The sequence below is a fragment of the Streptomyces sp. NPDC102360 genome (assembly GCF_044766085.1).
Classification (GTDB): domain Bacteria; phylum Actinomycetota; class Actinomycetes; order Streptomycetales; family Streptomycetaceae; genus Streptomyces.
Genome location: NZ_JBIWLG010000007.1, coordinates 1 through 230,686 on the forward strand (window position 1 = coordinate 1; position 230,686 = coordinate 230,686).

General features: G+C 71.0%; 182 protein-coding genes and 1 pseudogene (1 of these 183 cut by a window edge). 115 read left to right on the forward strand and 68 right to left on the reverse strand.

What is annotated here, in order from left to right; genetic code table 11:
• Window positions 1-185: 185 nt before the first annotated feature.
• Both ACIRHA_RS25640 and ACIRHA_RS25645 read right to left on the reverse strand, forming a co-directional pair.
• Window positions 186-716 carry an alkyl hydroperoxide reductase gene (locus tag ACIRHA_RS25640; protein ID WP_403850173.1) on the reverse strand — a complete coding sequence of 177 codons (531 nt, stop codon included), beginning with the start codon at window positions 714-716 and terminating at the stop codon, window positions 186-188.
• 16 nt (window positions 717-732) lie between these two features.
• Complete coding sequence (locus ACIRHA_RS25645) at window positions 733-1,287, reverse strand: peroxiredoxin (RefSeq protein WP_403850175.1); 555 nt, start codon at window positions 1,285-1,287, stop codon at window positions 733-735.
• A 132-nt stretch (window positions 1,288-1,419) separates the two neighbouring features.
• Here ACIRHA_RS25645 and ACIRHA_RS25650 point away from each other — a divergent pair, with 132 nt between their 5' ends.
• Complete coding sequence (locus ACIRHA_RS25650; protein WP_403850177.1) at window positions 1,420-2,385, forward strand: LysR substrate-binding domain-containing protein; 966 nt, start codon at window positions 1,420-1,422, stop codon at window positions 2,383-2,385.
• Between the two features lie 27 nt (window positions 2,386-2,412).
• Here the strand turns inward: ACIRHA_RS25650 and ACIRHA_RS25655 are convergent, their stop codons facing one another.
• The 5 genes from ACIRHA_RS25655 to ACIRHA_RS25675 all read right to left on the reverse strand — a co-directional run bounded on the left by ACIRHA_RS25655 (window position 2,413) and on the right by ACIRHA_RS25675 (window position 7,323).
• Window positions 2,413-4,809, reverse strand: a complete 2,397-nt coding sequence (locus ACIRHA_RS25655) for an FtsX-like permease family protein (protein ID WP_403850179.1) — start codon at window positions 4,807-4,809, stop codon at window positions 2,413-2,415.
• Window positions 4,806-5,504: an ABC transporter ATP-binding protein gene (locus ACIRHA_RS25660; protein WP_403850181.1), complete on the reverse strand. Its 699-nt coding sequence runs from the start codon at window positions 5,502-5,504 to the stop codon at window positions 4,806-4,808. The genes ACIRHA_RS25655 and ACIRHA_RS25660 overlap by 4 nt, the downstream gene beginning before the upstream one ends.
• Window positions 5,501-6,028, reverse strand: a complete 528-nt coding sequence (locus tag ACIRHA_RS25665; protein WP_403850183.1) for a PadR family transcriptional regulator — start codon at window positions 6,026-6,028, stop codon at window positions 5,501-5,503. Before ACIRHA_RS25665 ends, ACIRHA_RS25660 begins: the two co-directional genes overlap by 4 nt.
• A gap of 126 nt (window positions 6,029-6,154) precedes the next feature.
• On the reverse strand, window positions 6,155-6,424 hold the full coding sequence (locus tag ACIRHA_RS25670) for a hypothetical protein (RefSeq protein WP_403851123.1): 270 nt from the start codon (window positions 6,422-6,424) through the stop codon (window positions 6,155-6,157).
• The gene (locus ACIRHA_RS25675) at window positions 6,370-7,323 is read right to left on the reverse strand and encodes an SPFH domain-containing protein (RefSeq protein ID WP_403850185.1); all 954 of its coding nucleotides are present in this window, start codon (window positions 7,321-7,323) and stop codon (window positions 6,370-6,372) included. Before ACIRHA_RS25675 ends, ACIRHA_RS25670 begins: the two co-directional genes overlap by 55 nt.
• A 248-nt stretch (window positions 7,324-7,571) precedes the next feature.
• Between ACIRHA_RS25675 and ACIRHA_RS25680 the strand changes: the two genes are divergently transcribed.
• Window positions 7,572-9,815: a transglycosylase domain-containing protein gene (locus ACIRHA_RS25680; RefSeq protein WP_403850188.1), complete on the forward strand. Its 2,244-nt coding sequence runs from the start codon at window positions 7,572-7,574 to the stop codon at window positions 9,813-9,815.
• 31 nt (window positions 9,816-9,846) lie between these two features.
• Here ACIRHA_RS25680 and ACIRHA_RS25685 read toward each other — a convergent pair whose 3' ends face one another.
• Entirely contained in the window at window positions 9,847-11,118 is a 1,272-nt protein-coding gene (locus ACIRHA_RS25685; RefSeq protein ID WP_403850190.1) for an amidohydrolase, read from the reverse strand.
• Window positions 11,115-12,392, reverse strand: coding sequence for an MFS transporter (locus ACIRHA_RS25690; RefSeq protein ID WP_403850193.1), 1,278 nt, complete (start codon window positions 12,390-12,392; stop codon window positions 11,115-11,117). The genes ACIRHA_RS25685 and ACIRHA_RS25690 overlap by 4 nt, the downstream gene beginning before the upstream one ends.
• 89 nt (window positions 12,393-12,481) lie before the next feature.
• Here ACIRHA_RS25690 and ACIRHA_RS25695 point away from each other — a divergent pair, with 89 nt between their 5' ends.
• Window positions 12,482-13,543 (forward strand): Lrp/AsnC family transcriptional regulator, encoded by a 1,062-nt coding sequence (locus tag ACIRHA_RS25695; RefSeq protein WP_403850196.1) that lies wholly within the window; start codon window positions 12,482-12,484, stop codon window positions 13,541-13,543.
• Window positions 13,544-13,686: 143 nt separating this feature from the next.
• Here ACIRHA_RS25695 and ACIRHA_RS25700 read toward each other — a convergent pair whose 3' ends face one another.
• The 4 genes from ACIRHA_RS25700 to ACIRHA_RS25715 all read right to left on the reverse strand — a co-directional run bounded on the left by ACIRHA_RS25700 (window position 13,687) and on the right by ACIRHA_RS25715 (window position 19,999).
• Window positions 13,687-15,702: a SpoIIE family protein phosphatase gene (locus tag ACIRHA_RS25700; RefSeq protein ID WP_403850199.1), complete on the reverse strand. Its 2,016-nt coding sequence runs from the start codon at window positions 15,700-15,702 to the stop codon at window positions 13,687-13,689.
• 401 nt (window positions 15,703-16,103) lie between these two features.
• The gene (locus ACIRHA_RS25705; RefSeq protein ID WP_403850201.1) at window positions 16,104-16,781 is read right to left on the reverse strand and encodes a DUF402 domain-containing protein; all 678 of its coding nucleotides are present in this window, start codon (window positions 16,779-16,781) and stop codon (window positions 16,104-16,106) included.
• 83 nt (window positions 16,782-16,864) lie between these two features.
• A complete protein-coding gene (locus ACIRHA_RS25710) occupies window positions 16,865-18,262 on the reverse strand; it encodes a class II fumarate hydratase (RefSeq protein ID WP_403850204.1) in 1,398 nt (465 codons plus the stop codon).
• Window positions 18,263-18,331: 69 nt separating this feature from the next.
• Complete coding sequence (locus ACIRHA_RS25715) at window positions 18,332-19,999, reverse strand: fumarate hydratase (protein ID WP_403850206.1); 1,668 nt, start codon at window positions 19,997-19,999, stop codon at window positions 18,332-18,334.
• Between the two features lie 297 nt (window positions 20,000-20,296).
• Between ACIRHA_RS25715 and ACIRHA_RS25720 the strand changes: the two genes are divergently transcribed.
• Window positions 20,297-20,983 carry a DUF1707 domain-containing protein gene (locus tag ACIRHA_RS25720; protein ID WP_403850208.1) on the forward strand — a complete coding sequence of 229 codons (687 nt, stop codon included), beginning with the start codon at window positions 20,297-20,299 and terminating at the stop codon, window positions 20,981-20,983.
• A 159-nt stretch (window positions 20,984-21,142) separates the two neighbouring features.
• A complete protein-coding gene (locus ACIRHA_RS25725) occupies window positions 21,143-21,505 on the forward strand; it encodes a WhiB family transcriptional regulator (protein WP_403850210.1) in 363 nt (120 codons plus the stop codon).
• A 135-nt stretch (window positions 21,506-21,640) separates the two neighbouring features.
• Here the strand turns inward: ACIRHA_RS25725 and glpX are convergent, their stop codons facing one another.
• The gene (gene glpX / locus ACIRHA_RS25730) at window positions 21,641-22,675 is read right to left on the reverse strand and encodes a class II fructose-bisphosphatase (protein ID WP_403850213.1); all 1,035 of its coding nucleotides are present in this window, start codon (window positions 22,673-22,675) and stop codon (window positions 21,641-21,643) included.
• Window positions 22,676-22,889: 214 nt separating this feature from the next.
• Here glpX and ACIRHA_RS25735 point away from each other — a divergent pair, with 214 nt between their 5' ends.
• The gene (locus ACIRHA_RS25735; protein ID WP_403850216.1) at window positions 22,890-23,423 is read left to right on the forward strand and encodes a DUF4245 domain-containing protein; all 534 of its coding nucleotides are present in this window, start codon (window positions 22,890-22,892) and stop codon (window positions 23,421-23,423) included.
• Between the two features lie 80 nt (window positions 23,424-23,503).
• Here ACIRHA_RS25735 and ACIRHA_RS25740 read toward each other — a convergent pair whose 3' ends face one another.
• The 4 genes from ACIRHA_RS25740 to ACIRHA_RS25755 form a co-directional block, all read right to left on the reverse strand.
• On the reverse strand, window positions 23,504-24,094 hold the full coding sequence (locus ACIRHA_RS25740; protein ID WP_403850218.1) for a malonic semialdehyde reductase: 591 nt from the start codon (window positions 24,092-24,094) through the stop codon (window positions 23,504-23,506).
• A 140-nt stretch (window positions 24,095-24,234) separates the two neighbouring features.
• Window positions 24,235-24,483, reverse strand: a complete 249-nt coding sequence (locus tag ACIRHA_RS25745) for an exodeoxyribonuclease VII small subunit (RefSeq protein ID WP_403850220.1) — start codon at window positions 24,481-24,483, stop codon at window positions 24,235-24,237.
• 14 nt (window positions 24,484-24,497) lie between these two features.
• Entirely contained in the window at window positions 24,498-25,715 is a 1,218-nt protein-coding gene (gene xseA / locus ACIRHA_RS25750) for an exodeoxyribonuclease VII large subunit (RefSeq protein ID WP_403850222.1), read from the reverse strand.
• A gap of 55 nt (window positions 25,716-25,770) precedes the next feature.
• The gene (locus tag ACIRHA_RS25755) at window positions 25,771-27,147 is read right to left on the reverse strand and encodes an APC family permease (protein WP_403850225.1); all 1,377 of its coding nucleotides are present in this window, start codon (window positions 27,145-27,147) and stop codon (window positions 25,771-25,773) included.
• Window positions 27,148-27,232: 85 nt separating this feature from the next.
• Between ACIRHA_RS25755 and ACIRHA_RS25760 the strand changes: the two genes are divergently transcribed.
• Both ACIRHA_RS25760 and ppgK read left to right on the forward strand, forming a co-directional pair.
• Entirely contained in the window at window positions 27,233-28,306 is a 1,074-nt protein-coding gene (locus ACIRHA_RS25760; RefSeq protein WP_403850226.1) for a 4-hydroxy-3-methylbut-2-enyl diphosphate reductase, read from the forward strand.
• 29 nt (window positions 28,307-28,335) lie between these two features.
• Complete coding sequence (gene ppgK / locus ACIRHA_RS25765) at window positions 28,336-29,085, forward strand: polyphosphate--glucose phosphotransferase (RefSeq protein ID WP_403850229.1); 750 nt, start codon at window positions 28,336-28,338, stop codon at window positions 29,083-29,085.
• 59 nt (window positions 29,086-29,144) lie between these two features.
• On the opposite strand, the gene ACIRHA_RS25770 is transcribed toward ppgK, so the two are convergent.
• Window positions 29,145-29,774, reverse strand: a complete 630-nt coding sequence (locus ACIRHA_RS25770) for a DUF6542 domain-containing protein (RefSeq protein WP_403850232.1) — start codon at window positions 29,772-29,774, stop codon at window positions 29,145-29,147.
• Window positions 29,775-29,933: 159 nt separating this feature from the next.
• Here ACIRHA_RS25770 and ychF point away from each other — a divergent pair, with 159 nt between their 5' ends.
• The 4 genes and pseudogenes from ychF (at window position 29,934) to ACIRHA_RS25790 (ending at window position 33,589) form a co-directional block, all read left to right on the forward strand.
• Window positions 29,934-31,022 carry a redox-regulated ATPase YchF gene (gene ychF / locus ACIRHA_RS25775; protein ID WP_403850235.1) on the forward strand — a complete coding sequence of 363 codons (1,089 nt, stop codon included), beginning with the start codon at window positions 29,934-29,936 and terminating at the stop codon, window positions 31,020-31,022.
• Window positions 31,023-31,166: 144 nt separating this feature from the next.
• Window positions 31,167-31,361: pseudogene (locus tag ACIRHA_RS25780) on the forward strand (site-specific integrase); the annotation flags it as partial.
• 607 nt (window positions 31,362-31,968) lie between these two features.
• Window positions 31,969-32,649: a type IV toxin-antitoxin system AbiEi family antitoxin domain-containing protein gene (locus ACIRHA_RS25785; RefSeq protein WP_403850238.1), complete on the forward strand. Its 681-nt coding sequence runs from the start codon at window positions 31,969-31,971 to the stop codon at window positions 32,647-32,649.
• Between the two features lie 172 nt (window positions 32,650-32,821).
• Entirely contained in the window at window positions 32,822-33,589 is a 768-nt protein-coding gene (locus ACIRHA_RS25790) for a nucleotidyl transferase AbiEii/AbiGii toxin family protein (RefSeq protein ID WP_403850241.1), read from the forward strand.
• A 498-nt stretch (window positions 33,590-34,087) separates the two neighbouring features.
• On the opposite strand, the gene ACIRHA_RS25795 is transcribed toward ACIRHA_RS25790, so the two are convergent.
• Complete coding sequence (locus tag ACIRHA_RS25795; RefSeq protein WP_403850243.1) at window positions 34,088-35,566, reverse strand: ATP-binding protein; 1,479 nt, start codon at window positions 35,564-35,566, stop codon at window positions 34,088-34,090.
• Window positions 35,567-35,797: 231 nt separating this feature from the next.
• On the reverse strand, window positions 35,798-36,031 hold the full coding sequence (locus ACIRHA_RS25800; protein ID WP_403850246.1) for an acyl-CoA carboxylase subunit epsilon: 234 nt from the start codon (window positions 36,029-36,031) through the stop codon (window positions 35,798-35,800).
• Between the two features lie 314 nt (window positions 36,032-36,345).
• On the opposite strand from ACIRHA_RS25800, the gene ACIRHA_RS25805 reads away from it, so the two are divergent.
• From ACIRHA_RS25805 to ACIRHA_RS25970, 34 genes are all read left to right on the forward strand, one after another.
• On the forward strand, window positions 36,346-36,579 hold the full coding sequence (locus ACIRHA_RS25805; RefSeq protein ID WP_403850249.1) for a hypothetical protein: 234 nt from the start codon (window positions 36,346-36,348) through the stop codon (window positions 36,577-36,579).
• A gap of 154 nt (window positions 36,580-36,733) precedes the next feature.
• A complete protein-coding gene (locus ACIRHA_RS25810; RefSeq protein ID WP_403850252.1) occupies window positions 36,734-37,747 on the forward strand; it encodes a DUF6879 family protein in 1,014 nt (337 codons plus the stop codon).
• A gap of 89 nt (window positions 37,748-37,836) precedes the next feature.
• Window positions 37,837-38,106: an acyl carrier protein gene (locus ACIRHA_RS25815; protein WP_403850255.1), complete on the forward strand. Its 270-nt coding sequence runs from the start codon at window positions 37,837-37,839 to the stop codon at window positions 38,104-38,106.
• Window positions 38,107-38,140: 34 nt separating this feature from the next.
• Window positions 38,141-39,415: a beta-ketoacyl-[acyl-carrier-protein] synthase family protein gene (locus ACIRHA_RS25820; RefSeq protein WP_403850258.1), complete on the forward strand. Its 1,275-nt coding sequence runs from the start codon at window positions 38,141-38,143 to the stop codon at window positions 39,413-39,415.
• Window positions 39,412-40,623: a beta-ketoacyl synthase N-terminal-like domain-containing protein gene (locus tag ACIRHA_RS25825; protein WP_403850261.1), complete on the forward strand. Its 1,212-nt coding sequence runs from the start codon at window positions 39,412-39,414 to the stop codon at window positions 40,621-40,623. Before ACIRHA_RS25820 ends, ACIRHA_RS25825 begins: the two co-directional genes overlap by 4 nt.
• The gene (locus tag ACIRHA_RS25830; protein WP_403850264.1) at window positions 40,620-41,705 is read left to right on the forward strand and encodes a beta-ketoacyl synthase N-terminal-like domain-containing protein; all 1,086 of its coding nucleotides are present in this window, start codon (window positions 40,620-40,622) and stop codon (window positions 41,703-41,705) included. Before ACIRHA_RS25825 ends, ACIRHA_RS25830 begins: the two co-directional genes overlap by 4 nt.
• The gene (locus ACIRHA_RS25835) at window positions 41,702-42,559 is read left to right on the forward strand and encodes an alpha/beta fold hydrolase (protein ID WP_403850266.1); all 858 of its coding nucleotides are present in this window, start codon (window positions 41,702-41,704) and stop codon (window positions 42,557-42,559) included. The genes ACIRHA_RS25830 and ACIRHA_RS25835 overlap by 4 nt, the downstream gene beginning before the upstream one ends.
• Window positions 42,556-43,542: an acyl-CoA thioesterase gene (locus ACIRHA_RS25840; RefSeq protein ID WP_403850268.1), complete on the forward strand. Its 987-nt coding sequence runs from the start codon at window positions 42,556-42,558 to the stop codon at window positions 43,540-43,542. The genes ACIRHA_RS25835 and ACIRHA_RS25840 overlap by 4 nt, the downstream gene beginning before the upstream one ends.
• Window positions 43,539-44,702 (forward strand): beta-ketoacyl-[acyl-carrier-protein] synthase family protein, encoded by a 1,164-nt coding sequence (locus tag ACIRHA_RS25845; protein WP_403850271.1) that lies wholly within the window; start codon window positions 43,539-43,541, stop codon window positions 44,700-44,702. Before ACIRHA_RS25840 ends, ACIRHA_RS25845 begins: the two co-directional genes overlap by 4 nt.
• Window positions 44,699-45,850, forward strand: coding sequence for a beta-ketoacyl synthase N-terminal-like domain-containing protein (locus ACIRHA_RS25850; protein ID WP_403850274.1), 1,152 nt, complete (start codon window positions 44,699-44,701; stop codon window positions 45,848-45,850). The genes ACIRHA_RS25845 and ACIRHA_RS25850 overlap by 4 nt, the downstream gene beginning before the upstream one ends.
• Window positions 45,844-46,659 (forward strand): SDR family oxidoreductase, encoded by an 816-nt coding sequence (locus ACIRHA_RS25855; RefSeq protein ID WP_403850277.1) that lies wholly within the window; start codon window positions 45,844-45,846, stop codon window positions 46,657-46,659. The genes ACIRHA_RS25850 and ACIRHA_RS25855 overlap by 7 nt, the downstream gene beginning before the upstream one ends.
• 69 nt (window positions 46,660-46,728) lie before the next feature.
• Window positions 46,729-47,850, forward strand: a complete 1,122-nt coding sequence (locus ACIRHA_RS25860) for a beta-ketoacyl synthase N-terminal-like domain-containing protein (RefSeq protein ID WP_403850280.1) — start codon at window positions 46,729-46,731, stop codon at window positions 47,848-47,850.
• Complete coding sequence (locus ACIRHA_RS25865) at window positions 47,847-48,230, forward strand: acyl carrier protein (protein ID WP_403850283.1); 384 nt, start codon at window positions 47,847-47,849, stop codon at window positions 48,228-48,230. The genes ACIRHA_RS25860 and ACIRHA_RS25865 overlap by 4 nt, the downstream gene beginning before the upstream one ends.
• Window positions 48,227-48,619: a 3-hydroxyacyl-ACP dehydratase FabZ family protein gene (locus ACIRHA_RS25870; RefSeq protein WP_403850286.1), complete on the forward strand. Its 393-nt coding sequence runs from the start codon at window positions 48,227-48,229 to the stop codon at window positions 48,617-48,619. Before ACIRHA_RS25865 ends, ACIRHA_RS25870 begins: the two co-directional genes overlap by 4 nt.
• Window positions 48,616-49,122 (forward strand): 3-hydroxyacyl-ACP dehydratase FabZ family protein, encoded by a 507-nt coding sequence (locus tag ACIRHA_RS25875; protein ID WP_403850289.1) that lies wholly within the window; start codon window positions 48,616-48,618, stop codon window positions 49,120-49,122. Before ACIRHA_RS25870 ends, ACIRHA_RS25875 begins: the two co-directional genes overlap by 4 nt.
• A gap of 11 nt (window positions 49,123-49,133) precedes the next feature.
• Window positions 49,134-49,904: a 3-oxoacyl-[acyl-carrier-protein] reductase gene (gene fabG / locus ACIRHA_RS25880; protein ID WP_403850292.1), complete on the forward strand. Its 771-nt coding sequence runs from the start codon at window positions 49,134-49,136 to the stop codon at window positions 49,902-49,904.
• Complete coding sequence (locus tag ACIRHA_RS25885; protein ID WP_403850295.1) at window positions 49,901-50,638, forward strand: 2-hydroxychromene-2-carboxylate isomerase; 738 nt, start codon at window positions 49,901-49,903, stop codon at window positions 50,636-50,638. The genes fabG and ACIRHA_RS25885 overlap by 4 nt, the downstream gene beginning before the upstream one ends.
• A 183-nt stretch (window positions 50,639-50,821) precedes the next feature.
• Entirely contained in the window at window positions 50,822-54,373 is a 3,552-nt protein-coding gene (locus ACIRHA_RS25890; protein ID WP_403850298.1) for an AMP-binding protein, read from the forward strand.
• Window positions 54,370-56,235: an acyl-CoA dehydrogenase family protein gene (locus ACIRHA_RS25895; protein ID WP_403850301.1), complete on the forward strand. Its 1,866-nt coding sequence runs from the start codon at window positions 54,370-54,372 to the stop codon at window positions 56,233-56,235. The genes ACIRHA_RS25890 and ACIRHA_RS25895 overlap by 4 nt, the downstream gene beginning before the upstream one ends.
• Window positions 56,232-56,540: an acyl carrier protein gene (locus ACIRHA_RS25900; RefSeq protein WP_403850304.1), complete on the forward strand. Its 309-nt coding sequence runs from the start codon at window positions 56,232-56,234 to the stop codon at window positions 56,538-56,540. Before ACIRHA_RS25895 ends, ACIRHA_RS25900 begins: the two co-directional genes overlap by 4 nt.
• A gap of 45 nt (window positions 56,541-56,585) precedes the next feature.
• Window positions 56,586-58,922 carry an MMPL family transporter gene (locus tag ACIRHA_RS25905; RefSeq protein ID WP_403850307.1) on the forward strand — a complete coding sequence of 779 codons (2,337 nt, stop codon included), beginning with the start codon at window positions 56,586-56,588 and terminating at the stop codon, window positions 58,920-58,922.
• Between the two features lie 142 nt (window positions 58,923-59,064).
• Window positions 59,065-60,072: a 2,3-diaminopropionate biosynthesis protein SbnA gene (gene sbnA / locus ACIRHA_RS25910; protein WP_403850310.1), complete on the forward strand. Its 1,008-nt coding sequence runs from the start codon at window positions 59,065-59,067 to the stop codon at window positions 60,070-60,072.
• 7 nt (window positions 60,073-60,079) lie between these two features.
• Window positions 60,080-61,429 carry a condensation domain-containing protein gene (locus ACIRHA_RS25915; protein WP_403850312.1) on the forward strand — a complete coding sequence of 450 codons (1,350 nt, stop codon included), beginning with the start codon at window positions 60,080-60,082 and terminating at the stop codon, window positions 61,427-61,429.
• Window positions 61,430-61,618: 189 nt separating this feature from the next.
• Window positions 61,619-62,617 carry a 2,3-diaminopropionate biosynthesis protein SbnB gene (gene sbnB, locus ACIRHA_RS25920; protein WP_403850315.1) on the forward strand — a complete coding sequence of 333 codons (999 nt, stop codon included), beginning with the start codon at window positions 61,619-61,621 and terminating at the stop codon, window positions 62,615-62,617.
• Between the two features lie 72 nt (window positions 62,618-62,689).
• Window positions 62,690-62,908, forward strand: coding sequence for an MbtH family protein (locus tag ACIRHA_RS25925; protein WP_403850318.1), 219 nt, complete (start codon window positions 62,690-62,692; stop codon window positions 62,906-62,908).
• A 36-nt stretch (window positions 62,909-62,944) separates the two neighbouring features.
• Entirely contained in the window at window positions 62,945-67,954 is a 5,010-nt protein-coding gene (locus ACIRHA_RS25930; RefSeq protein ID WP_403850321.1) for an amino acid adenylation domain-containing protein, read from the forward strand.
• Window positions 67,951-88,029: an amino acid adenylation domain-containing protein gene (locus ACIRHA_RS25935; RefSeq protein ID WP_403850324.1), complete on the forward strand. Its 20,079-nt coding sequence runs from the start codon at window positions 67,951-67,953 to the stop codon at window positions 88,027-88,029. The genes ACIRHA_RS25930 and ACIRHA_RS25935 overlap by 4 nt, the downstream gene beginning before the upstream one ends.
• A 33-nt stretch (window positions 88,030-88,062) precedes the next feature.
• Window positions 88,063-89,007, forward strand: coding sequence for an ornithine carbamoyltransferase (locus tag ACIRHA_RS25940; RefSeq protein WP_403850326.1), 945 nt, complete (start codon window positions 88,063-88,065; stop codon window positions 89,005-89,007).
• A 2-nt stretch (window positions 89,008-89,009) separates the two neighbouring features.
• Window positions 89,010-90,326, forward strand: a complete 1,317-nt coding sequence (locus tag ACIRHA_RS25945; protein WP_403851126.1) for an MFS transporter — start codon at window positions 89,010-89,012, stop codon at window positions 90,324-90,326.
• Window positions 90,327-90,337: 11 nt separating this feature from the next.
• On the forward strand, window positions 90,338-91,087 hold the full coding sequence (locus ACIRHA_RS25950) for a class II aldolase/adducin family protein (RefSeq protein ID WP_403851129.1): 750 nt from the start codon (window positions 90,338-90,340) through the stop codon (window positions 91,085-91,087).
• Between the two features lie 11 nt (window positions 91,088-91,098).
• Window positions 91,099-91,896: a thioesterase II family protein gene (locus tag ACIRHA_RS25955; protein WP_403850329.1), complete on the forward strand. Its 798-nt coding sequence runs from the start codon at window positions 91,099-91,101 to the stop codon at window positions 91,894-91,896.
• Between the two features lie 40 nt (window positions 91,897-91,936).
• Window positions 91,937-92,875, forward strand: a complete 939-nt coding sequence (locus tag ACIRHA_RS25960; protein ID WP_403850332.1) for a TauD/TfdA family dioxygenase — start codon at window positions 91,937-91,939, stop codon at window positions 92,873-92,875.
• A gap of 20 nt (window positions 92,876-92,895) precedes the next feature.
• Window positions 92,896-93,681, forward strand: a complete 786-nt coding sequence (locus ACIRHA_RS25965) for a 4'-phosphopantetheinyl transferase family protein (protein ID WP_403850335.1) — start codon at window positions 92,896-92,898, stop codon at window positions 93,679-93,681.
• On the forward strand, window positions 93,678-94,631 hold the full coding sequence (locus ACIRHA_RS25970; protein WP_403850338.1) for a TauD/TfdA family dioxygenase: 954 nt from the start codon (window positions 93,678-93,680) through the stop codon (window positions 94,629-94,631). Before ACIRHA_RS25965 ends, ACIRHA_RS25970 begins: the two co-directional genes overlap by 4 nt.
• A gap of 113 nt (window positions 94,632-94,744) precedes the next feature.
• Here ACIRHA_RS25970 and ACIRHA_RS25975 read toward each other — a convergent pair whose 3' ends face one another.
• Window positions 94,745-95,500: a DUF4097 family beta strand repeat-containing protein gene (locus ACIRHA_RS25975; protein ID WP_403850340.1), complete on the reverse strand. Its 756-nt coding sequence runs from the start codon at window positions 95,498-95,500 to the stop codon at window positions 94,745-94,747.
• A gap of 52 nt (window positions 95,501-95,552) precedes the next feature.
• Window positions 95,553-95,792 carry a hypothetical protein gene (locus ACIRHA_RS25980; RefSeq protein WP_403850343.1) on the reverse strand — a complete coding sequence of 80 codons (240 nt, stop codon included), beginning with the start codon at window positions 95,790-95,792 and terminating at the stop codon, window positions 95,553-95,555.
• Window positions 95,793-95,979: 187 nt separating this feature from the next.
• Here ACIRHA_RS25980 and ACIRHA_RS25985 point away from each other — a divergent pair, with 187 nt between their 5' ends.
• On the forward strand, window positions 95,980-96,609 hold the full coding sequence (locus tag ACIRHA_RS25985; RefSeq protein WP_403850345.1) for a sensor domain-containing protein: 630 nt from the start codon (window positions 95,980-95,982) through the stop codon (window positions 96,607-96,609).
• A gap of 32 nt (window positions 96,610-96,641) precedes the next feature.
• Here the strand turns inward: ACIRHA_RS25985 and ACIRHA_RS25990 are convergent, their stop codons facing one another.
• Window positions 96,642-98,441 (reverse strand): BTAD domain-containing putative transcriptional regulator, encoded by a 1,800-nt coding sequence (locus ACIRHA_RS25990; protein ID WP_403850348.1) that lies wholly within the window; start codon window positions 98,439-98,441, stop codon window positions 96,642-96,644.
• 161 nt (window positions 98,442-98,602) lie between these two features.
• Entirely contained in the window at window positions 98,603-100,468 is a 1,866-nt protein-coding gene (locus ACIRHA_RS25995; protein WP_403850351.1) for a BTAD domain-containing putative transcriptional regulator, read from the reverse strand.
• A gap of 232 nt (window positions 100,469-100,700) precedes the next feature.
• Between ACIRHA_RS25995 and ACIRHA_RS26000 the strand changes: the two genes are divergently transcribed.
• From ACIRHA_RS26000 to ACIRHA_RS26010, 3 genes are all read left to right on the forward strand, one after another.
• Complete coding sequence (locus ACIRHA_RS26000; protein WP_403850354.1) at window positions 100,701-102,005, forward strand: sensor histidine kinase; 1,305 nt, start codon at window positions 100,701-100,703, stop codon at window positions 102,003-102,005.
• Window positions 101,978-102,637, forward strand: coding sequence for a response regulator (locus ACIRHA_RS26005; RefSeq protein ID WP_403850357.1), 660 nt, complete (start codon window positions 101,978-101,980; stop codon window positions 102,635-102,637). Before ACIRHA_RS26000 ends, ACIRHA_RS26005 begins: the two co-directional genes overlap by 28 nt.
• Window positions 102,638-102,803: 166 nt before the next feature.
• A complete protein-coding gene (locus ACIRHA_RS26010; RefSeq protein ID WP_403850360.1) occupies window positions 102,804-103,256 on the forward strand; it encodes a phospholipase in 453 nt (150 codons plus the stop codon).
• 8 nt (window positions 103,257-103,264) lie between these two features.
• On the opposite strand, the gene ACIRHA_RS26015 is transcribed toward ACIRHA_RS26010, so the two are convergent.
• The 5 genes from ACIRHA_RS26015 to ACIRHA_RS26035 form a co-directional block, all read right to left on the reverse strand.
• Window positions 103,265-104,758, reverse strand: coding sequence for an APC family permease (locus tag ACIRHA_RS26015; protein ID WP_403850363.1), 1,494 nt, complete (start codon window positions 104,756-104,758; stop codon window positions 103,265-103,267).
• Window positions 104,759-104,870: 112 nt separating this feature from the next.
• A complete protein-coding gene (locus tag ACIRHA_RS26020) occupies window positions 104,871-106,220 on the reverse strand; it encodes an aspartate aminotransferase family protein (RefSeq protein WP_403850366.1) in 1,350 nt (449 codons plus the stop codon).
• Window positions 106,221-106,248: 28 nt separating this feature from the next.
• Entirely contained in the window at window positions 106,249-107,577 is a 1,329-nt protein-coding gene (locus ACIRHA_RS26025; protein WP_403850369.1) for an ArgE/DapE family deacylase, read from the reverse strand.
• Window positions 107,574-109,049 (reverse strand): aldehyde dehydrogenase family protein, encoded by a 1,476-nt coding sequence (locus ACIRHA_RS26030; protein ID WP_403850372.1) that lies wholly within the window; start codon window positions 109,047-109,049, stop codon window positions 107,574-107,576. Before ACIRHA_RS26030 ends, ACIRHA_RS26025 begins: the two co-directional genes overlap by 4 nt.
• The gene (locus ACIRHA_RS26035; RefSeq protein WP_403850375.1) at window positions 109,046-110,470 is read right to left on the reverse strand and encodes a purine-cytosine permease family protein; all 1,425 of its coding nucleotides are present in this window, start codon (window positions 110,468-110,470) and stop codon (window positions 109,046-109,048) included. Before ACIRHA_RS26035 ends, ACIRHA_RS26030 begins: the two co-directional genes overlap by 4 nt.
• A 113-nt stretch (window positions 110,471-110,583) precedes the next feature.
• On the opposite strand from ACIRHA_RS26035, the gene ACIRHA_RS26040 reads away from it, so the two are divergent.
• Window positions 110,584-111,195, forward strand: coding sequence for a TetR/AcrR family transcriptional regulator (locus tag ACIRHA_RS26040; RefSeq protein ID WP_403850378.1), 612 nt, complete (start codon window positions 110,584-110,586; stop codon window positions 111,193-111,195).
• 35 nt (window positions 111,196-111,230) lie between these two features.
• Here the strand turns inward: ACIRHA_RS26040 and ACIRHA_RS26045 are convergent, their stop codons facing one another.
• From ACIRHA_RS26045 to ACIRHA_RS26070, 6 genes are read right to left on the reverse strand one after another with little or no spacing between them, the layout of a single operon-like run.
• Complete coding sequence (locus ACIRHA_RS26045) at window positions 111,231-112,148, reverse strand: LysR substrate-binding domain-containing protein (protein WP_403850381.1); 918 nt, start codon at window positions 112,146-112,148, stop codon at window positions 111,231-111,233.
• Window positions 112,149-112,158: 10 nt separating this feature from the next.
• A complete protein-coding gene (locus ACIRHA_RS26050) occupies window positions 112,159-113,502 on the reverse strand; it encodes an MFS transporter (RefSeq protein ID WP_403850384.1) in 1,344 nt (447 codons plus the stop codon).
• On the reverse strand, window positions 113,499-114,644 hold the full coding sequence (locus ACIRHA_RS26055; RefSeq protein WP_403850386.1) for a M20 family metallopeptidase: 1,146 nt from the start codon (window positions 114,642-114,644) through the stop codon (window positions 113,499-113,501). Before ACIRHA_RS26055 ends, ACIRHA_RS26050 begins: the two co-directional genes overlap by 4 nt.
• The gene (locus ACIRHA_RS26060; protein WP_403850389.1) at window positions 114,641-115,318 is read right to left on the reverse strand and encodes a DUF1028 domain-containing protein; all 678 of its coding nucleotides are present in this window, start codon (window positions 115,316-115,318) and stop codon (window positions 114,641-114,643) included. Before ACIRHA_RS26060 ends, ACIRHA_RS26055 begins: the two co-directional genes overlap by 4 nt.
• Window positions 115,315-115,770, reverse strand: a complete 456-nt coding sequence (locus ACIRHA_RS26065; protein WP_326020090.1) for a RidA family protein — start codon at window positions 115,768-115,770, stop codon at window positions 115,315-115,317. The genes ACIRHA_RS26060 and ACIRHA_RS26065 overlap by 4 nt, the downstream gene beginning before the upstream one ends.
• 13 nt (window positions 115,771-115,783) lie before the next feature.
• Window positions 115,784-117,034 (reverse strand): flavin-containing monooxygenase, encoded by a 1,251-nt coding sequence (locus ACIRHA_RS26070; RefSeq protein WP_403850392.1) that lies wholly within the window; start codon window positions 117,032-117,034, stop codon window positions 115,784-115,786.
• Between the two features lie 131 nt (window positions 117,035-117,165).
• Between ACIRHA_RS26070 and ACIRHA_RS26075 the strand changes: the two genes are divergently transcribed.
• From ACIRHA_RS26075 to ACIRHA_RS26090, 4 genes are all read left to right on the forward strand, one after another.
• Complete coding sequence (locus ACIRHA_RS26075) at window positions 117,166-118,134, forward strand: AsnC family transcriptional regulator (RefSeq protein ID WP_403850395.1); 969 nt, start codon at window positions 117,166-117,168, stop codon at window positions 118,132-118,134.
• A 106-nt stretch (window positions 118,135-118,240) separates the two neighbouring features.
• The gene (locus ACIRHA_RS26080) at window positions 118,241-119,677 is read left to right on the forward strand and encodes an amidase (RefSeq protein WP_403850398.1); all 1,437 of its coding nucleotides are present in this window, start codon (window positions 118,241-118,243) and stop codon (window positions 119,675-119,677) included.
• Window positions 119,678-119,745: 68 nt separating this feature from the next.
• Window positions 119,746-119,976 carry a hypothetical protein gene (locus tag ACIRHA_RS26085; protein ID WP_403850401.1) on the forward strand — a complete coding sequence of 77 codons (231 nt, stop codon included), beginning with the start codon at window positions 119,746-119,748 and terminating at the stop codon, window positions 119,974-119,976.
• Window positions 119,973-121,433 (forward strand): sodium:solute symporter, encoded by a 1,461-nt coding sequence (locus ACIRHA_RS26090; RefSeq protein ID WP_403850404.1) that lies wholly within the window; start codon window positions 119,973-119,975, stop codon window positions 121,431-121,433. Before ACIRHA_RS26085 ends, ACIRHA_RS26090 begins: the two co-directional genes overlap by 4 nt.
• Here ACIRHA_RS26090 and ACIRHA_RS26095 read toward each other — a convergent pair.
• Window positions 121,370-124,000 (reverse strand): glycosyl hydrolase family 65 protein, encoded by a 2,631-nt coding sequence (locus ACIRHA_RS26095; RefSeq protein ID WP_403850407.1) that lies wholly within the window; start codon window positions 123,998-124,000, stop codon window positions 121,370-121,372. The genes ACIRHA_RS26090 and ACIRHA_RS26095 overlap by 64 nt on opposite strands.
• Before the next feature lie 411 nt (window positions 124,001-124,411).
• On the opposite strand from ACIRHA_RS26095, the gene ACIRHA_RS26100 reads away from it, so the two are divergent.
• From ACIRHA_RS26100 to argG, 8 genes are all read left to right on the forward strand, one after another.
• Window positions 124,412-125,521, forward strand: a complete 1,110-nt coding sequence (locus ACIRHA_RS26100) for a threonine synthase (RefSeq protein WP_403850410.1) — start codon at window positions 124,412-124,414, stop codon at window positions 125,519-125,521.
• Window positions 125,522-125,772: 251 nt separating this feature from the next.
• Window positions 125,773-126,525, forward strand: a complete 753-nt coding sequence (locus tag ACIRHA_RS26105; RefSeq protein ID WP_403850413.1) for a GntR family transcriptional regulator — start codon at window positions 125,773-125,775, stop codon at window positions 126,523-126,525.
• A 217-nt stretch (window positions 126,526-126,742) separates the two neighbouring features.
• On the forward strand, window positions 126,743-128,449 hold the full coding sequence (locus ACIRHA_RS26110) for a purine-cytosine permease family protein (RefSeq protein WP_403850416.1): 1,707 nt from the start codon (window positions 126,743-126,745) through the stop codon (window positions 128,447-128,449).
• 255 nt (window positions 128,450-128,704) lie between these two features.
• Entirely contained in the window at window positions 128,705-128,899 is a 195-nt protein-coding gene (locus ACIRHA_RS26115) for an SPOR domain-containing protein (RefSeq protein ID WP_403850419.1), read from the forward strand.
• A 21-nt stretch (window positions 128,900-128,920) separates the two neighbouring features.
• Window positions 128,921-129,328 (forward strand): (deoxy)nucleoside triphosphate pyrophosphohydrolase, encoded by a 408-nt coding sequence (locus tag ACIRHA_RS26120; RefSeq protein ID WP_403850422.1) that lies wholly within the window; start codon window positions 128,921-128,923, stop codon window positions 129,326-129,328.
• Window positions 129,329-129,472: 144 nt separating this feature from the next.
• A complete protein-coding gene (locus tag ACIRHA_RS26125) occupies window positions 129,473-129,898 on the forward strand; it encodes an ATP-binding protein (protein WP_403850425.1) in 426 nt (141 codons plus the stop codon).
• A 187-nt stretch (window positions 129,899-130,085) separates the two neighbouring features.
• Window positions 130,086-132,872 carry a SpoIIE family protein phosphatase gene (locus ACIRHA_RS26130; RefSeq protein ID WP_403850428.1) on the forward strand — a complete coding sequence of 929 codons (2,787 nt, stop codon included), beginning with the start codon at window positions 130,086-130,088 and terminating at the stop codon, window positions 132,870-132,872.
• Window positions 132,873-132,976: 104 nt separating this feature from the next.
• Complete coding sequence (argG, locus tag ACIRHA_RS26135; protein WP_403850431.1) at window positions 132,977-134,422, forward strand: argininosuccinate synthase; 1,446 nt, start codon at window positions 132,977-132,979, stop codon at window positions 134,420-134,422.
• A gap of 99 nt (window positions 134,423-134,521) precedes the next feature.
• Here the strand turns inward: argG and ACIRHA_RS26140 are convergent, their stop codons facing one another.
• The 5 genes from ACIRHA_RS26140 to ACIRHA_RS26160 form a co-directional block, all read right to left on the reverse strand.
• The gene (locus ACIRHA_RS26140) at window positions 134,522-135,208 is read right to left on the reverse strand and encodes an aminoglycoside phosphotransferase family protein (protein WP_403850434.1); all 687 of its coding nucleotides are present in this window, start codon (window positions 135,206-135,208) and stop codon (window positions 134,522-134,524) included.
• Window positions 135,169-135,942, reverse strand: a complete 774-nt coding sequence (locus ACIRHA_RS26145; protein ID WP_403850437.1) for a succinate dehydrogenase/fumarate reductase iron-sulfur subunit — start codon at window positions 135,940-135,942, stop codon at window positions 135,169-135,171. The genes ACIRHA_RS26140 and ACIRHA_RS26145 overlap by 40 nt, the downstream gene beginning before the upstream one ends.
• Window positions 135,939-137,894: a fumarate reductase/succinate dehydrogenase flavoprotein subunit gene (locus ACIRHA_RS26150; RefSeq protein WP_403850440.1), complete on the reverse strand. Its 1,956-nt coding sequence runs from the start codon at window positions 137,892-137,894 to the stop codon at window positions 135,939-135,941. The genes ACIRHA_RS26145 and ACIRHA_RS26150 overlap by 4 nt, the downstream gene beginning before the upstream one ends.
• A gap of 15 nt (window positions 137,895-137,909) precedes the next feature.
• Window positions 137,910-138,752 (reverse strand): hypothetical protein, encoded by an 843-nt coding sequence (locus ACIRHA_RS26155; protein ID WP_403850443.1) that lies wholly within the window; start codon window positions 138,750-138,752, stop codon window positions 137,910-137,912.
• Window positions 138,753-138,819: 67 nt separating this feature from the next.
• Complete coding sequence (locus tag ACIRHA_RS26160; protein WP_403850446.1) at window positions 138,820-139,116, reverse strand: hypothetical protein; 297 nt, start codon at window positions 139,114-139,116, stop codon at window positions 138,820-138,822.
• Between the two features lie 283 nt (window positions 139,117-139,399).
• On the opposite strand from ACIRHA_RS26160, the gene ACIRHA_RS26165 reads away from it, so the two are divergent.
• From ACIRHA_RS26165 to ACIRHA_RS26195, 7 genes are all read left to right on the forward strand, one after another.
• Entirely contained in the window at window positions 139,400-141,727 is a 2,328-nt protein-coding gene (locus ACIRHA_RS26165; RefSeq protein WP_403850447.1) for an ABC transporter substrate-binding protein, read from the forward strand.
• Window positions 141,728-141,902: 175 nt separating this feature from the next.
• Window positions 141,903-143,810 carry a translational GTPase TypA gene (gene typA, locus ACIRHA_RS26170; protein ID WP_403850450.1) on the forward strand — a complete coding sequence of 636 codons (1,908 nt, stop codon included), beginning with the start codon at window positions 141,903-141,905 and terminating at the stop codon, window positions 143,808-143,810.
• Window positions 143,811-144,441: 631 nt separating this feature from the next.
• On the forward strand, window positions 144,442-145,473 hold the full coding sequence (locus ACIRHA_RS26175; protein ID WP_403850453.1) for an ABC transporter permease: 1,032 nt from the start codon (window positions 144,442-144,444) through the stop codon (window positions 145,471-145,473).
• Between the two features lie 106 nt (window positions 145,474-145,579).
• Window positions 145,580-147,376 carry an ABC transporter substrate-binding protein gene (locus tag ACIRHA_RS26180; RefSeq protein ID WP_403850456.1) on the forward strand — a complete coding sequence of 599 codons (1,797 nt, stop codon included), beginning with the start codon at window positions 145,580-145,582 and terminating at the stop codon, window positions 147,374-147,376.
• Between the two features lie 112 nt (window positions 147,377-147,488).
• Entirely contained in the window at window positions 147,489-148,466 is a 978-nt protein-coding gene (locus ACIRHA_RS26185) for an ABC transporter permease (protein ID WP_403850459.1), read from the forward strand.
• Window positions 148,467-148,476: 10 nt separating this feature from the next.
• Window positions 148,477-149,538, forward strand: a complete 1,062-nt coding sequence (locus tag ACIRHA_RS26190) for an ABC transporter ATP-binding protein (RefSeq protein WP_403850462.1) — start codon at window positions 148,477-148,479, stop codon at window positions 149,536-149,538.
• 27 nt (window positions 149,539-149,565) lie between these two features.
• Window positions 149,566-150,693, forward strand: coding sequence for an ABC transporter ATP-binding protein (locus tag ACIRHA_RS26195; RefSeq protein ID WP_403850465.1), 1,128 nt, complete (start codon window positions 149,566-149,568; stop codon window positions 150,691-150,693).
• Between the two features lie 85 nt (window positions 150,694-150,778).
• On the opposite strand, the gene ACIRHA_RS26200 is transcribed toward ACIRHA_RS26195, so the two are convergent.
• Window positions 150,779-151,366: a Uma2 family endonuclease gene (locus ACIRHA_RS26200; protein WP_403850468.1), complete on the reverse strand. Its 588-nt coding sequence runs from the start codon at window positions 151,364-151,366 to the stop codon at window positions 150,779-150,781.
• Window positions 151,367-151,530: 164 nt separating this feature from the next.
• Here ACIRHA_RS26200 and ACIRHA_RS26205 point away from each other — a divergent pair, with 164 nt between their 5' ends.
• Genes ACIRHA_RS26205 through ACIRHA_RS26225 form a run of 5 tightly spaced genes read left to right on the forward strand, consistent with a single transcriptional unit; the run spans window position 151,531 to window position 157,157 of the window.
• Window positions 151,531-153,147: an ABC transporter substrate-binding protein gene (locus tag ACIRHA_RS26205; protein WP_403850471.1), complete on the forward strand. Its 1,617-nt coding sequence runs from the start codon at window positions 151,531-151,533 to the stop codon at window positions 153,145-153,147.
• 36 nt (window positions 153,148-153,183) lie between these two features.
• Window positions 153,184-154,107, forward strand: a complete 924-nt coding sequence (locus ACIRHA_RS26210) for an ABC transporter permease (RefSeq protein WP_403850474.1) — start codon at window positions 153,184-153,186, stop codon at window positions 154,105-154,107.
• Window positions 154,100-155,023, forward strand: a complete 924-nt coding sequence (locus ACIRHA_RS26215) for an ABC transporter permease (RefSeq protein WP_403850477.1) — start codon at window positions 154,100-154,102, stop codon at window positions 155,021-155,023. The genes ACIRHA_RS26210 and ACIRHA_RS26215 overlap by 8 nt, the downstream gene beginning before the upstream one ends.
• A 6-nt stretch (window positions 155,024-155,029) precedes the next feature.
• Window positions 155,030-156,025, forward strand: coding sequence for an ABC transporter ATP-binding protein (locus ACIRHA_RS26220; RefSeq protein ID WP_403850480.1), 996 nt, complete (start codon window positions 155,030-155,032; stop codon window positions 156,023-156,025).
• Window positions 156,009-157,157 (forward strand): ABC transporter ATP-binding protein, encoded by a 1,149-nt coding sequence (locus ACIRHA_RS26225; protein WP_403850483.1) that lies wholly within the window; start codon window positions 156,009-156,011, stop codon window positions 157,155-157,157. Before ACIRHA_RS26220 ends, ACIRHA_RS26225 begins: the two co-directional genes overlap by 17 nt.
• 143 nt (window positions 157,158-157,300) lie before the next feature.
• Here the strand turns inward: ACIRHA_RS26225 and ACIRHA_RS26230 are convergent, their stop codons facing one another.
• Window positions 157,301-159,412: a prolyl oligopeptidase family serine peptidase gene (locus tag ACIRHA_RS26230; RefSeq protein WP_403850486.1), complete on the reverse strand. Its 2,112-nt coding sequence runs from the start codon at window positions 159,410-159,412 to the stop codon at window positions 157,301-157,303.
• A gap of 314 nt (window positions 159,413-159,726) precedes the next feature.
• Here ACIRHA_RS26230 and ACIRHA_RS26235 point away from each other — a divergent pair, with 314 nt between their 5' ends.
• The 8 genes from ACIRHA_RS26235 (at window position 159,727) to ACIRHA_RS26270 (ending at window position 167,419) form a co-directional block, all read left to right on the forward strand.
• Window positions 159,727-159,921, forward strand: coding sequence for a hypothetical protein (locus ACIRHA_RS26235; RefSeq protein ID WP_351333402.1), 195 nt, complete (start codon window positions 159,727-159,729; stop codon window positions 159,919-159,921).
• A gap of 64 nt (window positions 159,922-159,985) precedes the next feature.
• Complete coding sequence (gene mshB, locus ACIRHA_RS26240; protein WP_403850489.1) at window positions 159,986-160,888, forward strand: N-acetyl-1-D-myo-inositol-2-amino-2-deoxy-alpha-D-glucopyranoside deacetylase; 903 nt, start codon at window positions 159,986-159,988, stop codon at window positions 160,886-160,888.
• Window positions 160,885-161,385 carry a DUF6113 family protein gene (locus ACIRHA_RS26245; protein WP_403850492.1) on the forward strand — a complete coding sequence of 167 codons (501 nt, stop codon included), beginning with the start codon at window positions 160,885-160,887 and terminating at the stop codon, window positions 161,383-161,385. Before mshB ends, ACIRHA_RS26245 begins: the two co-directional genes overlap by 4 nt.
• Window positions 161,386-161,538: 153 nt before the next feature.
• On the forward strand, window positions 161,539-163,833 hold the full coding sequence (locus ACIRHA_RS26250) for a hypothetical protein (protein WP_403850495.1): 2,295 nt from the start codon (window positions 161,539-161,541) through the stop codon (window positions 163,831-163,833).
• Window positions 163,834-163,939: 106 nt separating this feature from the next.
• Complete coding sequence (locus ACIRHA_RS26255; protein ID WP_403850497.1) at window positions 163,940-164,848, forward strand: ABC transporter ATP-binding protein; 909 nt, start codon at window positions 163,940-163,942, stop codon at window positions 164,846-164,848.
• 14 nt (window positions 164,849-164,862) lie between these two features.
• Window positions 164,863-165,603: an ABC transporter permease gene (locus ACIRHA_RS26260; RefSeq protein WP_403851131.1), complete on the forward strand. Its 741-nt coding sequence runs from the start codon at window positions 164,863-164,865 to the stop codon at window positions 165,601-165,603.
• Window positions 165,604-165,740: 137 nt separating this feature from the next.
• A complete protein-coding gene (locus tag ACIRHA_RS26265; protein ID WP_403851133.1) occupies window positions 165,741-166,811 on the forward strand; it encodes a sensor histidine kinase in 1,071 nt (356 codons plus the stop codon).
• Window positions 166,808-167,419, forward strand: coding sequence for a response regulator (locus tag ACIRHA_RS26270; RefSeq protein ID WP_403850500.1), 612 nt, complete (start codon window positions 166,808-166,810; stop codon window positions 167,417-167,419). The genes ACIRHA_RS26265 and ACIRHA_RS26270 overlap by 4 nt, the downstream gene beginning before the upstream one ends.
• Before the next feature lie 19 nt (window positions 167,420-167,438).
• On the opposite strand, the gene ACIRHA_RS26275 is transcribed toward ACIRHA_RS26270, so the two are convergent.
• On the reverse strand, window positions 167,439-168,281 hold the full coding sequence (locus ACIRHA_RS26275) for a tetratricopeptide repeat protein (RefSeq protein ID WP_403850503.1): 843 nt from the start codon (window positions 168,279-168,281) through the stop codon (window positions 167,439-167,441).
• A gap of 38 nt (window positions 168,282-168,319) precedes the next feature.
• On the reverse strand, window positions 168,320-169,324 hold the full coding sequence (locus tag ACIRHA_RS26280) for a GNAT family N-acetyltransferase (protein ID WP_403850506.1): 1,005 nt from the start codon (window positions 169,322-169,324) through the stop codon (window positions 168,320-168,322).
• Window positions 169,325-169,464: 140 nt separating this feature from the next.
• On the opposite strand from ACIRHA_RS26280, the gene fdxA reads away from it, so the two are divergent.
• A complete protein-coding gene (gene fdxA / locus ACIRHA_RS26285) occupies window positions 169,465-169,785 on the forward strand; it encodes a ferredoxin (RefSeq protein WP_266713752.1) in 321 nt (106 codons plus the stop codon).
• A 136-nt stretch (window positions 169,786-169,921) separates the two neighbouring features.
• On the forward strand, window positions 169,922-171,025 hold the full coding sequence (locus ACIRHA_RS26290; protein WP_403850509.1) for a bifunctional succinyldiaminopimelate transaminase/glutamate-prephenate aminotransferase: 1,104 nt from the start codon (window positions 169,922-169,924) through the stop codon (window positions 171,023-171,025).
• Window positions 171,026-171,795: 770 nt separating this feature from the next.
• Here the strand turns inward: ACIRHA_RS26290 and ACIRHA_RS26295 are convergent.
• The gene (locus ACIRHA_RS26295; RefSeq protein ID WP_403850512.1) at window positions 171,796-172,224 is read right to left on the reverse strand and encodes an ATP-binding protein; all 429 of its coding nucleotides are present in this window, start codon (window positions 172,222-172,224) and stop codon (window positions 171,796-171,798) included.
• A gap of 298 nt (window positions 172,225-172,522) precedes the next feature.
• A complete protein-coding gene (locus ACIRHA_RS26300; protein WP_403850514.1) occupies window positions 172,523-173,470 on the reverse strand; it encodes a heavy metal transporter in 948 nt (315 codons plus the stop codon).
• A gap of 62 nt (window positions 173,471-173,532) precedes the next feature.
• On the opposite strand from ACIRHA_RS26300, the gene dapE reads away from it, so the two are divergent.
• Together dapE and ACIRHA_RS26310 are read left to right on the forward strand one after the other, a co-directional pair.
• Window positions 173,533-174,615, forward strand: coding sequence for a succinyl-diaminopimelate desuccinylase (gene dapE, locus ACIRHA_RS26305; RefSeq protein WP_403850516.1), 1,083 nt, complete (start codon window positions 173,533-173,535; stop codon window positions 174,613-174,615).
• Window positions 174,616-174,841: 226 nt separating this feature from the next.
• The gene (locus ACIRHA_RS26310; protein WP_351333434.1) at window positions 174,842-175,591 is read left to right on the forward strand and encodes a TIGR00730 family Rossman fold protein; all 750 of its coding nucleotides are present in this window, start codon (window positions 174,842-174,844) and stop codon (window positions 175,589-175,591) included.
• Window positions 175,592-175,609: 18 nt separating this feature from the next.
• Here the strand turns inward: ACIRHA_RS26310 and folP are convergent, their stop codons facing one another.
• Entirely contained in the window at window positions 175,610-176,470 is an 861-nt protein-coding gene (gene folP / locus ACIRHA_RS26315) for a dihydropteroate synthase (protein WP_403850520.1), read from the reverse strand.
• Window positions 176,471-176,599: 129 nt separating this feature from the next.
• On the opposite strand from folP, the gene ACIRHA_RS26320 reads away from it, so the two are divergent.
• Together ACIRHA_RS26320 and ACIRHA_RS26325 are read left to right on the forward strand one after the other, a co-directional pair.
• Window positions 176,600-177,001, forward strand: coding sequence for a DivIVA domain-containing protein (locus ACIRHA_RS26320; RefSeq protein ID WP_403850523.1), 402 nt, complete (start codon window positions 176,600-176,602; stop codon window positions 176,999-177,001).
• Window positions 176,998-177,597 (forward strand): DNA-3-methyladenine glycosylase I, encoded by a 600-nt coding sequence (locus ACIRHA_RS26325; RefSeq protein ID WP_403850526.1) that lies wholly within the window; start codon window positions 176,998-177,000, stop codon window positions 177,595-177,597. Before ACIRHA_RS26320 ends, ACIRHA_RS26325 begins: the two co-directional genes overlap by 4 nt.
• A gap of 17 nt (window positions 177,598-177,614) precedes the next feature.
• Here ACIRHA_RS26325 and ACIRHA_RS26330 read toward each other — a convergent pair whose 3' ends face one another.
• Window positions 177,615-178,418: an enoyl-CoA hydratase/isomerase family protein gene (locus ACIRHA_RS26330; RefSeq protein ID WP_403850529.1), complete on the reverse strand. Its 804-nt coding sequence runs from the start codon at window positions 178,416-178,418 to the stop codon at window positions 177,615-177,617.
• Between the two features lie 320 nt (window positions 178,419-178,738).
• Between ACIRHA_RS26330 and ACIRHA_RS26335 the strand changes: the two genes are divergently transcribed.
• Window positions 178,739-178,906 carry a DUF3117 domain-containing protein gene (locus tag ACIRHA_RS26335; RefSeq protein WP_266713770.1) on the forward strand — a complete coding sequence of 56 codons (168 nt, stop codon included), beginning with the start codon at window positions 178,739-178,741 and terminating at the stop codon, window positions 178,904-178,906.
• Between the two features lie 178 nt (window positions 178,907-179,084).
• Here the strand turns inward: ACIRHA_RS26335 and ACIRHA_RS26340 are convergent, their stop codons facing one another.
• A complete protein-coding gene (locus ACIRHA_RS26340; protein WP_403851137.1) occupies window positions 179,085-179,783 on the reverse strand; it encodes an O-methyltransferase in 699 nt (232 codons plus the stop codon).
• Window positions 179,784-180,011: 228 nt separating this feature from the next.
• On the opposite strand from ACIRHA_RS26340, the gene sigE reads away from it, so the two are divergent.
• From sigE to ACIRHA_RS26365, 5 genes are all read left to right on the forward strand, one after another.
• Window positions 180,012-180,716: an RNA polymerase sigma factor SigE gene (gene sigE, locus ACIRHA_RS26345; RefSeq protein ID WP_403851139.1), complete on the forward strand. Its 705-nt coding sequence runs from the start codon at window positions 180,012-180,014 to the stop codon at window positions 180,714-180,716.
• Window positions 180,713-181,711 (forward strand): anti-sigma factor family protein, encoded by a 999-nt coding sequence (locus ACIRHA_RS26350; RefSeq protein ID WP_403850532.1) that lies wholly within the window; start codon window positions 180,713-180,715, stop codon window positions 181,709-181,711. Before sigE ends, ACIRHA_RS26350 begins: the two co-directional genes overlap by 4 nt.
• A 357-nt stretch (window positions 181,712-182,068) precedes the next feature.
• Entirely contained in the window at window positions 182,069-183,160 is a 1,092-nt protein-coding gene (locus ACIRHA_RS26355; RefSeq protein ID WP_403850535.1) for a S1C family serine protease, read from the forward strand.
• A gap of 167 nt (window positions 183,161-183,327) precedes the next feature.
• Window positions 183,328-183,807, forward strand: a complete 480-nt coding sequence (locus tag ACIRHA_RS26360) for a sec-independent translocase (RefSeq protein WP_403850538.1) — start codon at window positions 183,328-183,330, stop codon at window positions 183,805-183,807.
• Window positions 183,808-183,971: 164 nt separating this feature from the next.
• On the forward strand, window positions 183,972-184,643 hold the full coding sequence (locus ACIRHA_RS26365) for a hypothetical protein (protein WP_403850541.1): 672 nt from the start codon (window positions 183,972-183,974) through the stop codon (window positions 184,641-184,643).
• A 63-nt stretch (window positions 184,644-184,706) separates the two neighbouring features.
• Here the strand turns inward: ACIRHA_RS26365 and ACIRHA_RS26370 are convergent, their stop codons facing one another.
• Genes ACIRHA_RS26370 through ACIRHA_RS26380 form a run of 3 tightly spaced genes read right to left on the reverse strand, consistent with a single transcriptional unit; the run spans window position 184,707 to window position 187,727 of the window.
• The gene (locus ACIRHA_RS26370) at window positions 184,707-185,840 is read right to left on the reverse strand and encodes an Mrp/NBP35 family ATP-binding protein (protein ID WP_403850545.1); all 1,134 of its coding nucleotides are present in this window, start codon (window positions 185,838-185,840) and stop codon (window positions 184,707-184,709) included.
• A 44-nt stretch (window positions 185,841-185,884) separates the two neighbouring features.
• A complete protein-coding gene (locus ACIRHA_RS26375; RefSeq protein WP_403850548.1) occupies window positions 185,885-186,454 on the reverse strand; it encodes a DUF1003 domain-containing protein in 570 nt (189 codons plus the stop codon).
• A complete protein-coding gene (locus tag ACIRHA_RS26380; RefSeq protein WP_403850551.1) occupies window positions 186,444-187,727 on the reverse strand; it encodes a magnesium transporter MgtE N-terminal domain-containing protein in 1,284 nt (427 codons plus the stop codon). The genes ACIRHA_RS26375 and ACIRHA_RS26380 overlap by 11 nt, the downstream gene beginning before the upstream one ends.
• A gap of 236 nt (window positions 187,728-187,963) precedes the next feature.
• Between ACIRHA_RS26380 and ACIRHA_RS26385 the strand changes: the two genes are divergently transcribed.
• Window positions 187,964-188,674, forward strand: coding sequence for a hypothetical protein (locus ACIRHA_RS26385; protein WP_403851142.1), 711 nt, complete (start codon window positions 187,964-187,966; stop codon window positions 188,672-188,674).
• A gap of 175 nt (window positions 188,675-188,849) precedes the next feature.
• Here the strand turns inward: ACIRHA_RS26385 and ACIRHA_RS26390 are convergent, their stop codons facing one another.
• Together ACIRHA_RS26390 and ACIRHA_RS26395 are read right to left on the reverse strand one after the other, a co-directional pair.
• Window positions 188,850-189,356 carry a hypothetical protein gene (locus ACIRHA_RS26390; RefSeq protein ID WP_403850554.1) on the reverse strand — a complete coding sequence of 169 codons (507 nt, stop codon included), beginning with the start codon at window positions 189,354-189,356 and terminating at the stop codon, window positions 188,850-188,852.
• A 38-nt stretch (window positions 189,357-189,394) separates the two neighbouring features.
• Window positions 189,395-190,525: a magnesium and cobalt transport protein CorA gene (locus tag ACIRHA_RS26395; protein ID WP_403850556.1), complete on the reverse strand. Its 1,131-nt coding sequence runs from the start codon at window positions 190,523-190,525 to the stop codon at window positions 189,395-189,397.
• Window positions 190,526-191,024: 499 nt separating this feature from the next.
• On the opposite strand from ACIRHA_RS26395, the gene ACIRHA_RS26400 reads away from it, so the two are divergent.
• Window positions 191,025-191,615: a suppressor of fused domain protein gene (locus tag ACIRHA_RS26400; RefSeq protein ID WP_403850558.1), complete on the forward strand. Its 591-nt coding sequence runs from the start codon at window positions 191,025-191,027 to the stop codon at window positions 191,613-191,615.
• 75 nt (window positions 191,616-191,690) lie between these two features.
• Here ACIRHA_RS26400 and ACIRHA_RS26405 read toward each other — a convergent pair whose 3' ends face one another.
• The gene (locus ACIRHA_RS26405; RefSeq protein WP_403850559.1) at window positions 191,691-192,956 is read right to left on the reverse strand and encodes an MFS transporter; all 1,266 of its coding nucleotides are present in this window, start codon (window positions 192,954-192,956) and stop codon (window positions 191,691-191,693) included.
• 197 nt (window positions 192,957-193,153) lie between these two features.
• Here ACIRHA_RS26405 and ACIRHA_RS26410 point away from each other — a divergent pair, with 197 nt between their 5' ends.
• The 3 genes from ACIRHA_RS26410 (at window position 193,154) to ACIRHA_RS26420 (ending at window position 195,467) form a co-directional block, all read left to right on the forward strand.
• A complete protein-coding gene (locus tag ACIRHA_RS26410; protein ID WP_403850562.1) occupies window positions 193,154-193,792 on the forward strand; it encodes a DUF6758 family protein in 639 nt (212 codons plus the stop codon).
• Between the two features lie 147 nt (window positions 193,793-193,939).
• Window positions 193,940-194,803 (forward strand): PHP domain-containing protein, encoded by an 864-nt coding sequence (locus tag ACIRHA_RS26415; RefSeq protein WP_403850564.1) that lies wholly within the window; start codon window positions 193,940-193,942, stop codon window positions 194,801-194,803.
• A gap of 58 nt (window positions 194,804-194,861) precedes the next feature.
• Window positions 194,862-195,467, forward strand: a complete 606-nt coding sequence (locus tag ACIRHA_RS26420; RefSeq protein ID WP_403850567.1) for a MarC family protein — start codon at window positions 194,862-194,864, stop codon at window positions 195,465-195,467.
• Between the two features lie 77 nt (window positions 195,468-195,544).
• On the opposite strand, the gene ACIRHA_RS26425 is transcribed toward ACIRHA_RS26420, so the two are convergent.
• The 3 genes from ACIRHA_RS26425 to ACIRHA_RS26435 form a co-directional block, all read right to left on the reverse strand.
• A complete protein-coding gene (locus ACIRHA_RS26425) occupies window positions 195,545-195,697 on the reverse strand; it encodes a hypothetical protein (RefSeq protein WP_306317966.1) in 153 nt (50 codons plus the stop codon).
• Between the two features lie 268 nt (window positions 195,698-195,965).
• The gene (locus ACIRHA_RS26430; protein ID WP_403850570.1) at window positions 195,966-196,841 is read right to left on the reverse strand and encodes an alpha/beta fold hydrolase; all 876 of its coding nucleotides are present in this window, start codon (window positions 196,839-196,841) and stop codon (window positions 195,966-195,968) included.
• 81 nt (window positions 196,842-196,922) lie between these two features.
• Window positions 196,923-199,322, reverse strand: a complete 2,400-nt coding sequence (locus ACIRHA_RS26435) for a DEAD/DEAH box helicase (protein WP_403850573.1) — start codon at window positions 199,320-199,322, stop codon at window positions 196,923-196,925.
• A 513-nt stretch (window positions 199,323-199,835) separates the two neighbouring features.
• Here ACIRHA_RS26435 and ACIRHA_RS26440 point away from each other — a divergent pair.
• Window positions 199,836-200,591, forward strand: coding sequence for a ferritin-like fold-containing protein (locus tag ACIRHA_RS26440; RefSeq protein WP_403850575.1), 756 nt, complete (start codon window positions 199,836-199,838; stop codon window positions 200,589-200,591).
• A gap of 79 nt (window positions 200,592-200,670) precedes the next feature.
• Here the strand turns inward: ACIRHA_RS26440 and ACIRHA_RS26445 are convergent, their stop codons facing one another.
• From ACIRHA_RS26445 to ACIRHA_RS26460, 4 genes are all read right to left on the reverse strand, one after another.
• A complete protein-coding gene (locus ACIRHA_RS26445) occupies window positions 200,671-200,946 on the reverse strand; it encodes a hypothetical protein (protein WP_403850578.1) in 276 nt (91 codons plus the stop codon).
• Window positions 200,947-201,131: 185 nt separating this feature from the next.
• Window positions 201,132-201,359: a DUF3107 domain-containing protein gene (locus tag ACIRHA_RS26450; protein ID WP_326013968.1), complete on the reverse strand. Its 228-nt coding sequence runs from the start codon at window positions 201,357-201,359 to the stop codon at window positions 201,132-201,134.
• Between the two features lie 211 nt (window positions 201,360-201,570).
• On the reverse strand, window positions 201,571-202,212 hold the full coding sequence (locus tag ACIRHA_RS26455) for a TetR/AcrR family transcriptional regulator (protein ID WP_403850581.1): 642 nt from the start codon (window positions 202,210-202,212) through the stop codon (window positions 201,571-201,573).
• A gap of 177 nt (window positions 202,213-202,389) precedes the next feature.
• Window positions 202,390-202,611 (reverse strand): hypothetical protein, encoded by a 222-nt coding sequence (locus ACIRHA_RS26460; protein ID WP_403850584.1) that lies wholly within the window; start codon window positions 202,609-202,611, stop codon window positions 202,390-202,392.
• Between the two features lie 209 nt (window positions 202,612-202,820).
• Here ACIRHA_RS26460 and ACIRHA_RS26465 point away from each other — a divergent pair, with 209 nt between their 5' ends.
• The 7 genes from ACIRHA_RS26465 (at window position 202,821) to moeZ (ending at window position 212,720) form a co-directional block, all read left to right on the forward strand.
• Window positions 202,821-203,870: an alpha/beta fold hydrolase gene (locus tag ACIRHA_RS26465; protein ID WP_403850587.1), complete on the forward strand. Its 1,050-nt coding sequence runs from the start codon at window positions 202,821-202,823 to the stop codon at window positions 203,868-203,870.
• 641 nt (window positions 203,871-204,511) lie between these two features.
• Window positions 204,512-205,456 carry a DUF3152 domain-containing protein gene (locus tag ACIRHA_RS26470; RefSeq protein ID WP_403850590.1) on the forward strand — a complete coding sequence of 315 codons (945 nt, stop codon included), beginning with the start codon at window positions 204,512-204,514 and terminating at the stop codon, window positions 205,454-205,456.
• A 200-nt stretch (window positions 205,457-205,656) separates the two neighbouring features.
• Entirely contained in the window at window positions 205,657-207,702 is a 2,046-nt protein-coding gene (locus ACIRHA_RS26475) for a DUF3492 domain-containing protein (RefSeq protein WP_403850592.1), read from the forward strand.
• A 710-nt stretch (window positions 207,703-208,412) separates the two neighbouring features.
• On the forward strand, window positions 208,413-209,462 hold the full coding sequence (locus ACIRHA_RS26480) for a hypothetical protein (RefSeq protein ID WP_403850595.1): 1,050 nt from the start codon (window positions 208,413-208,415) through the stop codon (window positions 209,460-209,462).
• Window positions 209,463-209,772: 310 nt separating this feature from the next.
• The gene (locus tag ACIRHA_RS26485; RefSeq protein ID WP_403850598.1) at window positions 209,773-210,741 is read left to right on the forward strand and encodes an NAD-dependent epimerase/dehydratase family protein; all 969 of its coding nucleotides are present in this window, start codon (window positions 209,773-209,775) and stop codon (window positions 210,739-210,741) included.
• Complete coding sequence (locus tag ACIRHA_RS26490; RefSeq protein ID WP_403850600.1) at window positions 210,729-211,478, forward strand: spherulation-specific family 4 protein; 750 nt, start codon at window positions 210,729-210,731, stop codon at window positions 211,476-211,478. Before ACIRHA_RS26485 ends, ACIRHA_RS26490 begins: the two co-directional genes overlap by 13 nt.
• 63 nt (window positions 211,479-211,541) lie before the next feature.
• Window positions 211,542-212,720, forward strand: a complete 1,179-nt coding sequence (moeZ, locus tag ACIRHA_RS26495; RefSeq protein ID WP_351333514.1) for an adenylyltransferase/sulfurtransferase MoeZ — start codon at window positions 211,542-211,544, stop codon at window positions 212,718-212,720.
• An 88-nt stretch (window positions 212,721-212,808) separates the two neighbouring features.
• Here the strand turns inward: moeZ and ACIRHA_RS26500 are convergent, their stop codons facing one another.
• The 3 genes from ACIRHA_RS26500 to ACIRHA_RS26510 all read right to left on the reverse strand — a co-directional run bounded on the left by ACIRHA_RS26500 (window position 212,809) and on the right by ACIRHA_RS26510 (window position 218,925).
• The gene (locus ACIRHA_RS26500) at window positions 212,809-214,428 is read right to left on the reverse strand and encodes an alpha/beta hydrolase (RefSeq protein WP_403850603.1); all 1,620 of its coding nucleotides are present in this window, start codon (window positions 214,426-214,428) and stop codon (window positions 212,809-212,811) included.
• A 96-nt stretch (window positions 214,429-214,524) separates the two neighbouring features.
• Window positions 214,525-216,069: an alpha/beta hydrolase gene (locus tag ACIRHA_RS26505; RefSeq protein ID WP_403850605.1), complete on the reverse strand. Its 1,545-nt coding sequence runs from the start codon at window positions 216,067-216,069 to the stop codon at window positions 214,525-214,527.
• A gap of 87 nt (window positions 216,070-216,156) precedes the next feature.
• The gene (locus tag ACIRHA_RS26510) at window positions 216,157-218,925 is read right to left on the reverse strand and encodes a lysylphosphatidylglycerol synthase domain-containing protein (protein ID WP_403850608.1); all 2,769 of its coding nucleotides are present in this window, start codon (window positions 218,923-218,925) and stop codon (window positions 216,157-216,159) included.
• 164 nt (window positions 218,926-219,089) lie between these two features.
• Between ACIRHA_RS26510 and ACIRHA_RS26515 the strand changes: the two genes are divergently transcribed.
• The 6 genes from ACIRHA_RS26515 (at window position 219,090) to ACIRHA_RS26540 (ending at window position 229,379) form a co-directional block, all read left to right on the forward strand.
• Complete coding sequence (locus ACIRHA_RS26515) at window positions 219,090-219,455, forward strand: MGMT family protein (RefSeq protein WP_403850611.1); 366 nt, start codon at window positions 219,090-219,092, stop codon at window positions 219,453-219,455.
• Window positions 219,456-219,733: 278 nt separating this feature from the next.
• Window positions 219,734-223,102, forward strand: a complete 3,369-nt coding sequence (locus tag ACIRHA_RS26520) for an ATP-dependent helicase (RefSeq protein WP_403850614.1) — start codon at window positions 219,734-219,736, stop codon at window positions 223,100-223,102.
• A gap of 63 nt (window positions 223,103-223,165) precedes the next feature.
• On the forward strand, window positions 223,166-226,678 hold the full coding sequence (locus ACIRHA_RS26525; protein ID WP_403850617.1) for an ATP-dependent DNA helicase: 3,513 nt from the start codon (window positions 223,166-223,168) through the stop codon (window positions 226,676-226,678).
• 10 nt (window positions 226,679-226,688) lie between these two features.
• Window positions 226,689-228,101 (forward strand): dipeptidase, encoded by a 1,413-nt coding sequence (locus ACIRHA_RS26530; protein WP_403850620.1) that lies wholly within the window; start codon window positions 226,689-226,691, stop codon window positions 228,099-228,101.
• A gap of 73 nt (window positions 228,102-228,174) precedes the next feature.
• Complete coding sequence (gene nudC / locus ACIRHA_RS26535; protein ID WP_403850624.1) at window positions 228,175-229,134, forward strand: NAD(+) diphosphatase; 960 nt, start codon at window positions 228,175-228,177, stop codon at window positions 229,132-229,134.
• 68 nt (window positions 229,135-229,202) lie between these two features.
• A complete protein-coding gene (locus ACIRHA_RS26540; protein WP_403850627.1) occupies window positions 229,203-229,379 on the forward strand; it encodes a hypothetical protein in 177 nt (58 codons plus the stop codon).
• Between the two features lie 84 nt (window positions 229,380-229,463).
• Here ACIRHA_RS26540 and ACIRHA_RS26545 read toward each other — a convergent pair whose 3' ends face one another.
• Window positions 229,464-229,718 carry a glutaredoxin domain-containing protein gene (locus tag ACIRHA_RS26545; protein WP_403850630.1) on the reverse strand — a complete coding sequence of 85 codons (255 nt, stop codon included), beginning with the start codon at window positions 229,716-229,718 and terminating at the stop codon, window positions 229,464-229,466.
• 162 nt (window positions 229,719-229,880) lie between these two features.
• On the opposite strand from ACIRHA_RS26545, the gene ACIRHA_RS26550 reads away from it, so the two are divergent.
• Window positions 229,881-230,686: the start of an ATP-dependent DNA helicase UvrD2 gene (locus ACIRHA_RS26550; RefSeq protein WP_403850632.1), read on the forward strand. It continues 1,438 nt past the right edge of the window; the window shows 806 of its 2,244 coding nt (coding positions 1-806); its start codon is at window positions 229,881-229,883; its stop codon lies off the right edge, out of view.

Below are 230,686 nucleotides of genomic sequence, written 5' to 3' on the forward strand. Positions count from 1 at the left end.
GGGCCCGCCCGGCGGGGCCCTCCAAAAACCACGCCCCGCTGTCCAACGCTGCCCCGGGGGGGGGGGGGGGGGCCCCCGGGGGTTCGGCCCGGGAGCCGCCTGCTCAATCGCCGCAGGGGCTTGAAAGGCCTGCTCAAACGCCGCAGGGGCTTGAAAGGCTCAATCGCCGCAGGGGCTTGAACTGGCTAGGCCAGTGCGGCTTCCGCGTCGAGGGTGACCCCGACCGCCTGGATCACGGAGGCGATCTTGAAGGCCTCCTGAACGACCTCGCGGTCGACACCGGCCTTGCGGAGCACCTGCTCATGCGAGTCGAGGCACATGCCGCACCCGTTGATCGCCGAGACCGCGAAGGACCACAGCTCGAAGTCGACCTTGTCGACCCCCGGGTTGCCGATGACATTCATCCGAAGACCGGCACGCATCGTCCCGTACTCGTTGTCCGAGAGCAGGTGACGCGTGCGGTAGAAGACGTTGTTCATCGCCATGACGGCGGCAGCCGACTTCGCGGCGGTGTACGCCTCGGGCGACAGGTTCGCCTTCGCCTCGGGCTCCAGCTCGCGCAGCACCCGCGGGGAACGGGAGGCGATGGCGGTCGCCAGGACCGTGCCCCACAGCTGCTGGGCCGGAAGGTCCGAGTTGCCGATGACCGAGCCCAGGTTGAGCTTCAGGTCCTTGGCGTAGTCCGGAACGGCGGACTTCAGTTCGTCGAGAGCCATGTCAGAACCTTTCCGTTCACTCGCCCGAGAGCAGCGCGACCGGGTCCAGGGTCTCGTCGCCCTGGCTCCAGTTGCACGGGCACAGCTCGTCCGTCTGGAGGGCGTCGAGGACCCGGAGGACCTCCTTGGGGTTACGGCCGACGGAGCCGGCGGTCACCATCGTGAACTGGATCTCGTTGTTCTGGTCGACGATGAAGACGGCGCGCTGCGCGAAGCCGTCCTCGCCCTCGATGCCGAGGTCACGCATGAGCTCGTGCTTCGAGTCGGCCATCATCGGGAAGGGCAGGTCCGTCAGGTCCGGGTGGTCCTTGCGCCAGGCGTGGTGCACGAACTCGGAGTCACCGGAGAAGCCGAGGATCTGGGCGTCACGGTCGGCGAACTCCTCGTTCAGCTTGCCGAACGCGGCGATCTCGGTGGGGCACACGAAGGTGAAGTCCTTGGGCCACGCGAAGACGATCTTCCACTTGCCCTCGTAGGTCTTGTGGTTGATCTGCTCGAACTCAGAGCCCTTCTCCAGCGAGACACAGGCGGTCAGGTCGAACTCGGGGAACTTGTCACCGACAGTGAGCACACGAACTCCTTGCAGTAGGAGACATCCCTTTTGGGGCTGTTTCCATGGGTTGGACTGCTCAAGATCGTGGCACAGGGTGCATTGATTACGGAAATAGCTAGACTCGGTCATGTTGATCGGAGGTGGCTATCAGTGGCCGTACAGAACGGAAAGCCCGTGGGCGCGCGGCGTCGGCAGCCCAGCCTGGCGCAACTGCGGGCGTTCGCCGCGGTCGCGGAGCATCTGCACTTCCGGGACGCGGCGGCGGCGATCGGGATGAGTCAGCCCGCGCTGTCGGGCGCGGTCTCGGCGCTTGAGGAGGCGCTGGGCGTGACCCTTGTCGAGCGTACGACGAGAAAGGTGCTGCTCTCGCCGGCCGGGGAGCGGATCGCGGTGCGGGCCAAGGCGGTGCTCGACGGGGTCGGCGCGCTCGTCGAGGAGGCCGAGGCGGTGCGGGCGCCGTTCACGGGAGTGCTGCGGCTCGGGGTGATCCCCACGGTGGCGCCGTATCTGCTGCCGACGGTGCTGCGGCTCGTCCACGACACGTATCCCGATCTGGATCTTCAGGTGCACGAGGAGCAGACGTCCTCGCTCATCGAGGGCCTGGGTGCGGGGCGGCTCGATCTGCTGCTGCTCGCCGTGCCGCTCGGGGTGCCGGGGGTGGCCGAACTCCCCTTGTTCGACGAGGACTTCGTGCTCGTCACGCCGCTCGACCACTGGCTCGGCGGCCGGGAGGGGATCCCGCGCGAAGCGCTGCGGGAGCTGAACCTGCTGCTCCTCGACGAGGGGCACTGCCTGCGCGACCAGGCCCTCGACATCTGCCGGGAGGCGGGCCGCGACGACGCCCCCGTCGCCACGACCGCCGCGGGGCTCGCCACGCTGGTCCAGCTCGTCGCGGGCGGTCTCGGGGTGACGCTGTTGCCGCGCACCGCCGTGTCCGTCGAGACCAGCCGGAGCAGTCAGCTGCTCACCGGGTACTTCGCGGAGCCCGCCCCCGCACGCCGCGTGGCCTTCGCCATGCGTACGGGGGCGGCGCGCTCCGCCGAGTACGTGGAGCTGGCCTCGGCCCTGCGAACGGCCTTGCAGGGCCTGCCGGTTCGCATCCTCGGCGACGGTTGAGCCGGCGGCCGGGCCGCCGGCCGGCCGTCACTCCGTCCGCAGGCCCTCCGCCCGCATCATGCGGTACAGCGGAGGCAGGGACAGCAGGGTCACCGCCGCGACGAGGGCGGCGCCCACGCCGGTCAGCGGGAGGAACAGCAGCCAGTCGGTCACCGGTTTGTCCACAAGGCGCAGCATCAGCCAGCCGAGGGTCAGTCCGCCCGTCACGGCGATGGCCATGCCCAGGACGACCGGGATCGCGGTCTGCCACAGCACGGACCAGGCGAGCGTCGAGCGCTTCGTGCCGTAGGCGACGAGGACCGACAACAGCCGCTTGCGTTCACGGAGTTGCTCGATCTGCGAGACCAGCATCGACGCCGCGATGATCACCATGGTGAGGGCGGCAGCCGTGAACAGGGCCGTGCGGATGCTCGCGTACTCCTTGTCGCGGGACACGAACGCGTTCGTCCACACCTGCATGCCCGGGTCGATCGCGAACGCGGTGTTGCGCACATGGTCCGCGGCGTCCGGAACGTTCTCGTCGATCTGGATCTGCGCGCTGGTCGACGCGGTGTGCAGGGTCGACGCATCGAGGGCGCCCGGAGTGGCGAGGATGCCGCCGTAGTACTCGCCCGCCGGGTCCTTGCGGGAGTCGACGGTGCGCACGTCCTCGGGCAGCGACCAGTGCACCGGCTTCAGACCGGGGCGGCCGGAGTCCTCGGGGTCGTCCACGAGGAGCCGCCCGCCGGGCACGGCGACCTTCTCCAACTGCTCGTCGTTGTACGAGTCGTGGGAGCGGGTCACCCGGAAGACGTCGCCGTCCGAGCACGACGGCAGGCGGGCGAGTTCGCGGAGCGAGGGGCAGGAGCCGACGGACAGCGAGGTGGACGGGGGGTAGCCGTCCTCCGCCGGCTTCGCGCCCACGAGTTCGGCGGAGGTGATGACCGTGCCGATGACCTTCTTGACGCCCTCGGTGGTCCGGAACTCCTTGACCATTTGGTCGGCCATCGCGCCGCTCGGGAAGTTGGTGTTCGCGCCGATCTGGGCGCGGTGGGGGTCCTGGCCGGTCGAGGTGCTGAAGCTGTCGTTGATGCCGACGGTGTACATCTGCAGGGCGATGCCGCCGGCCACCGCGATGGTGATGCCGGAGATCGCACGGGTGGCGCCGCTGCTGTTCAACTGGAGCCTGCGGGTCGCCAGTTGCCAGGGGACGGGGCCGCCCCGCAGCCGCCGTACGACGGCCTCCACCAGCCAGGGGAGGACGAGCACCAGGCCGGTGAGGGAGAGCAGGACACCGCCCGCGATCAGCGCCATGCCGCGGCTGGACGCGCCCGCGGCGGAGCCGGCCAGGAGCAGGATCAGGATGCCGACGACGAGGAACAGCAGTCGCCACCACAGCCTGCGGCCGCGCACCCGGCCGCCCCGCACGACCCCGAGCGGCTCGATGGCCACGGAGCGCAGGGCGAACACCGTGACGGCGATCGCGGACAGCGGCACCGCCAGCAGGATCAGCGCGGCGAGCGCCGGCACCGGGGCGAAGTCCTCGGGGAACGCGGCCAGTCGCCACAGCTCGACGTGGGCGAGCACCTGCCGGCCGGCGAAGAAGAACAGCACGCCGGCCACGAGCCCGAGGAGCGTGCCGAGCAGTGCCTCACCGGCCGCCACCCACCGCGTCATCCGGGCGTCCGCGCCGACCAGGCGCAGCGCGGCGAGCCTGCGGTCGCGCCGCTCGCCGCCGAACCGCACGGCGGTCGCGACGAAGATGGCGACGGGCGCGAGCAGCACCACACAGGCCAGGACGATCATGAGTACGAGGGCCGGGTCGAGCGGATCGCTCTCGCCCTGCTGCCCGAAGTGGTCGACGCGGATGGCGCCGCGGTCCGTGCTCAGGCTGTCGCTGCCCGCGTACATGTACAGGTCGAAGGGGTCGCTCAGGCCCGCCTCGTGGATGGTGCCGACGTCGCGGAAGTGGTAGCGCTGCTTGAGCAGTTCGCCCTTCGGGGAGGCGAGGAGGTCGCGCAGCGCGGGCGAGACCAGCATCTCGCCGGGGCCGGGCAGCTTGTCGACGCCGGGCGGCAGGACGGGGTGCCCGCCCTCGGGCCGCACCATGTAGCCGCCGATGCTCTCGTCCCGGTACTCCGAGGAGCCGTCGAGCGTGAGCAGCGTGCGGTCCGACCGCGGGACGTCCTGTTCGAGCGTGCTGACCATGCGGGCGTCGTAGCGGTCGCCCCGCGCACTCGTGAAGTTCGGCACGGCCGCGGCGCCCAGCAGCACGGCGACGCCGAGGCCGACGCCCAGTGCGGTGAGCAGCGTACGGATCCAGCCCTCGCGGCCGCCGGAGAAGCCGAAGCGGACGCCGAGCGCGAGGTCGCGCAGGCGGCCCTGGAGACCGGGGTCGGTGGGGGCGGGCGGGGCCTGGGCGGGCCGGTCGTCGAGGAGTGTCATCGGGCGAACTCCATGTCCCGGGCCTTGCCGTCCCGTACGACGATCTCGCGGTCCGAGTAGGCGGCGACCCGTGTCTCGTGGGTGACCAGGACGACGGCGGCGCCGGTGCTGCGGGCGGCGTCCGTGAGCAGCTCCATGACGCGCTCGCCGTTGAGCGAGTCGAGGGCGCCGGTCGGCTCGTCGGCGAACAGCACGCGCGGCCCCGTGACCAGGGAACGGGCGACGGCGACGCGCTGGCCCTGGCCGCCGGAGACCTCGCCGGGGCGCTTGCCCGCGAGGTCGTCGACCTCCAGACGTCGCAGCCATTCGACGGCCCGGCGCTCGGCGTTCTTGCGCTTCACGCCGTTCAGGCGCAGCGGGAGCGCGACGTTCTCGACGCACGTCAACTCCGGGACCAGCTGGCCGAACTGGAACACGAAGCCGAACTCGCCGCGGCGCAACGCGCTGCGCTCCGCGTCGGACATGGCGGTCAGCTCGCGGCCGTTGTACGTGATGGTGCCGGAGTCCGGCGTGACGATGCCGGCGAGGCAGTGCAGCAGTGTGGACTTGCCCGAGCCGGAGGGGCCCATGACGGCGACGACCTCGCCCGGGTGGACGGAGAAGGAGGCGCCGTCGAGTGCCGGGGTCGGCCCGTACGTCTTGTGCAGGTCGGTGGCGGCCAGCAGGGAACCGGCGGGAGCGGTGGGGGAACTCATGAAGGGCGTACCTCCGCGGCGAGCTTGTCGAGGCGCGCGGCGGTCAGTTCCAGCCAGCGCAGGTCGGCTTCCAGGTGGAACAGGGCGTGGTCGCAGATGAGTTGATCGGCGAGATCGCCCTTGCGCTTGCGGTCCGTGAGGATGCGCATCAGGCGCAGGTGCTCGGCGCGCTGCGCGTCGAGGAGTTCGGTCGCGTCGCGCCGGGTCAGCAGGGCGAGGACGACCTTGGTGTAAAGGGTCGACTGGAGGTACGGCTCCGGCTTCTCCGGCGTCGCGAGCCACTGCCGTACGTCGGTGACGCCGGCGTCGGTGATCGCGTACCGCTTGCGCTCGGGGCCGTCGCCGGACTCGATCCCGTCGACCTCCACGAGGCCGTTCTTCAGGAGGCGGGACATCGTCGAGTAGACCTGCCCGTAGTGCAGCGGCTTGTCGTGCCCGAAGGTCTCGTCGAAGGTGCGCTTGAGGTCGTAACCGTGGCGGGGCCCGGATTCGAGCAGCCCGAGGAGAGTGTGGCCGATGGACATGCGCAGCACTATACACACCGCGTATACACGGTGTGTATAGCTGACCATGAGAACGCCGCAGGGGCTTGATTCATCAAGCCCCTGCGGCGATTGAGCAGCGGGGTCCGGGGCGGAGCCCCGTGTCGTTCAGTCGGTTCCGGTTTCGCTGGACGGGGGCCGGCCCCGCCTCGGGATCGGGCCCGCCGACCCCGGCAGGCGACCCGCCTCCTGGAGCGCCTTGCGCAGCAGGAACTCGATCTGCGCGTTCGCGGAGCGCAGGTCCTCACCCGCCCACCGCGCCAGCGCATCGTGCACCGCCGGATCGAGCCGCAACAGAACCTGCTTGCGAGGACGAGGGGGCGTCACTGGTAGAGCGTTCCGGTGTTGACGACGGGCTGCGCCGCGCGGTCCCCGCAGAGGACGACCAGCAGGTTGGAGACCATGGCCGCCTTCCGCTCCTCGTCGAGCGCCACGAAGTCCTGCTCGGTGATGCGGGCGACGGCGTCCTCCACCATGCCGACGGCCCCGTCGACGATCAGGCGGCGGGCCGCGACCACGGCGCCGGCCTGCTGGCGCTGGAGCATCGCCGACGCGATCTCGGGGGCGTACGCGAGGTGCGTGAAGCGGGACTCGATGATCTGGACGCCCGCGGCCTCGACCCGCGCGTGCAGTTCGACGGCGAGCTTCTCGGTGATCTCCTCGGCGTTGCCGCGCAGCGAGAGGCCGCCCTCGTCGTGCGCGTCGTAGGGGTACTCGATGGCGATGTGCCTGACGGCCGCCTCGGTCTGCGTCGAGACGAACTCCAGGAAGTCGTCGACCTCGAACGTCGCCTGGGCCGTGTCCTCGACCTTCCAGACGACGACCGCGGCGAGCTCGATCGGGTTGCCGTACGCGTCGTTGACCTTGAGGACCGCCGTCTCGTGGTTGCGCACGCGGGTCGAGACCTTCGTGCGCGAGGTCAGCGGGTTGACCCACCGCAGGCCGTCCGTGCGGATCGTGCCCCGGTAGCGGCCGAAGAGCTGGACGACGCGGGCCTCGCCCGGCGCCACCATGTTCAGGCCCGCCATGGCGAAGACCGAGCCGATCGCGACCACGACGCCGACCGCGATGAGCGCCCCCTTGGTGCCCGCCGAGTCGGTGGAGGCGGCGATCGCGATCAGGCCCGCGCCGACGATCAGGCCGATGAGGCCGAGCAGCAGGGCGAGTCCGCCGCCGATGCTGTGGGCAGTGAACTCACGTACGTGTGCCTTGGGCATCTGTACGTCGGAAGTCTCCGGAGCGTCGGGAGTGTTGGGTGTGGCGTCCGTCTCGGGCATGAGTGTCCCCGTTTCTCTGAGCTGGTCGTTCGTGGTCGCAATGCCGCGAACGTGGTCTAGCAAAGTGATATCACTTTATCGTGCCCGGCAACCATCCGCACGTCTCGCTCGTCGATTCCCATGGGGCAGGTGCTGATTGTCACGTCCGATATGGCCGAATCAACGAAGATTCGGCATAAGTGACGGGTTAGGTTCTTGAGCCGATTCAGCACGATCGTGAGAACTGGAAGAAGCGGAGCGACAGGGTCATGGGCCGAGCGGATGCGAGGAAGGCGCGCAAGCGCGCGGCGCGGCCGTCGGGCATACGCCGCTTCTTCACCTGGAAGAAGCTCCTGGGTACGTTCTTTGGGCTCGTGCTGCTGTGCATGGGCGCGTTCGTCGTGCTGTATCTGGTGATCGACGTACCCGAGGGCAACCCCGACGCCCAGGTGCAGAGCAACGTCTACAAGTACAGCGACGGCGCCACGATGGCCCGCACCGGCAAGGTCAACCGTGAGGTCGTCGACCTGGCCGAGGTGCCCGAGGAGGTCCAGCACGCCTTCGTCGCCGCCGAGAACAAGTCGTTCTACACGGACAAGGGCGTCGACCTGAAGGGCACCGCCCGCGGCATGCTCAACACCGTCATGGGCAAGGGCAAGCAGGGCGGCTCGACGATCACCCAGCAGTACGTCAAGAACTACTACCTGACGCAGGACCAGACCGTCTCCCGCAAGCTCAAGGAGCTGGTCATCTCGCTGAAGGTGGACCAGAAGCAGTCCAAGGACGACATCCTCGCCGGGTACATCAACACCAGCTACTACGGGCGCGGAGCCTGGGGCATCCAGGCGGCGGCCGAGGCCTACTACGGCAAGGACGCCTCGAAGCTGACCGTGGAGCAGGGCGCGTACCTGTCCGCGCTGCTCCAGGCCCCTAACCAGTACGACTGGGCGATCGCCTCCGACACCGGCAAGCGGCTGGCCAAGGCGCGCTGGAACTACGTGCTCGACAACATGGTCGACAAGCACTGGCTGGACGCGGGCAAGCGGCAGGGCATGACCTTCGACAAGCCGAACCCGCCGAAGGCGGCCTCCGGACTCAAGGGTCAGGAGGGCTACCTCTACAACGCCGCCCGCGACGAGGTCATCAAGGAACTGAACCTCACCGAGGCGCAGTTCGACGCCGGTGGCTACACGATCACGCTCAACATCGACCGCAAGAAGCAGAAGCAGCTCGAGAAGTCGGTGAACCAGCAGCTCAACGACAAGCTCGACCGCAAGGACAAGAAGGCCGACGCGCGCGTGCAGGCCGGTGCCGTATCCGTCGACCCGAAGACCGGCAAGGTCCTCGCGCTGTACGGCGGTGACGGGCTCAGCGAGCACTACGTCAACAACGCGACGCGCACCGACTACCAGCCCGCCTCCACCTTCAAGCCGCTGATCCTCGCGGCCGCCCTGGAGAACAAGGCGACGACGCAGTCCGGCCAGAGCATCACCGCGGACACGATCTACGACGGCACCAGCAAGCGCCAGGTCGTCCAGGACGGCAAGAAGGTCGGCTTCGCCCCGCCGAACGAGGACAAGAAGAGCTACGGACCGGTCACCGTCCAGACCGCCATGAACAAGTCCATCAACTCCGTCTTCGCGCAGCTCGGCGTCGATGTCGGCATGGACCAGGTGATGGCCACGGCGAAGAAGCTCGGCATGGACTCGGGCGACCTCAAGCCGTACCCCGCGCAGACCCTCGGCACCATGGGCGCCAGCCCGATGGAGATGGCCGGCGTCTACGCGACGCTCGACAACCACGGCAAGAAGGTCACCCCGGAGATCGTGAAGGCGGTCTCCAAGCAGGGCGAAGATGTCCCGCTGGAGGACCCCGTCGGCGAGCAGGTGATCAGCCGCGGCGCCGCCGACTCGGTGACCTCGATCCTGACCGGTGTGGTCGACGACGGTACGGCGAAGACCTCCGTGCGCGACAACCCGTCCCGCGACGGCCAGCAGGTCGCGGGCAAGACCGGTACCTCCGACGACAACAAGTCGGCCTGGTTCACCGGGTACACGCCGGACCTGGTCACGTCGGTGGGCCTGTTCGGCGAGGGTGCGCTGAAGTCGTCCGAGGCGGGCGCGCACGTGTCCATGGAAGGCGCCGGCGGCCTGCCCCGCGTCGACGGCGGCAGCTTCCCCGCCCAGATCTGGGCGCAGTACACCTTCAACTCGGCCGGTGCGAACGGGAAGTTCGACCTGGACACCGACATGGGCAAGGCCGTCCAGCCGACGACGACCGCTCCGGCGCCCCCGACCGAGGAGCCCTCGACGGATCCGACGCCGAGCGAGACGAAGTCGACCAAGCCCACACCGACCGAGTCCACGCCGAGCGATACGCCGACCAGCGAGACGCCGCCGACGACGGAGCCGACGGAGACGCTCCCGATCCCGACCGAGACCTCGGACCCGACCTGGTCGGAGGACCCGGTCGAACCGGAGAACGGTCGCGGCGGCGGGAACGGCAGAAACTGACGCGCCGCCCCGACGCGCTGACCGGCACGCGCTACTCGCAGGCGCCGAGCCAGGTGCGGGCCGCTCCCAGCAGGGCCCGCACCCCCAGTTCGATCGTGGGGTCCTGAAGCGGCGCGTACTGCGGGGAATGGTTCACCGGGATCTCGGCGGGCAGTCCGCGCGAGGCGAGCGTCGCGGCGTCGTAGCCCTCGAAGGCGGCCGGATCGGCGCCGCCGAAGTGCCAGAACACCGAGGGCACGCCGAGCTCCGTGCCGAACAGGCCGAAGTCCTCGCTGCCGTTGATCGGTTGCGGCAGTACCAGCACGCCGTGCTCGCCGAGCGCACCGCGCAGCCCGTCGATCGTCGTGGCGGTGGCGTCGTCGGTGTTCTCCGTGACGGGGAACGAGCCGAGCGAGGTGAACTCCGGCTCCTTGGGCGAGCCCGAGGCCTCCGCCTCCGCCCGGACGATCCTGCGCACGGCCCCGAGCACCTTCTCGCGTACGACGGGGTCGACCGAGCGGATGTTGAGCTTCAGCTCCGCCTCGTCCGCGATGATGTTCTCCTTCGTGCCGACATGGATCGAGCCCACCGTCACGACGGCCGTCTGCGAGGCCCCGACCTCGCGCGAGACCACGGTTTGCAGACGCATCACGACGGCGGCGGCGAGGACCGCCGGGTCCACGGTCGACTCGGGCGTCGAGCCGTGCCCGCCGCGCCCGAAGAGGCGTACGCGGTAGCTGTCGGAGGCCGCCATCACCGCTCCGGGCCGGGTCACCGCGACTCCCGTCGGGAACGGTCCGACGTGCTGCCCGAGACATACGTCCGGCTTCGGGAAGCGCTCCGCGAACCCGTCGTCCAGCATGTCCCTTGCCCCGCGGCCGATCTCCTCCGCGGGCTGGAACACGGCGACGACGGTGCCGCGCCACGTGTCCCGCTCCGCCGTGAGGAGCGCCGTCACGCCGAGCAGACATGTGACGTGCATGTCGTGGCCGCAGGCGTGCATGACCGGTACGTCGTTGCCGTCGCGGTCGGTGCCGCGGGCCACGGACGCGTAGGGCAGGTCCGTCGCCTCCAGGACGGGCAGTGCGTCCATGTCGGCGCGGAGCAGCACGGTCGGGCCCTCGCCGTTCCGGAGGACGCCGACGACGCCCGTGCCGCCGATGCCCTCCGTCACGTCCCAGCCGCCCTGTTCGCGCAGCCGGGCCGCGACGATCCCGGCGGTGCGGGTCTCCTGGAGGGAGAGTTCGGGGTGGGCGTGCAGGTCCCGGTAGAGCTCGCGCAGGGACGGCAGCAGGCTGTCGAGAGTGGCTGGCGTGGCGGTCATCGGGACTCGCTTTCTACCGGTGCTCCGGTTACGGGAGTGGGGTCGGCGTCGGGCAGCCGCAGCGCCCGGCGGAAGGTGGGCGTGGTCTGCGGGGTGACGCAGGCGAGGACCGCGGCGAGCACCGCGCCGACGACGAGGAAGCCGAACGCGGCGCCGAACCCGGCCGAGTCCGCGAGCAGCCCCATCGCGGTCGGCGCGACGACGCCGCCGGCCTGCCCGCCGAACGTGATCAACCCGGCGGCCGCGCCGGTCAGTTCGGGCGGCAGGCTGCGCAGCGGAACCGCGAAGATCGGCATGTAGCCGAGCGAGGCGGACGCGATCGCCACCGTCATCCAGCCGATGAACAAGGCCGTGCCGGAAGCCGTTGCCATGAGGATCAGGGCGACCGAGGAGACCGCCATGGCGGGGACCACGATCTTGCGCTGATTGCCTTCGAAGCGGTCCGCGAGCCGGCCGCCGACGATCACGGCGACGGTCGCCGCGCCCGCGGGCAGGATCGACAGGGCGCCCGCCGAGGTGAGCGCGAGCCCGCGCTCCTGGTTGAGGTAGGAGGGCACCCAGGTGTTGAGGCCCCACACGATGATGTCGTAGCCGAAGAACATCCCGGCGAACGCCCACATGGTTCCCGAGCGGATCACGGTGCGGGCGCCGCCGGCCGATGTCCTGGTGACGGAGTCCCGCTCCCGCTCCGGCAGCCACAGACGGACGGCCGCGTACACGAAGACGCCGACGGCGGCGACGGTGAAGAAGGCCGAGCGCCAGCCGAAGTGGGCGATGAGCGGCGCGGCGATCAGCGGGGCGATCACGGCAGCCACGGCGTTCGACGACTGCACGATGCCGTTGGCGCTCATCCGCTGGCCCGGCGTCGTCCGCTCGCTCACCGCCTTCATCGAGGAGCCCGGGAAGATCCCCTCGGCGATGCCGAACAGGAAGCGCACCACAAGGAGGATCGCGAAGGACCCCGCGAGCCCGGTGAGCGCCGTGAACGCGGACCAGATGAGCAGCGCCCAGCAGGTGACGCGCTTGGCGCCGAACCGGTCGGCGAGCATCCCGCCCGGGATCTGGCAGACGGCGTACGCCACGAAGAACACGGAGACGGCCAGGCCCTGCTGGGCGCGGCTGAGGTCGAATTCGTGGCCGATCGAGGGCAGCGCCAGATTGATGACGAGGCGGTCGATGTAGTCGATCAGCCAGGCGGCGAAGAGCAGCGTGACCGTGATCTTGGCGCCCTTGTCGAGACGTTCACGGGCGGGGCCTTGCGAGGGTGGGACCACAGGCACTCCTTCTAGAGTGGGCGTGCTGGTGTGGGGGACGGCTCGGAAGTGGGGACAGAATCCGGCCGCCGTGCGAGAAGGGGCCTCAATTGCTGGAAAACGGCAGCGTGCACGCGCCTGTGCCGGAATCCGCCGCCTTCGAGGAGGCCTCCGCGGCGGCCTTCGAGGAGGCCGACCTCGCCCTGATCGACGCCCTCCAGACCGACCCGCGCGCCCCGTGGAGCCGGGTCGGCCCGGCCGTAGGCATCGACGCGACGACCGCCGCCCGCCGCTGGGCACGCCTCGAAAAGGCGGGCCTCGCGTGGGTGACGGCGTACGCGGGACCGACGACGGCCACGGTCGCCTACGTGGAAGTGACGTGCACACCGGGCGAGTTGGAGGAGCTGACCGCCGGACTCGTCCGGCTGCCGTGGGTGTTCAGCGCGGAGCACGTGGTCGGCGACTACGACCTGCTGCTCTCCGTCGCGGCGCCCGACCTGCCCGCCCTCGGGCGCCGGGTCAGCGACGACCTGGGCCGGCTGCCGGGCGTGCGCGGCACCCGGACCCGGCTGAGCATGCGCCTCTACCAGGAGGGCAGCGGCTGGAAGGTGCGCGCCCTCGACCGGGCGGGGCGTGCGCGGCTCAATACGGCCGGGCCCGGGCCTGGCGCGCCGTCCCGCCCGTTCCGGCCCCGCGACGAGGTCGACCTGGCGCTCCTGCGCGAACTGGGCGCGAACGGCCGTGCCGGGTACGCCGAGTTGGCGGCGGCCGTCGGCGTCGGCGAGTCGACCGTGCGGCGCAGGCTCGCGCGCGAACTGCGCGACCGGGAGGTCCTGCTGCGCTGCGATCTGGCCCAGCAGCTGGCGGGCTGGCCGGCCCTCGCCACGTACCGGGCGACCGTCCCGCACGGCGAACTGGACCGCACGGGCTCGGCTCTCGCCCGCCTCCCGCAGATGCGCCTGTGCACCTCGGTCACGGGCTCCTGCAACCTGCTCTTCCAGGTCTGGCTCCGCGACCTCGACGGCATGGCCACCCTGGAGGCCGCCCTCGACGAGCGGTTCCCCGCCCTGCGCGTCGAGGACCGCACGGTGACACTGCGCACGGTGAAGCGGATGGGGCGGGTGCTCGACGACCGGGGGCGGGCCACGGGGTACGTGCCGGTGGGGTTCTAGGGACCTTCTGACGGATCTTGCACCCTAGCCGTCGCTGTGCGGTGTCAGCTCTCCGTGGGGTGCGCCGCGCGCCACGCCGCGATCGACGCGTCCCAGCCGTCCACGGACAGCGCCGTGAGCGACACCGGGAAATGGCCACATGTTTACGGCACCGGAAGCTCGAACCAGACGACCTTGCCGGTGGACAGGCGCGTCGCACCCCACCGCCGGGCGAGACGGTTCACCAGGTAGAGCCCGCGGCCGCCCTCGTCCGTCGCCCGCGCCTGCCGAAGCCGCGGCAACTGCGGTACGTCGTCGCCCACTTCGCAGCGGAGCACGTCGGTCCGCAGCAGGCGCAGGGTCACCGGACGCGTGGCGTAGCGCACCGCGTTCGTCACGACCTCGCTCACCAGGAGTTCGACCGAGTCCGTGAGCTCCTCCAGGCCCCAGCGGTCCAGGGCGCTGCGGGCCAGCCTGCGGGCCCGGCCCGGTGCCGCGTCCTCCGGTTCCAGGGTCCAGTACGCGACGTCGCTGGGCGCGATCCCGTCGAACCGGGCGGCGAGCAGCGCGATGTCGTCGTCCCGGTCGCCCGGGCCGAGCATGTCGAGGACCTCGTCGCACAGCGCCTCGAGGGGCGGCGGATGGTCGGGACCGGTCAGCTGCGCGGTGGCGGCGAGCCGCTCGCGCAGCTGCTCTATCCCGGTCCACACGTCCCGCAGCCGCGATTCGACGAGCCCGTCCGTGTAGAGCAGCAGCGTCGCGCCCGCCGGGGCGTCCAGCTCGACCGCCTCGAAGTCGACCCCGCCGACGCCGATCGGCGCGCCCGGCGGTACGCGCAGCACCTCGGAGCGCCCGCCGAGGTGCAGCAGGACGGGCGGCGGATGCCCTGCGTTGGCGATGGTGATGCGGTGCGCGACCGGGTCGTACACGGCGTACATGCATGTCGCCATGCGGTCGCTGCCGAGCCGCTGGGCCTGCTCGTCGAGGTGGTGCAGGACCTCCTGCGGGGGCAGGTCGAGTCCGGCGAGCGTCTGTGCGGTCGTTCGGAGTTGGCCCATGATGGCGGCGGACGTCATCGAGTGGCCCATGACGTCGCCCACGACCAGCGCGACGCGGCTGCCGGGCAGCGGGATCGCGTCGTACCAGTCGCCGCCGACCCGCGCCGTCTCCGCCGCCGGGAGGTAGCGCGACGCGAGCCGCACCCCGGTCGGGCGCGGCAGCGTCTCCGGCAGCATCGTGCGCTGCAACTCGTCCGCGATGTACGCCTCGCGCCCGTACAGCACCGCCTTGTCGATGCCGAGCGCACTGTGCGTCGCCAACTGCCCGGCCACGAGCAGGTCGTCGGCGTCGAACGCCATCCGGTCGGGGCGGCGCAGGAACACCGCGGCCCCGATCACCCGGCGCCGGCCGCGCAGCGGGGCCAGGATCGCCCGCCGGCCGCTCGGCAACACCCGGTCAGAGCCGAGGAGTTCGGGCAGCGCGGCGAGCGCCGCGGGCGAGTCGGCGAACACCGGGCGCACGCCGCGCAGCACCTCGGCGAGCGCGCCGCCCTGGCGCACCTCGCACAAGTCGGCGCAGCCCGCCGTCAGTTCCAGCTGTGGGGTGACCGGGACCGTGAGTCCCGCGCCGTCGGTGTCCGTGTCGCCCGCGGTGTCGGTGGCGTCCGGGATCCGGTCGGTGCGGCGCAGGCGCAGCACCATGGGTCCTGTCGGCCGCTCGTCGCCCACCGGCAGCGGCTCGCGCAGATACACGAGGATCGCGTCGGAGAACGTGGGCACGGTCGCCCGGCACAGGCCCATCACGATCTCGTCGAGGTCCAGGCCGCGGGCGATCCGCCGGGTCGCGGCGCCGACGAAGCGCAGCCGGTCGCCGTCGCGCCGCATCGGCGCGGGCTGTCCCGTGGGGCGCGGCTGTCCGGTGCGGCGGTCCTCGCCCTCGGGCGGGCCGGGGCGCACCGGCTCGGGGGAGGGCGCCACGGGCTGCGCGTGCTCGGCGTCCGCGGCGCTGCCGGCGGCGCGCCGCGGCTGTTCCGGCAGGCCGCCGGAGCCCGGGGCGGAGGCCGCCTCGCCGGAGCCCGGCGTGGAGGTCTCAGGGGTGTGCCGAAGGGCCCCGCGGGGGTCGGCGGGGCGGGCCGCCGTGCCGTGGTGGCGGCCTTCGTGGGAGGTGGGGTACTCCGTCACGCGTGTCGATTCCGTCCGTCCGGGGCTGCGCGCCGCGTCACTGGCCAGTGCGCCGGCAGTTGGGGAACAGCTGGGGCCAGGGCCTGTCGGGTGACCTGCGGCGTGTCCCGTAGGGGACCGGATACCCGGAACCCGTGCTCCGGGAACGGAATCCGTACGGGCGAGAACGCCGGGGACCTGCGGACAGCACCGCTCGCGGTTCCGGCGGCCGCCTGGTCCCGGCCCGCCCACTGCGTCGTCTCGCCCACGTTCACGGTCCAGCCGCCCCTCGATGACCTCGTTGACATCGTGTCAGACCAGTTGTGCGTGCCAAGAGTTGTCCGTAGAACCCGCACATTCGGCCGGGTGGTCTCTTGCGGAGGACGATCCTACGGTTCCCCCATGGGGGCGCATCAAGGGTCTCATGAGGACACGTGCGCGGGCGTACGGTCCCAGTCGGCCGGCAGGGCGGGAACCAGCCACGCCGGGTCCGGGCGCCAGTGCTGCCAGCCGTCCGAGAACGGCCGCCGCCAGTTCTCGATCGTCTCGACCGCCCGGCGCCCCGCGGACCGCACCTCGGCGGCCTGTGCGGGGCTCATCAGGCCCACGGTCTGTGCCTGCGCGAACTCGTCCTCGTCGTGCCAGCGCCAGCTGCCGTCCGGGTACACCGACAGGTCGAGGAAGTGGTCCTCCGAGTCGATGCCCGCGGCCCAACGGGCGCGCGGCGCCTCCAGGTTCACGTACCAGTTGCGGAACCTCCAGCCCGGCTCCCAGAACAGCCACACCGACCAGGGCTCGCCGGGCCGCGCCAGCTTCAGCACGCCCGTGCCGGACCAGCGGTCGCGCCGCAGGGCGCGCGGCTTGGTGTAGCGGGTGGCGAGCGGCTCGCGGTGCACCGGGGTGCCGTCGGCGAGCACCGGTTTCACGCACTCGGTCCCGGGCGCCATCCACACGGCGAGCAGCTCGTCGGTGTCCTGGACGACCGTGACCGGCCGGCAGATGTGGAAGCCGTCGCCCCCGTTGGCGCGGTAGCGCCACAGGATCGGCTCACCGGGCGCCCAGCGCCCTCCACTCTCGGTCATCCGGTACTCGTCTGTCATGGACAGATATTAGGTGCCAACGGCATACGACGCTGCGGTGCGTGTCACGAATACGCCAACGGGCCACGCGCGGTGACGCGCGGTCACGGCCGCGTCATCCTAAGGACGTCGAGCGCCTCGTCGAGCTGTTCCACGGTGAGGTCGCCCCGCTCCACGTAGCCGCCGTCGAGCACGACCTCCCGGATCGTCCGCCGCTCGGCGAGGGACTTCTTGGCGACCTTGGCCGCCTCCTCGTAGCCGATGTACTTGTTGAGCGGCGTGACGACGGACGGGGAGGACTCGGCGTACTCGCGGGCGCGCTCGCGGTTGGCGGTGATGCCGTCGACGGTGCGGTCGGCAAGCAGCCGGGAGACGTTGGCGAGCAGCCGGATGGACTCCAGCACGTTCTTGGCGATGACCGGGAGCATCACGTTCAGCTCGAAGTTGCCCGCGGCGCCGGCCGCGGCGACCGTCGCGTCGTTGCCGGTGACCTGGGCCGCGACCATCAGCGTCGCCTCGGGAATGACCGGATTCACCTTGCCGGGCATGATCGACGAACCGGGTTGCAGATCGGGGAGGTTGATCTCCGCGAGTCCCGTACGGGGCCCGGATGCGGCCCACCGCAGATCGTTGGCGATCTTCGTCAGGCCGACGGCGATCGTGCGCAGCTGGCCGCTCGTCTCCACGATCCCGTCGCGCGCGCCCTGCGCCTCGAAGTGGTCGCGGGCCTCGGTCAGCGGCAGCCCCGTCGCGCGCGCGACCTCCGCGATGACGGCGGCCGAGAAGCCGGGCGGGGTGTTGATTCCCGTGCCGACCGCGGTGCCGCCCAAGGGGAGTTCGGCGAGCCGGGGGAGCGAGGCGGTCAGCCGCTCCACGCCGTAGCGGACCTGCGCCGCGTAGCCGCCGAACTCCTGGCCGAGCGTCACCGGCGTGGCGTCCATCAGGTGCGTACGCCCCGACTTCACGACGTCGGAGAACTCGGCGGACTTCCGCTCCAGGGACGCGGCCAGGTGCTCGAGCGCCGGGATCAGGTCATGGGTGACGGCGGCCGTCGCCGCGATGTGGATGGAGGACGGGAAGACGTCATTGGACGACTGCGAGGCGTTCACATGGTCGTTCGGGTGCACGTCCCGGCCCAGGCGCTCGGTGGCGAGCGTGGCCAGCACCTCGTTGGTGTTCATGTTCGACGACGTACCGGAACCGGTCTGGAACACGTCGACCGGGAACTCGTCGTCCCAGCGGCCCTCGGCGACCTCGGCGGCGGCTGCCGCGACGGCCTCGGCGATGTCCTTGTCGACGACCCCCAGCTCCGCGTTCACCGTGGCCGCCGCGCCCTTGATCCGGGCCAGTGCCTCGATGTGGGCGCGCTCGATGCGCTGCCCGGAGATCGGGAAGTTCTCCACGGCGCGCTGGGTCTGGGCCCGCCACTTCGCGGCGGCGGGGACACGGACCTCGCCCATGGAGTCGTGCTCGATGCGGTATTCGCCGGCGTTGTCGCTCATACCTGGTACAGCGAACACGACGGTGGGGTTGTTCCTGATCCCAGGAACAACCCCACCAACGAGTGGCGACTACGCGAGGCCGGGACCGCGCACCGGGATGCTCGTGAACGTCGGCTCGGGCGCCGGGTTCTGGAAGAAGTCGTTGCCCTTGTCGTCGACGACGATGAACGCCGGGAAGTCCTCGACCTCGATCTTCCAGACGGCCTCCATGCCGAGCTCCTCGTACTCGACGACCTCGACCTTCTTGATGCAGTCCTGCGCGAGCCGCGCGGCCGGGCCGCCGATCGAGCCGAGGTAGAAGCCGCCGTGCGCGTCGCACGCGTCGGTGACCTGCTTGGAGCGGTTGCCCTTGGCGAGCATGACCTTGGAGCCGCCCGCGGCCTGGAACTGCTCCACGTAGGAGTCCATGCGGCCGGCCGTGGTCGGGCCGAAGGAACCGGACGCGTAGCCCTCGGGGGTCTTCGCCGGACCCGCGTAGTACACGGGGTGGTCCTTCAGGTACTGCGGCATCTCCTCGCCGGCGTCGAGGCGCTCCTTGATCTTGGCGTGCGCGATGTCGCGCGCGACGACGAGCGGTCCTGTCAGGGAGAGGCGGGTCTTCACCGGGTGCTTGCCGAGCTCGGCGAGGATCGCGTCCATCGGCTGGTTGAGGTCGATCTTGACGACGTCGCCCTCTTCCAGGTGCTCGTCCGTGGTCTCCGGCAGGAAGCGCGCCGGGTCCGTCTCCAGCTGCTCAAGGAAGACGCCCTCGGCGGTGATCTTCGCGACGGCCTGGCGGTCGGCGGAGCAGGACACGGCGATGGCGACCGGGCAGGAGGCGCCGTGCCGCGGCAGACGGACCACGCGCACGTCGTGGCAGAAGTACTTGCCGCCGAACTGCGCGCCGATGCCGATCTTCTGCGTCAGCTCGAAGACCTTGTCCTCGAGCTCCTTGTCGCGGAAGCCGTGCCCGAGCTCGGAGCCCTCGGCCGGGATCTCGTCCAGGTAGTGCGCGGAGGCGTACTTGGCGGTCTTCAGGGCGTACTCGGCGGAGGTGCCGCCGACGACGATCGCGAGGTGGTACGGCGGGCAGGCGGCCGTGCCCAGGGAGCGGATCTTCTCCTCCAGGAACTTCATCATGGAGGACTCGTTCAGTACGGCCTTCGTCTCCTGGTACAGGAACGACTTGTTGGCGGAGCCGCCGCCCTTGGCCATGAAGAGGAACTTGTAGGCGCCGCCGTCCGTCGCGTAGAGCTCGATCTGCGCGGGGAGGTTGGAGCCGGTGTTCTTCTCGTCCCACATGTTCAGCGGGGCCATCTGCGAGTAGCGCAGGTTCAGGTTCTGGTAGGCGTCGTAGATGCCCTTGCTGAGGGACTTCTCGTCCTCACCTTCGGTGAGGACGTTCTGCCCGCGCTTGCCCATGACGATGGCGGTGCCGGTGTCCTGGCACATGGGGAGCACGCCCGCGGCCGCGATGTTGGCGTTCTTCAGCAGGTCGAGCGCGACGAACTTGTCGTTGCCGGACGCCTCGGGGTCGTCGACGATGCGGCGCAGCTGCGCGAGGTGGGTCGGGCGGAGGTAGTGCTGGATGTCGTGGATGGCCTCTTCGGCGAGCTTGCGCAGCGCGTCCGGCTCGACCTTCAGGAACGTACGGCCGTCAGGCCCCTCGGCGGTGGAGACACCCTCCGAGGTCACCAACCGGTAGTTGGTGGTGTCCTCACCCTGGGGGAGCAGATCGGTGTACGCGAACTCAGGCATCTCGCCCAAACCCTTTCTCTTTTGGCTCGGTTCGCCTCCGGGGCGGCAAAGCCTGTGTCGAGGGCGCGATCGTGCTCGACCCTCCTTCGTCGGGCCTCCGCGCGTTCGCGCCCTCGACACAGGCGCGCCCCTTCGGCTCACTCGCCGGAGGTCGGCCGTCTTTGGCAGCGCCAACCAGCGTAGAACCTGGTCGGGCGGCCGAGCCTGTGAGGTAAGGCTCAGTTGGCTCCGGGAGCCCGCGGCAGGGTCCCGCGGCAGGGGGTGTCGCGATCTATCGCGTTTCGGTAGTCTGCTGTCGTGGACCTTCAAAAGCGCCCTTCGCAGCCCGCGCCCAGCGCTCCCGTGGCGGAGCCGACCGACCTGCGCGCGTCCGACGCCGACCGCGACCGGATCGCGGACATCCTGCGTGAGGCACTCGCGGAGGGCCGGCTCGACGCGGAGGAGCACGCCGAGCGGATCGACGGGGTCTACCGCGCCAAGACGGTCGGCGAACTGGAGCCGCTGGTCCGCGACCTGCCGGGCACGCACACGCCGCCCCGCCCGGCGCCCGCTCCGGGCCCCGCCCCGAGCCGCCCGGCGCCCGGTACGGTCCCGGCGGTGCCCGACGAGAATCTGGTGGCGGTCCTCAGCTCCACGACACGCAAGGGCCGTTGGCGGGTGGGCCGCCGCACGCACGCGTACGCGATCTTCGGCAACGTGGAGATCGACCTCAGCGAGGCGATCTTCGAGTACCCGCAGGTGTACATCAAGGCGGTCTCCGTGTTCGGCAACGTGGAGATCCGCGTCCCCGAGAACATCTCGCTGCGCGGCAGCGGCGCGGGCGTCCTCGGGAACTTCGAGGTGGACACGCTGGACGCGCACGAGCCCGAGGCGCCCGTCGTGTACGTCGACGGTTACGCGGTCCTCGGGAACATCGAGGCGAAGCCGAAGCGCGGCAAGCTCATCCAGAACCTGGAGAAGCACGTGCGCAAGTACCTCGGCTGACGGCCGCGCCCCGACGGCCCTCGGTCGGTGAACTCCCTTATGCGCCCGGGAACTTCCGCGCATCGGAACCCAGTGCATAGGAACCGACACAGCGGGTAGAGCTTGCTGCATCGTCGCCCGCTCGCGAAAGCCGTCGTCAGCCGTCGTCAGGAGTAGACCGTGCTGCACCCGCCGCATCAGTCCCTGCAGGTCACCGCCGTACCGCAGCAGCGCGAGCCAGTCAGGGGCAGGGATCAGGACGCTCCATGGCACACGGAGGCGGTGTGCAGGCGCGACGAGGCGGGGCTCTTCTTCGCCCCTTCCAAGGAACCGACCGCCGCGCGTCTCGCCCGCGAGGAGGCGGCCAAGCGCGTCTGCGCCCGCTGCCCCGTCATGGTCGAATGCCGCGAACACGCCCTCCTCCAGCCGGAGCCGTACGGCGTCTGGGGCGGCCTCACCGCAGCGGAACGCCGCGTCGTCCTGGCCAGGAGGCGGCGCCGCGAGGTCGAACTCAAGAAGGCGCCGCGCGCGATGGCAGTTTGAGAGGCCGCTGCTCAATCGCCGCAGGGGCTTGAGAAATCAAGCCCCTGCGGCGATTGAGCAGATCCAGCCCCGCCGGCGTTTGAGGCGCGGGGTCCGGGGCGGAGCCCCGAGGCGTCAACCACGGACCCCCGCGACCTACTTGGCCCGGTCGAAGTCGATCGCGCTATAGGCCCGCAGCTTGCTCAACCGATGCGTAGAGTCGATCTGCCGAATCGTCCCGGACTTCGACCGCATCACGAGCGACGACGTATGCGCCCGCTCCGAGTCGTACCGCACCCCCCGCAGCAACTCCCCATCGGTGATCCCGGTGGCCACGAAGAAGATGTTCTCGCCGGAGACAAGGTCGTCCGTGGACAGCACCCGGTCCAGGTCGTGCCCCGCGTCGATCGCCCGCTGCCGCTCCTCGTCGTCCTTCGGCCACAACTTGCCCTGGATCACACCGCCCAGGCACTTGATCGCGCAGGCCGAGATGATGCCCTCGGGCGTACCGCCGATGCCCAGCAGCAGGTCGACGCCGCTGCCCTCACGCACGGCGAGGATCGAACCGGCGACGTCGCCGTCCGAGATCAGCTTGATGCGGGCGCCGGTCTCCCGGACCTCCTTGATGATCCCCTCGTGCCGCGGCCGGTCGAGGATGACCACGGTGATGTCCTCGGGCGCGCGCTTCTTCGCCTTGGCGACGCGGCGGATGTTCACCGACACCGGGGCGTTGATGTCCACGTAGTCGGCGGCTTCCGGGCCGGTGACCAGCTTGTCCATGTAGAACACGGCGGACGGGTCGAACATCGTGCCGCGGTCGGCGGCGGCGAGTACGGCGATCGCGTTCGGCATGCCCTTCGCGCAGAGCGAGGTGCCGTCGATCGGGTCGACGGCGATGTCGACCTCGGCGCCCGTACCGTCACCGATGTGCTCCCCGTTGAAGAGCATCGGGGCCTCGTCCTTCTCGCCCTCGCCGATGACGACCACGCCGTTCATCGAGACGGTGGAGACGAGCGTGCGCATGGCGCGTACGGCCGCGCCGTCCGCGCCGTTCTTGTCGCCGCGGCCCACCCAGCGGCCCGCGGCCATGGCGGCGGCTTCGGTGACCCGGACGAGTTCCAGGGCGAGGTTGCGGTCGGGGGCCTCGGAGGGGACCTCGAGTTCGGACGGAAGCTGGCGATGCTCGGTCATCGAGACGCACCTTTCTGTTCCGGGATTCACCGGGTTGTTCGGCTTCACCGGGATACGACGACGGCCGGATGAGGGGTTGGTATGGGGAGAACTCTATCGTCGGTCCGACAATCTGAGCAGACCGCCCCACGGATGAGCGGACCGGTCGATGCCGGACCGCGTGAATCCGGACCTCCCGGCAGAGATCATCGGGCGACCTGCGACGATGGGGCGCGTGGCAGCAAGAAACGGTAAGAAAACGGTCGGCAGCCTGGTCCTCTCGCTCGGCGCCTGCGTCCTCGCGGCCGGCGTGATCTACCTCTTCGTTCCGCACGACGATTCCGGGGCGTCGCAGGTCAAGCGCGTCGACTACAAGGTCGAGCTGTCGACGGCCCGCCGTGCGGCGCCGTACCCGGTGGCCGCGCCGACGGGCCTTTCGCACGACTGGAAGCCGACGTCCGTGCGCTACCAGGGCACCTCGAACGACGCGTGGCACCTCGGGTACCTCGACCCGGAGGGGCAGTACGTCGCCGTCGAGCAGGCGACCGGGCGGTCGAAGGGGTTCATCAACAAGGTGAGCCAGGGCGCCTCCGCGACGGGTCGCACGCAGGAGATCGGCGGCGAGACCTGGGAGCGCTACAAGGGCGAGAAGTACGACGCCCTGGTGCTGAAGCAGAAGGGTTCCACCACGATGGTGACCGGCACGGCGGACTTCGACCAGCTGACGAAGATGGCCGAGGCGCTGGAGATGAAGCGCGAGAAGGTGTGACGACTCCGTCCACCCCGTAACGAGGAAGGGCCCCGGCATCCGCCGGGGCCCTTCCTCGTTACGTTCTGCGTCCAAGGAACTCAGACGGTCGTGATGACCTGCTCCTGCTCCAGGCGCGGGGAGCGCGGGAACCAGGCGTCCTCGCCCGGCTTGCCGATGTTGATGACCATCAGCGGGGTGTGGTCGTCGTCCAGGAACTCCTTCTGGACACCGGCGAAGTCGAGGCCGGTCATCGGGCCTGCGGACAGGCCCGCGGCGCGGACGCCGATGATGAAGTAGGCGGCCTGCAGCGTCGCGTTCAGCGTGCCGGCCTGCTCGCGGACCGGACGCTCCGAGAAGAACATGTCCGCGATCCCCGGGGCGTGCGGGAAGAGCTGCGGCAGCTCCTCGTGGAACTCGTGGTCCGCGGAGAGGATCGCGACCAGCGGGGCGGCGAGGGTCTTCGGCTGGTTGCCCTCGGCCATGTGCTTGACGAGACGCTCGCGGGCCTCGGGGGAGCGGACCAGGGTGATGCGCAGCGGCGACTGGTTGAAGGCGGTCGGGCCGTACTTGACCAGGTCGTAGATCGCCGCGACCTGCTCGTCGGTCACGGGCTCCGACGAGAACGTGTTCGCGGTACGGGCCTCGCGGAACAGCAGGTCCTGCGCGGCGGGGTCAAGAACGAGAGACATGGATCAACCTTCTCGGTGCGACGGTCACGGCTGCGGCGATCCGTTCTGTCCGGATCGGCCCGCATGGAAGACGGTACGCCGATGAGGTTCAACCTTCAACCAAATGCTTCGTGACGCTGTTCACAAGGTGACGCCACCGGTCACTCCTCGCCCTCCGCCTCCTCGTCGTCCCCGGCCTCCTCCGCGAGCGCCGCGTCCAGGCGGGCGCGCGCGCCGTCCAGCCAGCGGCGGCACACCTTCGCCAGCTCCTCGCCGCGCTCCCACAGCGCGAGGGACTCCTCAAGGGACGTGCCGCCGGCTTCCAACCGCCGTACGACATCGATCAGTTCGTCCCGCGCCTGCTCGTAGCCGAGCGCCTCGTCGGCCGGCTGTGCCGTCTTGGTAGCCATGCTGCTGTCCGTCCTCACGCTTCGTCTTCTGTTACTCGTACGGTGAATTCGCCCTCGGAGACGCGGGCCCGCAGCTCCTCGCCCCCCGCCACCTCGTCCGGGCCGCGCACCACGTGCCCGTCCGGCTTCTGCAACACCGCGTAGCCCCGCTTCAGGGTGGCCGCGGGGGAGAGCGCCACCACGCGCGCGTGCGTGTGCGTCAGCTCCGACTCGGCGCGGTCGAGGAGGTGGCCGAGGGTGCGGCGGGAGCGCTCGGTCAGCGCCGCGATCTGCTCCTCGCGCTCGTCGACCATGCGGTGCGGGTCCTCCATCGAGGGGCGGGCGAGGGCCGCCGCGAGCCCTCGCTCCTCCCGCTCCAGGAGAGCTTCCACGCTGCGCCTGGCCCGGTCCCGCAGCCAGCGCACCCGCTCGTACTCCTCGCCGACGTCCGGCACGACCTTCTTCGCCGCGTCCGTCGGCGTCGAGGCGCGCAGGTCGGCCACGTAGTCGAGCAGCGGGTTGTCCGGCTCGTGGCCGATCGCCGAGACGACGGGCGTACGGCAGGAGGACACCGCCCGCACCAGCTGTTCGTCGGAGAACGGGAGCAGGTCCTCCACGCTGCCGCCGCCGCGCGCCACGATGATCACGTCGACGTCGTCGATCCCGTCCAGTTCCTTGACGGCCTGGACGACCTGCGGCACCGCGTGCACCCCCTGCACCGGTACGTTGCGCACCTCGAAGCGGACGGCGGGCCAGCGGCGCTGCGCGTTCTCCAGCACGTCGCGCTCCGCGGCCGAGGCGCGGCCGCAGACCAGGCCGATGAGCTGCGGCAGGAACGGCAGCGGCTTCTTGCGGTCGTCCGCGAAGAGGCCCTCGGTGGCAAGCGCCTTCTTCAACTGCTCCAGGCGCGCGAGCAGTTCACCGACGCCGACCGGGCGGATCTCGGCTGCCCGCAGCGAGAGCTGGCCGCGCGGCGCGTACCACTCCGGCTTCGCGTGCACGACGACGCGAGAGCCCTCGCGCACGACGTCCGCCACCGCGTCGAACACCTGCCGGTAGCAGGTCACCGCCACCGAGATCTCGTGCGACGGGTCGCGCAGCGTCAGGAACACGACGCCCGCGCCCGGCCTGCGGGACAGCTGCGTGATCTGCCCCTCGACCCACACGGCGCCGAGCCGGTCGATCCATCCCCCGATGAGCCGCGACACCTGGCCGACGGGCAGCGGGGCGTCCGCGGACGTGTTGACAGCCATGCCGTGAGCGTAGTCGCAGGCACCGACAACGCAGGTGGTCCCGGGTGCGGACGCCCTACGCGGCCGGGGACCCGGCAGGCTCGGCCCGGCCCCGCTGCACCGCCAGCACCACGAGCCCGATCGCCAGCCAGATCGCGCCCACCACCTGCGCCGTACCGGACGCCTCCACGATCACCGCGACGGTGATCACCGCGCCGACGATCGGGATCAAGAGGTGGCGCCACCAGCTCACCGCGCCGCCACGGCGGCGTACCGCGAAATACCCCACCACGCTCGCGTGCAGCAGCGTGAAGGCCGTCAGGGCGCCGATGTCGACGACCGAGACCAGGTGGTCCATGCCGTCGTCCCTGCTGGCCGCCCACACCGCCGCGACGAGCGTGATCACCGCGGCGAGCAGCAGCGCCACCCGCGGCACCCCGGCGTACGTCCGTGAGAGCGCCTTCGGCAGCCGCCTGTCGCGGGCCATCGCGAAGAGCAGCCGCCCCGCCGCCGCCTGCCCGGCGAGCGCCGCGAACGCCGCGCCGATCGCCTTGCTGACCGCCACCAGGTCGTGCAGCCACGAGCCGACGGACGCGTCCACGGCGTCGTAGAAGGCACTGCCCTGCTTGCCCGGATCGGCGGCGAGCTGCGCCGACGTGGTGGGTTCGAGCAGGGCGACCAGGTAGGTCTGCGCGACGAACAGCACACCCGTGAAGACGAGGCAGAACAGCACCGCCCGCGCGACCTTCGCCGAGCCCCCGGTGACCTCCTCCGCGAACGACGCGATGGCGTCGAAGCCGAGATACGAGAGGACCGCCACGGACACCGCGCCGATCACCGCCGACAGCGCGAACGCGCCCTGCGTGCCGTCGCCGGTCAGCGGCGACAGCCAGTCGCGCTGCGGCCCGTCCGTGGCGAGGATCACGACCGCGGAGACGACGAAGACCAGCAGCACCACGATCTCAAGAGCCAGGACCGCGAACCCGACCCGCGCCGCGGCCCGCACGCCCCACAGGTTGAGCAGCGTCGTGATCACGACCGCGAGCGCCGTCCATACCCACTGGGAGACCGAGGGCACGAGCGAGTTCATCGCGATGCCGGCGAAGAGATACGCGACCGCGGGGATCAGTACGTAGTCGAGCATCGCCATCCAGCCCGCGATGAACCCGGGGCCCTTTCCGAGCCCCGCGCGCGCGTAGGCGAAGACCGAGCCCGCCTGCGGGGCCACCTGCACCATCTGTGCGTAGCTGAATGCGGTGAACGCCATCGCGATCGTCGCGACGATGTAGACGAGGGCGACCGCGCCGTGCGATTTCGCGTCCAGCGTGCCGAAGACGCCGACGGGCGCCATGGGGGCGATGAAGAGGAGCCCGTAGACCACGAGGTCCCGGAAGCCGAGACTGCGACGCAGGGCGGTTTCCTCATGCGTTGTGTGGGGGGTGTCGGCCGACATCGTGCCTCCGTAGATCGCGCGCAGACTCCCAGTCTCTCCACGGGGACGATCTTTGGCCCCTTGGGGTCGCCCTTACGATGGGGACATGACTGCAACTCCCGGCCCGCCGCCCGCCACCACCGCAAGCGGAGACGCTCCGCGTCGCAGTGACAACCGCCGCGTCCTGCTTGCCGCCCCCCGGGGTTACTGCGCCGGTGTGGACCGTGCCGTGATCGCCGTCGAGAAGGCCCTCGAGCAGTACGGGGCCCCCATCTATGTCCGCCACGAGATCGTGCACAACAAGTACGTCGTGCAGACCCTGGAGCGGAAGGGCGCCATCTTCGTCGAGCAGACGGAGGAGGTGCCCGAGGGCTCCATCGTGATGTTCTCGGCGCACGGGGTCGCACCGACCGTCCATGAAGAGGCCGAGCGCGGCAAGCTCGCCACCATCGACGCCACCTGCCCCCTGGTGACCAAGGTCCACAAGGAGGCCGTCCGCTACGCCAACGACGACTTCGACATCCTCCTGATCGGGCACGAGGGCCACGAAGAGGTCATCGGCACGTCCGGCGAGGCCCCCGACCACATCACGCTCGTCGACGGCCCCGAGGACGTCGCCAAGGTCGAGGTCCGCGACCCGGAGAAGGTCGTCTGGCTCTCCCAGACCACGCTCTCCGTCGACGAGACGATGGAGACCGTCGACGCACTCAAGGGCAAGTTCCCGCAGCTCATCTCGCCGCCCAGCGACGACATCTGCTACGCGACCCAGAACCGCCAGCTCGCCGTCAAGCAGATGGGCGCCGAGTCCGACCTCGTCATCGTCGTCGGCTCGCGCAACTCCTCGAACTCCGTGCGCCTCGTCGAGGTCGCCAAGCTGGCCGGCGCCCGCGAGGCGTACCTCGTGGACTACGCCTCCGAGATCGACGAGTCCTGGCTCGACGGCGTCACGACCATCGGCGTCACCTCCGGCGCCTCGGTCCCGGACGTGCTCGTCGAGGAGGTCCTGGAGTACCTGTCGAAGCGCGAGTTCGCGGACGTGGAGATCGTGAAGGCGGCCGAGGAGTCGATCACGTTCTCGCTGCCCAAGGAGCTCCGCCGCGATCTGCGCGCCGAGGCCCAGTCGCTCGTCGGTGAAGCCGGGGAGTCCGGGGAGTCCGGGGAGTCCGCTTCCAAGGAGTGACTGTCGGTCTCCCGTCGTAACGTGGAGTCATGCAGATCTTCGGTGTGGACATCGGCGGATCCGGGATCAAGGGCGCCCCGGTCGACCTGGAGCGGGGCGATCTCGCCCAGGAGCGGCACAAGGTGCTGACCCCGCACCCGGCCACGCCCGAGGGTGTGGCCGACGGCGTCAAGCAGGTCATCGAGCACTTCGCCGACGTGCGGCCCGACCGGGTCGGCATCACGTTCCCCGGCGTCGTCACGGGCGGCGCCACGGTCCGTACGGCGGCCAATGTCGACAAGAGCTGGATCGACGTGGACGCGCGGGCCCTGCTGAGCAAGAAGCTCGGCGGGCTCCCGGTCACGGTGCTCAACGACGCGGACGCCGCGGGCGTCGCCGAGATGCACTTCGGCGCGGGCCGCGGCCGCAAGGGCACCGTGCTGCTGCTCACCTTCGGTACGGGCATCGGCAGCGCCCTGTTCTCCGAAGGCGTCCTCGTGCCGAACACCGAACTGGGCCACCTGGAGCTGAACGGGCACGACGCGGAGAAGCACGCCTCCACGAAGGCACGCGAGGACCACGACCTCAGCTGGGAGCAGTGGGCGCACCGCGTGCAGAAGTACCTGGCGCACGTGGAGATGCTCTGCTCGCCCGAGCTGTTCATCATCGGCGGCGGGATCAGCCGCAAGGCGCACAAGTTCCTGCCGCTGATCAAGGGCATCAAGGCCGAGATCGTCCCGGCCGAGCTGCAGAACAACGCGGGGATCGTGGGCGCGGCGATGGCGGCATCGCGCGCGTAGCGCCTCGTGTGTCGGGGTGCCTCGTGTGTGGGGAGCCGGCTCTACGCGGTGCGACGCCTCTACGCGGTGCGACGCCGCGGTCCCGGCGCCTGGGAGGACGAGGGCGAGGCCTTGCCGCCGGACGGCTTCCGGCCGCCGGCCCGGCGCACCGCGGCCCGCCGCGCCATGAGCCGCACCTTCCGTACGGTCACGAGCACACCGGTGATGAGCGTCCCGCCGTACAGCCAGATCGCGTTCATGGCGAGCGTCGTCGCGAGCCCCATGACCTGCGGCCCGAAGCCGCCCGTGCCCTCGGAGATCGGCACGATGCCGACGGCGAACGCGATCGGCACCACGACCGGCGCCGTCACCAGGTCCGCGCCCCGCACCCACACCGCCGTGAGCCCGCTGACGAGCAGGAACAGCACTCCGTAGACGGCTGGGGAGCCGGCGAACAACAGCCGGTCGAGGAAGCCGAAGACCAGCATCGCGGCGATGCAGAACAGTCCGCTGCCCCGCCCCGTGAGCCGTGGGTTCGGGAAGCGGAGGGGGCGGCGCCCGGGAGTCGGCGGACCCCCACGGGCGGCGCGGTACACGGTGGCGGACTCACCGGACGGCGCGGCGCCGTCCTGGCCGCCCTGCGCCTGCGGCGGCAGCGGGGCCGTGCGGCGGGGCCTGGCCTGCGGGGGACGCGTCCTGGGTTGCTCCACAAGCCCAACATAGATGCGCTTATGTGCCCAATAGGCCAAGGGACACGCACTTTGGCCGAGCTTGACCGCGCTTGGCGGAAGTCGGCCGGGCCGGGCGAGGCCGTAGACTGGTGGATCGCCCTGCCCCACACCACCACATCACGTACGGGAAGTCGCAACGTGTCGCTCACGATCGGAATCGTCGGTCTGCCGAATGTCGGCAAGTCGACCCTGTTCAACGCCCTGACCAAGAACGACGTGCTCGCGGCCAACTACCCGTTCGCCACGATCGAGCCGAACGTCGGCGTGGTCGGTGTCCCGGACCCCCGCCTGACCAAGCTGGCCGAGATCTTCTCCTCCCAGAAGGTTCTCCCGGCCACGGTCGACTTCGTCGACATCGCGGGCATCGTGCGCGGCGCCTCCGAGGGTGAGGGCCTGGGCAACAAGTTCCTGGCGAACATCCGCGAGTCCGACGCGATCTGCCAGGTCATCCGCGCGTTCCAGGACGAGAACGTCGTGCACGTCGACGGCAAGGTCGCGCCCAAGAGCGACATCGAGACGATCAACACCGAGCTGATCCTCGCCGACCTCCAGACCATCGAGAAGGTCCTCCCGCGCCTCCAGAAGGAGTCGCGCATCAAGAAGGACATCGGCCCGAAGGTCAAGGCGGTCGAGGCGGCCAAGGAGATCCTGGAGAAGGGCGAGACGCTGTCCTCCGCGGGCATCGTCCAGGGCTCCGACGCCGAGGAGCTCCTCCACGACCTGCACCTCCTCACGACGAAGCCCTTCCTCTACGTCTTCAACGTCGACGAGGACGAGCTCACGGACGAGGCCTTCAAGGACGAGCAGCGCGCGCTCGTCGCCCCCGCCGAGGCGATCTTCCTCAACGCCAAGCTGGAGGCGGACCTCGCCGAGCTCGACGAGGAGGAGGCCCTCGAACTCCTCCAGTCCGTCGGCCAGGAGGAGCCGGGCCTCGCGACCCTCGCCCGCGTCGGCTTCGACACCCTGGGCCTGCAGACCTACCTGACGGCAGGCCCCAAGGAGTCCCGCGCCTGGACGATCAAGAAGGGCGCCACGGCCCCCGAGGCGGCCGGTGTCATCCACACCGACTTCCAGAAGGGCTTCATCAAGGCCGAGGTCATCTCCTTCGCCGACCTGGTCGAGACGGGCTCGGTCGCCGAGGCCCGCGCGAAGGGCAAGGCCCGCATGGAGGGCAAGGACTACGTGATGCAGGACGGGGACGTGGTGGAGTTCCGCTTCAACGTTTAGTCCGCGTCGTGGCGTGGATGCGCTGAATTAGCAAACGTGGAGTTCAGGTGGGGTCGGTCCGGTTTCGGGGCGACCCCGTTTGCGTGTCCGTGGCTGTATTTTGGCTGGACGGCCTGACGGTTCGTCAACTGTCGTTGCACTCCGCACGGTCTGCGGCACTTCCTCGCCCCTACTGCCCTCGCCCACGGCATCCCGATCCACGAGGCATCCCGCCGGCTCGGCCACCGCTCCATCAAGACCACCGTCGATGTCTACGGACACCTCGTACCCGCGTCCTGGGGCCGCTGCAGAGATGTGATGCAGGGCGCCCTGTGGCCCACGGTCAGAGCTTCGGCATAGTTGTGTGACGCCCGGTTCCTGACGATCTGTCGGCCCCTCGGGACCTGGCAACGTGGTAGGCACGGTCTTCCAAGATTATGGAGCTCTCGGCGCCCCGCGATCCGAGTGGAGGACCGCGCCTGCGCGCCGGGATGCGCCATCGCCTGGGCGTAGTGCTTACGCCGACCGCATGCGCCGTGCTGACCGGAGCGACCTCGCTACTGGCGGTCGACGAGCGGATCACCGATGCCTCACCGCAGGTACTGGAACGACTCGGTGCCGAGCCCGCCAGGCGGCGCGGCACTTCTGCTCCCAGTGCCGGCGCCGATCGAATTCGTCCGCGGCGTACGTGGCGGTCAGCAGCTCGAAGACGGTCAGTGTGACGCCGCCGGTGTTGACCTTCTCGAAGACCTGGCACACGGCCTGGCGCGGGGTTGCTTGCCCTGCCCAAAACCATCAAGAGTCAGCATTGGAGACCTACTTGGCGGCACTCGCCCTTCAGGGGTGACGCTGAGACAGGTCCGTGACGGGGCACGCTGGATACGGGGCGGCTGCCGGGGTGTCCACGTTCAGGTGAAGCACGGGCCACGATGTGGCACGACTGTTGCATATGTGCAACATTCGTGCCATGCGAAGTGCAGCGTTCGGGAAGCTGTCCGAGCTCTCCCGTTATCAATGGGGCCTGGTGACCTCTCGCCAGGCCGTGGCCGAAGGCGTGGCTCGGTGGGAGCTGCACCGGCTGGTGGCGGACGGGGCACTGGAGTCTGTGGCGTTCGGGGTGTACCAGGTGGCCGGTGCCCCGCCGGCCCGGTATCTCGGGCTGCGGGTGGCCTGGCTGCAGCTGGCTCCCGGGGTGGCGGCCGAGGACCGCGGGACTGCGGACGGGGTGGTTTCGCACCGCAGCGCCGCGGTGCTGTACGGGGTGGGCGACTTTGAGCCGGAGCCGTACGAGTTCACGGTGCCCGCGCGCAGGCGTACCCGGCGTACGGACGTGGCGTTGCGCGTGGCGGCCCTGGCCGAGGGCGAGGTGGAGTGGCGGGACGAGCTGCCGGTGGTGAGACCGGCCCGGCTGGTTGCCGATCTGCTCGCCGCCCGGCACGACGGGCAGCACATTGGCCAGGTGATTGTCGATCTGCTCGGGCGCCGGCTGGTGAGCAGGGCCCGGCTCGCACGGGCGGCGGACGCCCACGCCGCGGCCTACGGTCTGCCGGACGCCGACGGGGCCGCCCTCCTCGACCACCTGTGCGGACAGGTCGCCCCGACCGCCGGACGGCTGCCGGGCCGGGGGCAGAGGGGTGGATCGGTATGACCGAGCGTGAGGGTCCGTTCCCGTACGCCACTCCCCGCGCTTTCGAGTCGGCTCTCACCGCGCGCCTGAAGGCGCTGGCCGCCGAAAGCGCCTTCACGCAGGGGCAGTTGCGCCGCCAGTTCGCCTATGACCGGCTGCTCGCGCGCTGCTTCTCGCCCGGTGAGGAGCACCGGTGGACCTCAAGGGCGGAACCTCGATGCTCGCCCGGCTGCGTCAGGCCCGGCACTCCGCAGATGTGGACCTGGTCGCCGAGGCGGACGGTGTCCACGCCGCGCTCGCGGCCCTCCGGCATGCGACCGCGCGAGACCTCGGTGACTTCTTTACCTTCGAGCTTGCCGAGCCGCGGAGCCTGGTCCAAAGCGTGGAAGGCGTGCGCGTTCCGGCCCAGGCGCGGCTGGGGCGGCGTCTGTTCGAGGCCTTCCACATCGACCTGGTCACCGGTGTGCGGATCACCGGAGTACCGGAGACCGCACCGCCGATCGTAAACCTGGACATCCCGGGCCTGGCAAGGCCCGGCTATCGGATCTATCCGCTGGCCGATAGCGTCGCCGACAAGGTCTGCGCCATTGTTGAGCGGCATCAAGGCCGCCCCAGTACCCGCTTCCGAGACCTCTGCGATCTGGTGCTGATCGCTTGCAGCCAGCCCGTGGACGCTGCGCGTCTGCGGCAGGCGCTCGTCTCCGAGCACCGGCGTCGGGCGTTGGACCATGCTCCCGTCTTCGACGTGCCCGACCATGTGCTCTGGGCGCAGGGCTACGCCAAGGTGGCTGCCGAGGTGACCGGCTTGGAGTCCTTCCGGCGGCTTCCCGAAGCCATGGAGCTGACGAAGAGGTTCCTCGATCCGATTCTCGCCGCTGACCAGGGCGGTTGCTGTTGGATCCCGCAGGCAGGGAGCTGGGAGGTCGTCGCGCCATCGGCGACGTTCCGGTTCAACGTGTGACAGGGCTCGCCCTCTGATCAGCTGCGGCTAAGCAGCAGGTCAGGGGCCTTTGTGTGGCGGCGGCCGGGTTTGCTGGACGGATTGACGGTTCGGCAGTTGTTGTCGTGGGGTCGCCGTCCGGGAGACGGCTCGGCCGCGGCCGCGATGAGTGGGGTTGCCATCGAGCCATCGTGATGGGGGCACCGGATCGTGGTGGCCGGACAAGTGCCGTTGCCGGTGCCGAACTGTCTGATGAGACTGCGGGCATGGTGTACAGGTGCCGGAGGGGCGACCGATGACCGAACCCTCTGCAAGGACCGCGTCAAAGGGCCGGGCGTGCGTTGTCATCACCATCGAGGGCGACCAAGAAGCTTGTTGAGGGCGCGGTGGAGGACTGGCGCGAGTTGCCCAGCCAGGTTCCTGTACTCGGGCTGGGAGCGTGAACTGCGCAGCGCCGTCAGGGCTTGCGGTCGCTTGTCGGCTTCGGCCTCACGCAGAGCCTGAGCGCTGCCGCGATGGTCAGTCGCCCTGGTAGAGCCGGGCCGCGTCGACGAGTTGGACGGTCGGGTCGGTGGCTGTGAGGTGGTGGAGGTCGGCCGTGAACCCGGTGCCGCTGTAGAGGTGGAGGCGGGTTGCGGGGGTGGCCGCGCCGCGGGCGATCAGCAACGTGCGGATGTGGTGGAGGCGTTGGAGGTGGGCCTTGCCCATGCGGTCGTTCCACTTGGCTTCGCCGATCGACAGCAGGGTGGCGCGGCCGTGGTCGTCCTCGCCGTGGACAGCGACATCGATCTTGTGACTGGTGCGGGCCGTGGGGTCGTTGACGGTGCCGGAAGCCACGGACGTGGGGTGGCCGCCGTGGGTTTCGGGGGCGGCGTGCCAGCGGGCCCATTCGCGGCAGATCTGCTCGAAGTGCGGGCCGAGGATCTTGCTGCGGAAGGTGGGCTGAAGGTGCTTCCAGACGGTCTCTGCGCGGCCGGGGCGTTCCAGGTCGCCCCAGGCCGGGCGCATGACCGCGTGGTAAAAGGCGATGAGCGGCTCAGAGATGCGGTAGGCCGAGCGGTTGCGGCGGAAGGCGTCGGGTTCGTGGGTGATCATGCCGACGCCCTGGAGGACGCTGAGCGGGTGGGCGAGGTCGGTGGCCTTGCGGCCGAGGCGGTCGGCGATACCGCCGCGGGCGTGGTTGCCGTCGGCGATGGCGGCGAGGACCGAGTGGTAGAGGGCGGTGTCGTGGAGGTCGGGCTCCTCGGCGAGCAGGTACCGGCCCTCACGGAACAGGGGGCGGGCCGGGTTGAGTACGGCGCGGATCACCCAGGCGTCGAAGTCGTGCGGCCCTGCCGGGGTGTCGCCCTGGGTGAACTCGCGGCGGTAGGCGGGAGTGCCGCCGACGATCGCGTGGGTGAGCAGCGCGGTGTGCGGGTCGGGGGCGTCCCAGAAGTCGGCGGCCTGGCGGAAGTCGAGGGTGGGGACGACGAGTTCGAGGCCCGCCCGGCCGCGCAGGGGCGCGTTGCCGGAGAGTAGTCGCCCCATGAAGGACAGCGCCGAACCGCACAGCAGGAGGCGTACGGGGGTGTTGGTGTGCTGGGCCGCCGGGTCCAGGGCGCGCTGGATGAGGGACGGCAGGGAGGGGGACGCCTTGGCGAGGAACGGGAACTCGTCGATCACGACGACGGTCGGGCGCCCGGTGTCGGCAAGCCGCATCAGTTCGGTGAGGGCCTCGTCCCAGTGGGCGAACCGGAACGGGGTGGGTTGCCCGCGGTGCGCGGCGAGCGCGGCGCCGAACTGCCGGAGGGCGTCGGCCTCGGTGGTCTCCGTCGCGGTGAACATGAACCCGCCGGTGGCCCTGGTGATCGCGTCGAGCAGGAAGGTCTTCCCCTGCCGGCGTCGGCCGGACACGACTCCGAGTGTGGCCTGAGGCCCGGGCAGCGTGGCGTAGCGGACGAGCTCGGACCACTCGAAGTCCCGGGCGAACATGCGGGAGGGTTTGGGAAAGGTGGCCATGACCGTCGCCTCATTCGTATAGGTGCATCTACTATAACTCGACCTATAGATGTAAGGGCGGGTCTTCAGAGCGCCGGCCGGGGCCCGTCGTGAGCCTGCGGCGGGCTGTGTTCCGGGCGCTGGATCCCCGCTGGATGCGGCGGAATGCGATGGGGGTTTCCGCAGGTGGCCGCGCTGCCGTCGATGTTCCGCTGCAACGTGTAGGGCAACCTGCAGAGCCCGGCGCCGGGTTCAAAAGGCCGTCCAGTCGCCCGGGGCTCGGAAGGCCTCCGGGCCCTGCCAGCGGGCGGTGCTCCTGGGGCGTGCGACCGGGGCGGGGGGTGCTGCGGGGCGGGGGCGGCCGAGCAACACCGCGGTGAGCGCCGCCAGTTCCTCGGGGGTCAGGGTTCCGCGCACCACGCGTATCACGGGCTCGAAGGCCGGGTCGCGGCCGGCGTCGGGGGCCGACTTGGCATCATGCTGCACCGCGTGCGGTTCCGCGGTTGTGGGGCGCGGTGAAGGGCGGGGCGGAGGTGCGGTCTCGAGCCGCACGGCGGGTGGTTCCGAGAGCACGGTCATGCGGGAAAGAAGTAGCTCAGCGGCCTCTACTGCTTCTACACGGCCCGTTCACCACCGATCCGGGGGTGTCAATTCCGCTGTCAGTACCTTGCCAGCGCAGGTCCCTGCATTCGATTTCGCTGGTGAGCGGTGGTGTGCCCAGGCAAGAATTTCTTCATCGGACGGCGCGGAGCCGGCCGGGAGTTCAGAAGAGAATTCAATCGCCTAGGGGGAACCGTTCCATGAGCAAGAACCTGCTGCGTACCGCCGTCGTCACCCTGACCTTCGCCGCCGCCTTCGCCGGCGCCGCGGCCACGACGGCCGCGACCGCGGCGCCGGCGGGGGCCGGTGTGGCAGTCGAGGGCAGTGCGGCAATCCAGGGAACGGTTCCGCTGGGCTCCAACGATCCGATCTGGTGCGTGGTTCAGGACGTCGCGGTCACGGCCGATGCTCCGCAGGACCCGATCTGGAGCTGATTTTCGCTGGTCAGTGGTTGGAAAAAGGTCCGCCCTGAGGGGCGGGCCTTTTCTGGCTGCTCCTCGGTTTGATCACTTGCTCGTTGCCAGTTCGCCCCGAACTCCACATAATGTCCTCAAGCTTGAGGGCTGCCAGGGGGCGAGGGAGCACGACATGTTTGAACCGCTGGGACTTGGTGCCCCTGCGGCCGAGGTCTATCGAGCCATGTTGAGCAAGCCCGACGGCGGTGTGGGCGACCTGGCGGAGTTCCTGGGCTGGCCGCTCGAAAGAATCCGCTCGGCACTTGACGAGTGCGCACGGCTCTCTCTCATCAAGCCTTCATGGGGTGAACCCGGCAGACTTCGCGCTGTCAGTCCAGAAATCGGACTCCAGGCGCTTCTTGTCCGGCGTGAAGATGAATTCCTGGAGAAACAGCAGCAGATAGCGGTGACCCGGGTCGAGGTGGCCCGCTTCATCGATGAATACGTGACCTCTCAGGAAGCGCGGCGCCGGTCGGTCGTGGACCGGCTGGACGGAATCGACGAAATTCGGTCCCGTATCGATGAACTCACCCAGAGCTGCACGTCCGAGCTGCTGACCTTCGCCTCCGGCGGACCCCAGTCCGAGGACGGCCGCAAGGCAAGCCGCCCGCTCTGCGAAGAGCTGGCCGCGCGCGGAGTCGTGATGCGCAGCATCTATCAGGACAGCGTCCACAACGACCCGGGGTCGGTGGAGCATCTGCGCTGGCTGCACCAGCACGGCGATCAGGTGCGTACCACCGCGTCGCTGCCCACCCGGATGCTCATCTTCGACCGGACGCACGCGGTCCTGCCGATCGACCCGGACGACACGGCCGTCGGCGCCGTGGTGCTGTGCGGCCAGGGAGTCATCGCCACCCTGCGCGAGTTCTTCGGCCTGGTGTGGGAGAACGCCATTCCGTTCAGCGGAGCCCGGCCGGCCCCCAGGGAGTCCGAATCCGAGGAGCTGTCCGGGCAGGAGCTGGCCGTTCTGCGACTCCTCGGGGAGGGCCTCACCGACGAGGTCGTCGCCCGCAAGCTGGGTGTTTCGGTGCGTACGGGGCGCCGGGTGACGGCCGAGCTCATGGCGCGGCTCGGCGCGCGCAGCCGGTTCCAGGCGGGCATGCGGGCCGCGCAGCTCGGCTGGCTGCCCGGATCAGAAGCCGTATAGGCCGCGTATAGCAGCCGAATCCAGTCTCGACCCAACGAACGGATGGCGGGGCCAAAGGGTCCCGGATACCGATCCCTCTTGGAGTCGAGATGACCAACGTGGACCTGACGACCGCCCTTGACGCTGCCCGCAAGCAGGAGATCAAGGAAGTCGTCTGCGACATTCTCGAGATCGACGAGGACGAGGTCACCGAGACCAGCCTCTTCAAGGAGGAGCACGACGCGGACTCGCTCCGCGCCATCGAGATCCTCGCCGCTCTCGAGCGCACCCAGAAGGTGACCATCGACCAGGCCGAGCTGAGCCGGATGGTCAACCTCGAAGGCGTCTACGTCGTCGTCGCCGAAGCAGCCCAGAACTGATCTGCCGTTCCGACCGTCAGACGGGTGAGCTTCGATGAACACAGACGTGCGAGGTCAGAGTGGATCCCCGGGGCCGCGCCCGGGGGATGCCGGGCGCCGGGTCGTCATCACCGGGCTCGGCGTGGTCACCAGCATCGGGATCGGTGTCGAGGCCTTCGCCGGCGGACTTCGCGAAGGACGCAGTGGCGTCAAGCCGATCACCGCATTCGACACCACCGGGTTCGCCCACGCCAACGGTTGCGAGGTCGCCGACTTCGAACCGGAGCGCTGGATCCACCGGCAGGACCCCGAAGAGCTCGGCCGGGCCGGCCAGTTCTCCGTGGCCGCTGCCCTGATGGCGGTCGCGGACGCGGGCATCACCGCGGAGGATGTGCGGGCCCGCCGCGCCCTGGTGTCCGTGGGCACCACGGACGGCGAGTCACGCGATCTCGACCATCTGGTCGAGACGGGCCTGGCGGGTGGCCCCGAAGCGTATGAGCCGGTCGTCGCCCGGCGCGTCCCCGCCGGCCGGCTCTCGGCCGGAATCGTCCGGGAGCTCGGCCTTGAGGACGTGGAGGCCGTGACGATCCCGACCGCGTGCGCGGCGGGCAACTACGCCGTCGGGTACGGGTACGACGCCCTGCGCAGCGGTGACGTCGACATCGCCCTGTGTGGTGGCGCCGACGCGCTGTGCCGCAAGACCTTCACCGGTTTCTACCGTCTCGGGACCATCGCCCCCGAGGTGTGCCGGCCCTTCGACAAGGACCGTGAGGGCATCCTCACCGGCGAGGGGGCGGGAATTCTCCTGATGGAGAGTCTCGACTCCGCACTCGCCCGCGGTGCCCGCATCTATGCCGAGGTACTGGGCTACGGACTCGCCTGCGATGCGCTGCACCCGGTGGCACCGGACCGCGACAGCATCGCCCGAACCATGCGGATCGCCCATCGCAACGCCGGAGTCACCCCGGACCAGGTCGACTTCGTCTCGGCGCACGGCACCGGGACCAAGGCCAACGACATCACCGAGGCCGGTGCGATCCGCCAGGTGTTCGGCGCCGATGCGATGCCGCGCACCGTCTCCATCAAGTCGATGATCGGCCACAGCATGGGTGCCGCCAGCGCGGTCTCCGCCGCGGCCTGCGCTCTCGCGATCACCGAGGGCTTCATCCCGCCCACCGTCAACCATCGGGAGACCGACCCCGAGTGCGGCGTCGACTGCGTACCCAATGCGGCGGTCGAGGCCGAGTTGGACATCGTGCAGAACAACGCACTCGCCTTCGGGGGCAACAACGCCGTACTGATCCTCGGCAAATACCGGAGTGCGGCATGAGCTGGATCGTGACCGGCATGGGTGCCGTCGCCAGCATCGGCGGCAGTGCGGACGAGATCTTCGCCTCGCTCACCGAGGGGCGCAGCGGCCTCGCGAAGCTGCGCGGTTACGACCGCTCCAGGTTCCGGGCGAGTGTCGCGTACGAGATCGACGACCGGCCGGCGCCGGGGGTCGATGAACCGCTGCGCGCCACCCGCTGGCTGGAGCAGGCCGTCGCGGCGGCGGTCGCGGACGCCGGGATCGGCGAGGACCTGTCCGGGGTTCCGGTACTGGTGGGCACCACCCTGCGGGAGCTGCGGTCGGTGGAGCTGTCCTGGCGGGACGGGATCCCCTTCGACGCCCGTGATCTGCACTTCGGGACGATGCTGCGGCGCCGTTTCGGCGCCGCGGACACCCATACCGTGGCCAACGCCTGCTCGGCCTCCCTCTACACGCTGGCCCTCGGCGCCGACCTGCTCGAACTGGGGGTCGCCGACACCGTGGTCGTCGCGGGTGTCGACACCATCACGGAGAGCACCTACGGACTGCTCGACCGCTGCTATCCCGAAGCCCCCGACCGGGTCAGGCCCTTCGACCGGGCCCGCCGCGGAATGCTCCAGGGGGAGGGCGCGGTGGCCGTCGTACTGCGGCGGGAGAGCGACGGCCCGGAAGCGGGAGGCCGTATCCACGCCAGAGTGCGCGGGGTCGCCGTCAACTGCGATGCCCATCACCCCTCGGCGCCGGAGGCGAAGAACATCACCGCGGCGATCCAGGAGGCACACGAGCGGGCCGGGGTACGTCCCGCCGACATCGATGTGGTGATGCTGCACGGCACCGGCACACCCCTGAACGACGAGGCCGAATCCGCGGCGCTGAGTTCGGTGTTCGCGGGCCTCGACCAGTCTCCGTACATGACCGCGATCAAGTCGATGACCGGTCACACCGCGGGCGCCTCCGGGCTGCACAGCCTGGTCGCGGCCGTCGACGTGATGCGTACGGGGATCGTTCCGCCGACCGTCAACCTGGACGATCCGGTGGCCGCGGTGGCCGGATTCAGGCTGGTGCGGGGGGCTGCCGAGCGGCCCCGACAGCCACTGCGGCTCGCGCAGATCGACTCCTTCGGGTTCGGCGGACTCAACGCGGTCGCGATCGTCGAGAAGGCCGGGACGGCCGGGGAGTTCGCGGAGTCGGCGGCACCGGACGGCGACGAAGAGGGAGCGGGCCAGTGAGTACCGCACGCACGGTACGTACCGTGATCACCGGACTCGGCACGGCCGTCCGCGGTCTCCAGGGACCCGAAGGCCTGCTCGGCCCGCTGCCCGAGGGACACGGCGCGGCGGCCGACCCCGTCTCCCGGCTCACCGGACGGGGGCTGCGCTACAAGGACCGGGCCACCAAGCTCGCCATGGCGGCGGCCCAGGATGCCCTCCGGGCGGCCGGGCTGGTCGACGCCGCGGGGGATCCGACCGTGCCGGGCCGGAGCACCGGTGTGGTGGCCAGTACCAACTACGGCAACGCGGACACTGTCTGCGACACGGTCCAGACCATCGCCGAATCCACCTATCTGGGTACCAGCCCGATGCTGCTGCCCGCCACGTCCAGCAATGTCGTCGCCTCTTGGGTCGCCATCACGCACGGTCTGCGCGGCGCCAATCTGACGCTGTGCAACGGGCCGACCTCCGGGCTCGACGCCGTCAACTGGGCCCGGCTGCTCATCGCTTCGGGCCGGATCCAGCGGGCCCTCGTCGTCGGCGTCGAACCCGACAACGCCGCCGTACGGCACATCACGGAGGCGGAGTCCAGGGCGCCCTTCGACGGAGCGGCGGCGCTCGTCGTCGAGTCCGCCGGGTCCGCCGTGGCCCGTGGCGTGCGCCCGTTCGCCGAGATCGGGCCGTACGCCCGCCGGGCCGGCCACGCCGCCGCGGTGGCCGCGGTGCACAAGGACCGGCCCGGGAAGCCCGGTCTGTGGTGCGTACCGGAACACCCGGACGGCATCGCAGCTCCGGCCCCGTCGCTCGGCGTCGTACCCACAGATGCGGCCGTGCACGACTTGTCCGCGCTGTACGGTCCCGCGTCCGGCGCGCTCGGCGTGCTGCAGTGCGTGGCCGCCACCGTGTGGCTGGCCGGGCGTGCGGAAGCAGCCGGTACGGAATCGGCCGGGGCGCCGGCAGCCGGCGTGGAAGCGGCTCGCGAGGACATGGCGCTGCTCACCGCGGGCACCGGCGACGCGGGTGGCGACGACGCGAGCGCCGCCATGATCCTCACCGCCCCCGCGGTGCGGGAGGCGGCTTCCGCGGGCAGCGTCCGATGAGCGCGGCGGCACGGCCCGGGACCACCGTCCGGCTGCGGCGCGGCGCCCGCGGCACGGGTGAACCGGTGCGGGTGCTCGCGCTGCACGGACTGGCCGGCAGCGGCTCGGTCTGGCAGGACTACGAGCAACTGGCCCTGGAAGACGTCGAGTTCTGGGAGGCGCGGCTGCCCTGGGGCGCCGAGGGCCACCCCGGGTGGAGCCACCGGGACGACCCCGCCCAGTGGGTGGCGAGCGCCCTGGACTCGGTGCCGGGCGGCGTGGACGTACTGATCGCCCACTCCTTCGCCGCGGGCCTCGCCCTGGAGACGCTGGCCGGGCGGCGGAGCCGGCGGAGCGCGCCGCGCGCCGTGGTGGTCGTCTCGCCCTTCCACCGGACCAGCACCGAGGACTTCGGCTGGAACGACGCCGCGTACTACCTGAACGGGTTCCACCGCATCCTCGAGGAGGGGCTGCGCGTCGGTTCCCGGGGGCGCCTGTCCGAAGGCACACGCCAGGACATGGCGCTGCGGGTGCGCGACCGGGTCGGCCCCTACGGCTGGCAGCAGTTCTTCGGCGCCTACCTGCGCAGCCCCTTCCTGAATGTCGGAGCGATCCGGCTGCCCGTGCTCGTCATGGCCGGCGAGGACGACTTCTCCGCGCCGCCCGACGACGCCCGTGCGCTGGCCGGGGCGCTGCCCGACGCGCACCTCGAACTCCTCGCCGACTGCGGCCATTTCGCCATGGCCGAGCAGCCGCGGCGGTTCGCGGACGCCGTGCACGAACTGCTTCGCGAGTGCTTTCCGTCCGTCTCCCGTCCGCCCCATCCGCCCAGCCCTTCCAGCCTTCTCCCTCCCTACGTACCGGAGTTGACGTGACCACCCATGTGACCGGGACCGCCGCCGACATCGAAGGCGCGGTCCGCGCCCTGCAGGAGCCGTCCACCCTGGAGATCCGACCCCGCTACGAGGGTTCCAACATCTGTACCTGGATCGGCTTCAAGCACGTCAACTACCTTGTCGAGGAGGCCGTCCTCCAGCACATCAGGCAGGCGGGGCTCGCTCCCGGCGCGGTCTACGAGGTGTACGGCCTGTGCACCGACATCGTCGACATCGACACCCGCATCCTGCACGCCTTCCACATCGACGACACCGCGCTCGCCGAGGTGCGGCCGCACCGCAAGGCCAAGGACAGCGAGCTGGTCTTCGCCGTCACGCTCCAGGTCCGGCGGGAGACCCTGCTGAAGGCCGTCACCTCGACCGTGAAGGTGCAGCTGCGCCTCGACCCGCGCGGCGGCGGCGCCGAGCCGGTGCCGGCCGCGCTCGCCCCGTACGCCGTGGACAGGCTCGCGGCCGTGCCGGGCCCGCGGCCCGAGCCCGTCGAGGTCGATCTCGCCGCCGACGACCTGGTCAAGGAGCTGACGGCGGGGCGCAACGCCTACGCCTGGAAGTTCCGCATCCCCTACTGGTACTGCCACTTCACCGAGCGCCAGCAGATGTCCGGCTATCTGCGCCTGATGGAAGAGGCCAAGGACCGCCTGGTCGCCGACCGCGGGGTCTCCATCAAGACGCTGCTCGACGAGCAGAACTGGATCCCCGTCGTCCCGCACTCGCGGATCACGATCCTGGACGAGGCCCGGATGGAGGAGGACCTGTACATCGTCCTCACCGTCGAGAACGTCTTCAAGGGCTTCACCTACGACTCCCGTATGGACACCTATGTCGTACGCGACGGGGAGCTGATCCAGACGGCGACCGGCCGGATCACCCACGGCTACGCGGTGATCGAGAACCGTCGTGACTGGAGCCTGGTCTCCTTCGACGACCGGATGAACGCGGCACTGGAGGGCCGGTCGGCATGAGCCGTGAGGTCGTGGTCACCGGGGTCGGCGCCGTCACCTGCCACGGTGCCGGTGCGGACGCGCTGTGGCAGGCCATGACGGCGGCCGGAACCCGCCTGCCGGACCGGCCGGCGGACCCGCTCGCCCGGATGGAACTGCCGCTGATCAGCCTGGTGCCCGACCCGGAGCCGGCGGCGGACCGCGCGACGCGGTTCGCCGTCACCGCCGCCACCGAGGCGCTGCGGGACGCGGCCCTCGACGCCACGTCACTCAGCGCTGCCAGAACGGCAGTTGTGGTCGGCAGCTGCATGGGCGACCCCGGCGGCAACGAACGCGGACGCGGCGGGGACGGCGGCTGGACACCGCCGTTCCGGCTGGCCGCGGGCCTCGCCACCGGGCTCGGTCTGTTCGGCGAGGTCCATGACATCGGCAACGCCTGTGCGGCCGGGGCGTACGCCCTGGGATTCGCGTACGACATGGTGCGCTCGGGAGAGGCCGACGTGGTCCTGGCCGGCGGCTCGGACGCGTACTCCCGGGTGGCGCTCGGCTGCTTCAACCGGCTCGGCGCGGTGGATCCCGAGCGGTGCAGGCCCTTCGAGACCGACCGGGCGGGCACGGTCTTCGCCGAGGGGGCCGGGATCCTGGCCGTCGAGTCGGCGGCGCACGCACGGGCCCGCGGCGCGTCGGTGCGGCTCCGGCTGAGCGGTGCGGCATGGAGCTGCGACGCCGACCATCCGACGGCGCCCGAGGCCGGCGGTGAGCAGATCGCCAGGGCCATGCGGGAGGCGCTCGGAGCGGCGGCCGAAGGTGTCGGCTGCGTCGTCCCGCACGGCACCGGGACCCGCCTCAACGACGTACTGGAGAGCCGGGTGCTCCACCAGGTGCTGGGCGAACAGGCCGCACAGGTGCCGCTCTACAGCCTCAAGGCCCTGCTCGGGCACGCGGGTGGGGCGTCCGCGGCGCTCGGCGCGGTGGCCGCGGCCCTCATCCTGCGGCACGGATCGGTGCCCGCGAACGTACCGCTGAAGGACCAGGACCCCGAGTGCGCCGTACTGCTGCCGCAGGGCGGCCCGGTGCCGCTCGCGCCCGAAGCCCGGCGGGTCCTGGTGAACGCCTACGGATTCGGTGGCAACAACGCCTCGTTGGTGCTGGAGACCGCGGCAGAGGGGAGGTCCGCATGAACGCCGAACTGTCGGTACGGGCGGCCGAATTGGTCGCGCTCGCCCCCGAACAGGCCGCGCACACGGTCGAACCGGCCGCGCGCACCGTCGAACTCGCCGTGACCGGCGTCGCGGTGGTCTCCCCCTGGGGCGACACCCCGGAGCTCGCCGCGGCCGGCGGCGGGGTGCCCGTGCCCGGTGGGCCCAGCTGGTTCGACCACCGGGAACGGCTGGGCCGTCGGGGCTACAAGTACCTGCCGGCCGCGGCCCGGTACGCCCTGGCGGCGGCTCGTGGCGCACGGGCCGACGGCGGGAGTCCCGACGCGGTGCCGGAGGAGCGGCGCGGGCTGCTGCTCGCCACCAACGGCGGTCTCGCGGAGCTCTTCGACGCCATGGACGAGACCGTCACCGGGGCCGGCGCGGAAGCGCTCTCCCCGGCGGCGGCCCCGTACTTCGCCGTCAACGTACTCGGCAGCCGACTCGCCGCCGAGCTCGGCCTGAAGGGCTTCGCGCTCACCGTCGCGAACTCCCGTACGGCCGCCGTCGACGCCCTGGCCACCGGCGCCCGCGCCCTGGCGGCGGGCCGCTGCGACACGCTGCTGCTGACCGCGGCCGAGGAACCCCTGCCGGCGGCCCGCGGCGGTGGCGGCGAACAGGGCGCGGTGGCCCTCGGCCTGGAACCGTCGGCCGCCGCCCGCACCAGGGGCGCGAGGGTCCACGGCACCGTGCTGGCCCGCTCGCTGTTCCTGCCGCCGGGGCGCCTGCGAACGGCCGAAGGGCGCGCCACCGCGTCGGAATTCCTCGCACCGGTGCTCGGCGCGCTCCTCAACGAGGCGCCAACAGCTGTACTGAGTCCGGTACTTGACGACTCCGACGTCTCCGAAGCGGTACTCCTGGCCCTCGCCGGGGTCACTGCCGGGCGGCCCCGGCCGGGTACCACGACCACCGGCCCGCTCGAACCGCACACCGGCCCCGGGGCCGGACGGCACGGTTGCCTGCGCCCCGCGCTCGAAGTGGTCCGGGCCGTCACCACGCCCGGCGGCCCGCCCCGGCTCGTCGTCACCGCGACCGGCACGGGACACGTGGCCCTGGCCCTTGTCACGCCCCACCCCACCTCCGAAGTTCCGCCCCACCCCACCCCCGACACCACCGAGGAGCAGGCATGCTGAAGTCACTGGAAGGCAGTTGGTGCCTGGTACTCGGCGCGTCCAGCGGCATCGGGCGGGCCATCGCCCTGGGCCTGGCCCGGGAAGGCGTGAACGTCGTCGGCGTGCACTTCGACACCGCGGCGCGCACCGAGGAGGTCGAGGCCCTCGTCGAGGAGATCCGCGGCCTGGGCGTACAGGCGCACTTCTTCAACACCAACGCGGCGGCCCGCGCCACCCGGGACCGGCTGCTGCCCGAGCTCGCCGAACTCACCGGGGCCACCGGCGGCATCAGGATCCTGGTCCACTCGCTGGCCTTCGGAACCCTGGTGCCGTTCACCCCGCGCGAGGGCTGGGAGAAGCGGATCGGCGCCCGGCAGCTGGAGATGACGCTCGACGTCATGGCCAACAGCCTCGTCTACTGGACCCAGGACCTGCTCGCCGCGGGCCTGCTGCGCAGCGGCTCCAAGGTGTACGCGATGACCAGCGCCGGCACCTCCCAGGCGCTGCCCAGCTACGGCGCCGTGTCCGCGGCCAAGAGCGCACTGGAGTCCCATGTCCGCCAGCTCGCCTGCGAGTTGGCGACGAGCGGGATCGCGGTGAACGCGCTGCGGGCCGGCACCACGGTGACCCCGGCCCTGCAACGCATCCCGGAGCACGCGGGCTATATCGAGCGGGCCGCGGAGAACAACCCGCACGGCCGCCTCACCAGGCCCGACGACGTGGCCGAGGCCGTGGCCCTGCTGTCCCGCACCGAATCTTCCTGGCTGACCGGCAACACCATCGGCGTGGACGGGGCCGAGCTGCACGCCGCCGCCGGCGCCTGGGGCTGAGCCCCCACCCACCTCTGGCCGTTACCGGCCGTAGGTCCCGTACGTCATCACCGACAGGAGCAGTGAGCGATGAGCGTCAGTCTTGCCACCGGGGCGGACCCGGATTCCCTGGTCGTCTCCGGCTGGTCCGCGGCATCGCCGTACGGTCTTGGCGCCGCCGCCTTCACCGAGGGCGTACGCGAGGGGCGCGATGCCGTCACCGGGGACGACGGAACGGGCGGCCTCGGCCCCTATGAACGGGCCGGCCGGATACCCGACTTCGACATCAGGGCGGTCCTCGGCCGCAAGGGAACCCGTGCCATGGACCGGGCCACCGCCCTCGCCGTGGCCACCGCGGGCCTGCTCCTGGGCGAGGCGGGACCCGGCCTCGCCCAGGACGACCCCGAGGCCGTCGGGATGGTGCTCGGTACCGGTCACGGCAGCGTCCAGAGCATCATGGACTTCACCCGGGACGCACTCACCGGTGAGAAGCCCTTCCACGTGGACCCGGCGCTCTTCCCCAACACGGTGATGAACCGGGCGGCCGGCCAGAGCGCCATCTGGCACACGCTCAGAGGCCCCAACACCACCATCGCGGGCGGCGCCCTCACCGGCCTGCTGGCCCTCAACTACGCGTCCAGGCTGCTGCGTCAGCGGCACTGCGAGGCCGTACTGTGCGGCGCCGTCGAGGAGTTCTCCGCCGACCGGGCCTGGCTGGAGTACCACTCCAGGACCGGCGGCGGAGCCCACCGGCAGCCCGTGGGCCCGCTCGGGGAGGGCTGCGCCCTCATGCTGATCGAGCCGCTCGGCAGGGCCCGGAGCCACGGTCGCGCCCCGCTGGCCACGCTGCTCGGCTCCCGTTTCCTCGCGTTCACCGAACCGGAGGGCGCCACCCGGGCGGTCCGCAGGGCCGTCACCGAGGCGCTCAAGGAGGCCGATGTGCGGCCCGAAGAGGTCGGCCTGCTGGTGCCGTCCGACAGCGGTGGCGCGCTCGGCGCCCGCGAGGACACCGCGCTCGGCTCGGTGTTCGGCGAGCACCGGCCGCCCCGGCTGCGACTGCGCCGGCTGGTCGGCGACACCTGTGCGGCCTCGGCCTCGCTCCAGCTCGCCGCGGCCCTCGCGGTGCCGGGCGAGGGCAGGCCGGTCCTGGTCACCTCGGTCGACCCGGACGGCCAGACGGGCGCGGTCGTGCTCCGCACAGGCGCCGCGTGATCGCCGTCGCCGCCCGCCGCCGGGCCCACCGCCTGCGCCGGTTGCTCGCCCAGTACTCCACCCGCCACTCGTCTCCGTACACCCACCACCACCCGGAAGGCCGTGTGTTCACGATGACCGACACCAATACCGCCCAGGCCCTGGACAAGGAGCAGCTCCGCGACCTGGTCGCCGACGTGCTCGATCTGGAGGTCGCCGAAGTCACCGACCACGCCCACTTCATGGACGACCTCGACGTCGACTCCCTGATGGCGCTGGAGATCACGGTGCGCCTGGAGAAGGAGTACGGGGTGCGGCTCGCCGAGACCGAACTCACCTCGATCACCTCACTGCAGGGCACGTACGAGCTGCTGGACCGGAAGCTGCGGGACGCGCGATGAGTGCGGCCACGCCGCTCGGCGCGCTGGAGCTCATCCGCACAGGACCGGGGGGAGCGGCCACCGTGTTCGACGCGCCGCTCGACGACCCGGTCGTGGCGGGGCATTACCCCGGCTTCCCGGTGCTGCCCGGTGTCTACCTCATCGAGACCGTGGACCGCACGGTGCGCCAGTGGGCCGAGGACCGCACCGCCGAGGACCGCACCGCCGTGGAGCTCACCGCCATGGACCGCTGCCGCTTCCACCACCCCGTATATCCGGGCGACCGGGTGTTCGCGGACGTGACCATCGACCAGGACGCGGACGGGCTGCTCTGCAAGGCGGCCCTCGGCACCAACCGCGGCAAGGTCGCCGACATCCGGCTGCGCTACCGCCACAAGGAGAACCGGTGACGACCACCTACGGAGTCGACCGCGTCAAGGCCACCATTCCGCACCGGGGCGAGATCCTCCTGGTGGACCGGGTCGCCGACGTGCGTCCAGGGGAGAGCCTGACCACGTACAAGGCGGTGTCGGGCAACGAGCCCTGCTACGCGCCGCTCGGCCAGGACGCCGCCGCGGAGGACTACGCGTACCCGGTGTCGCTCGTCATCGAGTCCTGGGCCCAGTCGGCGGTGCTGCTGTCGGTGTGGGAGAACCCCAATCCGGACGTGCTGGCCGGAAAGGTCGAACTGGCCGGTGCCATCAACCAGGTGGAGATCGGCGGCCGGGCCCGTCCGGGCGACGTCCTGGAGCACCGGGTCCGCCTGGTGAGGTCCGTGGACGAGACGGCGATCCTGGCGGGCGAGACGCTCGTCGACGGCCGCGAGGTACTGCGGGTGGGCACCTTCGTGGTGACCCTCCGCGATGTCACGGAACTGCTGCCCGCGCCCGACCGGGCCCTGCTGAGTGTGTGAGGAGAGACCCCATGTCTGACCCCAAGTCCGACCCGACGGCCGCGGAGAGCGGCAAGGTGGCGCTGGTCACCGGAGGTTCACGGGGCATCGGGCGGGCCGTGGTCGAGCGCCTCGCGCGCGAGGGCCACGACATCGGCTTCTGCTACCGGTCGGACGACGCGGCGGCCGCCCTGACCGAGAAGGAGGTACGCGCCCTGGGCCGCCGGGTGCTGTCCCGGCGCGTCGACGTCACGGACCGTACGCAGATACGGGACTTCGTCACGGCCGCCGAGGACGAACTGGGCCCGGTGTCGGCGGCCGTGACCTCGGCCGGCATCACCCGCGACAGCCCCCTGGTGCTGATGGCGGACGAGGACTGGGACGCCGTGCTGCGCACCAACCTGGACGGCACCTACAACCTGTGCCGGGCCATCGCCTTCCCGATGATCAAGCGAGGCGGCGGCGCCGTCGTCACCCTCTCCTCGGTGGCCGGGGTGGCGGGCAACGCGGGCCAGACCAACTACTCCGCATCGAAGGCCGGGATTATCGGCTTCACCCGCTCCCTGGCCAAGGAGGGCGGCCGGCACGGTATCCGCGCCAACACGGTGGCCCCCGGCTTCATCGACACGGACATGACCTCCGTACTGCCCGAGAAGGTGTCGAAGCAGATGCTCGGCCGGATCCCGCTGGGGCGCTTCGGGCGGCCCGAGGACGTGGCGTCGATGGTCGCCTACCTGGTGTCACCCGAGGCCTCGTACATCACCGGGCAGGTCTTCCAGGTGGACGGCGGAATCGCGCTGTGACGACGCCGGGGCGCAGACGGCGCAGGCCGCCGCGGTTCTACTTCTCGCTGCGCAGCCCGTACTCCTGGCTCGCTTACCGCGAGCTGCTCGACCGCCATCCGGACACGGCGGCCGCGCTGGAATGGGTGCCGTTCTTCGAGCCCGACGAGCTCAGCGCCAAGCTCCTCGCCGAGGCGGGCGGTTCCTTCCCGTACACCCCCATGTCCGCGGCGAAGCACCGGTACATCCTCCAGGACGTACGACGCCTGGCGGCCGAGCGCGGCCTCGATTTCAGCTGGCCGGTGGACCGCGAGCCGGTGTGGGAGGTGCCGCACCTGGGCTATCTGGCCGCCGAACGCCGCGGCCGGGGCGCCGCGTTCATCGCGCTGGCGGCGCGGGCCCGCTGGGAGCTGGGCCTCGACATCTGCGACCGGTCGGTGATCGCCGGCTTCGGGCCCGAACTGGGCCTGGACGGCGCCGAGCTGGCCGCCGCGGCCGATGACTCCGGGCTGCGCGAGGAGGGGGTGCGGGTGCTCCTGGACATTGAGCGCGACGGGGTGTTCGGCGTCCCCTTCTTCGTCGACCACTACGACAAGTACTGGGGCGTCGACCGGCTGCCCGCGTTCGTCGCGGCCCTCGCCGGCACCGCTCGGGCCGCTGGTGGCGGCCCGTCCGAGAACGCCGGGACCCACACGGTCCCGGTCACCGCGCCCGCGCGGTCCGTCGACGACGGACACGCGGGCGGCTGCGGCTGAGCCCACCCCCGGCCGGTCGCGGCAGGGCCGCCACGCGAGGCGTTCCCCCGTCCTCGCGTGGCGGCCCTTTCCGCTGCCCAGGGGCGCATATAGGTGCGCGATAGCCGCGGTGGCTTTGCTGGGGATCCGTACCGCAGTCGTACGAGGTTGGCGGCAAGAGGCCGCGGAAGGTGGGTAGTTGGGGTGTCCGGCTCCGAGGAGTTCGAAAGCTTCGTCGGCGCGCTGCGCCGCAGGGCGACCGACGCGCCCCTGCGCGGCGCCGTCCTCTTCAGCGGCGGCGGCACCGAGGAAGAGGTGCGGTACACGGACCTGGACCGCGGGGCGCGCGCCGCAGCGCAGCGCCTCGGCGGTCTCGCCGGTCCCGGCGACCGGGTCCTGCTGTCCTGCGGCCCCGGCACCGGCTTCATCAGAGCCTTCCTGGCCTGCCTCTACGCGGGTGTGGTGCCGGTTCCTGTGCCCGCGCCCGGCGGCTTCGGCCGGCAGGAGGCCCGTACCACCGCGATCGCCCTGGACACCGGTGCCCGGCTGGTGCTCACCGACGAGGCCACCGTCGGCGTGGTGAACGGCTGGCTGGAGGCCGGCGCGGACCAACTGCCCCACCTGCGCGCCGTCACCGTCGAATCGGCGACGCGCGAGGGCGATGCCGGGGCGTGGGCCGAGCATCCGGTCGAGCCGGAAACGCTCTGCTTCCTCCAGTACACCTCCGGGTCGACCAGCGACCCCAAGGGCGTGATGGTCCCGCACGGGGCGCTCGTCCACAATCTCCGCCTGATGCGCGACAGCCACGGCTGGCACGGTGGCATGACCTGGTGCAGCTGGCTGCCCGCCTACCACGACATGGGCCTCATCGCGATGATGCTCGCCCCGCTGTATCTCGGCGGCACCGCGGTCCTCATGTCGCCGACCGACTTCCTCAAGCGGCCCGTCAGCTGGCTACGGCTCATCGAACGGCACGGCGCCCAGATCAGCTGCGCACCGAACTTCGCCTACGAGCTCTGTGCGCGCCGTCTCACCGACGAGCAGCTCGCGGGCCTCGACCTCTCGCACTGGCGGTACGCCTGCAACGGCGCCGAGCCCGTGGACGCCGCGACCCTCGCGCGGTTCGCCGAGCGGTTCGCGGGCTCCGGCTTCAAACCCCGGTCCCTGCTGCCCGGTTACGGGCTCGCCGAGTCCACGCTCTTCGTCTCCGGCACCCGCGCGGAGGAGGAGCCCACGGTCCTGAGCGCCGATCCGGCCGCGCTGGCCCGGGGCGCACTGGTCCCCGCGCCGCCCGGTGGACCGGTACAGGCACTGGCGGGCAGCGGCGTCGTCCGCGGGCTCGATGTCCGCGTCGTCGACCCCGAAACCCGCGGTGAACTCGGCGAAGGCCTGGTGGGGGAGATCTGGATCCGCGGCGGCAGCGTCGCCCTCGGCTACTGGAACCGGCCGCGGGAGACCGCGGCCGCCTTCGGCGCGGTGACCGCCGAAGGCGAAGCGGGCTTCCTGCGGACCGGGGACCTCGGCGCGCTCCTCGCGGGCGAGCTCTACGTGACCGGCCGCATCAAGGAAATGATCATTGTGCACGGCCGCAACCTCTACCCCCACGACATCGAGCGTGAGCTGGGCGAGGTCGATCCGGCCTTCGCCGACCTGCCCGCCGCGGTCTTCTCCGTCAGGCCCGCCGGCGACACGGCGCACGAGGAGATCGTCGCCGTCCAGGAGCTGCGCGGCCGGGGCCTGAGCGAGCAGGACCTCACCGCCCTGGGCCGCCTCGCCAAGACCTCCCTCTCCCGGAGCCTCGGCGTGCGGGTCGCGGGCATCGTCTTCGTACGGGTCGGACGGATCCGGCGCACCACGAGCGGAAAGATCCAGCGTTCCCTCATGAGGGAGCTCTTCGAGCACGGGCGCCTCGAGCCGCTGCACGAGGACCTGGCCCCGGAGCTCAGGGCGGCCTTCCGGGCCGCACCGGGCCCGGAAGGGCTGACGGTGCCGGCAGCCGAGCCCTGGGACCCGTACGCCCTCAGCCGTGCACTGGAGCGGCGGCTCGGCGACCCGTCCGACGACCGCCGGGAGTTCTCCTACCGGCGCTGCGCGGAGCTCGACCGGGCCGAGGAGTTCCCCGCCGCCGTCTGCCGGGAACTGGACGCGCTCGGGGTGCCCCGCTGGTTCGTCCCCGCCGAGCACGGCGGTGAACTCCGCGGCAGCGAGGAGCTGTTGCAGATCATCAGGACCATCGGCCGGCGCGACTTCACGGTCGCGCTCGGCCACATCAAGACCTATCTCGGCGCCATATCGGTGTGGGTGGCGGGCCGGCCCGAACAGGCCGCCGCACTCGCCGAACGGGTGGCGGGGGGCGCGGTCGTCTCGCTGGCGCTCACCGAGCACGCCCACGGCAGCGACCTCCTGGCGGGCGAACTGAGCGCCGAGAGGACCGAGCGGGGCTGGCGGCTCAGCGGCGAGAAGTGGCTGATCAACAACGCCACCCGCGCCGAGCTGATCTGCGTGCTCGCCCGCACCCGGCCCGAGGGCGGCACCCGCGGCTTCAGCCTCTTCCTCGTGGACAAGGCCGAACTGGCGCCCGGCAGTTGGCGCCCCCTCGCCCCGGTCCCCACACACGGCGTGCGCGGCGCCGACATCAGCGGCATCGCCTTCGACGGCGCCGAGGTGCCGGCCAAGGCGCTGATCGGCACCGAAGGCGGCGGCCTGGAGGTGATCCTCAAGGGCTTCCAGGTCACCCGCACCCTCTGCTCCGCGATGTCGCTCGGGATGACGGACCACGCGCTGCGCATCGCGATGGACTTCGCCCGCACCCACCGGCTCTACAACCGCGAGCTCGCCGAACTGCCGCACGCCGCCCGGACCCTGGCCGAGGCCCATGCCGACCTGCTCGCCATGGAGGCCGTCAGCCTGGTGGCCACCCGCTCCATCCACACCCTGACCGAGGAGCAGAGCGCGGTCAGCGCCGTCGTCAAGTATCTGGTGCCGACCCTGGGCGACCAGGCCATCGGCGCCCTGCGCGGACTCCTCGGGGCCAGGGCGATGCTGGTCGAGGACCATGCGGACGGCGCCTTCCAGAAGCTGGAGCGCGACCACCGGATCGTCGGGATCTTCGACGGAAGCACGGCGGTCAACCTCAACTCGCTGATCAACCAGTTCCCCGTGCTCGCCCGGGGGTACCGCAAGGAACTCGCCGACCTCGGCGCGGTGGCGCGCGCCGCCCGCCTCGACGGAGCGCCGCCCGCGCTCGACCACGGACGGCTCACGCTCTACTCACGGGCCGGATGCAGCGTCGTACAGTCCCTGCCCGACGCGGTGCGGCGGGCACGCGCCCTCGCACCGCCCACGGTCCTCGCGCGGGCCGAGCGGCTGCTCGCTCTCGCCGGGGAACTCCACCAGGAACTCGCCGCCTACCGGCACACGGCCCGCGAGGTGCCCGAGGAGGCCTTCGCCCTGGCCCGCGGATACGCCCTGGTGTACGCGGGAGCGGCGAGTCTCCAGCTGTGGCTGGAGAACACCGGGACCGCGGTCGCGGCGGGCCCGCTGTGGGCCGAAGCGGCCTGGCTGGAAGCCGTACTCGCGCGGGTGGAACGGCAGTTGACCGCGGAACCCGATCTCGACGACACCGACGGGCCGGCACTCGACCGGCTGCTGCCCGCGCTGCGCGCCCAGCACGAGCAGGGCCTCCTCTTCTCGCTGCTGCACTGCCCGCAGGCCGAGGGCACCGCAATCGACGCCCCGGCAAAGGACATGGCATGAGCGAGACGCTGATGACCCAGGCGGAACCGCCCCAGGCGGAACCGACTCAGGCGGAACCGCCCCAGGCGGAACCCGTGAACGACCCGGCCCTGGCCCGGATCGCCCGGTTGGAAGCGCTGCTCGGCGATCCGCTGGATCCCGCCAACCCACTCGGCGACCGGTCCGTGCTCGCCGCCGACGAGCGCGGTGAGCTGCTTCCCGAAGGGGAGCGGGCGCTGGGGGAGTTCGGCCTCGGCGCCGAGTTCGTGCCGGTGCGCCTCGGTGGCCGCTTCGAGCGTGCGGACCGGCTCGCGCAGCTCCTGCGCGGTGTGTTCCGGCGGGACTGCTCGCTCGGTATCGGGCACGGTGTGACCAGCTTCATCGCCGCGCTGCCGGTCTGGGCCGACGGCAGCGCGCGGCAGCAGCACAAGGTGGCCGAACTCCTCCTGGGCGGCGGCCGGATCGTCGCCGCGTACACGGAGCTCGACCACGGCAGCGATTTCTCCCGTGTCTCGCTCGCCGCCCGCCGCGCACCAGGCGGCTATCTCCTCGACGGCGGCAAGCAGCTCATCAACAACATCGGACGGGCCGAGGCCGCCGTGCTCTTCGCCCGCACGGCCGAGGACCCCGGCAGCCGCGGCCACTCCCACCTCCTGGTGGACTTCGCCGCCCTGCCGCAGGACCGTCTCGACCGCTCCGCCCGCCATCGCACCTCGGGAGTACGCGGGTGCCTGCTCGGCGGCGCCGCGTTCGAGGACTGCCCGCTGCCCGCCGAGGCGCTGCTCGGCGCCGAGGGCGGGGCCATGGAGACCGTGCTGAAGGTCTTCCAGGTCACCAGGAGTGTGCTGCCCGGGATGGTCGTCGGCATCGGCGACAGCCAGCTGCGCACCGTGCTGGGGTTCACCCGGGAACGGCTGCTGTACGGCCGTCCGGTCGCCGAACTCCCGCAGCCACGCGCCGTGTTGACCGGATCGTTCCTCGACCTGCTGATCTGCGACGCGCTGTCCACGGTCGTTGCCAGATCGCTGCACCTGCTGCCCGAAGAGGCGAGCGTGCGGTCGGCGGCCGTCAAGTACCTGGTGCCGAAGCTGCTCCAGGACAGCTCCTACCGGCTCGGTGTACTCCTCGGCGCACGCAGCTATGTACGCGAAGGGCCCTTCGCCGCGTTCCAGAAGGCCGCGCGGGACCTGCCCGTGGTCGCTCTCGCCCACGCCAGTGGCGCGGTCTGCCTGGCGAACATCGTGCCGCAGCTGCCCCGCCTCGCGGCACGGTCCTGGCAGCCCGCACTGGCCGGCCGCGCACCGGCGGCGCCCGGTGCGCTCTTCCGGCCGGACGACCCGCTGCCCGCCCTGGACCTCGGGCGGCTCGAACTGTCGGCACGCGGCGCCGACACCCTGGCCGGCTCGCTGGTGACGCTGTCGCGTGAACTGGCGGAGCGCAGTCCCGCGGAGCCGGAACTCGCCCAACTAGCCGCCTTGGCGGCGCTGTTCACCGAGGAGCTGCAGGAACTCGCCCGCCGGTCGGCCGCCCTGCCGCCCCGCGACCGCACCCCGGTCGCCGGACGCCGCGCCTTCCTGCTGGCCGACCGCTACGCCCACCTGCTCGCCGCGGCCTCCTGCCTCGGCATCTGGCACGCCGCAGCAGCGGGCCCGGCCCGCCCTCGTGACCCGGCCCGCTCCTTCGTCGCCGATCCGCTCTGGGTCACCGGAGCACTGCACCGGATCGCCGAGCGCCTCGGGATGCGGCCGGATCCCTTGCCGGAGCACGCCGTCCGGCAGCTCTTCGACGAGCTCGCCGGCCGGTACGAGACCGCCCACACCTTCGATCTGATCCGCGGACGGCTCGCCCGGCGGCCCGTCCCTGCCCCGGGAGTCACCCCATGACCGAGACCACGACCACCCCCACGACCGGCACCGACATCAACTCCCCGACGGCCATCAGGGCCTGGCTGCTCGACCGGGTCGCCTACTACCTGGAGCTCCCCGTAGCGGACATCGACGAGGGCGCCGCCCTCGCCGAGCTCGGTCTCGACTCGGTCTACGCGCTGACGCTCTGCGGCGACGTGGAGGACCGCTTCGGTCTCGTCGTCGAGCCGACGATGGCCTGGGACCACCCGACCGTGGACGCCATCACTGCCCATCTCGCCGGTGAACTGGCCGGTCAGGCCCCGGATATAGAAGTCCGATGAGGTCCTGCTGCCAGCCTTTGATCCCCCTATTGCGAGGACTCCGTCATGAACCAAGCACCTGATCCCGGCCGGCTCCCGCTGGTCGAACGCGTCACTCACTGGAGTGTCCACAACCGCAAACGCGCGGGCTTCGGCTGGCTCGGTCTGGTCATCCTGATCATCGCTCTCGGGGCAGGTCTTGGAAGCACCAACCGCAGTGAGCACTCCCCGGGCGAGACCGGCCGCGCCCAGCGGATGCTGGAGGAGGCCCAGGTCTTCTCGCCGCCGCAGGAGAGCGTGCTCATCGAGGCCGAGGCGGGCGCGCCCGGCTACGACGAGAATCCCGCCATGCGGAAGGCCGCGCAGGACGTGGCAGCGGCGCTGCGCGGTCTCGGAAAGGACGAGACGGGCGCCCAGTGGGCCTCGGACATCACGTCGCCCACCGACAAGGGGCTGGCGGCCAAGCTGGTCTCCGAGAACGGCCGTTCCGCGGTCGTCCGCTTCTCGGTGACCGGCTACACGATGGAGCCGATGCAGAAGGCGGTGCGGGAGCAGCAGCGCTCGCACCCGGACGTCGCCATCACGCAGACCGGCAAGGTCAGCGTCAGCCAGGCGATCGGCGACCTCAAGGACAAGGACTTCCTGCGCGCCGAGGTGCTGTCGATCCCCCTCACCATCGTGATCCTCGCGGTGGTCTTCGGCTCCCTCGTCTCGGCCGGTATTCCGGTGCTGATCTCCCTTGTCTCGGTGCTCGCCGCCATGGGCGCGCTGACCTTCGCCGGCAAGTGGGTCGCGATGGGGGACAGCACTCCCTCGGTGGTTCTGCTCATCGGCATGGCCGTCGGTGTGGACTACTCGCTGTTCTATCTCCGCCGCGCGCGTGAGGAGCGGGCCGCGGGACACGACAACGACACCGCGATCCTGATCGCGGGCCGGACCTCGGGGAAGGCCGTGGTGATCTCGGCCTTCACCGTGATCATCGCGCTGGCCGGCCTCTTCTTCACCGGCATCGAGACCTTCACCGGCATGACGATCGGCACCATCGCCGTCGTCGGCATCGCCATGATCGGCTCGGTCACCGCACTGCCCGCCGTCCTGTCCTGGCTCGGTGAGCGTGTCGACAACTGGAAACTGCCGTGGCTGGGCGCCCGCCGCACCGAGGTCCGTGACTCCCGGATCTGGAGCGGACTCGTCCGCCGCGTCGTCAAGCGGCCGCTGCTGTGGGGCGGCGTCGGCGCCCTCTCGCTGGCTCTGCTGGCCCTGCCCGCTCTCGGCATGAAGATGTCCGACCCGGACCTCAAGCACCGGATGCCCACGGACGTCCCCGCCCTCCAGGCGCTCGACCGGCTGCAGACGGCCTTCCCGTCGGACACGAACACCGTGCCCGCGGAGATCACGGTGCGGGGCGCCGATCTGCAAGGGCCCGAGATCAAGAACGCCCTCAGCGAGCTGAAGCAGCAGGTCGCGCAGAGCGAAGGCAAGCTGCACGGCCCTGTCGGCACGTCACTGGTCAAGTCGCCGGTGGACAGCAGCCGCAGCGTCCTGGTCGTCCGCGTCCCGCTGGCCGGGGACGGCAAGAACGCCGCGTCGGTCGAGGCCCTGAAGGAACTGCGCGAGGAGGTGCTCCCCGCCTCGTTCGGCAAGGTCGAGGGAGCGCAGTACGCGGTCTCGGGTGACACCGCCAAGCAGGAGGACTTCAACTCCGCGCTGAGCAGCAGCACTCCCTACGTCTTCGCGTTCGTGATCGTGCTGGCCTTCCTGCTGCTGACCGCGGCCTTCCGCTCGCTGGCGATCCCGGTCATCTCGATCCTGCTCAACCTGTTGTCGATCGGCTCCGCGTACGGCGTCCTCACCCTGGTCTTCCAGGACGGACACCTGTCCTCGCTCCTCGACTTCCGCTCGTACGGCGCCGTGGTGAGCTGGCTGCCGCTCTTCATGTTCGTCACGCTCTTCGGCCTGAGCATGGACTACCACGTGTTCATCCTCAGCCGGGTCCGCGAGTACCGGGGCCGCGGGCTCTCCACACGGCAGGCCGTGGTGGAGGGCATCAGCCGCAGCGCCGGCACCGTCACCAGTGCGGCGGTCGTCATGGTGGCCGTGTTCTCGGTCTTCGGGACGCTGTCCGCGATCGACTACAAGATGGTCGGCGTGGGTCTCGCCACGGCGGTGCTCATCGATGCCACGGTCGTCCGCGGCATCCTGCTGCCTGCTTCGCTCGCCCTGTTCGGCGACGCCAGCTGGAAGCTGCCGCGCCGGCTCAAGTGGCTGCCGGGCATCAGCCTCGAGGGCGCGGAGTCGCCGGCTCCCGCGGCGGCGTCGGAGCCCACGGGCGCCCTGGCCCGCGAGAAGTCCTCGCCGACGGCGGAGGGGGCCGCCGACCCGCTGGTCGGCCCGCGCGTCTGACCACCGTCGTCCCCCTGGCGCGGGGCCGGGCCGTCCGAACCTCTCGGACCGCCCGGCCCTCACTTTTGCGTCGGCACATCCGTATAGGTGGGCTATAGCGGACCCGCGCAGAATTGATGCGCCAAGTCGAAGATTTGGCGCAATGGCTCTCCGGGAAGGGGCAGGCGTGCCCGAGCAACCGTTCCCAGGCATTCTGGCGACCGTAGGAAATACACCGCTGGTGGAATTGAAGAGGCTGCTGCCCGGATTCGGGTCCAGGGTCTTCGGGAAAATAGAGAGATTCAACCCGGGTGGCAGCATCAAGGACCGCTCCGCACTCGGCATGCTCCTCGACGCGATCGACAGCGGCGAGGTCGAGCCCGGACGTTCGGTGATCGTCGAGTCCAGTTCGGGCAATCTCGCCGTCGGCCTTGCCCAGATCTGCCGCTACTTCGGACTCCGCTTCGTCTGTGTCGTCGACGGCAAGACCACCGAGCAGAACCTCGCCATCCTGCGCGCCTTCCGGGCCGAGGTCGAGGTCGTCACCGAACGCGACGAACTCACCGGCGAGTTCCTGCCGGTGCGGCTGCGCCGGGTGCGCGAGCTGGTCTCCGAGACACCCCACGCGTACTGGCCCAACCAGTATGCGAGCCTGCTCAACCCCAAGGCTCACGAGACCACCATGCGCGAGATCGAGGAGACGCTGGATGGCAAGGTCGACTTTCTCTTCTGCTCGGTCAGCACCTTCGGCACCCTGCGCGGCTGCCGCGACCACATCACGGCGCGGGGTCTTGGCACCACGATCGTCGCGGTGGACGCCCTGGGCAGCGCGATCTTCGGCCTCGAGTCGACCCAGCGCCTCATTCCGGGACACGGCGCGTCCGTCGTCCCCCCGCTGATGGACCCCTCGGCGGCCGACGAGGTCGTGCACATATCCGATCTGGAATGTGTGGTCGCCTGCCGCCGGCTCATCGATAGGGAAGCGGTACTCGCGGGTGGTTCCTCGGGCGCCACAGTGGCCGCGCTGTGGAAATTCAGACACCGCATTCCCGAAGGCTCCAACTGCGTGCTCATATTCCCCGACGGAGGCGACCGCTATCTCGACACCATCTATTCCGATGGCTGGGTGAGCCGGAACTTCGGCGAAGTCACACATTTGTGGAAGGGCTGACCCGCCGATGCTGATGTCCATCGGCCAGCAAGGACTGTGGCTGGCCCATCAACTCGACCCCGAGAGCCCCGCGTACAACGTGGTGCTCGCGGTGCGGATCCGGGACCGGGTCCGCACCGATGCGCTCCAGGAGGCGGTCACGGAGCTCGTGGCCCGCCATGAACTGCTCCGTTCCCGCTTCGTCGCCGCCGAGGGGGGACCCGTACGGGAGACCGACCCGCCCGAGAAGGCGCGACTGGAGGTGCGCGAGGTGCCCGGGGCGGACGAGGCCGAGCTCTTCCGGCAGGCTCGGCAGGCCGCCGACAAGCCCTTCCGCCTGGGGGACGAGGGCGCCTTCCGCACGGTGCTGCTGCGCCGGGCGGCGGACGACGCGGTACTCGTCACGGCCACCCACCACATCGTCAGTGACGCCACCTCGGCCTGGCTGCTCGTACGGGACCTGCTCGCCGGCTACGGGCGGATCGTCGCGGGACAACCGTCCGCGGCGGCTCCGGCCACCCCTGGATGGGATGAACAGGTCCTGGCCGAAAGGGAGTTCACCACCTCCCCGCGCGGCGTGCGGGCAGCCGCGTACTGGCGGCACAGCCGGGCCGGACTCGTCGCCGCCGCCCTGCCCACCGACCGGCCGCGCCCGCCACGGCGCACCCTGAACGGAGCCACCCATGAGCTCGCCCTGCCCGCCGGCACCGGCAGGCGGCTGACCCGGGCGGCCGCCGCACGCGGACTCACCCCCTTCGCCTGGCTGCTCGGGACCTTCCAGGCGGCCCTGCGCCGCTCCGGAGCCGGCGACGCGTTCCTGATCGGCTGCCCGGTCACCACCCGCTTCTCCCCGGGCACAAGGGAGGCCATCGGCTACTACGTCAACGCCCTGCCCATAGCCGCCCGGTTCGGCCCCGGCGACACCCTGCTCGATGCCGTGGAGGGAGCACAGCGGCGGCTGCGTGAGGGGATGGCGCACGCCCGCTACCCCGTGGAACTCCTCGACGGCGCGGAGCGCCGCGGGCCGCTGTTCCGCATCTCCTGCACCCTCGTCGCCGCCGACCGGCTGCCCGTTCCCGGTCTGTACGAGGGCCCGGTCGTCGCCGGCGGACTGCGCGTCGAACTCTGTGACGTACCCCAGCAGGAAGGCCAGTTGGATCTCACCGTCGAGGTGCTGCAGAGCGCCTCCGGATTCAAGGCGCTCATGCGCTACAACACCGATCTCTTCGACGAGGACACCATGGTCCGCCTCTCCGGCACCTGGCACCGCCTGATCGAAGCCTCCCTCGACCTCCCCGACACCCCGACCGCCGACGTCCCGCTGGTCGGACAGGACGACCTGGCCGCCCTCCTCGCCCTCGGCGCAGGACCGGCCTGACGGCGGCCGCCGACCGGTTGCCGGACTCCTGAGCAACTCCTGGGCCGACCCCGAGGACGCCGAGGACCTGGTCGAGGCCGAGCGTGCCGTATAGGGCGCATATAGCGGCCGCCCGCAGCATCGACTCCAGTACCCCGCGGCACTGCACGTCTCGCGGCACTTCACAGCAATCCGCAGAGAGGGATTCCCATGCTGATTCTCCGGCGCGCCGATGTGACGGACGTGCTGTCCGGGCAGGAGACGGAGATCATCGACCTGGTCGCAGAGACCTACCGGCTGCACGACGCGGGACAGACGGCCGTGCCGCACTCCACCTTCCTGCGCTTCCCCGAGGAGCGGCACAGCAGGGACCGGATCATCGGCCTGCCGGCCTACCGAGGTGGCGAGCAGCCGGTCGCCGGCATGAAGTGGATCGCTTCCTTCCCGGGCAATGTGGCAGCGGGCACCGAACGGGCCGCCGCCGCCATCGTGCTCAACTCCCTCGACAACGGGCGGCCGTCGGCCTTCGTCGAGGGCGCGGTGATCTCCGCGAAGCGGACCGCCGCGAGTGCGGCCCTCGCCGCCCGCGAGCTCACCACGGACAACCCGCCCGCGTCGGTGCTGCTCATCGGCTGCGGCGTGATCAGCCTGGAGATCCTGCGGTTCCTGGCAGCGGCGCTGCCAGGGCTGCGCGAAGCGGCCCTGTACGACACGGACCGGTCCCGCGCGCAGGCCTTCGCCGTGCGGTGCGCCGAAGTGGCGCCCGAGGTGAAGGCGTACGCCGTGGACGACGTGACCGCGGCGCTCGGCGAGCACCGTCTGGTCTCGCTGGCCACCACCGCCGCCGTCCCGCACATGGATCTGTCGGCCTGTGGCCCGGACACCACCGTGCTGCACATCTCGCTGCGGGATCTCACCCCCGAGGCGATCCTCGGCGCGGTCAACGTCGTCGACGACGCCGACCACGTCTGCCGGGAGCGCACCTCCCTGGACCTCGCACAACAGCGCGACGGCAACCGGGACTTCGTCGCCGCGCCGATCGGTGCCCTGCTGCGCGGCACGGCCACCCTCACCCGCGAGGCCGCCCGGCCCGTCGTCTACTCGCCGTTCGGCCTGGGCGTGCTGGACATGGCGCTCGCCGAGTTCGTCCGCCAAGGGGCCGAGCGGCGAGGGCTCGGAGTGCGCGTCGCGGACTTCCTGCCCGCCTGACGCGACCCGCCCGACACGTCCGCCCTCCCACCACCTCACAACCGACATGCACAGACGAACCGAGGAGTCGACATGACCACCGAGCAGACCGACGGCCGCGTTCACCGCGTGGTGCTCAACGACGAGGAGCAGTACTCGATCTGGGCCGCCGGGCGCGAGCTTCCGGCCGGCTGGCGCGCCGAGGGCACCGAGGGCACGCGCGAGGAGTGCCTCGCCCGGATCGCCGAGGTGTGGACCGACATGAGGCCGCTCAGCCTGCGGCAGCGCATGGACGAGTCCACCGCGGCCTGACGCCGCCCTACACCCAGGTCTCTGACAGGAGTAACCGTGAACGCCGAACTGCTGCCGGAACGCTTCGCCGAGCAGGCGTTCCGTACGCCGCACGCGGTCGCCGTCGTCGACGGCGACCGGGCGGTGACGTACGAGGAGCTGGACCGTGCGGCCCTCCGCATGGCCCGCTGCCTGCGGGACCTGGGTGCGGGCCCCGAGACGCTGGTCGGCGTCAGCCTGCCGCGGGGCGTCGAACTCGTGGTGACCCTGCTGGCGGTCTGGCGGGCCGGAGCGGGCTACGTCCCGCTCGACCCCGGCCAGCCGCCCGCCCGCCTTTCGGGACTCGTCCGGGGCTCAGGCGCCCGCCTTGTCGTGGCGGGCCCCGACCTCGAGGGCGCTGTCCGGGACGCCGGGGCCCGGCGCATCGGGCCCGACGAGGCCCCCGCCGCGGCGCAGGACAGCGCCCCGCTCACCGCGGCCGGGCCCGACAACGTGGCCTACGCCATCTTCACCTCGGGCTCGACCGGCAGGCCGAAGGCCGTCGTGGTCACCCACGGCGGCATCGCGAACCGTGTCGCCTGGACCGTGGAGCGGCACGCGCTCGGGGCCGAGGACCGTGTCGTACAGAAGACCACCATCGGCTTCGACGCGGCGGGCTGGGAGATCTTCGCGCCGCTCGTCAGCGGTGGCACCGTGGTGCTCGCCCCCGAAGGGGCCGAGCGGGATCCGGCCGTGCTGCTGCGCGCGGTCGCCGACTACCGCGTGACCGTGCTGCAGGTCGTGCCCTCCGTGCTGCGGCTGCTCGTCGACGAGGGCGACTGGAGCGGCTGCGGTCCGCTGCGGCTGCTCTTCTCGGCCGGCGAACCGTTGCACGCCGAACTCGTGGCCCGGCTGCGCGAGAAGGCCGGCGCGGACCTGGAGGTCTGGAACACCTACGGTCCGACCGAGTGCTCCATCGACATCACGGCCCAGCCGGTCGCCCCCGACCTGCTCACCGGGCCCGTCCCGATCGGGCGCCCCATCCCCGGCATGCGGGTGCTGGTCCTCGACGCGGCCGGCGCCCCGGTGCCGATCGGCGTCCCCGGCGAGCTGTACGCCGGCGGCGTCGGCGTCGCCCGCGGCTACGCGGGCCGCCCCGACCTGACCGCCGAGCGCTTCGTCCCCGACCCGTACTCCACCGAGCCGGGCGCCCGCCTCTACCGCACCGGTGACCAGGTGCGCTGGCGCGCCGACCGCACTCTGGAGTACCTCGGCCGCCTCGATCAGCAGGTCAAGGTGAACGGCGTCCGTATCGAGCCCGGCGAGATCGAGGCCGCACTCGGCGCGCATCCCTCGGTCACCGGCGCGGTGGTCCTCCCGTACGCGGTCGAGGACGGCGCCAAGCGACTCGCCGCCCATCTCACGGTGAGCGCCCCGCTGGACATCACCGAACTGCGCGGCTTCCTCGCCGAGAGCCTGCCGGACAGCCATGTCCCCTCGTTCTTCCGCACCCTCGACGCCTTCCCGCTGACCGCCAACGGCAAGGTCGACCGGGCCATGCTGCCCACGCCCGACGAGATCGTGGCCGCCGAGCAGCCCGCGTTCACGGCCCCGCGCGACGCGGCCGAAGAGCTCGTCGCACGGGTCTGGGCGGAGCTCCTCGGGCTCGACCGGGTCGGCGCACTCGACGACTTCTTCGCGCTCGGCGGCACCTCACTGCAACTGACCCGGCTGGCCGCGCGACTGCGCGCCGCGTCGGGCGAGAAGATCTCGCTGCGCGGACTGTTCGCGGCCACCACCGTCGAGGCCCAGGCCGCACTGGTCGCCGCGCCGGCCGCGGCCGGCGCGGACGAGCCGGTGATCCGCCCGGTCCCGCGCGACGGTGAGCTTCCGCTGTCCTCGGGCCAGCGCCGGCTGTGGTTCCTGGACCGGATGCACCCCGGCAGCCCCGAGTGGGTCGCCCCGCTCTTCCTGCGGCTGCCCGGCACGCTGCCCGCCGCGACCGTGCGGCGCGCCCTTGAGGAGCTGCGCAACCGCCACGAGCCGTTGCGCACCCGCTACCTCGACATCGGCGGCGAGCCGCGCCAGGTCATCGACGCACCCGGCACCGGGAGCGTCGCACTGCGGGTCGTGGACACCGGCAGGGACGGTGTGTCCGCCCTCTTCGGCGAGCAGTTCGAGCGGGGCTTCGACCTGGCCGAGGGGCCGCTGTGGCGGGCGCTGCTCGCCCGGGTCGAGGGCGAGGACCACCTGGTACTGCTGACGATGCACCACATCACCTGCGACGGCTGGTCCACGGTCGTCCTGGAGCGCGAACTGCGGGAGCTGTGCGCGGCGTACGCGTCCGGCCGCGAGCCGCGACCGGCGCCGCTCACCGTCCAGTACGCGGACTACGGGGCCTGGCAGAGCACCCACCTCACCGAGGACCTCATCGAGGGCGAGCTCAACCACTGGCTGGCCGCACTCGACGGCATCGCCCCGGTCGACCTGCCCGTCGACCGCCCCCGCCCCGCCGTCCGCGATCCGCGCGGCGCGGTCGTGCCCTTCCGGATCGCGCCCGAACTGGCGCGAAACCTCGCGGAGTTGGGCCGGGCCCATGGCGCCACGCCCTTCATGACGCTCCTCACCGCGTATGCCGCGCTGGTCGCCCGCTACAGCGGCCAGTGGGACATCCCCGTCGGTACCCCCGTCGCGGGACGCACCCGCCCGGAGACCGAGGGCATGATCGGCTTCTTCCTCAACTCCCTGGTCGTACGGTGCGGTCTCACCGCCGACATGGGGTTCACCGAGGCACTCGGCCGGGTCAGGGACGCCGCCCGCGCGGCCTTCGTCCACCAGGAGCTCCCCTTCGAGCGCCTCGTCGACGAGATGCAGCCCGCGCGCGACCTCTCCAGGACCCCCCTCTACCAGGTCGCGTTCGACCTGCACAGCGAGGGAACGACCAGCGTCGTCACCCAGGACGAGGACCTGGCGGCGTTCACCGCCGCCTGGCAGGTGGCGAAGACCGACCTGTCGCTGTTCATGCGGCAGACCTCCGACGGAGCCCTGGACGGCGTGCTCGAATACGCCACCTCGCTCTTCGACCGGTCCACCGTCCAGCGCATGACGAGCCACTTCCTGACCCTCCTGGAGCAGGTCGCGGCCCACCCCGACACCCCGCTCGGCGCCGTGGACCTGCTCTCCGCCGAGGAGCGGCGCCTGCTCCTCACGGACTGGAACGACACGGCGTACGAAGCCGCCACCGGCCCCGCGACGGTCCCCGAACTCTTCGAGGAGCAGGCCCGCACCGCCCCGGAGCGCACCGCGCTCACCTTCGGCGCCGAGACCCGCTCGTACGGCGAACTCGACGCCCGGGCCAACCAGTTGGCGCACCACCTGCGCGCCCTCGGGGCCGGCCCCGAATCGCGTGTCGCCGTCCTCCTCGACCGGGGGCCCGCCCTGATCACCGCCCTGCTCGCGGTGTGGAAGGCGGGCGGCGCCTACGTCCCCATCGACCCGTCGTACCCCGCCGACCGCATCGCCTCGATGTGCGAGAGCGCCGGCGCCCGGATCGCGCTCACGTCATCGGTGTACGGGAGCCGCTTCCCCGAGTCCGCCGGGCTCGTCCTCGTCGATGCGGACAACGATGCGGACAACCCGGCCCTCGCCACGGCGCCCGCCACCGCCCCCGTGCGGACCGACGACCCCGACCGCCTCGCCTACGTCATCTTCACCTCGGGCTCCACCGGCAGGCCCAAGGGAGTCGAGGTCACCCATCGCGGACTCGCCAACCACGTCTCCTGGGCAGCCCGCGAGCTGGCCGGACAGGACTACGGCGGGGCGGCACTCTTCTCCTCGGTCGCCTTCGACCTCGTCGTCCCCAACCTGTGGGCGCCGCTGGTCACGGGACAGCGGCTGTTCCTGCTCGACCAGGACACCGACATGTCCGAGCTGGGCAAACGCCTCGCCGAGGCCGAGCCCTTCAGCTTCGTCAAGCTCACCCCCGGACATCTGGACATCCTTTCGGTGCAGCTCACCGCCGCACAGGCCGGCGCACTCGCCCCCGTCCTGGTCGTGGCGGGCGAGCCGTTCACCCGGGCCACTTTGGAGCGCTGGCGCGAACTCGCCCCCGACATCCGGCTGATCAACGAGTACGGGCCGACGGAGGCCTCCGTCGGCACCTCCGTCCACGAGGTGCCGGCCGAGGGGAGCGCGCCCATCCCTCAGGTGCTGCCCATCGGACGGCCGCTGCCCAACATGACGATGTACGTGCTCGACGAGGCCATGCGCCCGGTGCCGGTCGGTGTCACCGGCGAGCTTTACGTCGGCGGCACCGGCGTGGCACGCGGCTATGCGGGCCGCCCCGACCTGACCGCCGAGCGCTTCGTGCCCGACCCGTACGGCACGCCCGGCGCCCGGCTCTACCGCACCGGCGACCTGGCCCGGCGGCTGCCGGACGGAGACGTGGAGTTCGTCGGCCGGATCGACGACCAGGTCAAGATCCGTGGCTACCGCGTCGAACTCGGCGAGATCCAGGCCGTACTGGCCGCGCATCCAGCTGTGCGTGAAGCGGCCGTCACCGTCCACCGGCTCGAGAACGGCGAGCCTCGGCTCGCCGGCTACGTGGTGTGGACCGACCCCGAAGCCACCGGGGCGGACCTCGCCGCGCACTGCGCGGCGCGACTGCCCGAATACATGATCCCGGCCACCTTCACCGCACTCGACGCGGTCCCGGTCAACGCCAACGGCAAGGTCGACCGGCGTGCCCTCCCGGCGCCGGACGGGTCCGCCGACGACGGCGGACACATCGCACCGAGCGGACCGGTCGAGGAGCGCATCGGCGAGATCTGGACCGAGCTGCTCGGCGTGCAGGCGGGGGCCCACGACAACTTCTTCCACGTCGGCGGCAATTCGATTCTCGCGATCCGCCTCATCTCGCGCATCCAGCAGGAGTTCGAGATCGACTTCGCGGTCCGCACGGTCTTCGAAGGCCCCACGGTCGCCCAGCTCGCGGCCACCGTCGAAGAGCGCGTCACGGCGGAGGTCGCCGCGCTCTCCGACTCCCACATCGTGCATGACGCAATGCTGACCAAGGAGCACAAGGCATGAGTACCGGTGAGATGGAGAAGCCAGCCGTTCCTGGGGCTGATGCCGACGCCCTGCGCGCCGAGCTGCTGCGCAGCCGTCTCGCCGGACGACGCGGCGCCGGCCCCCGCCGTGCGGAGATCGCCGTCGCGGACCGCGACGCCGCGCTGCCCCTGTCGTACGGGCAGCAGCAGATGTGGTTCCTCAGCCGGCTCGAACCGGACAGCCCCGAATACCTGGTCCCCCTGGTGCTCCGGCTGAACGGCCCCCTGGACACCGAGGCGCTGGGCCGGGCCTGGCAGGGCCTGCTCGACCGGCACGAGATCCTGCGCACCCGGTACGCGCTGAACGGCGACGAGCCCGTCCAGCTGATCGACGAGCCGCGCCCCACCCCGCTGGACCTCACCGGTGCGGCCGACGAGGACCGGGCCAGGGAGCTCGTAGAGGCGGAGCTCGCCCGCCCCTTCGACCTGGGGCGCGACTGGCCCGTGCGGGCCCGGCTGATCCGGCTCTCCGCCGAGGAGCACATCCTCGCGGTCGTCTTCCACCACATCGCCTGCGACGCCTGGTCCACCGGAGTCTTCGGACAGGAGCTCAGCGAGCTGTACGCGGGCGGCGCACTCGCCCCGCTGACCGTCCAGTACGCCGACTACGCGGCCTGGCAGCGCGCCGAGCTGACCGGCGAGGTCATCGGCCGCCACCTCGACTACTGGCGGGGCCAACTCGCGGAACTCACCCCTCTGGAGCTGCCCACCGACCGGCCGCGCCCGGCGGTTCGCGACGGAGCGGGCTCCTCGGTGGCGTTCGGTATCGCGCCGGAGCTCGCCGCGAAGCTGCGCGACGTCGCGCACAGGCACGACGCCACGCTCTTCATGCTCTTCCTCACCGCCTACCAGAGCCTGCTGGCCCGCTACACCGGCCGGGACGACATCGCGGTCGGCACCGTGGTCTCCGGCCGCGGGCGCCCCGAGCTCCAGCAGCTCATCGGCTACGGCATCAACAGCCTGGTCATCCGCGGCGACCTGGCCGGCGATCCCGCCTTCGGCGAGCTGCTCGGCCGGACCCGCTCCACGGTCCTGGACGCGTACGACCACCAGGACCTCGCCTTCGCCCGGCTGGTCGAGGAGCTTCAGCCGGAACGCGACCTGTCGCGTACGCCGCTGTTCCAGGTGTCGTTCACCATGCACGGTGAGCGCGGCTCGGCCTTCGCGTTCCCGGGCATCGAGGCCGCCCCCTTCGAAGGTACGGGCGGTATCGCCAAGTTCGACCTCGACCTCCAGATACGCGAAGGGGAGGACGGCTCGCTCGGTGGCCGGCTGGAGTACGCGACCGCGCTGTTCGAGCGGGCCACGGCCGAGCGGATGGCGGACCATCTGCTGCGGCTCCTGACCGGCATCGCCGACGCACCGCAGGCCCGGCTGTCCGCCCTGGAGATCGTGGGCGAACAAGAGCGTGCGGTCCTGCTCGGCACCACCGGGACCCCCGCGCCGGTGACCCGGCGGGTGCACGAGGTGTTCGAGGAGCAGGTGCTGCGGACACCGGGCAGAGTCGCGGTGTCCTTCGAGGGCGCGGACCTCACCTATGCCGAGGTGAATGCCGAGGCCAATCGGATCGCGCATGCTCTGCTCGCCAGGGGGGTTGGGCCGGAGACGCTGGTCGGGCTGGGTCTGGAGCGGGGGATCGAGCTGATTCCGGCGCTGCTGGGGATCCTGAAGTCGGGTGCGGCGTATCTGCCGTTGGACCCGGCGAATCCGGCGGACCGCCTGTCCTACATCGTCGGTGACGCGAAGGCGCCGGTGGTGGTCACCACGGCGGCCCACGCGGATCTCTTCGATGTCGAGGTGCTGCTCCTCGACACGGACGCGGAACTGATCGGGGCGCAGCCGTCCTCGAATCCGGTGGTGGCGGGCAGTCCGGAGAACCTGATCTACACGATCTATACGTCGGGTTCGACGGGTCGGCCGAAGGGTGTGGCGCTGACGCACTCGAATGTGGTGCGGCTGCTTGAACGCGGGCAGGAGCACTATGCGTTCGACGAGACGGATGTGTGGCCGCTGTTCCACAGCTACGCGTTCGATGTGTCGGTGTGGGAGATGTGGGGCGCGCTGCTGCACGGTGGCCGGCTCGTCGTGGTCCCGTACGCCGTCACCCGCTCGCCCGAGGACTTCCTCGACCTGCTCGTCACGGAGAAGGCGACGGTCCTCAACCAGACGCCTTCCGCCTTCCGTTCCCTGATCGGCGCCGAGGCGGACCTGTCCCTGCGCGCGGTCGTGTTCGCCGGAGAGAGGCTCGAGGTCTCCGAACTGCGGCCGTGGGTCGACCGGTTCGGCCTGGACGACATCGCGCTGGTGAACATGTACGGGATCACCGAGACCACCGTCCACACCACCTACCACCGCCTGACCGAGTCCGACCTGGACCCGCGGGCGGGCAACCCCGTCGGTCACCCCCTCGCGGATCTGCACGTCCATCTCCTGGACACGTACGGCCAGTTGGTCCCGATCGGTGTCGCCGGTGAGATCCATGTCGGTGGGCCGGGCGTGGCCCGTGGATATCTGGGCCGTCCCGGGCTGACGGCCGAGCGGTTCGTGCCGAACCCGTACGGGCCCGCGGGCTCGCGGCTCTACAAGAGCGGGGACCTGGCGCGCCGGCTTCCCGACGGGAGCCTGGAGTTCCTCGGGCGGGCCGATGACCAGGTGAAGATCCGCGGCTTCCGTATCGAGCTCGGTGAGATCGAGACCGCGCTCGCCGCCCACCCGCACGTCCGCGACGCGGTCGTCCTCGTACGCGAGGACACCCCCGGCGACAAGCGCCTCATCGCCTATGTGACACCGGCGGACGAGCAGGCCCCGGCCCCCGCCGAACTTCGCTCACTCCTCGGCGGCTCGCTGCCCGAGTACATGATTCCGTCGGCCTTCGTCGCCCTCGACCGGCTGCCGCTGACCACCAACGGCAAGCTCGACAAGCGCGCCCTGCCGGCCCCCGGCCAGGACGCCCTCGGCGGCGGCGCCCACGTCGCCCCCCGCACCGTCACCGAGGAGCGCATCGCCGAGGTCTGGGCCGAGGTGCTCGGCCTCGACCGGGTCGGTGTGGAGGACGGCTTCTTCGAGCTCGGCGGCCACTCCATCCGTGCCGTCAGCCTGGTCGGCAGGCTGCGTGCGGCCGGCTACGACCTCGCCGTACGCGACATCTTCGAGTACCGCACGGTCGCCCGGATCGCCGAGCTGGTCACCGGGCGCCCGGCACCGGCCGGCACGGACCACAGGGTCGAACCGTTCTCGCTCGTCCCGGCCGAGGACCGGACCCTGCTGCCCGAGGGCCTGGCGGACGCGTATCCGCTCTCCCAGGTCCAGCTCGGCATGGTCGTCGAAATGCTCACGGACGACGGGAAGCACCCGTACCACAACGTCACCTCCTTCCGGATCCGCGACGATGTGCCCTTCTCGCTTCCGGCGCTGCGCCGGGCCGCCGCCGTCGTCGTCGACCGCCACGAGGCGCTGCGCACCTCCGTCGACCTCACCGGCTGCTCCGTGCCGATGCAGCTCGTGCACGCAACGGCCGAGATGCCGGTCGGCGCCCGCGACCTCTCGCACCTCAATGAGGAAGAACTCCTGTCGTCCCTACGGGAGTTCACCGCGAGGGAGCGCGCCGAGCTGTTCGACCTCTCGGCGCCGCCCCTGCTGCGGCTGCACGCCCACCAGGCCGGTGACGGCAGTTGGTGGATCACCAACACCGAGTGCCACGCCATCCTCGACGGCTGGAGCCACCACTCCCTGCTGATGGAGGTCCTGGAGGAGTACGGCCACCTCCGCGACGGCCGGGAGCCGGCCGAACGCCCCGTGCCCACCGCCCGCTTCGCCGACTTCATCGCCGCCGAGCTCGACACACTGGCCTCGGACGAGGCACGCACCTACTGGCGGACGGTCGTCGACGGCCACGCCCGGCTGACCGTGCCCGCCGCGTGGACCGGCGATCCGGACGCCGCGGGGACGCCGTACCGCGTCCCGGTGCCCTTCCACGACCTGGAGGACCGGCTGCGGAGCCTGGCCGCCAAGGCCGGCGCATCACTCAAGGCGGTGCTGCACGCCGCACACCTGAAGACGCTCAGCATGCTCACGGAGGAGGACCGCTTCTTCAGCGGCCTCGTGTGCAATGCCAGGCCCGAGGTGCTCGGCGCCGACCGGGTGTACGGCATGCACCTGAACACGCTGCCCTTCGGTTACGACCGTACGGCGGGCACCTGGCGCGAGTTGGTCGCCGCGGTCTTCGCCCGCGAGATCGAGCTGTGGCCGCACCGCACCTTCCCGATGCCGGTCATCCAGCGTGAACTCGCCGACGGCGAGCGGCTGATCGACATGCGCTTCAGTTACCACGACTTCGACCAGGTCGACCGGGAACAGGTCGACTACCTCGCGAGCATCGACGACAGCCCCACCGAGTTCCCGCTCGGCGTGTCCGCCCGCGTCGGCCATCTGGTCCTCACCGCGTCCCCGCGCGCCCTGAGCCGGGCCGGCACCGACCGTCTCGCGGCGATGCTCCGGCTCGTCCTGGAGGCGATGGCGGCGGACTCCGAGGGCGACGCGCAGGCCGCGTATCTGCCGGCCGAGGACCTTGAGCGCCAGCTCGTCGAGTGGAACGACACGGCGTTCGAGGCGGAGACGTCTTCCGTGCTGGAGCGCTTCGAGGCGCAGGTGGCCGAGACGCCCGGCGCGGTGGCGGTGCGGCACGAGGGCGGTGTGCTCTCGTACGGCGAACTGGACGCGCGGGCCAATCAGTTGGCGCACCATCTGCGGGATTTGGGTGTGGGCGTCGAGTCGCGGGTTCTTGTGCGGTTGGACCGGGGTCCGGATCTGATCGCGGCGCTGCTCGCGGTGTGGAAGGCGGGTGGCGCGTACGTTCCGGTCGACCCGTCGTATCCGGCCGAGCGGGTGGAGGCGATGCGGGAGGCCGCCGGGGCGCGGGTGACGGTGACACCGGAGACCTTCGGGAATCTCGCGGCGTGGCCCACGACCGCTCCGGTCCGTGCCGATGACCTGGACCGTCTCGCGTACGTCATCTTCACCTCCGGTTCGACCGGAAAGCCCAAGGGTGTCGAGGTTCCGCACCGGGGTCTGGCCAACCATGTGGCTTGGGCTGCAAGGGAGTTGGCCGGGCAGGGGTCCGGTGGTGCGCCGTTGTTCTCCTCGGTCGCCTTCGACCTGGTGGTCCCCAACCTGTGGGCGCCGCTGGTCACCGGCCAGTCGGTGCACACCGTCGGCCAGGACGTGGACATGGCCGACCTCGGTGCGCACCTGGTCGCTTCGGGCCCGTACAGCTTCGTCAAGCTGACCCCGGGACATCTGGACATCCTGGCGCAGCAGTTGACGCCGGCGCAGGCGAGTGGTCTGGCTCCGGTGCTGGTGGTGGCGGGTGAGGCGTTCACGCGGGCGACGCTGGAGCGGTGGCGTGAACTGGCCCCGCGGACAAGGCTGGTCAATGAGTACGGGCCGACCGAGGCCTCCGTCGGCACCAGCGTCTTCCCGGTGCCGCAGGACATCGGCGCCGAGGTCCTGCCGATCGGCCGTCCGCTGCCGAACATGGCGATGTATGTCCTGGACGCGGCCCTGCAACCGGTCCCGGTCGGCGTCAGCGGCGAGCTCTACGTCGGCGGCACCGGGGTGGCGCGCGGCTATGCGGGCCGCCCGGACCTGACGGCTGAGCGGTTCGTGCCGAACCCGTACGGCATCGAGCCGGGCGCCCGCCTCTACCGCACCGGTGATCTCGTACGTCAACTCGCCGACGGCAACATCGAGTTCCTGGGCCGGCTGGACGACCAGGTCAAGATCCGTGGGTTCCGGATCGAACTCGGCGAGGTCCAGGCCGTCCTCGCCGGCCATCCCGAGGTCCGCGACGCCTTCGTCACCACCATGGACGGCGAGCTAGCCGCCTACTACGCTCCCGCCCCCGCAGCCACCCCCGAGCAGCTCCGCGAGCACCTCGCGGCCCGCCTGCCCGACTACATGATCCCGGCCACCCTGACCGCCCTCGACGCACTGCCGCTGAACGCCAACGGCAAAGTCGACCGCAAGGCCCTCCCCACCCCCGACGGGGCTTCTGCCGAAGACGACCGCCGGGTGGCTCCCCGTACCGAGGTCGAGGAGCGGGTCGCCGCGGTCTGGCGCCGCGTCCTGGAGCGGGAACTCGTCGGTGTCGAGGACGACTTCTTCGAGATCGGCGGACACTCCATCCGCGCGGTCGCCCTGGTCGGCGCGCTGCGAGGCGACGGCTTCGACATCGGGGTGCGCGACGTCTTCGAGTACCGCACCGTGGCCGCTCTCGCCGAGCTGCTCACGGGACGCCCCGCGCCCGACGGGGCCGCCGCGCCCGTCCGGCCCTTCGCCCTGGTGCCCGCGGCCGACCGGGACCGGCTGCCCGCCGCGCTCGACGACGCCTACCCGCTGTCGCTGGTGCAGACCGGCATGGTGGTCGAGATGCTCGCCGAGGACGGCGGCAACAAGTACCACAACGTCAGTCTCTTCAGGATCCGCGACGGCCACGCCTTCGACGTGACGGCGCTGCGCGCGGCGGCCCGCACGGTCACCGCGCGGCACGACATCCTGCGTACCTCCGTCGAGCTGACCGCCCACTCCGTGCCCATGCAGTACGTGCACACCCACGCCGAGGTCCCGGTGACCGTCCGCGATCTGCGGGCGCTCGACGTGGACGCCAGGGAGCGGGCCGTCGCCGCCTTCCGCGCCGAGGAGCGGTCCCGGCTCTTCGAGCTGTCGGCCGCCCCGCTGCTGCGCATCGCCGCGCTGAGGGAGGACGAGGAGTCCTGGCAGTTCGTCCTCACCCAGCCGCACATGGTCACCGAAGGCTGGAGCCACCACTCCCTGCTGATGGAACTCCTCGACTGCTACCGGCAGTTCAGGGACGAAGGGCAGCCCTCGCCCTTCGAGGCGCCGTCCGTCCGGTACGCCGACTTCATCGCGGGTGAACGGGAGTCGCTCGAATCAGCCGATGACCGTGCGTTCTGGCAGCGGACCGTCGACAGCAATGCCCCCTTCACGCTGCCCGCGGGCTGGGCGGACGCCCCCGGTACCCCTCGTACCGTGACACGGGCGCGCGTCGCCCTCAGCGGTGTCGAGCGCCGGCTGCGGGCCCTGGCCGCCACGGCCCGGGTCTCGTACAAGAGCGTGCTGCACGCGGCCCATCTGAAGGTCATGAGCCAGCTCACCGACGAGGAGCGCTTCCACACCGGCATCGTCGCGCACGGCAGGCCCGAGGCGCTCGGCGCCGAGCGGGTCCACGGAATGCACCTCAACACGCTGCCGCACCCGACGGACCGCACCGCCGGCACCTGGCGCGAGCTGGTCCAGCAGACCTTCGCCCGGGAAGCGGCGACCTGGCCGCACCGGCGCTACCCGCTGCCCGCCGTGCAGCGGCTCGCCGGTGGCGAGCGGTTGATCGACGTGGTCTTCAACTACCTGGACTTCCACCAGGTCGACACCGAGCGGGTCGACTTCAAGGAGGCCGTGCACGACGCGTCCACCGAGTTCGGGCTGCACGTCTCCGTGCTCGGCGGACATCTCGGCCTCAGCAGCCACTCCGAGGCCCTGAGCCAGCACTCCGTCGAGCGGCTCGCCGGGCTCTACGAGGCCGTGCTGGAGGCGATGGCGGCGAACCCGGACGGGGACGCCTCGGCCACGTATCTGCCGTCGCCCGAACGGGAGTTGCTGCCCGGCACCGCGGCTGCGGCCCCCGCGCTGCAAGGCACCGTCCCCGGGCTCTTCGCCGCCCAGGTGGCGCGCACCCCGGACGGCATCGCCCTCGCCCACGAAGGGACCGAGCTGACCTTCGCCGGGCTCGACGCGCGGGCCAACCGGCTCGCGCACCACCTCGCGGGCCTCGGAGTGGGCCCGGAGACGATCGTCGGCATCTCGATGGACCGCGGCCCGGACCTGGTGACCGGCATCCTCGGCATCCTCAAGGCGGGCGGCGCCTATCTGCCGCTCGACCCCGCCTACCCGGCCGACCGTCTCGCCCACATGATCGGCGACTCGGCGACCCGGGTCGTCCTCACCCAGCAGCACATCGTCGGGACGCTCCCCGGGCACGGGGCGCACACCGTCGTCGTCGACGCCCCGGACACGGTGGCAGCCGTCGCCGCGCAGCCGGCCACCGCGCCCGAGGTGACACTCGGCGCCGACAGCGCCGCGTACGTCATCTACACCTCCGGCTCCACCGGAAAGCCCAAGGGCGTCGTCGTCACCCACGCGGGCACCGGCAACCTCGGTGCGGGCATGGCCGCCCGGATCGGGATCGAACCCGGCAGCCGGGTGCTGCAGTTCGCCTCGATCAGCTTCGACGCGGCCTTCGCCGAACTCGCCCAGACCCTGCTGACCGGCGCCACGCTGGTCCTCGCTCCGGCCGAGCGGCTGATGCCGGGCCCGGAGCTGACGGCGCTCACGCACGAGCAGCGGGTCACCCATCTCACCCTGCCCCCGACGGCCCTCTCCGTACTGCCCGTCGAGGGCGGGCTCCCGGCCGGCGCGACCCTGCTCGTCGCCGGTGAGGCCTGCCCGCCCGACACGGTCGCGGCCTGGTCCGCGGGCCGCGTCATGATCAATGCGTACGGGCCCACCGAGACGACCGTCTGCGCCACCATGAGCAGCCCCCTGAACGGCGCCGTCTTCGCGCCCATCGGCCGGCCGATGCCCGCCTTCACGGCCCATGTCCTGGACGCCCGGATGCACCCCGTGCCCGCCGGAGTCCCCGGTGAGCTGTACCTCGGCGGCATCGGGGTGGCCCGCGGCTACCTGGGCCGGCCCGCCCTGACCGCCGAGCGGTTCGTGCCCGACCCGTACGGCGCGGCCGGCTCACGCCTCTACCGCACCGGGGACTCGGCGCTGGTGCTGCCGGACGGCGAGCTGCACTTCATCGGCCGCATCGACACCCAGGTCAAGCTACGCGGCTTCCGCATCGAGCTCGGCGAGATCGAGGCGCTGCTGCTCACCCACCCGGAGGTCCGCGAAGCGGTCGCAGCGGTCCGCGAGGACGTGCCCGGCAGCCGTACCCTCGCCGCGTACTACGTGCCCGAGGCCGGCGCCGCTCCCGAGCCCGGCGCACTGCGCGAGCTGCTCACCGCCGCGCTGCCGGAGTACATGGTGCCGGCCTCCTTCACCGCGCTGGACGCCCTCCCGCTCAGCGCCAACGGAAAGACCGACCGGCGCGCCCTGCCCGCCCCGGACCGCTCGGCACACGCCGCCGCCGAGGCGTACACCGCCCCGCGCACCCCCGTGGAGGAGCGCATCGCCGGGGTGTGGCGCGAGGTGCTCGGAGTCGAGCGGGTCGGTGTGCACGACGGGTTCTTCGACCTCGGCGGCGACTCCATCCGGGCCGTGACCCTGATCGGCGCGCTGCGCGCCGCCGGCTTCGACACCGGAGTCCGCGAGGTCTTCGAGGCGCGCACGGTCGCCGCACTCGCCGAACTCCTCACCGGCCGGCCCGCGCCCGCGGACGCCACCTGGGCCGCACCCTTCGCGCAGGTCCCCGCGGCGGACCGGAACCTGCTGCCCGCCGGGCTCGCGGACGCCTATCCGCTGTCCCAGGTGCAGACCGGCATGGTCGTCGAAATGCTCGCCGACGGGGAGCGGACCAAGTACCACAACGTCAGCGTGAACCGGATCCGCGACGGTGTCGCCTTCTCGCCCGAAGCGCTGCGCGAGGCCGCCGACATCGTGGTGGCGCGGCACGAGGTGCTGCGCACCTCTTTCGAACTGACCGCCCACTCCGTACCGATGCAGCTCGTGCACAGCGCCGCGGAGGTCCCGGTACGCGTCATCGATCTGCGCGGCCTCGACACCGCGGCCCGCGACGAGGCGATCGGCGCCCATGTGGCCGCCGAACACGCCGACCACTTCGAGCTGACCCGTGCCCCGCTGCTGCGGGTCGCCGCGCTCGTGGAGAGCGAGGAGGCCTGGCATCTCGCCCTCACCGAGTCGCACGCCATCACCGAAGGGTGGAGCTACCACGCCCTGATGATGGAGCTCCTGGACGTGTACGCCGCCCTGCGCGACGGGCACCGGCCGGAGCTCCGCCCGCTGCCCGAGGTGCGCTTCGCGGACTTCATCGCGGCCGAACTGGCCTGCCTGCACAGCCCGGACACCCGAGAGCACTGGCAGCGGACCCTCGACGCGTACACCGCCTTCGAGCTGCCGGCCGGCTGGGGCGCGGATCCCGCCACGCCTCGTGAGCCGTACCGGCTGCGCGTGCCGCTGAGCGACCTGGAGCCGGGCCTCAGGTCGCTGGCCACCGCGTCCAGGGTCTCGCTCAAGGCCGTGCTGCACGCCGCACACCTGAAGGTGCTGAGCCAGCTCACGGCGGCGGAGCACTTCCACGCGGGCCTGGTCAGCGACACCCGCCCGGAGGCGGCCGGCGCCGACCGGGTGCTCGGGATGTACGTCAACACGCTGCCGTTCGGCTACGACCGGGGCGCCGCCACCTGGCGCGAACTGGTCAGGCAGGTCTTCGACCGCGAGGTCGCCCTGTGGCCGCACCGGCAGTTCCCGCTCCCCGAACTGCAGCGGCAGGCGGGCGGCCACCGGCTGGTCGACGTGGTCTTCAACTACCAGGACTTCCACCAGGTCGACACCGATCTGGTCGATGTCACGGCGGGCGTCGGCGCGGGCGGCATCGAGTTCGGCCTGGCCGTCACGACCCTGGCGGGACACCTCAACGTCAAGACCGACACGCACAGCCTCAGCCGTGCCAACGCCGAACGTCTCGCCGCGATGTACCGCGCGGTCCTGGAGTCGATGGCCGCGGGACCCGAGGGCGACGCCCGCGAGGTGTACCTGCCGGCGGGGGAGCGGGAACTCCAGCTCACCGACTGGCTCGTCGAGGGGACGGAACCCGACGACCGGACCGAGCCGGTGGCGCACCGGGTGCACGAGGTGTTCGAGCGGCAGGCCGCGCGGACCCCCGACGCGGTCGCCGTGACCTTCGACGGCCACCACCTCACGTACGCCGAACTCGACACCCGCGCCAACCGCATCGCTCAGCTGCTGCGCGCCAAGGGCGTCGGCCCCGAGACGCTGGTCGGCGTCAGCCTCGAACGCGGCACCGACCTGGTGGCGTCGCTCCTGGCGGTCCTCAAGGCGGGCGGCGCGTATCTGCCGCTCGACCCCACCTATCCGGCGGACCGCCTCGCCCACATCGTCGAGGACGCAGGCGCCCCGGTGGTCCTCAGTACCTCCGCGCTCGGCGCCCACTTCGAGGGCGAGCCGATCCTCCTGGACCGCGACGCGGAGCTGATCGACGCCCAGCCGGGGACCGCCCCCGCGGTGGCCGGCAGCCCCGAGAACCTCGTGTACGTCATCTACACCTCGGGCTCGACGGGCCGCCCCAAGGGCGTGGCCCTGTCCCACGCGAACGTCCTGCGGCTGTTCACCGTGACCGAGGACCGGTTCGGCTTCGGAGCCGAGGACGTGTGGACGCTGTTCCACAGCTACGCCTTCGACTTCTCGGTGTGGGAGCTGTGGGGCGCGCTGCTGCACGGCGGCCGGCTCGTGGTCGTACCGCAGGACACCGCCCGCTCGCCCGAGGACTTCCTCGACCTGCTGGTGCGCGAGCGGGTGACGGTGCTCAACCAGACGCCGTCCGCGTTCCGTTCGCTGGTCGGCGCGGCCAGGGACGGCGACCCGCGCATCGACCGGCTCGCGCTGCGGGCGGTCGTCCTCGGCGGCGAGAAACTGGAGGTCGCCGAGTTGGTGCCGTGGGCCGAACGGGTCGGTCTTGACGGCACCGCGCTGGTGAACATGTACGGGATCACCGAGACGACCGTCCATGTCACCCACCACCGGCTGACCGGGGGAGACCTGGCGGAGCCCTCGCGCAGCCCGGTCGGCGCCCCGCTCGGCGATCTGCGGGTGTGCCTGCTCGACCGGGACGGCCGGATCGTGCCGCTCGGAGTCCCCGGCGAGATCCACGTCGGCGGTCCCGGAGTGGCCCGCGGCTACCTGGGCCGTCCCGAGCTGACGGCCGACCGGTTCGTGCCCGACCCGTACGGTCCCGAAGGCGCCCGGCTCTACCGGGCGGGCGACCTCGCGCGGCGGCTGGCCGACGGCAGCCTGGAGTTCCTCGGCCGGATCGACGACCAGGTCAAGATCCGCGGCTTCCGCATCGAACTCGGTGAGATATCCGCCGCGTTGGGCGCCCACCCGCAGGTCAGGGACGCGGTCGTCGTCGTACGCGAGGACACCCCCGGCGACAAGCGCCTCGTCGCCTACTTCGTCGCCACGGGCGAGGAGCCCCCCGCGCGCGGCGAACTCCGCCCCTACCTGGCCGCGACGCTCCCGGACCACATGGTCCCGGCGGCGTACGTGCCCATCGAGCGGATCCCGCTGAACGCCAACGGGAAGCTCAACCTCCGTGCCCTGCCCGCGCCTTCGGACAGCGCACTCGACTCCGGCGAGGCGTACACCGCACCCCGCGGTGCCGTGCAGACGCGGCTCGCCGAGATCTGGTGCGAGGTGCTCGGCACCCGGCGCGCCGGAGCGGAGAGCAGCTTCTTCGACCTCGGCGGTGACTCCATCCGGGCCGTCGCACTGGTCGGCGCGATGCGCGCGGCGGGCTTCGACGTCGCCGTCCGTGAGGTCTTCGAACTACGCACGATCGCCGCGATCGCGGGGCTCCTGGAGGGCCGCGAAGCAACAACGGACGGGGAGAACAAGGTGCAACCGTACGAGCTGATCCCGGCGGCGGACCGCGGAAAGCTGCCCGAGGGCATCACCGACGCGTATCCGCTGTCCCAGATCCAGGCCGGCATGGTCGTCGAGCTGCTGGCCGACGAGAGCCGCGGCAACTACCACAATGTGACCTCGTTCCGGATCACGGACGACGCGCCGTTCACACCCGCCGCGTTCGAGGCGGCCATACGGACCGTCGTCGACCGGCACGAGGTGCTGCGCACCTCCGTCGCCGCCGCCGGATACTCCGTGCCGCTCCAGATCGTCCATGCCCGGGTCGACACCCCGGTCACCGTGACGGACCTCCGCGACACCGACGCGGCGGGACTGGAGGCGGCTCTGCGCGCCCATGTCTCCGCGGAGCGCGGCAAGCTCTTCGACCTGGCCGCCGCCCCGCTGCTGCGGACCGCGGCGCACATCGAGAGCGAGTCCGCCTGGTGGCTCTCGCTCACCGAGTCGCACATCATCCTGGAGGGCTGGAGCCACGCCTCACTGGTGATGGAACTCCTCTCCGCCTACCGGGAGTTCAGGGACACCGGCGAAGCGGCCCCGTACGAGCGGCCGTCCGTCAGGTACGCCGACTTCATCGCCGGTGAGGTGGAGGCGCTCGCCTCGGCCGAGGACCGCGCGTACTGGAAGGGCATCGTCGAGGAGCACGCCAAGTTCGAACTTCCCGCCGGCTGGGGCGAGAGCCCCGAGAAGCCGCGCGAGGGCAACCGCGTCGTCGTCGGCTTCGAGGACCTGGCCGAGCGGCTGCGCGCGCTTGCTTCCGAGACCGGCACCTCGCTGAAGAGCGTCCTGCACGCCGCACACCTGAAGACGCTCAGCCAGCTCACCGGCGAGCAGGCCTTCCACTCGGGCCTGGTGAACCACGCCCGCCCCGAGGCGGCGGGCGCCGACCGGGTGCTCGGGATGCACCTCAACTCCCTGCCGTTCGCCCACGAGCGCGGCGCCCGCACCTGGCGCGAGCTGATCGGGCAGGTCTTCGCCCGCGAACTGGAGGTCTGGGCGCACCGCCGCTTCCCGCTCCCGGAGATCCAGCGGGAGGCGCGCGGCGGCCGGCTGATCGATGTGCTGTTCAACTTCGTCGACTTCCACCAGGTCGACGACGACCTCGTCGACTCGGGCGTACGGATCAGCGAGACGCCCACCGAGTTCAGCCTCTCCGTGCACGCCACCGGCAAGAACATCGTCCTCAGCACCAACACCCACGTGCTGAGCAGGGCGCACGCGGAGCGTCTCGCCGGGATGTACCGGGCCGTCCTGGAGGCGATGGCCGCGGACGCCGACGGGGACGCCCAGGCGGCCAGGCTGCCCGCGGGCGAGCGCGAGCGACTGCTCGGGGAGCGGACCACCGAGGCGGCCGAGCCGGTGACCCGCCGGGTGCACGAGGTGTTCGAGGAGCAGGCGGCGCGGACCCCGGAGGGCATCGCGGTGACCTTCGAGGGCGCGGACCTCACCTATGCCGAGGTGAACGCGCGGGCGAACCGGATCGCGCATGCTCTGCTCGCCAGGGGTGTTGGCCCGGAGACGCTGGTCGGGCTGGGTCTGGAGCGGGGGATCGAGCTGATTCCGGCGCTGTTGGGGATCCTGAAGTCGGGTGCGGCGTATCTGCCGTTGGACCCGGCGAACCCGGCGGACCGTATCGCGTACATCGTCGAGGACGCGAAGGCGCCGGTGGTGGTCACCACGGCGGCCCACGCGGATCTCTTCGATGTCGAGGTGCTGCTCCTCGACACGGACGCGGAGCTGATCGGGGCGCAGCCGTCGTCGAATCCGGTGGTGGCGGGCAGTCCGGAGAATCTGATCTACACGATCTATACGTCGGGTTCGACGGGTCGGCCGAAGGGTGTGGCGCTGACGCACTCGAATGTGGTGCGGCTGCTTGAACGCGGGCAGGAGCACTACGCGTTCGACGAGACGGATGTGTGGCCGCTGTTCCACAGCTACGCGTTCGATGTGTCGGTGTGGGAGATGTGGGGCGCGCTGCTGCACGGTGGCCGGCTCGTCGTGGTCCCGTATGCCGTCACCCGCTCGCCCGAGGACTTCCTCGACCTGCTCGTCACGGAAGAGGTGACGGTCCTCAACCAGACCCCCTCGGCCTTCCGCGGCCTGGTCGCCGCGGCGGCCGACGGCGATCCGCGCATCAAGCAACTCGCGCTGCGGGCGGTGGTCTTCGCAGGCGAGAAGCTGGAGATCCAGGAACTCAAGCCGTGGACGGACCGGCTGGGCCTGGCCCGCACCGCGCTGGTGAACATGTACGGGATCACCGAGACCACCGTCCACACCACCTACCACCGCCTCACCAAGAAGGATCTGGACCCGCGGGCGGGCAACGCCATCGGCCGGCCGCTCGCCGACCTCCAGGTCCATCTGCTCGACGGCGAAGGCGACCTGACGCCGATCGGTGTCGCCGGTGAGATCCATGTCGGTGGGCCGGGTGTGGCCCGTGGATATCTGGGCCGTCCCGGGCTGACGGCCGAGCGGTTCGTGCCGGACCCGTACGGGCCCGCGGGCTCGCGGCTCTACAAGAGCGGGGACCTGGCGCGCCGACTTCCCGACGGGAGCCTGGAGTTCCTCGGGCGGGCCGACGACCAGGTGAAGATCCGTGGCTTCCGTATCGAGCTCGGTGAGATCGAGACCGCGCTCGCCGCCCACCCGCACGTCCGCGACGCGGTCGTCGTCGTACGCGAGGACACCCCCGGCGACAAGCGCCTCATCGCGTACGTCGTCGCCATCGGCCAACAGTCGCTGGAGCTGGGTGAGTTGAGGGCCCACCTGGGCGCCGCCCTGCCCGAGTACATGATTCCGTCGGCCTTCGTCGCCCTCGACCGGCTGCCGCTGACCACCAACGGCAAGCTCGACAAGCGCGCCCTGCCGGCCCCCGACCAGGGAACCGTGCTCGCCGCGGACCAGGCGTACGTCGCTCCGCGCACCGTCGAGGAGCAGCGCATCGCCGACGCCTGGACCGAGGTCCTCGGTGTGGAGCGGGTCGGTGTCCAGGACAGCTTCTTCGACCTCGGCGGGGACTCCATCAGGGCGCTCTCCCTGGTCGGCGCGTTGCGGGAGGCCGGATTCGATCTCGCCGTACGCGACGTCCTGGAGTGCCTGACGGTCGCCGCGCTCGCCGAGCTGGCGACCGGCCGCCCCGCCCCGGCGGGCGGGGTGCGAAGCGTCGAGCCGTTCACCCTCCTTCCCGCCGAGGACGCGGCTCTGCTGCCCGAGGGCCTCACCGATGCGTATCCGCTCTCCCAGGCGCAGCTCGGCATGGTCATCGAGATGCAGCGCGGCGACGGCCGGAACACGTACCACAACGTCTTCTCCATGCGGATCAGGGACGAGGTCGCCTTCGACGCCGACGCGCTGCGGCAGGCCGTGGCGCTGATCGTCGGGCGGCACGAGGTGCTCCGTACCTCGGTCGACCTCTCCACGTACTCGGTGCCGATGCAGCTGGTGCACGCCGACGCGGAGATCCCCGTGCGGACCCGCGACCTGAGCGGCCTCGACCGGGCCGGGATCGACCGTGCGGTGCGGCAGTTCACCACCGAGGAGCGGGCCGACGTCTTCGACCTCGGGCGGGCGCCGCTGCTGCGGATCGCCGCGCACATCGAGGAGACCGGCGCGTGGTGGCTCGCGATCACCGAGTGCCATGTGGTGATGGAGGGCTGGAGCACCTTCACCCTCGTCATGGAGGTCCTGGACGCCTACCGGCAGATCAGGGACACGGGCAGGGCCGAGCCCTACGTGGCGCCGGCCGTGCGCTACGCGGACTTCATCGCGGCCGAACTCGCCTCCCTCGACTCCCCGCAGGACCGGGCCTACTGGAAGGACATCGTCACCGGGCACCCCCGGCTGACCCTCCCGGAGGCCTGGGCCGACGCGCCGGACGCCCCGCGCGCCCAGTCCCGCAGCCAGGTCGTCTTCACCGATCTGGAGCAGGGCCTGCGCGGCCTGGCCGCCGACGCCCGCGCCTCACTGAAGAGCGTGCTGCACGCCGCGCACCTGAAGGTGATGAGCCAGCTCACCGCGGAGGAGTCCTTCTTCACCGGCCTGGTGTGCAACGCCAGGCCCGAGGCGAGGGGCGCCGACCGGGTGTACGGAATGCACCTGAACACGCTGCCCTTCGCGCACGACCGCTCGGCCGGCACCTGGCGCGAGCTGACGGAGCAGGTCTTCGCCCGCGAGGTCGAGCTCTGGTCCCACCGCTCCTTCCCGATGCCCGAGATCCAGCGCGAACTCGGCGACGGGCAACGCCTGATCGACATCCCGTTCTCCTACCAGGACTTCCACCAGGTCGACGAGAAGCTGATCGACACCGGGGCGACGGTGGGCGAGGGAGCCCTCGAATTCGGCCTGCGGGTCTCGGTCCTGTCCGGTCACATCAACCTCTCCGCGAACAACCTGGTGATGAGCCAGACCGCCCTCGACCGGCTCGGCACGGTCTACCGCTCCGTGCTGGAGGCGATGGCGGCGGACCCGAAGGGCGACGCGCGGGCCTCCTTCCTCCCGGAGGGGGAGCGGCAGCGGATCCTCGTCGAGTGGAACGACACGGCGTTCGAGGCGGAGACGTCTTCCGTGCTGGAGCGCTTCGAGGCGCAGGTGGCCGAGACGCCCGGCGCGGTGGCGGTGCGGCACGAGGGCGGTGTGCTCTCGTACGGCGAACTGGACGCGCGGGCCAATCAGTTGGCGCATCATCTGCGGGATTTGGGTGTGGGCGTCGAGTCGCGGGTGCTTGTGCGGTTGGACCGGGGTCCGGATCTGATCGCGGCGCTGCTCGCGGTGTGGAAGGCGGGTGGTGCGTACGTTCCGGTCGACCTGTCGTATCCGGCCGAGCGGGTGGCGGCGATGCGGGAGGCCGCGCAGGCGCCGGTGGAGGTGACACCGGAGACCTTCGGGAATCTCGCGGCGTGGCCCACGACCGCTCCGGAGCGCACCGAGGACCTGGACCGTCTCGCGTACGTCATCTTCACCTCCGGTTCGACCGGAAAGCCCAAGGGTGTCGAGGTTCCGCACCGGGGTCTGGCCAACCATGTGGCCTGGGCGGCACGGGAGTTGGCCGCGCAGGGGTCCGGTGGTGCGCCGTTGTTCTCCTCGGTCGCCTTCGATCTGGTGGTCCCCAATCTGTGGGCGCCGCTGGTCACCGGCCAGTCGGTGCACACCGTCGGGCAGGAGACGGGTCTCGCGGATCTGGGTGAGCGGCTGCTGGCCCACGCCCCGTACAGCTTCGTCAAGCTCACCCCGGGACATCTGGACGTGTTGGCGCAGCAGTTGACGCCGGCGCAGGCGAGTGGTCTGGCTCCGGTGCTGGTGGTGGCGGGTGAGGCGTTCACGCGGGCGACGCTGGAGCGGTGGCGTGAACTGGCCCCGCAGGTCCGGCTGGTCAACGAGTACGGGCCGACCGAGGCCTCCGTCGGCACCAGCGTCTTCCCGGTGCCGCAGGACATCGGCGCCGAGGTCCTGCCGATCGGCCGTCCGCTGCCGAACATGGCGATGTATGTCCTGGACGCGGCCCTGCAACCGGTCCCGGTCGGTGTCAGCGGGGAGCTCTATGTCGGTGGCACCGGGGTGGCGCGCGGTTACGCGGGCCGTCCGGACCTGACGGCCGAGCGGTTCGTGCCGAACCCGTACGGCATCGAGCCGGGCGCCCGCCTCTACCGCACCGGCGATCTGGTGCGCCAACTCGCCGACGGCAACGTCGAGTTCCTGGGCCGGCTGGACGACCAGGTCAAGATCCGCGGGTTCCGTATCGAACTCGGCGAGGTCCAGGCCGTCCTCGCCGGCCACCCCGAGGTCCGCGACGCCTTCGTCACCACCATGGACACGGCGGCCGGCGACAGGGAACTCGCCGCCTACTACGCCCCCGCGATCGCCACTCCGGAGTCCCTCCGTGAGCACCTCGCGGCCCGCCTGCCCGACTACATGATCCCGGCCACCCTGACCGCCCTCGACGCACTGCCGCTGAACGCCAACGGCAAGGTCGACCGCAGGGCACTGCCCACCCCCGACCGCGCGTCCGGCACTCAGGAGAAGGAGTTCCAGGCACCGCGGACGGACACCGAGAAGGCGCTTGCCGCGATCTGGTCGGAGCTGCTCGGTATCGAACGCATCGCGGCGGACGACAACTTCTTCGGCCTCGGCGGGCACTCGATGCTGATCATCAAGGTGATGGCGGCCGCCCGCAAGCAGCGGCTGCCCATCTCGCTGCGCATGCTGTACGAGACCGAGAGCCTGGCCGAACTGGCCGCCGCGGTCGACGCCCAGGCGGCCAAGACCCAGCCGAAGACCCAGCCGAAGGCCCAGGCCAGGACCCAGCCGAAGTCCACGGTTCAGCAGCTCCCCGGGGTGTCCGATGGGCACGTCCCAGGTGCTGTGATCGCGCGGATCCGGGACGGTGAACTCGCCGGGGTGCAGGCCTACGGCGTGCTGACGGCAGGCGGCACCGAAGCCGTCACCCCGCAGACGCTGTTCCAGGCCGGCTCGATCAGCAAGCTCGTCACCGCACTCGGCGTGCTGCGCCTGGTCGACCGGGGGCGCCTCGACCTCGACACGGACGTGAACACGTACCTCACGTCCTGGCAGGTCACCGACGAGTTCGGCACCCCCGCCGAGGTCACCCCGCGCCAGCTGCTCGGCCACCGCTCGGGTCTCACCGTGGTCGCCAACGCCGGCTACCGGCCCGGCGAGACGATGCCCACCGTGCTCGACCTGCTGGGCGGCCGTCCGCCGGTGGACACCCCGCCGGTCCGCGCCGAACGGCCGCCGGGCGGCACCTTCGAGCTGGCGAACACCAACTACTCCGTGATCCAGCAGCTGTTGGAGGACATCAGCGGACAGCCCTTCGCCGCACTGATGCGGGAGCTGGTCCTCGAACCGCTGCGCATGACCTCCAGCAGCTTCGAACAGGACTTCCCGGGGACCTCGGGGCGCCCGGCCGCCACCGGACACGACAGCGAGGGGCGGCCGGTGGACGGCGGCTGGCGGGTCCGCCCGCAGCTGGCCTCATCCGGACTGTGGTCCACGGCCGGTGACCTCGCCAAGGTCGCCGTCGAGCTGCGCCGCGCCCACCGCGGTGAGGCCTACGCCGTACTGTCCCGGCCGCTGGCCGAGCAGATGCTGACTCCGGGGGAGGGCGGCTTCTACGGTCTGGGCGCCGTCGTCGACGGCCGCGCGCCCGACCTCGACGCCGGCCACGGCGGAGAGCCGTACGGCTACCGGAACATGCTGATCGTCAACACCGGCACGGGCTCCGGCTTCGTGGCCCTGACCAACGGTGAATCCGGCCGCGAGGTCCTCAAGTCCGTCGCCGCCTCGCTCCGCGAACAGGACGGCGCCTTCGGCACCGGCCGGATGGCCGCTGACTGGTCCAACTGACGCTCCCCACCTGCCCTCTGGAAGGACACACCCATGCGGCACCTCATATCCATCGACGACCTCACCGACGAGGACCTCTCGGCGCTGGTGCGGCGCGGCGCCCGGTTCTCGGGCGACGGCACGGCGGGCGAGCGCCCGCTGGACGGCCGGATCGCCGGGATCTACTTCAGCAAGACCTCGACCCGGACCCGGACCGCCTTCTCCAGCGGCGCGCTCCGGCTCGGCGCGCAGATCATCGCGTACGGGCCCGGGGACCTCCAGCTCAACACGGGGGAGACCAGCGAGGACACGGGCCGGGTGATGTCCCGGATGCTCGATGTCCTGGTGGCCCGCACCGCGGGCGATCCGGCGGAGATGCGTGCCTGGGCGGCCCAGGGCCGGATGTCCGTCGTCAACGCGATGAGCGCCGACGAGCACCCCACGCAGGCGCTCACCGATCTGACCACCCTGTACGGCCGCTTCGGCCGGATCGAGGGCCTGCGCGTCCTGTACGTGGGGGAGGGCAACAACACCGCCGCCGCCCTGGCGCTCGCCCTCACCCGGTTCCCAGGAGTCGAGTTCGAACTGCGTACGCCGCCGGGCTACGGCCTCACCGAGTCCGTACGCACCCGGGCCGCCGCCCACGCGCAGCGCCACGGAGCGGCCTTCCGTGAACAGCACGACATGGCCGATCTGCCCGGCGACCTGGACGCTGTCTACACCAGCCGCTGGCAGACCACCGGCACCAGCAAGCCCGACCCCGACTGGCGGCAGGTGTTCGCGCCCTTCCAGGTGACGGCCGCGTTGTGGCAGGCCAGCCCGAAGGCGGTGTTCCTGCACGACCTGCCGGCCCACCGCGGTGACGAGGTCACCGCGGAGGTCCTGGACGGGTCCGCGAGCATCGCCTTCGACCAGGCCGAGAACAAGATGCACAGCGCCATGGCCGTCCTCGAATGGTGCCGCGGCGCCGGCCCCGCCGACGGGGAGCCCCGTCCGTGAGCATGGTCGATGAGGCACCCGCCACCGGCAGCACCGGCCGGCTGCCGCCGCTGCGCAAGAACCGCGACTTCCGGCTGCTGTGGTCGGGCGCCTCCGCGTCCTTCCTGAGCAGCCGGGTCAGCGCGGTCACCTATCCGCTGGTCGTGCTCTGGCACACCGGCTCACCGCTTGCCACCTCCGTGGTCTCCTTCGCCGCGCTGCTGCCGCTGCTGCTCGTGCAGTTGCCGGCCGGGGCCCTGGTGGACCGCTGGGACCGGCGGCGCCTGATGATCGCCTGCGAGGCGGGGCGGTTCCTCGCGCTGGGCACCGCGGCCGTGGCACTGGCGACCGGTACGGTGTCGGTCCCGCATCTGGCCGCGGTCGCCTTCGTCGAATCGGGCCTGGCCGTGTTCTACCGGCTGGCCGAGCGCGGGGCCGTACGCAACGTCGTACACCCGGAGCAGCTGCCCTCCGCGCTGGCCGCCAACGAGGCACGAGGGCGGGCCGCGGGCATGATCGGGCAGCCGGGCGGCATCCTCCTGCACTCGCTGGTGCGCTGGGCGCCCTTCCTCTTCGCCTCCGTCGCCTATCTGGTCTCGCTCTGCTCACTGCTGCTGATCAAGAAGGACTTCCAGCAGGAGCGGGCGGCGACGACCACGCGGCTGCGCAGTGAAGTGGCCGACGGATTGCGGTGGTTGTGGCGACAGCGCTTCCTGCGAGCAGCGCTCGGCATCGTCGCCGGCAGCAATGTGCTCTTCCAGGTGCTCAGTCTCGCCCTGATCCTCATGATCAAGGAGGAGGGGCGCTCGCCCGCCACGCTGTCGATCATCGTGGTCCTCAGCGGCATCGGCGGGATGCTGGGCGCGCTGAGCGGCGGCTGGTGGCTGCGGCGGCTGACCCAGCGGACGATCCTCCTCGGCGGCGCCACCTGCTGGGCGGTGCTGATGACCGCCATGGCCCTGGTCCGCGAACCCCTCGCGCTGGGCGCCCTGTTCGCAGGGACCAGCCTCGTGGGCGCGGTGTTCAACGTGGCCGCCGGTGTCTATCAGGTGCGGACCACCCCGGACGAGATGCAGGGACGGGTGGCGGGCACCGCCAATCTGCTCGGGTCCGGCACCAACGCGCTCGGAGCCCTCGGCGGGGGTCTGCTCCTCGCGGCCTGGGGGACGACCCGCTCGGTGCTGCTCGTCGGCGGCGCCATGGCCCTGATCGCCGCCCTGGCCGCGATCAGTCCCGCGCTGCGCACCGAGGAACCGCCGACCGACCGGAAACCGGCCGAAGAGGCCCCGCCCGAAGACCTGTTGGCCAAGCGAGACGATTCCGATGGAGCAGCCAGTTGAGTGACCACCTGATGCTGAGCGAGCCGCCGCTGTTCGACACCCTGGAGGAAGAGCGCGCCCACCGCAAGGAGAGGCTGGCCGCGGCTCTGCGGATCTTCGGCCGGTTCGGCTTCGAGGAGGGCAACGCGGGTCATGTCACGGCCCGTGACCCCGAGTTGGAGGACCATTTCTGGGTCAACCCGTTCGGTCTCTCCTTCAAGCACGTCAGGGTCAGCGACCTGCTTCTGGTGGACAGCGCGGGCCGGGTCGTGGAGGGCAGGTACCACGTCAACCGGGCCGCCTTCGCGATCCATTCGCAGATCCACGAGGCCCGGCCCGACGCGGTGGCCGCCGCGCACACCCATTCCACGTACGGCAGGGCGCTGTCCACCCTGGGGGAACTGCTCGATCCGATCACCCAGGACGTGTGCGCGTTCTACCAGGACCATGCGCTCTTCGACGACTACACCGGTCCGGTCACCGAACTCCAGGAAGGCCGCCGGGTGGCGGAGGCGCTCGGCCCGAACAAGGCCGTCATCCTGCGCAACCACGGACTGCTCACGGTGGGCGACACCGTCGACGCCGCCGCCTGGTGGTTCATCACGATGGAGCGCTCCTGCCAGGTGCAGCTGCTCGCCAAGGCCGCCGGACAGGTCGTCCCGATCAGCCACGAGAACGCCCGGCACACCTATCGGGAGGTGGGAGACGACCTCATCGGCTGGATGAACTTCCAGCCCCTGCACGACCACATCCGGCGCACCGAACCCGATCTCCTCGACTAGGAGGCTGACCCTTGTCCAGATTCCCGGCCGCCCGGACCGACGCGGGCCCCTGGCTCCGCCGCTACAGCAAGGCGACCGCGCCCCGGCTGCGCATGGTGTGCTTCCCGCACGCCGGCGGCACCGCACAGCTCTTCCAGGGCTGGCCGTCCCGGCTGCCCTCCGATGTGGACCTGCTCGCCGTGCGCTACCCGGGCCGCCAGGACCGCCTCGCAGAGCCGTGCGTCGAGACGATGGAAGAGCTCGCCGACAGCATCACCGACGCCCTCGCGGACCACCTCGGCCTGCCCCTGGCCCTCTTCGGCCACAGCATGGGCTCCTCGGTGGCCTACGAGGTCGCGGTGCGCCTGGAGTCACGGCACGGCGTCAGCCCCGCCCACCTGTTGGTGTCCGGCCGGGCGGCGCCGCACCACGCCAAGCGCTCCCTGCTGCACGACGCCGACGACGACACCCTGATCGCCGGCATCCGCACCCTCGGCGACCTGGGATCCGAAGTCTTCGACATCCCGGAGCTGCGCGAACTGCTCCTGCCTCCGCTCCGCGCCGACTACCGGCTGATCGAGACGTACCGCCCGCACTCGCCGGTCCCGGTGCGCTCGCCCATCACGGCGTACGTGGGGACCGAGGACCACGGGTGCGTCCGCGAGGACGTGCTCGCCTGGGCCGAACTCACCACCAGCGGTGACTTCGGCCTGCGTGCCTTCGACGGCGACCACTTCTATCTGGTGCCCCAGGAGGGCGAGTTGCTGGCCGATGTGACCCGTCGGATCGCCGGAGTCCCGGCATATAGGGAAGTCGTAGTTTCTCCATAGATATTCGTATAAAGCTTGGGCGATTGAGAGGAATCAAGGCATGAGTGGCATCGCGATCTGGACACCGCTGGAGATCGAGGCCGAGGGGGTCGGCGGAGCCGAGGAACTCCGCGGGCGGCTGCACGACCTCGGCAGCGAGGGCCTGGGTGAGCTGCTTGTCCAGGAAAAGGGCCTGGTCTTCCGCGGGTTCGATGTCGACAGGCGGGAACTGGACGCCGTTCTCGACCTGTTGCTTCCCAACCGCCTCGCGTATGTGCACGGCAACTCGCCGCGCACCAAGGTCGGCAGCAATGTGTACACCTCGACCGAGTACCCGTCGGAGTTCACCATCTCGATGCACAACGAGATGAGTTACGCCCACGCCTGGCCGGCCCGGCTCGCCTTCTACTGCGAGATCCAGCCGGGCAGCGCCGGCGCCACCCCCGTGGCCGATGCCGCCCAGTGGCTGGCCGCCCTCGACCCCGAGGTGCGGGAGGCCTTCGCCGGCGGCGTCCGCTACCTGCAGAACCTGCACGACGGCTACGGGCTCGGCAAGAGCTGGCAGGACACCTTCGAGACGGCCGACCGCGCGGCCGTGTCGGAGTTCCTCGTCGGCACCGGTGCCACCTGGGAGTGGAAGGCGGACGGGGGCCTGCGGATCAGCTCGGTCCGCCCGGCCACCACCCGGCACCCCGTCACCGGCGCCGAGGTCTGGTTCAACCAGGCCGACCAGTGGCACCCGGCGGGGCTCGGCGACGACACCGCGGCCGCGCTGGCGCAGATTCTCCCCGAGGACGAACTGCCGCAGACCGTCACCTTCGCCGACGGCAGCCCGATCCCCCAGGAGTACGTGCTGCAGATCCGCGACCGGGGCCTGGAGGCCGCCGTGGACGTCGACTGGCGCCGCGGCGACCTGCTGCTCATCGACAACGTGCTGCTGGCGCACGGCCGGCGTCCCTTCACCGGCGACCGCCGTGTGCTGGTCGCCATGTCCGACTGACCAGGAAAGGGGGCCGACCGGTGGGTGCCGAATACCGCAGCCTCCAGGACAGCGGCGCCGTCCACATCTGGCAGGGCAGGGTTCCCGACCTGCTCGACCCGAGGGACGCCGCACTGCTCTGCGAGGAGGAACTCGCCATCGTGCGGCGCAGATCTCAGGACGTCGCAACCCGCTACGCGGGCGCGCACGCGGCACTGCGCCGCGTCCTCGCCCGCTATCTCGGCACGCCGCCGGAGCTGATCAGGTTCGGGCGGCGCCCCTGCCCGCGCTGCGATCACCCGGAACACGGCCGGCCCTGCGTCACGGACCCGGCGACCGGACTCGAATTCAACCTTTCCCGGTCGGGGCCCTACTGGATCCTGGCCGTGGTCGCCGACCGTCAGGTCGGAGTCGACCTGGAGGACGCGCGGACGCTGGACTTCAGGGGCTCGGCGGAGCACGTGATGTCCGACGCCGAACTGGCGTACCTGCGGGGCCGGCGGACCGAGCCCGACCAGATGGCGGCGTTCTTCCGCTGCTGGACCAGAAAGGAGGCCGTCGTCAAGGCGAGCGGCGTCGGCATCGTCGCCGACCTGCGAACCGTCGACGTCCGCCCCGACAGGGCGGACCTCGTACTCGTACAGCACGAGGAACCGACAGGGCCGGGCCGCTGGCTCGTCCAGGATCTGCCCGCCGGGCCTCACCTCTTCGCCGCACTCGCCCTCGCGGAGGGCGGCACAGGGCCGGTGGTCCTGCGCGGCCATGACGAAGGATCGGCGGTGCGGCTCCCTGAACTGCCGCTGCCGGAAGGAGCGTTGAGCACATGACCAGCACCGGGACGGCCCCGACCGCGAACTCACTGGCGGCCCTCGTCGCCGGCAGCGGAGAGATCCAGCCGTACATCGCCGAACACCGCGCGCGACTGCGGGAGTTGCTCACCGGGCACGGTGCGGTGCTGCTGCGCGGGTTCGAGGCCGGTGGCGCGGACGGCCTGGACCGTACGGTGCGGACCTTCTCGGGCGCGCCGCCGCTCCGCTATGCCGAGCGCTCGTCGCCGCGCTCCACCATCAAGGGCCAGGTCTACACCTCGACCGACTACCCGGCCGACGAGGAGATCTTCCTGCACAACGAGAACTCCTACCAGGCCGCCTGGCCCCTCAGCCTGTTCTTCTACTGCATCGAGCCCGCCCACACCCGGGGCGCGACCCCGCTCGCCGACATCCGCCAGGTCCTCCGGGATCTCGACCCCGGCGTACGGGACGAGTTCGAGCGGCGCGGCTGGCGCGTGGTGCGCAACTTCCACGCCGATTTCGGCGTGCCCTGGCAGGAGACCTTCGGCACCGGGGACCGGGACCAGGTCGCGGCGTACTGCCGGGAGAAGGGGCTCGACGTGCACTGGCGGCCGGACGGGGGCCTGCGCACCACCGCGGTCCGGCAGGCGGTGCACACCCACCCGCTGACCGGTGAGCGGGTGTGGTTCAACCACGCGACGTTCTTTCACGTCACCTCGCTGGCGCCGGAGGTCCAGGAGGGGCTGCGCGAGATCTTCCCCGACGAGGACCTGCCGACCAACACCTACTACGGGGACGGTGGGGTCATCCCGGACGAGGTCATGGATCAGCTGCGCGCTGCCTACCGCTCGGCGTCCACCCGCTTCGACTGGCAGCGCGACGACGTCCTCATCGTCGACAACATGCGTGCGGCGCACGGCCGTGAGCCCTTCACCGGGCCCCGGAAGATCGCCGTCGCCATGTCCGAGCCGTCGGACCAGCGTTAGGGAGGTTCCGCGTCAGGGAGATTCCGCGTACGTCCTGCCGTGTGCGCGGTACGAGGGTGGGGCCCGGCGATCCGATCGCCGGGCCCCACCCTCGTCGTGCGTACCGCGCGTTCTCAGCTCGCGGCGGCGAGCTGGACGCTGCCGCCATCGGTGGTCAGGCTGATCTTGTGGTTCGAGGCCGGGTCCGTGCGTACCCCGACCTTCTCGCTGCCGCCCTTGGCGGACACCTGTACCGCGTAGGCCTCGTTGGGCACCCGCACCGTCACGTTCCCGGCCTTCGTGTCGACGTCGACGTTCGAAGGCGCCGAGGTGAAGCCCGCCTGCACGCTGCCGCCCTTGGCGGACACCCGCAGGCTCTTGGCCGCCACATCGTCCGCGCGGACCTTGCCGCCGCCGGCCTCGACCGCGATCGAGCCGGCCAGGCCGGTCACCGTGACATCGCCCCCCGAGCTGTCCAGGGCGGCGGACACGGCGCGCGGGACCTCCACCCGGTAGCTCACCTTGCAGGAGCCCGGGCCGCCGGCCGGACCGCAGCCGTCGCCCGGCGTCAGCGTCAAAGTGCCGCCCGACGTGGTGTGTTCGGTCTTGGGCTTCTCCCCGGTGTAGCGGATCTTCTCGGTCACCTTGATCCCGTCGCCGTCACCGGCGATGACTTCGATGTCGCCGCCCGGTGTGGTCACCGAGAGCGCGGTGACCTTGCCGCCGACGGTGTACGAGCCGCCCGCGGACTTCTCCTCGTCGGCACTGCCGCCGCACGCCGTGAGGAGCGTGCCCGTGGCGGCCAGCGTGACGCACAGGACCGCGGCCCTGGCCGCGCGGGTGCCGCGACGGGCCGGGACGGCGGTGGTGTTGGGGATGCGCTGGTTCACTGTCGCCTCTGCTTCTGTGAAGGGTGCTGGGTGCTGGGATGGTCGGGTGGAGTCAGACGAGGGAGCGGGTGACGTAGCCGCCAGGTACCTGATGGACGACCCGCTCGAAGGAACCAGGGGTCTCGGCGATCCACATCCGGCCCACGACGGTGGCCCGCACGACGGAACGCGTGCTCGCGGTCCCCGGCAGGGGCTGTGTGAACACCACGGTCAGCGTGTCGGCTCCGGACGGCAGCCGGCCCGCGGCCCGGGTACGGGAGAGCGTGCGCTGCGTGTTCTCGTGGGCCGGCATCTGCACTCCCAGGGGACTCGGTTCGGCTCCGCTGTCGCGGTGCTTCGGTGTGGTGAGTCCACGAAACCGTGGGAAGGGGTGCCGGCGCAGTGCGGCGGAGGTGAGTCTTCGGGGTATGCCCAGCACTACCCCAAAGGTAGAACTGCCCTGCTGGGCAGGGAGGTTGCCGGTTTTCTACCGTCGGGGCATGGCAAAGACAACGATGTGGCGCGCGCTCGGTGGCCGAGCCTTCCTGCTGACCTCCTGGCCCTGGAGGTCCCTCGCGTATCTGGTGAGCGGCGCTCTGGTGGGGGTGCCGGGCCTGATCGCCGTCACGGCGGGCCTCGCCGTGGGCGGTGCGCTCTCGGTGGTGCTCATCGGGCTGCCGCTGCTCGTCGCGGTGGCGCTGGCCGGGCTGCCCATGGGGGTGCTCGAGCGGCGCAGACTGCGACTGATCGAGCCCGGCGAGGCGCCCAACCCGCACCATCCGGTGGAGACCGAGGGCGTACGGAGCTGGGTGTTGACCCGGCTGTGGGAGCGGGCCACCTGGCGGGAGCTGCTCTACACCCTGCTGTTCGTGACGGTGCTCTGGCCGCTCGACCTGCTGGCCGTCGTGTTCGCGCTGACCGTGCCGGTGGGGCTCCTCGCGACGCCCGTCATGCTGGCCACCTTCGGCGACGGCGAGTACACGATGGCCCTCAAGGAGTGGATGGTCACCTCGTACCCGCAGGCATGCGCGCTTGCGCTGCTCGGTCTGGTCCTGCTGCCCGCCGCGGCCTACGCACTGAGTGCCCTCGCGGGTGTACGTGCCCGGGGCGCCCGGCTCCTGCTGACCTGAACGGCACGCCGCACCCGGCCGGCCCCGCCGTCTCATGCGACCAGTTCCGCGGTGGCCCCGGTGGACAGCGAGGAGGCCAGCAGCGAGGCGAACTCATGGAGCCGGTACAGCGGCCGGCCCGCCCCGTCCACGCCGGGCAGGTCCAGGAGCCTGGCGTCGGCCAGCGCCTCCAGGTGGCGTTCGGCCACCGGCTCCGGGACCCCGAGCAGGGCGGCGGCCGTCACGGCGGGAAACCCGCCCCGGCCCAGCGGGGCGAGCCGGGGGAACGCGGCGCGGTCCGCCGGGGGCACCTGCCGCAGCGCGCTGTGGAGCCGGTCGGCCAGGGACAGCGAACCGAACCGCAGCTCGTCGAGGCGGCCCGCCGGGTCCCTCAGCCGCGCGGCGAGCCGGGCCAGCGGCCAGTGCGGTCGTGCCGCGAGGCGGGCGCCCGCGATCCGCAGGGCGAGCGGCAGACCCGCGCAGTGCGCCACGATCTCCGCGGCGGCCCCGGACTCGGCGGCGACGCGCCGCGGGCCCACGACCGACGCCAGCATCCGCAGCCCATCGGGTGGGCTCAACAAAGGGAGTTCAAAGGTCAGCGCGTCCGCCACGGAGACCAGCGGAGTCCGTGACGTGACCAGTACGCCGATGTCCTGGCTGCCGGGCAGCAGCGGTTCCAGCTGCATGTCGTTCACCGCGTTGTCGAGCAGGACCAGCAGCCGCCTGCCCGCGCTGCGGGTGCGGTAGAGGCGTACCAGCTCCTCCAGGTCGTCGGTGATCGAAGCCGGCCCCGTCCGGTCGACCGCGGGCTCGCCCAGGGCCCGTAACAGCGGCACCAGCACCTCGCAGGGGTCCCGGGGCGAGCCGTCGCGGCGGCACAGATCCGCGTAGAGCTGCCCGTCGGGGAACTCCCCGGAGACGGCGTGCGCGACCCGCACGGCGAGCGTCGTCTTGCCGGCACCGGCGGGGCCGGTGATCAGGAGACGGCGGGCTCGCGGGGCGCCGGCCGTGGGCGGCAGCAGCCCGCACAGCGTGGCCGACTCCCGCTCCCTGCCGGTGAATTCGACGCCGACAGGAGGAAGCATCGAGGGTACGGAGAGGGCGACGGCCCGCCGGGGCAGTTCGAGGTCGCCCGTCAGCACCGCCCGATAGGTGTGGTTCAGGGCGCTGCCCGGATCGACGCCGAGCTCCTCGGCCAGCACCTCGCGGCCCTGGTGGTAGACGTACAGGGCGTCCGCCTGCCGGCCACACCGGAACAGTGCGGTCATCAGCTGCCCGCGCAGCCGCTCGCGCAGCGGGAACGCGGTGACCAGACCGGTGAGTTCGGCGATCAGCTGCTGATGCCGGCCGAGTGCGAGATCGGCCTGGATCCTGTTCTCCAGGGCCGTGGTCCGCAGCTCCTCCAACCGCGGGCATTCGGCCCGCGCCAGCTGCTCGGTGACATTCGACAGGGCCTGTCCCCGCCACAGCTCCAGCGCGGCCCGCAGCAGCGCACCGGCCCGCTCATGGGCCGCGATCCGCAACGCCTCCCGGCCGAGCCGCTCGAGCCGCTCGAACTCCAGCAGGTCGATCCGGCCCTCACCGGTCCGCAGCAGGTACCCGGCCTGCCTGCGGACGATCTCCACGCCGCCGCCCAACCTGCCGCGCAGGCGGGAGACATACGTGTAGAGCTGGGCGCTCGCCGTGGCCGGCGGCTGCCACCCCCACAGCAGCGAACTCAGCCGGGAATCCGTGACGACCCGGCCCCTGGCGAGGAGGAGCGCCGCGAGCACCGTATGAACCTTGGTGCCGGCGAGAGTGATCGGTGCGCCGTCGCTCCTGGCTTCCACCGGGCCGAGAATCTGGAATTCCATGGCTCCTCCTGTCCGGGTGCCGTCCGGGGCGACCGACGCCGGGATACTCCGTCCCAGCCATTCTTGCCCTGGAAAGAGGCCAGGTCGGGCCGGGTGAACTGGCAGCCTCCTGCGCTTGCAGGAGGCTGCCAGCGGCGCCCCTGTGCTCGTCGGGGGACGGTTCAGGCGGCTCCGGCGAGCGGACGGCCCGCGTGGTGTCCGGACAGCGTCCTGCCGACCAGCCGGACCAGCTCGTGGAGGCGGTAGCGGGGCGCGCCGCAGTCGTCGATCCCCGTCATTTCGAGCAGGGACACGTCCACCAGCCGCTCCAGGAACTCCTCGGTGGCCGCCTCGGGCATCCGCAGCGCCGGGCCGGCGCCCCTCGCGGAGAACGCGTCGTGGCCGAGGTCGGTCAGCCGGCCGAGCAGTTCCGTCTCGTCCCGCGTCAGCTGCCGCAGCGAGGCCTGCAGGCAGGTCCGCACACTGAGCGCGCCGAAGCGCAGCTCCTGGACCCGGCCCGCCGGATCGGCGAGCCGCCGTGCCATCAGGGCCGCCGACCAGTGCGGGCGTGAGGCGAGACGGGCGGCCGCGATCCGCAGGGCGAGCGGGAGCCCGGCGCAGTGGGCGGCGATCTCCCGGGCGGCCTCGGGTTCGAGGGCGATCCGGGAAACCCCGACGATCGTGGCGAGCAGGGCCAGCGCCTCGCCTTCGTCCATCGGGGCGAGCGCGGTGGTGTGCGAGCCGGGCACGGCCCCCAGTTGGGACCGGCTGGTGACCAGCACACCGGCGTCGGCACAGGCCGGGAGGAGCGCGTCCAGTTGCAGGTCGTTCGCGGCATCGTCCAGGAGGACCAGCAGCTTCTTGCCCGTGGTCCTGGTGCGGTAGCGGCGCACCAGCTCGTCAAGCTCCGCTGCCTCGCCGTCGGCCGACGTCAGCCGCGGGGAGTTCTCCCCGAGCGCACTCAGCAGCTGCACCAGCACGGCCCTGGAGTCCTTCACCCTGCCGTCCGGATGCCGCAGATGTGCGTACAGCTGCCCGTCGGGGAACTCCCCGGCGACGGCGTGCGCGACCCGGACGGCGAGCGCGGTCTTGCCGACCCCGGCCATGCCGGTGATCAGCAGGCGGCGCGGCCGGAAGGCCGTGTGGGGGCCGGGCGGGGGCGGCGTCAGCCGGGCGCACAGGTCGGTGAACGGGCCTTCGCGGCCGGTGAAGTCGGCGCCGTACGGCGGCAGCGTCATGGGCACGACCGCGCCGCCGGAGGTGTCCCGGCTGCCGTACGGACTCGCGGACGGCAGCTCGGTGGGCTCCGGCAGCCGGTTCAACTCGCCGCTGAGCACCGCCTGATAGGTGGCCGTGAGATCGGCGCCGGGGTCGACCCCCAGCTCTTCGGCCAGTACCTCGCGGCCGTCGTGGTAGGCGCGCAGCGCGTCGGCCTGCCTGCCGCAGCGGTACAGCGCGGTCATGAGCTGGGCGCGCAGTCGCTCGCGCAGAGGGAACTCCGCGACCAGGCCGGTGAGTTCGGCCACCAGCTGCTGATGCCCGGCAAGCGCGAGATCGGCCTCGATGCGGTGCTCCAGTGCCGTTGCCCTGGCCTCCTCGAGCTGTGGCAGCTCGGCCTCGGCGAGATGGGACGTCACATTCGCGAGAGCCGGCCCCTGCCACAGGCCGAGCGCCGAGCGCAGCTGCTCGCCGGCCTCGGCGAACCGGTGCTCCTCCAGCGCCCGCCGCCCCAGTCGCTCGAGCCGTGCGAACTCCTCGGTGTCGATGTGGGCGCCCTCGGCGACCAGTTGATAGCCGGGTCGGCGGCGGATCAGGTCGACACCGGGGCCGAGCAGCTTCCGCAGCCTCGATATGTACGTATAGATCTGGGCGTTCATCGTCGCGGGCGGATCCCACCCCCACAGCAACGAGCTCAGCCGGGAGTCGCTCACCACCCGGCCGCGCGCCAGGAGCAGCACGGCCAGCACCGTGTGCACCTTGGAGCCCGACAGCGCGATGCGCCGGCTGCCGTCCCTTGCCTCGACCGGACCAAGTAGCTGGAATTCCATGTCATTCCCCCCTGTCGGCGACAGCGGCCGCCCGTACGCCGGAGCGTTCGCCGAATGTCATTGTTTGCGCCAGCCGACGGTGGAATTGAGCCTTCCCTATGGCAGCAGGTTGCGTTGGCAACAGCCTGCAGTCGGCGGCCCGTGACAGCGGGAGGGGGTAGGGCCTGCCCTACCCCGGAGTGTCCGCCTGGACCGATGGTTCCGGCATAGAACCGCCTTCTACGGTGGCCCCATGACCTCTCGGACGACTTCGCGGAACGTGTGGCACGCCCTGCCCCGGCCCGGCTTCCTGCTGTCGTGGTGGCCCTGGCGTTCGGTCGCGTATCTGCTGAGCAGCGTGCTGGTGGGAGCGTTCGCCCTGCTGGCGATCGTGCTGGTCGCCGTCACCGGTGGAGCGCTCGCCTTCGTCCTGGTGGGTCTGCCCCTGCTCGCGCTGACCGCGCTCTTCGGCATACCGGTGGCCGCGATGGAGCGCCGCAGACTGCGTCTGATCGACCGGGACCCGGCCCTCGACCTGCACCGGGCTCCGGCCGGGCCCGGCCTGAGGAACTGGGTGACGACCCGCTTCCAGGAAGAGCTGACCTGGCGGGAACTCGGCTTTGCCCTGCTGTTCGCCGTCCTCCTGTGGCCGATCGACGCCATCGCGGTGGTGACGGGGCTCGTACTCCCGTTGTCGGTGGTCGCCACTCCGGTGCTGATGGCCACCGCCGGGGACGGCCGGCAGGTCACGGTGCTGAAGCAGTGGACGGTCACCAGCGGGCCCGAGGCCTGCGCCGCCGCCCTGATCGGTCTGGTGCTGTTCGTGGCCGGCTGCTATGCCATGAGCCTGGTGGCGGGAGCACGAGCGGAGCTGACGCGGCTGGTGATCGCTCCCAGGGTGGACGCGGTGGGCGACCGGGTCACCGAACTCGTCCGCTCCCGCGTCCGTTTGGTGGACGCCTTCGAGGCGGAGCGGCGCCGCATCGAGCGCGATCTGCACGACGGTGCTCAGCAGCGCATCGTCGCGCTGACCATGACACTCGGCCTGGCGAGGCTGGACGCTCCGGCCGGGCCGCTGGCCGACCAGCTCGCCAAGGCGCACGGGGAGGCCGGCAAGGCACTGGCCGAACTGCGTGAACTCATCCACGGCATCCACCCGAAGGTGCTCGCCGACTACGGCCTCGAAGCCGCCGTCGCCGACGCCGCCGACCGCTCCGCGGTGCCCGTGGAGGTGGAGCTGGAGTTGGCGGGGCGGCTGCCCGAACCGGTGGAGGCCGCCGCGTACTTCGTGGTCTGCGAGGCACTGGCCAATGTCGCGAAGCACAGCGGCGCCCAGCGCGCCCAGGTGTCCGGGGGGCACAGCGGGGGACGGCTCTTCCTGGAGATCCGCGACGACGGGCGGGGCGGCGCGAATCCGGACGGTGAAGGCACCGGACTGACCGGACTCGCGGACCGGATTTCCGTACTGGATGGCAGACTTGCCCTGTCCAGTCCGCTCGGCGGTCCGACCCTGTTGCGTGTGGAGTTTCCTTGCGAGTGGACCGATCGCTGCGTGTAGTGCTGGCCGAGGACAGCGTGCTGTTGAGGGAGGGGCTCATCGGCCTGCTCACCCGCTGCGGCCACACGGTGGTCGCGGCGGTCGGCGACGCCGACGCGCTGCTCCTCGCGGTGGCCGAGCACGGGCCGGACATCGTGGTCACGGACGTACGGATGCCGCCCCGGTTCCAGGACGAGGGTCTGCATGCCGCGGTGCGGCTCCGCGAGCGGCAGCCCTCGCTGCCGGTGCTGGTGCTCAGCCAGTACGTGCAGCGCACCTACGCCTCGGACCTGCTCGACTCCGGCGACGGCACGGGCGTCGGTTATCTGCTCAAGGACCGCGTCGGACAGATCGACGAGTTCATCGACGCCCTGTGCGAGGTCGCGGACGGCGGCACCGTCGTCGATCCCGAGGTCGTACGGCAGCTGCTGCGCCGCCGCCGCGACCCGCTGGAGCGGCTCACGGCCAGGGAGCGCGAGGTGCTGGCCCTGGTCGCGCAGGGCCGGTCGAACGGCGCTGTCGCCCGCGAACTGGTCGTCTCCGAGGCCGCCGTCGGCAAGCACATCGGCAGCATCCTCACCAAGTTGGACCTCCCCCCGGCCGACGAGACGCACCGCCGGGTACTGGCGGTACTCGCCTTCCTCCGGGCGTGACCGCGCCTCCCTCCGTGCTTTGACCGCGCGTTCCCGCGCGCTCCGACCGTGCCGGACGCTGTGCGTATAGGAGGCGTACACAAGCGTCGTAGCTCCGCGGCGAACGCTGTGCGAGCCCCGCAGGCCGACTGCCGGGCCATCGCGTTCCCCACGGAGGAGATCCCGTATGCGCCGCAGAATCGCAGCCCCGCTGGCCACCACCGCCCTCGCGCTCTGTGCCGCACTCCTCCCGGCGGCCTCGGCCTCCGCGGCCCCGGCCGACAAGTCCCAGGTCCTCAGCAGCTGGACCCAGACCGGCGCGAGCAGCTACAACGCCTTCACGGCGGCCCGCGCCAGCCAGGCCGCCTGGGGCAGCTACGGCTTCGACTGGTCCACCGACTACTGCACGACCTCGCCGGACAACCCCTTCGGCTTCCCGTTCAAGGACGCCTGCGCCCGGCACGACTTCGGCTACCGCAACTACACGGCGGCCGGCGCCTTCGACGCCAACAAGTCCCGCCTGGACGACGCCCTCTACGCCGACCTCAAGCGGGTCTGCGCCACCTACTCGGGACTGAAGAAGACGTCCTGCGACGGCACGGCCTGGACCTACTACCAGGCCGTGGACAAGCTCGGCTGAGGTCGTGATCACGGTCGAGCTCTGCGGCGGGCCGCCGCGAGTCCCGCCGAACCCACCAGCAGCAGCACCACGATCGTGCCCAGTGTGAACGTCTCGAACGTGGTGCGGGAGACACCCCAGACGTCCATGAAGTCGTAGTCGATGCCGAAGACCGACTCCAGGACGCCGGGGAAGAGGGCCGCCCAGGAGCCGACCAGGATCCAGACGTAGACGAGGGCCGCGCAGGCCATGAAGCCCCGGTTGCCGAACGGGACTTGGTACGGGCGGGGGACCTCCGGGCGGCGCAGGCGCAGTACCACCAGGGCGGGGACGACCAGGAGGTAGGACAGCAGCAGCGTCGTGACCGCCACCGTCAGGACCACGCTGAAGATCGCGCCCGTGTCGCCCTTCACCAGCTGCATCGCCGCGAGCATGAACACCGTGGCCACCGCGCCGGAGAGCAGGTTCGTGCGGACCGGGGTGCCGAGCTTCGGATGGAAGGCGCCCAGCGCGCGGCTGAAGAAGCCGCCGTCGGCCGCCGCCATCGCCTGCATGCGGTCGCTCACGATCATCCACGCGCTGCCCTGCGTGAGGAGGGCGAAGACGAACATCACCGCCGTGCACGTCAGGAGGGGGCCTGCCGCCGGGCCGTAGACGCCGAAGACCAGGCGGACGCCCTCCATGAAGCCGCCGATCCCGGTGACCTTCGAGGCGGGGACGACCGCGAGGAGGGCCAGGACCGGGAGGAGGTAGCAGGCCGCCGCGATCGTCGCCGAGCGGCCGAGCGCCGCGGGGACGTCGCGCTGCGGGTCGTGCATCTCCTCGCCCGCCGCGTTCGGCGCCTCGAACCCCACGTAGGCGAAGAGCAGGATGGGGACGAGGGCGAGGAAGCCGGCGGTCGTGGGGGCGAAGTGGGCGCTCGCCAGGCCCTGGAAGCCGTGCTCCGCCCCGTACAGGACCGCGGTGATCGTGAAGAGGGTGAGGGACGCGACCTTCACCACCGCGCCCGCTGTCGTGATCCACTTGCCGCGGCTGAGCGAGACGATCGCCGTGAGGATCGCGATCCACACGAAGAGCAGCTTGAACGTGTAGTCGAGATACGTGCCCGAACCGAGGTGGAAGACGAAGCCGTCCCAGGTCTCGGCGGCGAGGAAGACCAGCGAACCGCCCAGCCAGATCGGGTTGGTGACCCAGTAGAAGAGCGTGGTGAGCGCGGCGGCCGGGCGGCCGAGAGCCAGCTTCACCCAGACGTACGGGCCGCCCTCCTGCGGGAACGCGGCGCCGGTCTCGGCGAAGATCAGGGCGTACGGGACGAGGAAGAAGACGGCGATGGCGGCCGTCCACGTGGCGGCCTCGCCGCCGCCGGTGGCGATCTGGCCGATGGTGTCGAAGGAGATCACCGCGGCGACGGCCATCGCCGTGATGTCGAAGCGTTTCAGGCTGCGCCGCAGGTTCGAGTCGGAGGCGGCGTCGTGCGGAGTCTGTGGTGTCTGTGGCTCTGCGGAGGGGACGTTCGTCGACACGGGCAGTTCCTAGGGAGGGAGTCGGGGACTGCGAGCGGTGGCCGTGCGGGCGGGGACCACGTGGCGGGGCGGGCCCCGGCTCACCGTGCGCCGGGGCCCCTTGACGTGACGTCTACCGGATCTCGCCGGAGGCGTTCGTGCGCTCCAGTACGCCGCGCAGCGCCGAGGCCACTTCCTTGGTCTCCGTCTCCGTCATGATCAGGGGCGGGGACAGCACCAGGCTGTGCGCGGAGTCGCGGACGATGACGCCGGTCTCGCGGCGGATCACGTCGTGCGGCATCCGGTCCGGGTTCAAGGGGAGCGGGGCGCGGGTGGCGCGGTCCGCGACCAGCTCCACCGCGAGCATCATGCCCACCGAGCGGATCTCGCCGACGATGGGCAGGTCGCCGAGCTGGGCGGCGAGTTCGGAGTGGAGCGTCGCGCCGATGGTCTTCGCCCGCCCCAGCAGGCCCTCCTTCTCGATGACGTCCAGGTTGGCGAGGGCGACGGCGGTCGCGACCGGGTGGCCGTTGTACGTGTAGCCCATGGGGAAGCCGTGGTCCCGCAGAAGGACCTCCGCGACCTGGTCGGCGACCATCAGCGCGCCCAGCGGCACGTAGCCGGAGGTGATGCCCTTGGCCGTGACGATGATGTCCGGGGTGACGTCGAAGTACTGCGCGGCGAACCACTCGCCCACGCGTCCGTACGCGGTGACGACCTCGTCGAAGATGAGCAGGATGCCGTGCTGGTCGAGGACTTCGCGCACGCGCGGCCAGTAGTCGGTCGGCGGGACCAGCATGCCGCCGACGCCCATGATGGGTTCGCCGATCATCGCGGCGATGTTGTCCGGGCCGATCTCCGCGATGCGCTCTTCCAGTTCGCGAATGAGGAAGTCCGTGGGGTCCTCGCCCGCGTACAGCTCCGTGCGGTACGGCCACGGCGGCGTGAGGTGCGAGACGTGCGGCATCATCGGGGCGAAGCCCTCGTGGTACAGCGGGAAGCCGGTGGCCGAGCCGCCGCCGTAGCCGATGCCGTGGTACGCCTTGTCGCGCGCCAGGATCCAGGTGCGGTTCGTGTCGCCGCGGCGGTGGTGGTAGTAGCGGGCCATCTTGATGGCCGCCTCGTTGCCCTCCGAGCCGCCGGACGTGAAGTAGACGTGGTTCAGCGGGTCCGGGGCCAACTCCGCGAGCCGGGTGGCGAGTTGGATCGCGCGGTCGTTGGAGAACTCCCAGAAGCTCGTGAAGTACTCCAGCTTCTTCATCTGCTCGTGGGCCACGTCCGCCAGGTCCTCGCGGCCGTGTCCGACCTGGGCCAGCCACAGGCCGCCGGTGGCGTCGAGGTAGCTGCGGCCCTCGGTGTCGGTGAGCCGGCAGCCGGAGCCGGACTCCATGATCACCCGCTCCTCGGCGGAGCCGGGGAGGTAGGGGTGGATGATGTGGGCGCGGTCGGCCGCCAGGAGTTCCTGGTGCTGCTGCGGGTTCATGGAGGGGATCCCTTCGTGCGTACGGTGTTCAGGCTGCGGGTGACGTGAGATCGAGCGCCGCGAGGGCGAGCGCCTTCGCCGTGTCGAGGAGGTCGTCGACCTCGATGTACTCGTCGATGGTGTGGAGGGTCGGGGAGCCGTCGGGCCGGGTCGCGGTCGGGCCCAGGCAGACGGCGGGGGTGTCGGCGAGGCGGGTGAGGGTGGCCGCGTCGGTCCAGGACGGTTCGCCGAGGATGCGGGGGCTGCGGCCGAGGTAGCCCGACGCACCCTCAAGCGCCTTCACCACAGCGGCCGTTCGCGCGACCTCGGCCGGTGGCAGTTCGGTGTCCCAGGCGATACGCGGCGGGTGCGCGGCCAGCCAGCCGTCGGCGGCGCAGGCCTCCCGCACGGCCGCCTCGATCTCGGCCCGCACCCTGCTCGCCCAGCCCCCGGCGTCGGCCTGCGCCGGAAGGTACGTGACGTCCAGGCCGACCTCGCACGAGGCGGGATACGTCACCCACCACTCGCCGCCCTTGATGGTGGTCGGCACGATCGACGGGGGCGGCAGGAGTGGGTGGACGTGGGCCGGGTCGACGGCCCAGCGGTCGCGCAGGGCCTGGAGCGCGGTCAGGGCGGGGAGCGTCTTCTCGATGGCGTTGACCGCGCCGCCGGTGCGCCAGTCGCCGGGCGGGTACTCGGCGTGCCCCGGGCGTCCGTCGACGGTCAACGTGCCGCCCAGGATGCCGCGTTGGGCGGTGACCACGTCCAGGTCGGTGGGCTCGGGCACGATCGCCGCGTCCGCCTTCACCCCGTACGCGAGCGAGGCGAGGGTCCCGGCGCCGTTCCACTCCTCGTCGGTGACGGTGTTGATCACCAGGTCGCCGGGGAGCCGGACACCGAGGGCGGCGAGGGTCTCCGCCGCGATCACCATGGCGGCGATGCCGCCCTTCATGTCGCAGGTGCCGCGCCCGTACAGGCGCCCTTCGCGGACCTCGGCGCGGAACGGGTCGCTGGTCCACTCCCCGCGCGGCTCCGCCGAGACGACGTCGATGTGGCCGTTGAGCAGGAGGGAGCGGCCGCCGCCGGTGCCGGCAAAGCGGGCGACCAGCTGCGGGCGGCCGTCGAAGCCGAGGCCCTCCGGGGTCTGCGGGGAGCGGGGCAGGTCGGACGGTTTGGGCGTGACCACGTCGACCGTGGCGCCCGCCGCTCGGAGCCGGTCCGCGAGGTGGTCCTGGAGGTCGTGCTCGGCGCGGTGCCGCTCGTCGGCGGAGCCGCGCACGGTGGTGTCGAAGGCGACGAGCTCCGACGTCAGCGCCACCAAGTCCGTGCGGCGCCGGTCGAGTTCGGCCAGGATCCGCTCCGTGTCCCGCGCGCTCATCCGTACGCCACCCATGTCGTCTTCAGGCCCGTGTACTTGTCGAAGGAGTGCAGCGACAGGTCGCGGCCGTACCCGGACTGCTTGAAGCCGCCGAAGGGGGTCGTCGGCGACAGCGCGTCGACCGTGTTCACCGAGACCGTGCCCGCCTGGAGGGCGTCCGCCGTGCGGTGGGCGCGGGCCAGGTCGCGGGTCCAGACCGAGGCCGCGAGCCCGTACGGGGAGTCGTTGGCGAGGCGGACCGCCTCCGCCTCCGTGTCGAAGGAGTGCACGGTGAGGACCGGGCCGAAGACCTCCTCGCGGGCCAGCGGCGCGTCCGGGGCGAGCCCGGTGACGATCGTCGGGTGGACGTAGGCGCCGGGCCGGTCGGGCCGGGTGCCGCCGCAGACCACGGTGCCGCCGGACTCGGCGACCGCCTTGGTCACGCGGACGGCCTGGGCCTCGTCGACGAGCGGGCCGAGCGTGGTGGCGGGATCGAGCGGGTCGCCGGGGGCGAACGCGGCGGCATGTTCGGCGACGCGTGCTGTGAACTCCTCCGCCACCGAACTCTCCACCAGCAGACGGGTGTTGGCGGAGCAGACCTGGCCGGAGTTGTAGGCGAAGCCCGAAGCGGCCTGTTCGGCCGCCGCGTCCAGGTCGGCGTCGGCGAACACGATGTTCGGGCTCTTGCCGCCCGCCTCCGGCCACACCTGCTTGAGGTTGGACTCGGCGGCGTAGGTCAGGAAGCGGCGGGCGGTCGCCGTGGAGCCGGTGAAGGCGAGGGTGTCCACGTCGTCGTGGCGGCCGAGCGCCTGGCCCGCGCGCTCGCCGAGGCCGGGGGCGACATTCAGCACACCCGCCGGGAGTCCGGCCTCCATGGCGAGTTCAGCGAGGAGCAGCGCGGACAGCGGAGACTGCTCGGCGGGCTTCAGGACGACGCTGTTGCCGGCCGCGAGGGCGGGCGCGAGCTTCCAACTCGCCATGTCCAGAGGGAAGTTCCACGGCACGACCGCGCCGACGACGCCGAGCGGTACGCGTCGCACGAGGGCCAGGTTGCCGGGCGGCGCCGGGGCCACCTCGTCATACAGCTTGTCGGCGGCCTCCGCGTACCAGGCGAAGACGCCGGCCGCGCCGGGGACGTCGGCGCCGAAGGTCTCGGCGATCGGCTTGCCCATGTCGAGGGTGTCGAGGAGGGCCAGCTCACGTCCGTGTTCCGTGATGAGTTCGGCGAGCTTCAGCAGCACGCGCTTGCGGGTCGCGGCGTCCGCGCGTGACCAGTCACCGGCCTCGAAGCTGCGGCGCGCGGCGCGCACGGCGGCGTCGACGTCCGCGGTGTCGCAGGAGGCGACCTCGGCGGTGGTGCGTCCGGTGGCCGGGTCGACGGTCGCGAAGGTGGCGCCGGACTCCGTGTCGCGCCGGTCGCCGTCGATGAACGCACGGGTACGGAAGGTGAGTTGACCGGCGAGGCTCGCCCAGTCCTGGTGCGTGTACGTCATGCTGCGGGCACTCCTGTGCTGGTCGGTGCGGGGTCGGGTGCAGGGGTGGAAGGGCGGCGGCGTGCGCCACGGGCCGCGAGGATCCAGTAGAGGGGGACGGTGATGACGAGTCCTGCGATCCAGCCGAGGTCGGTGTCGCCGAGGGCGTGGGCCAGCGGGCCGGTGTAGAGGGACTGCGCCATGAACGGGATCTCGGCGAGGATGCCGATCGCGTAGACGGCCAGCGCCGTGACGTTCCACCGGCCGTAGACGCCGCCGTCGCGGGCGAAGAAGGACGGTATGTCGTAGTCGCCGTGCCGGATCAGATAGAAGTCGACGAGGTTGATCGCCGTCCAGGGGATCAGGACGTACTGCAGTACGTAGATCAGGTTCAAGTAGTTGTTCATGAAGCTGTCGGCGAGGGCCAGGGCGAGGACGACCGAGAGGGCCGTCAGGACCGCGCCGATGACCGCACGGCCCGTGGCGCGCGGCAGCCAGCGGTGGGCGAAGGTCTGCACGGCGGTGACGGCGCAGAGCACGGCCCCGTACAGGTTCATGGAGTTGGTCAGCATCGTGACCAACGCGAAGCTCCAGAGCGTGAGTTGGCCGAGCACGGAGCCCAGGAGGTGGTTGAGCGCCGCGATCGGGTCGCCGTTCCCCGCGATGCCGATCGCCGCGCCGACGACCATGGGGATGACGCTGCCGAGGACACAGCCCGCGTACGTGCACCACAGCGTCGAGCGGACGCCGGCCCGGTGGGCGGGCATGTAGCGGGAGTAGTCGGAGACGTAGGGCGCGTAGGCGATCTGCCAGAGCGCGCCGACGGACACCATCCCGAGGAACCCCGCGAGGCCGAATCCGCCGGTGGTCAGGAAGTTCGAGGGCAGGCCGCCCGTGAACAGGTAGACCGCGCCGACGATCTGGATCGCGCCGAACGCCCAGGTCGTCCACGCGCCGATCCGGTGCATCAGGCGGTAGCCGACGACCGCGACCACGAGGCTGATCGCCGCGCACAGCAGTACGCCGGTGCTCTCGCCGACCGGGGTGACCTGGCCCAGCGACTGCGCGCCCACGACCAGGTTCGACGCGAAGAAGCCCTGGTACATGACGATCACGACGAGCACCACCGCGAGGGCGCCGACGCTGCCGAACTGGCCGCGGCTCTGGATCATTTGGGGCACCCCGAGCTGCGGTCCCTGCGCCGAGTGCAGCGCCATCAGGAAGCCGCCGCCGAGGTGCCCGACGAGCAGGGCGGCCAGGCTCCAGTAGAAGGAGAGGCCGAAGGCGGTGGGGGCGAGGGCCCCGGTGACGACGGTGAGCGGGCCGAGGTTCGCGCTGAACCAGATGGTGAACAGGTCCCGGGTGCGGCCGTGGCGTTCGTCCGTGGGGACCACGTCGATGGTGCGGCGCTCGATGCGTTCGGGTGCCGGCTGACCGTCCATGTCGCCTCCGTGAGTTCTTTGAGGCGAGAGTCAAACAATTGGCGACGGGCCCGTCAATGGGTTCTTCCGGATCAGCTTGATTTATCTGAACCGCGTAACAGAGAATTAACCGCATGGGAAAACCGGGGAGACCGAAGAACCAGACCGCGCGGCGCTCGGCCCTCGTGGACGCGGCGGGGCGGGCCATCACGGAGCGGGGCCTCGAAGGCCTGCGCATCAAGGACATCGCGGCCGAGGCCGGCATGTCCGCGGGCTCGGTCCTCTACTACTACCCGGAGCTGGACGAGCTGGTCCTGGAGGTGCACCGGGGCGCGGTCGAGCGCTTCCTGGCGGCGCGGCACGCGGTCACCGACGAGGTGGCCGATCCGGTGGCGCGGCTGCGCGCACTGATCGCCTCCGGCCTCCCGGCCGCCCCCGACGACGCCACCCACGGGCTGCTGTTCGAGCTGCACGGCCGGGCCGACCGCAGCGCCGGGCACGCCGAGCTGATGGCGTCACTGTTCGCCAGTGAGGTGGGGCTCTACACCACCGCGCTCGAAGTGGGCGCCGCGACAGGGGAATTCACGCTGACGGCGGCCGTGGGTGACCTGGCGAGGAACCTGGTGGCGCTGGAGGACGGCTTCGGCCTGCACATTGTGAGCCGCAACGCCGCGCTGACGCGGGCGGAGGCGCAGCGGCTGATCCGGGTGCAGGCGCGCGCCGTTACAGGTTGCCGGAATCTGTAACACTTTCCGGAGCGCATACCAGTTGCCCGGACCTGTCACGCCTCGGCGGCGCTCCCTCGCAGTACGTCCATCACCGCGCGGGCCCGCGCGCTCTGTGTCATGCCGCCCAGCGTGGCGATCCTGACCTCCAACGGGCGTCCGGCGTCCCGGAGTTCGAGCTCCGCGATCTCGCCGCCGCCATAGGTCGTGCCGGTCGCCGGGCGCTGGTTGAGCACGGAGTAGCCGAGGCCCCGGGCCACCATGGAGCGCACGGTCTCGTAGCTGCGGGTGCGGTAGCGGACGTCGGGGGCGGTGCCGGTGGCGGCGACGAGGGAGCGGAAGTAGTCGCGGCTGTGCGGGAGGTCGAGGAGGACGAGCGGTTCCGCGGACAGGTCGGCGAGGGACACGCTGCCCCGGCCCGCGAGGGGGTGGTCGGCCGCGACGATGACGTAGGCGGGGGCGCGGGCGATCGTCTCGCTGCGCAGCTCCGGTTCGGTGGACAGGCCCAGGTCGTAGGTGAGGGCGAAATCGATGCGGCCGGTCGTCAGCGCCTCGACGAGCTCGTCCGCCTCCGCCTCCACCACGTCGATCTCGATGCCGGGGTGGCGGCGCGTGCACTCGCTGAACAGGCGCGGCAGGTAGTACGGCGCGAGGGTCACGAAGCAGCCGACCGTCACGGGCCCGGACAGTTCCGCGCCGTCGCCGCGCGCCTCCCGCTCGACCTCGCGCGCACGGGCGAGCAGATCCCGGCCCTGCGCCCGCAGCCGCTCCCCTGCGGGGGTCAGGGTCAGGCCCCGGCCCCTGCGGCGGATGAACAGCTGAACCTGGAGGTCGCGCTCCAGGTTGTGGATGGCGGCGGACACGGCGGACTGCGCGATGTGCAGCTCCGCCGAGGCCTCCGTCATCGAGCCGCGTTCGGCGGCGACCAGGAAGTAGCGCAGCTGAACGAGCGTGAAGCCGAGCGGTGACATCATGCGAGCGACCCTAAGGGGACGGCACCTGCTTCTCCGTCGACACGTCCTCCGCGTGCAGCAGCGCCGAGCCCGCCGTCTCCTTCAGGGACAGCGCCGCGACCAGGCCGCCCACGGCGAACACCATCAGGTACGGGCCGGGCACCAGCGTGCTGCCGGTCGCCGAGATGAGCAGCGTCATCAGGTACGGCACGGTGCCCGCGAACAGCGCCGCCGTCACGTTGTACGAGATGGAGAGCCCGCTCTGCCTGGTGCGCGTGGGGAAGACCTCCGCCGACCACACCGCGTACGTGCCGAGGATCGCGGCCAGGATCGCGCCGAGCGCGAGACCCGCGATCCACGTTCCGGCCATCCCGGTCCGCATCAGCCAGAACGCCGGAGTGGAGACGACCAGGAGGGCCGCCGTCGCCCCGATGAACACCGGCTTGCGCCCCACCCGGTCGGACAGCGCGCCGAACAGCGGCACGAGCACGAGGCCGAGCAGGGAGATCACGGTGGAGAGCAGGGCCGCGCTGTCGGCGGAGTGACCGAGGTGGTCGGTCTCGTACGTGACCAGGTAGGTGAGCACCGCGTAGAACGGGACGTGCATGGCCGTCATCAGGCCGGCCGCCTGGAGCAGCTGGCGCTTGTGGGTGCGCAGCAGTTCGCGGGCCGGGCTGCGCGGGACCGTGTCGTTCTCCTCCAGTGCCCGGTACTCGGGGGTGTCCTCGATCTTGTTGCGGATGATCACGCCGATGATGCCGAGCGGCGCCGCGACGAGGAACGGGATCCGCCAGCCCCAGGAGACGAGCTGGGCGTCGTCGAGTCCCGTGGACAGCAGCAGGAAGACGAACGAGCCGGCCAGGAAGCCGAGCAGCGAGCCGACCTCCAGCCAGCTCACGCCGAAACCGCGGCGGCGGCGCGGTGCGCTCTCGGCCAGGAAGCTGGCCGCGCTGCCGAACTCGCCGCCGGCCGCGAACCCTTGGAACAGCCGCAGGACCACCAGGAGGACCGGCGCCGCGATGCCGATCGAGTCGTAGCCGGGGAGCAGCCCGATCGCCAGGGTCGCGCCGGACATCATGAAGATGACCAGGGACAGCGTGCGCTTGCGGCCGATCCTGTCGCCGAGCGGCCCGAAGACCAGGGCGCCGATCGGCCGGACGCCGAACGACACGGCGAAGACGCCGAACACGGCGAGCAGCCCGGTCGTGCTGTCGCCGGCGGGGAAGAAGACCTTCGCGACGGTGCCGGCGAGATAGGCGTACGCCGCCCAGTCGAACCAGTGCACGAAGACGCCGACGGCTCCGGCCGCGACGCTCCTGCGCAGGGTCGCGGCGTCGGCGGTCACCCCGGTCTCGGGCTGCTCGGTCACGGTCATGTCGTCGCCTCCTCGGATGGTCCGGCGCGGTCCACGCCCGTCCACGCGAGCGCCACCGCCGCGTCGAGCAGCGCCCGCTGTGCGGTGCCGCCCACGCAGTACGCGGCGAACTCGTGCTGGTGGTTGGTGGCGGGCAGGGAACCGATGCCGATGTAGGGGTGGATGGCGGGCACCACCTGCGACACGTTGCCCATGTCGGTGGAGGCGCGGTTCATGCGCGCGGCCTGTCCGGGCGGCGCGAACTCCCGCCCGAGGTCGAGGGCGTTGGCGCGGTAGTGCGCGAGCGCCCTCTCGTCCGCGCGGAACTCGGCGTACGGCTTGCTCTCGGGCTCGACGACGACCTCGCAGCCGGTCGCGAGGGCGCCCGCCTCGAAGGCCCGCATGACGCGCGGCTCCAACTCGGCCAGTTCGGCGAGTGTTTCGGCGCGCACGTACCAGCGGCCGGAGGCGCGCTCGGGGATCGCGTTCGGGGCGTCCCCGGCGTGCGTCACGACGCCGTGCACCCGCGCGGAGGAGGGAAGTTGCTGGCGCAGCAGGCCGATGGCGACCTGTGCCACGGTGAAGGCGTCGGCCGCGTTGATCCCGGCCTCCGGGTAGGCGGCGGCGTGCGCGGACTTCCCCGTGTACGAGACCTTGGAGTGGCTGACCGCGAACGGCTGCGCCTCGGCGACGTCGACCGGCGCCGGGTGCGCCATCATCGCGAGGTCGACCCCGGCGAAGGCGCCCCGGTCGAGCAGCTCGATCTTGCCGCCGCCGCCCTCCTCGGCGGGGGTGCCGTAGACCTCCACGGTGAGCCCCAGGTCGTCGGCGACGGCGGCGAGTCCGAGGGCGGCGCCGACGGACGAGGCCGCGATCAGGTTGTGCCCGCAGGCGTGGCCGAGGCCGGGCAGCGCGTCGTACTCGGCGCACAGCGCGATCCGGGTGGGGCCGCTGCCGAAGGACGCGTGGAACGCGGTGTCGAGGCCCAGGTAGGAGGCCGTGACGTCGAACCCGGCCCGGTCGAGCAGCCGCGGCACGGCGGCGGCTGCCCGGTGCTCCTCCCAGGCGGTCTCCGGGTCGGCGTGCAACTGCTCGGACAGCGCGACCAGTTCGTCGGCGTGCCGGTCGACCTCCTTGCGGGCCGCCTCCTTCGGCGCACTCACCGGGCGTCTCCCGGAACGCCGTACGAGGGCGAACTCGCGGGGTCGAGGCCGCGCGTCACGTAGTCGTCCCGCTGCGGAAGCCATACGTCGAGGAGCTCGCCGAGCCGGTCGATCGGCTCGTCCGCCCAGTCGATGCGCAGATCGGTGACCCGCCAGCCGACATCGGCGACGACCGCGAGGCCCGCCGAGTGCACGGGACCCTCCTCGCCGCCCGCGGCGACGGCGGCCTTCATGGCCGCGATCAGCCGCTCCTCCAGCTCGCCGGTGGCCTCCTGGTACGCCTCCACGAGGACGCCGGGGATGTGCTTTCCGGAGAGCATGTTGCCGGCCGCGACGACGCCGTCGGCGGTGGCGGACGCGTAGGTGCCGAGGGTGTGCGGGCCGCTGTACGCGAAGCCTGGTCCGGAGCGGCCGAGGACGGTCAACTGCCGGTAGGCGATGGTCTTCTCGTTGTGCGCGGCGCCCGTGACCCCGGCCAGGGCGCGCTCCGCGTCACCGTGTTCCGCGAGGGCGTCCAGCAGGTCCGTGCCGAGGGTCGGGTCGGTGATGTTCTGCGAGCTCGCCGCGCCGACGCCGGGCCGCAGATGGGCGATGCGGGCGGCGACCGCGGGGCTCGACGAGCTGCCCGCGATGCCGAACCGCCCACCGTCGCGTACCACCAGGGAGAACGTCATGCCCGCGCCTCCTTCGAGTCCTTCGGGATCACCGCGACCGCGTCGATCTCGCAGAGCCACTCCGGGCGGGCGAGCGCCGAGACCACGATGCCGGTGGAGATGGGGTGGACGCCCTTGGTCCAGCGCCCGACCGTGCGGTACACGGCCTCCCGGTAGCGCGGGTCGATCAGGTAGATCGTGAGCTTGACCAGGTGTTCCATCCGGCTGCCCGATTCCTCGAGCAGCATCTTGATGTTCGCCATGGCCTGCTCGGCCTGCGCCTCCGCGTCGCCGACGCCGACGTTCTCGCTGGTGTCGAGGTCCTGGCCGATCTGGCCGCGGACGTACACCGTGTCGCCGGCGACGACGGCCTGGCAGAGGTCGTTGTCGAGGTTCTGCTCGGGGTAGGTGTCGCGGGTGTTGAACGGCCGGATCCGGGTGTGCCCGCCGGCCACGATCGGGGCGTTGGCCATGCTCTTCAGCTCCTCAGTTGCTGCCGTACGCGAGGTATCCGCGCCGGGTCGTGATGTGGTCGGCGACGTACTTGGCGTCGTGCCAGACACCCCAGATGAAGCTCGACCCGCGCCGGGACAGCCACGGCAGGCCCAGGAAGTAGACGCCGGGCTCGGTGGAGACCCCGCGGCGCTGGTCGGGCCGCCCGTTCTCGTCGTACGCGTCGACGTCGAGCCAGCTGTAGTCGGCGGCGAAGCCCGTGGCCCAGACGATCGAGGTGACACCGGCGTCGGCCAGGTCGAGCGCGAGGCAGGGGTCGTTCACGCACTCCGGGTCGGGGCCGAGGACGTGCGCGCCCGGCTCCTCGGGGAGGTCGAGCCCGTTGCGCTCGATGTACGCGTCGGCCGCCCGCAGCAGCTCCAGGTACTTCTCGTCGCCGAGGGCGATGTTCTCGGCGAGGTCGGGCGCGAAGCTCAGCACCCCGTCCTCGTACGCGGAGGTCATGCCGAGGAGTTCGATGCCGGTGCCCGCCAGTTCGCGGAAGTCCACGGAGTGGCCGCCGCGCGCCCCGCTGACCGCGATGGTCACGTGGGCCGCGCCCTGCGGCGGCGTCGTCAGGTCCCACAGTCCGAGCACCCCGAGCCACCAGCAGAAGTCCCGCCCGCGGTACTGCCGCGGCGGACGGTCGTGCGGACCCACGGACAGGAACACGCGGCGTCCCGAGCGACGCAGCTCGTCGGCGATCTGCACGCCCGACGAACCCGCCCCGACCACCAGCACGGCGCCCTCGGGCAGCTGCTCCGGGTTGCGGTAGTCGCTGGAGTGGATCTGAGCGCTCACCGCCCCGTCCGGGACGATGGGCGGGATCACGGGCCGCTGGAAGGGCCCGGTCGCGGCCACCACGAACCCGGCGTCGATGGTGCCCTCGGACGTCTCGACGCGGAAGCCGGTCCTGCCCTCGTGCTTGCGCACCCTGGTCACCTCGACGCCGCACCGCACGGGGGCGTCGATCTTCTCGGCGTACCGCTCGAAGTACTCCGCGACCTGCTCCTTCGTCGCGAAGGCGTCGGGGCCGACGTCGGGGAACTCCAGGTTCGGGAACCGGTCGTGCCAGGCGGGCCCGTTCGCGACGAGCGAGTCCCAGCGCTGGGTGCGCCACCGCTCGGCGATCCGGTCCCGTTCGAGGACGATGTGCCGGATGCCCAGGTTCCCCAGGTGCTCGCTCATCGCGACGCCGGCCTGGCCCGCGCCTACGACGACAACTTCCGTCTGTTCACTCGGCACTTGAGCCTCCACTCGGGTCGTGCGATGGGAGACATCCTTCGCCGCCCCCTCAACCCTGTCCAACAGATGTTTCCGGGGTGAGTGATCTGTTTTTCAGATGTGGGTCCCAGTGGCTCGACTAGGGTCGTTCCGTGACCACCGCGCCTCTGAATCCGCTCGATGACCTCGACCGCCGTATCGTCGCCGCCCTGCAGATCGACGGACGGGCCTCCTGGCGGCGGATCGCCGACGCGCTGGGGGAGCCGGAGCGGAAGGTGGCGCGGCGCGGGCACCGGCTCGTGGAGAGCGGGGACGTGGCGGTGCGCGGGCTCGTGGTGCGCGGGGAGACCGTGATCCTGCGGATGAACTGCCGGCCGGGATCCGTGCGCGAGGCCGCCCTCGCCACCGCCCGGCGGCCCGATGTCGTGTTCTCGTACGTCCTCGCGGGCGTCGCCGACTGCGTGGCCGAACTCCAGTGCCCGCCCGACAAGTTGGGCCGTCTCATGCTGGACGAGGTGCCCGCTCTTCCGGGGCTCGTGCAGCAGCAGGTCTCGCCCGTGCTGCGCTATTTCCGCACCGTGCACGAGTGGTCGCCCGGCATCCTCGACGCCGCCGAGGCCGAGGCGCTCGGGGGCGGCGAGCGGCAGGACGACCGGGTGGGCCTCGCCGACGTCGAGCTGGCGCCCGACGAGGAGGCGATCCTGCGTGCCCTCGCCGCGGACGGGCGGTGCACCAACGACGAACTCGCCGCCGTCGCCGGGGTCTCGGTCGCCACGGCCAGGCGCCGCGTCGAGGCGCTGAGCCGCGCCGGGCTCGTCAGCATCCGCGCGGTCGTGGAGCCCGCGCTGCTCGGGCTGCCCGTCCAGGCGCTGTTGTGGATCAGGACCCGGCCGGGCGAGGTCGAGGAGGTGGGGCGGCTGCTCGTCGAGTCGCCGCTGGTGCGGTACGCGGCCGTGGTGATGGGGGAGCACCAGCTGCTCGTCGACGTGACCCAGCCGTCGAAGGAGGCGCTGCACGCCTTCCTGACGGAAGCGACGTGGGTGCGCAGGGCCGAGTCTGTGCAGTCCCATCTCGTGGTCGAGGCGTGGAAGCGCAGTGGAGTGTCCACAAGTGCCAGTTGAGCATTTACAGCGACTGAAAAGTTCATCGACTACGAACCATTGACTTAAAAGGTCAGGCCGCCGCAGTGTGAGGGCGCACACAGTCGCCTCCTGCCCGAGGACGGTCATGCCCGTACACCCCACCACCGGTTCCGATGACCTCTGCGCGCTCGACGCCGTCGAGCTCGCCGGTCTGATCCGCCGCCGCGAACTCTCGGCGCGCGAGGTCGTCTCCGCCCACCTCGACCGCATCGAGCGCGTGAACCCCGCGCTCAACGCCATCGTCACGCTCGACGCCGAAGGCGCGCTCACCAAGGCCGGGCAGGCGGACGAACTGGCCGCGTCGGGAGCCGAGTTGGGTCCGCTGCACGGACTACCCATCGCCTTCAAGGACACCCACCTCACCCGCGGCATGCGCACCACGCACGGCTCGCCGCTCTTCGCCGACCACGTGCCCGACGAGGACGAACTCCTCGTCGAGCGCGTCCAGGGGGCCGGTGCGATCCGCATCGGCAAGACCAACGTCCCCGAGTTCGCGGCCGGTTCGCACACCTTCAACCCCGTCTTCGGCGCGACCCGGAACCCGTACGACACGACCCGCTCGGCCGGCGGCAGCAGTGGCGGTGGCGCCGCCGCGCTCGCCGCCCGGCTCACCCCGATCGCCGACGGCAGCGACATGGGCGGCTCGCTGCGCAACCCCGCCTCGTTCTGCAACGTCGTCGGCCTGCGCACCACGCCGGGCCGCGTGCCCTCGCTGCCCTCGGGCGACCTGTGGGAGACGCTCGGCGTCGCCGGACCGATGGGCCGCACCGTCGCCGACGTCGCGCTGCTCCTGTCGGTCATGGCGGGCCCGGACCCGCGCTGCCCGCAGTCCCTGGAGGCCTCCGGCTCCGTGTTCCGCGCCCCGCTGGAGCGCGACCTGAAGGGGCTGCGTGTGGCGTACGCGCCCGACCTCGGCGGCCGCGTCCCCGTCGACCCCGAGGTCCGTGAGGTCGTGGCCCAACAGGTGAAGGTCTTCGAGGAGTCGGGCGCGCACGTCGTCGAGGACTGCCCCGACCTGGACGGCGCCGACGACGTCTTCCGCACGCTGCGCGCGCAGGCCTTCCGTACCGGGCTCGGCCCGCTCCTGGAGGCCTCCCGCGAGCAGCTCAAGTCCAGCCTGATCTGGAACATCGAGGAGGGCCTCCGGCTCACCTCGGCCGACCTGGCCCGCGCCCGCACCGAGCACTCCCGCATCCACCTCTCGGCCGTCGGGTTCTTCGAGCGCTACGACGTGCTGATCGCCCCGGTCAGCCAGGTCCTGCCGTTCGACATCGACCTGGAGTACCCGACCGTCATCGACGGTCAGCCGCAGCACAGCTACCTCGACTGGATGCGCTCGGCGTATCTGCTCACCGTCCTGGGCGCACCCGCCCTCTCCGTCCCGGCCGGCTTCACGGACACGGGACTGCCTGTCGGCCTGCAGATCGTGGGCCCGCCGCGCGCCGAACGCGCCGTCCTCGAGATCGGCGCCGCCTACGAGGCGGCCACGGGACACGGACGCCGCGCGCCTCGCCTTTCGTAGAGACGTTCCGCGGGGCCTGTCCGTTTGGATCAGGCCCCAGCGCTCAACTCGCCTCAGCTGGAGCCCCGATGAGATCTCCGCACGCGCTCTGGGCCGCAGTGCCCGTCCTGGCCTTCCTCGGCACCCCGTTCCTCCCGTTCGTCAACGGGCCGCACCTCTGGTTCGGCCTCCCGTCCGTACTGGCCTGGTGCCTGATGTGGACCGTGGGAACGACGGTGGCGCTCGCCCTCGTCGACCGCGGCACGCGAGCGGGCGCCGGGTACGACGACGAGGCCGAGGACGAGGGGGCGGCGGCATGAACAGCACCATGGTCATCACGGTCCTCGGCATCGTCGCCATCGCGGTGGTCGGCGTCTCCGGCCGCCGCGCGCCCAGCAAGGAGCTGGGCGAGTGGACGGTCGCCAAGCGCGGCTTCTCCACCTTCACCACCTGGTTCCTGCAGGCGGGGGAGGCCTTCACCACCTTCAGTTTCCTGGGGCTCGCGGGCATCGCCTTCGGCGGCGGCGTCGCCGCGACCTTCGCGGTCTGCTACCTCGCCATCAACTTCGTCCTCCAGTACTTCACCGCTCCCCGTATGCGCCAACTCGGCCAGCGCGGCGGGTACTTGACGCAGGCCGACTTCTTCGTCGACCGCTACCGCAGTCCGCTGCTCGGCAAGGTCGTCGCGATCGTCGGCGCGGTGTTCCTCCTTCCGTATCTGCAGCTCCAGATCACCGGGCTCGGCATGATCGTGCAGCTCGCCACGGGCAGCCACACCGGCGGCAACCTGAGCATGGTCCTCGCCACCGTCCTGACCGTCGTCTTCGTCCTGTGGTCGGGCATCCGCGGCATCGCGCGGGTCGCGTACCTCAAGGACGCGCTGATGATCATCGGCCTCGTGGTGCTTGTCGCGGGCGTCGCCCTGTCGGTCAACGGCGGCATCGGCGGCCTCTTCGACACGATCCGCGACAGCCACCCGCAGCTGCTCACCCTCGACCAGGAGGGCTACGACGGCACGTTCTTCGTCACCGCCGTCATCATCTCCGGCATCGGCGGCGGCCTCGGCACCATGGCCCACCTGTGGCCGCCGGTGCTCGCCGCCCGCAGCGGCCGCGTGCTGCGCTCGAACGCGATCTGGCTGCCGCTCTACCAGATCGCCCTCGGCATCCCGATCGTCATCGGCTTCGCCGGCGTCCTGCTCGCGAAGAAGGGCACCGAGCCGAACGGGGTCGCCCTCACCCTCGCGGGACAGACCCTGCCGGGCTGGCTCGTCGGACTCGTGGCGGTCGCCGCGGCCTCCGCCGCGATGGTGCCGTCCGCGGCCATCGTCGTCGGCATCTCCAGCCTGCTCTCGCGCAACCTCCTGAGCGTCCGCAACGAGCGCACCCAGCTGCGCACGAACCACCTGTGCGTGGTGGCCGCGGCGGGCCTCGCCCTCGTCCTCGGCCTCACCCGCCCCGGCCTCCTCTCCGACCTGCTGCTCCTGACCTACGGCGGTCTGACCCAGCTCGCCCCGGCGATCGTCATGGGCCTGGCGAAGAAGGTCAGGCTCGGGGCCGTGCCCGCGCTCATCGGCATCCTGACCGGCGTCGCGGTGCTCGCCTGGCTGACGTTCGGCTCCGTCGACGTCGGCACCGTGGACACCGGCCTGATCGCGCTGGCCGTCAACATCGTCGTCACGACCGGTGCCCAGCTCGTCGTACGCTCCCGAGGTCAGGAAACCGTCAACTCGCCGACGGACTCCGCCGATTCACCGGTCTCGGTGAGCCGCACGTAACGCCCTTCGGCCCCGGCCTCGAACGGCGCCCACCGCTCGCCGTCCACCGAGGTCTCAAGGCGGTACGCCTTCGCGCCGGCGACCTCCACCCGGTGCACCGGCCGTACGCCGCCCAGGTCCACGGTGAGCGAGGCGCCGGCCTTCGCGGGGAGCCAGGTGGTGGCCGGGTTGCCGTCGACGGCGGCGCCCGCGTACTGGCCCGGGTCCTCCGAGGTCGCCCTCGCGTCCTTGCAGCGGGCGAGGTCGGTGGTCGGGGTGAGGTCGGGACGGCGGGTCGGGATCGTGAGCCCCGCGCCGGTCACCGTCTCGCGCCCGCCCGGGGTGTCGACGGCGAACGGCGCACCGCCGGTGAGCCGCACGGTGGTGTCCTTGTCTCCGATCTCAACGTCGTACGTCCGCCCCCGCCACTGAAGTCCCTTGACGTTCACGCCACTTGAGAGCTGCGGCGGCAGCATCGGATCGAGCCGCACGGCGTCGTCGTCCTGGAGCCGCATCCCGGTGAGCCCATGCGTGAACACCTGAAGGAACCCGCCCTTCCCGGTCAGGAAGTCCTGTGCGGGCGTCCCGGCCAACGCGTCCCCGGCACCCGCCTTCTCGCCCCGCGACTCGGAGAACGTGCCGAACGGGCCCTGGAAGAACGGCCGCGAGGCCCGCTCCAGGAACGTATACGTCGAACAGCCCGGCTCGCCGATCCCCGCGGCGGCGACCGCGTGCACCGAGTCCGTCATCGCCGGTCCGTCGCGGTCGGTGTGCGCCGCGTAGTAGTCGAGGGTCGCGGCCGCCGCGCCCTTCGGCATCGGCTTCCAGTCCAGCGGATACAGCAGCAGCACGGCGTCCGCCTGCTTGATGTCGGCGCCCTTGTCGATGTCGTAACCGGCGTACTGGAGAAAGACCTTGCGCTTGCTGTCGTACGGAATGCGGAGCCGGTCGGCGATCCGGTTCCAGCCGGCCGGGGCCCGCTCGCCGACCAGCGCGGCGGCCTTCGCGGCGTCCCGCAGCGAGGTCGCGGCGACGGCGTTCGTGTAGACGCCGTCGTCGACGCCGTTGCTGTACTCGTCGGGCCCGGCGACGTCCTTGACGGAGTACGAACCGTCGTCCTTGTTCGGCGTGACGCGGCCGCTCCAGTACGTGGCCAGCCCCTTGAGTAGCGGCCAGCCGCGCTCGCGCAGCCACGCACGGTCCCCGGTCGCCTGGTAGTACTGCCAGGCCGCGAGTGCGATGTCGCCCTGGAGGTGGTTCTGGGTGACGCAGTGCGGCGGGTTCCAGCTCTGGCACTCCTTCCACAGCGAGCCCGAACTCGCGCTGGTCCAGGGGTACATGAACCCTTTCTGTGAAGTCTTCACCGCATTGTCGGCAGCGACACCACGCGTCCGGTACCGGTACTCGAGCACCGGCTTCGCCAACTCGGGCCGCGTTGCCAGCAGCGACGGATACATCCACGTCTCGGCGTCCCAGAAGACCATGCCCGCATAGTTGTCGCTGCTCAGGCCGGTCGGCCCGATGCTGTTACGGGCGCCGGGACGCAGCGAGGAGAGCAGCCCGTACTGAGCGGCACGCAGCCGCGACTGGAGCCCGGGACGGCCGGGCGTCTCGATGTCGGCGGCCCACAGCTTCCGCCAGGCGGCGTCGTGCCTCACGGTGAGCGCGTTCCAGCCGACGGCCGCGGCACGCTTGGAAGCGCGTACGGCATCGCCCCGCGGGTTCTTCGACGTGAGGCCGGTATCGACGCCCACGAACTTCACGACGTCGTACGCGACGCCTTCGACGGCCCGGAAGTCGGCGGACTGGCTGGTGCCGAGGGTGTCCTTCGCGGGGCGGGCGGTGTGGGTGCGGCCGGGGGAGCGGAGGGTGGAGGCGACGGTGCCGGCGGTCCCGGAGCCGTCCGTTCGGAAGCCGACGGCGGCCGTGCGCTTACCGGCGGGCCCGCTGCCGGTAGCGGCGACGCGACGAGCGCCGCGCTGGTCGATACGGTCTCTGACCGTGACCTCGCCGGACCAGTGGGGTCTCACGCGCAGCCGCACGGCGCCGACGTGGGGGGCGGCCCGGTCGGCGAGCACCTCGAACGTCAGGTCCGTGCGCTCCCCGTCCTTGTGCACCCACGTGACCTCGGTACGCACGATGCCGCAGCGCATGTCGAGGGTCTGCCGATAGCCCGTCGTGCGACTGCCGGGGCCATACGTCTCGCCGCGCGCCCGGACGTCGAGGGCGGTCCAGGTGGGCAGGGCGGCGATGGCCTCGCGGTGGGCGGTGTTCTTGGGCCCGCGCCCGTAGAGCCCGGAGACGAAGGCGCCGTCGTACGGGGGTGTGTAGAGCGGCCACCCGGTCCTGGCGTCGTCTCCGCCGGTTCTCGCGTACCCGACCCCGCTGGGCGGGACGCGCACGCCGAGATACCCGTTGCCCACGTAGGCGTGGTACGGACTCTCGGCGTCGGCGGTACGCGTGCTCAGGGCCCACCCGGCCCCGCCGCAGCCGGAACTGGGGGTCGTCGGCGCGACGGCGTGCGCGGGCGGAACGAGCGTGGCACCAAAGGTGAGGGCGGCGAGGGCGACGAGGCGCGCTGACTTCATGGGGAGAGCGTGGTCCGCACCCCCGCCGGACCCACGTATACGCGCCGGGAACCCCCCGAATGGCGTGAGCCGCGCCGTGGCCGACGCCCATCGTTTTCGTTGCGCCGCATCGTGGCGCCGCCTTGCCCACCCTGCCGCCCAAGGCGGCAGATTGCCCAAGGCGGTGGCGGCCATCCGCACGTTCAGGCGGCGGGTGGGCAGGCCTTTCAAGCCCCTGCGGCGGGTGAGCCGATTAAGCCCCTGCGGCGATTGAGCAGCGGGGTACGGGGCAGAGCCCCGGCTTTTCAACCCCGGCGGCGGGTGAGCGATTAAAGCCCCGCCGGCGATTGAGGCGCGGGGTCCGGGGCGGAGCCCCGAGGCGTGGGGGACGGAGACCGCAACAATCCGGCTCGGCGTGCCTAATCTCGCCACATGAGCCTCACCACCTACTGCCCCGCCGACGGCACCCGCATCCCGACCCCCTCCCTCACCTGGCGCTGCCCCACCTGCCAAGGCCCCCTGGACCTCGACTACCACCCCACTCCCAGCCCCCTCAAATCCCTCACCACCCGCCCCAGTTCAATGTGGCGCTACGCCGAGTGCCTCCCCCTGCCCCTCCCGGACTGCACCCTCGGCGAAGGCCGGACACCCCTCGTCCCGCTCACCCCCGACGTCCACGCCAAGCTGGACTTCCTGATGCCCACCCTCTCCTTCAAGGACCGCGGAGCGGTGATGCTCGCCGCACTCGCCACCCGCCTGCGGCCACAACAGGTGATCGCCGACAGCAGCGGCAACGCCGGCACCGCCATCGCCGCCTACTGCGCCCGCGCCCGCCTCGCCTGCACCGTCTACGTCCCCGAAGGCACGTCCGCCAAGAAGCTGGAGCAGATCCGGGCCCACGGCGCCCGCCTCGAAGTGGTCCCCGGCGACCGCGAGTCCACGGCCCGCGCGGCCCGCGCAGCCGCCGACGAGGACGGGGTGTTCTACGCCAGCCACGTCTACAACCCGTACTTCCTGCACGGCACCAAGACGTACGTCCACGAGATCTGGGAGGACATGGGCGGCCGCCTCCCCGAGATCCTGGTCCTCCCGGTCGGCAACGGCACCCTCCTCCTCGGCGCCGCCCTCGCCGTCGCCGAACTCCACCACGCCGGGCTGATCGACCGCCGCCCCGCCCTGCACGCCGTGCAGTCCGCCGCGGTCGCCCCCCTGGCGCGCGCGTGGCAGGCCGGATCGGACGAGATCGTGGTCGACGAGGCCCCGGCCCCCACCGCCGCCGAGGGCATCGCCATCCCGAACCCGCCGCGCGCCCGCCAGATCCTGCGCGCCGTACGCGAATCCGGCGGCGCCTTCCACACGGTGACGGAGGACCAGATCCGGCACGCCCAACTCGACCTGGCCTCCCGCGGCCTGTACGTCGAGTCGACCGGCGCGGTGTGCTGGGCCGCGACCCGCGAGGGCGGGACCCTGGCCGGCCGGAGCGCGGTCGTCCCACTGTGCGGCGCGGGCCTCAAGACGGGCCTCGCCGCCGACCCGAATTGAGCCCCGCGGCGATTGAGCGGCGGGGTCCGGGGCAGAGCCCCGCGGCCCCAACCCTGGAAAGGCGCACGGATGATCGACCCACGCCCCGGTGTGTGAATGACGCACTACCTGGGCAAAGTCGCTGCGTAAAGGCCTCTGACGTCGGAAGTAATCACATCGAGTGATTCTTTGGCCTTTGCTTGCACGCCTCAACCCACGGTTGCCACGCTGTTGCTGTCTGTCAATCTGATGGGGATCTGAGGGGGCAACCAGTGACATTCGGTGAGCAGCCGGCGTATCTCCGCGTTGCGGGCGATCTCCGCAAGAAGATCGTCAGTGGATCGCTGCCGCCGCACACCCGCCTTCCCTCACAGGCCAAGATCCGTGAGGAGTACGGGGTTTCGGACACGGTGGCGCTGGAGGCCCGCAAGGTCCTGATGGCGGAGGGGCTCGTCGAGGGCCGGTCCGGTTCGGGGACCTATGTGCGCGAGCTGCCCGTGCCGCGCCGCGTCTCCCGCTCCGGCGACCGGCCGAGCAGCGGTTCCACGCCGTTCCGGCAGGAGCAGTCCGACCCGGAGGCGCGGGGGACGTGGGAGTCGCGCAGCGAGCAGATCGAGGCGGTCACCTCCGTCGCGGAGCGGCTCGCGATCCGCGCGGGCGACCGCGTGATGCGCACCAAGTACGTGTACCGGGACGCGGGGGAGGCGATGATGCTCGCGACCTCGTGGGAACCCCTCGCCGTGACGGGGCGCACGCCCGTGATGCTCCCGGAGGAGGGCCCGCTCGGCGGCTGCGGGGTGGCCGAGCGCATGGCGGCGATCGACGTGATTGTGGACAACGTGACGGAGGAAGTGGCCGCCCGCCCCGGCCTCGCCGAGGAGTTGAGCGCGCTCGGCGGCGTGCCGGGACATGTCGTGATCGTCATCCACCGGACCTTCTTCGCCTCCGGCCGACCGGTCGAGACGGCCGACATCGTCGTCCCCGCGGACCGCTACCGCATCGCGTACCACCTACCGGTGCGCTAAGGCCTTTCGGCTGGATCGGGCCCCGGGCCCTGTCCGGGCCGTTTCGGTGCCCGGTGATCGGTGCGCGCCGTCCGGGCCGCGTGATCCGGAGTTAACCGTGCCCCAACTCCCGTAACAGGCGGGCAATCGAGCGTTGCCGCAGATTGTCATGTACGGCTCCTAACTTCCTCCTCCGTAGGCATTTGGTATACCGCCGACGGAGGAACGGGTAGCCGCCATGACCGAGACCGCCGTACCCCACGCAGACCCCGCAGCCGGGCCGCCCGACAGGAAGCCGCCCCGGCGCAGTTACGCCAGGCTGGCCGCCGACGAGTCCCGCGAGGACTACTCGCTGCGCTACGCCCCGCACTCCTACCGGCGCTGGTCCGAGACCACGGTCGCCTCCACCGCGCTCGGCGGCATCGCCTACCTCGCGGACTTCGCGATCGGCGCGTCCATCGTCTTCACCTACGGATTCACGAGCGGACTCGCCTCGATCCTGTGCGCGGCGACGATCATCTTCACCACCGGCATCCCGATCGCCCGCGCCTGCGCCAAGTACGGCCTGGACATGGACCTGATCACGCGCGGCGCCGGCTTCGGCTACTTCGGCTCGACGCTCACGTCCCTCATCTACGCCTCGTTCACCTTCATCTTCTTCGCGCTCGAAGGCTCGATCATGGCGCAGGCGATGCACGAGGTCTTCGGACTGCCGCTGCCCATCGGCTACTTGGTGACCACGCTGATCGTCATCCCGATCGTGTTCCGCGGGATGGGGGCGCTCGCCAAGGTGCAGGCGTGGACGCAGCCGATCTGGCTGATCGGCCTGGTCCTGCCCTTCGTGATCCTGCTCTTCCACTCGCCCGGGTCGTTCGGTGACTTCACGAGTTTCGGCGGCACCGAGGGCGCGGGCAGCGGCTTCTCCTGGCTCGGCTTCGGGCTCGGCACCGGCGTCGCGCTCTCGCTCATCGCGCAGATCGGCGAGCAGGCCGACTACCTCCGGTTCATGCCGGCCAAGACGGAAGCGAACAAGAAGCGGTGGAATCTGGCCGTTCTGGCGGCCGGGCCCGGCTGGGTGATCATCGGCGCCGCCAAGCAGCTCGGCGGCGCGCTCCTCGCCTTCGTGGCCCTGGAGGCCGTCGGCAAGACGCACGCCCTCGAACCCATCGCGCCGCAGGTCGAGGCGCTCAAGCCGTGGCTCGGCTCGGTCGCCCTGCCCGTCGCCGCGCTCTTCGTGGTGGTCTCCCAGATCAAGATCAACGTCACCAACGCGTACAGCGGTTCGCTGTCCTGGTCGAACTTCTTCTCCCGCGTGACGCACCGTCACCCCGGCCGCGTCTGGTACATCTTCCTCAACCTCGCCATCGCGCTGACGCTGATGGAACTGAACATGTTCGCGGCCCTGAACAAACTGCTCGGCTTCTACTCGAACGTGGGCATCGCCTGGATCGCGGCCGTCGCCGCCGACCTCGTCATCAACAAGCGGGTGGGCTGGAGCCCCAAGTACATCGAGTTCAAGCGGGCGTACCTGTACGCGGTGAACCCGGCCGGGTTCGGTGCCATGGTGATCGCCTCGGTCGTCTCGATCCTGGCGTTCTTCGGGCTCTTCGGTGAGTACGCCGAGGCCTTCTCCACCTTCATCGCCGCGGGCCTCGCCCTGACCCTGTGCCCGCTCATCGCCTGGGCCACGAAGGGCAGGTACTACCTGGCGCGGCCGAACCCGGTGAACGGACCGGACGTCCAGGTCGAGGACGTCACGGCGACCCACACCTGCGCCGTCTGCGAGACAGCGTACGAACTCCCGGACATCGCCGACTGCCCGGCCCACTCCGGCCCGATCTGCTCGCTCTGCTGTTCCCTCGACGCGGACTGCGGCGACGTCTGCACCAAGAAGCCGACGGGCGAACCGGTACTGATGCCGATGCCGGAGGTGCGTACGCGCTGAGGTCGTAGGGGTCTGATCCAAACGGCAGGCCCTACCGGCGGTGACGGAGGGGGCGCACCCGCGGGGGGCGCCCCCTCCGTTCGTTGTCCGCGCGTTCGGGCAGTGGCTTGTTGCGTATCTCTTTGTGCCAATCCGTATTCGGTGCGTAAAGGTCAGGCGTAGGCTCGGGCATATGCGGTTTGCGGTTTCCTCGGGGATGGGAGGCAGGGCGCGATGCGAGTCGAGGCCGGCGTGGCCAGGGAGGGGCGGGGCGCGATGAGCGACAGCACGACCACACTTCCGTGGCAGGTCATCCGCGAGGACGACAACGGGAACCGCTACCGGGTGGGCCGTTACGCCACGAAGGCCGAGGCCCAGCGCATGGCCGACAGTCTCGATGACCGCAGGGGCCACGAGCCCACGTACTGGGTGGAGCGCCTGGGGCAGGGGCGGAACGGCACGGCGCTCTGACGGAGTCATAGGCTCCGGCGCATGCCCCTTGAGTCATCCTCACCGACCGTGGTGGTCGCCGCGGCCCTGTACGACACCGAAGAGCGGCTGCTCGCCGCGCGGCGCAGCGCACCCCCTGAACTCGCGGGCCGCTGGGAGCTGCCCGGTGGCAAGGTCGAACCCGGCGAGACGCCGGAGCGGGCACTCGTCCGTGAGCTGCGCGAGGAACTCGGCATCGAGGCCGAACCGCTCACCCGGGTGCCGGGTGAATGGCCGCTGAAGGCCGGATACGTCCTGCGGGTCTGGCGCTGCCACCTGCGCTCCGGCACCCCGCGCCCCCTCCAGGACCACGACGAGCTGCGCTGGCTGACGGCGGCCGAGGTGTGGTCCGTGGACTGGCTCGACCAGGACGTCCCCGCGGTGAAAGAGGTCCTGCGGGATCGCGTCTGACGGGGGCTCGTGGCCGTATCCCACGAGCCTCGCCTACGCCGTCCGTGCCACCGCGCACCCCACTTCGCGATAGCGCGCCACTCCGTCCGGGTATATCCCGATTAACCCTCTGAAACCGGACAGGGTCCTTCGCGGGCCAGGGATGTGATCCGCGTGCTCCACACTGAAGGCGACTGCGTCGAGTGGGCCTTTCCCGCCGACCCTTCGGCCGTCCGCAGGGCGCGCGCCAAAGTGCGTACGCAGCTCGTCGAATGGGGGCTCGAAGAGCTCGCCGACATCACCGCGCTGCTGGTCAGCGAGCTGGTGACCAATTCCCTGCGGTACGCGTCCGGGCCCATCGGCGTACGGCTCGTGCGTCCGCCCGAACCCCCGGGTGCCCTCCTGGTGGAGGTCTCCGACCCGCTGCCCGACCCGCCCTGCGCCCGCACCGCGGCCCCGGACGAGGAGGGCGGGCGCGGGCTGCAACTGGTGACCGAGGTGTCGCAGCGCTGGGGCACACGGCCGGGCGGGGAGCGGTCCGGCGGGAAGACGGGGAAGACGGTGTGGTTCGAGCTGTCGTTGCCGGGTTAGGAGAAGCCCGAGTGGGACAGACGCGGGTGTGAGGGAGCAGGTGTGAGATGCCGTGTGTGGGCACACCCGCACCCTGGGTACGGAAACAGTCGGTCCCGACAGGCCAAAAAGCGTCGGGACCATGGTGTGATCGTGAACACCGTGTTGCGCGGCTCCGTAGTGCTGGATACTGCGTGCAGCCGCCTCGGTGACCGGTGCCGGACGCGGTGAGCTGGAGGGGACGGTTCGCGTGAGCGAGATACCAGCGAAGGGCAGGGTGTCCGAGGACCTCTCGGGCGCGGCCTCGGCGCCGCGTGCGGAGCGGGTGCCGCTGGGCGATGACGCTCCTGATGCCGCGGGCACGGAGCGTACGGAACCGATTCCGGAATCGGAATCGGGCGCTCCCTCGACCCCTCCCGAGGAGTCCCCCGGCCGGACGGACCTCTGGCAGGCGAGCCCGCCGGGTTCGATCTACGACTACATCAAGGTCGCCTCCTTCTCGATCGGCTCCGACGGTGCGATCGACCAGTGGAGCCGGCGGGCCGCCGAGCTCTTCGGGGTCCCGCCCGAGGAGGCCGTGGGCAAGGACCCCATCGAGGCCTTCGTCCCCGCGGACCTGCGCGAGCGCGGCCACCGCAAGATGGCGGAGATCCTGGACGGGCAGGAGTGGACGGGCGCCGTCCCGTTCCGGGTGCCGGCGCCCGGGCCCGCGGGGGAGCCGGAAGCGGAACCGCGAGCGGAGGCGCCGCGCGCGGCGGGCGCGGGCCCGACCGGGCTCGCCGAGATCTATGTGATGCCGACGACCACCGAGTCCGGTGAGCGCGCCGCGGTGTGCATCGTCGTCGACGTGCGGACGCTGCGGCACATCGAGACCGACCTCGCGTCCTCGCAGGCCATTTTCGGCCAATCTCCCTTCGGCTTCCTGCTGTTCGGCACCGACCTCCGGGTCCAGCGCACCAACCGCACCCTGACCTCGGTCTTCGGCGGACACGTCGACGACCACCGGGGCCGCACCGTCCACGACTACCTGCCGCGGCACGAGGCGGACCGGGTGCAGGGCGCGCTGCGCCGGGTCCTGGAGACGGGGGACGCGGTCACCGACATGCAACTGGTCGGCACCGCCCCGGAGTCCACCGAGCGGCGCCACTGGTCCATCAACCTCTACCGCGTGCACAGCGGCACGGGCCGCCCGATCGGCGTCGCGGGACTCGCCACGGACGTCACCCGCAGGCACGCCGCGGCCCGCGAGGCCGCGCACGCCCGCCGCAATCTGGCGCTCCTGAACGAGGCGGGCTCCCGGATCGGCAACTCGCTGGACCTGGAGACGACCGCCCGCGAACTCCTCGACGTCGTCGTCCCCGGCTTCTGCGACCTCGCGTCCGTCGACCTGTACCAGGGGCTGCTCGCGGGCGACGAGGCCCCGCCGGGCCTCGCGGACGGCAGCGCAGAACTGCGCAGGGTGGCCGCCGCGAGCGCCGTCGCCGACGTGCCGTTCCTCGACCTCGGCGGCGAGGCTCCCGTCAACGTGGGGGCGGTGCACCGCTTCCCGTTCAACTCGCCCTGCGCGCACGCCCTGCGCACCGCGCGTCCGCAGGCACTGCCCACCGAGCAGCGCGGCCTCGTGCAGTCCACGCTCGCTGTGCCGATGGTCGCGCACGACACGGTCGTCGGCCTCGTGCAGTTCTCCCGGACGAAGGGCAGCGAGCCGTTCACCGAGCGGGACAGGGCGCTCGCCATGGAGCTGGCCGCGCGCGCCGCGGTCTGTATCGACAACGCGCGCCTGTACCGCCGCGAGCACGAGCGGGCGCTGATCCTGCAGCGCTCCCTGCTGCCGCCGGACGACCCGGAGGCGGCCGGGCTCGACATCGCCTGCCGCTACCGGCCCGGCAACGCCGCGACCGAGGTCGGCGGCGACTGGTTCGACGTCATCGAACTCCCCGGACACCGCACCGCGTTGGTCGTCGGCGACGTCATGGGGCGCGGCCTGCGCGCCGCCGTCGCCATGGGCGAACTGCGCACCGCCGTACGTACGTTGGCCCTGCTCGACCTCGAACCGGCCGAAGTGCTCAGCGCCCTTGACGAGATCGCCCGCGGTCTCGGTACCCCGGGCGGCGTCCAGCAGGGCACACGCCCCGCCCGCTCGGCGCGCTCCTTCGGCGGCGAGGACCTCTCCGAGGTGTACCTCGCCACCTGTGTCTACGCGGTGTACGACGCGGTCACCCGGCGCTGCACGTTCGCCAACGCGGGGCACCTGCCGCCCGTCCTCGTTGAACCCGGCGACAGCGCGCTCATGCTCGACGTACCGCCGGGGATGCCGCTCGGTGTCGGTGGCGAGCCGTTCGAGGAGGTGGAGGTGGAGCTGCCGGAGGGCGCGCTGCTCGCCCTCTACACGGACGGCCTGGTGGAATCCCGCGACCATCCGCTCGACGAGGGCCTCTCGGCCTTCCGCAACGCGCTCGACGACCCCTCCCCGGCTCTTGAGGACGTCTGCGACCACGTCCTCAACACCCTCGACACCCATCACGGCGAGGACGACATCGCGCTCCTCATGGCCCGTGTGGAGGGGCTGCCGAGCGAGAACGTCGGCGACTGGACGCTGCCGCGCGAGCCGAAGTCGGTGGGCAGGGCCCGCGAGTACGCGCGGGCGCAGCTGTCGAGCTGGGGCCTGGAGAGCCTCGTCGACACGTCGGAGCTGCTGGTCAGTGAGCTGGTCACCAACGCGCTGCGGTACGGCGAGGGCGACATCAGGCTCCGCCTCCTCCTCGACCGGACGCTGGTGTGCGAGGTGTGGGACGCGGGTCTCGTGCAGCCGCGGCGCCGCCGGGCGCGGGACACGGACGAGGGCGGTCGCGGGCTCCAGCTCGTCGGGCTGCTGAGCGCGGCGTGGGGCTCGCGCAGGACACCGCGCGGGAAGACGGTGTGGTTCGAGCTGCCGCTGCCGGACGGGGAGACGGGTCTGGCGGATCCGACGGAGGCGCTGCTCAGCCTGTTCTGAGCGGGGCGCCGTCCGGCTCTTCTCTTGGTGACCCCGAACACATCACCGCACCAACCACTGCACCCCCCTTTGCATGGTCATGCATCATCATGCATACTCTTCCTATGTCCAAGGTCCTCACATCCCTCCCGGCCGGCGAGCGCGTCGGCATCGCCTTCTCGGGCGGCCTCGACACGTCGGTCGCCGTCGCGTGGATGCGTGACAAGGGCGCCGTCCCGTGCACGTACACCGCCGACATCGGCCAGTACGACGAGCCCGACATCGACGGCGTGCCCAGCCGAGCGAAGGCGTACGGCGCCGAGATCGCGCGCGCCATCGACTGCAAGGCCGCCCTTGTCGAGGAGGGCCTTGCGGCGCTGACCTGCGGCGCGTTCCACATCCGCTCCGGCGGTCGCGCGTACTTCAACACGACGCCGCTCGGCCGCGCGGTCACCGGCACGCTCCTGGTGCGGGCGATGCTGGAGGACAACGTCCAGATCTGGGGCGACGGCTCGACGTACAAGGGCAACGACATCGAGCGGTTCTACCGCTACGGCCTGCTCGCCAACCCGAACCTGCGGATCTACAAGCCGTGGCTCGACGCGGACTTCGTGACCGAGCTCGGCGGCCGGCAGGAGATGTCGGAGTGGCTGGTCGAGCACGGCCTGCCCTACCGGGACTCGGCGGAGAAGGCGTACTCCACGGACGCCAACATCTGGGGTGCCACGCACGAGGCCAAGACGCTCGAGCACCTGAACGTCTCGCTGGAGACGGTCGAGCCGATCATGGGCGTCAAGTTCTGGGACCCGTCGGTGGAGATCCCCACCGAGGACGTCACGATCGGCTTCGAGAAGGGCCGCCCGGTCACGATCAACGGCAAGGAGTTCGCCTCCGCCGTCGACCTGGTGATGGAGGCCAACGCGATCGGCGGCCGCCACGGCCTGGGCATGTCCGACCAGATCGAGAACCGGATCATCGAGGCCAAGAGCCGCGGGATCTACGAGGCGCCGGGCATGGCCCTGCTGTTCGCCGCGTACGAGCGCCTGGTCAACGCGATCCACAACGAGGACACGGTCGCCCAGTACCACGCGGAGGGCCGCCGTCTCGGCCGCCTGATGTACGAGGGCCGCTGGCTCGACCCGCAGGCCCTGATGATCCGGGAGTCGCTGCAGCGCTGGGTCGGCGCCGCGATCACCGGCGAGGTCACCCTGCGCCTCCGCCGCGGCGAGGACTACTCGATCCTCGACACGCAGGGCCCCGCCTTCTCGTACCACCCGGACAAGCTCTCCATGGAGCGGACCGCGGACTCGGCGTTCGGCCCGGTCGACCGGATCGGCCAGCTGACCATGCGCAACCTCGACATCGCCGACTCGCGCGGCAAGCTCGAGCAGTACGCGACGCTCGGCCTCCTCGGCGAGGGCAGCCCGGTCGCCGGCGCGGCCCAGGCCGCGGTCACGGGCCTGATCGGCACCATGCCGGAAGGCGGCGCCCAAGCCATCGCCTCCCGCGGCGAAACCTCCGCGGAAGACGAGGCCCTGGACCGCGCGGCGATGGAATCCGGCACGGACTGACTCCGTCGGACCTCGTGGACAAGGGCACCCCGGCGCCGGGGTGCCCTTTCCCTTTGCGGCGGCCTCGCCTGCTCCGGTTGCGTCAGCCGAGAAGCTGGCCTACCGCGCCCCCTCCAACGACCGCACTAGCTCCACGGCCGCCCCGAGCCGCGACTTCTCGTCCGCGTCCAGCGTCGGATTGGCGCCGCGCCGGGCGCGCACCTCGGCGAGGAAGGGCTCGGCGAGGTGCGGATGCGGTGCCGCGAGCAGCGCCCCGAGGGCCTCGCGCGCGACCCGTGCCTCGTGACGCCCGGGGTCCACCGCGACCTCGGCCAGGATCAGCGCGGACATCGCCCAGTCAAGCGCGGGCGAGCCTTCCTCGGCGTTCGCCCAGTCGATCACCATCGGGCCGTGCGGGGTGCGGATCACGTTGTCCGGGTGCAGGTCGAGATGGAGCACATGCCCGCCGGGCCGCGCCGGAACGGCATGCAACCAGCCCAGCAGGAAGGCCAGTTCGCGCCCCGCCTCCGCCGCCCCCAGCGCGCCCCGCAGCAGCGCGTCCAACTGCGTCGGACCGTCGAGCCGCTCAAGTACCAGCTCGCCCGGCGCGAGCCCCGGATCCGCTCGCACGCGCGGTGCGGGGAAGCCGTGGGCGCGCACGTACGCCATGACGTCGGCCTCGCCGCGTGCGTCGAGCCCGTCGCGGTAGCGGCGCAGCACCCACGCGTCGTCGAGGGCGTGGACGTCGGCGGTGCGGCCGCGGCCGATCAGGTCGTATTGCGTCGTCGGATCTTGTTGCCCAGCCACACCACCGGATCGTACTTGCGGTCGGCCGCCCTCTCCTTCAAAGGGATGAGGGCGTTGTCCGTGATGTGGATGCCCTCGGGGCAGACCTCGGTGCAGCACTTGGTGATGTTGCAGTAGCCGAGGCCGTGTTCGTCCTGGGCCGTGGTTTTGCGGTCGAGGCCGGAGTCGGCGGCCGCGTCCAGGGGGTGCATGTCGAGTTCCGCCACGCGCATCAGGAAGCGGGGACCCGCGAAGGACGTCTTGTTGTCCTCGTGGTCGCGGACGACATGGCAGGTGTCCTGGCACAGGAAGCACTCGATGCACTTGCGGAACTCCTGGGAGCGGTCCACGTCCTCCTGCATCATGCGGTACTCGCCGGGACCGAGGTCCGCGGGCGGGACGAAGGCCGGGACCTCGCGGGCCTTGCGGTAGTTGAAGCCGACGTCGGTGACGAGATCGCGGACGACCGGGAAGGCGCGCAGCGGCGTCACCGTGATCACCTCGTCGCGGGTGAAGACTGACATGCGGGTCATGCACATCAGGCGCGGCCGGCCGTTGATCTCCGCCGAGCACGAACCGCACTTGCCCGCCTTGCAGTTCCAGCGGACCGCAAGGTCGGGAGTCTGCGTCGCCTGTAGCCGGTGGATGATGTCGAGGACCACCTCGCCGTCGTTCACCTCGACCTTGAAGTCCTCCAGGCCGCCCCCGCCGACGTCGCCCCGCCACACCCGGAAGGCCGCCTCGTAGCTGCTCACTCGAAAAGCTCCTCTTCGGCCAGGTACTTCACCAGCTCCTCCTTCTCGAACAGGGCGAGCAGGTCGGGGCGGATGGGTTCGGTGGTCTCGCGGGTGAGCGTGATCTGGCCACGCACCGGGTCCGTGGCCGCCAACCCGCCGGTCGGATCCCGGAGTTGGCAGAGCAGATTCGCCCGCCGCCACTCCCGGTCCATCGCCGGATGGTCCTCACGGGTGTGCCCGCCCCGCGACTCCGTGCGCTCAAGCGCGGCCCGCGCCACGCACTCGCTGACCAGCAGCATGTTCCGCAGGTCGAGCGCCAGGTGCCAGCCCGGGTTGAACTGCCGGTGCCCCTCGACCCCGGCCCGCCGCGCCCGCACCCGCAGATCCGCGAGCCTGCGCAGCGCCTGCTCCATCTCGGCGCCCCGCCGGATGATGCCGACGAGATCGTTCATCGTCTGCTGGAGCTCCTGGTGCAGGGTGTACGGATTCTCGGGCGTGACGCCCTCCTCCTGGCCCTCCGCCGAGAAGGGCCGCAGCGCCTCGGCCGCCGCCGTGTCGATCTGCTCGTCGGCCACGGTCGGACGCACCGTGCGCGAACCCGCGTACGTCGCCGAGTGCAGCCCGGCCCGCCGCCCGAACACCAGCAGGTCGGAGAGCGAGTTGCCGCCGAGCCGGTTGGATCCGTGCATGCCGCCGGCCACCTCACCGGCCGCGAAAAGCCCCGGCACACCGCGCGCCGCCGCCGTGTCCGAGTCGACCGCAATGCCACCCATCACGTAGTGGCAGGTCGGCCCGACCTCCATCGCCTCGGCCGTGATGTCGACGTCCGCCAGCTCCTTGAACTGGTGGTACATGGACGGCAGTCGGCGCCGGATCGTGTCGGCGGGCATGCGGGTCGAGACGTCCAGGAAGACACCGCCGTGCGGGGAACCGCGGCCCGCCTTCACCTCCGCGTTGATGGCCCGCGCCACCTCGTCGCGCGGCAGCAGCTCGGGCGGCCTGCGGTTGTGGTCCGGGTCCTCGTACCAGCGGTCGCCCTCCGCCTCCGACTGCGCGTACTTCTCCTTGAAGACGTCGGGGACGTAGTCGAACATGAACCGCTTGCCCTCGGAGTTGCGCAGCACACCGCCGTCGCCGCGCACCGACTCCGTGACCAGGATCCCCTTCACCGAGGGCGGCCAGACCATGCCCGTCGGGTGGAACTGCACGAACTCCATGTTGAGCAGCGGCGCCCCGGCCAGCAGCGCGAGCGCGTGCCCGTCGCCCGTGTACTCCCACGAGTTCGACGTCACCTTGAAGGACTTGCCGATGCCGCCGGTCGCGAGCACCACGCTCGGCGCCTCGATGACGAAGAAGCGCCCGCTCTCGCGCTCGTAGCAGAAGGTGCCCGAGACCTGGCCCGACCCCGCGGCGGAGCCGCTATTGGACTCAGTCTTCAGGACCCGGGTGACCGTGCACTCCTGGAAGACCTTCAGGCCGGACTCGTAGTCCCCGGTCTCCTTGAAGTCCTGCTGCTGGAGCTGGACGATCTTCTGCTGGAGCGTGCGGATCAGTTCGAGGCCCGTACGGTCGCCGACGTGCGCGAGCCGCGGGTATTCGTGCCCGCCGAAGTTGCGCTGCGAGATCCGCCCGTCGCCGGTGCGGTCGAACAGGGCGCCCCAGGTCTCCAACTCCCATACGCGGTCGGGCGCTTCCCGCGCGTGCAGTTCCGCCATCCGCCACTGGTTGAGGAATTTGCCGCCGCGCATCGTGTCGCGGAAGTGCACCTGCCAGCTGTCCCCGGAGTTCACATTGCCCATGGAGGCCGCGATGCCGCCCTCGGCCATCACCGTATGGGCCTTGCCGAACAGCGACTTGCAGATCACGGCCGTACGAGCACCCTGCTCACGCGCCTCGATCGCGGCCCGCAGCCCCGCGCCACCGGCGCCCACCACGACAACATCCCACTGCTGCCGCTGCACTACAGACATCAGAAGCCCCAACCATTAGAAAAAGCGCGGGTCGTCGAAAGCACCGGACGCGACCAGATACACGTAGAAGTCGGCGAGCGCCACGCTCACCAACGAGGCCCAGGCCAACAGCATGTGACGGCCATTCAGCTTTCCTACCCAGCCCCACAGCCGATAGCGCACCGGGTGTTTCGAGAAGTGCTTGAGGCGTCCGCCGACGATGTGCCTGCACGAGTGGCAGGAGATCGTGTACGCCCAGATCAGCCCGATGTTGAGCAGGAAGACCAGGGTGCCGAGCCCCATGTGGCCCCACTCGTAGTTCTCGTCGCGGAACGACAGCACGGTGTCGTACGTGAGGATGCAGGCGACGAGGACGGCCGCGTAGAAGAAGTAGCGGTGGATGTTCTGCAGGATCAGCGGGAACCGCGTCTCGCCGCTGTACTTCTTGTGCGGCTCGGCCACCGCGCAGGCGGGCGGCGAAGCCCAGAAGCCGCGGTAGTAGGCCTTGCGGTAGTAGTAGCAGGTCAGCCGGAAGCCGAGCGGGAAGATCAGGATGAGCAGCGCGGGGGACAGGCCCCACCAGCCGCCGAAGATCTCCCAGTTGGGGCCGTGCCGCATCGGTGCGCAGTTGTCCGCGAGGCAGGGCGAGTAGAACGGCGAGACGTACGGGGCCGCGTAGTAGTCCGCGTTCGCGAAGGCCCGCCACGTCGAGTAGACGATGAACGCGAACAGGCCCGCCGCGGTCGCGGCCGGGGCCAGCCACCAGCGGTCCGTACGCAGATGGGGCGCGGCGATCGCGGCACGGGTCCGGCCTCGGACGCCGGTGCCGCCTTCGGTATGGGGGTCTTCGGTACTGGTGGGTTCCGTGCCGGTGGCCAACGAAGCCTCCGCTCGCAGGGACGGGGACGGGGACGGGGACGGGGATTGGGGGGTGGGCGAGGGCAGGTCAGGGTGCGTGCCGGTCCCGCGCGCCGAGCCCCTCGTCGTCCGAGTCGGTCCACAGGGACCTGTCGTACGGGGCGTCGGGGATCGTCACGAGGTCGGGGCGGTGCGGCACGTCCGGGCCCGCGGCCGACTCGCGCAGCAGCGCGACGCTCTCGCGCAGATGCGCGGTGTCGGCGCGCACCCGGCGCAGATCCGGGCCTCCCGCGACGTCCTCGAGCTGGGGCTGCAGGCGCCCCACGGCGCGCGCGAGGTCGTCGACGCAGCGCTGAACCGCCGTCAAGTCGTCGTGCAGGGACATGACTTGGCCTCACTTCCGCTGGTGCGGCGGAGTTGCTCATGCGCCTGAGAGTGTCGCGCGTCACATTGCTGTTTGTGAAGGGATTCGTGCGGATTGCCGGTGTACGCCGTGGTGCGCACCCCTCGGGTTCGCGCTCCTTTGGGCCGCACGGGTGGCTTCCGGGGGGTCCACGGGCGTGTCGGGGGGTGCCGCACCCCGGATCCACTTCAGTTGGCCGATAGATGTGATCAGCTCCATATACCGCCAAACGAGACAAAACCGGCCAGCCCCGGAGGTACCCGTGATGCCCCACGTCCCAAGGCGCCCAGGAGCCGCCGCACGCTCGGCCGCGTTCCTCGTGAGCGGTGCGCTCGCCGTGACCGCGCTCGCCGGGTGCGGCTCCGACGACGAGGCGAGCCGCCCCGCGGCAGGCCCCGACGTCGCCTCGGCCGCCCGCACGCAGGTCAAGGACGGCGGCACACTGCGGTGGGCCGTCGACGACGTGCCGCAGACCCTCAACTCCTTCCAGGCCGACGCGGACGCGGCCACGAGCCGGGTCACCGGAGCCGTGCTGCCCTCGATGTTCCGGCTCGACGCGCAGGGGCGCCCGCAGGCCGACCCCGACTACCTGGAGAAGGCCGAGGTCATCAAGACCGAGCCCAAGCAGGTCGTGCTGTACAAGCTGAACCAGCAGGCGGTGTGGAGCGACGGCCGGGAGATCGGCGCCGCGGACTTCGCCGCACAGTGGCGCGCTCTGTCGGGGAAGAACAGCGCGTACTGGACCGCCCACAACGCGGGCTACAACCGCATCGAGAACGTCGAGCGCGGCAAGAACGACCTGGAGGTGCGGGTCACCTTCGCCAAGCCGTACGCGGACTGGCGCTCGCTGTTCTCGCCGCTGTACCCCAAGGACGTCATGGGGACCCCGGACGCCTTCAACGAGGGCGCGCGCAAGAAGCTCAAGGTGACCGCGGGCCCCTTCGCGCTCGACAAGCTCGACCGGGGCGGCAAGCAGGTCACGCTGGAGCGCAACCCCCGCTGGTGGGGCCGCCCGGCCAAGCTCGAGAAGCTGGAACTCGAAGCCGTGCCGCGCGACGAGCGGGCCGCCGCGCTCGCCGCGGGCAAGCTGGACCTCGCCGATGTCGACCCCGAGGCCGCCGAGCGCATCGCGTACGCCGCCCGCGACAAGGGAGCGTCGGGCCCGCTCGCGCACGGCCCCGGCGCCGGGGTCACCTCCGGTGAGGCGCTGCGCTCCTGGGCGCGGGCGCACAACGAGGACTGGGAGGTCGCCGAGGCGGAGCTCGAGGCCCGCGCGAAGACCCGCAAGGCCGTGCACAAGTACGAGAAGGAGCAGGCGGGGCTGAACGGCTTCGTCGTCCGCAAATCGCTCGAACCCGCCTACACGCAGCTCGCCCTGAACGGATCGAGCGGCCCCCTCGCCGACGAGCGGGTGCGTCAGGCCGTGGCCCGCGCCCTCGACCGCGGCAAGCTCGCCCAGAGCGTCCTCAAGCCGCTCGGTCTTCCGGCCGCGACCGTCGGCAGCCACCTCGCCCTCTCCGGCCAGGCCGCCTACGCCGACAACAGCGACGCGCTCGGCAAGCAGGACGCCGACAAGGCACAGGCGCTGCTCGCGGAGGCGGGCTGGGTGCGCGGCGGGCCGCTCCAGGAGAAGCAGCAGAAGCCCAAGACCGCGGGCGGCAAGGCGGAGGGCGCCGCGGCCGAGTCCGACGACGGCACGTACATCATGGGCGAGGACGACCAGAAGCCCGCGGACGACCGACAGGCGCACGACGACGCGAAGCCCGGCGACGCCGCGCCCCCGCTGCTGGGCCCCGGCGCCCTCGCCGCGGCCCAGCACTCCGCGCTGCTGCACCAGGTCGACGCCGCGAAGGTGCGCTCCGCCGAGCGGGAGGGCAAGCACGCGGGCGACGCCAAGCAGGGCGCGGCCCCCGGCGCGTACGCCCCGAAGGGCACCCCCGCTCCGCAGCAGGCCGCCGCGAAGGACGCCGGTGAGGCCGGTGGCAAGGAGGGCGCCAAGGCCGGCGCGGCCTCGGGGCAGCTCGCCAAGGACGGCAAGCCGCTGACCCTGAACTTCGTACTGCCCTCCGGGCCGGACGCCGAGCAGCTGCAGTCCGTGGCCGACCGGATCTCGACCATGCTGCAGAAGATCGGCGTCCGTACGGACATCACCAAGGTCGACGACGAGACCTACTTCAAGGACCACATCGCGGCGGGCGAATACGACCTGGCGCTGTACTCGTGGCCCGGCTCCGCCTACCCGGCCACCGACGCCCGCCCGATCTACGCCAAGCCGGTCCCGGCCGCCGACGGCGAGCTCACGGTCGAGCAGAACTACACCCGGGTCGGCACCGACCACATCGACCAGCTCTTCGACCAGGCCGCCGGGGAGCTCGACCAGGACAAGGAGCGCTCGCTCGTCCGGCAGGCCGACGAGCGCATCTGGGCCGCCGCAGGATCGATTCCGCTCTACCAGCGGCCCGAACTGGTGGCGACGAGGGCGAACCTGGCGAACGCCGGGGCGTTCGGCTTCCAGGAGCCCTCCTACGAGGACATCGGCTTCCTGAAGCCGGGGGCGAAGGCCACCGGTTCACCTGTGGAAGATGCTGGCTGACCTGCGATTTTCCCGGACGGACCGGCGCTTCGGCGGCGGTCCGCCCGGCCCGGCTGGGCCGGGGGCCGTCAAGCCACGTACCATGGGGTGAGGCCGTGGCGTGTCCAGCCCGGCAGGGCGCGTGTACCAAAGAAGTACGCGCAGCCGACCCTTCACTCCGGGAGTACGCCGCAATATGGCCACGCGCCACGACATCCGTAACGTCGCCATCGTCGCCCACGTCGACCACGGCAAGACGACCATCGTCGACGCCATGCTCAAGCAGGCCGGCTCCTTCGCCGCGCACGCAGCAGAGTCGCTCGACGACCGCATGATGGACTCGAACGACCTGGAGCGTGAGAAGGGCATCACGATCCTCGCCAAGAACACGGCGGTGAAGTATCACCCCAAGGATGGCGGCGAGGTCATCACGATCAACATCATCGACACCCCCGGCCACGCCGACTTCGGTGGTGAGGTCGAGCGCGGTCTGTCGATGGTGGACGCGGTGGTGCTGCTCGTGGATGCCTCCGAGGGTCCGCTTCCGCAGACCCGCTTCGTGCTCGGCAAGGCGCTCAAGCAGCGGCTGCCCGTCATCCTGTGCATCAACAAGACGGACCGGCCCGACTCGCGCATCGACGAGGTCGTCAACGAGACGTACGACCTCTTCCTCGACCTGGATGCCGATGAGGACCAGATCGAGTTCCCGATCGTCTACGCCTGTGGCCGTGACGGCATCGCCTCGCTGACCAAGCCGGAAGACGGTACGGTCCCGGCCGACTCCACCAACCTGGAGCCGTTCTTCTCCACGATCCTGGAGTCCGTGCCGGCCCCGACGTACGAGGAGAACGCGCCGCTCCAGGCGCACGTCACCAACCTCGACGCCGACAACTTCCTCGGCCGTATCGCGCTGCTCCGCGTCGAGCGGGGCGAGCTGCGCAAGGGCCAGACGGTCGCGTGGATGAAGCGCGACGGCACGGTCCAGAACGTCCGCATCAGCGAGCTGATGATGACCGAGGCGCTCACCCGCAAGCCCGCCGAGGTCGCGGGCCCCGGTGACATCTGCGCCGTCGCGGGCATCCCCGACATCATGATCGGCGAGACCCTGGCCGACCCGGAGAACCCGGTCGCGCTGCCGCTGATCACGGTGGACCAGCCGGCGATCTCCATGACCATCGGTACGAACACCTCGCCGCTGGTCGGCCGCGGTGGCACGGGCAAGGGCGCGGACGCCAAGTCCGCCGTCAAGGACCGCAAGGTCACCGCCCGCCAGGTGAAGGACCGCCTGGAGCGCGAGCTGATCGGTAACGTCTCGCTGCGCGTCCTCGAGACCGAGCGCCCCGACGCCTGGGAGGTGCAGGGCCGCGGTGAGCTGGCGCTGGCGATCCTGGTCGAGCAGATGCGCCGCGAGGGCTTCGAGCTGACGATCGGCAAGCCGCAGGTCGTCACCAAGGAGGTCGACGGCAAGACGCACGAGCCGGTCGAGCGCATGACCGTCGACGTCCCCGAGGAGCACATGGGCGCCGTCACGCAGCTCATGGGCGTCCGCAAGGGCCGCATGGACAACATGTCGAACCACGGCTCCGGCTGGGTCCGCATGGAGTTCGTCGTCCCGTCCCGTGGCCTCATCGGCTTCCGTACGGAGTTCCTGACGAACACCCGCGGCACGGGCATCGCCCACTCGATCCACGAGGGCCACGAGCCGTGGTTCGGCACGCTGACGACCCGTAACAACGGCTCGCTCGTCGCCGACCGCGCCGGCTCGGTCACCCCCTTCGCGATGATCAACCTCCAGGAGCGCGGTGTGCTGTTCACCGAGCCCGGCACCGAGGTGTACGAGGGCATGATCGTCGGTGAGAACTCGCGCGCCGACGACATGGACGTGAACATCACCAAGGAGAAGAAGCTCACCAACATGCGTGCGGCTTCCGCGGACTCCACGGAGAACGTGGTCCCGGCCCGCAAGCTCTCCCTGGAGCAGTCCCTGGAGTTCTGCCGCGACGACGAGTGCGTCGAGGTGACCCCGGAGGCCGTCCGCATCCGCAAGGTCGTCCTGGACCACAAGGAGCGCGGCCGCACCGCTTCGCGCGCCAAGCACGGCTGAGTCACCGCCGCCTGACGGCAGTTGGGCCCGGCACCCCGAGGGGGGTGCCGGGCCTTTTGCGTTGCCGCTACTCTTCACGCGGTCTACGCGCAGTGATACGTCCCTGCCGTGATGTCTCCCAACAGGGGGTCAAAAACCGGTCGAGCGCAAGTGATTAAGTCCACCTCGCAGTCCGGAATGCGGACGCCGGTGGTCGATAGGTATGTAACACGTCCGTTTCGTGTCCCTCTATCTCGGATCCGTTTGTCCGGATTTTGGGAGAAGTACGCATCAGGTGTGATCGAACCGAGACCAAAAGGGTGTGGTCGCGACAGCGGCTGTGGCTAATAGTGGTCCGCGTAGAGCTCGGGTTAAAGGGTCACGCACTAATGGGGGGCGGCGACTCGCGAGCGCACTGAGGCAGCGTCAACTTTGCCGTCAGGGGTGTCGGCGGGGTTGCGACCTTCTGCCTCCACTTGCAGTGAACGAAGTGGACTCATGAGGAGGAGCCCATGTTTTTGACACTTCCTCAGGGGTGGGCTCACCTCAGTCGTTAGTCCCTCTCGCGAGCTTCGAGTGACGTACGCCGTGCGACGGCTGCCGGGCCGCTTTCACCTCCGACAGCCTCCAACACCTGTGAAATGGACGAATCATGACAAGTCCAATCGAGATTGAGGGCGCCGAGACCTCTTCCGCCTTGGACAAGGAGAGCGCGCCGCAGGGCGACGCGAAGGAGCCCAAGAAGCTCGAGGGGCGCAGCCCCGGCCAGTTGATGTGGCGGCGCTTCAAGCGGGACAGGACGGGCGTCGTCTCCGCCTGGATCGTCCTGGCCTTCTTTGTGATAGCCGCGCTCGCCCCGGTCATCTGCAAGCTGTACGGCAAGGACCCGTACACCTTCTACGGCCAGGACGACCCCACGCTCCTCAACGAGTTCAACCTGCCGGCAGGACCCAACGGCGGTATGTCGCCCGAGCACTGGTTCGGCATCGACCCGAACTACGGGCGCGACGTCTTCGCGTATCTGCTCTACGGCATGCGTACGTCGCTCTACACCGCCCTGTGCGCGACGATCGGCATGGTGATCCTCGGCGTCGTGATCGGCCTGATGGCCGGATACTTCGGCGGCAAGATCGACTACTGGCTCGGCCGGCTCACCGACTTCATGATGGCGCTGCCCAACCAGCTGTTCATGGTCGCGGCCATGCCCGTCATCGTCACGGTCTTCGTGGCTCCGGACGAGGAGACGCCGGTCTACGTCCGGTTCCTCGCCATCACCGGCATCATGTGGCTGCTCACCTGGATGACCCTGGCCCGCCTGGTGCGCGCGGTGACGCTGTCGCTGCGCGAGCGGGAGTTCGTGGAGGCGGCGAAGGTCGCGGGCGCCTCGCCCTGGCGGATCATCCGCAAGGAGCTGCTGCCCAACCTGGTGACGCCGATCATCGTGCAGGGCACGTACCTGCTTCCCAGCACCATCCTCTCGGTCGCCTTCCTCTCCTTCGTCGGCGTCGGCTATCAGGACCCCACGCCCGACTGGGGGTTGATGTTCGCCACCGCGGCGAAGATCTACGAGGTGGACCCGACCTACTTGTACTTCCCGGGTGTCGCCATGGTCGTCTTCTTCGTGGCGTTCAACCTCTTCGGTGACTCGGTCCGGGACGCGTTCGATCCCAAGACCGGACGCTGAACAGGCATCACCGAGGGTCGCTGCCACCCGGGCGCCGGACCGACACAGCCGGATGCGTCAGGCAGCACACAAGGATCACTACTCACAGGCAGGTGGATTCAACTCCATGAGCATCCTTCGTTCGCGTACGGCGCAGGCGACGATCGTCGCCGCCGCTGTCGGCGCCCTCACGCTGACCGGCTGCAGCAGCGGCAGCAACGACAACGACAAGTCCGTGGGCAAGTCCAAGGACGACGCGAAGGCTCAGGCCAAGCCGGTCGTCATGGGCACCGCGCAGGACTCCCAGGGTCCGGCCGAGCCGATCGCGGGCGCCAAGAAGGGCGGCATCGCCCAGGTCTACCAGGAGAGCGACTTCTCGCACCTGGACCCGGGGCAGATATACGTCTCCGACGCCGGTCTGCTCTCCAAGCTCCTCTACCGTGGCCTGACCACGTACACCGAGGACGACAAGGGCACCCAGACGGTCGTCGGTGACCTCGCCAAGGACGCGGGCAAGTCCTCGGACGGCGGCAAGACCTGGACCTTCGAGCTGAAGGACGGGGTCAAGGACGAGAACGGCCACGTCATCACGTCGGCCGACATCCGCCACTCCATCGAGCGCATGTACTCCTCGTTCCTGACGGACGGTCCGACGTACATCCAGCAGTGGCTGTCCGGCTCCGGCACCTCGTACCGCAAGGCGTACAAGGGCCCGTACGAGGGCAAGCACCTGCCGGACTCGGTCCTGGACACGCCGGACTCCAAGACCATCACCTTCCACTTCAAGGAAGCCCACACCGACGTTCCGCAGGCCCTGGCCATGGCGGCGTACTCGGTCGTGCCCGAGAAGACGGACACCAAGCAGAAGTACGACCAGAAGCCCGTCGCCACCGGCCCGTACAAGATCTCCGCGTACAAGCCGGGCAAGAGCCTCAAGCTCGTCCGCAACGACAAGTGGGACGAGAAGACGGACCCGATGCGCCACGCCTACGTGGACGGGTTCAACATCGACTACAACGTCTCCAAGGCCGACCAGACCAAGACGATCCTGGCCGACCGCGGCGAGGCCAAGAACGCCGTCATGTTCTCCGGCCAGATCGACGCCACCCAGCTGCAGAAGATCACGACCGACAAGAAGGTCATGAAGCGCACGGTGCAGGGCTACGGCCCGTACGTGTGGCAGCTGAACATGAACATGGACCGCATCAAGGACAAGAAGATCCGCGATGCCATCGCCCTGGCGATCCCGGCCACCGCGGCCGGCCACGCCGACGGCGGCGCCTACGGCGGTGACGCCGCCAACTCGCTGACCTCGCCCTCCACTCCGGGCTACGACGCGAAGTTCGACCCGTTCAACCGGGCCAAGAAGGCGAACGGCGACATCGAGAAGGCCAAGAAGCTCATCGACGAGGCCGGCGCCAAGGGCAAGAAGCTCGTCTACGCCTACGCCAACGTCCCCGTCCGCGTCACCCAGGCGAACCTGATCATCAACAACCTGGAGAAGATCGGGCTCGACATCCAGAAGAAGGAAGTCGACCAAGCCACCTGGTACGAGCAGATGGGCAAGGTCAAGAACGGCATGGACCTGTACATGACCGGCTGGGGCCAGGACTGGGCCGACGGCAACACCGTCTTCCCGCCGTCCTACGACGGAGCCAACATCCAGGACGGTGCCTCCAACTACTCCCACGTCAACGACAAGCACGTGAACGCGGAGAGCGCCCGCATCCAGAAGATCGCGGACGCGGCCGAGCGCGCCAAGGAGTACGCGAAGCTCTCCAAGTACATCTCGGAGAAGATCAACCCGGCAGCCCCGATCTACTACACCAAGATCTTCCAGATCGCCGGCTCCAACGTGGGCGGCCTGCGCTACTCGACGGTCACCAACTACACCGACCCGACGCGCATCTACCTCAAGAAGTAGTCCGCACAAGGCAGTTCCCGGGGGCGGGAGAGCGGCGGAGCTCTCGCCCCCGGGCCGCCGCACAACGCCTCCTGGTCTCCCACCGCCGCCGTCCTGAGAGCAGCTTCCTGCCATGCTTCGATTTCTCATACGCCGGACGTCTGGCGCAGCACTCATCCTCCTGCTGATCAGCGCCTTCACGTTCTTCATGTACTTCGCCATCCCACAGGACCCGGCGACACTCGCGTGCGGCAAGAACTGCACCCCGGACGCGCTGGCGATCATTCACAAGAACCTCGGGCTCGACAGCCCGGTGCCGGTCCAGTACTGGAACTTCCTGGTCGGGATCTTCGCGGGACGTGACTTCGGGGTGGGCCACTGTGCCGCGCCGTGCTTCGGCGTCTCGTTCAGGAACAACCAGATGGTCTGGGACACCATGATGGACCGTCTCCCGCTGACCGTCTCGCTCATGATCGGCGGCATGGTCGTCTTCCTCATCGCCGGCCTCGGCGCAGGACTGCTCGCCGCCCGCTTCCGCGGTACCTGGATCGACAAGGCCGTCTCCGGCGCCTCTCTGGTGACCAGCTCGTTCCAGATCTACCTGCTGGGCCCGATCGTGCTGGGAATCTTCGTCTACAGCACCGGCTGGCTGAAGGCACCCAAGTACGTGCCGTTCACGGAGAATCCGGGCGCCTGGTTCATGGGGCTGCTGATCCCCTGGATCGTGATGGCGACGATCTTCACCGCCAACTACACCCGAATGTCGCGCTCCTCGATGATCGAGCAGCTGCAGGAGGAACACGTCAGGGCAGCCAAGGCCAAGGGCATGAGTAGTCACTTCGTCTTCTTCCGGTACGCCTGGCGTGGCTCGCTCATCCCGATCGTCACCATCCTCGGCATGGACATCGCGGCACTGCTCAGCGGCGGCATGGTCACCGAACTGACCTTCAACCTCGCGGGCCTGGGTCGCCTGGCGATCGACTCGGTCACCAACAAGGACCTGCCGGTCCTCATGGGCGTGATGATCCTCAGCGCCGCCTTCATCATCATCTGCAATGTCGTCGTGGACGCCCTGTACGCCGTGATCGACCCGCGCGTGCGGCTGTCCTAGGAGAACTCCAGTGACCACACTCACCAAGCCCGAGGACGCTCCGGCCTCGACCGGTTCCGACGCGTTCCTGTCGGTACGCGACCTGCGGGTGCAGTTCTCCACCGAGGACGGCGCCGTCAAGGCGGTGGACGGCCTCTCCTTCGACCTGGAGCGCGGCAAGACGCTCGGCATCGTCGGCGAGTCCGGTTCCGGCAAGTCGGTCACCAACCTGACCGTGCTCGGCCTGCACCCCAAGATGAACACCGCCATCGACGGTGAGATCGTCCTTGACGGCAAGGAACTTCTCACCGCCACGGAGCCCGAGATGGAGAAGCTCCGTGGCAACAAGATGGCGATGATCTTCCAGGACTCGCTGACCGCCCTGTCGCCGTACTACACGGTGGGGCGGCAGATCGGCGAGCCGTACCGCAAGCACACCGGCGCCTCCAAGAAGGAGGCCCGTGACCGCGCCATCGAGATGCTCGGAAAGGTCGGCATCCCGCAGCCCAAGCAGCGCGTCGACGACTATCCGCACCAGTTCTCCGGCGGTATGCGCCAGCGCGCCATGATCGCCATGTCGCTCGCCTGCAACCCCGAGCTGCTCATCGCCGACGAGCCGACCACGGCCCTCGACGTGACCGTGCAGGCGCAGATCCTCGACCTGCTCAAGGATCTGCAGCAGGAATTCGGCTCCGCGATCATCATGATCACCCACGACCTGGGTGTCGTCGCGAACATGGCCGACGACCTGCTCGTGATGTACGCGGGCCGGGCCGTCGAGCGCGGAAGCGTGCGCGAGGTGCTCAAGCAGCCTCAGCACCCCTACACCTGGGGCCTGTTGGGCTCGATGCCGCGCCTCACCTCGGACATCAACGAGCCGCTGATGCCGATCCCCGGCTCGCCGCCCTCGCTGCTGAACCCGCCCTCGGGCTGCCCGTTCCACCCGCGCTGCGCCTTCACCGACAAGGTGTCGGGCGACCGCTGCTCGGGCGAGCGGCCGCAGCTCCCGCAGGGGCGCGGCTCCGCCTGCCACCTGACGGCGGACCAGAAGCAGCAGGTGTTCATCGAGACGATTCAGCCCCGGCTGGGCTGAGCTGAAACCGGCGACTGGGGCATGACCATGAGCGACAACAAGAGCAACACCACCACGGCGGTCGCCGACGCGATCCCGGGCCAGCGCGACAGCGACACCGAGCCGCTGCTCCAGGTCCGGGATCTGCAGAAGCACTTCCCGATCAAGGGCGGCTTCCCGATCCGCCGCACCGTCGGTGCGGTCAAGGCCGTCGACGGCGTGGACCTCGAGGTCTACGCGGGCGAGGCCCTTGGCCTCGTCGGCGAGTCCGGCTGTGGCAAGTCGACCACGGGCCGGCTGCTGACCCGCTTGTACGAGCCCACGCAGGGCACCATCACGTACAAGGGCCAGGACATCAGCCACGCGAGCCGCAAGCAGCTGGCGCCGATCAGGTCCGAGATCCAGATGATCTTCCAGGACCCGTACGCGTCCCTGAACCCGCGGCAGACGGTCGGTTCGATCATCGCGGGACCGATGGAGATCAACGGGATCAATCCGCCCGGTGGCCGTGAGAACCGGGTGCGTGAGCTCCTGGAGATCGTCGGCCTCAACCCTGAGCACTACAACCGGTTCCCGCACGAGTTCTCCGGCGGTCAGCGCCAGCGCATCGGGGTCGCCCGCGCCGTGGCCCTCGAGCCGAAGCTGATCGTCGCCGACGAGCCGGTCTCGGCGCTCGACGTGTCGATCCAGGCGCAGGTGGTGAACCTCCTCCAGGAGGTTCAGCGGGAGATGGGCATCGCGTTCGTCTTCATCGCCCACGACCTGGCCATCGTGCGGCACTTCTCGCAGCGCGTCGCCGTGATGTACCTCGGCAAGATCATGGAGATCGCGGACCGCGACTCGCTCTACAACCGCCCGCGGCACCCGTACACGCACGCGCTGATGTCGGCCGTGCCGGAGGCGGACCTCGACGTCGAGAAGCGGGAGCGGATCCGGCTCGAGGGCGACGTGCCCTCGCCGATCTCCCCGCCGTCGGGCTGCCGCTTCCGTACACGCTGCTGGAAGGCGCAGGACAAGTGCGCCACGGAGGAGCCCCCGCTCGTCCAGCTCTCCGGCAACAAGGAAGGACACCTCACGGCCTGTCACTTCCCGGAGGACCCGACGGTCGAGGCGCGTGCGGAGGACATCGTCCTCGATCCGGCTCTCGTGGCCCTCGAGGGCGACGACAAGTCCTGACGACCGGCCGACGCCCGGCCCCGGTGTACTCACGGGGCCGGGCGTCGGCATGTTCAGGCGCGGCGAGGAGCCAACGGCGGACCCGTCACCGCCCGTCCCGGTCGCCCGCCTTCCCGTAGCGGCGGAAGTCGGCGGTGTCGACGGTCCAGGGGCCGAAGGGGACCGTGTCGCCGTAGATGTACGGCTTCGACGAGCGGTAGCGGCCGTCCGCGGGGTCGGTGTGGGCCTCGAGCGTGCCCGCGCGCGGGTCGACGATCAGGTAATGCTGGATGCCCATCGCCGGGTAGTCGGCGAGTTTGTCGCGGTAGTCGTTGTCGGGGTTGGAGGGGGAGACAATCTCGATGGCGGCCAGCACGTTCGTCGTGTCGACGGCCAGGCCCTCCTCGTCCAAGGCGGCCTCCGGGATCACCACCGCGTCCGGCCTGCGCATGCGGCCGACCGCCGGGTGCTCGATCTCGGGACCGTTCTCGCACACGTAGCCGGGGTACGTGGCTGGCAACTGCTTGTTGAGCTGATTACGGATGCGCCGCACGGTCCCCTCATGCCGCTTCGACGGGCTCATCATCGCCAGTATCGGCCCGGACGCGCCGATCTCCACGCTCCACGAGCCTTCCAGGTGATCCGCGAACTCGGCCAGCTCCTCGGCGATCGCCCGCATCTTCGCGTAGTCCATGTCTCCACGGTAGCCGTGTGCGCGTCCGTGCACCGCTGTGCGGCCCGACCCGTCAGCCCGCCGCACCCCCGCCCTCGTACGGGTGACACAACAGGCGCCGCAACCGCCCTCCGGGTCCAATGGCTCCAAGGCCCGCCCCCGCACCGCCCCCTGGAGGACCCTTGATGCGCCTCGGCCTGCGTACCGGCGCCCTGGCCGCCGCCCTGGTCCTTGCCGTGCCCTGGCTCGCGTCCTGTGGGGCCACGGCCACCGAGTCGGGCATCGTGCGGGCGAAGTGGGGCGACCCGCAGAACCCGCTGGAACCCGCGAACACCAACGAGGTCAACGGCGGCAAGGTCCTCGACATGATCTTCCGGGGGCTCAAGATCTACGACCCCGTCACCGCCGAGCCCAAGTACGCCGTCGCCAAGTCGATCACCAGCGACGACGCGCAGAACTTCAAGGTCACCCTGAAGGACGGCTGGAAGTTCGCGGACGGCACGAAGGTCACCTCGCAGTCCTTCGTCGACGCCTGGAACTACGCCGCCTACCTGCCGAACGCGCAGATCGGCGCCGACTTCTTCGGCTACATCGACGGCTACGACAAGGTTCACCCCGTCAAGGGGAAGCCCACGGCGAAGAAGCTGTCGGGGCTCAAGGTCGTCGACGACACGCACTTCACGGTCAGGCTCAACCAGAAGTTCTCGCTCTTCCCCGACATGCTCGGCTACGCCGCGTTCTCCCCGCTGCCGAAGAAGTTCTTCACCGACCACGACCAGTGGCTGGAGAAGCCGTTCGGGAACGGGCCCTACGAGGTGACGGACTACGAGCGCGGCGGCCGCATGAAGCTGCGGCTCAACCACGACTACAACGGCACCAAGCCCCGCAACAAGGGCGTCGACCTGCTCGTCTACACCGACGACAACACCGCGTACACCGATGTCGTGGCCGGCCAGCTCGACGTGACCGACGCCGTCCCCGCCGAGCAGCTCAGCAACCTCCACAAGGACATCGACAACCGGTACATCAACACTCCCGCCGGCATCATCCAGACGCTGATGTTCCCCATGTACGACAAGAGGTGGGACACCGCCGACGCCCTCAAGGTCCGCCGGGGCATCTCGCTCGCCATCAACCGCGAGCAGATCACGGACAAGATCTTCCAGAAGACCCGGATCCCGGCCAAGGACTGGACGTCCCCCGTGCTCCGCGAGGAGGGCGGCTACAACCCCGACATCTGCGGCGACCGCTGCGCGTACAACCCGAAGAAGGCCAAGCAGCTGATCGACGAGGGCGGCGGCTTCCCCGGCGGGAAGCTCGTCCTCAGCTACAACGCCGACACCGGCAACCACAAGCAGTGGATCGACGCCATCTGCAACAGCGTCAACCGGGTCATGGGCGACTCGAAGGCCTGTGTCGGCAACCCGGTGGGCACCTTCGCCGACTTCCGTACGCAGATCCAGAGCGGGAAGTTCAGCGGGCCGTTCAGGAGCGGCTGGCAGATGGACTATCCGCTGATCCAGAACTTCCTCCAGCCCGTCTACACCACGGGCGCCCCCAGCAACGACGGCAAGTGGAGCGACAAGGAGTTCGACGCGCTGATCAACAAGGCCAACGCGGACCCGGACCCGAAGAACGCGATCAAGGACTTCCAGGACTCCGAGCGGATCCTCGCCGAGCAGCTCCCGGCGATCCCCCTCTGGTACCAGAACGGCACCGCCGTCTACGGCACCCGCGTGCACGACGTGAAGCTCAACCCCTTCAGCGTGCCGGTCTTCGAGGAGATGACCGTCAGTGACTGAGAACCACGACCGCTCGGGTTACGTGAGGGAGGTGCCGTGGGGCGTTATGTGATCCGACGGCTGTTGCAGATGATCCCGGTGTTCATCGGCACCACGCTGCTGATCTTCCTCATGGTCAACGTCATGGGCGACCCGACCGCGGCGCTCTGCGGCGACAAGGCCTGCGACCCGGCCACCCAGGCGGCGCTGCGCGAGCAGTTCCACCTCGACAAGCCGCTGGTGCAGCAGTACCTGATCTACCTCGGCAACATCTTCCAGGGCGACTTCGGCACCGCCTTCAACGGGGACTCCGTCGCCGACCTGATGCTCCGGGCCTACCCCGTCACCATCAAGCTGACGTTCGTGGCGATCGTCTTCGAGATCGTCATCGGCATCGGCCTCGGCGTCATCACGGGCCTGCGCCGCGGCAAGCCCATCGACACGGGTGTCCTCGTCCTGACCCTGGTCGTGATCTCCGTGCCGACGTTCGTGACCGGGCTCGTCGCCCAGCTCCTGTTCGGCATGGAGTGGGGGATCGTCAAGCCCTCGGTGGCGTACGAGGCGCCGCTCGTCGAGCTGATCCTGCCGGGCCTCGTCCTCGCGTCCGTGTCGCTGGCGTACGTGACCCGGCTGACCCGGACGTCCGTCGCCGACAACGCCCGCTCCGACTACGTACGCACCGCCGTCGCCAAGGGCCTGCCGCGGCGCCGCATCATCTGGCGGCACCTGCTGCGCAACTCGCTGATCCCGGTGGTCACGTTCATCGGCACCGACATCGGCGCCCTGATGGGCGGCGCCATCGTGACCGAGCGGATCTTCAACATCCGCGGCGTCGGCTACCAGCTCTACCAGGGCATCCTGCACCAGTCCTCGCCGACCGTGGTCGGCTTCGTGACCGTCCTGGTGATCGTCTTCCTGCTCGCCAACCTCATCGTCGACCTGCTCTACGCCGTCCTTGACCCGAGGATCCGCTATGCCTGAGCCCGTCACTCCGGTCACCGTCGAGGCCCAGCTGACACCCGCCGCCCCCGAGGGCGGCGGCGCCGAGGGGCCCGCGCGCTCCCTGTGGTCGGACGCCTGGCGCTCGCTGCGCCGCAACCCGGTCTTCATCGTCTCGGCGCTCATCATCCTGTTCCTGGTGGTCGTCGCGATCTGGCCGCAGCTGCTCGCGGGCGGCGACCCCAACGACTGCGACCTCGCGCACGGCCAGGACACCTCCACCTCGGGACACCCCTTCGGCTACGACGCGCAGGGCTGCGACGTGTACACGCGCACGGTGTACGGGGCCCGGGCCTCGATCACCGTCGGCGTCTTCGCCACCCTCGGGGTGGCCCTGCTCGGCGGGATCCTCGGGGCGCTCGCCGGGTTCTACGGGCGCTGGACGGACGCCGTGGTCTCCCGCGGCGCAGACGTCTTCTTCGGCATCCCCGTCATCCTCGGCGGCCTCGTCCTGCTGTCGGTGGTGACGTCGACGACGGTGTGGCCGGTGGTCGGGTTCATCGTGCTGCTCGGCTGGCCGCAGATCTTCCGTATCGCCCGCGGCTCCGTGATCACGGTCAAGGAGAACGACTACGTGCACGCCGCGCGCACCCTGGGCGCCGCCAACTCCCGGATCCTGCTGCGGCACATCCTGCCGAACGCCGTCGCCCCGGTGATCGTCGTCGCGACCATCGCGCTCGGCACGTTCATCGCCCTGGAGGCGACGCTCTCGTTCCTCGGCGTCGGCCTGAAGCCGCCCGCGGTCTCCTGGGGCATCGACATCTCGAACGCCGCCCCGTACATCCGCAACGCCCCGCACATGCTGCTGTATCCGGCGGGAGCGCTGGCCCTCACGGTGCTCGCGTTCATCATGCTCGGCGACGCGGTGCGCGACGCCCTCGACCCCAAGCTGAGGTAGCCGACCGTGGCGAACACGAACCTGTTGGAAGTACGCGATCTGCACGTCGAGTTCCGTACGCGCGACGGAGTCGCCAAGGCGGTCAACGGCGTCAACTACACCGTCGACGAAGGCGAGACGCTCGCCGTGCTCGGCGAGTCGGGAAGCGGGAAGTCCGTCACAGCGCAGGCCGTAATGGGCATCCTCGACATGCCGCCGGGCCGGATCGCCAGTGGCGAGATCCTCTTCAAGGGCAAGGACCTGCTGAACCTCAAGGAGGAACAGCGGCGGAAGATCCGCGGCGCCGAGATGGCGATGATCTTCCAGGACGCGCTGTCCTCCCTCAACCCCGTGCTCACGGTGGGGGAGCAGCTCGGCGAGATGTTCGTCGTGCACAAGGGGATGTCCAAGAAGGACGCGCGGGCCAGGGCCGTCGAGCTGATGGACCGGGTGCGCATCCCGGCCGCGAAGGAGCGGGTGAGCCAGTACCCGCACCAGTTCTCCGGCGGTATGCGCCAGCGCATCATGATCGCGATGGCGCTCGCCCTGGAGCCCTCGCTGATCATCGCGGACGAGCCGACGACGGCCCTCGACGTGACCGTGCAGGCCCAGGTCATGGATCTGCTCGCGGAGTTGCAGCGCGAGCTCAACATGGGGCTCATCCTGATCACCCACGACCTGGGCGTCGTGGCGGACGTCGCCGACAAGATCGCGGTGATGTACGCGGGCCGGATCGTGGAGACGGCGCCGGTGCACGAGATCTACAAGGCGCCCGCCCACCCGTACACCAAGGGCTTGTTGGAGTCGATCCCGCGCCTCGACCAGAAGGGGCAGGAGCTCTTCGCCATCAAGGGGCTCCCGCCGAACCTCATGAACATCCCGCCGGGCTGCGCCTTCAACCCGCGCTGCCCGATGGCCCAGGACGTGTGCCGCACGGACGTCCCGCCGCTCGCCCGCGTCTCCGAAAACCGTCGCAGCGCCTGCCACTTCTGGAAGGAGACGCTCGATGCCGCAACACGGTAAGCACGTGAGCAAGGACGACCTGAAGCGCGAGGGCAGGATCGCCGAGCACCTCCTGCGCAAGGCGCACTCCGAGAACGACTACGCGGCGCACGGCTCGGCCTCCGGGCACGAACCGCTGCTCCAGGTACGCGGGTTGACCAAGCACTACCCGCTCACCCGGGGCATCCTCGTCAAGAAGCAGATCGGCTCGGTGAAGGCCGTCGACGGGGTGGACTTCGACCTCGGGCAGGGCGAGACGCTCGGCATCGTCGGTGAGTCCGGCTGCGGCAAGTCCACCGTCGCGAAGATGCTGGTGAACCTCGAACGCCCCACGGCCGGCGTCATCACGTACAAGGGCGAGGACATCACCACGCTGTCGGGCCGCGCCCTGAAGGCCGTCCGCCGCAACATCCAGATGGTCTTCCAGGACCCGTACACGTCCCTGAACCCCCGGATGACGGTCGGCGACATCATCGGGGAGCCGTACGAGATCCATCCCGAGGTGGCCCCGAAGGGCGATCGCAGGAAGAAGGTCCAGGACCTGCTGGACGTGGTCGGCCTCAACCCCGAGTACATCAACCGGTACCCGCACCAGTTCTCCGGCGGCCAGCGCCAGCGCATCGGCATCGCGCGCGGGCTCGCGCTGCGCCCCGAGATCATCGTCGCGGACGAGCCGGTGTCCGCGCTCGACGTGTCGGTGCAGGCGCAGGTGGTCAACCTGCTGGACCGGCTGCAGAGCGAGTTCGACCTCAGTTACGTCTTCATCGCGCACGACCTGTCCATCGTGCGGCACATCTCCGACCGGGTCGGCGTCATGTACCTGGGCCGGATCGTCGAGATCGGCTCGGACGCCGAGATCTACGAGCACCCGACGCACCCCTACACGCAGGCGCTGCTGTCGGCCGTACCGGTGCCCGACCCGGAGGCGCGCGAGGGCCGCGAGCGCATCCTGCTCTCCGGCGACGTGCCCTCGCCCGCCAACCCGCCCTCCGGCTGCCACTTCCGCACCCGCTGCTGGAAGGCGCAGCAGCGCTGCGTGGACGAGGAGCCGCTGCTGGCCGTGCCCGAGGTCTTCCGGGGCGGCGACACCCCGGCGAGCCATTCGTCGGCGTGCCACTTCGCGGAAGAGAAGAACATCGTGCCGACGGAGTAGGCGGCGCAGCGGATGGCTTTACAAGTGCGCAACTCCGCGGACGCGACGCCGATATGTGACCCCGCCAGAGTGTCTCGCGTACGGCCGTGCGGGTGCCGTAAGCCGGGCCGGAGCGCATGTCGCTCCGGCCCGGTTGCCGTGCGCTACAGCCCCAACGAGCGCTTCAGGAAGTCGACCTGGAACAGCAGCAGGTTCTCGGCGACCTGCTCCTGGGGCGTCATGTGGGTCACGCCGGACAGCGGGAGCACCTCGTGCGGGCGGCCGGCGGCGAGCAGCGCGGAGGACAGCCGCAGGGAGTGGGCGACGACCACGTTGTCGTCGGCGAGGCCGTGGATGATCAGCATCGGCCGGTGCTGCTCGGCCGGTTCCGAGAGCCCGTCGTCCGTCACCAGGGAACTCTTCGCGTACGCCGCCGGGTTCACCGCCGGATCGCCCAGATACCGCTCCGTGTAGTGGGTGTCGTAAAGACGGTGGTCGGTCACCGGGGCGCCCGCGACCGCCGCGTGGAACACGTCCGGGCGGCGCAGCACCGCGAGGCCCGACAGGAAACCGCCGTAACTCCAGCCGCGGATCGCCACCTTGGACAGGTCGAGCGGGTAGCGGCCCGCCAGCGCGTGCAGCGCGGTGACCTGGTCGTCGAGGGTGACGGTGTGGTCGCCCGCGATGGCCTTCTCACGGGCGGGCGAGATGCCCGGCGTGCCCCGGCCGTCCGCGACGATCACCGCGAAGCCCTGGTCGGCGAACCACTGCGAGGTCAGATGCGGGTTGTGCGCGGCCACGACGCGCTGCCCGTGCGGGCCGCCGTACGGATCCATGAGGACCGGCAGCGGACCGTCCCCCTCCTCGTAAGAGGAGGGCAGGAGAACGGCGCACGGGATGCCCTCGGCCTCCGTGAGCGTCAGGCGCGGGGTGAGCAGCGGGCGCTCCGCGTGCGAGGCGATGTCGGCGATGCGCTTTCCCTCGCGCTCCACGCGCGCCCGCGCGCCGGGTGAGTCCGGCGTCGCCGAGACGAGCACGCTGACGGCGCCGTCGCCGGAGCGCACCGCGGAGTGCACGCCGGGCTCCTCGGAGACGCGCCGCATCCCGAGTTCGTTGACCCGGTACACGTGCACCTCGCCGGTCTCGGGCGACTCGGCGTCGGCCCCGGCAGAGGCGGAGACGAGCACGTCGCTCTCGCCCACGTCGAGCACCGCGCGGACGTGCAACTGGGCTGTGGTCAGCAGCCGTTCGCCCACCGCGAGGACCCGCGCGCCGCCCTCGTCGGCGATCCGCACGAGCTGCCCGCTCGGCGACCAGCACGGCACACCGGGCAGCAGCTCCAGCCACGTGTCGTCCTCGTCGGCGTGCACCATCCGCGTCGAGCCGTCGTCCGTGTTCACCGCGAGGTAGAGCGCGCTGCGCTGGTCACGGGCCTGGACCAGGAGCAGCGGGGCGCCGTCCGCCGACCAGTGCACGCGGGCCAGGTACGGGTACGCCTTGCGGTCCCAGGTCACCTCGGTGCGGTTGCCCTCGAGGTCGTACGCGAAGAGGCGCACCTCGGCGTTGGGCGTGCCGGCGCGCGGGTAGGCGACGCGGGCCGGCTCCCGGTCCGGGTGCGCGGGGTCGGCGATCCACCAGCGCCGCACGTCCGCGTCGTCGGCGCGGGCCACGAGCAGGCGGTCCGAATCGGGCGACCACCAGTGGCCGCGGTACCGGGACATCTCCTCGGCCGCGACGAACTCCGCGAGCCCGTACGTCACGGTCTTCGACTCCGGCTCCGCGAGCGCCCTGTCGTCCTCGCCCTCCGCTCCGACGACGCGCAGCGCGCCCCGGGCGACGTATGCGATGTGCCGCCCGTCGGGGGAGGGGCGGGGGTCCAACACGGGCCCCGGCACCCGGAGTTCCCGCGCGGTGCCCACCCGTAGCTCGGCGGTGAACAGGCGCCCCGACAGGGCGAAGGCGGCCAACTCGGCGGCGGCGTCCGTCGCGTAGCCCACGATGCCCGCGCCGCCCTCGCGGCTGCGCTCGCGCCGGGCCCGCTCCTCGGCCGACAGGTTCTCCGCCACCCCGCCGAGCAGGGCCACCGGGTCGGCGGCCACCCGTTCCTGACCACCCGCCACGTCAAGCACCCACAGCGCGTTCGCCCGATCGGTACCCGAGGAGGAACGCAGAAAGACGACACGCTCACCGTCCGGCGCCACCGTGAAGGCTCGCGGCGCCCCCAACGTGAAGCGCTGGGTACGCGCGTGCTGACGGGGAAAGGTCTCGATGGTCATCCAGGCAGCCTAGGGCCCTTCTGACGGATCAGGCTGGTTACGGGTGGCCGCACCTTTCGGCTCCGGCCGGGTTCGGGCGGCCGTGAACATTCGGTGCCGATGAGTGGGGTCCGGTGTGTGCCAGGACCCGCGACTTCAGCGGGATCCGCCAGGAAGGTCCTGGGGAGGGAGGGTGTGTGCGCGCCCCCGTGCGCTCCCGGTCGCATCGGGTGCTCCCCGATCGCGACTCGTGCGCGGGTACGGATAGTTATGATCGTTAGCACTGTGTGGGTACGAGTCCGTCGGCGACCGGATCACTTTGGAGGAGGACCGCTGTGGCACTCTCGATCTCGGCCGTGGTGCTGTTCGCGATCATCGTCTTCATCCTGATCAAGAAGTCGGGACTGAAAGCGGGGCACGCGGTGGTGTGTGTGCTCCTGGGGTTCTACCTGGCGAGTTCGTCCGTCGCTCCCACGATCAAGGAGCTGACGACGAACGTCGCGGACATGGTCGGCGGCATCAAGTTCTGAGGCCTGTCGTTCGGGCCGGACCTGCCGTCGGACCGGTGTCGGTGGGGCGTTCTACGCTATGAGCATGACGGAAATGCCAGGTAGGCGCCTGCTCCTCGTGCATGCGCACCCCGACGACGAGTCGATCAACAATGGCGCCACCATGGCCAAGTACGCCGCCGAAGGCGCCGAGGTCACTCTGGTGACCTGCACCCTCGGCGAAGAGGGCGAGGTCATTCCGGACGAACTGGCCCATCTCGCCCCGGACCGGGAGGATCTCCTCGGCCCGCATCGGATCGGCGAGTTGGCCGCCGCCATGAAGGAGCTCGGCGTCACCGACCACCGCTTCCTGGGCGGCCCCGGACGGTTCCGCGACTCCGGAATGATGGGCGCCCCGCAGAACGAGCGGGAGGGCGCCTTCTGGGCCGCCGATCTCGACGAGGCCGCGGCCCACCTCGTCGCCGTGATCCGCGAGACCCGCCCGCAGGTCCTGATCACGTACGACCCCGACGGGGGCTACGGGCACCCCGACCACATCCAGGCCCACCGCGTCGCGATGCGTGCCGCGGAGCTCGCCGCGGAGACCGCCTTCCGGCGCGACCTCGGGGAGCCGCACGCGATCGCGAAGGTCTACTGGAACCGCGTGCCGCGCACGGTCGTCGAGGAGCGGTTCCGGTGGCTCGCGGGCGTGCTGGACGCCACACCCTTCGACGTCGCCGCTGTGGTCGACGACGTACCGGGCGTCGTCGACGACGAGCGGATCACCGCGGCGATCGACGGCCGGCCGTACGCGGAGCGGAAGGCGGCCGCGATGCGCGCGCACGCCACGCAGGTCGACGTGCCGGACGCACCCGGCGTCTTCGCGCTCTCCAACGATCTCGCGCAGCCGCTGTTCGACATCGAGTACTACGAGTTGGTGCGGGGCGAGCCCGGATCGCCGTACGAGAAGGACCTGTTCGAGGGCCTTGAGGGAGTGACCGAGCGATGAGCGGCGAGAAGAACGCGCGGGCCGCGGCGTCCAGCGGCAAGGCGGCCCCCGGCAAGGCGGCTCCCGGCGGGTCGGCTCCCGGCGGGCCGGCGGCGCAGAACGTCGACCTGCCCTTCGGCTTCGGCGGGTTCGGCGCCGGGCGGACGGCCGCCCTGCTTGTCCTTTTCGTCCTCGGCGCGGTCCTCGCGGTCGGCGGGGCGCTCGTCCAAGGGGGCTGGTTCCCGGGCGGGTTGCTGCTCGCGCTCGTCGGGGCGGCGGGTCTGTTCCACGGAGGGGCGCGTCTCGCGGGCGGCCGCGCGGGGGCGGTCGCGCCCGCGGCGGGCTGGGTGCTCGCGGTGATCCTGCTCACCGCGAGCCGTCCCGAGGGCGACTTTCTGTTCGGCGCGGGAGCCGGCTCGTACCTCTTCCTCCTCGGAGGGATGGCTGTCGCTGTGATGTGTGCCACCTTCTGGCTGCCCGGGCAACCACCCGCGCCCGCCGCCCGACTTGGGAAGTGACGTAGCACTTTGGGTCGTCGTGCGGCGCGTGCGGTTCCGGATTCGTCATCCGTCGCACAGTGACTTCCGGCGGCGGCCAGTATGGTGGTGCGCGCCGCCGAGCAGCCCGCGAGAGGTCGAGACGGGCGGCGGAGCCAACCGGGAGAACCTGCCTTGAGCCGTGAAACTGACAGTTCGTCCTCCGGGCCCCAGGGGCGCGGCGCTGCCGCCTACCCGTCGGGGACGCCTCCGTACGGATCGCCCGCGCAGGGCGCGGCGTCCGATGACGCCGGTCCGACGCCGCCGGGCGACCAGAGTGCCCCGGAGGCACCCAAGACCGAGACGACGCTGACGACCCGGATCCGGATCAACATCCCCGGCTCCCGGCCGATCCCGCCGGTCGTCATGCGGACGCCGATGAGCGATGTCGACGGGGGGCCGAAGGGCGGGGCGGATCCGGTCCCCGGGGCTGCCGATCGGTCCGCCGGTCCCACGTCGCGGGGCTCCGCCCCGGACCCCGCGCCTCAAACGCCGGCGGGGCTTGATACGCCCGCGCCGCAGCGCGAGGAGAAGACGAGCGAGTGGTTCGCGCCGCGCAAGCCTCGCGGCGGTACGGGCGGCGGCCCGGCGACCGGCGCGGTGCCGACGGCCGGAGCGGGTGGCCTGGGCGGTCCGTCCGGCGGCACGGGAGGCGCGGGTGGCCTGGGCGGTCCGTCCGGCGGCACGGGTGCTCCCACGCCGCCCGCCCCCGGCTCCAACGGCGGCGGCCCGTCCGGTACTTCGGGCGGTCCGATGCGCGGCCCCGTCGGTGATCCGTTCGGTGGAGCCTCTTCCGACGACTCCTCCGGTGGCCCGTTCGGCGGCGGCTCCTCCAGTGACTCTTCGGGTGGCCCGTTCGGCGACTCCTCCGGTGGCCCCTCGGGTGGCCGGTCCGGCGGTTCTTCCGGTGACCCGTTCGGCGGCTCCTCCGGTGGCCCCTCCGGTGGCCGGTCCGGTGGCTCTTCCGGCGACCCGTTCGGTGGTCCGTCCGGCGGTTCGGCCGGTGGCTCCTCCGGTGGGTTCGATGTGTCCGGTGCCGTGGCGGCAGGGCCGCTCGGGGCGGGTGGCGCCCCCGGGCCCCGTGACGGTCTGCCGTTCTTCTCCGCCAACCAGGACCCGGGCGCGCCCGACCGTGGCGAAGGGCCCACCGGCCCCACCACCGGCCCGGCCGCGGGCGACGGCCCGATGGTGCCGCCCGGTGCCCCCAACCCGTCGGTCCCCGGCGCCGGTCAGTCGCCGCCGCGGATGAGCGACGACACCGCGATCCTCACGCCGCAGAAGCCGGCCCCGGAGCCGCCCGGGGGCGGCAGTGGCAACGTCTCGGGTGACACGCTCACCAGCGGCATGCGCGTCGTCCCCTCGGCCGGCGGCGGCCCCAAGTCTCCCGGCGCCTCCGACCCGTTCCAGCAGGGCCCGGACAGCCCCGCGGTGCACACCCCGCCGAAGCTGCCCGACCCGGTGCCGTCCGCCCCCGCGCCCAAGAAGAAGGGCCGCAACAAGCTGGTGCTGCTCGGCGTGGGCGTCGTCGGCGTGGCCACATGCGCGTACGGCGCGGGCCTGTTGATGAACCACGCCGACGTCCCGAAGGGCACCACCGTCGCGGGCGTCGACATCGGCGGCGGCACCCGCGACGAGGCGACCACCAAGCTGGAGAACGCCCTCGGCAAGCGCACGCAGCAGGCGCTGAAGCTGCAGGTCGGCGGCAAGACCGTGGCGATGCGGCCGGCCCAGGCGGGCCTCTCCTTCGACACCGCGTCGACCGTGGCCGCCGCCGCGGGCAGCGACTACAACCCGGTCTCGGTGATCGGCTCGCTGTTCGGCAACGAACGGGTCGTGGCCCCGGTCATGCCCGTCGACGAGGAGAAGCTGGCCGCGTCCCTGCAGCGGGCCGCGGGCGGCGCCGCCGCGTCCGGCGACGGCACGATCAAGTTCGCGCCGGGCAAGGCCGTTCCCGTCTACGGCAAGACCGGCAAGGGGCTCGACCTCGCCCAGTCGGCCGCCGCGGTCAAGGACGCGTACCACGCGCAGATCGAGACGGGCGCCTCCGGAGCGGTCCCGCTGGCGACGTCGACGCAGAAGCCGACGATCCCGGACGCCGAGGTCGACCGGAAGATGCAGCAGTTCGCCGAGCCCGCGATGTCCGGGCTGATCACGGTCAAGGCGGGCGGCGCCTCGATCCAGTTCGGCCCCGACAAGTCGCTGCCGAAGATCCTGAGCGTCCAGCCGGTCAACGGGAAGCTGGTCGAGAAGTACAACCTCCCGGTGCTCAAGCAGCTCTACGGCAACACCTTCGACGGCGTCCTGGTCACCCGCGGCACCGGCAAGAAGACGCCGGTCCAGCCCACGGACGTGGCCGCCGCCATCGGCAAGGCACTGCTCGGCAAGACCCCGACGGAGCGCACCGCGGAGATCCAGACGAACGCCGGATAGCCCAGCCCGCGCACCCGCGTCACGAGTCCCGCATGACATCCGTCATGCGGGACTCACGCTTGACGACACTGCCGCGCACCCCCGTCCACCGGCGACGCTGAATGCCATGACGACACACGCAGCGGTCACCTTCAGCGGGGTGACGAAGACGTACGGCACCGTGCGGGCGGTCGACGACCTGGGCCTCGAACTGCACGCGGGCGAGACGGTCGCCCTGCTCGGCCCGAACGGCGCCGGCAAGTCCACCACCCTCGACCTGCTCCTCGGCCTGCGCCCCGCCGACACCGGCGAGGTCCGCGTCTTCGGCACCAGCCCGCGCGAGGCGATCACGGCCGGCCGGGTCGGCGCCATGCTCCAGAGCGGCGGCCTGATGGACGAGGTGACCGTGCGCGAACTCGTCCGGCTCGGCTGCGCCCTGCACCCGAAGCCGTACCCGGCCGACGAGGTACTCGCCCGCGCCGGACTCACGCAGATCGCCGACCGCAAGGTCAACAAGCTCTCCGGCGGCCAGGAACAGCGCGTCCGCTTCGCCCTCGCCACGGCGGGCGACAGCGACCTCATCGTCCTCGACGAACCGACGACCGGCATGGACGTGAGCGCCCGGCAGGCGTTCTGGGCGACCATGCGCGAGCAGGCCGAGCAGGGCCGCACGGTGCTGTTCGCCACGCACTACCTGGAGGAGGCGGACGCGATCGCCGACCGCGTCCTCGTGCTGCACCGCGGCCGGCTCCTCGCCGACGGCACGGCCGCCGAGATCAAGGCGAAGGCGGGAGCGCGCCGGGTCTCCTTCGACCTGGAGGGCGCGATCGACGAACCCGCCATCAAGGGGCTCCCGTTCCTGACCGGCGTATCCATCAGCGGACAGACCGTCCGCATCCAGTCCACCGACGCCGACGCGACCGTGCACGCGCTCTACGGGCTCGGCGTCTACCCGCGCAATCTCGAAGTCGCCGGACTCGGCCTGGAACAGGCCTTCGTGGCGATCACCGAAGCCGAGGAGGCCAAGGCCCGATGAACAGCACACCCGGCATGTTCAGTCTCATCAAGCTCGAACTCACCCGCGCCCTGCGCAACCGGAAGTTCCTGTTCTTCTCGGTGATCTACCCGTCCGTCCTCTTCCTGCTGATCGCGGGCAAGGCCGACACATCGACAAAGGTCGACGGCACCGGGCTGAACCTCCCCGCGTTCATGATGGTCTCGATGGCCTCCTTCGGCGCGCTCACCGCCGTCCTCATGGGCAACAGCGAGCGCATCGCGAAGGAGCGGGAGAACGGCTGGGTGCGGCAGTTGAGGCTCACCCCGCTGCCCGGACGCGGCTATGTCCTCGCGAAGACCGCGAGCGCCGCCGTCGTCTCGCTCCCGTCCATCGTGGTCGTCTTCGTCGTGGCCGCGGCATTCAAGGACGTACGGTTCGACGCCTGGCAGTGGCTCGCGCTGACCGGTTCGATCTGGGCCGGCAGCCTCGTCTTCGCCGCGCTCGGCGTGGCCATCGGCTATCTCGCCTCCGGCGACGCCGTCCGGCCGATCACGATGATCACGTACTTCGGGCTCTCGATCCTGGGCGGCCTGTGGATGCCGGCCACCGGATTCCCCCAGTGGCTGCAGGACATCGCGGAATGGCTGCCCACCCACGCGTACGCTGCCCTCGGCCAGGCCATCGAGCTGGGTGGCGCCCCCGAGGCCAAGGACGTCGCGCTGCTCGTCGCGTACTTCCTGCTCTTCGCCGGCGGCGCGGCCTGGCTGTACCGGAAGGACACGTTGAAGGCGTGAGTACGGATGTGGACGGGTGGGACGGCCGGGACGGTCAGGACAGCCGGGACAGCCGGGACGGTCAGGACAGGGTTCCGAAGATCGGCCAGCCGCCGGAGAGCCGCCGCGAGACCCTCCTGAAGCTCCTCTGGATCGGCATGTGGCTGGCCTTCCTCGGCAGCCCGGTCGCCGACCTGGTGAAGGGCGAGTACGGCCCGAGGGGGACGGTCCTCGGCGCGCTCGGCCTGGCCGCCTTCGTCGGCTGCTACGTCGTCCTCGTCATGCGCCGGATGGCCCGGCCGGTGGGCCGGCTCGCGGTGCAGGCCTCCCTGGCCGTGCTGCCGGTGCTCGCCGTCGTCCTCTCGCTGACCCTCGGGGCCGACTGGCTCGTCCTGTTCGTGTACATCTCCGTGGCCTGTGGCGCGGTCCTGCCGCTGCGCTGGACCCGGCTCGCGATCCTCGTGACGACGGCCGTCATGGTCGGCGTCGGGCTGCTCCTCGACACGGAGCCGCAGTACTGGCTTCTGGTGCCCGCCCTGCTCGCCGGCTTCTCCATGATCGGCGTACGCGAACTGGTCCGTACGACGCGGGAGTTGCGGGAGGCCCGCGCCCGGGTCGCCCAGCTCGCCGCCAACGAGGAGCGGCTGCGCCTCGCCCGCGACCTGCACGACCTGCTCGGTCATTCGTTGTCACTGATCACGCTCAAGAGCGAGCTCGCGGGGCGGATGCTGCCCGGTCACCCCGACAAGGCGGCCGACCAGGTCGCCGACATCGAGAAGGTGAGCCGGCAGGCCCTGGTCGACGTGCGCGAGGCCGTCAGCGGCTACCGGCGCGCCCGGCTCGCCACCGAACTCGCGGGCGCCCAGGCCGCGCTGACCGCCGCGGGCGTCGCCGCGGACGTGCCCTCCGAGGCCCCGGACCTGCCCGAGTCACAGGAGTCGGCGCTCGCCTGGACACTGCGCGAGGCCGTCACCAACGTCGTACGGCACAGTGGCGCGCGGCGCTGCGTCGTCGACATCACCCGGCGCGAGACCCTCGAAGGGCCGCGCGTCGAACTGACCGTGGAGGACGACGGCTCCGGCCCGTCCGGGGCGCCCCCGGGCAACGGCCTCACCGGCCTCGCCGAACGCCTCGCCGCGGTCGGCGGCACCCTGGAGACGGGCGCGGCACGCGGCAGAGGCTTCCGCCTGGTGGCCCGGGTCCCGGTCTCCGTAGGATCCGCCGCATGAGCGTGATCAGAGTGTTGCTGGCCGAGGACCAGTCGATGGTGCGCGAGGCGCTCGCCGCGCTGCTCGGTCTCGAGGCGGACATCGAGGTCGTCGCGCAGGTGGCGCGCGGCGACGAGGTCCTGGCCGCGGCCCGCGCGCACGCGGTGGACGTGGCGCTCCTCGACATCGAGATGCCGGGCTGTACGGGCATCGAGGCGGCCGCTCAACTGCGTGCGGCCCTCCCGGAGTTGCGGGTCGTCGTCCTCACCACCTTCGGTCGGCCCGGCTATCTGCGCAGCGCCATGGAGGCGGGCGCGGCCGCGTTCCTGGTCAAGGACGCCCCGGCCGCGCAACTCGCCGATGCCGTACGGAAGGTGCTCGCGGGCGAACGCGTCATCGACCCCTCGCTCGCCGCGGCGGCCCTCGCGGAGGGCGCGAACCCGCTCACCGACCGCGAGCGCGAGGTGCTGCGCGCGGCGGCGGACGGCCGCACCAACGCGGAGCTGGCGACCGCGCTGCACCTGTCGCAGGGCACGGTCCGCAACTACCTGTCGGTGGCGATCCAGAAGCTGGCGGTGCGCAACCGGGCGGAGGCGGTGGCCGCCGCGCGGGACAAGGGCTGGCTGTGACGCCCGGCGCTCCGGCGGCTCAGTTCAGCATCGCGCGGGCCGCCCGCGACTGCTCCCGCACCGACTCCGCCGCCGTCTCGTCGACGGCCCCGACCACGTCCGCGTACGCCTCCAGCTCCACCGCCCCGTTCACGAAGTCCCCGCGGCGTACGAGGAGCTGGGCCCGCTCGTAGCGCAGTCGTGCCGGGTGGGCGGGCAGCAGCAGCGACAGTTCCACGGCCCACAGCGACACGTCGGAGCGTTCGGGCCGCGTCGCCGCCCACGCCCGGATGTTGTTGAGGATCCGTAGCACCACGTCCAGCGGATCGGCGGGCCGCAGCATCGACGGATCCAGCGGGCCGCCCGTCGCTCCCGCCACGAGCGTCTGCGCGTCGGATCCCGTCAGGACCCGCCCGCCGTCGAACGGATCGGCAAGGACCTGCTCATCGGCGGGGCCGAAGCCGACCACGAAGTGTCCCGGCAGGGCCACCCCGCACACCGGCGCCCCGGCCCGCCGGGCCACCTCGAGCCAGACCACCGACAACAGGATCGGCAGCCCTCTGCGGCGCCGTACGACCTCGTGGAGGAGGGACGACTCAAGCCGCTGATAGTCGTTCGGCGTGCCGTGGAAACCGGTGCGCGCGCCGAGCAGCTCGGCGCACGCGGTGGCCCAGTCGTGCGGCGATCCGGGGCGGTACGGCAGCCGCCCGGCGAGCTCGTCCAGCTCGATCTGCACGGCGTCCATGCCGGCCTCGTCGAGCGAGGTGTCGCCCTGCGCTGCGAGCAGCAGACACAGCTGCGCCAGATCGGGCCGCTCGGCCCGCGCCTCTTCGGCGAACCGTCGGCGCAGTTCCGTGGAACGGGGGGAAAGGTGGGGGGACATACGTGCCTCGTGCCCTCTCAGGCCGATCGATTAGCGGGTCACTGGGGACCACGTTCCGGAGCACGGTAGTGGTGGTAGGCGTGATGCGTGGTGAAACCCAGGCGGTCGTACAGGGCGCGCGCTCCCTCGTTCTCCGCCTCGACCTGGAGCCAGGCCGCCGAAGCGCCCTCGTCGAGCGCCTGCCGGGCGAGCGCCGTCATCACGTCCGTGGCGAGTCCCCTACGCCGGTACGCAGGGTCGACCTCGACGGCGGCGAACCCGGCCCACCGCCCGTCGACCACGCACCGCCCGATCGCGGCGGGCACGTCACCGTCGCCCGGCACGGTCGCGAACCACACCGAGGGACCGGCGCACAGCACCTTCAACGCGACCTCGCTCGCCCCTTTGCGCTGGTACCGCGCGAGCCACGCCTCGTCCGGCTCGCGGCTCAGCGACACGTGCGGCGCGTCCGGCGCGTCCCCGATGGGCGCGAGCGCCGCGATCCGCAGCTCGGCACTCACCTCGCGCTCCCACCCGCGCTCCTCGAGCCCCGCGCACAGAACCTCCTGCGCCCCCTCGGCCCCGGTCGCCGTCTGCGCGTACGCCGGCAGGCCACGGGCCGCGTACCACTCCTGTACGTGGTTCAGCGCGTCGTCGAGCGGACGCCCGGGGTCACCCAGGGGGAGTACGGAATTGGCCCGCCGGGTGAATCCTTCGGAGGCACGCAGCTCCCACTCGCCGAGCCGCTCGCTCTCGATCGGCTGCCACGCGCGCGAGGCGACCCGAGCGAGCTCCGGATACGTGGCCGAGGGGCCGCGGCGACGCGCGGGCGCGGCGGGCACGACCTTCCCCGCGACCAGCGCAGACTCCTCGATCCGCACACCTTCACCGTTTCTCCGTGTGACGAGGAGCACACCATCGTTCCACGATGTGAGAACTCCGACGGTGTCGGTGAACTTTCGACCCGCGGAACCGTCCCCGCTCACCCGTCGTACAGAGACGCGTTTCCCCACGTCAGCGCCTGAAATGCGGACTTCCAGGCGTCCGCCCGCAGTGAATTCCACAGCTCGCCCCACCCCTCCTGTTCGGATCATGCCCAGGAACGGAGATACTAGAGGCGGGCATCGACGACGCCGCGCTCCCGCGCGCCAGGCGGCGGAGCCTGCGGAGGCCCGCCAGCGCCCTATCGAGGAGGAACGACAGCGTGACCTACGTCATCGCGCAGCCTTGTGTCGACGTCAAGGACAAGGCGTGCATCGAGGAGTGCCCGGTCGACTGCATCTACGAGGGCAAGCGGTCCTTGTACATCCACCCGGATGAATGCGTCGACTGTGGCGCCTGTGAGCCGGTCTGCCCGGTCGAGGCGATCTTCTACGAGGACGACACTCCTGAGGAGTGGAAGGACTACTACAAGGCGAACGTCGAGTTCTTCGACGATCTCGGTTCGCCCGGTGGTGCCTCGAAGATGGGCCTGATCGACAAGGACTACCCCTTCATCGCCGCGCTGCCGCCGCAGAACCAGTAACCGCCGGCGGTACGCACAGGCACTGCCCCGGTCCCGTACGGCTCTGACTGCCGTACGGGACCGAGGTGTTTGTCCACCACGTCGCGAAGAGAGCCGCGTCGCGAAGAAAGCATCACGAGGAAAGCGAGCCAGCCAGGTGTCCACCGTCCCGGCCCCCATCGACCGCCTCCCCGCCTTCCCCTGGGACAAGCTGGAGCCGTACAAGAAGACGGCCGCGGCGCACCCGGACGGCATCGTCGACCTCTCCGTCGGCACGCCCGTCGACCCGGTGCCCGAGCTGATCCGGAAGGCGCTGGTCGAGGCCGCGGACTCGCCGGGCTACCCGACGGTCTGGGGCACCCCCGAGCTGCGTGACGCGCTCGTCGGCTGGTGCGAACGCCGCCTCGGCGCCCGTGACTTCGACCACACGAACGTCCTGCCGGTCGTCGGCTCCAAGGAACTGGTCGCCTGGCTCCCCACCCAGCTGGGCCTCGGCCCCGGCGACAAGGTCGCCTACCCGCGTCTCGCGTACCCGACGTACGAGGTGGGCGCCCGCCTGGCCCGCGCGGACCACGTCGTCTACGACGACCCGACCGAGCTCGACCCGGCCGGCCTGAAGCTCCTGTGGCTCAACTCCCCGTCGAACCCCACGGGTCGGGTGCTGGGCAAGGACGAACTGAAGCGCATCGTGGACTGGGCGCGTTCGCACGGCATCCTGATCTTCTCCGACGAGTGCTACCTGGAGCTGGGCTGGGAGGCCGACCCGGTCTCGGTCCTGCACCCGGACGTCAACGGCGGCTCGCACGAGAGTCTGGTCGCGGTCCACTCGCTCTCCAAGCGCTCGAACCTGGCGGGTTACCGCGCGGCGTTCATCGCGGGCGACGCCTCGGTGCTCGGCCCGCTCCTCCAGATCCGCAAGCACGGCGGCATGATGACCTCCGCGCCGACGCAGGCGGCGGTCGTCGCGGCGCTCGGCGACGACGAGCACGTGCGGGTGCAGCGGGAGCGCTACACGGCCCGCCGCGAGGTGCTGCGCTCGGCTCTGCTGGCCCACGGCTTCCGCATCGAACACAGCGAGGCGAGCCTGTACCTCTGGGCCACCCGCGACGAGTCCTGCTGGGACACGGTGTCCGCCCTGGCCGACCTCGGCATCCTGGTGGCCCCCGGCGACTTCTACGGCGAGGCTGGCGCCACCTTCGTACGCGTGGCCCTGACGGCCTCGGACGAGCGGGTGGCGGCGGCGGTGGCCCGCCTGACCTGACGGGGGCACGGGCCCCACCGCTTCGCCCGGGGGCGGGGCCCGAACTGGGGCTTCGCCCGGGGGTGGGGTCTCGCGATCCGGGGCTTCGCCCGGGGTTGGGGTCTCGCGATCCGGGGCTTCGCCCGGGGGGCGGGGCCTTGCGAACCGGGGGCTTCGCCCGGGCCCCGTTGGCTCGCGCTCAAGAGCGGGGTTTGATCCACCCACCGCCATGGGGGCAGCGGACCGCCACCAGGCCGCCCGCCCATCTCCCACCCACCCGCCCCCTCCGGGGGCGTCGGCCCGACGGAGTGCCGCCACCGCCTGGGTAACCCGCCGCGCGGGCGTCGGGGTGGCCGCCACCCCGCCCTGGGCAATCTGCCGCGCGCGCGTCCGGGTGGCCGCCACCCCGCCTTGGGCAATCTGCCGCCTTGGGCGGCAGGGTGGGCAAGGCGGCACCCCGGTGCCGCGCAACGAGGGCGATGGGCGCCGACCCCGGCGAAGCGCCGGACCCCGGGGTTGCGCACCTGTGGCGCGGGGCTCGGCCCCGGCGAAGCGCCGGACCCCGGGGTTGCGCACCAGTGGCGCGGGGCTCGGCCCCGGCGAAGCGCCGGACCCCGGTGCCGCGCACCAGTGGCGCGGGGCTCGGCCCCAACGAAGCACCAGAACCCCGGTGCCGCGCACCAGTCACCCCGGCCCCGGCCCCGGCACGGCACGGCCCCGCCACGGCCCGGCAGCGAAACGGGGTGCCAGGAGCAGAACGCTCCCGGCACCCCGTTCAGCCAATCCGGCGGTCAGCCGATCGGCAGGCCACCCAGCGCCCCGGTCGGCAGACCACCACCACCCACCGGCAGCCCACCATCCGTCGCGGTCCCGGCCGTCTCACCGAGCACGTCACCCGCGCTACCGGCCACCCCACCCGCGGCGTCCTGCGCGGCCGGCACGGCGGTCTTCGCGCCGGAGCCCACGACCTTGCCCGCCGCCGGAACGGCCTTCTCGACGGCCTTGCCACCGGTGGCACCGGCCGCACCGCTGGTGTGCCGAGCCGCACTGTCGACGGTGCTGCCCACGTTCGCACCGTCCAGGGCGGTCACACCGCCCAGGTCGGTCGTGGCCGGAAGGGCGACGGCGCTCGCGGAGCCGGCCGCACCGACCACGGGCGCCGCTCCTGCCGCTACGAGCAGCGCGGCGCGGGCGATCCGGCGGGTCAGGGGGAGGGACATGATGCTCCTTAGACGGGAGAGAACGTTTGGTGCCCGGTTGCCGTGCGGCGATCGGACGCCGTGACAACCGCCCCAGCCCCCAGGAAGGTTGCGGGTCGGAAACGTAAAGGGTTCGCAATGCGTCGCATTATCAGTTGTGGGCAGAAACGGGCAAACTGCACGCATCGCCGCCCTCTGCAGAACCCTTACGGCGCGCTGCTCACAAGGGTCTTGGGGGTGAGGCCCCACCTCACCCGAAGGTGCCCCTTCGGCGTCCACCCAGCATGATCCGCGTTACCCGTTCGAGTGAGCGTCCGGACTACTGCCCAGTGACGATCCGGACCTCGCCGACGGTCATCGAGGCCGCAGGACCGGCCCGACCGCCCCGCTTCGCGGACGACACCTTGCGCCATTTGTCCCCGGATCCATCGGCGGCCCACTCGCGGCCCGCGTAGGAGACCCGCTCGATGCGCAGCACCGAGGAGTTGGCCACCGCCCACTGCGCCAGCTCCCAGCCGCGCTGCCGCTCCCCGCCCGCCGCCGAGTCGACGGTGGCGGGCACGGGGACGCGGACGGAACCCGCGCCCGGCCCCTTCGCGGGCGCCACGTCCCGCCCGAAGTCACGGGCGAGCGCGGCCCGCACGCGCGCGGGGTCGCCGGACCGCGCACCCTCGCCACCGACCGCCCGCCCGTCGCAGGTGAGCGACGCGGCGGCGCGACCGGTCAGCGAGGCGGCCAGCAACGTCGCGTCCGGCTCGTGCTTCGCGTACGCCTGCGGATAGCCGCTGCGTTGCACGCGCTGCGCGGCCGCGGTCAGCGGGAGCCGCGAATAGCCGGGGATCTGCGCCAGGTGCGCGTAGAAGCGCTCGGACGCGTACGCCGGATCCATGATCTGGTCCGCGGTGCCCCAGCCCTTCGTGGGGCGCTGCTGGAACAGGCCCAGGGAGTCCCGGTCCCCGTGGTCGATATTGCGCAGCCCCGACTCCTGCAGCGCCGTCGCGAGGGCGATCGTGACGGCGCGCTCGGGCATGCCGTGCGAGGTGCCGACGGCGGCGATCGTCGCCGCGTTCACCGCCTGCTCGGACGTGAACTCATATGTCGCCCCGTCCGCGCCCCCGTTCGCCGATACGACCGTGCATCTCGGCTTGGAGCGGCCCCCGGTGGCGTACTGCACGGCCATGTACGTGGCCACGGCGAGCAGCACGACGAGGGCCGCGCCGATCCGAAGGAGGCGGCCGCGCCGGACGAGAGTGGGGGGCTCAGGCACGCGTCCAAGGTACTGGAGTCCACTGACAGGACCCTCGTCCCATGGGCATTAGGCTCGACGCCATGGACCGCACCCCCCTTGACCTCACGCAGGACGCCGCACGCCTCACGGCGCAGCTGGTCGACTTCGCCTCGCCCAGTGGCAGCGAGAAGGAGCTCGCCGACGCGATCGAGGAGGCCCTGCGGGAGCTGCCGCACCTCACGGTCGACCGGTACGGCAACAACATCGTGGCGCGGACGAACCTGGGGCACGACGAGCGGATCATCCTCGCTGGCCACATCGACACGGTCCCGATCGCCGACAACGTGCCCTCGCGGCTCGACGAGAACGGCACCCTGTGGGGCTGCGGCACCAGCGACATGAAGGCGGGCGTCGCGGTCCAGCTGAGGATCGCGCAGACGGTCCGCGAGCCCAACCGCGACCTCACGTTCGTCTTCTACGACAACGAAGAGGTCGCCGCACACCTCAACGGCCTCGGACACGTGGCCGACGCCCACCCCGACTGGCTGGAGGGCGACTTCGCGATCCTCCTGGAGGGGACGAACGGCGATGTCGAGGGCGGCTGCCAGGGCACCCTGCGCGTCATCCTGAAGACCAAGGGCGAGCGGGCCCACTCCGCGCGCGCGTGGATGGGGAACAACGCCATCCACGCCGCGTCCCCCATCCTGGAGCGCCTCGCCGCCTACGAGCCGCGCAAGCCGGTCGTCGACGGCCTGGAGTTCCACGAGGGCCTCAACGCGGTCCGTATCGAGGGCGGCGTCGCCACCAACGTCATCCCGGACGAGTGCGCCGTCACCGTCAACTTCCGCTACGCGCCCGACCGGTCGATGGCGGAGGCCGAGCGGTTCGTCCGCGACTTCTTCGATGGCTGTCCTATCGAGGAGTTCGTCGTCGACGACCACACGGGCGGCGCGCGCCCCGGCCTGAACCACCCCGCTGCCGCCGCCTTCGTGGCCGCCGTGGGCGGCGAGGTGCGGCCCAAGTTCGGCTGGACCGACGTCTCCCGCTTCAGTGCGCTCGGTGTTCCGGCGGTGAATTACGGACCCGGCAACCCGATCTTCGCGCACAAGATCGACGAGCGGGTCGAGACCTCGCTCATCCTGGAGGGCGAGAAGCGCCTGGCCGCCTGGCTCACCGCTTCCTGACACCTGGCTTCCTGCTGCCCGGCTCCCTGATACTCGGCTTCCCGATACGTCGGGGTCCCTCGCATGACTGTATTTCCCGGGGGATAACCCCCGGACCCCCAGCCGGACAAGCTGCCGGACCGGGGCTACACCGCGTAGCAATCCCGAGGTCCCTCGCATGTAACCCGCGTAGACCTACCCTTGCTCTACGTAAGTGCGTGATACCTGCGCAGGAAGGGAGCAGACGATGAGCAACCCGGAGGGCAAGCGACGTCCTGTGGAGCAGCGGACGGGGCCGGTGGTCCGGCGCCGTGACCAGATGCAGCCAGGGACGAGCGACCAGCGTCTGCTCGACACCGAAGGCCCCTCGGGGTGGGTGCACACCGACCCGTGGCGGGTCCTGCGCATCCAGTCGGAGTTCATCGAGGGCTTCGGCACGCTCGCCGAACTGCCGCCCGCGATCAGCGTGTTCGGCTCGGCGCGCACCCCGGAGGACTCCCCGGAGTACGCGGCGGGCGTCGCCATCGGCAAGGCGCTGGTGGAGGCCGGGTTCGCGGTGATCACCGGCGGCGGCCCCGGCGCCATGCAGGCGGCCAACCAGGGCGCAGTGGAGGCCAAGGGCACCTCGGTCGGCCTCGGCATCGAGCTGCCCTTCGAGCAGGGCCTCAACCCGTACGTCGACCTGGGCCTGAACTTCCGCTACTTCTTCGTACGGAAGACGATGTTCGTGAAGTACGCCCAGGGCTTCGTGGTGCTCCCCGGCGGCCTCGGCACCCTGGACGAACTCTTCGAGGCACTCACCCTCGTGCAGACCACGAAGGTGACGCGCTTCCCGATCGTCCTGTTCGGCTCGCAGTACTGGAGCGGCCTGGTCGACTGGCTGAAGAACACGGTGATCGCCCAGGGCAAGGCATCGGAGGTGGACCTGATGCTGTTCCACATCACGGACGACGTGGAGGAGGCGATCACGCTGGTCACCAAGGAGACCGGTAAGTAGGCCCCTTCGAACAGGCCGTTACGCGAGTCCCCGGCGGGCGACCGCCGGGGGCCGGTGTCCCGCGATGGATGCCACCATGTCCAGCACCTGCCGCGTCTCGGCGACTTCGTGCACCCGGTAGACCTGCGCCCCGAGCCACGCCGACACCGCGGTCGTGGCCAGCGTCCCGATGACGCGCTCCTTGACCGGCTTGTCGAGGGTCTCGCCCACGAAGTCCTTGTTGGACAGCGAGACGAGCACCGGCCAGCCGGTGTCGACCATCTCCGGGAGCCGCCGCGTCGACTCCAGGGAGTGCCGCGTGTTCTTCCCGAAGTCGTGGCCGGGGTCGATCAGCACGGACTCGCGCGGCACCCCGAGGGCGACGGCCCGCTCCGCGTACGAGACCGTCACGTCCAGGATGTCCGCCATCACGTCCTCGTACGTCACCCGGTGCGGGCGCGTGCGGGGCTCGGCGCCGCCCGCGTGCGTGCACACGAGGCCCACCTTGTGGCGCGCCGCGACCTCCGCGAGCTTCGGGTCGACACCGCCCCACGCGTCGTTGAGCAGATCCGCGCCCACCTCGCACACGGCGTCGCCGACCTCGTGCCGCCAGGTGTCGACGCTGATGATCACGTCGGGGAAGCGGCGCCGCACCTCGGCGACGAAGCCGACGGTCCGCCGCGCCTCTTCCTCGGCGGTGACCTCCTCGCCGGGGCCGGCCTTCACGCCGCCGATGTCCACGATCATGGCGCCCTCGGACACCGCCTGCTCGACGCGGGCGAGCGCGGGCTCGTCCCGGAACGTGGCGCCCTGGTCGTAGAAGGAGTCCGGGGTCCGGTTCACGATCGCCATGATCACCGGCTCGTGCGCACCGAATTCGTGCTGGCCCAGCCTGAGCATCCCCTGTGACTCTCCTTCTCGTGCCTGGTTGAACGTCGTCTGCGACCTTAACTGTCGGTGCGGCATGGCACGATCGAAGCCTGACGGTTGAGGGCCGCACGGCCCGTTCGAACCCAGGGGACGGCAGACATGGTCATGTTCTTGTTTCTGGTCGCCGCGCTGGTCGTGGTGATCGCGGCCGTGACGTTCGCGGTCATCGGCGGCGGCGACAGCGGGGCGCTGCGCGACGAGCCGTCCCAGTTCTACGCGGACCCGCTGCCGCCCGACCGGCCGCTGGCCCCCGCCGACCTGGATGCGCTCCGGCTGCCCACGGCGGTGCGCGGCTACCGGATGGCGGAGGTGGACGAGGCGCTGGACCGTCTCGGGGCCGAATTGGCCGAGCGGGACGCGCGCATCACGGAGCTTGAGGCCGCCCTCACCTCGGCCCACACCCGGGCCGGCCCGCAGCCGACCGAGCGGGGCCCCGACACGGGCTACGCGCCACCTGACGAGTACGGGTTCGGATACGGGACGGGGGATGGATTCCGGTGAGCGAGCCGACAGATGGAGCCATCCCGGGCCCCGACGGAAAGCCGCGCTGCCCCTGGGGCCTCTCGACCGAGGACTACGTCGCGTACCACGACGAGGAGTGGGGCCGCCCGGTCCACGGCGACGACGCGCTGTTCGAGCGTCTCTGTCTGGAGGCGTTCCAGTCCGGCCTGTCCTGGATCACGATCCTCAGACGCCGCGAGGGCTTCCGCGCCGCGTTCTCCGGCTTCAAGATCGCGGACGTGGCCGCCTTCACGGACACCGACCGCGAGCGCCTGCTCGCCGACGCCGGGATCATCCGCAATCGCGCCAAGATCGACGCGACGCTGGCGAACGCGCGCGTGCTCGTGGACTGGTCGCCCGGCGAGCTGGACAAGCTCATCTGGTCGTACGCGCCGGACGCCGTCACCCGCCCGGCCCCGAAGGTGCTGGGCGACGTGGCGGCGATCACCGACGAGTCGACGGCCCTCTCCAAGGAGCTGAAGAAGCGCGGCCTGCGCTTCGTCGGACCGACGACGGCCTACGCGCTGATGCAGGCCTGCGGCCTGGTCAACGACCACCTGGCGGACTGTGTGTCCCGTGGGCGTACGAAGGTGTGAGTCCGGTGTGAACCGGGTCAGCGCCCGAGGTACTTCGGGCGCTCCTTCGCGATGAAGGCCTGCACCGCGATGGTGTGGTCCTCGGAGGCGCCGGCCCGCGCCTGCAGTTCGTCCTCCTTGTCGAGCGCCTCGTCGAGGGAGTGGTCCCCGGCGAAGGCGAGGGACTCCTTCAGCGCGGCGTAGGCGACGGTCGGGCCCTCGGCGAGGGTGCGCGCCGTCTTCCGGGCCTCTTCGGCGAGTTCCGCGGCGGGCACGAGCCGGCTCGCGATCCCCAGCTCGTACGCCTCCTGGGCCTTCAGGGAGCGCGGGAAGAGCAGCAGGTCCGCCGCGCGGCCGGGGCCGATCAGGCGCGGCAGCGTCCAGGAGACCCCGGAGTCGGCGGTGAGCGCCACGCCCGCGAACGAGGTGTTGAACGACGCGCTGTCCGCCACGATCCGGTAGTCGGCACAGAGCGCGAACCCGAACCCGGCGCCGGCCGCCACGCCGTTCACCGCGGCCACCACGGGCTTCGGCATCTGGGTCAGAGCCCGCACGATCGGGTTGTAGTGCTCGCGCACCGTGTTCATGGTGCGGCCCTCGCCGGACTCCCGGTCCGCCAGCAGCGAACCGACGTGCTCCTTGAGGTCCTGACCCACGCAAAACGCCCGGTCGCCGGCGGCAGTCAGCAGCACCGCCCGTACCGTCTCGTCGGTGGCAGCCGCCTGCACCGCGTCGCGGAGTGCGACCTTGGCCTCGGTGTTCATCGCGTTCATCGCCTCGGGGCGGTTCAGCGTGATCGTCGCGAGCCCGTCGCTCACCTCGTAGAGCACGGTGTCGGCCATGGGACTCCTCCTATGCGGTCGCTCAGTCGTCCGTGCTCAGCATGACGTAGATCACGACCCATGGAACGCCCTCGGCATGTGACCTGCGTCTAACGAATTGGACTCAGCAGGGGTCCGAAGATGGCGCAGTATCGCAGTCGGATCCCCGAATTGAGGGGTTTTGGTCGAGCGCGTTGCGCAAGCGATGCCGACCGATGTTGGTCATCGGGTCCCGCGATGCGGGATAATGACCTGGAAGCAATGTGTTCGATGCCGGTGACGTGTGCCCACTCAGAGGGCCGTCGGCTGACGATGAGCTGGTTTCAGGAAGGGGAACGAGCATGGCGGCCATGAAGCCGCGGACGGGTGACGGCCCGCTCGAGGTGACCAAGGAGGGGCGGGGCATCGTCATGCGCGTTCCGCTCGAAGGCGGCGGTCGGCTCGTAGTAGAGCTGACGCCGGACGAGGCGAGCGCCCTCGGTGACGAACTGAAGAAGGTAGTGGGCTGACACCTTCTGCGCCCGCATCCATTCCCCGCCGAGGTGGGGTTTGGACCGGTCGTCGGCTGACGCGCGAGCGACCATACCTTTTCGACTGCCCCGGCACACATCTGGTGCCGGGGCAGTCGTGTGTGCGGGGAGCCGTGTGCGCAGAGGGCGGAGGACGCGGAGCGTCGCAGCGCCCTGGTCAGCGCTTGACGGCGCAGAGCAGCCCGTCGCCGACCGGCAGCACCGAGGCCACCAGCTCGGGGCTCTCCCGTACGGCCCGCAGCAGCTCGCGCTGGCGCACCACTTCCACCGGCTGCGGCCCCGCGTCGACGGTCCGCCCCTCGGCGAGGACCCCCTGGAAGACGACCAGGCCACCGGGCCGGAGCAGGCGCAACGATTCAGCGAGGTAGTCGAGGCACTCCAGCCGGTCGCCATCGCAGAAGACCAGGTCGTACCCGCTGTCGGCGAGCCGAGGCAGCACCTCGAGGGCGCGGCCGGGGATGAACCGGGCGCGGTTGCTGGCGAAGCCGGCCGCGCGGAACGCCTGGCGCGCGAACTGCTGCCGCTCCGGCTCGGGGTCGACCGTGGTGAGGACGCCGTCGGGCCGCATCCCGTGCAGCAAATGGACCCCGGACACGCCCGTGCCCGTACCGATCTCGGCGACGGCCTTCGCCCCTACCGTGGCAGCGAGCATCCCCAACGTCGCGCCCGCGCCGGGGGACACCGGGTACAGCCCTGCCTCGCGGGCCCGGTCACGAGCCCAGCGAGTCGCGTCGTCCTCGGCGACAAAGGCGTCGGCGAACGCCCAACTCGTCTGCCGGTTGCCGGTAATGGCCCTCTCCCGTCCCCGTGGATGCCTGCGCGTGACTTTATCCGTTGGTGGCGGGAACTCGCAGATGGGACCGCGCGTTTGAAGAGGCAGGGGGAAAGAGCAGGCTGGACAAGGGGAACACCGGGGGAGAACGCGATGGCGGCAGCCGTGCGGGCGGCGGTCGAGAACCGACCGGCAAATCTGAGTAAAAACGCTTATCCGGAGCTAACGGACGGAGTGGTTATGGTAGGTGCTCCACTGGACACCACCAGAGCCGATAGGGGAGGTGCGGCTGAGCCTGTGGATCGGAGAGGAGTGCTTCGGCGCCTTCTCAGGTCGGCGGGTGAGCCGAAATCCGTGACCAACACCGCTGACCGAATCCGCACCGTTGACTCCGCGCAGACCGCGACCTTTGCCGCCGATGCGGACTCGCAGGCGTGGACTCCCCCCTCGTGGGAGGAGATCGTCAGCACGCACAGTGGCCGCGTCTACCGTCTCGCGTACCGCCTGACGGGGAACCAGCACGACGCAGAGGACCTCACGCAGGAGGTCTTCGTCCGTGTCTTCCGTTCGCTCTCGACGTACACGCCCGGCACCTTCGAGGGCTGGCTGCACCGCATCACCACGAACCTTTTCCTCGACATGGTCCGTCGCAAGCAGCGCATCCGCTTCGACGCACTGGGTGACGACGCCGCCGAGCGGCTGCCCAGCAGAGAGCCGTCGCCGCAGCAGGTGTTCAACGACGCGCACTTCGACGCCGACGTCCAGCAGGCGCTTGACACCCTCGCGCCCGAGTTCCGCGCCGCCGTCGTCCTGTGCGACATCGAGGGCCTCTCCTACGAGGAGATCGCCGCGACCCTCGGCGTGAAGCTGGGCACGGTCCGCAGCCGTATCCACCGCGGCCGCTCGCAGCTGCGCAAGGCGCTGCAGCACCGCTCGCCCGAGGCCCGCAAGGAGCGCCGCACCCTCGCGTCCACGGGGGCCTTCCCCGTCCTCGGAGGAGGGGGCGCGACCGCGTGAGTGGAGCACGTCTCAATCCTGCCGAACGCCAACAGACCGCGGCCGACGAACACCTGGGGGACAGGCTGGCCGCCCTGGTCGACGGCGAGTTGGACCACGACGCCCGTGAGCGCGTCCTCGCGCACCTGGCGACCTGTGCCAAATGCAAGGCCGAGGCCGACGCCCAGCGCCGCCTCAAGAGCGTCTTCGCGCAGGCGGCCCCGCCGCCGCCCTCCGACAGCTTTCTCGCCCGCCTCCAGGGGCTGCCCGCGGGAGGTGACAAGGACGGGGGCACACCACCGTTCGGGGGCGGCGGATTCGGCAGCGGCCGCCCCCTCGGCGGGATCCGGGGCTTCGGCCAGGGAGTCTTCGACGTAGACCCGGAGCCCTTCGGCTACGCGCCCTCCGGCGCGCACGCCGCCGTCCTCCCGAGCGACCAGCACGGCTTCCGCATCCACGAAGTGGCCCGCCCCGACCGGCACGAGAGCGACCGGGGCTCACGCTCCCGCCGCTTCGCGTTCGCCGCGGCCGGCGCGGTGTCGCTCGCCGCGATCGCGCTCGGCGGCGTCACGACCGCGGCCCCGGTCGACAGCTCCGACGCGCGCGGGGGCGGCTCCGGCAGCAATGTCACGCCGCTGCGCAGCCAGTCGGCGGGTGCCGCCGCGGCTTCGGACACGCAGCGCCGCCGGTCGGGTTCCTCGCTGCTCGGCCAGCGCGGGGGCGCCCTCGCGGCGCCCGTCTCGCCGACCGAGGCGGGGGCGCCGCTGCTGCCCGGCGGGGGGCACGCGGAGAGTGCGGGCTACCCGTTCTCGACGCCGCTGCTGGCCGGTGCGGCGCGTATGTCGCCTCTCATACGTCCCGCCGCCCCCGCTGTCGCGGTCTCGGTCGCGCCGCGGCCCACCGTCCCGCCTTCGGCCTCGTCCGACGGCACGTCCTTCGGGGCGACAGGGCCCGGCCTCACCGCCGCCTCGGCGTCGTCGCCGACCGCGTCGTCCCGTCCTTCGTCGCTGCGCTGACACTCTCTGCGCCCGCGCCGTCGAACCTGGTTGAATCCAGGTGAGGCGGTGCGGTGCGGTGCCGTGGGCCGGGTTTGGGGAGAGCAGCGGGTTATGGACGAGGGGAATCCCACGGAGGGCTCCGCCAGGGGTGAGGTGTTGGGGCGGTCGACCGCTCCCACGTCACGGGGCTCCGCCCCGGACCCCGCTGCTCAATCGCCGCAGGGGCTTGAAAATGCCGACCGGCCGCAGAGGCTTGAAGGGCCTGCTCAAGCGCCGCAGGGGCTTGAGAATGTCGACCGGTCGCAGGGGCTTGAAGGGCCTGCTCAAGCGCCGCAGGGGCTTGATGTGGCTCGGCCCCGTCGGAGGCGTCGGCTCGTGGTTGGGGGCGTCGTCATCGCCCTGGTTGCCGGAGGCGTCGGTGGGGTCATTGGGTCGTACATGGAGCGGACGGGCGTCGGGGCGAACATCCAACTGCCGCAGGCCGACGCCGAGTCCAAGCACCGGGACCCCGGCAGCGTGGCCGGTATCGCGGCGCGCACCCTGCCCGGCGTCGTCACCATCCACACCTCGGGTTCGTCGGAGGAGGGCACCGGCACCGGCTTCGTACTCGACGGCCAGGGGGACATCCTCACGAACAATCACGTCGTCTCGTCGGCCGACTCCGACGGTGAGATATCCGTCACGTTCTCCGGCGGCGAGAGCGTCCGAGCCGATCTGGTCGGGCACGACAGCGGCTACGACCTCGCCGTGATCAAGGTGTCCGGAGTGCGCGGGCTCAAGCCGCTACCCCTCGGCAACTCGGAGAACGTGCAGGTGGGTGACCCGGTCGTAGCCATCGGCGCCCCCTTCGACCTGGCGAACACGGTCACCTCCGGCATCATCAGCGCCAAGGGCCGGCCCGTCACGGCGGGCGGCGAGAAGGGCGACGGGAGCGACGTCAGCTACGTGGACGCGCTCCAGACCGACGCGCCCATCAACCCGGGCAATTCGGGCGGCCCGCTGGTCGACGCGGAGGCCCGCGTGATCGGCATCAACAGCGCGATCCGGTCGGCCGACACCGGCGGTTCGGAGCTGCCCGAGGGGCAGTCGGGCTCCATCGGCCTCGGCTTCGCGATCCCGGTCAACCAGGCGAAACGCGTGGCGGAGGAGCTGATCAACGCCGGGCGGGCGACGCATCCGGTGATCGGAGTCACCCTCGACATGGACTTCTCGGGCGACGGCGCCCGCGTCGGCTCGAAGGGCAACAGCGGTGGCCCGGCCGTCAGTGCGGACGGCCCGGGCGCCAAGGCGGGAATCGAGCCGGGCGATGTGATCACCGAGGTCGACGGCGTCAGCGTGCACTCCGGTGAGGAGCTGATCGTCAAGATCCGCAACCACCGCCCCAAGGACAAACTGGTCCTCACGGTCGAACGGGGCGGAAAGGAACGGGAGATGTCGCTCGTTCTCGGTTCCGCAGACGACGGTTGACCGATTCTTGACCGGTCATGGCGCGGGATGCGCGATCCTGGAGGTTCCCCGGTGGCTACCGAATGGACAGGTGGGCCGGGTACCGTGGACCGGGTCCGCTGCCGGACCCTGCCAAAGACCTGCTGCTGATGTTCGACCGCGGGCCGAGGACACGCTAGGAGTGCAAGGTGTTCAACGACATTGGCCCGCTGGAGGTCGTGACGATCGTCGTGCTGGCCGTTCTCGTATTCGGCCCCGACAAGCTTCCGAAGGTCATTCAGGACGTTTCACGCACCATTCGTAAGATCCGGGAGTTCTCGGACAGTGCGAAGCAGGACATTCGCGACGAACTCGGTCCGGAGTTCAAGGACTTCGAGTTCGAGGACCTGAACCCCAAGACGTTCATCCGCAAGCAGCTGGACAGTGACGAGCTGGGGCTCAAGGAGATTCGCAACGGCTTCGACCTGAAGAAGGAGATGGCCGACGTCTCCGACGCGGTGCACACCGTCGGCGAGCTGGAGGACTCCGGATCGTCGAGCGGGTCCGCCGCCGGTGGCCGCGTGGACATGCAGAAGCGGCCCGAGGCGGTCGACATGAGCAAGCGTCCCGAGAAGTCCGGGAAGCCGGCCGCGATCGACCCGCCGCCCTTCGACGCGGACGCGACCTGAACCACCTCGAATCACCCCGAACACGGCTGAACCACGCCTGACGAAACCGGGCCCCGCTGACCCGGTGTGGCATCCTGCCTTGTTGTTGCGCGGAGCGGACGTGAGGACGCCCGAGGGGGGCGGGCCGCGCCGGTCCGTAACTGAGCGAGGAGGCGGCCGGGTACATGGAGACGACGAGTCGGGTAGGCGCGCAGGCGCCGGCCACCGAGGGTGCCGACGAGGCCCTCACGGCCCGGCGCACGGTCGACGGCTACCTGCTGGCGCCCTTCCCGTGGTACGGCCTCGACGAGGCCTTCACGGGACCGCGTTGGCTGATGCAGGTCGGCACCACGGCGGACGGTTCCGTCGAGCACGGTTCGATCGGGCACGGTGACGAGCCCTCCGTACGCAGCGAGCTCACCGAGGACAGCGAGCGGTTCGCGGTCGTGGTGACCGTCGCCGCCAATCCGGTACGGCGCACCGCCGACGGCACCGGCGTCCTGGAGGCCACGTCCGTCTCCTCGGCGGCCTGGCTCGCCGGCGTCGGACTGCTCTCCTACACCTGGCCGGTGCAGATGGACCACACGCTGCGCGACGACTGGCTGGAGCAGCAGACCGAGACGGCGTGGGTGCTCGCGGACGATCTCGCGCCCGAGGACTGGGCGGCGCTGACGCTGCCGGTGGACGGGGTGCCGACCCCGTTCCACTACCGGGAGTCCGAGTACGGCTGGGTGCTCGCCGGTTCCACGCAGGCCGGGGTGCACCTGGGCGCGTACGGGCGCGGCATGAGTGCGTACGGGCTCGGGTTCTCCGTCGTGAAGGACGTCGCGGCGCTGGAACCGGAACCGGACGCGTGACGAGGAACGGCGGGCCGCCCGGGATGGGCGGCCCGCCGTTCTCTCAAGGCGTCGGACAGGACGTCAGAACTTATTGCGCGGCGTGATCCCCAGCGACATCCCCGACAGACCGCGCTGGCGCCCGCTGAGCTTGTCCGCGATCTCACGCAGCGCCGAACCCGCGGGGGAGTCCGGTTCGGTCAGCACGATCGGCTTGCCCTCGTCGCCGCCCTCGCGCAGGCGTACGTCGATGGGGATGGAGCCGAGCACCGGCACCTCGGCACCCGTGGTCCTGGTCAGGCCCTCGGCGACCAGCTTCCCGCCGCCCGTGCCGAACACGTCGACCATCTCGCCGCAGTGCGGGCAGGGCAGCCCCGACATGTTCTCGACGACGCCGACGATCTTCTGGTGGGTCTGCACGGCGATCGAGCCGGCCCGCTCGGCGACCTCGGCGGCGGCCTGCTGCGGCGTGGTGACGACCAGGATCTCGGCGTTCGGGACCAGCTGGGCGATGGAGATGGCGATGTCGCCGGTGCCGGGCGGCAGGTCGAGCAGGAGCACGTCCAGGTCGCCCCAGAACACGTCCGCGAGGAACTGCTGGAGCGCGCGGTGCAGCATCGGTCCGCGCCACACGACCGGCGCGTTGCCCGGCGTGAACATGCCGATCGAGATGACCTTCACGCCGTTCGCCGACGGCGGCATGATCATGTCCTCGACCTGGGTGGGCTTGCCGTCGGCGCCCAGCATGCGCGGGATGCTGTGCCCGTAGATGTCCGCGTCGACGACGCCGACCTTCAGGCCGTCGGCGGCGAGCGCCGCCGCCAGGTTCACGGTCACCGAGGACTTCCCGACGCCGCCCTTGCCGGACGCCACCGCGTACACGCGGGTCAGCGAGCCGGGCTTGGCGAACGGGACCTCACGCTCGGCGGTGCCGCCGCGCAGCGCGGTCGCCAGCTCCTTGCGCTGCTCGTCGCTCATCACGTCGAGCGTGACCTGTACATCGGTCACGCCCTCGACGCGGGCGACGGCCTCCTTCACGTTGTTCTCGATCGTCGAGCGCATCGGGCAGCCCGAGACGGTCAGATACACGGTGACCGCGACGACTCCGTCCGCACCGATGTCCACCGATTTGACCATCCCCAACTCGGTGATGGGCCGGTTGATCTCGGGGTCGTTCACTGTCGCGAGTGCCTCGCGCACCGCGTCTTCCGTAGCCATGCACCCGAGTCTACGGCGGGGTAACCCACACCCGGAAAGCCCTGTCACCGGTCGTCTACGTCACGTCCCCGCGTCCGCTCGGCGGGGAATACGCCGGGACCCTGAGCGGACTGCCGCTGTTCCTCCAGCTCCTTGATGAGGTCCTGCAGCTCGGAGCGGATCCAGTCGCGCGTCGCGACCTCTCCGAGCCCGATCCGCAGGGCCGCCATCTCGCGGCTCAGATACTCGGTGTCGGCGATGGAACGCTCGTTCTGCTTGCGGTCCTGTTCGAGGTTGACCTTGTCGCGGTCGTCCTGCCGGTTCTGCGCGAGCAGGATCAGCGGAGCGGCGTACGAGGCCTGCAGCGACAGCATCAGCGTCAGGAAGATGAACGGGTACTCGTCGAAGCGCAGATCGGGGGGCGCGGCGGTGTTCCACACCACCCACATGACGATGAGCACCGTCATCCAGACGATGAACCGGCCCGTCCCCAAGAAGCGTGCAATTCGCTCCGAGAGCCTGCCGAAGGCCTCGGGGTCGTAATCGGGGATCAGCTTCCGCTTCGGCGCGAGCGGCTGGTCGAGCCGGATGCGGGGCCTGCGCGGGGCGTCGCGCTCGCGTTCCTCAGCCGGCATGGTTCACCTCCCCGGAAAGGTGAAACTCCTGCTCGCGCCAGTCCTCGGGCAGCATGTGGTCCAGCACGTCGTCCACCGTCACGGCGCCGAGCAGCGAGCCGCTGTCGTCGACGACGGGCGCGGCCACCATGTCGTACGTCGCGAAGAACCCGGCGATCTCCGGCAGCTGCGCCTCAGGGGTCAGGGCCTGCAGATCCTCGTCGAGGATCGAACTGACCATCGTGTACGGGGGATCGCGGAGCAGCCGCTGGAAGTGGATCGTGCCCAGGTACTTGCCGGTCGGCGTCTCGTCCGGGGGCCGGCACACGTACACCTGCGCGGCGAGCGCGGGGGACAGATCGGGGTTGCGGATGCGGGCGAGGGCGTCGGCGACCGTGGAGTCGGGGCGCAGCACGATCGGCTCGGTCGTCATCAGGCCGCCCGCGGTCCGGTCCTCGTACGCCATCAGGCGCCGCACGTCCGCCGCCTCGCTGGGCTTCATCAGGTCGAGGAGGCGTTCTTTGTCGTCCTCGGGGAGTTCGCCGAGGAGGTCGGCGGCGTCGTCCGGGTCCATCTCCTCCAGGACGTCGGCGGCGCGCTCCTCCTTCAGCTTGCCGAGCACCTCGATCTGGTCGTCCTCGGGGAGCTCCTCCAGGACATCGGCCAGACGTTCGTTGCTGAGCGCCGCGGCGACCTCCGCGCGGCGCTTGGGGGAGAGGTGGTGCAGCACGTTGGCGAGGTCGGCGGGGCGCAGCTGTTCGAAGGTGGCGAGCAGGCTCTCCGCGCCCTGTCCGTGCTCCTCCAGGTTGAAGCCGTCGACGCTCGACCAGTCGACGGTGATCGCCTCTCCCTTGGCGCGCCGGAACGCGCCGCGCTTCGGGGAGCTCTTCCGTACGAAGACCCTGTCGATCTCCCAGTCGCGGCGCGCGGGCAGTTGCTGGATGGAGACGTCGAGGACGGTGACCTCCTCGCCGCTCTCCACGAGCCGGACGCGCCGGTCGAGCATCTCGCCGAGGACCAGGCGCTCGGTGGGCCGCTGTTCGAAGCGCCGGACGTTGACTACGCCGGTGGTGATGACCTGGCCCGATTCGATTCCGGTGACACGGGTCATCGGCAGGAAGATCCGCCGCCGGGTCGACAGTTCGACGACGAGTCCGAGCAGTCGAGGCGGTCGGCGGCTCACGCGCAACATCGCCACCAGGTCGCGCACGCGTCCGACCTGATCGCCGTTCGGGTCGAAGACGGCGATGCCGGAGAGGTGCGACACGAAGATCCGGGGAACGCCTCCAGCCATACCGTCGCCCGCCTCCTTCCGTTCTTCATTCGCATTCGTCCGGATATACGGGCAATTTCCCGCCCAGGCTAGCCGCTCCCAGTTGCCCGCGCCTTTGCGCGTCGGCCACCCGCCCCGGGCGGGTAACCGAAGATCGCGGGGGTACGCTGCCGTACCTGCCCCCACCCAGCTGCCGTACGAGAGGTAGTCCGCCCGTGACCCTGCGCCCCCTCACCCGTCGTACCCGCAGGACACTCATGGTGGGCGTGATGTGCGCGGGGCTGGCGGTGGGTCTCGCGGCGTGCAGCGAGGAGGACCCGGACGCGGGGACGAACGGGGTCGGCAAGCTGACCGCGGCCAAGATCCAGTCCCGTACGGTCAAGGCGGCCCGCGGCGCCGACGCGGTGCACGTCGCCGGCACGGTGGTCGTCAACAAGAAGACGTACAAGCTGGACATGCGGCTGAAGGCCGACGGCGGCACGGGCTCGGTGAGTACCGGAGGCGGCACGTTCCGGCTGCTGCGGGTCGGCGATCACCTGTACCTCAAGGCGGGCGCCGGTTTCTGGACGCACTCCGAGGACGGCAAGGACGGGCACGGATCGGGCAACGCCGCGCAGAAGCTCGACGGCAAGTACGTGAAGGTGCCGAAGGGCGACCCGGCCTATCAGCGGCTGAGCACGTTCACCGACAAGGGCGTGCTGCTCGACGGCCTGCTCGCGCTGCACGGCAAGCTGGCGAAGGGCGCGCGCGGCTCGGCGGGCGGCGTCCGCACGGTCGAGCTGACGGGTGACAAGGGTGCGGGCGGCACGCTCGACGTGTCCCTGGAGGGCGGTGCGTACCCGATGCGGCTGGAGCGGGCGGGCGGCGCGGGCACGATCCAACTCAGCGACTGGGGCACCGACTTCCCCCTCCGCGAACCGGGCTCCACGGACACGGTCGACTACGGCCAGGCCCTCCCGGGCTCGTAACCGGCCCCGCGGTCGCGCCCTCGGGGCTCCGCCCCGGACCCCGCGCCTCAAACGCCGGCGGGGCTGGATCTGCTCAATCGCCGCAGGGGCTCAAAAGATCTACTCAAGCGCTGCGGCGATCTTTCCAGCCCCTGCGGCGTTTGAGCAGCGGGGTCCGGGGCGGAGCCCCGTGGCGTCAGCGGCGGCGCCGCAGGAGCTTCGGGAGGCCGGCAGGCACCGGGTTCCGGGTCGTGGCCGGCGAACCCATCGGGGGCGCGGCCAACGACCCGTCGGCCACCGGCACCGTAGAACCCGCCGGCTCAAGCCGCAGCACTCGGCACTCCCGCACCCACCGCTCAAGCATGCTCTCCGAGTCGGGCGCGTTCAGCCGCTTACCCTTCAGCTCACCCACGACGGAGTCATACGTCTCCGTACCGGCCGCCAGCTCCACCACCTTCGCCCGCCAGCCGACGAGCCGCCCACCCTTGTCCTTGCTGCGCACGGTGACGAGGGCCGAGCCGCCGTCGACGAGGTCGGGCAGCGGCTGCTCGCCGGGCCCGTCGCCGACGAGGCACGCCGCGCCCTCGTGCCACCCGTGCCACAGGGCCCGCTCCACGCCCCGTTCCCCGCGCACCCAGATCAGCCCGGACTTCTTCGTGGCCTCCTCGACGAGGGCGGCGTCGAGCAGTTCAGCAGTCGTCATACGGAAAGCGTAGCCAGCGCCACTGACAGCACCAGGCCCTACAGCCACCCGTTGCGCTTCAGCGTCCGGTGGATCGCGAAACACACGCCGCCGATGAGGACGAGCACCATCGGGTACCCGTACCGCCAGTGCAGCTCCGGCATGTGCTTGAAGTTCATGCCGTACACACCACAGACCATGGTCGGCACGGCGATGATCGCGGCCCACGAGGTGATCTTGCGCATGTCCTCGTTCTGGGCGACGGAGGCCTGCGCCAGATTGGCCTGGAGGATCGAGTTCAGCAGCTCGTCGAAGCCGATGACCTGCTCCTGCACCCGCTCCAAGTGGTCGGCGACGTCCCGGAAGTACTTCTGGATGTCCGGGTCGATCAGCCGCATCGGCCGCTCGCTGAGCAGCTGAAGAGGGCGCCGCAGCGGAGCGACGGCCCGCTTGAACTCCAGTACCTCACGCTTGAGTTGGTAGATCCGGCCCGCGTCCGAGCCGCGCGGGGAACCCTTGCCGGGCTGCGAGAAGACCTCGGTCTCGACCTCGTCGATGTCGTCCTGCATCGCGTCGGCCACGGCCAGATACCCGTCGACGACGTGGTCGGCGATCGTGTGGAGCACGGCGCTCGGGCCCTTGGCGAGCAACTCGGGGTCGTCCTGGAGCCGGTGCCGCAGCGCGCGCAGCGAGCCCTGGCCGCCGTGCCGGACTGTGATGAAGAAGTCCCGGCCGGTGAAGCACATGACCTCGCCGGTCTCCACGATCTCGCTGGTGGCGGTGAGTTCGGCGTGCTCGACATAGTGGATGGTCTTGAAGACGGTGAACAGCGTGTCGTCGTAACGCTCCAGCTTGGGCCGCTGGTGGGCGTGGACGGCGTCCTCGACGGCGAGCGGGTGCAGCCCGAACTCGGCTGCGATACCGGCGAATTCCTCCTCGGTCGGCTCGTGCAGGCCGATCCAGGCGAAGCCGCCGTCGCGCCGCACCTGGTGCTTCGCGCCGCCGGGCGTGAGGCACTCGGAGGACGGGACGCGGACCCCGTCGCGGTACACGGCGCAGTCCACGACGGCCGAGCAGGCGGCCGTGTCACGCGTGAAGTCGTAAGACGTGCGGGCCTCGTTGGCGTACGGGGCGACGCTCTTGCGCAGCGAGGGACGGACGGCGGCTCGCAGGTCGCGCATCATCGACATGGGCAGGCTCCTTCGCGGGCGGGAGTCGCCGCGCGTCGGGTGGAACCACCCGGAATGAGGACGTCCTGGTCAACCGGGAACCGGGACATGCTGCACGTCCACAAAGCGGGAAGCACCGCACCGACGCTGGGCGGCTTCGCTGACTGATTCAGATCGCGACGTCCGAGGCGGACATCGATGAGATCAGGGGAACGAAGTGCTCTTCCGGCAGGTGCGGCCAGCATGGTGTGCGGCTGACTGCGGGTGAGATGAGGCCCTGGGCCCTACAGGCCGGAAGAACGGGTAGTACTGCACGGTCGACTTCGATCCATGACAGCCCCACCTCCTCCGGCCGGTCCCCCGTGGGGGACGTGAAACGGGTCGGTTTCCCGACGGGCCCGCGTAAGGCCCTCGGCGAACACGCATTGCGTGTTGTCCCGACCAGCGGCCAAGACTATCAGCCGACTGACGAAAGAGGGCCCAGTCCTTACCCGTTGGGTCCGAGATCTATGCTCGCGGGATGGCAGAAGTTCTCGCGCTGGTGGAGGCGCGACTCCGGACAACCCTGGGTGAACCGGACGCACGCGCGGCGGTCACCTTCCTCGGCACCGACCGGATCGAGGTGTTGCGCTTCACAGATGTCTCCCAGGACGTGGTGCGTTACGCCACCCTCGGCATGTCCGCGTCCCCGATGGCCGACCCCACGGCGGCCCTCGCCGACCCCGTCAAGGGCCCTCGTGCGGAGCTGGTGCTCACCGTCCGCGCGGGCCTCGCCGACACCGACAAGGTGCTGCGCCCGCTCGCCGTCCTCGCGGCCTCCCCGCAGGTCGAGGGCATCGTCGTGGCGCCGGGCGCCTCGCTCGACGTGGGCGAACCGCTGTGGCCGGGCGCCCCGTTCACCTCGGCCCTCGTCGCGGAGCCTGGCGGGCTGGTCGAGGACCTGGATCTGGACGAGCCCCTGGAGCCCGTACGTTTCCTGCCGCTGCTGCCCATGACGCCGAACGAGGCGGCGTGGAAGCGGGTGCACGGCGCCGCCGCGCTCCAGGAGAAGTGGCTGAACGGCGGAACGGACCTGCGCGACTCACTGCGCAAGTCCGTACCTCTGGATTGACTGACCGACTGACCGACTGACCGACTGACCGACTGACCGACTGACCGACTGACCGACTGGCTGGCTGACTGCCGGTCAGCTCGCGTACACCGAGACGCTGTCCTCGGTGGCGTGCTTCGGCTCCAGCTCCTCGGCGTCGTGCGTGAGCGCGTTCCTGCGCACCCAGACCACGACCGCGCCGAGCACCGCCGTGACCGCGGCGACCACGAACGGGATGTGGATGTTGCTCCACTCCTCGATCTTCGGTGCGAAGAACGGGGCGGCCGCGGCGGCGAACCAGCGCACGAAGTTGTAGCCGGCGCTCGCCACCGGGCGCGGCGCGTCCGAGACGCCGAGCGCGAGCTCGGTGTAGACCGTGTTGTTCACGCCGATGAAGGCGCCGGACAGGATCGTGCAGACGATGGCCGCGGTGTGGTTGCCGTACCCAAGGACGAGCACGTCGATGGCGAGCAGCACCAGTGAGCCACCGAGCACCTTGAGCGAGCCGAACCTGGCCTGCAGGCGCGGCGCCACGATCACCGAGCACAGCGCGAGCAGCAGACCCCAGGCGAAGAAGACCGCGCCCGACTTGTACGGCGTCATGTTCAGCACGAACGGCGTGAAGGCCAGCACGGTGAAGAACGTGTAGTTGTAGAAGAAGGCCGAGATCGCCGTGGAGGCGAGGCCACCGTGGCCGAGCGCCTTGAGCGGGTCGAGGATCGAGGTCTTCTTCGCGGGCTTCGGCTGTTCCTTCAGGAACGCGGTGATGCAGAGGAAGCCGATGGCCATCAGCGCGGCGGTGCCGAAGAACGGGTAGCGCCAGCTGGCGTTGCCGAGCAGCGCGCCGACGAGCGGCCCGCAGGCCATGCCGAGTCCGAGCGCGGACTCGTAGAGGAGGATCGCGGCGGCGCTGCCACCGGCGGCGGCGCCGACGATGACCGCCAGCGCGGTCGACACGAAGAGGGCGTTGCCGAGCCCCCAGCCCGCGCGGAAGCCGACCAGCTCCCCGACGGAACCGGACGTGCCCGCGAGCGCCGCGAAGATCACCACGAGGGCGAGCCCGGCGAGGAGGGTCTTCTTGCCGCCGATGCGGCTGGAGACGAACCCGGTCACCAGCATGGCGACGGCGGTGATCAGGAAGTACGAGGTGAAGAGCAGGGAGACCTGGCTCGGTGTCGCTTCGAGGCCCTTGGCGATCGACGGGAGGATCGGGTCGACGAGGCCGATGCCCATGAAGGCGACGACGGATGCCCCGGCGGTCGCCCAGACCGCCTTCGGTTGACGCAGGATGCTGGTCGTGCTGGTCGCCCCTGCGTCGAACGTGTCCCCTTCGGCGGGGCCCCCTGTACTGCTGTGGCTCATGCCTCTGCTCCTTCGTGTCCTTCGTGCCCTCGGGCCCTTCGAGTCCGAGGGGATCGTTGGCGTATACACATAATAAGTTAGAGCGGCTAATTAATGCAAGCTACATCTACCTCTCCTGGTCGGGGCGCCACAGCGGTGCCCTCCGGACGGGTGATCGTCCTTGACGCGGCGCGGGGCGGGGAGGACCGTGGGGCTCTATGAGGGGCGAACCCAGTTGCCCGAAGTGTGGTGGCCGGGTCAGGGCTCCCGGACTCTTTGCCGACTCCTGGCAGTGTGATGTGCACGGGACCGTGCACCCGATGCAGCCCGTGATCCCGCCCAGCGTCGAGGCGCTCAGCGTTGTGGTGCGGCGCGCACAGGTGCCGGTCTGGATGCCCTGGCCGCTGCCCGTCGGCTGGCTGTTCACCGGCGTGGCCAACGCGGGGGACGAACGTCACGGCGGCCGTGCCACCGCCGTCGCCTGCTCGGGCCCCGGGCCGCTCGGCGGCCCCGGTGAACTGGTGCTCGTCGCCGAGGAGCTGGGTGTCGGACTCGGCGCGCGCTACGCGGGGATCGACGGGCCCGACCCCGGTCCGTACATGGAGGTCTCGGGGCCGCCGCAGGCCAAGGTGCTCGCGGCGGGCCGGCCCACTCCGATGTGGCATGTCTCCGGCGCACCGGACGACCGGGCGGTCTTCGCCGGTGAGGCGCGCGGCCTGTGGCTGTGGGCGGTCGTCTGGCCGGAGCAGACGGGGATGCTGATGTACGACGAGCTGGTGCTCACGGACCTGCGGGACGCGGGGGCCGAGGTGGACCTGCTGCCGTGCGGGGCGCTGTCGCCGCGCATTCTCGGTTGAGCGGTCGCGTCGCCGTGTCGGTGCGGTAAGGGGTCAGGGCTTGGTTCGGTGGTGACGGTGCTGCTGGAATCCCCGTTATCCTTGAGCGGTCCCCGTCAGTCGTCAGTCCGTCAGTCCCTCACCCCGTCGAGCCTGGAGTACGCAGCCGTGCGCATCGATCTGCACACCCACTCCACCGCCTCCGACGGCACTGACAGCCCGGCCGAACTCGTACGGAACGCCGCCGCGTCCGGTCTGGACGTCGTCGCGCTCACCGATCACGACACGACGCGCGGACACGCCGAGGCCTCCGCGGCCCTGCCCGAGGGGCTCACCCTCGTCACCGGCGCCGAGCTCTCCTGCCGCCTCGACGGCGTGGGCATGCACATGCTGGCGTACCTCTTCGATCCCGAGGAGCCGGCTCTGCTCGCCGAGCGCGAGCTGGTACGCGACGACCGGGTGCCGCGCGCCAAGGGCATGATCGCCAAGCTCAACGAACTCGGCGTCCCCGTCACCTGGGAGCACGTCGCCCGGATCGCGGGCGACGGTTCGGTCGGCCGCCCGCACGTCGCCTCGGCGCTGGTCGAGCTCGGCGTCGTACCGACGGTCTCGGACGCCTTTACCGGCGAATGGCTCGCCGACGGCGGGCGCGCGTACGTCGCGAAGCACGAGACCGACCCCTTTGAGGCGATCCGGCTCGTCAAGGCCGCCGGCGGCGTCACCGTGTTCGCGCATCCCGCCGCCGTCAAGCGCGGCCGCACCGTGCCCGAGTCGGCGATCGCGAAGCTGGCGGAGGCCGGGCTCGACGGCATAGAGGTCGACCACATGGACCACGACGCCGCGACCCGCGAACGCCTGCGCGGTCTCGCCGCCGACGTCGGCCTGCTGACCACCGGGTCCTCGGACTACCACGGCAGCCGCAAGACGTGCGTGCTCGGCGAGTACACCACCGACCCCGAGGTCTACGGGGAGATCACGCGGCGCGCCACGGGCGCCTTCCCGGTGCCGGGCGCCGGCGGACGCGACGCCTGACGCGCCCCGCGCTCACCTCGATCCACCCTTCCGCACCACTCTCGCAAGGCACCCCACCGTGTTCGACGTTGCCGTCTTCGGATCCCTTTTTCTCACGCTTTTTGTGATTATGGATCCCCCCGGAATCACCCCGATCTTCCTCGCCCTCACCGCGGGCCGCCCCGCCAAGGTCCAGAAGCGCATGGCCTTCCAGGCGGTCTGCGTCGCCTTCGGCGTCATCGCCGTGTTCGGCGTCCTGGGCAACCAGATCCTGGCCTATCTGCACGTCTCCGTCCCGGCCCTGATGATCGCGGGCGGTCTGTTGCTGCTCCTGATCGCGCTCGATCTGCTGACCGGCAAGACGGACGAGCCCAAGCAGACCAAGGACGTGAACGTCGCCCTCGTGCCGCTCGGCATGCCGCTGCTCGCGGGGCCCGGTGCGATCGTCTCCGTCATCCTCGCCGTGCAGCACGCGGACGGTGTGGGCGGTCAGCTCTCGGTCTGGTCCGCGATCATCGCCATCCACGTGGTGCTGTGGCTGGTGATGCGCTACTCGCTGGTGATCATCCGCGTCATCAAGGACGGCGGCGTGGTCCTGGTGACCCGGCTCGCGGGCATGATGCTCTCCGCGATCGCGGTGCAGCAGATCATCAACGGCGTGACGCAGGTGATCCAGGGCTCCTGACCCCGCTGGACCACAACGAAGCCCCCGTGCGCATCGTGCGTACGGGGGCTTTCGACGTGTGTGAGTCGCTTACGCCGTTACGAGGCGGACGACTCTGCCGGGCGGATGTAGAGGCGCTGCCCGATGGCGGCGGCCTGCTGAACGATCCGGTTGACGGAGGCGGCGTCCACGACGGTGCTGTCCACGGCGGTGCCGTCGACATCGTCGAGTCGCATGATTTCGAAGCGCATGGGCTTCTCCCTTCGTCTGGTGATCCTCCTGGAGGAGAACTACTGGTGCGGGGGCTTCTCAGCTTGCTCCCGCCGTACGGCCGGGCGGTTGCCCGGCCGTTAAGAGTGAATTGCGCGGCAGCGGTGCCGCGCGTTCCAAGGGGTACAACGAGTTGCCCGCTGCAAACATTCCCTACGCTAAGGAAATTTTTCGATCGGCTAATTACTCGTGCGTCAGCAGTGCCGCGAGAGGCCCGTGAGGTGCCGTTCCGCGCTGCCGGGCGCTGGTCTACGCCGCCGGATGCCGGTCCCAGAACGCGGCGAGGGCGTCGGCCGTGGCCCCCGGCCGGTCGGTATTGGGGGAGTGCTCGGCCCCGGCCACGACGGTGCGCTCCGCACCGAGGCGCGCCGCCATGGCGTCGAGGAGCGGCACCGGCCAGGTGTCGTCCCGCTCGCCCGACAGCACATGTATCGCGAGGCCGAGCGCGGCGAGCTCGTCGACCCGGTCCGGCTCCGTGCGCAGCTGCCCCGCCGTGGCGATGAGCTGGGCCGGGCTGTTCCGCATCCAGCGGCGGCGCAGATCCTCGCCGTCACCGCGGAGGTCGGCGGCGTCCTCGGGCGCGTCCAGGCCCCGGAGGGCCTCCCAGACCTGGCCCATGTCCAGCGCGGCGAGGGCGTCCTGGAGCAGCTTGGCGCGCTCCTGCTGGGGCTGCGCGACGGCGGCCGGGCCCGAGGACATCAACGTGAGCGAGGCGAACGGGGCGGGGTCCTCGATGACCGCCGAGCGCGCGACGAGCCCGCCGAGCGAGTGGCCGAGCAGATGCACCCGGCCGGTCCCCTCGTCGGCCTGGAGCGCTGCCACCTGCGCGAGCACGTCACGCGCCAACTCGCGCTGCCCGTAAGGCCGTTCGTCGTCCTTCGGGCCCTCCGACTCGTACTGCCCACGGCCGTCCACGGCGACGGTCCGGTAACCGGCCGCGCTCAACGGGGCGTGCAGCTCGATGAAGTCCTCCTTGCTCCCCGTGAATCCGGGCAGCAGCAGAGCGGTGCCACGGACCGGGCCCTCGGACGGCTCGCCGGTGAGCGCGGCGAAGTCGCCACGGGCGGTGCGGAGGCGGTGCGCACGGGTGCCGGGCGGCGGGGTGAAGGTCGCGGGCCTGCTCATGTGCCGAGATTACGCGCAGCCACTGACAACGAAGGCCCGGACCCCGCAGCAGCGGGATCCGGGCCTTTCGCCGTGGACCGATCAGGCCTCGGAGGCCTCGACCTTCTTGCGCGTACGACGCGGCTTCGCCTCGGCGCCGTCGGCGACGGGCTCGGCCTTCTTACGGGTCCGCGCGGCGGGCTTCGCCTCGGCGGCCTCGACGGTGTCGACGGCGGGCTCGGCCTTCTTGCGGGTGCGGGTGCGCGCGGCGGGCTTGGCCTCGGCGGCCTCCGCGGTGTCGACGACGGCCTCCGCCTTCTTGCGCGTACGGCGCGGCTTTACCTCGGTCGCCTCGGCCGCTTCGGCGGTGTCGACGATGGGCTCGGCCTTCTTGCGGGTGCGGGCGCGCGTGGCGGGCTTGGCCTCGACGGCCTCAGTGGCCTCTGCGGTGTCGACCGCGGCCTCCGCCTTCTTGCGTGTACGCGTGCGGGTCGGCTTCGCGTCGTTCGCGTCCGCCGCCTCGGCGACGGGCTCGGCCTTCTTGCGCGTACGCGCCGGCTTCGCCTCGGTGGCCTCGACGGTGTCGACGACGGCCTCCGCCTTCTTGCGCGTGCGACGCGGCTTTACCTCGGTCGCCTCGGCCGCTTCGGCGGTGTCGACGGCGGGCTCGGCCTTCTTGCGGGTGCGGGTGCGCGCGGCGGGCTTGGTCTCGGCGACCTCGGTGGTCTCGGCCGTGTCGACCGCGGCCTCTGCCTTCTTGCGCGTACGGGTCCGCGTGGCGGGCTTGGCCTCGACGGCCTCAGTGGCCTCTGCGGTGTCGACCGCGGCTTCCGCCTTCTTGCTGCGGGTGCGCGCGGGCTTCGCCTTCGGCTCGGCCTGCTCCGGCTCCGCGGCCGCCGGCACGGCCTCCACGGTCTCGACGACGGCCTCGGCCTTCTTGCGCGTGCGACGACGCGGCTGGGCGGGGATCTCCGCCTCGACCGTCTCGACGACCGCCTCGGCGGCGGGCGCCACCGGCGCGACCGACGGCGCGCCTGCGCCACCACGCGTGCGGCGGCGACGACGCGGCGTCCGCGGCTCGGCGGACTCCTCCACGGGAGCCGGTGCGGGTGCGGAAGCGGAGGCGGGTGCGGCCGTGGCCTCCCCGGCGCCGACCGGCTCGCCACCGCGCATCCGGCGACGGCGGCGCGGCGCTCGCGCCGGGCGCTCGCGCTCTTCGCGCTGCTCGCGGTCCCGACCGCGGTCACGGTCACGGTCGCGGTCACCCCGGCCACCACGGCCGCCGCGCGGGGACGAGGCCCCGCGGCCACCGGTCTCGCCCAGGTCCTCGACCTCCTCGGCGTCGAGCCCGGCGCGCGTACGCTCCGAGCGCGGAAGCACGCCCTTGGTGCCCGCCGGGATGTTCATCTCCTCGTAGAGGTGCGGCGAGGAGGAGTAGGTCTCGACCGGGTCGTTGAAGTCCAGCTCGAGAGCCTTGTTGATCAGCTGCCAGCGCGGGATGTCGTCCCAGTCGACCAGCGTGATCGCGATGCCCTTCTTGCCCGCGCGGCCGGTGCGGCCGATGCGGTGCAAGTAGGTCTTCTCGTCCTCGGGGGACTGGTAGTTGATGACGTGCGTCACGTCGTCCACGTCGATGCCGCGCGCGGCGACGTCGGTGCAGACGAGGACGTCCACCTTGCCGTTGCGGAACGCGCGCAGCGCCTGCTCACGGGCGCCCTGGCCCAGGTCGCCGTGGACCGCGCCGGAGGCGAAGCCGCGCCGCTTGAGCTGGTCGGCGATGTCCGCGGCCGTGCGCTTCGTACGGCAGAAGACCATCGTGAGCCCGCGGCCCTCGGCCTGCAGGATGCGCGAGACCATCTCGGGCTTGTCCATGTTGTGCGCGCGGTACACGTGCTGCGCGGTGTTGCGCACGGTCGCGCCCTCGTCGTCCGGCGAGGTGGCACGGATGTGCGTGGGCTGCGACATGTAGCGGCGGGCCAGGCCGATGACGGCGCCCGGCATGGTCGCCGAGAACAGCATGGTCTGACGCTTCGCCGGAAGGTGGTTGATGATCTTCTCGACGTCGGGCAGGAAGCCCAGGTCGAGCATCTCGTCGGCCTCGTCGAGGACGAGCGCCTTCACGTGCGAGAGGTTCAGCTTCTTCTGGCCGGCCAGGTCGAGCAGCCGGCCGGGCGTACCGACGACGACGTCGACGCCCTTCTTGAGGGCCTCGACCTGGGGCTCGTACGCACGACCGCCATATATGGCGAGGACGCGCACATTGCGCACCTTGCCGGCGGTCAGGAGGTCATTGGTCACCTGCTGGCACAGCTCGCGCGTCGGCACGACGACGAGGGCCTGCGGCGCTTCGGTCAGCTGCTCGGGCTTGGCCCGGCCGGACTCGACGTCCGCGGGGACGGTGACGCGCTCCAGGAGCGGAAGGCCGAAACCGAGGGTCTTGCCCGTGCCGGTCTTGGCCTGGCCGATGACGTCCGAGCCCGAGAGGGCGACGGGGAGGGTCATCTCCTGGATGGGGAAAGGGTTGATGATGCCGACGGCCTCAAGGGCCTCTGCCGTCTCGGAGAGAATGCCGAGCTGGCGGAACGTCGAAGTCTGCGTAGTCAGGGTGTTGCCTACTCTGTGAGGTGCGGCGCGAGGCGAACGCGGGGGTCGTGACCGTGCCGGTCGGTACACCGGACTCGAGCCGCGGTCTGCGGGGATCGGGTGGACCGGATGGCGCGGGACCACTGCCGACGCTCGAGCGCTCGTGCCGCTGAGGGCCCCTCCTCAGATCCGTACGCCTTGTGACGTACGACCCGGAGGGCTGTCGGGTCGGAGCCGATCGGGCCTCCGACCGGGCATCCTCATTCATGAGCCCCGTCCGAAGTGCGCACAAGCACCTTGGAGGCGCCTTGCACTCGGCGGGCTCTTTACCACCATACCCCGGATTCGCGCATGTGCGATGGCCGAATGGGTCACGTAGCCGTCGTCACACTCATTGACCAGGGACTTCCGCGACAGGGAGAGCGGGCTATTGTGCGCTTCATGGAGACGCCTGACAACGCCACGCCGACCGCCGAAGAAACCCCCGCGCTCACCGGTATCGCCGCCCAGGACTGGGCCACCGCCGCCGTGGACGAGAACTACCGCGCCGCCGTTGTCGACCTGCTGGGCGCGCTCGCCTACGGAGAGCTGGCGGCGTTCGAGCGGCTCGCCGAGGACGCGAAGCTGGCGCCGACGCTGGCGGACAAGGCGGAGCTGGCCAAGATGGCGTCCGCCGAGTTCCACCACTTCGAGCAGTTGCGCGACCGGCTCTCGGCGATCGGCGTCGAGCCGACCGACGCGATGGACCCGTTCGTCGGCGCCCTCGACGGCTTCCACCGCCAGACCGCCCCGTCGGACTGGCTGGAGGGCCTGGTCAAGGCGTACGTCGGCGACGCGATCGCGTCGGACTTCTACCGGGAGGTCGCGGCCCGCCTCGACTCGGACACCCGCTCGCTCGTCCTCGCCGTGCTCGACGACACCGGCCACGCGTCGTTCGCCGTGGAGAAGGTGCGCGCCGCGATCGACGCCGACCCCCGCGTGGGCGGCCGGCTCGCCCTGTGGGCGCGGCGGCTCATGGGGGAGGCGCTCTCGCAGTCGCAGCGGGTGGTCGCGGACCGGGACGCGCTGTCGACGATGCTGGTCGGAGGCGTGGCCGACGGCTTCGACCTCGCCGAGGTCGGCAAGATGTTCTCGCGGATCACCGAGGCGCACACCAAGCGGATGGCGGCGCTCGGGCTCGCCGCCTGACGGCGCGCTTGCCGCCTTGCCGTCTGGTGACGCGCTGACGACGCGTTCTGATTCTTTGGTTCTTCTGCCTCTGCTTCGTCTACGCGTACGGAGTCAGCTGCTGCCGCGCTCTGCCCCGGGTGGGACGCAGCAGCAGCGAGAGCAGGGCGACGGACATCGCGACCGCGCCCACGAGCGTGGCGATCGCATGGCCAGGACCCAGCGCGCTGTGGGTGACGAACGCCCCGAAGAGGGCGCCCGCGACGCCGGTCGGCAGCACGAGCGTGCGTGACGGCAGCCGGTGCGGCAGTCGATGGCCCGCCCCGAGGGCGAGTGCCATGCCGAGCAGTACGGAGCCGAGAGCTTCGAGAAGCATGGTGCGGATACCTCCCGCGCGGCCGGTTGGTGCACTTCGGACGTAGCCGGTCTACCCCTGGCCTCCCGGGTGCAACCCTCCGCGCGAGGATCGGCTGTGCGCTCGCTGTGAACATGCAAAAGGCCTGATGGCAGCTGCGCCATCAGGCCTTTCACGTACTGTCCGCGCGTCCCTTCCGGGAGGCTCTACAGCGGGCCGAAGCCCACCTTCCGCGCCGACGGCTCGCCGAGCTCGACATAGGCGAGGCGCTCGGCGGGGACCAGAACCTTGCGGCCCTTCTCGTCCTTCAGAGAGAGGAGCTGGGACTTGCCGGACAGCGCCGCGGACACCGCGCTCTCGACCTCCTCGGCGGACTGGTCGCTCTCCAGAACGATCTCGCGGGGCGTGTGCAGCACGCCGATCTTGACCTCCACGGCCTTGTCCCTCCGACGATCCGTGATGTGCGCGGAAGACCGCGCTGTACCCAGCACAGATTAGCCCGGCCAGGCGAGAGTCCCGGCGTCACGGCTGCACGCCAAGAGCGAACAGCCGGACGGGAACAAAGTGAGCCGTGGGGCCTAGGGCCTGTCGTTTGGGTCAGGCCCTAGCCGCGTGCGCGCGGGCGCGTACCCGGCGGGCGCGCGCTCAGTGTTGCTCTGTGCCGTGCAGCGGGAAGCCTGCGATGCCGCGCCAGGCGAGCGACGTCAGCAGTTGCACCGCGGTGTCGCGCTCGACCGGGCTCGAGCTGGACAGCCAGTAGCGCGCGACGACCTGCGAGACGCCGCCGAGGCCCGTCGCGAGCAGCATCGACTCGTCCTTGGACAGGCCCGTGTCCTCCGCGATCACATCCGAAATGGCCTCTGCGCACTGCAGGCTGACCCGGTCGACGCGCTCGCGCACCGCCGGCTCGTTCGTCAGGTCCGACTCGAAGACGAGCCGGAACGCGCCGCCCTCGTCCTCCACGTACGCGAAGTACGCGTCCATGGTCGCCGCGACGCGCTGCTTGTTGTCCGTCGTGGAGGCGAGCGCCGTACGGACCGACTGCAGCAAGGACTCGCAGTGCTGGTCGAGCAGCGCCAGGTAGAGCTCGAGCTTGCCGGGAAAGTGCTGGTAGAGCACCGGCTTGCTCACGCCGGCCCGCTCGGCGATGTCGTCCATCGCGGCCGCGTGGTACCCCTGCGCGACGAAAACCTCCTGGGCCGCGCCCAGAAGTTGATTGCGACGGGCACGGCGCGGCAGGCGTGTGCCCTTGGGGCGCGCTGCCTCCGTCTGCTCGATGGCTGTCACGCCGCCTCCCAAGATTGTCCGTGTGCGGTGTGCGCCGCGACGCCATCGTACTTTTGAGTAACCCTGATGTGCGCGGTGCGAGCGCAGAATTTCACGGACCGGACTTCTGTGAAAACCGCATGTAGTGAGCCCGAGGTCACATCTGTGGTCACAAATGGGTGGATCGTGGCGCACCGGTCACCGGTAGTCGTCCTCGTCGATCGCGACGACGCGGGCCTGCTCCGCCCGGTCCGCCTCGTTCGCGGTGTCCGGGTCGGCCTGCGTGTCGGGCTCGTCGTCCTGCTGGGGCGCGAGGTCCGTGTGCTGCTCCGCGGTGTCGGCCTCGGGGGTCTCCATGCCCGCTTCTTCGGCGGGGCGCTGATCCGCGAAGGTCTCGGGGTCGCTCGGGTCGACCGTCATCGGTGGCTCCCTTCCTCACCTGTCCGTGCGTGGACGGGTGCCCTGATATCGAGGGTAGGAGACACCCGATCGGGGCGCGATGCGGCCTTTCGGGGATCTCTAGAGTGCCGCGGCTGTCTTCTGGGCGAACCCGCCTGGCCATGCCGCGTTGTGGATCTGTGACGGCGAACACGCGATCCACTGTGTGATCGTCTCGTAACATATGTCGCATGTCTTCGACCGAGTCGCCGCGCGTGCCTGCCGTCATCGCCGCCGCGACGCCCACGCCGGGCGCCGTCGAGGTCGCCGAGGGGGAGCGCGTGCGATCGGTCGGGCTCCCCGGGCTGACGTTGTCGGTCCGGTCCCGTCCCGGAGCGCACGAGGGGCTGCCGCCCGCGCTGTACGTGCACGGGCTCGGCGGTTCCTCGCAGAACTGGTCGGCGCTGATGCCGCTGCTCGAGGACGTCGTCGACGGGGAGGCGGTCGACCTGCCGGGGTTCGGCGATTCGCCGCCACCGGACGACAGCGACTACTCGGTGACCGGGCACGCGCGCGCGGTCATCCGCTATCTCGACGCCCAGGGGCGCGGCCCCGTGCATCTCTTCGGGAACTCGCTGGGCGGAGCCGTCGCCACGCGCGTGGCCGCCGTGCGACCCGATCTCGTCCGCACGCTGACGCTGGTGTCGCCCGCGCTGCCGGAGATCCGGGTGCAGCGCACGGCCCTGCCGACCGGCCTGCTCGCGGTGCCCGGCGTCGCCCCGCTCTTCACGCGCCTGACGAAGGAGTGGACTCCGGAGCAGCGGGTGCGGGGCGTCATGGCCCTTTGTTACGGAGACCCGAACCGGGTCACGCCCGAAGGCTTCAGGGTGGCCGTCGAGGAAATGGAGCGGCGGCTCCAACTGCCGTACTTCTGGGACGCTATGGCCCGCTCCGCGCGCGGTGTCGTGAACGCGTACACACTCGGTGGGCAGCACGGTCTCTGGCGACAGGCCGAGCGCGTGCTCGCGCCGACGCAGCTCATATACGGAGGGCGTGACCTGCTGGTCTCGTACCGGATGGCGGCCCGCGCGGCCCGTGCGTTCCGGGACTCGAGGCTGCTCACGCTCCCGGACGCGGGGCATGTCGCGATGATGGAGTACCCGCGGACGGTCGCGACGGCGTTCCGGGAACTCCTCGCCGACACCGAAGCGTTGGACAAGAGGCGCGGGAGCGCCAGTAGTGTCGGTGACGCCGCGAGTGATAGGTCCGGCACCGACGACCACACGACATTGGGGAGCTGAGGCGGCCTGTGGGACGGCATAGCCGCCGAGGATCGGCAGACGGCGAGGAGGACGCCGTCGACGTACAGGTGGAGACCGAGACGCATGCCCCGTCGGGGCGGGGCGTGGGCACCGGGCGCAGGCGAAGGGGGCCCGCCGAGGCACCGCCCGCGCCGGTCCCGCCGTCGGCGGCCGGCCGGCCGCCCTTCTCGGGGCACGCGTCCGCGCGTCCGGGGGCCGGGCCGGTGCGTGGCGGCCACCCCGAGTCGCGGGAGTCGGGCGGCGGCTGGGGTGCGTCCGTGCCGCGTGTCGCGGGCCCCGTCGCGTCGGCACGCGGCCCCGAACACGGTGTGACGGTCCCCGCCGATTCAGCGCTGCCGGGGCCGCGGCCCCGGCGGGAGCGACCGGGTCAGGGCGCGCCGGACCAGCGTGCGCCGGGTCAGGGTGCGCCGGACCAGCGTGCGCCGAGCCAGGGTGCATCGGACCAGCAGGCAGCGGATCAGGCCGCGCCGGTTCAGGGCGCACCGAGTCAGGGTGCGCCGGTTCGGAGGCACCCGCGGCAGGACTACATCGACGCGTTCGACGCCCCTGCGGGCGGCGATACCTCTGCGGGTTTCGGCGCCCTTGCGGGTTCCAACGCCTCTGCTGGTTTCGACACCTCTGTGAGTCCCAACGTCCCCGCGGGGGCGGACCCGTACGCGCGCGTGGCCGAGTGGGATGCCGAGCCGCCGGTGCCGCCGGAGGACGAGGCGTCGGTCGAAGCCGGCGGCGGGCGTGAGAAGCGCGGCAGGGGCATGACCTTCACGGGCATCGCGGCCGCGGCCGTCACCACCGTGCTCGCCGTCGTCGTCGCGGGCCAGGTCGCCGACAGGGACGGCGCCTCCGCGAGTGACGCGCGGGCGCAGGCCGCCGAGGGCGGTCGCCCGGGCGGCGGCTCCGCCTCGCGCACGGACCAGCGGGCCGTCCCGAAGGAGACCGGGAAGCCCGCCCCGGCGACGTACGGGCAGAAGATGGCCAAGAAGTACCCGCTCGCGACGGATCTGAAGGCATCCGGTTCGTTCGCGACGATCCCCGGATTCGACAAGGCGCCGGGCAGCGGGCAGAAATTCCGCTACCGCGTCGACGTGGAGAAGGGGCTCGGTCTCGACGGGTCACTGTTCTCCCAGGCCGTGCAGAAGACCCTGAACGACAAGCGGAGTTGGGCCCACGACGGCGCCCGCACCTTCGAACGGGTCTCCTCCGGGAAGCCGGACTTCGTGATCACGCTCGCGAGCCCGGGCACGACGGCCGACTGGTGCGCGAAGTCGGGCCTCGACACGACGGAGGACAACGTGTCGTGCGACTCCGCGGCCACCGACCGCGTGATGATCAACGCGTACCGGTGGGCCCAGGGCTCGAAGACGTACGACGACGTGCTCGGCGACACCGCCATCCACCCGTACCGGCAGATGCTCATCAACCACGAGGTCGGGCACCGGCTCGGCTTCAACCACGTGAGCTGCTCGCAGGACGGCTCGCTCGCGCCGGTCATGCAGCAGCAGACCAAGTTCCTGACATCGGACGGGATCACGTGCAAGCCCAACCCGTGGGTCTATCCCAAGGGTTGACGCTACGTAGCTGACTGTAGCCGTCTGATCTCTTAGCGCGACCAAACGTCGCGCGTGCGGGAAAGTTACGCCCGTTCACCCCTTTTGGTGGCGTGATGGACAACCGTCCATCACGCCACCGGCATGTCCGCATACGTTCGTCCCGCTGCGAGCCGCCAACCCAACGGCGGCTCCCTGTACGGGAGATCGGGGGTGTACGCGTGCGCATCGGACTGCTTACCGAGGGTGGTTACCCGTATGTGAACGGTGAGGCCAGACTCTGGTGCGACCGGCTTGTGCGCGGGCTCGAGCAGCACGAGTTCGACATCTACGCGCTCTCCACCAGCCAGGAGCAGGAGGACGCGGGGTGGCTCGAACTGCCGCCTCAGGTCATGCGCGTGCGCACCGCGCCGATGTGGTCGGCGGGAGCCTGGAGCGAGAGCGGCGCGCGCGACGGCGCGTTCGGGCGGCGGGCCCGGCGCCGGTTCGCCGCGTTGTACCGGGAGCTGGTCGAGGCCGTGGTGTCGGCCGACGCGACGTCGGACGGCATGGCGTCGGATGACATGAGGCCGAGCGAGGCGGACCGTTTCGCCAACGCGCTGTACGGGCTTGCCGAACTCGCCCGCGACGAGGGCGGCCTTGGCGTCTCCCTGCGTTCCGAGGCCGCTGTACGCATCCTGGAGCGCGCCTGCCGTGCGCCCGGCGCGCTCCGAGCCGTGCGCGCGGCCCGCGTGCCCGATCTGCTCTCCTTCGCCGCGCACGTGGAGCGTGAACTGCGGCCGCTGTCGCTGGACTGGTACGAGGACGGGTCCGGTTTCGACGCCTCCGGCCACTCGGCGGGCGCAGCATCGGGTTCGGCCTCTGGTGCGGCATCGGGTTCGGTGTCGGAGGAGGAGGCGGGGGCTTCGGCTTCGCCGTCGGGGACGTCCTCGGGTTCTTTTGCGTCTGCGTCTACTGCGTCTACTGCGTCTTCTGCGGCTTCGTCTTCCTCTTCGTCGTCAAGCTTCTCCACGGGGCTGTACGGAGGGGGCGGGCTCGCGTCCGTCGACCTCTGCCACGCGGCATCCGGCGGCGCGGCCGCCCTGCCCGGCCTGATCGCCAAGCGCTTCTACGGGGTGCCGCTGCTCGTCACGGAGTACGGGGTGCAGCTCAGGGCCCGGTACATCGCCGCGGGCGACGCCGAGTTGAGCGCGCCGGTGCGCGCGCTCCTCGCCGCCTTCCACGGTCGGCTCGCAGCCGAGGTCTACCGGCAGGCCGCCGTGATCACCCCCGGAAACGCGCACGCGCGGCGCTGGCAGGAGCGGTGCGGCGCCGACCGCGCCAAGCTGCGCACCATCCACCCCGGCATGGAGGCCGGCCACTTCGCCGACGTGGGCGAGCGGGAAGGGCCGGGCGATCCGGACACCCTCGTCTGGGTCGGGCGCATCGACCCCTCCAAGGACCTGATCTCCCTGCTGCACGCGTTCTCCGAGATCCGCAAGGAAGAGCCGAAGGCCCGGCTGCGCATCGTGGGGGTGCCGGAGGCGGGGTCCGTTCCGGGGACCGGAGCGGACGCCTCGGATCTCGCGCCCGACCGTGAGGCCGCGCTGTATCTCGGGCACTGCAAAGCCCTCGCCGCGCAGCTCTTCCCGGACGAGGCGGAAGGCATCCACGCCGTGGGCGAGAACCCCGTCTCCTTCGAGGAGCTGGGCGCCCCCGAGGCCCCCGACCTCGCCGATGTCTACGGCTCCTGCGGCGTCGTCGTCCTGTCCAGCGTCGTCGAAGGTTTCCCGGTCAGTCTGGTCGAAGCCATGTTCTGCGGGCGCGCGACGGTGTCCACGGACGCGGGCGCGGTCGTCGAAGTGATCGGCGGCACGGGGCTCGTGGTGCCGCCGCGCAACCCGCGCGCGCTCGCCGAGGCCTGTGTGGCGCTGCTGCGCGACCCTGCACGGCGCGAACGGCTCGGTGCGGCGGCACGGGCGCGCGCCCTGGAGCTGTTCACCGTCGAACAGAACATCACGGCATTTCACAGCATTTACCTGGAGATCGTCTCGCGCTGCCCGGTGCGCCGGGATGTTGTCGACGACGCGGGCGCCCCCTTGCCGTTCGCCTACCCGCCGGAGGCCCATGTGCCGGGCCGCTGGACCACGCAGAGCTCGGGTGACCGGGGCGGCGCATGGCTGGCCGGACGCTCGGGCGGGGCCGCCGGGACCAGTTGGGGAGCCGGTGGCGGTGCGCGGGAGCAGTTGGCAGGGATGACGCAGGGCTGCGGGAAGGCGGACGGATGACCGGGCGTATCAGCGAACGCACGAGTGAGCGTGCCGCGTTCGACGACACCGATACCGGGGGCGACGCCGATGCGCCCCGAGTACCGGTGAGCGCCGGAGCTTGGGGCGCCGGGTCGGCGGAGGCACTGGGCGCGCGCGGCGATGGAGGCGTCGGCCGCGAGGTGGACGGCGACCCGGCCTCCACGGAACGGGCTGACCTGGAGGACCTGGCTGACCTGGCTGACCTGGAGGATCTGGAGGACCTGGATATGGGGTTGCTGCGTGATCCCACTGCGTGGCGGTCGCCCGTCCTGGAAGCCGGGGACGATGCCCGCGGCCGCGCGGACGCCGAGGCCGGCGACGGAGCCGGTGCCAGTGCCGGTGCGGGTGTCGCGGAGTTCTTTGGCAATGGGCCTCGTGATCGTGATGCGGAGCCGCGTGACGTCGAGCCCGGTGAGATCGGGCGGAGCGAAGTCGAGCCCTGTGACGTTGAGTCCCGTGACGTTGAGGCGCGTGACGTTGAGTCGCGCGGCATCGAGCGCGGCGGTGCCGACATCAGTGGTTCCGATGACGAATCCCGTACGGAGGCCGCCCACCGTGCCGATGTCGCGCGGATCGTCGGTCCTCGCGGCGCCGACCTCCGCGGCGCCGACCTCCGCGGCGCCGATCCCCGCGGCGCCGCCCTCCGCTCCGGCCACCGCCGGTCCGGTGCCGACCCGGTCAAGGGGCTGATGCACCGGCACCGTGAACTGTGCGAGCGGGCCGTCGATCCGCTGGAGATCGCCGCTGGTCTCGAGGCCCACGGCGTCACCGACAGGACCGCCGCCCGCTTCCGCCACAAGGACGTGTTCTCGCTCGCCGAGGAGATGTACGCCCGTGCGTCGAGGGACGGCGACCCGCAGGAGCCCGTCGTGGAGGCCGCCGGTCCCGCCGCCGGCGTGCGCGGCCTGTGGGCGGGGCTCGCGCTGCTGCCGGGGGCCGTCTGCGTGCTCACGCTGTTCGGCGTGCACGCCACTGCGGGCACCGCACGCCTGGCCATCGGGCTCGCCGGCGTGCTCGCCACCCTCGTCGCCCTGCGCGCGACGCTGCGCCGCGGGCCGCTGCGTGCGATCGACGGCCTCTCCGCCCCCTCGGCCCGGCTGTGGTCCTGCTGGCTGCTCGCGTACGCCCTCCTCGGCGACGGCCTCCTCGACGCCGCGCTCGCGGGCGGTCCCGACGAGCCCTGGGCCCCCGCGGCCGCGCCACTGGTCGCGCTCGCCGTCGCCGTCGCGCCGGCCACCTGGTGCGCCCAACTCTTCTCGGGCGGAGCGCGCCGCCGCCTCGCCGCGAGCCGCGGGCTCGCCGAATTCGCCGCATCCGTACGCCCGTTGCTCCTCGGGTCCGTGGCCCTGTTCGCCCTCGCCCTCGTCGCGCTCCTCGTGCTGGCCGGGGCCGTACTCGACGAGAAGGTGGACTACGCCGGAGCGGGCGCCCTGGGCGTACTGCTGCTGCTCGCCCGCCTCCTCGCCGCGCACCGCCGTACGCACGCCCCCGCTGTCGCGCTGGGCGCCGCCGTCGCCGCCGAAGTCCTGGCCGTCGCCACGGTCTTCGCCGCACGGCTGCCCGGCTGCGACGTCCTGGGCGTGCCCGTCGAGACCGCGGTCGACGCGGTCGGTACGGGCGTCGTGCCGACGGCCGCCTGCGCCGTCGCCGCCCTTGTCCTCCTCGTGCACGCCACCCGCACCCTGACCCGGGCCTCCGCCCACGCGAACGCGGAGGCCCCGATCGGCTGGGCGCCATGACCGCCACCCGCGGCATCGCCGCCTCCGTGGAGCACACCGTGCCACCACGGCCGGCACTCGCCGGATGACCAGGACCACCCCGGGCCCGCGGGGCCGACACCGCGGGCCCACCCGAAGACCCAGGGCAACCCTCATAAGGAGAACGCCAGATGACCACCCCTCCTCCCGGAGGCGCCGGATACGCCGGATACTCCGGACCTCACGGGCAGCGCGGAACCCACGACCGGTGCGCCCCGCGCGCGGCGCGCGGAGTGCGCGGCGCCCTCGGAGCGCTCCGAGGGACCGGAGCGCGACGCCTGGGAGGCACCCGATGAGGGTTCTGCTGATCGGAGCCAACGGGTATCTGGGCCGCTTCGTCACCGACCGCCTGCTGGCCGACCCCGCCGTGCAGCTGACCACGCTCGGGCGGGGCGACGACGCCGACGTCCGCTTCGACCTCGCCACCGGCAGCCCTGGCGCACTCACCCGCTTCCTGGACGCCGTCCACCCCGGAGTGGTCATCAACTGCGCCGGCGCCACCCGTGGTGGCGCCCGCGAGCTCACCCGGCACAACACCGTCGCCGTCGCCACCGTCTGCGAGGCCCTTCGGCGCAGCGGCTGCGGCGCCCGCCTCGTGCAGATCGGCTGCGGCGCCGAGTACGGGCCCTCGCAGCCCGGCTCGTCCACCGCGGAGGACGCGGTGCCCCGCCCTGGCGGCCCGTACGGCGTCAGCAAGCTCGCCGCCACCGAACTCGTCCTGGGATCCGGCCTCGACGCCGTCGTCCTGCGCGTCTTCTCGCCCGCGGGGCCCGGCACCCCGGCCGGCTCCCCGCTCGGCCGGCTCGCCGAGGCGATGCGCCGCGCGATGCAGGCCGGCGACGGCGAACTGAAGCTGGGCGGTCTCGGCGCACAGCGCGACTTCATCGACGTACGAGATGTGGCGCGCGCCGTGCACGCCGCATCGCTCTCCGCCGCGCAGGGCGTCATCAACATCGGCTCGGGCCGCGCCGTGCGACTGCGTGACGCCGCCGCCGTGCTCGCCCGCGTCGCCGGCTTCGGCGGATCCCTCCACGAACTCGACGGCCCCGTCGTCGGGATGCGGACATCCGTCGGCCACCCCCGCACCGAATCAGACCACGGGATGCCCCCCGGGCCGAGCGCGTACCCGTACCCCGACGGCTGCGGCAGTTGGCAGCAGGCCGACGTGCGTACGGCCCGCGACCGGCTCGGCTGGCGTCCCCGCATCAACCTCGAAGAGTCCCTCGCCGACATCTGGATGGAGGCGGCATGCCGTATCTGACCCCGACCGCGACCGGCCTGTCGAGCACCGACGTACGACTCGGCTTCGGCATCCCCGGTTTCGCGCACCCCCTCGTCGCACCCGCGGAGTGGGCCGAACTCACTCGTCCCGCAACGCCTTTGCACTGGGTTGTTCTGAATGTGGCCAATGGCCCGGGAGCCCGCCCCGACCAGCACTGCCTGGAGGCGGCGGGGCGGCTCCGACAGGCCGGGGTGCGTGTCCTTGGTCACTTGGACCTGACCCATGGCGCCCGCGCCTTCGGTGAACTGGTCTCCGACGCCCACCGCTTCCTCGACTGGTACCAGGTGGACGGCTTCTACTTCGACCGCTGCCCCACCGAGCGGGCCGCGCTCCCCGAGGTCCGGCGCGCCACCACGACCCTGCGCGCCCTCGTCGACGACGCGCACATCGTGTTCAACCACGGGACCCACCCGTACCCCGGATATGCCGAGAGCGCCGACCAGTTGGTGACTTTTTCGGGCCCCTGGAGCGACTACCGCTGGTCCCAGGTCGCCGAGTGGACCGCCGACTATCCGCACGAGCGGTTCTGCCACTTCGTCCACGGCATGCCGCTCGGTCACCTCGAGGAGGCGCTGCGCATCGCGCGCTGGCAGGGTGCGGGCACCATCTACTTCACGGATCACACGGACCGGGGTGGCGCGACCGACCCCTGGGAGGGGATGCCCGGCTACTGGGACGAAATCGTCTCGCGCATCGGACGCGGTGTCTCGGAATGAAGGGGGGCGTGGCAGTGTTACAGACGGAACAACCGTACGTAGATACCGACCAACGGAGTCCCCGTGTCGCTGCCACCCCTGGTCGAGCCAGCTGCTGAGCTCACCGTAGACGAGGTCCGCAGGTACTCCCGCCACCTGATCATCCCGGATGTCGGGATGGACGGGCAGAAGCGGCTGAAGAACGCCAAGGTGCTCTGTGTGGGCGCCGGTGGCCTTGGCTCGCCGGCCCTCATGTACCTGGCCGCCGCCGGCGTGGGCACGCTCGGCATCGTGGAGTTCGACGAGGTCGACGAGTCGAACCTGCAGCGCCAGATCATCCACAGCCAGGCCGACATCGGCCGGTCCAAGGCGGAGTCCGCGAAGGACTCGGTCCTCGGCATCAACCCGTACGTGAACGTGATCCTCCACGAAGAGCGGCTCGAAGCCGAGAACGTGATGGACATCTTCAGCCAGTACGACCTGATCGTCGACGGCACGGACAACTTCGCGACGCGCTACCTCGTCAACGACGCGTGCGTGCTGCTCAACAAGCCCTACGTGTGGGGTTCCATCTACCGCTTCGACGGCCAGGCCTCGGTCTTCTGGTCCGAGCACGGGCCGTGCTACCGCTGCCTGTACCCGGAGCCCCCGCCCCCCGGCATGGTCCCCTCCTGCGCCGAGGGCGGTGTCCTGGGCGTGCTGTGCGCGTCCATCGGCTCCATCCAGGTCACCGAGGCGATCAAGGTCCTGGCCGGCGTGGGTGACCCGCTGGTCGGCCGCCTGATGATCTACGACGCCCTCGAGATGCAGTACCGCCAGGTCAAGGTCCGCAAGGACCCCGACTGCGCGGTCTGCGGCCCGAACGCGACGGTCACCGAGCTCATCGACTACGAGGCCTTCTGCGGCGTCGTGTCCGATGAGGCGCAGGAGGCTGCCGCCGGTTCCACGATCACTCCCAAGCAGCTCAAGGAGTGGATCGACGGCGACGAGAAGATCGAGATCATCGACGTTCGCGAGCCGAACGAGTACGAGATCGTCTCCATCCCGGGCGCCAAGCTGATCCCGAAGAACGAGTTCCTCATGGGCACGGCTCTGGAGAGCATGCCGCAGGACAAGAAGATCGTCTTGCATTGCAAGACGGGTGTCCGCAGTGCGGAAGTTCTCGCCGTGCTGAAGTCCGCGGGCTTCTCGGATGCCGTGCACGTCGGCGGCGGCGTCATCGGCTGGGTCAACCAGATCGAGCCGGACAAGCCGGTCTACTGAACCTCGACTCGGTCGCTGTGAGCTGATCGGACGGGCCTCGCGCACAGTGCGCGAGGCCCGTCCGCCGTATCGGGGCGGACGCTCGCCGTCAGGAGCACACCTTGCCGTCGCGCGGTATTCGCCCCTCCAGGAGATACGCGTCGACCGCTGAGTCCACGCAGGCGCTGCCCGAGCCGTACGCCCCGTGTCCTTCGCCCTTCCACGTCAGCTCGACGCCGACGCCCGCGCCCAACTCGTCGGCCATGCGGCGCGCTCCTTCGTAAGGTGTCGCCGGATCGCCGGTGTTGCCCACGATGAGAATCGGCGCCGCGCCCCGCGCGCTCACATCCGGATCGTCCCACTGGCCCGGGACCGGCCAGTCGTGACACCAACCCGCCGTGTCCCAGCCCATGTACGGCCCGAACACGGGCGAGAGTTCCCGGAACTTACCGAGCCGCTCCTTTGTCTCCCGCACCGTGGGACGCACCTTGTCGTCGAGGCAGGAGATCGCCCGCTGCGAGTGACTCGCCGTGCCGTAACGGCCGCTCGCGGTACGGTCGTTGTACGAGTCGGCGAGCGCGAGCAGGGCGGTGCCGTCGCCCCGCTCCGCGTCCCGCAGGCCGCGCGTCAGTGCGGGCCAGCTGTTCTTGCTGTACAGGGTGACCGCGATGCCGGTCGTCGCGAGCGACTCGTTCAACTCGCGGCCGCCCGGGGCGGGGAGAGGATTCGCGTCGAGCTTCTTGAGGAGCGCGGCGACCTCGCGCGTACCCTCCCGGGGGTCCTTGCCGCGTGACCTGAAGTAGTTGTCGAGGGCCCGCTGGAATCCGCGGGCCTGATTCTCGGCCTGCCCGACACGTCCCGCGGTCGGATCGACCACGGCATCCAAGGTGAGTCGGCCGGTCTTCCCGGGGAACAAGTGGGCGTAGATTCCGCCCAGTTCGGTGCCGTAGGAGACGCCCATATAGTGCAGCTTCTTGTCGCCGAGGACCTGACGCATCAGATCCATGTCGCGTGCGGCCTCGGCGGTCGACACATGGGCGAGCAGTGCGCCGGCCTGCTTGCTGCAGCCCTTGCCGAACGAGGCGGCATCCTGCAGATACGCCGTCTCCTCGGCTTTGGTGTCCGGGGTGAGGTCGATGGACTCGGCCGCCTGCATCTGCTTGTCGCTCCGGCAGCGGAGCCCGCGGCTTTCCGAGACGCCGCGCGGATCGAAGCTCACCAGGTCGTAGCGCTCACGCAGCTTCGCGTACTGCGGGGCGAAGGCCGGCAGCAGATCGACTCCGGAGCCGCCGGGGCCGCCGAAGTTGAACAGCAGGGACCCGATCCGCTCACTCCGGTCGCCCCGAGCCCTGGTACGGATGAGAGCGAGGTCGATCGTGGGCCCGGTCGGCTCGGCATGGTCGAGTGGTGCCTTGAGTGTCGCGCACTGCCAGTCGGAGCCGGGCGCGGGCGAGTCCGCGTGCGCACGGCACCGCCCCCAGTCGAGCCGCTGGCCGGTGAGTGACGAGGGGAGGGCGGGGGAGCCGTCGCCCGGAGCCGCGTCGGCAGGGCGCGAGGCGGATGCCGACGGTGGCTTCGGCTCGCCTCCGTCGGCGCGCTCGGCCGAGCCGCTGCAGCTCGTGACCAGCCCGGCCGTCAGTACGACGGCCGCGGCCAGCACGAGCGAGCGGACACCATTTCCCGAGCGTGTGCGTGCGCCCGCGGGCGCACACGAATCCTGTGCCGCCATGGCACCTCCCCCCTCAACTGCCCCCGTTCGAAAGACAGTCAAGCCATCGTAGGAGCGCCCGCGGATATCCGGTTCGGCCTGTGGACAACTCTGAGATCACTTGCAGACCGTTCCCTCGTTCGGGGGCTTCCCGCTGAGGAGGTAGGTGTTCACGGCACCGTGCACGCACTTGTTTCCGCTGTCGTAGGCTCCGTGCCCCTGGCCGTCGTACGTCAACTCGACGCCCACGTCCTCGCCGAGCGCGTCGACCATCTTCTTCGCCCCCTCGTACGGGGTGGCCGGGTCGCCGGTGTTGCCGACGACGACGATCGGGGCGGAGCCGGACGCGCTGACGTCCGGGTGCTCGGCGGCTCCGTCGACGGCCCAGCCGGAGCAGTTGAGCATGCCCCAGCCCAGGTAGTCGCCGAACAGCGTGGACGCCTTGCGGAACTCCGGAAGCTTCGCCTCGACGTCCTGCGCCGTGTAGCGGGGCTTGTCGTCGGCGCAGTTGATGGCGATGTTGGCGGCCTGGATATTGCTGTACTTGCCGTCCTCGTTGCGCCCGTTCATCGAGTCGGACAACGCCATGAGGATCTTGCCGTCCCCGTTGTAGGCCTGCTGGAGGCCCTCGGTCAGGTACTCCCAGAAGTCCTGCGAGTACAGGGCCTGTGCGACCCCGTTGGTCGCCGCGGTCTGTGTGAGGTCGCGCGGGAAGATGCCGGGGATCGGCTTCTCCTCCAGCTCGTCGAGCAGCTTGGCGATCTTGGTCTTGACGTCTTGCGGGGTGTCCCCGACCGGACAGTCCTCGGCCTGGGACGTGCAGTGCTTCGCGTAGTTGTCGAGGGCGAGCTGGAAGCCCTTCGCCTGGCCGAGCGCCCCCTCCTCCGGATCCTGGGTGGGGTCGACGACGCCGTCGAACACGGCGCGGCCCATCTTCTTGGGGAACAAGTGGGCATAGACGCCGCCCAGTTCGGTGCCGTAGGAGATACCGAAGTAGTGCAGCCTGTCGTCGCCGAGGACCTGGCGCATGAGATCCATGTCGCGGGCCGCGTCCGTGGTGCGTACGTGGGGGAGGACGTTGTCGGAGTTCTTCTCGCACGTGTCGTTGAACGTCTGGATGTTGTCGACGAGTTTCTTCTGTTCTGCGGTGTCGTCCGGCGTCGAGTCCTGCTGGAAGTAGTCGTCGAGCTGTTTGTCGTCCTCGCACGTGACGCCCGCGCTGCGGCCCACTCCGCGCGGGTCGAAGCTGACGAGGTCGTAGCGGGTGCGCAGCTTCGCGTACTCGGAGCCGAAGGCCGGGAGGGTGGTGACCCCGGAGCCACCGGGGCCGCCGAAGTTGAAGATCAGCGAACCGATCCGCTTGTCCGCGTTCCCGCTCGCCTTGGCGCGGATCAACGCCAGGTCGATCGTCTTGCCCTTGGGCTTGTCCCAGTCGAGTGGCGCCTTCATGGTGGCGCACTGCCACTCGGCGCCGCCGGGGAGCGGGGAGGGCGCGTCACCGCCGCCTTGCGATTCCGCTGGTGCGGGACAGTCCTTCCAGCCCAGCTCCTGGGACGGAAGATCCGCATCGTCCTCCGTGCCGCCGCTGCACGCCGCGAGCGATACGGACAGCAGAGTGGCGACGGTCAGGGCAGCGGTACGGGACCAGGACGGATTGGGCATGCGTCCATCCTGCGGCGGCCGGATCCCGGGCGCTCGGGCTACGGGCTGTGCGAGTGAGGTCCTTGCCGTCCGGGACGTCCAAGTCGCCTAGAGGGCGCCCTTTCTTGTGAGGTGGTTGAAGAACAGCCACCCAGGGAGCACGGGGAGCCACAAGGTGAGCAGCCGGTACAGCAGCACCGCGGGTGCTGCCACCTCCTTGGGCAGGCCGACCGCGATCAGACCCACCGTCAGAGTCGCCTCTACGGCACCCACACCACCCGGGGTCGGGGCGGCCGAGCCGAGCGCGTTACCGGCGAGGAAGACCACGGCGACGCTGGCCAGGCTGATCGTGGTGGTTGTCTCGTCCCCGAAGGCGCGGATCGAGGCGTCCAGGCACATCACGAAGCAGGCGGTCAGCAGCAGCATGCCGCCGATGCCGGTGAGCAGCTTGCGCGGCCGCTGCAGCACATCGAGCATGCGCGGCACGACCCCGGCGAAAAGTGAGCGCACGCGCGTGACGACGAATTTCCGCAGGAACGGAATCGACGTCATGACAAGGACGAGCACAGCGACGGTCAGCAGGCCCGCGATGACCGTGCGGGACGGCGACAAGGAGGGCGTCTTCTCCGTCCCTGTCAGGTAACCGAAGGTCAGCAGCAGCAGGATGTGGCTGCCCATGCCGAACAGCTGCGAGGCGCCCACACTCGCCACGGCGAGTCCCGGACGCACCCCGGAACGCTGCAGAAAGCGCGTGTTGAGCGCCACTCCACCGACCGCCGCCGGTGCCACGATCTTCACGAAGGACCCGGCGACCTGGGCCGCGACGGCCCGCATGAAGGGGACGCGTTCCGGCACGAAGCCGAGCAGGCTCATCGCGGCGGCTACGTAGCTGAGCGCGGAGAACAGCACCGCGAGGCCGACCCAGCCCCATTCGGCCTCGCCCACGATCGCCCCGAAGTCGATGTGGGTGAGCTGCGACAGCAGGAAGTACGCGCCGATCGCACCGGCGATGAAGCTGATCAGCGTGCGCGGCCTGATGCGCTCCAGGCGTGCCGGTTCGACGGGCGCCTGGGGCCGGATGCGCAGCACCTGGTGGCGGATCTGGGTCAGCAGATCCTCCTCGCGGGCCTCTTCCAGAGCCTCGTCGAGGGCCCGCTTCTCGGCCTGCCGCTCCGCCTTCTCGGACTTCTTCTCGGCGCGTACGGACGCCTTGCCGGTGTCGCTGGTGGTGGTCTCCTCGATGCGTGCCTGCTTGGCCTTGCTGGACGCCTCCAGGACGGCCTCGCGCTCACGCTGGGCACGCTCACGTCCGAGCTTGCGCAGCGTCGCCCTGGTGGAGCGGGTGAGCGCGATCGGCTGCAGCAGCGGCAGACAGTCGGCGATGGTGTCCGGGCCGAGGACTTCCACGGCGGACGCGACGGTGCGCTCGGCGCCCGCCCGAAGGCCGAGCGTCGTCAGGAGCTGGGCGATGTCCATGCGGAGCACCAGGTCGCCGGCGGCGATCTCGCCGCCGCGCAGATCCGTGAGGACGACGGTGCCGGAACGATCCACCAGAATCGCGTCGCCGGCCAGCCTGCGATGCGCGATCCGCCGCGACTGGAGCGCCTGGACCTGGTGCCAGGTGTCGCGCATCAGCTCGTCGGTGATCTCCGCGTCCGGCAGCGAGTCCAGGGAACGGCCGCCGACGTGCTCGTAGACGAGCATGACCGCATCGGGGCCGAGCTCGGACGTCGCGATCAGCTTCGGCGCGTTCGCCCCGGCGGCGATCGCCGCATAGGCGAGCAGTGCCTCCTGTTCCAGGGCCTGGCGCAGCGACTGGAGGCTGCGGCGCTGCGTGATGCCGCGCAGCGTCAGGCGTCGCCACACGCGGTAGAAGAAGCCCTGCGCCTGCTGCTCCCGGTCCACCACGGTGACGTCGAGCGGTGGGCCGTCCTCCAGGGTGACGAAGTAGCGCCGCCCCCGGTCGCCGTTCTCCGTGGTGCCCTCATGGGCTTCCTCGCGCGAGGCGCTCACCGGGTGGAAGCCGACGTGGCGCAGGCCGGCGAGGAGTGTCTGCCCTGTGGGGCGCACGTTCGGGGAGCCGACGGCGTACAGCGTTCCGTAGGCGACGGTCCAGCCGATGAGGACCGTCAGGATGATCGAGAACGGTGTCGTATAGCCGGTGACGAGCATCGCGAAGGCGTCGAGCAGCAGCACCACCCACAGCACGACGCGCCACCGTGGTCGCCGGGACATGCCGACGGCCGTCATGTAGGCGATGACGGGCGCCAAGTAGCCGTGCACCGGGTCGGTCAGTGCGTGGATGTCGCCGGGCGACACCGTGGTGAGCGCTTCCTGGATGGACTGCGGGGCGGCCTTGGCGACCCAGAGGTCCGTCGCGAGCGTCACCCCGTGCGCGAGGACCGCGGCGAGCACTCCGTCGGCGATCCGCAGACCGTCGCGCTTGATGAGCCGCTCGATGGCGAACGCGACCGGCACCAACAGGATGGCGATGCTCGACGCGAGACCCGCGAACTTGGTCAGCAGGTCGGGTGCCTGTCCTGTGCCCTTGTCGATGTCCTGGGCGAAGCCCGAGGTCGTGCCGTGCGCGAACGCCGCGATCGCCATGATCACGACGACGGCGAGCACGCCGACGAGGAGCCGCATGAGGTCGGAGGGGCGGTGCACGCGCGCGGGGAGCAGCGGTTCGTCCCCGTCGACCTGCTCCGCGTGCGCGTCGCCCTCTGCACAGTCGGGGTCGTGCAAGGGTTGCTCGTGCTTCGCTTCGGGGGCCTGATCGGCCGCTTCGTCAGGGCGCGCCGGTGCCACAGAGGTGCCCTCCGCCTTGTCGGGGTGCACGTTCTGCTGCTCCGTGGTCTCTTCTTGATCTCGTATCACCAGTCACCGCCCGCACGATGGTGGCATGCCGCACCGTCATAGGGGGGCATCAGGGTGCATTCGAGGAAGCGGCAGCACTCGGCAGGCATCGCCGCCCGCGCTTGTGCGGGCTGCCTCTTGTTCGTCCCTCCGCACTGTCGGTGCCGTGCGGCAGGATGGGTCGGATGAGCAAGGAGAGCGAACCGGCGGGAGAGCTTCCCGCGTACGCGGAGCGGGTCCTGGACGTCGCGGAGCTGATCCCGCGCGGGCGGGTCATGACCTACGGGGACGTGGCCGAATGGCTCGAGGAGGGCGGGCCCCGCCAGGTGGGGCGGGTGATGGCTCTCTACGGAGGCGCGGTTCCGTGGTGGCGTGTGGTGCGAGCGGACGGGCAGCTCCTGCCCGGGAGCGAGCTGCGCGCGCTCGACCACTACAGGGAGGAGAGCACCCCCTTGCGCCAGGCGTCCCGGGCCGCCGAAGGGCACCTGCCACGCCTCGACATGAAGCGCGCGCGGTGGGACGGCCGGGCAGGTACGGAAGCTCACAATTGACAGCTTCGGCCATCCCGCGCGCGGGTGGGGTGCCGGTGGCCCGTATGGGGGAAACGGGGCACTCGGGGCACTTCGGCGCTCCTGTGTCCGTTGGTGAGACCGGGCACATCTGCACCCGGAGGAGTGCGGGAGAGGCACCGGAAGCCCGGCTTCCGCCACACTCGACGGCGTAGCGTCGACGGCACCGTCGATGGCAGACACCTCCTTCACCCCGTGGCCACCGCTTCGCGCGGACGGCTCTTCGACCACCAGCACACCCACCAGGACCAGCGATCCACGTGAGCTCCTCCTCGTCCACCCGGCACCTGTCGCAGCACCAGGTTCGACAGGGGCTCCCCGGTGCGTACCGACTGGTGCGTACCCCACCGGCTCAGATGGACCCCCCTCGTCTGGACGCACACCAGCGTGCGGTGGTTGACCATGCCCACGGGCCGCTCCTCGTCCTGGCCGGTCCTGGAACGGGCAAGTCCACGACTCTCGTGGAAGCCGTCTCGGCGCGTATCGCCAAGGGCACCGATCCCGAACGCATCCTGGTGCTCACGTTCAGCCGGAAGGCCGCGGTCGAACTGCGCGACCGCATGGCGCAGCGCATCGGCGCCGCGCACGCCCCACAGGCGACGACGTTCCACTCGTTCTGCTATGCCCTGGTCCGCGCCCACCAGGACGCGGACCTCTTCGTGGATCCCTTGCGGCTGCTGTCGGGTCCCGAGCAGGACGTCGCCGTACGGGAGCTGCTCGCGGGGCAGATCGACCTGGAAAAGGCGGGGCTCGCGCATGTGCGCTGGCCGGACGAACTGCGCGCGTGCCTGACCACGAGGGGCTTCGCCGACGAGGTGCGCGCGGTCCTCGCCCGGAGCCGGGAGCTGGGTCTGGGGCCTGCCGCCCTGGACGCCTTCGCGCGCCGTATCGGCCGCCCCGACTGGCGAGCGGCCGCCACCTTCCTTGCCGAGTACCTGGACGTCCTCGACGCACAGGGCGTGCTCGACTATGCGGAACTGGTGCATCGCGCCGTGCTTCTCGCGCGCCGCACGGAGGTTGCGGACCGGCTCGCCACGCAGTACGACGCCGTGTTCGTCGACGAGTACCAGGACACCGACCCCGCCCAGGTGCGGCTGCTGCACGCGCTCGCGGGCGGGGGGCGCACGCTCGTCGCCTTCGGCGACCCGGACCAGTCGATCTACGCGTTCCGGGGCGCGGACGTGAACGGCATCCTGGAGTTCCCCGGGGACTTCCCGCAGGCGGACGGCGCTCCCGCCCCGGTCGAGGTGCTCACCACATCCCGGCGTTCCGGCGCCCGTCTCCTGGAGGCGACGCGCCGCATCACCCAGCGGATGCCGCTGACCCGGCTACCCGCGCACAAGGTGCGTGCCCACCGTGAGCTGTCGGCCGTGCGAGACGGAGGCAGGACCGAGGTCTACACGTATCCGACGTCCGGTACGGAGCTCGACAACATCGCGGACATCCTGCGGCGTGCCCACTTGGAGGAGGGCATCCCGTGGAGCGACATGGCCGTCCTGGTGCGCGCAGGCTCGCGCAGCATTCCGGCGGTGCGGCGCGCGCTCACGGCGGCCGGTGTCCCCCTGGACATCGACGGCGACGACCTGCCGCTCCGCCATGAACCGGCGGTCACGCCGCTGCTGACGGCCCTCAAGGTGGTGGCTCGCGCGGAAGCCCCGGAAGCCCCGGAAGCCCCGGAAGCCCCGGACACGCCGGACACGCCGGACTCCTCGGCGACCCGGGATTCCTCGGAGGCCCCGGACGCCTCGGAGGACGGGTACCGGCTCGACACCGAGACGGCTCTCGAACTCCTGGCCTCGCCGCTCGCCGGGATGGACACGGCCGATCTGCGCCGCCTGGGGCGTGCGCTGCGCGAGGAGGAGCGCGCGGCCGGGAACGCGCTGCCGCCGCCCTCGGACGAGCTGCTCGCGCGTGCCCTCGTCGAGCCCGAGCGGCTCGCCCTGCACGATCCGGCGTACGCCCGTGGTGCGCAGCGTCTCGGCGCGCTCCTCGCGACGGCCCGCCAGAAGCTCGCCGACGGCGGCACCGCCGAAGAGGCTCTCTGGGAGCTGTGGAACGGCACCCCCTGGCCGAGCCGGCTCGAGCGCGCCGCCCGCCGAGGCGGTGCGGCCGGGCGCAACGCCGACCGGGATCTGGACGCCGTCTGCGCCCTGTTCGCCGTCGCCTCGCGCGCGGAGGAGCGCACCGGAGGCCGCGGCGCCCGCAACTTCCTCGAGGAGGTCGAGGCCCAGGACATCGCGGCCGACACCCTCGCAGGACGGGCCGTGTGCCCCGACGCCGTGCGTCTGATGACCGCGCACCGCTCCAAGGGCCTGGAGTGGCGGCTCGTCGTCGTCGCCGGCGTCCAGGAAGGCCTCTGGCCCGACCTGCGGCGCCGCGGCTCGCTGCTGGAGGCCGACCGCATCGGGCGCGACGGCCTCGCCGAACCCCTCACCCCCGGGGCGCTGCTCACCGAGGAACGACGTCTGTTCTACGTCGCCGCCACGCGCGCGCGGGAGCGGCTCGTCGTCACCGCGGTGAAGGCGCCCGCCGACGACGGCGACCAGCCGTCCCGGTTCCTGACCGAGTTGGGCGTAGAACCCAAGGACATCAGCGGGCGCCCGCGCCGCCCCCTGGCGGTGGCCGCCCTCGTCGCCGAACTGCGCGCCACGACGGTCGACCCGCGCGTCTCCGAAGGGCTGCGCGAGGCCGCCGCAAGTCGCCTCGCCCAGCTCGCCGCGCTCAGCGACGACGGCAGACCGCTCGTGCCGTCCGCCCATCCGTACCGCTGGTGGGGCATGTACGAGCCGACCGAGAGCAAGGTCCCGCTGCGCGACCGGGACAAGCCCGTCGTCCTCTCCGGAAGCGCCCTCGACCAGCTGGCCAACACCTGCGCCCTGCAGTGGTTCCTCGGCCGCGAGGTGAAGGCCGACGCCCCCGCCACCGCGGCCCAGGGCTTCGGCAACGTCGTGCACGTCCTGGCCGACGAGGTCGCCTCAGGGCGCACACCCGCTGACCTCGCCGTCCTCATGGAGCGCCTGGATTCCGTGTGGGACTCTCTCGCCTTCGACGCGCCCTGGAAGTCTGCCCAGGAGAAGGAGAACGCCCGCGCCGCGCTCGAACGCTTCCTTCAGTGGCACGTCATGGACCGTACGGGCCGCACCGCCGTCGCCAGCGAGCACGACTTCGACGTGACGCTCGAAACGGGCTCCTACGAAGTGCGCATTCGCGGCTCCATGGACCGTGTGGAGCGGGACGCCGATGGCCGCGCCTACGTGGTCGACTTCAAAACCGGCAAGCAGGCACCGAGCGCCGCGGACGTCGCCCGCCACCCACAGCTCGCCGTCTACCAGCTTGCCGTGAACGAGGGCGTAGTCGACGAGATCTTCGACGGAGTCCGTCCGCACTCCGGAGGAGCGGAACTGGTGCAGCTTCGGCAGGGCGCCGCCAAGAAGGACGGCGGCGAGGCCGTACCGAAGGTGCAGGCGCAAGAGCCCCTCGAAGGGGAATGGGTCGGCGACCTCCTCGCCACCGCGGCCGGCAAGGTCCTCGACGAGCGCTTCGTACCGACCACCGGGCAGCACTGCACGCACTGCGCCTTCCGCGCCTCCTGCAGCGCGCGCCCGGAGGGCAAACACGTGGTCGAGTGACGTGCGCCTCCACTGAGCCGGAACAGGACGGCGCTGTCAGTGGTGCCGGTTAGCCTCGATGAGGTGACCACGCGCCTCACCGACCCCGAGCAGCTCAAGGAGCTGCTCGGCATCCCGTTCACCCCGGAGCAGACGGCCTGCATCACCGCGCCGCCCGCCCCGCAGGTGATCGTGGCCGGAGCGGGCTCCGGCAAGACGACGGTGATGGCCGCGCGCGTGGTCTGGTTGGTCGGTACCGGTCAGGTCGCCCCCGAGCAGGTCCTGGGCCTCACGTTCACCAACAAGGCGGCCGGGGAACTGGCCGAGCGCGTCCGCAAGGCCCTGATCAAGGCGGGCGTCACGGACCCCGATGCGATCGATCCGGACAACCCCCCGGGCGAGCCCGTGATCTCCACGTACCACGCGTTCGCGGGGCGGCTCCTGACCGACCACGGCCTGCGCATCGGGCTCGAACCCACGACGCGGCTGCTCGCCGACGCCACCCGCTTCCAGCTCGCCGCGCGCGTGCTGCGCGAAGCGCCCGGCCCCTATCCCGCCCTCACGCGCTCCTTCGCCGACCTGGTCAGCGATCTGCTCACGTTGGACGGCGAGCTGGCGGAACACCTCGTACAGCCCGGCAAGCTGCGCGCGTACGACCATGAGCTGCTGCGCGCCCTCGAAGGCGTCAAGCTCAGCAACACGGACCTGCGGAAGGTGCCCGAGGCGGCTGCCGCGCGCCTGGAGCTGGCCGAGCTCGTGGGGCACTACAGGGAGGCCAAGCGCACGCGCGACCTCCTCGACTTCGGCGACCAGATCGCCCTGTCGGCGACGCTGGCCGACACCCGGCCCGAGGTGGGCGAGATCCTGCGCGACGAGTTCCGCGTGGTCCTGCTCGACGAGTATCAGGACACCTCCGTGGCCCAGCGGATCCTGCTCGCGGGCCTCTTCGGTGGGGGAACGGGCCACGCGGTGACCGCGGTCGGCGACCCCTGCCAGGCGATCTACGGGTGGCGCGGCGCTTCCGTCGCCAACCTCGACGACTTCCCGCGCCACTTCGCGTATGCCGACGGGCGCCCGGCCACCCGCTTCGCGCTCAGTGAGAACCGGCGCAGCGGCGGCCGCCTGCTCGACCTCGCCAACGGGCTCGCCGAGCCGCTCCGGGCGATGCACGCGGGCGTGGAGGCCCTGCGGCCCGCCCCGGGGGCAGAGGCGGACGGAATCGTGCGCTGCGCGCTGCTGAGCACGCACAGCGAGGAGATCGACTGGCTCGCCGACTCCATCGGCCACCTCGTCGCCACGGGAACGGCGCCCGGCGAGATCGCCGTGCTGTGCCGCACCGCGACCGACTTCGCCGAGATTCAGGGCGCCCTGGTCGCCCGCGACATCCCCGTCGAAGTGGTCGGCCTGTCCGGCCTGTTGCACCTCCCGGAGATCGCCGACCTGGTCGCCATGTGCGAGGTACTCCAGGACCCCGGCGCCAACGCCTCGCTCGTGCGGCTGCTGACCGGCCCGCGCTGGCGCATCGGCCCGCGCGACCTCGCCCTCCTCGGGCGCAGGGCACGCTATGTGGTCTCCCACGCGCGCGGGGGAGAGGACGACGACCCGGACCGGCGCCTGGCCGCGGCCGTCGAGGGGGTCGACCCCTCCGAGGTGATATCGCTGGCGGACGCGCTCGACACGTTCCTGGAGACCCCGACCGACACCGAAGAGGACGACGACGGACTGCCGTTCTCACCGGACGCGCGCGTGCGCTTCGCCCGGCTCGCCACAGAACTGCGCGAGCTGCGCCGCTCGTTGTCCGACCCCCTCATGGACGTGCTGCACCGTGTCCTGGCGGTCACCGGCCTGGAGGTCGAACTCTCCGCGTCCCCGCACGCGTTGGCGGCCCGGCGGCGCGAGACGCTGTCGAACTTCCTCGACATCGCCGCCTCCTTCGCGGCCAACGATGGCTCCGCGACGCTGCTCGCCTTCCTCGGATTCCTGCGCACCGCGGCGCAGTACGAGAAGGGCCTCGACAACGCGCTTCCCGGTGGCGAGGACACCGTGAAGGTGCTCACCGCTCACAAGTCCAAGGGCCTCGAATGGGACGTCGTCGCCGTTCCCGGCCTCGTCAACGGCACGTTCCCGAGCACCCAAGGCCGCGAGAAGTGGACGGCACAGGCCAAGGTCCTGCCCCACGAACTGCGCGGTGACGGCGCCACGCTGCCCGATGTCGAGACGTGGGACTCCAAGGGCATGAAGGCCTTCCACGCCGATATGAAGGACCACCAGCACACCGAAGAACTGCGCCTGGGGTACGTCACGTTCACGCGCCCGCGCTCCCTGCTGCTCGGCTCTGGGCACTGGTGGGGGCCGTCCCAGAAGCGCAGGCGCGGCCCGTCGGACTTCCTTCAGGCGCTGTACGAGCACTGCGCAGCCGGGTACGGCGAGATCGAGGCCTGGGCGGACGAACCGGCGGAGGACGAGGAGAACCCGGCCCTCCAGGAGAACGCGGCCGAGCACGCCTGGCCGCTGCCGCTGGACGAGGAGGCGCGGGCACGCCGCCGGGCCGCCGCCCACACGGTCCTCGCCCACTTGGAGCGCGCCGCGGGCCCCGAGGCCGCGTACGCCCACACGCAGACCCACCCCGCCGCCCTCGACGAGCCGCCCTTCGAGGACCCCGACTGGCCGCCCCCGCCCGAGGACGACGAGCCGCCCTACGACCCCTACGAGGACGGCTACGTCCCGGACGAGGACGACCACGACCCCTACGAGGACGACGCGTCCTTGGCTGGTGCCGACGCGCGCGTGGCCGAGCACGAGCGAGCGGCCCCGGTCGTACCGCATCCGGCTCCCGCCCCGGAGTCGGAGCTCACCCCGGAGGAGGCGCGCACCATCGCCTCATGGGACCGCGACCTCGACGCGCTGACAGGCGAGCTGTTGCGCGCCCGCGCCGCCGTGCGAGATGTCCCCGTCCCGCACACGCTCACCGCGTCCCAGCTGCTGCGGATGGCCGCCGACCCGGACGCCTTCGCCCAGGAACTCGCCCGCCCCATGCCCCAGCCGCCGCAGCCTGCGGCCCGCAGGGGCACCCGGTTCCACGCCTGGATCGAGGCGCGCTTCGAAGAGCTGCGGCTGCCCATGATCGACCCGGAGGAGCTGCCCGGCAGCGATGCCGAGATCGAGGACGAGCGCGACCTGGAGGCACTCAAGGAAGCCTTCGAGCGGACCCCGTACGCCCATCGCTCTCCCTATCGGGTCGAGACGTCCTTCCAGCTGACCATCGCGGGCCGCGTCGTCCGCGGCCGTATCGACGCCGTCTACAAGGAGGGCGACGGGGATGGGGCGACGTACGAGATCGTGGACTGGAAGACGGCCCACCGGAAGTCCGCCGACCCCCTCCAGCTGGCCATTTACCGGCTTGCCTGGGCCGAGCAGCAGGGTGTGCCCCTGGAGGCGGTGAGCGCCGCGTTCCTGTACGTACGCACCGGGGAGACGGTCCGGCCGCGTCGGCTGCCCGGCCGGGAGGAGCTGGAGCGGCTCCTGCTGGAGGACCCGCAGCAGCCGGCGGAGCCCGTGGAGGAACCGCCGGACGAACACGTTCGAGCGGGCGGATAGGCTCGTGACCATGAGCAAGCCCGTTGACACTGCCGTCAGCACAGTCCGTGCGTATGTCGAGAACCACCGCGAGGCGTTCCTCGACGACCTCGCCGCCTGGCTGCGGATCCCTTCCGTGTCCGCCCAGCCCGACCACGCACCGGACGTGCGGCGCAGCGCCGACTGGCTTGCGGCGAGACTCGCAGGGACCGGCTTCCCCACCTCGGAGGTGTGGGAGACGCCCGGCGCCCCCGCCGTGTTCGCCGAGTGGCCCTCGGGCGACCCCGAGGCCCCCACGATCCTCGTCTACGGGCATCACGACGTGCAGCCCGCCGCTCGCGAGGACGGCTGGGACACCGACCCCTTCGAGCCGGTCGTCGTCGGAAAGCGCCTCCACGCGCGCGGGGCGGCCGACGACAAGGGGCAGGTGTTCTTCCACACCCTTGGCGTGCGCGCCCACCTGGCCGCGACCGGCCGCACCGTACCCGCGGTCAACCTCAAGTTCCTCATCGAGGGCGAGGAGGAATCGGGTTCCCCGCACTTCCGTGCCCTCGTGGAAGAGCGCAAGGAGCGCCTGGCCGCGGACGCCGTGATCGTCTCCGACACCGGCATGTGGTCCGAGGACACCCCCACGGTGTGCACCGGCATGCGCGGCCTCGCCGACTGCGAGATCGAGCTGTACGGCCCCGACCAGGACATCCACTCCGGCTCTTTCGGCGGCGCCGTCCCGAACCCGGCGACCGCGGCCGCCCGCCTCGTGGCCGCACTGCACGACGAGCACGCGCGCGTGGCCGTCCCCGGCTTCTACGACGGCCTCGTGGAGCTCACCGACCGGGAGCGCGAGCTCTTCGCGGAGCTCCCGTTCGACGAGGAGCAGTGGCTGCGCACGGCGAAGTCCCGCGCCACCTACGGAGAGGCCGGGCACAGCACCCTGGAGCGCATCTGGGCCCGCCCCACCGCAGAGGTCAACGGTATCGGCGGTGGCTATCAGGGACCCGGCGGCAAGACGATCGTGCCGTCCTCCGCGCTGCTCAAGCTCTCCTTCCGGCTGGTCGCGGGGCAGGACCCGGACCACATCGAGAAGGCCGTCACCGCCTGGGTCGCTGAGCAGCTGCCCGCGGGGATCGGGCACACGATCACCTTCGGGGCCGCCACCCGGCCCTGCCTCACGCCGCTCGACCACCCGGCCTTGAAGTCGGTCGTACGCGCCATGGGCATGGCCTTCGAGCAGAAGATCCGCTTCACGCGCGAAGGCGGCTCGGGGCCCGCGGCCGACCTTCAGGACGCCCTCGACGCCCCGGTGCTCTTCCTGGGTATCTCCGTGCCCTCCGACGGCTGGCACGCCCCCAACGAGAAGGTCGAACTCGACCTCCTCATGAAGGGTGTCGAAACAACCGCCTATCTGTGGGGCGATCTCGCGGAGAGCTGGGCAGATGCACACTGACTGAGGCGCCCGCACCCACCTCGCCGAACCGCCCGCCGAACCACCCTTTCCACCGGGGGAGTTGGAAGCACTCGTGACCACCTGGACCGACCGAACCGCCGACCTCGCCGCAACGCGACCCCTCTCGCTCTCCGCGCCGAGCGGGATCGACCGCGCGGCGCACCACCGCCTCGACGAGGCGTGGCTCGCCGCCGCGTGGAGCCACCCCACGACCCGAGTCTTCGTGGTCTCCGGTGGTCAGGCGCTCATCGACGAGACCCCGGACGGCACGACGGAACTGGTCATGACCCCGGCCTTCGAAGCGCCCCTCACCGAGGCGCATCGCTACTTCCTGGGCACCGACGAGGACGGCGTGAGCTACTTCGCGCTTCAGAAGGACACGCTTCCCGGACGCATGGACCAGTCCGCCCGCCCGGCCGGCCTTCGCGAGGCGGGCATGCTCCTCTCGCAGCGGGACGCGGGCCTCATGGTGCACGCCGTCGCCCTGGAGAACTGGCAGCGGCTGCACCGTTTCTGCTCCCGCTGCGGCGAACGCACCGTCATCGCCGCCGCGGGCCACATCCGCCGCTGCCAGGCCTGCGGAGCCGAGCACTACCCGCGCACCGACCCGGCCGTGATCATGGCCGTGACGGACGAGCAGGACCGCATCCTGCTCGGCCGGCAGGTGCATTGGCCCGAGGGGCGTTTCTCGACGCTCGCCGGCTTCGTCGAGCCCGGCGAGTCCATCGAGCAGTCGGTGCGGCGCGAGGTCTTCGAGGAGGCCGGTGTCGTCGTCGGTGACGTCGAGTACGTCGCCAGCCAGCCCTGGCCGTTCCCGTCCAGTCTGATGCTCGGCTTCATGGCGCACGCCACGTCCTTCGAGATCAACGTGGACGGTGACGAGATCCACGAGGCGCGCTGGTTCTCCCGCGAGGACCTGCGGGCCGCCTTCGACTCCGGTGAGGTCATGCCTCCCTACGGGATCTCGATCGCGGCCCGGCTGATCGAGCTCTGGTACGGCAAGCCCCTGCCGAAGCCCAGCGACGCGCTGTGATTGCTCTGCGGGCCCGCTGAGCCCGTGCGAGGGTGGTTCCAGGAGCCCTGACGCAAGGGGGCAGGACCATGGCAGGCTCTGCGGAACAGCGCAGGCGCGAAGAGGAAGCGGCGGCCCGGCGGCGCGAGTGGGCACTCAAGCGCCGGGGCAACCAGGACATCACCGGCAATCGTGCTGCGAATCTGCTGACGATGATCGTCTTGCTGGTCTTCCTCGCCATGCTGGTCGTGGTCCTGGTCGTCTGACCGGAGGCGCGGGAACAGCCGTGGACAGCGGAAAGCCCCCGTACCCGTGCTCGGGCGGGGGCCTTGCGCTCAGGGCCGGGCGGCTCAGGCGGCCATGGCCTGCTTGACCTGGGCCAGCGACGGGTTCGTCATGACCGACTCGGCGCCGTTGTCGGACACCACGAGGAGCGTGGGGACCGTCTGGTTCCCGCCGTTCGCCTTCTCGACGAAGGCCGCGGAATCCGGGTCGTGCTCGATGTTGACCTCGGTGTACCCGATGCCCTCACGGTCCATCTGCTTCTTCAGCCGCTGGCAGTAGCCGCACCACGTGGTGCTGTACATCGTCACAGTGCCCGGCATTTCCTCGTGCTCCTTCGGTGGCTGGGGGTGCGTGTTCGCAATGAGTCGAACGTACGTGGAGCGGCGACCATTCCCGCACGTCGAACGCATTGGTACGACTAACGGTCGGCACCTGTGGACAACGCGACGCATCCGTCCCCGCGGACCTGGCAGCATGGCGGGGTGACAGCAGCAACGCACTCCACCCTGTTCCCGCAGGATCCCGACCGCGCCCAGTACTCGGCTCCGCCGAGCGGCGCCGACGCGGTGCTCGAGGGGCTCGACCCCGAGCAGCGCGCCGTGGCGACGGCCCTGCACGGTCCGGTGTGCGTGCTCGCGGGCGCGGGCACGGGCAAGACACGAGCGATCACCCATCGCATCGCGTACGGCGTCCACGCAGGGATCCTCCAGCCCAACACCGTCCTCGCCGTCACCTTCACCAACCGTGCCGCCGGTGAGATGCGCGGCCGGCTCAGGCAGCTCGGCACCGAAGGAGTACAGGCCCGCACCTTCCACTCCGCTGCCCTGCGCCAGCTCCAGTTCTTCTGGCCCAAGGCGGTCGGCGGGGAGCTGCCCCGGCTCGTCGACCGCAAGATCCAGCTGGTCGCCGACGCCGCGGCCGCCTCGCACCTGCGCCTGGACCGCGGTGAGCTGCGCGACGTGACCGCGGAGATCGAGTGGTCCAAGGTCACGCAGACCGTCCCCGGTGACTACGCCGCCGCGGTGCACAAGGCAGGACGTGAGGCGCCCCGGCAGCCCGCGGAGATCGCCCAGATCTACTCCGCGTACGAAACCCTCAAGCGGGACCGCTCCGTCATCGACTTCGAGGACGTCCTGCTGCTCACCGTGGGCATCCTCCAGGACCGGCAGGACATCGCCGAGCAGGTCCGCGCCCAGTACCAGCACTTCGTCGTCGACGAGTATCAGGACGTCAGTCCGCTCCAGCAGCGCCTGCTCGATCTGTGGCTCGGCGAGCGCGACAGCCTCTG

Excerpts from the sequence above, each read along its gene's own strand:
- ACIRHA_RS26045 (WP_403850381.1), bottom strand. The coding sequence starts at position 112,148 with ATGATGTCACCGCTCGGCTTCACGCTCGTTCAGCTGCGCTACTTCCTG.
- ACIRHA_RS25850 (WP_403850274.1), top strand. The coding sequence starts at position 44,699 with ATGAACGCCGAACTGTCGGTACGGGCGGCCGAATTGGTCGCGCTCGCC.
- ACIRHA_RS25940 (WP_403850326.1), top strand. The coding sequence starts at position 88,063 with ATGCGGCACCTCATATCCATCGACGACCTCACCGACGAGGACCTCTCG.
- ACIRHA_RS26545 (WP_403850630.1), bottom strand. The coding sequence starts at position 229,718 with ATGCCGGGCACTGTGACGATGTACAGCACCACGTGGTGCGGCTACTGC.
- ACIRHA_RS26230 (WP_403850486.1), bottom strand. The coding sequence starts at position 159,412 with ATGACCATCGAGACCTTTCCCCGTCAGCACGCGCGTACCCAGCGCTTC.
- ACIRHA_RS25960 (WP_403850332.1), top strand. The coding sequence starts at position 91,937 with ATGAGTGGCATCGCGATCTGGACACCGCTGGAGATCGAGGCCGAGGGG.
- ACIRHA_RS25705 (WP_403850201.1), bottom strand. The coding sequence starts at position 16,781 with ATGACAGACGAGTACCGGATGACCGAGAGTGGAGGGCGCTGGGCGCCC.
- ACIRHA_RS26390 (WP_403850554.1), bottom strand. The coding sequence starts at position 189,356 with ATGACGACTGCTGAACTGCTCGACGCCGCCCTCGTCGAGGAGGCCACG.
- ACIRHA_RS26400 (WP_403850558.1), top strand. The coding sequence starts at position 191,025 with ATGGCAGAAGTTCTCGCGCTGGTGGAGGCGCGACTCCGGACAACCCTG.
- ACIRHA_RS25685 (WP_403850190.1), bottom strand. The coding sequence starts at position 11,118 with ATGACCGCCACGCCAGCCACTCTCGACAGCCTGCTGCCGTCCCTGCGC.
- ACIRHA_RS26380 (WP_403850551.1), bottom strand. The coding sequence starts at position 187,727 with ATGGCTGGAGGCGTTCCCCGGATCTTCGTGTCGCACCTCTCCGGCATC.
- ACIRHA_RS26430 (WP_403850570.1), bottom strand. The coding sequence starts at position 196,841 with ATGAGCAGGCCCGCGACCTTCACCCCGCCGCCCGGCACCCGTGCGCAC.
- ACIRHA_RS26120 (WP_403850422.1), top strand. The coding sequence starts at position 128,921 with ATGCCCCTTGAGTCATCCTCACCGACCGTGGTGGTCGCCGCGGCCCTG.
- ACIRHA_RS26060 (WP_403850389.1), bottom strand. The coding sequence starts at position 115,318 with ATGACGTTCTCCCTGGTGGTACGCGACGGTGGGCGGTTCGGCATCGCG.
- ACIRHA_RS26205 (WP_403850471.1), top strand. The coding sequence starts at position 151,531 with ATGCGCCTCGGCCTGCGTACCGGCGCCCTGGCCGCCGCCCTGGTCCTT.
- ACIRHA_RS26275 (WP_403850503.1), bottom strand. The coding sequence starts at position 168,281 with ATGTCCCCCCACCTTTCCCCCCGTTCCACGGAACTGCGCCGACGGTTC.
- ACIRHA_RS25760 (WP_403850226.1), top strand. The coding sequence starts at position 27,233 with ATGACTGCAACTCCCGGCCCGCCGCCCGCCACCACCGCAAGCGGAGAC.
- typA (WP_403850450.1), top strand. The coding sequence starts at position 141,903 with ATGGCCACGCGCCACGACATCCGTAACGTCGCCATCGTCGCCCACGTC.
- ACIRHA_RS25950 (WP_403851129.1), top strand. The coding sequence starts at position 90,338 with ATGCTGAGCGAGCCGCCGCTGTTCGACACCCTGGAGGAAGAGCGCGCC.
- ACIRHA_RS26035 (WP_403850375.1), bottom strand. The coding sequence starts at position 110,470 with ATGGACGGTCAGCCGGCACCCGAACGCATCGAGCGCCGCACCATCGAC.
- xseA (WP_403850222.1), bottom strand. The coding sequence starts at position 25,715 with ATGGCTGTCAACACGTCCGCGGACGCCCCGCTGCCCGTCGGCCAGGTG.
- ACIRHA_RS26485 (WP_403850598.1), top strand. The coding sequence starts at position 209,773 with ATGAGGGTTCTGCTGATCGGAGCCAACGGGTATCTGGGCCGCTTCGTC.
- ACIRHA_RS25935 (WP_403850324.1), top strand. The coding sequence starts at position 67,951 with ATGAGTACCGGTGAGATGGAGAAGCCAGCCGTTCCTGGGGCTGATGCC.
- ACIRHA_RS26530 (WP_403850620.1), top strand. The coding sequence starts at position 226,689 with ATGAGCAAGCCCGTTGACACTGCCGTCAGCACAGTCCGTGCGTATGTC.
- ACIRHA_RS26100 (WP_403850410.1), top strand. The coding sequence starts at position 124,412 with ATGAGCCTCACCACCTACTGCCCCGCCGACGGCACCCGCATCCCGACC.
- ACIRHA_RS25925 (WP_403850318.1), top strand. The coding sequence starts at position 62,690 with ATGACCACCGAGCAGACCGACGGCCGCGTTCACCGCGTGGTGCTCAAC.
- ACIRHA_RS26490 (WP_403850600.1), top strand. The coding sequence starts at position 210,729 with ATGCCGTATCTGACCCCGACCGCGACCGGCCTGTCGAGCACCGACGTA.
- ACIRHA_RS26180 (WP_403850456.1), top strand. The coding sequence starts at position 145,580 with ATGAGCATCCTTCGTTCGCGTACGGCGCAGGCGACGATCGTCGCCGCC.
- ACIRHA_RS26050 (WP_403850384.1), bottom strand. The coding sequence starts at position 113,502 with ATGACCGTGACCGAGCAGCCCGAGACCGGGGTGACCGCCGACGCCGCG.
- ACIRHA_RS26515 (WP_403850611.1), top strand. The coding sequence starts at position 219,090 with ATGAGCAAGGAGAGCGAACCGGCGGGAGAGCTTCCCGCGTACGCGGAG.
- ACIRHA_RS25845 (WP_403850271.1), top strand. The coding sequence starts at position 43,539 with ATGAGCCGTGAGGTCGTGGTCACCGGGGTCGGCGCCGTCACCTGCCAC.
- ACIRHA_RS26375 (WP_403850548.1), bottom strand. The coding sequence starts at position 186,454 with ATGCCGGCTGAGGAACGCGAGCGCGACGCCCCGCGCAGGCCCCGCATC.
- ACIRHA_RS26460 (WP_403850584.1), bottom strand. The coding sequence starts at position 202,611 with ATGACGGTCGACCCGAGCGACCCCGAGACCTTCGCGGATCAGCGCCCC.
- argG (WP_403850431.1), top strand. The coding sequence starts at position 132,977 with ATGTCCAAGGTCCTCACATCCCTCCCGGCCGGCGAGCGCGTCGGCATC.
- ACIRHA_RS26110 (WP_403850416.1), top strand. The coding sequence starts at position 126,743 with ATGACCGAGACCGCCGTACCCCACGCAGACCCCGCAGCCGGGCCGCCC.
- ACIRHA_RS26365 (WP_403850541.1), top strand. The coding sequence starts at position 183,972 with ATGGAGACGACGAGTCGGGTAGGCGCGCAGGCGCCGGCCACCGAGGGT.
- ACIRHA_RS26150 (WP_403850440.1), bottom strand. The coding sequence starts at position 137,894 with ATGTCTGTAGTGCAGCGGCAGCAGTGGGATGTTGTCGTGGTGGGCGCC.
- ACIRHA_RS25855 (WP_403850277.1), top strand. The coding sequence starts at position 45,844 with ATGCTGAAGTCACTGGAAGGCAGTTGGTGCCTGGTACTCGGCGCGTCC.
- ACIRHA_RS26335 (WP_266713770.1), top strand. The coding sequence starts at position 178,739 with ATGGCGGCCATGAAGCCGCGGACGGGTGACGGCCCGCTCGAGGTGACC.
- ACIRHA_RS25995 (WP_403850351.1), bottom strand. The coding sequence starts at position 100,468 with ATGGAATTCCAGCTACTTGGTCCGGTCGAGGCAAGGGACGGCAGCCGG.
- ACIRHA_RS26200 (WP_403850468.1), bottom strand. The coding sequence starts at position 151,366 with ATGGACTACGCGAAGATGCGGGCGATCGCCGAGGAGCTGGCCGAGTTC.
- ACIRHA_RS25675 (WP_403850185.1), bottom strand. The coding sequence starts at position 7,323 with ATGCCCGAGACGGACGCCACACCCAACACTCCCGACGCTCCGGAGACT.
- ACIRHA_RS25680 (WP_403850188.1), top strand. The coding sequence starts at position 7,572 with ATGGGCCGAGCGGATGCGAGGAAGGCGCGCAAGCGCGCGGCGCGGCCG.
- ACIRHA_RS25825 (WP_403850261.1), top strand. The coding sequence starts at position 39,412 with ATGAGCTGGATCGTGACCGGCATGGGTGCCGTCGCCAGCATCGGCGGC.
- ACIRHA_RS26195 (WP_403850465.1), top strand. The coding sequence starts at position 149,566 with ATGAGCGACAACAAGAGCAACACCACCACGGCGGTCGCCGACGCGATC.
- ACIRHA_RS26080 (WP_403850398.1), top strand. The coding sequence starts at position 118,241 with ATGCCCGTACACCCCACCACCGGTTCCGATGACCTCTGCGCGCTCGAC.
- ACIRHA_RS26245 (WP_403850492.1), top strand. The coding sequence starts at position 160,885 with ATGAGCGGCGAGAAGAACGCGCGGGCCGCGGCGTCCAGCGGCAAGGCG.
- ACIRHA_RS25815 (WP_403850255.1), top strand. The coding sequence starts at position 37,837 with ATGACCAACGTGGACCTGACGACCGCCCTTGACGCTGCCCGCAAGCAG.
- ACIRHA_RS25805 (WP_403850249.1), top strand. The coding sequence starts at position 36,346 with ATGAGCAAGAACCTGCTGCGTACCGCCGTCGTCACCCTGACCTTCGCC.
- ACIRHA_RS26215 (WP_403850477.1), top strand. The coding sequence starts at position 154,100 with ATGCCTGAGCCCGTCACTCCGGTCACCGTCGAGGCCCAGCTGACACCC.
- ACIRHA_RS26260 (WP_403851131.1), top strand. The coding sequence starts at position 164,863 with ATGTTCAGTCTCATCAAGCTCGAACTCACCCGCGCCCTGCGCAACCGG.
- sbnB (WP_403850315.1), top strand. The coding sequence starts at position 61,619 with ATGCTGATTCTCCGGCGCGCCGATGTGACGGACGTGCTGTCCGGGCAG.
- ACIRHA_RS26425 (WP_306317966.1), bottom strand. The coding sequence starts at position 195,697 with ATGCGCTTCGAAATCATGCGACTCGACGATGTCGACGGCACCGCCGTG.
- ACIRHA_RS25710 (WP_403850204.1), bottom strand. The coding sequence starts at position 18,262 with ATGAGCGACAACGCCGGCGAATACCGCATCGAGCACGACTCCATGGGC.
- ACIRHA_RS26445 (WP_403850578.1), bottom strand. The coding sequence starts at position 200,946 with ATGCTTCTCGAAGCTCTCGGCTCCGTACTGCTCGGCATGGCACTCGCC.
- folP (WP_403850520.1), bottom strand. The coding sequence starts at position 176,470 with ATGCTCAGGCTGGGCCAGCACGAATTCGGTGCGCACGAGCCGGTGATC.
- glpX (WP_403850213.1), bottom strand. The coding sequence starts at position 22,675 with ATGACCGAGCATCGCCAGCTTCCGTCCGAACTCGAGGTCCCCTCCGAG.
- ACIRHA_RS25990 (WP_403850348.1), bottom strand. The coding sequence starts at position 98,441 with ATGGAATTCCAGATTCTCGGCCCGGTGGAAGCCAGGAGCGACGGCGCA.
- ACIRHA_RS26255 (WP_403850497.1), top strand. The coding sequence starts at position 163,940 with ATGACGACACACGCAGCGGTCACCTTCAGCGGGGTGACGAAGACGTAC.
- ACIRHA_RS25985 (WP_403850345.1), top strand. The coding sequence starts at position 95,980 with ATGGCAAAGACAACGATGTGGCGCGCGCTCGGTGGCCGAGCCTTCCTG.
- ACIRHA_RS25905 (WP_403850307.1), top strand. The coding sequence starts at position 56,586 with ATGAACCAAGCACCTGATCCCGGCCGGCTCCCGCTGGTCGAACGCGTC.
- ACIRHA_RS26225 (WP_403850483.1), top strand. The coding sequence starts at position 156,009 with ATGCCGCAACACGGTAAGCACGTGAGCAAGGACGACCTGAAGCGCGAG.
- ACIRHA_RS25640 (WP_403850173.1), bottom strand. The coding sequence starts at position 716 with ATGGCTCTCGACGAACTGAAGTCCGCCGTTCCGGACTACGCCAAGGAC.
- ACIRHA_RS25870 (WP_403850286.1), top strand. The coding sequence starts at position 48,227 with ATGAGTGCGGCCACGCCGCTCGGCGCGCTGGAGCTCATCCGCACAGGA.
- ACIRHA_RS26500 (WP_403850603.1), bottom strand. The coding sequence starts at position 214,428 with ATGGCGGCACAGGATTCGTGTGCGCCCGCGGGCGCACGCACACGCTCG.
- ACIRHA_RS25655 (WP_403850179.1), bottom strand. The coding sequence starts at position 4,809 with ATGACACTCCTCGACGACCGGCCCGCCCAGGCCCCGCCCGCCCCCACC.
- ACIRHA_RS26265 (WP_403851133.1), top strand. The coding sequence starts at position 165,741 with ATGTGGCTGGCCTTCCTCGGCAGCCCGGTCGCCGACCTGGTGAAGGGC.
- ACIRHA_RS26330 (WP_403850529.1), bottom strand. The coding sequence starts at position 178,418 with ATGGCCGACACCGTGCTCTACGAGGTGAGCGACGGGCTCGCGACGATC.
- ACIRHA_RS25745 (WP_403850220.1), bottom strand. The coding sequence starts at position 24,483 with ATGGCTACCAAGACGGCACAGCCGGCCGACGAGGCGCTCGGCTACGAG.
- ACIRHA_RS26395 (WP_403850556.1), bottom strand. The coding sequence starts at position 190,525 with ATGTCGATGATGCGCGACCTGCGAGCCGCCGTCCGTCCCTCGCTGCGC.
- ACIRHA_RS26085 (WP_403850401.1), top strand. The coding sequence starts at position 119,746 with ATGAGATCTCCGCACGCGCTCTGGGCCGCAGTGCCCGTCCTGGCCTTC.
- ACIRHA_RS25810 (WP_403850252.1), top strand. The coding sequence starts at position 36,734 with ATGTTTGAACCGCTGGGACTTGGTGCCCCTGCGGCCGAGGTCTATCGA.
- ACIRHA_RS26065 (WP_326020090.1), bottom strand. The coding sequence starts at position 115,770 with ATGGCCAACGCCCCGATCGTGGCCGGCGGGCACACCCGGATCCGGCCG.
- ACIRHA_RS26160 (WP_403850446.1), bottom strand. The coding sequence starts at position 139,116 with ATGTCCCTGCACGACGACTTGACGGCGGTTCAGCGCTGCGTCGACGAC.
- ACIRHA_RS25755 (WP_403850225.1), bottom strand. The coding sequence starts at position 27,147 with ATGTCGGCCGACACCCCCCACACAACGCATGAGGAAACCGCCCTGCGT.
- mshB (WP_403850489.1), top strand. The coding sequence starts at position 159,986 with ATGACGGAAATGCCAGGTAGGCGCCTGCTCCTCGTGCATGCGCACCCC.
- dapE (WP_403850516.1), top strand. The coding sequence starts at position 173,533 with ATGGACCGCACCCCCCTTGACCTCACGCAGGACGCCGCACGCCTCACG.
- ACIRHA_RS26370 (WP_403850545.1), bottom strand. The coding sequence starts at position 185,840 with ATGGCTACGGAAGACGCGGTGCGCGAGGCACTCGCGACAGTGAACGAC.
- ACIRHA_RS26165 (WP_403850447.1), top strand. The coding sequence starts at position 139,400 with ATGCCCCACGTCCCAAGGCGCCCAGGAGCCGCCGCACGCTCGGCCGCG.
- ACIRHA_RS26465 (WP_403850587.1), top strand. The coding sequence starts at position 202,821 with ATGTCTTCGACCGAGTCGCCGCGCGTGCCTGCCGTCATCGCCGCCGCG.
- ACIRHA_RS25740 (WP_403850218.1), bottom strand. The coding sequence starts at position 24,094 with ATGTCTCTCGTTCTTGACCCCGCCGCGCAGGACCTGCTGTTCCGCGAG.
- ACIRHA_RS26175 (WP_403850453.1), top strand. The coding sequence starts at position 144,442 with ATGACAAGTCCAATCGAGATTGAGGGCGCCGAGACCTCTTCCGCCTTG.
- ACIRHA_RS25915 (WP_403850312.1), top strand. The coding sequence starts at position 60,080 with ATGCTGATGTCCATCGGCCAGCAAGGACTGTGGCTGGCCCATCAACTC.
- ACIRHA_RS26385 (WP_403851142.1), top strand. The coding sequence starts at position 187,964 with ATGGTGGGCGTGATGTGCGCGGGGCTGGCGGTGGGTCTCGCGGCGTGC.
- ACIRHA_RS26115 (WP_403850419.1), top strand. The coding sequence starts at position 128,705 with ATGAGCGACAGCACGACCACACTTCCGTGGCAGGTCATCCGCGAGGAC.
- ACIRHA_RS26295 (WP_403850512.1), bottom strand. The coding sequence starts at position 172,224 with ATGTCCCTCCCCCTGACCCGCCGGATCGCCCGCGCCGCGCTGCTCGTA.
- ACIRHA_RS26410 (WP_403850562.1), top strand. The coding sequence starts at position 193,154 with ATGAGGGGCGAACCCAGTTGCCCGAAGTGTGGTGGCCGGGTCAGGGCT.
- ACIRHA_RS26030 (WP_403850372.1), bottom strand. The coding sequence starts at position 109,049 with ATGACGTACACGCACCAGGACTGGGCGAGCCTCGCCGGTCAACTCACC.
- fabG (WP_403850292.1), top strand. The coding sequence starts at position 49,134 with ATGTCTGACCCCAAGTCCGACCCGACGGCCGCGGAGAGCGGCAAGGTG.
- ACIRHA_RS26020 (WP_403850366.1), bottom strand. The coding sequence starts at position 106,220 with ATGAACCCGCAGCAGCACCAGGAACTCCTGGCGGCCGACCGCGCCCAC.
- ACIRHA_RS25900 (WP_403850304.1), top strand. The coding sequence starts at position 56,232 with ATGACCGAGACCACGACCACCCCCACGACCGGCACCGACATCAACTCC.
- ACIRHA_RS26010 (WP_403850360.1), top strand. The coding sequence starts at position 102,804 with ATGCGCCGCAGAATCGCAGCCCCGCTGGCCACCACCGCCCTCGCGCTC.
- ACIRHA_RS26310 (WP_351333434.1), top strand. The coding sequence starts at position 174,842 with ATGAGCAACCCGGAGGGCAAGCGACGTCCTGTGGAGCAGCGGACGGGG.
- ACIRHA_RS25660 (WP_403850181.1), bottom strand. The coding sequence starts at position 5,504 with ATGAGTTCCCCCACCGCTCCCGCCGGTTCCCTGCTGGCCGCCACCGAC.
- ACIRHA_RS26270 (WP_403850500.1), top strand. The coding sequence starts at position 166,808 with ATGAGCGTGATCAGAGTGTTGCTGGCCGAGGACCAGTCGATGGTGCGC.
- ACIRHA_RS25945 (WP_403851126.1), top strand. The coding sequence starts at position 89,010 with ATGGTCGATGAGGCACCCGCCACCGGCAGCACCGGCCGGCTGCCGCCG.
- ppgK (WP_403850229.1), top strand. The coding sequence starts at position 28,336 with ATGCAGATCTTCGGTGTGGACATCGGCGGATCCGGGATCAAGGGCGCC.
- ACIRHA_RS26435 (WP_403850573.1), bottom strand. The coding sequence starts at position 199,322 with ATGACCCTCCCCGTCGCCCTCTCGGGCTCGGACGTCATCGGCCAGGCC.
- ACIRHA_RS25835 (WP_403850266.1), top strand. The coding sequence starts at position 41,702 with ATGAGCGCGGCGGCACGGCCCGGGACCACCGTCCGGCTGCGGCGCGGC.
- ACIRHA_RS26480 (WP_403850595.1), top strand. The coding sequence starts at position 208,413 with ATGCACCGGCACCGTGAACTGTGCGAGCGGGCCGTCGATCCGCTGGAG.
- ACIRHA_RS26405 (WP_403850559.1), bottom strand. The coding sequence starts at position 192,956 with ATGAGCCACAGCAGTACAGGGGGCCCCGCCGAAGGGGACACGTTCGAC.
- ACIRHA_RS25665 (WP_403850183.1), bottom strand. The coding sequence starts at position 6,028 with ATGTCCATCGGCCACACTCTCCTCGGGCTGCTCGAATCCGGGCCCCGC.
- sbnA (WP_403850310.1), top strand. The coding sequence starts at position 59,065 with ATGGCTCTCCGGGAAGGGGCAGGCGTGCCCGAGCAACCGTTCCCAGGC.
- ACIRHA_RS26320 (WP_403850523.1), top strand. The coding sequence starts at position 176,600 with ATGGTCATGTTCTTGTTTCTGGTCGCCGCGCTGGTCGTGGTGATCGCG.
- ACIRHA_RS25860 (WP_403850280.1), top strand. The coding sequence starts at position 46,729 with ATGAGCGTCAGTCTTGCCACCGGGGCGGACCCGGATTCCCTGGTCGTC.
- ACIRHA_RS25970 (WP_403850338.1), top strand. The coding sequence starts at position 93,678 with ATGACCAGCACCGGGACGGCCCCGACCGCGAACTCACTGGCGGCCCTC.
- ACIRHA_RS25795 (WP_403850243.1), bottom strand. The coding sequence starts at position 35,566 with ATGGCCACCTTTCCCAAACCCTCCCGCATGTTCGCCCGGGACTTCGAG.
- ACIRHA_RS25980 (WP_403850343.1), bottom strand. The coding sequence starts at position 95,792 with ATGCCGGCCCACGAGAACACGCAGCGCACGCTCTCCCGTACCCGGGCC.
- ACIRHA_RS25785 (WP_403850238.1), top strand. The coding sequence starts at position 31,969 with ATGCGAAGTGCAGCGTTCGGGAAGCTGTCCGAGCTCTCCCGTTATCAA.
- ACIRHA_RS26025 (WP_403850369.1), bottom strand. The coding sequence starts at position 107,577 with ATGAGCGCGCGGGACACGGAGCGGATCCTGGCCGAACTCGACCGGCGC.
- ACIRHA_RS25715 (WP_403850206.1), bottom strand. The coding sequence starts at position 19,999 with ATGCCTGAGTTCGCGTACACCGATCTGCTCCCCCAGGGTGAGGACACC.
- ACIRHA_RS26090 (WP_403850404.1), top strand. The coding sequence starts at position 119,973 with ATGAACAGCACCATGGTCATCACGGTCCTCGGCATCGTCGCCATCGCG.
- ACIRHA_RS26540 (WP_403850627.1), top strand. The coding sequence starts at position 229,203 with ATGGCAGGCTCTGCGGAACAGCGCAGGCGCGAAGAGGAAGCGGCGGCC.
- ACIRHA_RS26505 (WP_403850605.1), bottom strand. The coding sequence starts at position 216,069 with ATGCCCAATCCGTCCTGGTCCCGTACCGCTGCCCTGACCGTCGCCACT.
- ACIRHA_RS25895 (WP_403850301.1), top strand. The coding sequence starts at position 54,370 with ATGAGCGAGACGCTGATGACCCAGGCGGAACCGCCCCAGGCGGAACCG.
- ACIRHA_RS26095 (WP_403850407.1), bottom strand. The coding sequence starts at position 124,000 with ATGAAGTCAGCGCGCCTCGTCGCCCTCGCCGCCCTCACCTTTGGTGCC.
- ACIRHA_RS26185 (WP_403850459.1), top strand. The coding sequence starts at position 147,489 with ATGCTTCGATTTCTCATACGCCGGACGTCTGGCGCAGCACTCATCCTC.
- ACIRHA_RS25820 (WP_403850258.1), top strand. The coding sequence starts at position 38,141 with ATGAACACAGACGTGCGAGGTCAGAGTGGATCCCCGGGGCCGCGCCCG.
- ACIRHA_RS26040 (WP_403850378.1), top strand. The coding sequence starts at position 110,584 with ATGGGAAAACCGGGGAGACCGAAGAACCAGACCGCGCGGCGCTCGGCC.
- ACIRHA_RS26000 (WP_403850354.1), top strand. The coding sequence starts at position 100,701 with ATGACCTCTCGGACGACTTCGCGGAACGTGTGGCACGCCCTGCCCCGG.